The sequence below is a fragment of the Micromonospora taraxaci genome, from assembly GCF_007830095.1.
GTDB lineage: Bacteria > Actinomycetota > Actinomycetes > Mycobacteriales > Micromonosporaceae > Micromonospora > Micromonospora taraxaci.
In genome coordinates this window covers 55,550-282,092 of record NZ_VIWZ01000001.1, presented here as the reverse complement: position 1 = coordinate 282,092, position 226,543 = coordinate 55,550, and the positions used below count along the sequence as shown (strand labels likewise).

General features: G+C 70.9%; 210 protein-coding genes, 7 tRNA genes, 1 pseudogene and 1 riboswitch (2 of these 219 cut by a window edge). Of the genes and pseudogenes, 127 read left to right on the top strand and 91 right to left on the bottom strand.

The window, feature by feature from the left end:
• Together recF and FHU34_RS01395 are read left to right on the top strand one after the other, a co-directional pair.
• Positions 1 to 736: the 3' portion of a DNA replication/repair protein RecF gene (gene recF / locus FHU34_RS01400; protein WP_145778325.1), read on the top strand. The gene continues 398 nt to the left of window position 1, outside the view; only the last 736 of its 1,134 coding nucleotides appear in the window; its start codon lies beyond the left edge, outside the window; its stop codon occupies positions 734 to 736.
• A complete protein-coding gene (locus FHU34_RS01395) occupies positions 726 to 1,343 on the top strand; it encodes a DciA family protein (protein ID WP_145778324.1) in 618 nt (205 codons plus the stop codon). Before recF ends, FHU34_RS01395 begins: the two co-directional genes overlap by 11 nt.
• Before the next feature lie 7 nt (positions 1,344 to 1,350).
• Here FHU34_RS01395 and FHU34_RS01390 read toward each other — a convergent pair whose 3' ends face one another.
• On the bottom strand, positions 1,351 to 1,578 hold the full coding sequence (locus FHU34_RS01390) for a hypothetical protein (protein ID WP_145778323.1): 228 nt from the start codon (positions 1,576 to 1,578) through the stop codon (positions 1,351 to 1,353).
• 100 nt (positions 1,579 to 1,678) lie between these two features.
• On the opposite strand from FHU34_RS01390, the gene FHU34_RS01385 reads away from it, so the two are divergent.
• Positions 1,679 to 2,176, top strand: coding sequence for a MarR family winged helix-turn-helix transcriptional regulator (locus FHU34_RS01385; RefSeq protein ID WP_145778322.1), 498 nt, complete (start codon positions 1,679 to 1,681; stop codon positions 2,174 to 2,176).
• Here FHU34_RS01385 and FHU34_RS01380 read toward each other — a convergent pair.
• Complete coding sequence (locus FHU34_RS01380; RefSeq protein ID WP_145778321.1) at positions 2,161 to 2,715, bottom strand: hypothetical protein; 555 nt, start codon at positions 2,713 to 2,715, stop codon at positions 2,161 to 2,163. The genes FHU34_RS01385 and FHU34_RS01380 overlap by 16 nt on opposite strands.
• 516 nt (positions 2,716 to 3,231) lie before the next feature.
• On the opposite strand from FHU34_RS01380, the gene gyrB reads away from it, so the two are divergent.
• From gyrB to FHU34_RS01355, 6 genes are all read left to right on the top strand, one after another.
• A complete protein-coding gene (gyrB, locus tag FHU34_RS01375; protein ID WP_145778320.1) occupies positions 3,232 to 5,178 on the top strand; it encodes a DNA topoisomerase (ATP-hydrolyzing) subunit B in 1,947 nt (648 codons plus the stop codon).
• 130 nt (positions 5,179 to 5,308) lie between these two features.
• Positions 5,309 to 7,831: a DNA gyrase subunit A gene (gene gyrA / locus FHU34_RS01370; RefSeq protein ID WP_145778319.1), complete on the top strand. Its 2,523-nt coding sequence runs from the start codon at positions 5,309 to 5,311 to the stop codon at positions 7,829 to 7,831.
• A 4-nt stretch (positions 7,832 to 7,835) separates the two neighbouring features.
• Positions 7,836 to 8,750, top strand: coding sequence for a DUF3566 domain-containing protein (locus FHU34_RS01365; protein WP_145778318.1), 915 nt, complete (start codon positions 7,836 to 7,838; stop codon positions 8,748 to 8,750).
• Positions 8,751 to 8,901: 151 nt separating this feature from the next.
• A tRNA-Ile gene (locus tag FHU34_RS01360) sits at positions 8,902 to 8,975 on the top strand.
• A 44-nt stretch (positions 8,976 to 9,019) separates the two neighbouring features.
• Positions 9,020 to 9,148: a DLW-39 family protein gene (locus tag FHU34_RS33495; protein ID WP_231924476.1), complete on the top strand. Its 129-nt coding sequence runs from the start codon at positions 9,020 to 9,022 to the stop codon at positions 9,146 to 9,148.
• Between the two features lie 36 nt (positions 9,149 to 9,184).
• A tRNA-Ala gene (locus FHU34_RS01355) sits at positions 9,185 to 9,260 on the top strand.
• An 860-nt stretch (positions 9,261 to 10,120) separates the two neighbouring features.
• On the opposite strand, the gene FHU34_RS01345 is transcribed toward FHU34_RS01355, so the two are convergent.
• The gene (locus FHU34_RS01345; RefSeq protein ID WP_088986731.1) at positions 10,121 to 10,498 is read right to left on the bottom strand and encodes a carboxymuconolactone decarboxylase family protein; all 378 of its coding nucleotides are present in this window, start codon (positions 10,496 to 10,498) and stop codon (positions 10,121 to 10,123) included.
• Between the two features lie 136 nt (positions 10,499 to 10,634).
• Between FHU34_RS01345 and FHU34_RS01340 the strand changes: the two genes are divergently transcribed.
• On the top strand, positions 10,635 to 11,123 hold the full coding sequence (locus FHU34_RS01340) for a hypothetical protein (protein WP_145778317.1): 489 nt from the start codon (positions 10,635 to 10,637) through the stop codon (positions 11,121 to 11,123).
• A 73-nt stretch (positions 11,124 to 11,196) separates the two neighbouring features.
• Here the strand turns inward: FHU34_RS01340 and FHU34_RS01335 are convergent, their stop codons facing one another.
• The 3 genes from FHU34_RS01335 to FHU34_RS01320 form a co-directional block, all read right to left on the bottom strand.
• Entirely contained in the window at positions 11,197 to 11,604 is a 408-nt protein-coding gene (locus FHU34_RS01335) for a DUF6896 domain-containing protein (protein WP_145778316.1), read from the bottom strand.
• Between the two features lie 84 nt (positions 11,605 to 11,688).
• Entirely contained in the window at positions 11,689 to 12,405 is a 717-nt protein-coding gene (locus tag FHU34_RS01330) for an LPXTG cell wall anchor domain-containing protein (protein WP_145778315.1), read from the bottom strand.
• Positions 12,406 to 12,670: 265 nt separating this feature from the next.
• Complete coding sequence (locus FHU34_RS01320; protein ID WP_145778314.1) at positions 12,671 to 13,399, bottom strand: VOC family protein; 729 nt, start codon at positions 13,397 to 13,399, stop codon at positions 12,671 to 12,673.
• Positions 13,400 to 13,508: 109 nt separating this feature from the next.
• Between FHU34_RS01320 and FHU34_RS01315 the strand changes: the two genes are divergently transcribed.
• Positions 13,509 to 13,823, top strand: coding sequence for a zinc finger domain-containing protein (locus FHU34_RS01315; protein WP_145778313.1), 315 nt, complete (start codon positions 13,509 to 13,511; stop codon positions 13,821 to 13,823).
• Between the two features lie 41 nt (positions 13,824 to 13,864).
• Positions 13,865 to 14,173 carry a hypothetical protein gene (locus FHU34_RS01310; RefSeq protein ID WP_167524740.1) on the top strand — a complete coding sequence of 103 codons (309 nt, stop codon included), beginning with the start codon at positions 13,865 to 13,867 and terminating at the stop codon, positions 14,171 to 14,173.
• 40 nt (positions 14,174 to 14,213) lie between these two features.
• Here the strand turns inward: FHU34_RS01310 and FHU34_RS01305 are convergent, their stop codons facing one another.
• A complete protein-coding gene (locus FHU34_RS01305) occupies positions 14,214 to 18,638 on the bottom strand; it encodes a cation-translocating P-type ATPase (protein ID WP_145778312.1) in 4,425 nt (1,474 codons plus the stop codon).
• A gap of 152 nt (positions 18,639 to 18,790) precedes the next feature.
• Between FHU34_RS01305 and FHU34_RS01300 the strand changes: the two genes are divergently transcribed.
• The 6 genes from FHU34_RS01300 to FHU34_RS01275 all read left to right on the top strand — a co-directional run bounded on the left by FHU34_RS01300 (position 18,791) and on the right by FHU34_RS01275 (position 22,979).
• Entirely contained in the window at positions 18,791 to 19,051 is a 261-nt protein-coding gene (locus tag FHU34_RS01300) for a hypothetical protein (RefSeq protein ID WP_145778311.1), read from the top strand.
• 58 nt (positions 19,052 to 19,109) lie between these two features.
• Entirely contained in the window at positions 19,110 to 20,501 is a 1,392-nt protein-coding gene (locus FHU34_RS01295) for an MFS transporter (protein ID WP_145778310.1), read from the top strand.
• A 51-nt stretch (positions 20,502 to 20,552) separates the two neighbouring features.
• The gene (locus FHU34_RS01290) at positions 20,553 to 21,206 is read left to right on the top strand and encodes a GAP family protein (protein ID WP_145778309.1); all 654 of its coding nucleotides are present in this window, start codon (positions 20,553 to 20,555) and stop codon (positions 21,204 to 21,206) included.
• Positions 21,207 to 21,320: 114 nt separating this feature from the next.
• Positions 21,321 to 22,103, top strand: a complete 783-nt coding sequence (locus FHU34_RS01285) for an SDR family oxidoreductase (protein WP_145778308.1) — start codon at positions 21,321 to 21,323, stop codon at positions 22,101 to 22,103.
• A 37-nt stretch (positions 22,104 to 22,140) separates the two neighbouring features.
• Positions 22,141 to 22,335, top strand: coding sequence for a hypothetical protein (locus tag FHU34_RS01280; RefSeq protein WP_088987020.1), 195 nt, complete (start codon positions 22,141 to 22,143; stop codon positions 22,333 to 22,335).
• A 95-nt stretch (positions 22,336 to 22,430) separates the two neighbouring features.
• Complete coding sequence (locus tag FHU34_RS01275; RefSeq protein WP_145778307.1) at positions 22,431 to 22,979, top strand: YbaK/EbsC family protein; 549 nt, start codon at positions 22,431 to 22,433, stop codon at positions 22,977 to 22,979.
• 68 nt (positions 22,980 to 23,047) lie between these two features.
• Here FHU34_RS01275 and FHU34_RS01270 read toward each other — a convergent pair whose 3' ends face one another.
• From FHU34_RS01270 to FHU34_RS01255, 4 genes are all read right to left on the bottom strand, one after another.
• Entirely contained in the window at positions 23,048 to 23,683 is a 636-nt protein-coding gene (locus FHU34_RS01270) for a DsbA family oxidoreductase (RefSeq protein WP_145778306.1), read from the bottom strand.
• A gap of 20 nt (positions 23,684 to 23,703) precedes the next feature.
• The gene (locus FHU34_RS01265) at positions 23,704 to 24,132 is read right to left on the bottom strand and encodes a SufE family protein (protein WP_145778305.1); all 429 of its coding nucleotides are present in this window, start codon (positions 24,130 to 24,132) and stop codon (positions 23,704 to 23,706) included.
• A 66-nt stretch (positions 24,133 to 24,198) separates the two neighbouring features.
• Positions 24,199 to 24,624: a CBS domain-containing protein gene (locus FHU34_RS01260; RefSeq protein WP_167524739.1), complete on the bottom strand. Its 426-nt coding sequence runs from the start codon at positions 24,622 to 24,624 to the stop codon at positions 24,199 to 24,201.
• A 56-nt stretch (positions 24,625 to 24,680) separates the two neighbouring features.
• Positions 24,681 to 26,450, bottom strand: coding sequence for a proline--tRNA ligase (locus FHU34_RS01255; protein ID WP_145778304.1), 1,770 nt, complete (start codon positions 26,448 to 26,450; stop codon positions 24,681 to 24,683).
• Positions 26,451 to 26,631: 181 nt separating this feature from the next.
• Here FHU34_RS01255 and FHU34_RS01250 point away from each other — a divergent pair, with 181 nt between their 5' ends.
• From FHU34_RS01250 to FHU34_RS01225, 6 genes are all read left to right on the top strand, one after another.
• On the top strand, positions 26,632 to 27,162 hold the full coding sequence (locus FHU34_RS01250) for a SigE family RNA polymerase sigma factor (protein WP_145778303.1): 531 nt from the start codon (positions 26,632 to 26,634) through the stop codon (positions 27,160 to 27,162).
• The gene (locus FHU34_RS01245) at positions 27,159 to 28,331 is read left to right on the top strand and encodes a TolB family protein (protein ID WP_145778302.1); all 1,173 of its coding nucleotides are present in this window, start codon (positions 27,159 to 27,161) and stop codon (positions 28,329 to 28,331) included. Before FHU34_RS01250 ends, FHU34_RS01245 begins: the two co-directional genes overlap by 4 nt.
• 229 nt (positions 28,332 to 28,560) lie before the next feature.
• Positions 28,561 to 29,670, top strand: coding sequence for a TolB family protein (locus FHU34_RS01240; RefSeq protein WP_145778301.1), 1,110 nt, complete (start codon positions 28,561 to 28,563; stop codon positions 29,668 to 29,670).
• A 206-nt stretch (positions 29,671 to 29,876) separates the two neighbouring features.
• A complete protein-coding gene (locus FHU34_RS01235; protein WP_145785388.1) occupies positions 29,877 to 30,644 on the top strand; it encodes an SGNH/GDSL hydrolase family protein in 768 nt (255 codons plus the stop codon).
• Between the two features lie 2 nt (positions 30,645 to 30,646).
• Positions 30,647 to 31,093, top strand: a complete 447-nt coding sequence (locus FHU34_RS01230; RefSeq protein ID WP_145778300.1) for an imidazolonepropionase-like domain-containing protein — start codon at positions 30,647 to 30,649, stop codon at positions 31,091 to 31,093.
• 91 nt (positions 31,094 to 31,184) lie between these two features.
• Positions 31,185 to 32,087: a sulfurtransferase gene (locus tag FHU34_RS01225; protein WP_145778299.1), complete on the top strand. Its 903-nt coding sequence runs from the start codon at positions 31,185 to 31,187 to the stop codon at positions 32,085 to 32,087.
• A gap of 75 nt (positions 32,088 to 32,162) precedes the next feature.
• On the opposite strand, the gene FHU34_RS01220 is transcribed toward FHU34_RS01225, so the two are convergent.
• The 3 genes from FHU34_RS01220 to FHU34_RS01210 all read right to left on the bottom strand — a co-directional run bounded on the left by FHU34_RS01220 (position 32,163) and on the right by FHU34_RS01210 (position 34,539).
• Positions 32,163 to 33,344, bottom strand: a complete 1,182-nt coding sequence (locus tag FHU34_RS01220) for a hypothetical protein (RefSeq protein ID WP_145778298.1) — start codon at positions 33,342 to 33,344, stop codon at positions 32,163 to 32,165.
• Positions 33,341 to 33,889 carry a SigE family RNA polymerase sigma factor gene (locus tag FHU34_RS01215; RefSeq protein WP_145778297.1) on the bottom strand — a complete coding sequence of 183 codons (549 nt, stop codon included), beginning with the start codon at positions 33,887 to 33,889 and terminating at the stop codon, positions 33,341 to 33,343. Before FHU34_RS01215 ends, FHU34_RS01220 begins: the two co-directional genes overlap by 4 nt.
• A gap of 68 nt (positions 33,890 to 33,957) precedes the next feature.
• Positions 33,958 to 34,539, bottom strand: coding sequence for a TetR/AcrR family transcriptional regulator (locus FHU34_RS01210; RefSeq protein ID WP_145778296.1), 582 nt, complete (start codon positions 34,537 to 34,539; stop codon positions 33,958 to 33,960).
• 106 nt (positions 34,540 to 34,645) lie between these two features.
• On the opposite strand from FHU34_RS01210, the gene FHU34_RS01205 reads away from it, so the two are divergent.
• The gene (locus FHU34_RS01205) at positions 34,646 to 35,803 is read left to right on the top strand and encodes an FAD-dependent oxidoreductase (RefSeq protein ID WP_145778295.1); all 1,158 of its coding nucleotides are present in this window, start codon (positions 34,646 to 34,648) and stop codon (positions 35,801 to 35,803) included.
• Positions 35,804 to 35,843: 40 nt separating this feature from the next.
• Here the strand turns inward: FHU34_RS01205 and FHU34_RS01200 are convergent, their stop codons facing one another.
• The gene (locus FHU34_RS01200) at positions 35,844 to 37,055 is read right to left on the bottom strand and encodes an MFS transporter (protein ID WP_145778294.1); all 1,212 of its coding nucleotides are present in this window, start codon (positions 37,053 to 37,055) and stop codon (positions 35,844 to 35,846) included.
• 121 nt (positions 37,056 to 37,176) lie between these two features.
• Here FHU34_RS01200 and FHU34_RS01195 point away from each other — a divergent pair, with 121 nt between their 5' ends.
• The 5 genes from FHU34_RS01195 (at position 37,177) to FHU34_RS01175 (ending at position 45,108) form a co-directional block, all read left to right on the top strand.
• A complete protein-coding gene (locus FHU34_RS01195) occupies positions 37,177 to 38,970 on the top strand; it encodes an HSP90 family protein (RefSeq protein WP_145778293.1) in 1,794 nt (597 codons plus the stop codon).
• On the top strand, positions 38,967 to 41,858 hold the full coding sequence (locus FHU34_RS01190; protein WP_145778292.1) for a hypothetical protein: 2,892 nt from the start codon (positions 38,967 to 38,969) through the stop codon (positions 41,856 to 41,858). Before FHU34_RS01195 ends, FHU34_RS01190 begins: the two co-directional genes overlap by 4 nt.
• An 83-nt stretch (positions 41,859 to 41,941) precedes the next feature.
• Complete coding sequence (locus FHU34_RS01185) at positions 41,942 to 42,541, top strand: TetR/AcrR family transcriptional regulator (RefSeq protein WP_145778291.1); 600 nt, start codon at positions 41,942 to 41,944, stop codon at positions 42,539 to 42,541.
• 73 nt (positions 42,542 to 42,614) lie between these two features.
• Complete coding sequence (locus tag FHU34_RS01180; protein WP_145778290.1) at positions 42,615 to 43,952, top strand: acetyl-CoA carboxylase biotin carboxylase subunit; 1,338 nt, start codon at positions 42,615 to 42,617, stop codon at positions 43,950 to 43,952.
• Positions 43,953 to 44,187: 235 nt separating this feature from the next.
• Positions 44,188 to 45,108 (top strand): hydroxymethylglutaryl-CoA lyase, encoded by a 921-nt coding sequence (locus FHU34_RS01175; protein WP_145778289.1) that lies wholly within the window; start codon positions 44,188 to 44,190, stop codon positions 45,106 to 45,108.
• 55 nt (positions 45,109 to 45,163) lie between these two features.
• Here the strand turns inward: FHU34_RS01175 and FHU34_RS01170 are convergent, their stop codons facing one another.
• Entirely contained in the window at positions 45,164 to 45,739 is a 576-nt protein-coding gene (locus FHU34_RS01170) for a snapalysin family zinc-dependent metalloprotease (protein ID WP_145778288.1), read from the bottom strand.
• A gap of 168 nt (positions 45,740 to 45,907) precedes the next feature.
• Between FHU34_RS01170 and FHU34_RS01165 the strand changes: the two genes are divergently transcribed.
• From FHU34_RS01165 to FHU34_RS01155, 3 genes are all read left to right on the top strand, one after another.
• The gene (locus FHU34_RS01165; protein WP_145778287.1) at positions 45,908 to 47,440 is read left to right on the top strand and encodes an acyl-CoA carboxylase subunit beta; all 1,533 of its coding nucleotides are present in this window, start codon (positions 45,908 to 45,910) and stop codon (positions 47,438 to 47,440) included.
• Positions 47,441 to 47,512: 72 nt separating this feature from the next.
• Positions 47,513 to 48,661, top strand: coding sequence for an acyl-CoA dehydrogenase family protein (locus FHU34_RS01160; protein WP_145778286.1), 1,149 nt, complete (start codon positions 47,513 to 47,515; stop codon positions 48,659 to 48,661).
• A 124-nt stretch (positions 48,662 to 48,785) separates the two neighbouring features.
• The gene (locus FHU34_RS01155; protein ID WP_145778285.1) at positions 48,786 to 51,434 is read left to right on the top strand and encodes an ATP-binding protein; all 2,649 of its coding nucleotides are present in this window, start codon (positions 48,786 to 48,788) and stop codon (positions 51,432 to 51,434) included.
• Between the two features lie 250 nt (positions 51,435 to 51,684).
• On the opposite strand, the gene FHU34_RS01150 is transcribed toward FHU34_RS01155, so the two are convergent.
• On the bottom strand, positions 51,685 to 52,191 hold the full coding sequence (locus FHU34_RS01150; RefSeq protein ID WP_145778284.1) for a MarR family winged helix-turn-helix transcriptional regulator: 507 nt from the start codon (positions 52,189 to 52,191) through the stop codon (positions 51,685 to 51,687).
• A gap of 100 nt (positions 52,192 to 52,291) precedes the next feature.
• Here FHU34_RS01150 and FHU34_RS01145 point away from each other — a divergent pair, with 100 nt between their 5' ends.
• Both FHU34_RS01145 and FHU34_RS01140 read left to right on the top strand, forming a co-directional pair.
• On the top strand, positions 52,292 to 52,873 hold the full coding sequence (locus FHU34_RS01145) for a YceI family protein (RefSeq protein ID WP_145778283.1): 582 nt from the start codon (positions 52,292 to 52,294) through the stop codon (positions 52,871 to 52,873).
• Positions 52,874 to 53,146: 273 nt separating this feature from the next.
• Positions 53,147 to 54,625, top strand: a complete 1,479-nt coding sequence (locus FHU34_RS01140) for a glutamate-cysteine ligase family protein (RefSeq protein ID WP_145778282.1) — start codon at positions 53,147 to 53,149, stop codon at positions 54,623 to 54,625.
• Between the two features lie 88 nt (positions 54,626 to 54,713).
• On the opposite strand, the gene FHU34_RS01135 is transcribed toward FHU34_RS01140, so the two are convergent.
• Positions 54,714 to 56,060 (bottom strand): hypothetical protein, encoded by a 1,347-nt coding sequence (locus tag FHU34_RS01135; protein ID WP_145778281.1) that lies wholly within the window; start codon positions 56,058 to 56,060, stop codon positions 54,714 to 54,716.
• 122 nt (positions 56,061 to 56,182) lie between these two features.
• Between FHU34_RS01135 and FHU34_RS01130 the strand changes: the two genes are divergently transcribed.
• On the top strand, positions 56,183 to 56,881 hold the full coding sequence (locus FHU34_RS01130; protein ID WP_145778280.1) for a PASTA domain-containing protein: 699 nt from the start codon (positions 56,183 to 56,185) through the stop codon (positions 56,879 to 56,881).
• A 133-nt stretch (positions 56,882 to 57,014) separates the two neighbouring features.
• Positions 57,015 to 57,863, top strand: a complete 849-nt coding sequence (locus FHU34_RS01125; RefSeq protein WP_145778279.1) for a PASTA domain-containing protein — start codon at positions 57,015 to 57,017, stop codon at positions 57,861 to 57,863.
• Between the two features lie 7 nt (positions 57,864 to 57,870).
• Here FHU34_RS01125 and FHU34_RS01120 read toward each other — a convergent pair whose 3' ends face one another.
• Both FHU34_RS01120 and FHU34_RS01115 read right to left on the bottom strand, forming a co-directional pair.
• Complete coding sequence (locus FHU34_RS01120) at positions 57,871 to 58,332, bottom strand: hypothetical protein (protein ID WP_145778278.1); 462 nt, start codon at positions 58,330 to 58,332, stop codon at positions 57,871 to 57,873.
• 98 nt (positions 58,333 to 58,430) lie between these two features.
• Positions 58,431 to 58,715 carry a hypothetical protein gene (locus tag FHU34_RS01115; RefSeq protein WP_145778277.1) on the bottom strand — a complete coding sequence of 95 codons (285 nt, stop codon included), beginning with the start codon at positions 58,713 to 58,715 and terminating at the stop codon, positions 58,431 to 58,433.
• 625 nt (positions 58,716 to 59,340) lie between these two features.
• On the opposite strand from FHU34_RS01115, the gene FHU34_RS01110 reads away from it, so the two are divergent.
• From FHU34_RS01110 to FHU34_RS01100, 3 genes are all read left to right on the top strand, one after another.
• Positions 59,341 to 60,222: a helix-turn-helix domain-containing protein gene (locus tag FHU34_RS01110; RefSeq protein ID WP_088986987.1), complete on the top strand. Its 882-nt coding sequence runs from the start codon at positions 59,341 to 59,343 to the stop codon at positions 60,220 to 60,222.
• Complete coding sequence (locus tag FHU34_RS01105; protein ID WP_088986986.1) at positions 60,192 to 60,413, top strand: DUF397 domain-containing protein; 222 nt, start codon at positions 60,192 to 60,194, stop codon at positions 60,411 to 60,413. Before FHU34_RS01110 ends, FHU34_RS01105 begins: the two co-directional genes overlap by 31 nt.
• Positions 60,414 to 60,610: 197 nt before the next feature.
• Positions 60,611 to 61,009, top strand: a complete 399-nt coding sequence (locus FHU34_RS01100) for a hypothetical protein (RefSeq protein ID WP_145778276.1) — start codon at positions 60,611 to 60,613, stop codon at positions 61,007 to 61,009.
• Here the strand turns inward: FHU34_RS01100 and FHU34_RS01095 are convergent.
• Positions 60,977 to 61,576 (bottom strand): hypothetical protein, encoded by a 600-nt coding sequence (locus tag FHU34_RS01095; protein ID WP_145778275.1) that lies wholly within the window; start codon positions 61,574 to 61,576, stop codon positions 60,977 to 60,979. The genes FHU34_RS01100 and FHU34_RS01095 overlap by 33 nt on opposite strands.
• Positions 61,577 to 61,791: 215 nt before the next feature.
• Here FHU34_RS01095 and FHU34_RS01090 point away from each other — a divergent pair, with 215 nt between their 5' ends.
• Positions 61,792 to 63,348 carry a S8 family peptidase gene (locus tag FHU34_RS01090; RefSeq protein WP_145778274.1) on the top strand — a complete coding sequence of 519 codons (1,557 nt, stop codon included), beginning with the start codon at positions 61,792 to 61,794 and terminating at the stop codon, positions 63,346 to 63,348.
• Between the two features lie 61 nt (positions 63,349 to 63,409).
• Here the strand turns inward: FHU34_RS01090 and FHU34_RS01085 are convergent, their stop codons facing one another.
• The 3 genes from FHU34_RS01085 to FHU34_RS01075 form a co-directional block, all read right to left on the bottom strand.
• Complete coding sequence (locus FHU34_RS01085; RefSeq protein WP_145778273.1) at positions 63,410 to 64,219, bottom strand: WecB/TagA/CpsF family glycosyltransferase; 810 nt, start codon at positions 64,217 to 64,219, stop codon at positions 63,410 to 63,412.
• Positions 64,216 to 65,331 carry an NAD-dependent epimerase/dehydratase family protein gene (locus FHU34_RS01080; RefSeq protein WP_208744899.1) on the bottom strand — a complete coding sequence of 372 codons (1,116 nt, stop codon included), beginning with the start codon at positions 65,329 to 65,331 and terminating at the stop codon, positions 64,216 to 64,218. Before FHU34_RS01080 ends, FHU34_RS01085 begins: the two co-directional genes overlap by 4 nt.
• Positions 65,332 to 65,395: 64 nt before the next feature.
• A tRNA-Leu gene (locus FHU34_RS01075) sits at positions 65,396 to 65,481 on the bottom strand.
• Between the two features lie 207 nt (positions 65,482 to 65,688).
• Here FHU34_RS01075 and FHU34_RS01070 point away from each other — a divergent pair.
• From FHU34_RS01070 to FHU34_RS01035, 8 genes are read left to right on the top strand one after another with little or no spacing between them, the layout of a single operon-like run.
• A complete protein-coding gene (locus FHU34_RS01070; protein WP_007454122.1) occupies positions 65,689 to 66,477 on the top strand; it encodes an FhaA domain-containing protein in 789 nt (262 codons plus the stop codon).
• A 6-nt stretch (positions 66,478 to 66,483) separates the two neighbouring features.
• The gene (locus FHU34_RS01065; protein ID WP_088986981.1) at positions 66,484 to 66,969 is read left to right on the top strand and encodes an FHA domain-containing protein FhaB/FipA; all 486 of its coding nucleotides are present in this window, start codon (positions 66,484 to 66,486) and stop codon (positions 66,967 to 66,969) included.
• On the top strand, positions 66,966 to 68,435 hold the full coding sequence (locus FHU34_RS01060; RefSeq protein WP_145778271.1) for a PP2C family protein-serine/threonine phosphatase: 1,470 nt from the start codon (positions 66,966 to 66,968) through the stop codon (positions 68,433 to 68,435). Before FHU34_RS01065 ends, FHU34_RS01060 begins: the two co-directional genes overlap by 4 nt.
• Before the next feature lie 30 nt (positions 68,436 to 68,465).
• Positions 68,466 to 69,956 carry an FtsW/RodA/SpoVE family cell cycle protein gene (locus FHU34_RS01055; protein ID WP_145778270.1) on the top strand — a complete coding sequence of 497 codons (1,491 nt, stop codon included), beginning with the start codon at positions 68,466 to 68,468 and terminating at the stop codon, positions 69,954 to 69,956.
• Positions 69,953 to 71,458 (top strand): peptidoglycan D,D-transpeptidase FtsI family protein, encoded by a 1,506-nt coding sequence (locus FHU34_RS01050; protein ID WP_145778269.1) that lies wholly within the window; start codon positions 69,953 to 69,955, stop codon positions 71,456 to 71,458. Before FHU34_RS01055 ends, FHU34_RS01050 begins: the two co-directional genes overlap by 4 nt.
• Positions 71,458 to 72,867, top strand: a complete 1,410-nt coding sequence (locus tag FHU34_RS01045) for a serine/threonine-protein kinase (RefSeq protein ID WP_145778268.1) — start codon at positions 71,458 to 71,460, stop codon at positions 72,865 to 72,867. Before FHU34_RS01050 ends, FHU34_RS01045 begins: the two co-directional genes overlap by 1 nt.
• Positions 72,864 to 74,678 (top strand): Stk1 family PASTA domain-containing Ser/Thr kinase, encoded by a 1,815-nt coding sequence (pknB, locus tag FHU34_RS01040; protein WP_145778267.1) that lies wholly within the window; start codon positions 72,864 to 72,866, stop codon positions 74,676 to 74,678. The genes FHU34_RS01045 and pknB overlap by 4 nt, the downstream gene beginning before the upstream one ends.
• 22 nt (positions 74,679 to 74,700) lie before the next feature.
• Entirely contained in the window at positions 74,701 to 75,393 is a 693-nt protein-coding gene (locus FHU34_RS01035) for a SanA/YdcF family protein (RefSeq protein ID WP_145778266.1), read from the top strand.
• 310 nt (positions 75,394 to 75,703) lie between these two features.
• Here FHU34_RS01035 and FHU34_RS01030 read toward each other — a convergent pair whose 3' ends face one another.
• From FHU34_RS01030 to FHU34_RS01005, 4 genes are all read right to left on the bottom strand, one after another.
• Positions 75,704 to 76,354, bottom strand: a complete 651-nt coding sequence (locus FHU34_RS01030; RefSeq protein ID WP_145778265.1) for an aminodeoxychorismate/anthranilate synthase component II — start codon at positions 76,352 to 76,354, stop codon at positions 75,704 to 75,706.
• Between the two features lie 2 nt (positions 76,355 to 76,356).
• The gene (locus tag FHU34_RS01025; RefSeq protein ID WP_145778264.1) at positions 76,357 to 76,638 is read right to left on the bottom strand and encodes a hypothetical protein; all 282 of its coding nucleotides are present in this window, start codon (positions 76,636 to 76,638) and stop codon (positions 76,357 to 76,359) included.
• Positions 76,639 to 76,641: 3 nt separating this feature from the next.
• Positions 76,642 to 78,183 carry a class E sortase gene (locus FHU34_RS34185; RefSeq protein WP_425280558.1) on the bottom strand — a complete coding sequence of 514 codons (1,542 nt, stop codon included), beginning with the start codon at positions 78,181 to 78,183 and terminating at the stop codon, positions 76,642 to 76,644.
• Positions 78,184 to 78,593: 410 nt separating this feature from the next.
• Entirely contained in the window at positions 78,594 to 79,394 is an 801-nt protein-coding gene (locus tag FHU34_RS01005; RefSeq protein WP_145778260.1) for a DUF881 domain-containing protein, read from the bottom strand.
• A 223-nt stretch (positions 79,395 to 79,617) separates the two neighbouring features.
• Here FHU34_RS01005 and FHU34_RS01000 point away from each other — a divergent pair, with 223 nt between their 5' ends.
• From FHU34_RS01000 to FHU34_RS00980, 5 genes are all read left to right on the top strand, one after another.
• Positions 79,618 to 79,881, top strand: coding sequence for a cell division protein CrgA (locus FHU34_RS01000; RefSeq protein ID WP_145778259.1), 264 nt, complete (start codon positions 79,618 to 79,620; stop codon positions 79,879 to 79,881).
• A gap of 213 nt (positions 79,882 to 80,094) precedes the next feature.
• The gene (locus FHU34_RS00995) at positions 80,095 to 82,293 is read left to right on the top strand and encodes a (Fe-S)-binding protein (protein WP_145785387.1); all 2,199 of its coding nucleotides are present in this window, start codon (positions 80,095 to 80,097) and stop codon (positions 82,291 to 82,293) included.
• 111 nt (positions 82,294 to 82,404) lie between these two features.
• Entirely contained in the window at positions 82,405 to 83,724 is a 1,320-nt protein-coding gene (locus FHU34_RS00990) for a hemolysin family protein (protein ID WP_208744898.1), read from the top strand.
• A complete protein-coding gene (locus FHU34_RS00985) occupies positions 83,717 to 84,718 on the top strand; it encodes a hemolysin family protein (protein WP_145778258.1) in 1,002 nt (333 codons plus the stop codon). Before FHU34_RS00990 ends, FHU34_RS00985 begins: the two co-directional genes overlap by 8 nt.
• Before the next feature lie 167 nt (positions 84,719 to 84,885).
• Positions 84,886 to 85,899 (top strand): C40 family peptidase, encoded by a 1,014-nt coding sequence (locus FHU34_RS00980; RefSeq protein WP_208744897.1) that lies wholly within the window; start codon positions 84,886 to 84,888, stop codon positions 85,897 to 85,899.
• A gap of 53 nt (positions 85,900 to 85,952) precedes the next feature.
• Here the strand turns inward: FHU34_RS00980 and FHU34_RS00975 are convergent, their stop codons facing one another.
• On the bottom strand, positions 85,953 to 87,932 hold the full coding sequence (locus FHU34_RS00975) for an N-acetylmuramoyl-L-alanine amidase (protein WP_145778256.1): 1,980 nt from the start codon (positions 87,930 to 87,932) through the stop codon (positions 85,953 to 85,955).
• A gap of 236 nt (positions 87,933 to 88,168) precedes the next feature.
• Positions 88,169 to 88,304: riboswitch (cyclic di-AMP (ydaO/yuaA leader) on the top strand.
• Positions 88,305 to 88,317: 13 nt separating this feature from the next.
• Between FHU34_RS00975 and FHU34_RS00970 the strand changes: the two genes are divergently transcribed.
• On the top strand, positions 88,318 to 89,358 hold the full coding sequence (locus FHU34_RS00970) for a C40 family peptidase (RefSeq protein WP_145778255.1): 1,041 nt from the start codon (positions 88,318 to 88,320) through the stop codon (positions 89,356 to 89,358).
• A gap of 59 nt (positions 89,359 to 89,417) precedes the next feature.
• Here the strand turns inward: FHU34_RS00970 and dcd are convergent, their stop codons facing one another.
• Positions 89,418 to 89,996: a dCTP deaminase gene (gene dcd / locus FHU34_RS00965; protein ID WP_030332009.1), complete on the bottom strand. Its 579-nt coding sequence runs from the start codon at positions 89,994 to 89,996 to the stop codon at positions 89,418 to 89,420.
• A gap of 99 nt (positions 89,997 to 90,095) precedes the next feature.
• On the opposite strand from dcd, the gene FHU34_RS00960 reads away from it, so the two are divergent.
• Positions 90,096 to 90,653, top strand: coding sequence for a pyridoxamine 5'-phosphate oxidase family protein (locus tag FHU34_RS00960; RefSeq protein ID WP_145778254.1), 558 nt, complete (start codon positions 90,096 to 90,098; stop codon positions 90,651 to 90,653).
• A 67-nt stretch (positions 90,654 to 90,720) separates the two neighbouring features.
• Here the strand turns inward: FHU34_RS00960 and FHU34_RS00955 are convergent, their stop codons facing one another.
• Positions 90,721 to 91,701, bottom strand: a complete 981-nt coding sequence (locus tag FHU34_RS00955; RefSeq protein ID WP_145778253.1) for a zinc metalloprotease — start codon at positions 91,699 to 91,701, stop codon at positions 90,721 to 90,723.
• Positions 91,702 to 91,905: 204 nt separating this feature from the next.
• Here FHU34_RS00955 and FHU34_RS00950 point away from each other — a divergent pair.
• Positions 91,906 to 91,979 (top strand) — tRNA-Gly (locus FHU34_RS00950).
• Positions 91,980 to 92,380: 401 nt separating this feature from the next.
• On the opposite strand, the gene FHU34_RS00945 is transcribed toward FHU34_RS00950, so the two are convergent.
• Positions 92,381 to 93,667, bottom strand: a complete 1,287-nt coding sequence (locus tag FHU34_RS00945; RefSeq protein WP_145778252.1) for a DUF11 domain-containing protein — start codon at positions 93,665 to 93,667, stop codon at positions 92,381 to 92,383.
• A gap of 346 nt (positions 93,668 to 94,013) precedes the next feature.
• Between FHU34_RS00945 and FHU34_RS00940 the strand changes: the two genes are divergently transcribed.
• Positions 94,014 to 97,151, top strand: a complete 3,138-nt coding sequence (locus tag FHU34_RS00940) for an ATP-binding protein (protein WP_145778251.1) — start codon at positions 94,014 to 94,016, stop codon at positions 97,149 to 97,151.
• Here the strand turns inward: FHU34_RS00940 and FHU34_RS00935 are convergent.
• Positions 97,135 to 97,884 carry an ABC transporter permease gene (locus FHU34_RS00935; RefSeq protein ID WP_145778250.1) on the bottom strand — a complete coding sequence of 250 codons (750 nt, stop codon included), beginning with the start codon at positions 97,882 to 97,884 and terminating at the stop codon, positions 97,135 to 97,137. The genes FHU34_RS00940 and FHU34_RS00935 overlap by 17 nt on opposite strands.
• The gene (locus FHU34_RS00930) at positions 97,881 to 98,825 is read right to left on the bottom strand and encodes an ATP-binding cassette domain-containing protein (RefSeq protein WP_145778249.1); all 945 of its coding nucleotides are present in this window, start codon (positions 98,823 to 98,825) and stop codon (positions 97,881 to 97,883) included. The genes FHU34_RS00935 and FHU34_RS00930 overlap by 4 nt, the downstream gene beginning before the upstream one ends.
• A 156-nt stretch (positions 98,826 to 98,981) precedes the next feature.
• On the opposite strand from FHU34_RS00930, the gene FHU34_RS00925 reads away from it, so the two are divergent.
• Positions 98,982 to 99,350 (top strand): VOC family protein, encoded by a 369-nt coding sequence (locus tag FHU34_RS00925; protein WP_145778248.1) that lies wholly within the window; start codon positions 98,982 to 98,984, stop codon positions 99,348 to 99,350.
• Positions 99,351 to 99,420: 70 nt separating this feature from the next.
• On the opposite strand, the gene FHU34_RS00920 is transcribed toward FHU34_RS00925, so the two are convergent.
• The 3 genes from FHU34_RS00920 to FHU34_RS00910 form a co-directional block, all read right to left on the bottom strand.
• On the bottom strand, positions 99,421 to 100,065 hold the full coding sequence (locus FHU34_RS00920; RefSeq protein ID WP_145778247.1) for a dihydrofolate reductase family protein: 645 nt from the start codon (positions 100,063 to 100,065) through the stop codon (positions 99,421 to 99,423).
• Positions 100,062 to 100,763 carry a dihydrofolate reductase family protein gene (locus tag FHU34_RS00915; RefSeq protein WP_145778246.1) on the bottom strand — a complete coding sequence of 234 codons (702 nt, stop codon included), beginning with the start codon at positions 100,761 to 100,763 and terminating at the stop codon, positions 100,062 to 100,064. The genes FHU34_RS00920 and FHU34_RS00915 overlap by 4 nt, the downstream gene beginning before the upstream one ends.
• 76 nt (positions 100,764 to 100,839) lie before the next feature.
• The gene (locus FHU34_RS00910; protein ID WP_145778245.1) at positions 100,840 to 101,259 is read right to left on the bottom strand and encodes a hypothetical protein; all 420 of its coding nucleotides are present in this window, start codon (positions 101,257 to 101,259) and stop codon (positions 100,840 to 100,842) included.
• Positions 101,260 to 101,427: 168 nt separating this feature from the next.
• Here FHU34_RS00910 and FHU34_RS00905 point away from each other — a divergent pair, with 168 nt between their 5' ends.
• Entirely contained in the window at positions 101,428 to 102,309 is an 882-nt protein-coding gene (locus FHU34_RS00905) for an LLM class flavin-dependent oxidoreductase (RefSeq protein WP_145778244.1), read from the top strand.
• 8 nt (positions 102,310 to 102,317) lie between these two features.
• Here FHU34_RS00905 and FHU34_RS00900 read toward each other — a convergent pair whose 3' ends face one another.
• From FHU34_RS00900 to FHU34_RS00890, 3 genes are all read right to left on the bottom strand, one after another.
• Complete coding sequence (locus FHU34_RS00900) at positions 102,318 to 102,749, bottom strand: ASCH domain-containing protein (RefSeq protein ID WP_145778243.1); 432 nt, start codon at positions 102,747 to 102,749, stop codon at positions 102,318 to 102,320.
• 67 nt (positions 102,750 to 102,816) lie between these two features.
• Positions 102,817 to 103,869: a questin oxidase family protein gene (locus FHU34_RS00895; RefSeq protein ID WP_145778242.1), complete on the bottom strand. Its 1,053-nt coding sequence runs from the start codon at positions 103,867 to 103,869 to the stop codon at positions 102,817 to 102,819.
• A 33-nt stretch (positions 103,870 to 103,902) separates the two neighbouring features.
• The gene (locus tag FHU34_RS00890) at positions 103,903 to 104,454 is read right to left on the bottom strand and encodes a phosphoribosyltransferase family protein (RefSeq protein WP_145778241.1); all 552 of its coding nucleotides are present in this window, start codon (positions 104,452 to 104,454) and stop codon (positions 103,903 to 103,905) included.
• 187 nt (positions 104,455 to 104,641) lie between these two features.
• Between FHU34_RS00890 and FHU34_RS00885 the strand changes: the two genes are divergently transcribed.
• From FHU34_RS00885 to FHU34_RS00870, 4 genes are all read left to right on the top strand, one after another.
• Positions 104,642 to 105,274, top strand: a complete 633-nt coding sequence (locus FHU34_RS00885; RefSeq protein WP_208744896.1) for a septal ring lytic transglycosylase RlpA family protein — start codon at positions 104,642 to 104,644, stop codon at positions 105,272 to 105,274.
• A gap of 104 nt (positions 105,275 to 105,378) precedes the next feature.
• Entirely contained in the window at positions 105,379 to 106,503 is a 1,125-nt protein-coding gene (locus tag FHU34_RS00880) for a PP2C family protein-serine/threonine phosphatase (RefSeq protein ID WP_145785385.1), read from the top strand.
• Between the two features lie 129 nt (positions 106,504 to 106,632).
• A complete protein-coding gene (locus FHU34_RS00875; protein ID WP_145778239.1) occupies positions 106,633 to 108,489 on the top strand; it encodes an acyl-CoA dehydrogenase in 1,857 nt (618 codons plus the stop codon).
• Positions 108,490 to 108,766: 277 nt separating this feature from the next.
• Positions 108,767 to 109,036: a DUF6458 family protein gene (locus FHU34_RS00870; protein WP_030332052.1), complete on the top strand. Its 270-nt coding sequence runs from the start codon at positions 108,767 to 108,769 to the stop codon at positions 109,034 to 109,036.
• Between the two features lie 52 nt (positions 109,037 to 109,088).
• Here the strand turns inward: FHU34_RS00870 and FHU34_RS00865 are convergent, their stop codons facing one another.
• Positions 109,089 to 109,628 (bottom strand): SixA phosphatase family protein, encoded by a 540-nt coding sequence (locus FHU34_RS00865; protein ID WP_145778238.1) that lies wholly within the window; start codon positions 109,626 to 109,628, stop codon positions 109,089 to 109,091.
• Between the two features lie 112 nt (positions 109,629 to 109,740).
• On the opposite strand from FHU34_RS00865, the gene FHU34_RS00860 reads away from it, so the two are divergent.
• Positions 109,741 to 110,028, top strand: a complete 288-nt coding sequence (locus tag FHU34_RS00860) for a DUF6458 family protein (protein WP_088986955.1) — start codon at positions 109,741 to 109,743, stop codon at positions 110,026 to 110,028.
• 302 nt (positions 110,029 to 110,330) lie between these two features.
• Here FHU34_RS00860 and trhA read toward each other — a convergent pair whose 3' ends face one another.
• Positions 110,331 to 111,008, bottom strand: a complete 678-nt coding sequence (trhA, locus tag FHU34_RS00855) for a PAQR family membrane homeostasis protein TrhA (RefSeq protein WP_145778237.1) — start codon at positions 111,006 to 111,008, stop codon at positions 110,331 to 110,333.
• 107 nt (positions 111,009 to 111,115) lie between these two features.
• Between trhA and FHU34_RS00850 the strand changes: the two genes are divergently transcribed.
• From FHU34_RS00850 to FHU34_RS00840, 3 genes are read left to right on the top strand one after another with little or no spacing between them, the layout of a single operon-like run.
• Positions 111,116 to 111,802 carry a 5-oxoprolinase subunit B family protein gene (locus FHU34_RS00850; protein WP_145778236.1) on the top strand — a complete coding sequence of 229 codons (687 nt, stop codon included), beginning with the start codon at positions 111,116 to 111,118 and terminating at the stop codon, positions 111,800 to 111,802.
• A complete protein-coding gene (locus tag FHU34_RS00845; RefSeq protein ID WP_425280557.1) occupies positions 111,700 to 112,662 on the top strand; it encodes a 5-oxoprolinase subunit C family protein in 963 nt (320 codons plus the stop codon). The genes FHU34_RS00850 and FHU34_RS00845 overlap by 103 nt, the downstream gene beginning before the upstream one ends.
• Positions 112,646 to 113,395, top strand: coding sequence for a LamB/YcsF family protein (locus FHU34_RS00840; RefSeq protein ID WP_145778234.1), 750 nt, complete (start codon positions 112,646 to 112,648; stop codon positions 113,393 to 113,395). Before FHU34_RS00845 ends, FHU34_RS00840 begins: the two co-directional genes overlap by 17 nt.
• Before the next feature lie 33 nt (positions 113,396 to 113,428).
• Here the strand turns inward: FHU34_RS00840 and FHU34_RS00835 are convergent, their stop codons facing one another.
• From FHU34_RS00835 to pdhA, 6 genes are all read right to left on the bottom strand, one after another.
• The gene (locus tag FHU34_RS00835; RefSeq protein WP_145778233.1) at positions 113,429 to 115,267 is read right to left on the bottom strand and encodes an NHL domain-containing thioredoxin family protein; all 1,839 of its coding nucleotides are present in this window, start codon (positions 115,265 to 115,267) and stop codon (positions 113,429 to 113,431) included.
• A 161-nt stretch (positions 115,268 to 115,428) separates the two neighbouring features.
• Positions 115,429 to 118,128: an LppU/SCO3897 family protein gene (locus FHU34_RS00830; RefSeq protein ID WP_145778232.1), complete on the bottom strand. Its 2,700-nt coding sequence runs from the start codon at positions 118,126 to 118,128 to the stop codon at positions 115,429 to 115,431.
• Between the two features lie 343 nt (positions 118,129 to 118,471).
• A complete protein-coding gene (locus FHU34_RS32780) occupies positions 118,472 to 118,609 on the bottom strand; it encodes a hypothetical protein (RefSeq protein ID WP_167393602.1) in 138 nt (45 codons plus the stop codon).
• A gap of 218 nt (positions 118,610 to 118,827) precedes the next feature.
• Positions 118,828 to 120,291 carry a dihydrolipoamide acetyltransferase family protein gene (locus tag FHU34_RS00825; RefSeq protein ID WP_208744895.1) on the bottom strand — a complete coding sequence of 488 codons (1,464 nt, stop codon included), beginning with the start codon at positions 120,289 to 120,291 and terminating at the stop codon, positions 118,828 to 118,830.
• Positions 120,288 to 121,277, bottom strand: coding sequence for an alpha-ketoacid dehydrogenase subunit beta (locus FHU34_RS00820; RefSeq protein WP_145778231.1), 990 nt, complete (start codon positions 121,275 to 121,277; stop codon positions 120,288 to 120,290). Before FHU34_RS00820 ends, FHU34_RS00825 begins: the two co-directional genes overlap by 4 nt.
• A complete protein-coding gene (gene pdhA / locus FHU34_RS00815; protein WP_145778230.1) occupies positions 121,277 to 122,452 on the bottom strand; it encodes a pyruvate dehydrogenase (acetyl-transferring) E1 component subunit alpha in 1,176 nt (391 codons plus the stop codon). Before pdhA ends, FHU34_RS00820 begins: the two co-directional genes overlap by 1 nt.
• Before the next feature lie 517 nt (positions 122,453 to 122,969).
• Here pdhA and FHU34_RS32775 point away from each other — a divergent pair.
• The gene (locus tag FHU34_RS32775) at positions 122,970 to 123,881 is read left to right on the top strand and encodes a hypothetical protein (RefSeq protein WP_167524738.1); all 912 of its coding nucleotides are present in this window, start codon (positions 122,970 to 122,972) and stop codon (positions 123,879 to 123,881) included.
• Between the two features lie 149 nt (positions 123,882 to 124,030).
• Positions 124,031 to 124,654 (top strand): phosphatase PAP2 family protein, encoded by a 624-nt coding sequence (locus FHU34_RS00805; protein ID WP_145778229.1) that lies wholly within the window; start codon positions 124,031 to 124,033, stop codon positions 124,652 to 124,654.
• Between the two features lie 103 nt (positions 124,655 to 124,757).
• Here FHU34_RS00805 and FHU34_RS00800 read toward each other — a convergent pair whose 3' ends face one another.
• The 3 genes from FHU34_RS00800 to FHU34_RS00790 are packed head-to-tail and all read right to left on the bottom strand — an operon-like array spanning position 124,758 to position 129,562.
• Positions 124,758 to 125,981, bottom strand: a complete 1,224-nt coding sequence (locus FHU34_RS00800; protein ID WP_145778228.1) for a hypothetical protein — start codon at positions 125,979 to 125,981, stop codon at positions 124,758 to 124,760.
• Between the two features lie 57 nt (positions 125,982 to 126,038).
• The gene (locus tag FHU34_RS00795) at positions 126,039 to 127,724 is read right to left on the bottom strand and encodes a GTPase (RefSeq protein WP_145778227.1); all 1,686 of its coding nucleotides are present in this window, start codon (positions 127,722 to 127,724) and stop codon (positions 126,039 to 126,041) included.
• Positions 127,721 to 129,562, bottom strand: coding sequence for an ABC transporter (locus FHU34_RS00790; RefSeq protein ID WP_145778226.1), 1,842 nt, complete (start codon positions 129,560 to 129,562; stop codon positions 127,721 to 127,723). The genes FHU34_RS00795 and FHU34_RS00790 overlap by 4 nt, the downstream gene beginning before the upstream one ends.
• A 221-nt stretch (positions 129,563 to 129,783) precedes the next feature.
• Between FHU34_RS00790 and dnaK the strand changes: the two genes are divergently transcribed.
• The 5 genes from dnaK (at position 129,784) to FHU34_RS00765 (ending at position 134,514) form a co-directional block, all read left to right on the top strand.
• A complete protein-coding gene (gene dnaK, locus FHU34_RS00785; protein ID WP_145778225.1) occupies positions 129,784 to 131,652 on the top strand; it encodes a molecular chaperone DnaK in 1,869 nt (622 codons plus the stop codon).
• Between the two features lie 48 nt (positions 131,653 to 131,700).
• On the top strand, positions 131,701 to 132,459 hold the full coding sequence (gene grpE, locus FHU34_RS00780; RefSeq protein WP_145778224.1) for a nucleotide exchange factor GrpE: 759 nt from the start codon (positions 131,701 to 131,703) through the stop codon (positions 132,457 to 132,459).
• 85 nt (positions 132,460 to 132,544) lie between these two features.
• On the top strand, positions 132,545 to 133,723 hold the full coding sequence (gene dnaJ, locus FHU34_RS00775) for a molecular chaperone DnaJ (RefSeq protein ID WP_145778223.1): 1,179 nt from the start codon (positions 132,545 to 132,547) through the stop codon (positions 133,721 to 133,723).
• 30 nt (positions 133,724 to 133,753) lie between these two features.
• Positions 133,754 to 134,194, top strand: coding sequence for a heat shock protein transcriptional repressor HspR (locus tag FHU34_RS00770; protein WP_088991285.1), 441 nt, complete (start codon positions 133,754 to 133,756; stop codon positions 134,192 to 134,194).
• 137 nt (positions 134,195 to 134,331) lie between these two features.
• A complete protein-coding gene (locus tag FHU34_RS00765) occupies positions 134,332 to 134,514 on the top strand; it encodes a hypothetical protein (RefSeq protein ID WP_145778222.1) in 183 nt (60 codons plus the stop codon).
• 347 nt (positions 134,515 to 134,861) lie between these two features.
• On the opposite strand, the gene FHU34_RS00760 is transcribed toward FHU34_RS00765, so the two are convergent.
• Positions 134,862 to 135,293, bottom strand: coding sequence for a hypothetical protein (locus FHU34_RS00760; RefSeq protein ID WP_145778221.1), 432 nt, complete (start codon positions 135,291 to 135,293; stop codon positions 134,862 to 134,864).
• Between the two features lie 265 nt (positions 135,294 to 135,558).
• Between FHU34_RS00760 and FHU34_RS00755 the strand changes: the two genes are divergently transcribed.
• Positions 135,559 to 135,930, top strand: a complete 372-nt coding sequence (locus FHU34_RS00755) for a GNAT family N-acetyltransferase (RefSeq protein WP_208744894.1) — start codon at positions 135,559 to 135,561, stop codon at positions 135,928 to 135,930.
• 9 nt (positions 135,931 to 135,939) lie between these two features.
• On the opposite strand, the gene FHU34_RS00750 is transcribed toward FHU34_RS00755, so the two are convergent.
• The 3 genes from FHU34_RS00750 to FHU34_RS00740 form a co-directional block, all read right to left on the bottom strand.
• Positions 135,940 to 137,145 carry a cation:proton antiporter gene (locus tag FHU34_RS00750; RefSeq protein ID WP_145778219.1) on the bottom strand — a complete coding sequence of 402 codons (1,206 nt, stop codon included), beginning with the start codon at positions 137,143 to 137,145 and terminating at the stop codon, positions 135,940 to 135,942.
• A 5-nt stretch (positions 137,146 to 137,150) separates the two neighbouring features.
• Positions 137,151 to 137,651: a cation:proton antiporter regulatory subunit gene (locus FHU34_RS00745; protein WP_145778218.1), complete on the bottom strand. Its 501-nt coding sequence runs from the start codon at positions 137,649 to 137,651 to the stop codon at positions 137,151 to 137,153.
• A gap of 151 nt (positions 137,652 to 137,802) precedes the next feature.
• Entirely contained in the window at positions 137,803 to 138,027 is a 225-nt protein-coding gene (locus FHU34_RS00740) for a winged helix-turn-helix domain-containing protein (RefSeq protein ID WP_145778217.1), read from the bottom strand.
• A 277-nt stretch (positions 138,028 to 138,304) separates the two neighbouring features.
• Here FHU34_RS00740 and FHU34_RS33490 point away from each other — a divergent pair.
• Positions 138,305 to 138,544 (top strand): annotated as a pseudogene (locus FHU34_RS33490) (hypothetical protein); the annotation flags it as partial.
• A gap of 152 nt (positions 138,545 to 138,696) precedes the next feature.
• Here FHU34_RS33490 and FHU34_RS00730 read toward each other — a convergent pair.
• Positions 138,697 to 139,833: an epoxide hydrolase family protein gene (locus tag FHU34_RS00730; RefSeq protein ID WP_145778216.1), complete on the bottom strand. Its 1,137-nt coding sequence runs from the start codon at positions 139,831 to 139,833 to the stop codon at positions 138,697 to 138,699.
• A gap of 85 nt (positions 139,834 to 139,918) precedes the next feature.
• On the opposite strand from FHU34_RS00730, the gene FHU34_RS00725 reads away from it, so the two are divergent.
• The 9 genes from FHU34_RS00725 (at position 139,919) to FHU34_RS00685 (ending at position 147,994) form a co-directional block, all read left to right on the top strand.
• The gene (locus tag FHU34_RS00725; protein ID WP_145778215.1) at positions 139,919 to 140,560 is read left to right on the top strand and encodes a TetR/AcrR family transcriptional regulator; all 642 of its coding nucleotides are present in this window, start codon (positions 139,919 to 139,921) and stop codon (positions 140,558 to 140,560) included.
• 86 nt (positions 140,561 to 140,646) lie between these two features.
• Positions 140,647 to 143,238: an ATP-dependent chaperone ClpB gene (gene clpB, locus FHU34_RS00720; protein WP_145778214.1), complete on the top strand. Its 2,592-nt coding sequence runs from the start codon at positions 140,647 to 140,649 to the stop codon at positions 143,236 to 143,238.
• Positions 143,239 to 143,349: 111 nt separating this feature from the next.
• Positions 143,350 to 143,730, top strand: coding sequence for a hypothetical protein (locus tag FHU34_RS00715; RefSeq protein WP_145778213.1), 381 nt, complete (start codon positions 143,350 to 143,352; stop codon positions 143,728 to 143,730).
• 122 nt (positions 143,731 to 143,852) lie between these two features.
• Positions 143,853 to 144,437, top strand: coding sequence for a DUF4178 domain-containing protein (locus tag FHU34_RS00710; protein WP_145778212.1), 585 nt, complete (start codon positions 143,853 to 143,855; stop codon positions 144,435 to 144,437).
• Between the two features lie 90 nt (positions 144,438 to 144,527).
• Positions 144,528 to 145,295 carry a hypothetical protein gene (locus tag FHU34_RS00705; RefSeq protein WP_145778211.1) on the top strand — a complete coding sequence of 256 codons (768 nt, stop codon included), beginning with the start codon at positions 144,528 to 144,530 and terminating at the stop codon, positions 145,293 to 145,295.
• Positions 145,296 to 145,367: 72 nt separating this feature from the next.
• Positions 145,368 to 146,033 carry a hypothetical protein gene (locus FHU34_RS00700; protein ID WP_145778210.1) on the top strand — a complete coding sequence of 222 codons (666 nt, stop codon included), beginning with the start codon at positions 145,368 to 145,370 and terminating at the stop codon, positions 146,031 to 146,033.
• Positions 146,034 to 146,043: 10 nt separating this feature from the next.
• A complete protein-coding gene (locus FHU34_RS00695; protein WP_145778209.1) occupies positions 146,044 to 146,853 on the top strand; it encodes an SDR family NAD(P)-dependent oxidoreductase in 810 nt (269 codons plus the stop codon).
• Between the two features lie 169 nt (positions 146,854 to 147,022).
• Positions 147,023 to 147,559: an orotate phosphoribosyltransferase gene (gene pyrE, locus FHU34_RS00690; protein ID WP_145778208.1), complete on the top strand. Its 537-nt coding sequence runs from the start codon at positions 147,023 to 147,025 to the stop codon at positions 147,557 to 147,559.
• Between the two features lie 57 nt (positions 147,560 to 147,616).
• Positions 147,617 to 147,994, top strand: coding sequence for an ArsR/SmtB family transcription factor (locus FHU34_RS00685; RefSeq protein ID WP_030332125.1), 378 nt, complete (start codon positions 147,617 to 147,619; stop codon positions 147,992 to 147,994).
• A 170-nt stretch (positions 147,995 to 148,164) separates the two neighbouring features.
• On the opposite strand, the gene FHU34_RS00680 is transcribed toward FHU34_RS00685, so the two are convergent.
• Positions 148,165 to 148,989: a DedA family protein gene (locus tag FHU34_RS00680; RefSeq protein WP_145778207.1), complete on the bottom strand. Its 825-nt coding sequence runs from the start codon at positions 148,987 to 148,989 to the stop codon at positions 148,165 to 148,167.
• A 143-nt stretch (positions 148,990 to 149,132) separates the two neighbouring features.
• Between FHU34_RS00680 and FHU34_RS00675 the strand changes: the two genes are divergently transcribed.
• Positions 149,133 to 149,612 (top strand): SigE family RNA polymerase sigma factor, encoded by a 480-nt coding sequence (locus FHU34_RS00675; protein WP_145778206.1) that lies wholly within the window; start codon positions 149,133 to 149,135, stop codon positions 149,610 to 149,612.
• Between the two features lie 2 nt (positions 149,613 to 149,614).
• Positions 149,615 to 150,679, top strand: a complete 1,065-nt coding sequence (locus tag FHU34_RS00670; protein WP_145778205.1) for an LCP family protein — start codon at positions 149,615 to 149,617, stop codon at positions 150,677 to 150,679.
• A gap of 4 nt (positions 150,680 to 150,683) precedes the next feature.
• Here the strand turns inward: FHU34_RS00670 and FHU34_RS00665 are convergent, their stop codons facing one another.
• Positions 150,684 to 150,896, bottom strand: a complete 213-nt coding sequence (locus tag FHU34_RS00665; protein ID WP_145778204.1) for a hypothetical protein — start codon at positions 150,894 to 150,896, stop codon at positions 150,684 to 150,686.
• Positions 150,897 to 151,018: 122 nt separating this feature from the next.
• On the opposite strand from FHU34_RS00665, the gene FHU34_RS00660 reads away from it, so the two are divergent.
• Together FHU34_RS00660 and fbaA are read left to right on the top strand one after the other, a co-directional pair.
• Entirely contained in the window at positions 151,019 to 151,402 is a 384-nt protein-coding gene (locus FHU34_RS00660) for a phage holin family protein (RefSeq protein WP_145778203.1), read from the top strand.
• Positions 151,403 to 151,538: 136 nt separating this feature from the next.
• Complete coding sequence (gene fbaA, locus FHU34_RS00655; protein ID WP_145778202.1) at positions 151,539 to 152,564, top strand: class II fructose-bisphosphate aldolase; 1,026 nt, start codon at positions 151,539 to 151,541, stop codon at positions 152,562 to 152,564.
• Positions 152,565 to 152,614: 50 nt separating this feature from the next.
• Here the strand turns inward: fbaA and FHU34_RS00650 are convergent, their stop codons facing one another.
• The gene (locus tag FHU34_RS00650; protein WP_145778201.1) at positions 152,615 to 153,808 is read right to left on the bottom strand and encodes an LOG family protein; all 1,194 of its coding nucleotides are present in this window, start codon (positions 153,806 to 153,808) and stop codon (positions 152,615 to 152,617) included.
• A 247-nt stretch (positions 153,809 to 154,055) separates the two neighbouring features.
• On the opposite strand from FHU34_RS00650, the gene FHU34_RS00645 reads away from it, so the two are divergent.
• Positions 154,056 to 154,484 (top strand): DUF3151 domain-containing protein, encoded by a 429-nt coding sequence (locus FHU34_RS00645; RefSeq protein ID WP_145778200.1) that lies wholly within the window; start codon positions 154,056 to 154,058, stop codon positions 154,482 to 154,484.
• Between the two features lie 45 nt (positions 154,485 to 154,529).
• On the opposite strand, the gene FHU34_RS00640 is transcribed toward FHU34_RS00645, so the two are convergent.
• On the bottom strand, positions 154,530 to 156,731 hold the full coding sequence (locus FHU34_RS00640) for a MinD/ParA family ATP-binding protein (protein ID WP_145778199.1): 2,202 nt from the start codon (positions 156,729 to 156,731) through the stop codon (positions 154,530 to 154,532).
• A gap of 70 nt (positions 156,732 to 156,801) precedes the next feature.
• Complete coding sequence (locus FHU34_RS00635) at positions 156,802 to 157,821, bottom strand: diacylglycerol kinase family protein (RefSeq protein WP_145778198.1); 1,020 nt, start codon at positions 157,819 to 157,821, stop codon at positions 156,802 to 156,804.
• A gap of 124 nt (positions 157,822 to 157,945) precedes the next feature.
• Here FHU34_RS00635 and FHU34_RS00630 point away from each other — a divergent pair, with 124 nt between their 5' ends.
• The 3 genes from FHU34_RS00630 to purD all read left to right on the top strand — a co-directional run bounded on the left by FHU34_RS00630 (position 157,946) and on the right by purD (position 161,724).
• On the top strand, positions 157,946 to 159,235 hold the full coding sequence (locus tag FHU34_RS00630) for an adenylosuccinate synthase (RefSeq protein ID WP_145778197.1): 1,290 nt from the start codon (positions 157,946 to 157,948) through the stop codon (positions 159,233 to 159,235).
• Between the two features lie 176 nt (positions 159,236 to 159,411).
• Complete coding sequence (locus FHU34_RS00625; RefSeq protein ID WP_145778196.1) at positions 159,412 to 160,341, top strand: type IV toxin-antitoxin system AbiEi family antitoxin domain-containing protein; 930 nt, start codon at positions 159,412 to 159,414, stop codon at positions 160,339 to 160,341.
• A 117-nt stretch (positions 160,342 to 160,458) separates the two neighbouring features.
• Complete coding sequence (gene purD / locus FHU34_RS00620) at positions 160,459 to 161,724, top strand: phosphoribosylamine--glycine ligase (RefSeq protein ID WP_145778195.1); 1,266 nt, start codon at positions 160,459 to 160,461, stop codon at positions 161,722 to 161,724.
• Here purD and FHU34_RS00615 read toward each other — a convergent pair.
• The 3 genes from FHU34_RS00615 to FHU34_RS00605 all read right to left on the bottom strand — a co-directional run bounded on the left by FHU34_RS00615 (position 161,715) and on the right by FHU34_RS00605 (position 165,116).
• Positions 161,715 to 163,277 carry an AMP-binding protein gene (locus FHU34_RS00615; protein ID WP_145778194.1) on the bottom strand — a complete coding sequence of 521 codons (1,563 nt, stop codon included), beginning with the start codon at positions 163,275 to 163,277 and terminating at the stop codon, positions 161,715 to 161,717. The two genes, purD and FHU34_RS00615, sit on opposite strands and share 10 nt — an antisense overlap.
• 170 nt (positions 163,278 to 163,447) lie before the next feature.
• On the bottom strand, positions 163,448 to 164,662 hold the full coding sequence (locus FHU34_RS00610; RefSeq protein ID WP_145778193.1) for an acyl-CoA dehydrogenase family protein: 1,215 nt from the start codon (positions 164,660 to 164,662) through the stop codon (positions 163,448 to 163,450).
• Between the two features lies 1 nt (position 164,663).
• The gene (locus tag FHU34_RS00605; protein ID WP_145778192.1) at positions 164,664 to 165,116 is read right to left on the bottom strand and encodes an SCP2 sterol-binding domain-containing protein; all 453 of its coding nucleotides are present in this window, start codon (positions 165,114 to 165,116) and stop codon (positions 164,664 to 164,666) included.
• A gap of 68 nt (positions 165,117 to 165,184) precedes the next feature.
• Between FHU34_RS00605 and FHU34_RS00600 the strand changes: the two genes are divergently transcribed.
• Positions 165,185 to 165,823: a TetR/AcrR family transcriptional regulator gene (locus FHU34_RS00600; protein ID WP_145778191.1), complete on the top strand. Its 639-nt coding sequence runs from the start codon at positions 165,185 to 165,187 to the stop codon at positions 165,821 to 165,823.
• Positions 165,824 to 165,825: 2 nt separating this feature from the next.
• On the opposite strand, the gene FHU34_RS00595 is transcribed toward FHU34_RS00600, so the two are convergent.
• Complete coding sequence (locus FHU34_RS00595; RefSeq protein ID WP_145785382.1) at positions 165,826 to 166,473, bottom strand: DedA family protein; 648 nt, start codon at positions 166,471 to 166,473, stop codon at positions 165,826 to 165,828.
• 167 nt (positions 166,474 to 166,640) lie between these two features.
• On the opposite strand from FHU34_RS00595, the gene FHU34_RS00590 reads away from it, so the two are divergent.
• The gene (locus tag FHU34_RS00590) at positions 166,641 to 167,792 is read left to right on the top strand and encodes a sensor histidine kinase (RefSeq protein WP_208744892.1); all 1,152 of its coding nucleotides are present in this window, start codon (positions 166,641 to 166,643) and stop codon (positions 167,790 to 167,792) included.
• Positions 167,789 to 168,430, top strand: coding sequence for a response regulator (locus FHU34_RS00585; protein ID WP_145778190.1), 642 nt, complete (start codon positions 167,789 to 167,791; stop codon positions 168,428 to 168,430). The genes FHU34_RS00590 and FHU34_RS00585 overlap by 4 nt, the downstream gene beginning before the upstream one ends.
• Positions 168,431 to 168,459: 29 nt before the next feature.
• Here FHU34_RS00585 and FHU34_RS00580 read toward each other — a convergent pair whose 3' ends face one another.
• From FHU34_RS00580 to FHU34_RS00550, 7 genes are all read right to left on the bottom strand, one after another.
• Positions 168,460 to 169,080 (bottom strand): DedA family protein, encoded by a 621-nt coding sequence (locus FHU34_RS00580; protein ID WP_145778189.1) that lies wholly within the window; start codon positions 169,078 to 169,080, stop codon positions 168,460 to 168,462.
• A 55-nt stretch (positions 169,081 to 169,135) separates the two neighbouring features.
• Positions 169,136 to 170,398, bottom strand: a complete 1,263-nt coding sequence (locus tag FHU34_RS00575) for an adenylosuccinate synthetase (protein ID WP_145778188.1) — start codon at positions 170,396 to 170,398, stop codon at positions 169,136 to 169,138.
• Entirely contained in the window at positions 170,395 to 171,354 is a 960-nt protein-coding gene (locus FHU34_RS00570; RefSeq protein WP_145778187.1) for a hypothetical protein, read from the bottom strand. Before FHU34_RS00570 ends, FHU34_RS00575 begins: the two co-directional genes overlap by 4 nt.
• A 9-nt stretch (positions 171,355 to 171,363) precedes the next feature.
• Complete coding sequence (locus FHU34_RS00565; RefSeq protein WP_145778186.1) at positions 171,364 to 172,332, bottom strand: BUD32 family EKC/KEOPS complex subunit; 969 nt, start codon at positions 172,330 to 172,332, stop codon at positions 171,364 to 171,366.
• The gene (locus FHU34_RS00560) at positions 172,329 to 173,081 is read right to left on the bottom strand and encodes an NUDIX hydrolase (RefSeq protein ID WP_145778185.1); all 753 of its coding nucleotides are present in this window, start codon (positions 173,079 to 173,081) and stop codon (positions 172,329 to 172,331) included. Before FHU34_RS00560 ends, FHU34_RS00565 begins: the two co-directional genes overlap by 4 nt.
• A 79-nt stretch (positions 173,082 to 173,160) precedes the next feature.
• Positions 173,161 to 173,976 (bottom strand): MaoC/PaaZ C-terminal domain-containing protein, encoded by an 816-nt coding sequence (locus FHU34_RS00555; protein WP_244311877.1) that lies wholly within the window; start codon positions 173,974 to 173,976, stop codon positions 173,161 to 173,163.
• Positions 173,977 to 174,116: 140 nt separating this feature from the next.
• The gene (locus FHU34_RS00550) at positions 174,117 to 175,469 is read right to left on the bottom strand and encodes a 3-oxoacyl-ACP reductase (protein ID WP_145778183.1); all 1,353 of its coding nucleotides are present in this window, start codon (positions 175,467 to 175,469) and stop codon (positions 174,117 to 174,119) included.
• Positions 175,470 to 175,524: 55 nt separating this feature from the next.
• On the opposite strand from FHU34_RS00550, the gene FHU34_RS00545 reads away from it, so the two are divergent.
• The 4 genes from FHU34_RS00545 to purB all read left to right on the top strand — a co-directional run bounded on the left by FHU34_RS00545 (position 175,525) and on the right by purB (position 181,854).
• Complete coding sequence (locus FHU34_RS00545) at positions 175,525 to 176,817, top strand: acetyl-CoA C-acetyltransferase (protein WP_145778182.1); 1,293 nt, start codon at positions 175,525 to 175,527, stop codon at positions 176,815 to 176,817.
• 155 nt (positions 176,818 to 176,972) lie between these two features.
• Positions 176,973 to 177,980: a glycosyltransferase family 2 protein gene (locus tag FHU34_RS00540; RefSeq protein WP_145778181.1), complete on the top strand. Its 1,008-nt coding sequence runs from the start codon at positions 176,973 to 176,975 to the stop codon at positions 177,978 to 177,980.
• 64 nt (positions 177,981 to 178,044) lie between these two features.
• Positions 178,045 to 180,369, top strand: a complete 2,325-nt coding sequence (locus FHU34_RS00535) for a hypothetical protein (protein WP_145778180.1) — start codon at positions 178,045 to 178,047, stop codon at positions 180,367 to 180,369.
• Positions 180,370 to 180,429: 60 nt separating this feature from the next.
• Positions 180,430 to 181,854, top strand: a complete 1,425-nt coding sequence (gene purB / locus FHU34_RS00530; protein ID WP_145778179.1) for an adenylosuccinate lyase — start codon at positions 180,430 to 180,432, stop codon at positions 181,852 to 181,854.
• A gap of 105 nt (positions 181,855 to 181,959) precedes the next feature.
• Here purB and FHU34_RS00525 read toward each other — a convergent pair whose 3' ends face one another.
• Positions 181,960 to 182,523 (bottom strand): YbjQ family protein, encoded by a 564-nt coding sequence (locus tag FHU34_RS00525; RefSeq protein WP_145778178.1) that lies wholly within the window; start codon positions 182,521 to 182,523, stop codon positions 181,960 to 181,962.
• Between the two features lie 24 nt (positions 182,524 to 182,547).
• Positions 182,548 to 183,231: a S1 family peptidase gene (locus FHU34_RS00520; RefSeq protein WP_145778177.1), complete on the bottom strand. Its 684-nt coding sequence runs from the start codon at positions 183,229 to 183,231 to the stop codon at positions 182,548 to 182,550.
• Positions 183,232 to 183,587: 356 nt separating this feature from the next.
• Between FHU34_RS00520 and purS the strand changes: the two genes are divergently transcribed.
• The 4 genes from purS to FHU34_RS00500 all read left to right on the top strand — a co-directional run bounded on the left by purS (position 183,588) and on the right by FHU34_RS00500 (position 188,058).
• The gene (gene purS / locus FHU34_RS00515; RefSeq protein WP_030491392.1) at positions 183,588 to 183,851 is read left to right on the top strand and encodes a phosphoribosylformylglycinamidine synthase subunit PurS; all 264 of its coding nucleotides are present in this window, start codon (positions 183,588 to 183,590) and stop codon (positions 183,849 to 183,851) included.
• Entirely contained in the window at positions 183,848 to 184,531 is a 684-nt protein-coding gene (purQ, locus tag FHU34_RS00510; RefSeq protein WP_145778176.1) for a phosphoribosylformylglycinamidine synthase subunit PurQ, read from the top strand. The genes purS and purQ overlap by 4 nt, the downstream gene beginning before the upstream one ends.
• A gap of 88 nt (positions 184,532 to 184,619) precedes the next feature.
• Positions 184,620 to 187,298: a phosphoribosylformylglycinamidine synthase subunit PurL gene (purL, locus tag FHU34_RS00505; RefSeq protein WP_145778175.1), complete on the top strand. Its 2,679-nt coding sequence runs from the start codon at positions 184,620 to 184,622 to the stop codon at positions 187,296 to 187,298.
• 4 nt (positions 187,299 to 187,302) lie between these two features.
• Entirely contained in the window at positions 187,303 to 188,058 is a 756-nt protein-coding gene (locus tag FHU34_RS00500) for a 2-phosphosulfolactate phosphatase (protein ID WP_145785380.1), read from the top strand.
• A gap of 213 nt (positions 188,059 to 188,271) precedes the next feature.
• Here the strand turns inward: FHU34_RS00500 and FHU34_RS00495 are convergent, their stop codons facing one another.
• Positions 188,272 to 190,308: a carboxypeptidase-like regulatory domain-containing protein gene (locus FHU34_RS00495; protein ID WP_244311514.1), complete on the bottom strand. Its 2,037-nt coding sequence runs from the start codon at positions 190,306 to 190,308 to the stop codon at positions 188,272 to 188,274.
• Between the two features lie 161 nt (positions 190,309 to 190,469).
• Here FHU34_RS00495 and FHU34_RS00490 point away from each other — a divergent pair, with 161 nt between their 5' ends.
• From FHU34_RS00490 to amcA, 5 genes are all read left to right on the top strand, one after another.
• A complete protein-coding gene (locus FHU34_RS00490; protein WP_244311513.1) occupies positions 190,470 to 190,832 on the top strand; it encodes a sterol carrier family protein in 363 nt (120 codons plus the stop codon).
• A 158-nt stretch (positions 190,833 to 190,990) separates the two neighbouring features.
• Positions 190,991 to 192,529 (top strand): amidophosphoribosyltransferase, encoded by a 1,539-nt coding sequence (gene purF / locus FHU34_RS00485; protein WP_145778173.1) that lies wholly within the window; start codon positions 190,991 to 190,993, stop codon positions 192,527 to 192,529.
• A gap of 57 nt (positions 192,530 to 192,586) precedes the next feature.
• A complete protein-coding gene (purM, locus tag FHU34_RS00480) occupies positions 192,587 to 193,741 on the top strand; it encodes a phosphoribosylformylglycinamidine cyclo-ligase (protein WP_088986889.1) in 1,155 nt (384 codons plus the stop codon).
• A gap of 131 nt (positions 193,742 to 193,872) precedes the next feature.
• Positions 193,873 to 194,961 carry a cyclophane-forming radical SAM peptide maturase AmcB gene (gene amcB, locus FHU34_RS00475; protein ID WP_341874456.1) on the top strand — a complete coding sequence of 363 codons (1,089 nt, stop codon included), beginning with the start codon at positions 193,873 to 193,875 and terminating at the stop codon, positions 194,959 to 194,961.
• A complete protein-coding gene (gene amcA, locus FHU34_RS00470; RefSeq protein ID WP_145778171.1) occupies positions 194,945 to 195,172 on the top strand; it encodes a multiple cyclophane-containing RiPP AmcA in 228 nt (75 codons plus the stop codon). Before amcB ends, amcA begins: the two co-directional genes overlap by 17 nt.
• A gap of 136 nt (positions 195,173 to 195,308) precedes the next feature.
• Here the strand turns inward: amcA and FHU34_RS00465 are convergent, their stop codons facing one another.
• Together FHU34_RS00465 and FHU34_RS00460 are read right to left on the bottom strand one after the other, a co-directional pair.
• Positions 195,309 to 195,524: a DUF3073 domain-containing protein gene (locus FHU34_RS00465; protein WP_030332207.1), complete on the bottom strand. Its 216-nt coding sequence runs from the start codon at positions 195,522 to 195,524 to the stop codon at positions 195,309 to 195,311.
• Positions 195,525 to 195,825: 301 nt separating this feature from the next.
• Entirely contained in the window at positions 195,826 to 196,908 is a 1,083-nt protein-coding gene (locus FHU34_RS00460; RefSeq protein WP_145778170.1) for a Glu/Leu/Phe/Val family dehydrogenase, read from the bottom strand.
• Between the two features lie 193 nt (positions 196,909 to 197,101).
• Between FHU34_RS00460 and FHU34_RS00455 the strand changes: the two genes are divergently transcribed.
• On the top strand, positions 197,102 to 197,941 hold the full coding sequence (locus FHU34_RS00455) for a DUF8083 family protein (protein ID WP_145785378.1): 840 nt from the start codon (positions 197,102 to 197,104) through the stop codon (positions 197,939 to 197,941).
• A 251-nt stretch (positions 197,942 to 198,192) separates the two neighbouring features.
• Positions 198,193 to 198,402, top strand: a complete 210-nt coding sequence (locus tag FHU34_RS00450; RefSeq protein ID WP_007073996.1) for a BldC family transcriptional regulator — start codon at positions 198,193 to 198,195, stop codon at positions 198,400 to 198,402.
• A 72-nt stretch (positions 198,403 to 198,474) separates the two neighbouring features.
• On the opposite strand, the gene FHU34_RS00445 is transcribed toward FHU34_RS00450, so the two are convergent.
• Positions 198,475 to 198,864, bottom strand: coding sequence for a PPOX class F420-dependent oxidoreductase (locus FHU34_RS00445; RefSeq protein WP_088986885.1), 390 nt, complete (start codon positions 198,862 to 198,864; stop codon positions 198,475 to 198,477).
• 56 nt (positions 198,865 to 198,920) lie between these two features.
• Here FHU34_RS00445 and FHU34_RS00440 point away from each other — a divergent pair, with 56 nt between their 5' ends.
• Positions 198,921 to 199,697 carry a class I SAM-dependent methyltransferase gene (locus FHU34_RS00440; protein WP_425280508.1) on the top strand — a complete coding sequence of 259 codons (777 nt, stop codon included), beginning with the start codon at positions 198,921 to 198,923 and terminating at the stop codon, positions 199,695 to 199,697.
• 44 nt (positions 199,698 to 199,741) lie between these two features.
• Here the strand turns inward: FHU34_RS00440 and FHU34_RS00435 are convergent, their stop codons facing one another.
• Positions 199,742 to 200,029, bottom strand: a complete 288-nt coding sequence (locus FHU34_RS00435) for a hypothetical protein (protein WP_091396025.1) — start codon at positions 200,027 to 200,029, stop codon at positions 199,742 to 199,744.
• Positions 200,030 to 200,206: 177 nt separating this feature from the next.
• Between FHU34_RS00435 and FHU34_RS00430 the strand changes: the two genes are divergently transcribed.
• Complete coding sequence (locus FHU34_RS00430; protein ID WP_145778168.1) at positions 200,207 to 201,064, top strand: 3-hydroxyacyl-CoA dehydrogenase family protein; 858 nt, start codon at positions 200,207 to 200,209, stop codon at positions 201,062 to 201,064.
• Positions 201,061 to 201,804, top strand: a complete 744-nt coding sequence (locus FHU34_RS00425; protein WP_145778167.1) for an enoyl-CoA hydratase/isomerase family protein — start codon at positions 201,061 to 201,063, stop codon at positions 201,802 to 201,804. The genes FHU34_RS00430 and FHU34_RS00425 overlap by 4 nt, the downstream gene beginning before the upstream one ends.
• Positions 201,805 to 201,869: 65 nt before the next feature.
• Here the strand turns inward: FHU34_RS00425 and FHU34_RS00420 are convergent, their stop codons facing one another.
• Complete coding sequence (locus FHU34_RS00420) at positions 201,870 to 203,213, bottom strand: ABC transporter substrate-binding protein (RefSeq protein WP_145778166.1); 1,344 nt, start codon at positions 203,211 to 203,213, stop codon at positions 201,870 to 201,872.
• Positions 203,214 to 203,369: 156 nt separating this feature from the next.
• Between FHU34_RS00420 and FHU34_RS00415 the strand changes: the two genes are divergently transcribed.
• Positions 203,370 to 203,759 (top strand): hypothetical protein, encoded by a 390-nt coding sequence (locus FHU34_RS00415; protein ID WP_145778165.1) that lies wholly within the window; start codon positions 203,370 to 203,372, stop codon positions 203,757 to 203,759.
• Between the two features lie 53 nt (positions 203,760 to 203,812).
• Here the strand turns inward: FHU34_RS00415 and FHU34_RS00410 are convergent, their stop codons facing one another.
• Positions 203,813 to 204,253, bottom strand: coding sequence for a hypothetical protein (locus FHU34_RS00410; protein ID WP_145778164.1), 441 nt, complete (start codon positions 204,251 to 204,253; stop codon positions 203,813 to 203,815).
• 131 nt (positions 204,254 to 204,384) lie between these two features.
• On the opposite strand from FHU34_RS00410, the gene FHU34_RS00405 reads away from it, so the two are divergent.
• Positions 204,385 to 205,092, top strand: a complete 708-nt coding sequence (locus FHU34_RS00405) for a DUF2786 domain-containing protein (protein WP_145778163.1) — start codon at positions 204,385 to 204,387, stop codon at positions 205,090 to 205,092.
• 40 nt (positions 205,093 to 205,132) lie between these two features.
• On the opposite strand, the gene FHU34_RS00400 is transcribed toward FHU34_RS00405, so the two are convergent.
• Positions 205,133 to 205,657, bottom strand: coding sequence for an SRPBCC family protein (locus tag FHU34_RS00400; protein WP_145778162.1), 525 nt, complete (start codon positions 205,655 to 205,657; stop codon positions 205,133 to 205,135).
• A 156-nt stretch (positions 205,658 to 205,813) separates the two neighbouring features.
• Here FHU34_RS00400 and FHU34_RS32770 point away from each other — a divergent pair, with 156 nt between their 5' ends.
• The gene (locus FHU34_RS32770; protein ID WP_167524736.1) at positions 205,814 to 206,788 is read left to right on the top strand and encodes a hypothetical protein; all 975 of its coding nucleotides are present in this window, start codon (positions 205,814 to 205,816) and stop codon (positions 206,786 to 206,788) included.
• A 235-nt stretch (positions 206,789 to 207,023) separates the two neighbouring features.
• Here FHU34_RS32770 and FHU34_RS00390 read toward each other — a convergent pair.
• From FHU34_RS00390 to FHU34_RS00355, 8 genes are all read right to left on the bottom strand, one after another.
• A tRNA-Phe gene (locus tag FHU34_RS00390) sits at positions 207,024 to 207,097 on the bottom strand.
• A 99-nt stretch (positions 207,098 to 207,196) separates the two neighbouring features.
• Positions 207,197 to 207,270 (bottom strand) — tRNA-Asp (locus FHU34_RS00385).
• Positions 207,271 to 207,301: 31 nt separating this feature from the next.
• A tRNA-Glu gene (locus FHU34_RS00380) sits at positions 207,302 to 207,374 on the bottom strand.
• Between the two features lie 154 nt (positions 207,375 to 207,528).
• The gene (locus tag FHU34_RS00375; RefSeq protein ID WP_145778161.1) at positions 207,529 to 208,305 is read right to left on the bottom strand and encodes a polysaccharide deacetylase family protein; all 777 of its coding nucleotides are present in this window, start codon (positions 208,303 to 208,305) and stop codon (positions 207,529 to 207,531) included.
• A gap of 75 nt (positions 208,306 to 208,380) precedes the next feature.
• Positions 208,381 to 209,325 carry a MerR family transcriptional regulator gene (locus FHU34_RS00370; RefSeq protein ID WP_145778160.1) on the bottom strand — a complete coding sequence of 315 codons (945 nt, stop codon included), beginning with the start codon at positions 209,323 to 209,325 and terminating at the stop codon, positions 208,381 to 208,383.
• On the bottom strand, positions 209,315 to 209,932 hold the full coding sequence (idi, locus tag FHU34_RS00365) for an isopentenyl-diphosphate Delta-isomerase (protein ID WP_145778159.1): 618 nt from the start codon (positions 209,930 to 209,932) through the stop codon (positions 209,315 to 209,317). Before idi ends, FHU34_RS00370 begins: the two co-directional genes overlap by 11 nt.
• Positions 209,929 to 211,410 carry a phytoene desaturase family protein gene (gene crtI / locus FHU34_RS00360; protein ID WP_145778158.1) on the bottom strand — a complete coding sequence of 494 codons (1,482 nt, stop codon included), beginning with the start codon at positions 211,408 to 211,410 and terminating at the stop codon, positions 209,929 to 209,931. The genes idi and crtI overlap by 4 nt, the downstream gene beginning before the upstream one ends.
• 28 nt (positions 211,411 to 211,438) lie before the next feature.
• The gene (locus FHU34_RS00355; RefSeq protein WP_145778157.1) at positions 211,439 to 212,581 is read right to left on the bottom strand and encodes a polyprenyl synthetase family protein; all 1,143 of its coding nucleotides are present in this window, start codon (positions 212,579 to 212,581) and stop codon (positions 211,439 to 211,441) included.
• A 64-nt stretch (positions 212,582 to 212,645) separates the two neighbouring features.
• Here FHU34_RS00355 and FHU34_RS00350 point away from each other — a divergent pair, with 64 nt between their 5' ends.
• Positions 212,646 to 213,569: a phytoene/squalene synthase family protein gene (locus FHU34_RS00350; RefSeq protein ID WP_145778156.1), complete on the top strand. Its 924-nt coding sequence runs from the start codon at positions 212,646 to 212,648 to the stop codon at positions 213,567 to 213,569.
• Positions 213,566 to 214,891 carry a cryptochrome/photolyase family protein gene (locus FHU34_RS00345; RefSeq protein WP_145778155.1) on the top strand — a complete coding sequence of 442 codons (1,326 nt, stop codon included), beginning with the start codon at positions 213,566 to 213,568 and terminating at the stop codon, positions 214,889 to 214,891. The genes FHU34_RS00350 and FHU34_RS00345 overlap by 4 nt, the downstream gene beginning before the upstream one ends.
• A gap of 6 nt (positions 214,892 to 214,897) precedes the next feature.
• Here the strand turns inward: FHU34_RS00345 and FHU34_RS00340 are convergent, their stop codons facing one another.
• On the bottom strand, positions 214,898 to 215,962 hold the full coding sequence (locus FHU34_RS00340) for a serine hydrolase domain-containing protein (RefSeq protein WP_145778154.1): 1,065 nt from the start codon (positions 215,960 to 215,962) through the stop codon (positions 214,898 to 214,900).
• 91 nt (positions 215,963 to 216,053) lie between these two features.
• Between FHU34_RS00340 and FHU34_RS00335 the strand changes: the two genes are divergently transcribed.
• The 7 genes from FHU34_RS00335 to FHU34_RS00305 all read left to right on the top strand — a co-directional run.
• Positions 216,054 to 217,529, top strand: coding sequence for a dihydrolipoyl dehydrogenase family protein (locus FHU34_RS00335; RefSeq protein ID WP_145778153.1), 1,476 nt, complete (start codon positions 216,054 to 216,056; stop codon positions 217,527 to 217,529).
• 386 nt (positions 217,530 to 217,915) lie between these two features.
• Positions 217,916 to 218,920: a LacI family DNA-binding transcriptional regulator gene (locus FHU34_RS00330; protein ID WP_145778152.1), complete on the top strand. Its 1,005-nt coding sequence runs from the start codon at positions 217,916 to 217,918 to the stop codon at positions 218,918 to 218,920.
• Positions 218,921 to 219,252: 332 nt separating this feature from the next.
• Entirely contained in the window at positions 219,253 to 220,632 is a 1,380-nt protein-coding gene (locus FHU34_RS00325; RefSeq protein WP_145778151.1) for an ABC transporter substrate-binding protein, read from the top strand.
• 90 nt (positions 220,633 to 220,722) lie between these two features.
• Positions 220,723 to 221,679: a carbohydrate ABC transporter permease gene (locus tag FHU34_RS00320; protein ID WP_145778150.1), complete on the top strand. Its 957-nt coding sequence runs from the start codon at positions 220,723 to 220,725 to the stop codon at positions 221,677 to 221,679.
• Between the two features lie 12 nt (positions 221,680 to 221,691).
• Complete coding sequence (locus tag FHU34_RS00315; RefSeq protein ID WP_145778149.1) at positions 221,692 to 222,579, top strand: carbohydrate ABC transporter permease; 888 nt, start codon at positions 221,692 to 221,694, stop codon at positions 222,577 to 222,579.
• 101 nt (positions 222,580 to 222,680) lie between these two features.
• On the top strand, positions 222,681 to 224,318 hold the full coding sequence (locus tag FHU34_RS00310; protein WP_145778148.1) for a glycoside hydrolase family 13 protein: 1,638 nt from the start codon (positions 222,681 to 222,683) through the stop codon (positions 224,316 to 224,318).
• 135 nt (positions 224,319 to 224,453) lie between these two features.
• On the top strand, positions 224,454 to 226,543 hold the 5' portion of the coding sequence (locus tag FHU34_RS00305; protein ID WP_145778147.1) for a galactose-binding domain-containing protein. Its footprint extends 784 nt past the window's final position; 2,090 of the gene's 2,874 nt are visible here — the first part of the coding sequence; the start codon lies at positions 224,454 to 224,456; its stop codon lies off the right edge, out of view.

Here is a 226,543-nt window from a genome sequence, read left to right as displayed (position 1 = left end):
CCGCTACCTGGACGACCTGCTGGTCAGCCGCCAACCCCGGTACGCCGGTGTCCGGGCCGACTACGAGCGGGTGGTCAAGCAGCGCAACGCCCTGCTGCGTACCGCGTACCTGGCTCGCAAGACCGGCGGCTCGCGAGGCGGCGACCTGGGCACCCTCGCCGTCTGGGACACCCACCTGGCCCAGCACGGCGCGGAGTTGCTCGCCGGCCGCCTGGAGCTCGTGGCCGCGCTCACCCCGCACGTCGCGAAGGCGTACGACGCGGTGGCCGCCGGCCGGGGCGCCGCCAGCATCACCTACCGCCCCTCGATCGACCTGGCCGAGCCGACCACCGACCGGGCGGTGTTGGCGGAGGCCCTCGCCGCGGCCCTGGTCGCGTCCCGCTCCGCCGAGATCGAACGGGGCACCACCCTGGTCGGCCCGCACCGCGACGAGCTGGCGCTGGCCCTCGGGCCACTGCCCGCCAAGGGGTACGCCAGCCACGGCGAGTCGTGGTCGTTCGCGCTCGCGCTGCGGCTGGCCGGTTACGACCTCCTGCGGGCCGACGGCATCGAGCCGGTGCTGGTGCTCGACGACGTCTTCGCCGAGTTGGACACCGGCCGCCGGGAGCGGCTGGCGGAGCTGGTCGGCGGGGCGAGTCAGCTGTTGGTCACCTGCGCGGTGGACGACGACGTGCCGGCAGCCCTGCGTGGCAGCCGCTACCGGGTCGGCGAAGGGACGGTACGTCGTGTCGAATGAGTCAGGCGCCAGCCGTCCCCAGAAGGGCGGAGGCGACACAGCGGGTGCGCGTACCCCCGGGGCGGAATCGACCGGCGGTGAGCCGGCGGCTGCCGCCAGTGGGCCGGAGTTGGCTCGGGCGGTGCTCGACGCGGCGTTGTCCAAGCGGCAGGCGGCGGCTCGCGCGCGGCGTACCCCTGGGGGTGCGGGCGGCGATGCTGCCGGCGGCTCGGGGCGGCGGTTGCGGGGCTACTCCGGCCCGGGCCCCGACCCCCGCGATCCGCAGCCGCTCGGTGCGGTGCTGAACCGGTTGGTGAAGGCGCGTGGCTGGCAGCAGCCGGCGGCCGAGGCCACCGTGTTCGGTGCCTGGGAGCGGGTCGTCGGCGCGGAGGTCGCCCAGAACAGCCGTCCGGTCAAGCTGGAGAACGGTGAGTTGACCGTGGAGGCGCGGTCGACGGCCTGGGCCACCCAACTGCGGCTGCTGGCCGGTTCGCTGCTCAAGCAGATCGCCAGCGAGGTCGGCCACAACGTGGTGCGAAAGCTGCACATCCACGGGCCGGCGGCGCCGTCGTGGTCGAAGGGGCCGCGCCGGGTACGCGGGCGGGGCCCACGCGACACGTACGGCTGACCGAGCCTCAGCCCCGTCGGTTGGCCTCGCGGGCGGCCCGCTTGAGCTCGCGTTGCTCCCGGGTGTAGCGCTTGCGCTCGGCCAGGTCCTGTTTCCACGCCTCGCGGGCCTCGGCGGAGCCGCCCTGCACCGCGCCCTTCACACCGTCGGCCGGGCCGGCGAGGTGCCGGAAGGCCCAGCGTAGGAGTCGGCCGCCCTCGCCCGGAGCCCTGGTGACCGCGCCGTCGTCGCTCATCTGCCGCCCTCTCCCACGTTGTCCCGCTGATCATTGGGACACCAACAGTTGGTGTACCAATGATTGGTACGATAGCCATCGTGGACGGGGAGGGCAACCGATGAGCGAGAGACCGCAGGGCGTCGACCCGTTGGCGCTGGAACAGCAGGTCTGCTTCGCCCTGTCGGTCGCTGCGCGCAGTGTGGTGGCGGTCTACCGGCCACTGCTGGAACCGATGGGGCTTACCCATCCGCAGTACCTGGTCATGTTGGCGCTCTGGCAGCACGCACCGTTGTCCGGTCGCGACCTCAGCCGCCTGTTGCAGCTCGATCCGGGCACCCTGTCACCCCTGCTCAAGCGGCTCGAAGCGGCCGGCTACCTGCGCCGGGAACGCGACCCCAGCGACGAGCGCAGCCTCGCCGTCACCCTGACCGCCAGCGGTGCCGCGCTCCGCAGCCAGGCCGAGCTGATCCCGGCCGCGATCGTGCAGCGCCTCGGGCTGCCCGTCGAGGACCTGCAACACCTGCACGGGGTGCTCACCCAGCTGATCGCGGCCGCCAATCGACCGACGGGCGGCGCAGCGGCTGAAGGGACCCGCGCGGGTCAGGCGTCGGCGTAGACGGCGAAGCCGCGTTCGGCGCAGCGCCGGTAGAACGCCGCGAGCACGCCCAGCTCGGCACAGGTGAAGTTCCACTGCGGCGGGTCGCCGCGCTCGTCGCGCAGCGCGTCGAGCCGGCTCTCCAGCCATCGCAACTGTTGTTCGGCCAGCCTGCCGTCGCCGAGCAGGGAACGCAGCACGGTGCTCACCGACTCGAAGGTGACCGACTCGCCGTACGCGCGGTGCCCCGCGACGAACCTCTCGATTCCGCCAGCGATCCAGGAGCAGCCGTCCGGGTCGATCACCGGGTCCTCGTCCTCGGCGGCGGCGTCTGTGGCGTACAACACACCTTCGAGGCCGAGGAGCAGATCCACCAACTCGGTGTACGCGGTCGCCCGGATGGTGCCGGTCTTCGCGATCAGCTCGGCCAGGGCGGCCGTCGGCGCGGAGATTCGCGGCAGGTCGACGATCTCGCCGAAGTCGACGAACTCGGCCGGCGCCACCGGATCGTAGAAGCGGCCGGTCCGCGGCCAGTGCACCGCGACGTTGTCCAGCCCCATCTGTCACCTCTTCAAGAGCACGTGTCGGGTCGATCGAGTCGATCGTCCCGGTTCCAGGCCGTAAAGATCAAGGCTGGTTCCGGGGCGCCGCAAACGTACGGCACGGACGCCCCGGCCGCGACCCCCGACCCGCCCGGGCGCGGGTCAACCCGTTCGGCGGCGGCGCGTGCGATCCGAGCCTGGCGTGTGGGGGGAGTCGTGGGCGACGGGGTTCTGCCGGCTATGGACTTCTCAGCCGCCTCTCTGAGGGTGCCGAGTGGTGGTTCTGTCCCCTGGGCACAGTAGGATTGACAGCGAGACGAAGACTCGGTGCGGGGGGCGGGGCCGGTGGCCCAGGTTCATTCTCCACGTCGGGTCGAGCCGATCGCGATCCGCGGGCAACCGCGGCGACCGGCGCGTTCGACCCGCTGTCCGGAGGTCTCCGGCACCGGTCCGCGCGCCGACGTCGCGTCCTGTCCGCCGAACCCGCGCCCGCTGCGCCCTACCGGCGCAGCTGACGCGAGAAAGTGGCCGAGGGTGGCAGCGCAGGAAAAGCAGGAGTACGGCGCAGAGTCGATCACCGTTCTCGAAGGGCTGGAGGCGGTCCGCAAGCGGCCCGGTATGTACATCGGGTCCACCGGCGAGCGCGGTCTGCACCACCTCGTCTGGGAGGTTGTGGACAACGCTGTCGACGAGGCGCTCGCCGGATACTGCGACACCATCGACGTGGTGCTGTTGGCCGACGGTGGCGTCCGGGTCACCGACAACGGCCGTGGTTTCCCGGTCGACCTCCACCCGAAGCTCAAGAAGCCGGGTGTCGAGGTCGCGCTGACCGTGCTGCACGCGGGTGGCAAGTTCGACGGCAAGGCGTACGCGGTCTCCGGTGGTCTGCACGGCGTCGGCGTCTCCGTGGTGAACGCGCTCTCCACCCGGATGGCCGTGGAGATCCACAAGTCCGGGTTCGTCTGGCGGCAGCAGTACACCAACTCCAAGCCGGGCACGCTGGAGAAGGGCGAGACCACCGACCGCAGCGGCTCGGCGGTGTCCTTCTGGCCCGACCCCGACGTGTTCGAGACCGTCGACTTCGACTTCCAGACCATCTACCGGCGACTCCAGGAGATGGCCTTCCTCAACCGCGCCCTGCGCATCCACCTGCTCGACGAGCGGGTCGCCGAGGAGGAGGACGGCCGGCAGCGCGAGGTCACCTTCTACTACGAGGGCGGCATCTCCGACTTCGTCCGGCACCTCAACGCCTCGAAGAACCCGATCCACAAGACAGTGGTCGAGTTCGGCGCCGAGGAAGAGGGCATGTCCGTCGAGATCGCCATGCAGTGGAACGAGTCGTACGGCGAGTCGGTCTACACGTTCGCCAACACGATCAACACGCACGAGGGCGGCACCCACGAGGAGGGCTTCCGGTCCGCGCTGACCAGCGTGGTCAACCGGTACGGCACCGACAAGAAGCTGCTCAAGGGCGACGAGAAGCTCTCCGGCGAGGACATCCGTGAAGGGCTCGCGGCGATCATCTCGGTCAAGTTGGCCAACCCGCAGTTCGAGGGCCAGACGAAGACCAAGCTCGGCAACACCCCGGTGAAGAGCTTCGTGCAGCGGGTCTGCAACGAGTGGTTGGTCGACTGGTTCGACCGCAACCCGGCCGAGGCCAAGATGATCATCACGAAGGCCTCCCAGGCGGCCCGGGCCCGGATCGCCGCGCAGCAGGCGCGCAAGCTGGCCCGGCGTAAGTCGCTGCTGGAGTCCGGCTCCATGCCGGGCAAGCTGGCCGACTGCCAGTCCACCGACCCGCGCGAGTCCGAGGTTTTCATCGTCGAGGGCGACTCGGCCGGTGGCTCGGCGAAGCAGGGTCGGGACCCGCGCACGCAGGCGATCCTGCCGATCCGCGGCAAGATCCTCAACGTGGAGAAGGCCCGGATCGACCGGGTTCTGAAGAACAACGAGGTCCAGGCGCTGATCACCGCGCTGGGCACCGGCATCCACGACGACTTCGACATGGAGAAGCTGCGGTACCACAAGGTGGTGCTGATGGCCGACGCGGACGTCGACGGCCAGCACATCCAGACGCTGCTGCTCACCCTGCTGTTCCGCTTCATGCGTCCACTTGTCGAGCTGGGGCACGTCTACCTGGCTGCTCCGCCGCTCTACAAGATCAAGTGGAACAAGAAGGGTGACGACGCGCAGTACGCGTACTCCGACCGTGAGCGGGACGGGCTGATCGCGCTGCGCCAGCAGAAGAAGGCCAACGCCAAGCCGGACGACATCCAGCGCTTCAAGGGCCTCGGCGAGATGAACTATCCCGAGCTGTGGGAAACCACGATGAACCCGGCGACGCGTACATTGCGTCAGGTCACTCTCGACGACGCGGCCACGGCCGACGAGTTGTTCAGTGTGCTGATGGGTGAGGACGTCGAGGCGCGCCGGTCGTTCATCCAGCGCAACGCCAAGGACGTGCGATTCCTGGACATCTGACGGACTGCTGTGGATCGGCCGGGTGCTGCCCGGTCGATCCACCGGTCCACAGAGTTATCCACAGCATGGCCGGTATCCACAGCGGTTATCCACAGCACGAAAACGACACTGAGTCTGATAAGGGTATACAGTGACCGATTCTCCCGAGTCCACACCGAACGAGCCCGAGGTCCCCGCCGAGGCCATCGCCGCGGTGGTTGCGCACGACCGGATCGAACCGGTCGGGCTCGAGGTGGAGATGCAGCGCTCCTACCTCGACTACGCGATGAGCGTCATCGTCGGGCGTGCGCTGCCGGACGTCCGGGACGGCCTCAAGCCGGTCCACCGCAAGATCCTCTACGCCATGTTCGACTCCGGCTACCGTCCGGACCGCGGCTACGTTAAGTGCTCCCGCGTCGTCGGCGACGTGATGGGCCAGTTCCACCCACACGGCGACTCGGCGATCTACGACGCGCTGGTCCGGATGGCGCAGACCTGGTCGCTGCGCTACCCGCTGGTCGACGGCAACGGCAACTTCGGCTCGCCGGGTAACGACCCGGCCGCCGCCATGCGATACACCGAGTGCAAGCTCGACCCGCTCGCCATGGAGATGCTGCGGGACATCGACGAGGACACCGTCGACCTGCAGGACAACTACGACGGCCGGGCCAAGGAGCCCACGATCCTGCCGTCGCGGATCCCCAACCTGCTGGTGAACGGCTCCGAGGGCATCGCGGTCGGCATGGCCACCAAGATCCCGCCGCACAACCTCCGTGAGATCGGCGCGGCCGTGCAGTGGTGCCTGGAGCACCCGGAGGAGGACGAGGAGACCACCCTCGAGGCGCTGCTCGGCATCGTCAAGGGCCCGGACTTCCCCACCCACGGTCTGATCGTCGGCACGACCGCCATCCAGGACGCCTACCGCACCGGTCGTGGCTCGATCCGGATGCGCGCCGTGGTGGAGGTCGAGGAGGACAAGCGGGGTCGGCCCTGCCTGGTCGTCAGCGAGCTGCCCTACCAGGTCAACCCGGACAACCTCGCCGAGCGGATCGCCGAGCTGATCAAGGAGGGCAAGCTCGCCGGCATCGCCGACATCCGCGACGAGTCCTCCGGTCGTACCGGTATGCGGATCGTGCTGGTGCTCAAGCGCGACGCGGTCGCGAAGGTCGTGCTGAACAACCTCTACAAGCACACCCAGCTCCAGGAGACGTTCGGCGCCAACATGCTGGCGCTGGTCGACGGGGTGCCGCGCACGCTCAACCTGGCCCAGTTCATCCGCTACTACGTCGAGCACCAGATCGACGTGATCCGCCGGCGGACGGCGTTCCGGCTCCGCAAGGCCGAGGAGCGGGCACACATCCTGCGGGGTCTGTCCAAGGCGCTGGACGCCCTGGACGAGGTGATCGCGCTCATCCGGCGTTCGCCGACGGTGGAGGACGCGCGGCAGGGCCTGATCCGACTGCTGGACATCGACGAGATCCAGGCGACCGCGATCCTGGACATGCAGCTGCGTCGTCTCGCCGCGTTGGAGCGGCAGCGGATCCTCGACGACCTGGCCAAGCTCGAGATCGAGATCGCCGACCTGAAGGACATCCTCGCCAAGCCGGAGCGGCAGCGGAAGATCGTCTCGGAGGAGCTGGGCGAGATCGTCGCCAAGTGGGGCGACGATCGGCGTACGCAGATCATCCCGTTCGACGGCGAGGTCTCGATGGAGGACCTCATCGCCCGCGAGGACGTGGTCGTGACGATCACCCGGACGGGGTACGCCAAGCGGACCAAGGTCGATCTCTACCGCTCCCAGCGGCGCGGCGGCAAGGGCGTCAGTGGCGCCACGCTGCGGCAGGACGACATCGTCAGCCACTTCTTCGTATGCTCGACCCACGACTGGATCCTGTTCTTCACGAACAAGGGGCGTGTGTACCGGGCCAAGGCGTACGAGTTGCCGGAGGCCAGTAGGGTAGCCAAGGGCCAACACGTGGCCAACCTGCTCGCCTTCCAACCGGACGAGCAGATAGCGCAGATCATTGAGATCCCGAACTACCAGGTAGCCCCCTATCTGGTACTGGCCACGAAGAACGGCCTGGTGAAGAAGACGCGGCTCGAGGAGTTCGACTCCAACCGTTCCGGCGGCATCATCGCGATCAACCTGCGCGATGAGGACGAGCTGGTCGGTGCTGCGTTGGTTGCGCCGGAGAACGACCTGCTGCTGGTCTCCAAGAAGGCGCAGGCGATCCGGTTCAACGCCTCGGACGAGGCGTTGCGGCCGATGGGCCGGGCCACCTCGGGCGTGATCGGCATGCGCTTCACGGACGACGACGTCCTGCTCGCCATGGAGGTCGTCCGGGAGGGTCTGGACGTTCTGGTGGCCACGAACGGGGGATACGCGAAGCGCACCCCGATCGAGGAATACCCGGTGCAGGGCCGGGGAGGTAAGGGCGTGTTGACCGCGAAGATCACCGAACGGCGCGGTGGTCTGGTCGGCGCGGTGGTGATCGATCCGGACGACGAGCTGTTCGCGATCACCAGCAATGGTGGTGTCATTCGGACTCCGGTGAAGCCTGTACGCCGTACGCGTGACCGGAACACAATGGGGGTCAAGCTGATGGACCTCCCGGACGGCGTGACTATCGTGGCGATTGCTCGCAATGCCGACGAGCCTGACGAACAGGACTAGTTGAATGACGGAGACACAGGCGAAGTCGGGGAACACGGGGACCTCGGCCAACCCGGTCGACGAGGAGGCCGCCAAGGGCGGCACACCAGCGACCGGCCGCGCGGCCGTGGGCCGGGCGACGGTCCCTGCCGACGCGCCTGCCCCGAAATTCACCAGGGCTCCGGGCATGACACCCCCGCCGGAGCCGCCCGCTGAGGACGCCGGGTCGGCCGACAAGACCGAGGCCTCCGGCACCGACGCGCCGAAGTCGTCCACCGCCGCCACCCCCTCGGGTTCGGCGACGGCGTCTTCGGCCCGTCCGGCGACCACCCAGCCGATCAACGTGCGGCCCGGTCCGGCGGCGTCGACCGGGTCCACCGGCACCCAGCCGCGGATCACACCGGGCATGACGCAGCCGCAGCCCGAGACCGCTCGTACCGCCGCTGCCGGCCGCCCGGCCAGCGGCGGTGGTCTGCCGCCGGGCATCGGCAACGCGTCCGCCGTCGGGGCAGCCCGTGTCGGTGACGCGGTACGCGCTGCGCGTACCTCGGTCAGCTCGGCCGCCTCCCGCGGACCGCGCCGGGCCCGACTGAACCTGAAGCGGATCGACCCCTGGTCCGTGATGAAGTTCGCGTTCGCCGTCTCGGTGGTGCTCTTCATCGTCGTGGTGGTCGCCACGTCGGTGCTCTACCTGGCGTTGGACGCGATGGGCGTGTTCCAGAGCGTCAACGAGAGCCTGAGTGACCTGGTGAACGCCGGCGGTGGGCAGAGCACCAGCGGCTTCCAGATCACCGCCAAGGGCGTGATCCTCAGCTCGGCGCTGATCGGCCTGGTCAACGTGGTGTTGTTCACCGCGCTGGCCACGCTGGGAGCGTTCGTCTACAACGTCTGCGCCGACCTGGTCGGCGGGATCGAGCTGACCCTCGCCGAGCGGGACTGAGCGACCGGGACGCCGGGGCACCGCGTAATGCGGTCGCTCCGGCGTCCCGTACTCAGGTAGGTTTTGGCAGGCGACGACGGCCCGGCTCGCAGGTTCGGACCCCGATTTGGGGCCGGCAGAGCGGATGGGTTAATCTTGCTCGTCGCAACACGGGGCTATAGCTCAGTCGGTTAGAGCGCAGAGCTGATAACTCTGAGGTCGATGGTTCGATTCCATCTAGCCCCACCGCATTGTCGTCCGACGGTAGTCGAGCACGAGGGGTCGCCCCAATGTTCAAGAAGCTGCTGATTGTGGCTGGCGTCGTCGGCGTGGCCGCCGTCGTGTTCAACAAGATCAAGGCCTCGAACGACGAGCGTGCCCTGTGGCACGAGGCGACCACCGCGCCCGACCTGCGCTGACGTCTGGCCAGGCGACGAGCATTCGACGCCACGCACGGGGCCCTAGCTCAACTGGCAGAGCACTGCCTTTGCAAGGCAGGGGTTAGGGGTTCGAGTCCCCTGGGCTCCACCACACACAGCCTGTGAGCTGCACCGGAGCTAGGTTCGAGATCATCGAGCACGGATCCGGCATAGATTAGCGTCGTGGCGAAGAAGTGCCGCAGCGCGTGAGACCCCCCCGTGCTTCTTGGGCCATCCCGCCTTGTCCCGCCACTTGACCCGCTCGTTCGACCAGGCTTACATCCGACCTAGATCGGTTGGGCATCCTTCCACGATCGCGCGCTGTCACGGCGGTCGCGTCGCGATAGCGGCGACCGCCTCCAGGTCTTCTCTGCCTCTAGAGCTGCGACGTGGCCGTCGGGGAGATCGGCGCAGCCAGCAAGGTGCGGGTGTCGTTGCACCGCCTATGCACGACGGAACGTGTGCCACAGACCGACCGTATACGCGAAGTCCATCCCCCCCGGTCACCCACAACACCGACCAGCCGTGCTCGCGCACCTTCTCGGCTGTACCGCCATCCTGGCCTGGAGCACTTCCGCTGCAGATCAGGCACGAGCAGCCCTCAATCGCCACCGGGCGACCCTACCGGGACCGCTACGGGATCCGCTTCCCGCAGCTCGACGGTCCTGGGACCCACGCGACTACCGCCGACCGGATGATCATGTAGAGCACCTGATGAGACGCCACTGTCAAGCATGTCCCGTGACAGGACAGCCGGACTGGCACCGGACTGCCGGCAGTGCTTTGCAAAGTTTCTGTACGTCTTAAGGCGGCCCTTGACGGACCGCACGCGCCGCCGCCAGGGGGCGCGCTGGCCGCTGCCGCTGTCGCTCTGCGGCCGTCACGCCTGATGCCCGGCGGCTGGCGCGGAGAGCGGGAAGCCCGGAGGGCCGCCGCAGAACGACAGGTCGTTGACGGGTGCTGGCAGCGTCGTCAGCGGTGCTCGCCGAAGACCGCTGCGGCCACCTGGTAGCTGTCGAACGCCCGGGCCGCCCCGGCGTACGCCTCCAGGTGGATGAAGAGCTCGACGATCTCCTCCTTGGTCACGCCGGACGTCAGCGCGATGCGCAACTGCCCCCGCAGCGGCTCGTGGGTGCCCAGCGCCGCCGCGACGGCCACCGAGATCAGGCAGCGGCTCCGCAGGTCCAGGCCCGGTCGCGGCCACGAGTCGCCGAAGGTGTGCTCGGTCGCCAGCCGCCGGAAGTCCTGACCGACCGCGGGTTCCCCGTCGGCCAGCGGCAGGGTCAACGGTTGGCCGAGGAGGCGCTCCGCGGTGTCGAGGGCCTGCTGGTATCGGGGATCGTCGGGCATGCGTTGCCACCTCCGCACGTGTTCAGCCGATGGACTGCCGTTCGGTTCCAGCATCGCGCCCACCCCGGCGTTCGGTCGGCCGTTCCGGGAAACCGCTGGTCGCGATAGGCGTTGGGCTTGCCCCTACTGTCCCAGCATGGGATACGACATCAGCTTCTTCATGCCAGGCCACGACGACGACGGCTTGAGCGACGAGCTGTTGCTCCACCTCACGAACGATCAGGAGGCTGCCTGGCGGCGGATTGTCGCGCGGGCAGAGCATGAGATTGGCCCGGCCGATGAAGGTCGTTACCCGACGCACCTTGAGTTGTGGCTCCACGAGCCTGCCATGCAGCTCTGCTACGCGGGCAATTCCGCGTCCATCGAGATTCCCTACCGATACACAGCGACTGTGGCCAGCGCGCATGCGGCCGTCGCTACCGCGTACGCCCTCGCCCGCATCGTGGAGGTCGAGACAGGGATGCTCGGCCTCGATGACGAGGTGAGCCAAGCGATCCAGGAGTACGACCTGCCGAAGGCGGTAGCCCGGTATCGGGGCGTCGGGCAACACGTTCGCGATCTGGTAGCAGGGCAGGGTCCAGACAGCAGGTCAGCGGGTCGTCATGGGCCGGCCACGGGCCGATAGTTGGGGTGCGCAGCTGGTCCGAGGCTCACGACCATCTGATCGCGCTCTCCCAAGGTGAAGATCCGTTTCGCCATCAGGGCGCGTACCAACGGTGCGGCTGCAGCTCGCGCAGCTCCGCCCAACTGGCGAGGCGGGAGCAGGCAGTGTGCAGTTCTTCAACCGAGAGACTCTCCCCCTCGCGTCCTTCGAGGAAGACATGGACCCGCCAGCCGTCGAAGGCTTCCACACCATCGACCAGGTCGACGTCGACTACGGTGCCCTGCTCGTCTGTCATTCGACAACCGGCACCGTGGACCGAGTAGTCGATGCCGGTGCTCGACCGGCCCTCCCGAGGTAGTACTCGAGTTGACCTCACCGCAGTCAGTAGATCGGGCAAGCCGGTCAGCTCCGGAAAGGCCGCGAAGAGGCGTTCGTGGATCCGCTTGAAGGCTGCGACGAACGATCTCACGGCGTCCACCGCCAGCTGTTCACGCTCGTCCACGTGATCACACTATGCGCCGTCGGATGGGACACGCAGAGACGCGCCCGGCTCGATGAAGCATCGAGCCGGGCGCGTCGAGTGGAACTATGCGACGAAGCGTGAACGGCGTCGGCGTCCGATCAGGAAGCCGGTGCCGCCGAGGAGCAGAAGCGCACCGCCAACGCTGACCACGGTCGCGGTGTTGGCACCGGTCAGGGGCAGTCCACCGCCCTCGCCGCCGGCGGCGGCCAGGCTCGTGGAGGGAGCAGCCGTCGGTGCATCGGTCGTCGTGGCGCTCGGCGTAACGCTGGGCGTGACGCTCGGCGTCGGGGTGGGCTGAGACGCGCAGTCGAGCTCACGCGCGGTGTACACGCCGTCGTTGAGGTAAGCCAGGAGGGCATCGAGGGAACCGTTGTCGAGCGTCACCTGTGCGGCATTTTTCACGTTGACGCCAGCGCCCGTCATGGACTGGCCCACCTTGATCCGCAGATCCACCATCCAGACGTTCGGCACGTCCTTCTTGAGGAATGCCCGGAGCTCCTCCGGGGTGCCCTTCAGTTGCTTATCGATGACACCCTGCAGAACGGTCAACTTGTCGACGTTGGCCGTATGCAGGAGCTGGGCGGTCAACACCCGGATCTCCTGATCGGTCGGGGTATCCAGGTCAACGGCGACGAGCTTACGGACGTCCTGGTACACCTTGCGCTCGACCGTTTGGCAGGCCGCGTCCAGCCCGGGCGATTCGAACTGGGCGGCCGCCGGTGCCGCCGGAACCAGAAAGGCCAGCGCTATCAGGGCGCCAGCCGGGATCTTCCATCGCATGTAGATATTCCTCCCCGTTAAAGATCAAAGCATGGGGATGTTACCCGGAGGCGGGATCAAGAGTGGGCCCCGTCGTCCCAGCGCCCACGTGGCCAGCGCCGTGTTGAGCCGACTGCGAACCATCTGGGAAGGGGCGACCAGCCGCGCTCGGTTGAGAAGGGCCTGCGTCTGAAGAGCGACGTCGACCATGACGATCGCGACGACGACGAGTACGACGGATCGGCTGGCGAACGCCGTGAGAAAGGGGTGCGGACGAGCGCTCAGGTCAGGCCGGGGTGAGGAGGCAGAATTCGTTGCCCTCCGGGTCGGCGAGGACCGTCCACGGAACGTCCAGGTCGATGACGGTAGCGCCGAGAGCGGTCAGCCTGGCCGCCTCGGCCCCCAGGTCGTCCCCGGGGTACGGCCGAACGTCGAGGTGGACGCGGTTCCACCCGGTCTTCACATCGGGTGTCCGGATGAACTCCAGGTACGGCCCGACGCCCTTGGCGGAGCGCAGCACCGCCTGGCGGTCGGTCACCTCGTGCAGGACCCAGTCCGTGGCCTGTCCCCAGAATTCGGCCATGGCACGCGGATCCGTGCAGTCGACCACGACAGCGGCGATCGGCCCGGTGTCTCGGTAGATCGGTCGGGGTTCCAACACGCAGAACTCGTTGCCCTCCGGGTCGGCCAGGACCGTCCACGGGACGTCGCCCTGGCCCACGTCGGCAGGTGTGGCTCCGAGATCCGTCAGGCGCGCCACCACCTGCGCCTGGTGGGCTGCCGAGGTGGTGGCGAGGTCGACGTGCACCCGGTTCTTCACCGTCTTGGGTTCCGTGGAGACGACGAGGTCGATGCAGACGGCGACGGGGTCGGGATAGACGAAGCCCTCAGGTTCGAGGTTGGTCACGCCGGGTTCCTCGCTGGAGACTCCCCAACCGAGTGCCTTCGCCCAGAAGTCGCCCAGCGCGGAGTCGTCCCGCGCCTTCATGTTGATCTGCACCAGCCTCGTTGCCATGCCGACGATGCTAGAGCCTGTTTCGCATCGACAGTACCGACTGATGCGCCAGTCAGGTGCTGACGTTTACGTGGATCGGAGGCGGGGATCCGCGACCGTGCGGATTGACGTGAGCGAGCCGAATTCGGTCGAACAATTCTGGGACGGGATGCGGGAGGCGGCTGCCGCAGCTACACGGCACCAGGACGACGAGCTGTACGACGCGATCGTCAAGATTGGCAGATCCGCTCTGGCCCAGGGTGTCGAGCTGGTGCCGTCGAGCGGGTTCTTTCTCCTGTGTCCAGTGTGTAGTGCGCTGTCGGGTCAACGCTGCATCAACGTGCCTGGCCATCCGCTGGAAGACAGCAGGCTTCATGCTGAGCGCATCGACTTGGCCGAGAAGGCGATGAGAGGGGAAGTGCCTCTCCCCAGGCCGCTACGGTAAAGAGCTGTCGGATCGTGCGTCGCGCTTGTCATGCTCTGCGGATGGATGAGCAGCGAACCCCGGTCACCGTGCACGTCTACTGCCGGGTCGAGGTGCTCGTCACCGACCCCGCGGCGGTCACCGGTCACGCGATCGCCGACCTGCGGGCGGCCGACATCGACTGGTCCCAGGAGGAGGACGATCTCGAGACGGCCGTCGCGGACCTACGGTCGGACGTCGTCACCGCGTTGGCGGGTGTCGTGGACATCAGCCGACTCAGCGATGGTGTTCCGGGGGTGGAGTTTCGTGGTGGTCTGTGCTGGGCCGAGCAGGGACCGGCCCGGGACCCGTTCCGTGCCGAACAGCGGTGACGGTGCGGGAAGTGAAGCCGGTCAGGCGAAGCACCGTTGGTCAATCCGCGTGCTCCACCTCGGGCGAGGGTCGAGCGGCGTCGGGTCGTGCCTCCGGCAGGTGTTCCACCAGCCTGGTGAGCACGCCGTTGGCGAAGGTGGCGCCGAGCGCCGACCCGGCCCCGATGGTCCAGCCGACCGGCCCGAGCGGGGTACAGCCGAAGAACTGGCTCACTCCCGGCGTCTGCACCACCACGGCCAGCACCCCCAACGATGCCGCCGTTGACGCCAGCACGGTCGGGCTGGTGCCCCCGGCCAGGACGGTCTGGCCGAGTTGGGTGCCGACCAGGGACACCAGGGCGACGGTTCCGGCCCGCTGACGACGTCCGGTGTACCGGGCCAACGTCCAACCCGTTGTGGCGCCCAGGGTGGTGGCTGCCGCCCGCAGCCCGATCTCCCTGGTGAGGCTCTCCCCGAGCGCCATGTCCGGGCCCTCCCGGAGCAGCCTGTCGGTGCGGTCCGACGCGGGTGGCCGGACCGCGATGGCCAACGCAGGTGCCAGGTCGGTGAGCAGGTTGACCAGCAGCAGTTGTCGGCCGGTGAGCGCGGAACGACCGGTCGCCGCGGCGGTGAGCACGCTGAACGCGATCTCGCCCAGGTTGCCGCCGACCAGGATGCTGAGCGCGTGGCGCACCGACGACCACATCGCCCGACCCTCCACCAGGGTCGCGATGATGGTCTCCAACCGGTCGTCGGTGACCACCAGGTCGGCGGCGGCACGCGCCGCCGGGGTGCCCCGTTGACCGAGGGCGATGCCGACGTCGGCCAGCCGGATCGCCGGAGCGTCGTTGGCCCCGTCGCCGGTCATCGCGACGGTTCGCCCGCACTTCTGCAACGCCTGGATGATCCGCACCTTGTGCGCCGGGGTGCAGCGGGCCACCACGTCGGTGTTGGCCAGTCGGTCGGCGAGCGCGTCGTCGTCCAGTTGGTCGAGTTCACCGGCGGTGACCACGCGCTGCTCGTCGTGTTCGCTGATGGTGGCGGCGATCGCCTCGGCGGTGGCCGGATGGTCACCAGTGATCATGATGGTGTGCACGCCGGCCTGCCGGATCCGGCGCACCGCCGGGGCAGCGCTCTCCCGGACCCCGTCCGCGAGGGCCAGGAAACCCACGAAGGTCAGCCCTCGCACGTCGGAGTCGGTCACCTTCGGGTCGTCCACGGGGCATTCCGCGACGGCCAGGATCCGGTTGCCCGCCCCGGCCCGGTCGGCGAGCATCCGCTCCAACTCCGCGCGCCCGGCGTCGTCCAACGGCTGCTGAGTGCCGTCCATGCGGCGGGCCGAACACCGCGGCAGCACCGTCTCCGGAGCACCCTTGACGCTCAGCAGCAGGCGACCGTCGGTCTCGCCGACGCTCGCGTGGTAGCCGCGGGACGGCTCGAACGGCAGCCCTCCGTTCGCCCGCCAACCGGGGGCGCCGGTCTGCTCCACCACCCCGGCTTCCCCGGCACCCCGCCGGACCGCCCGGTCCGTCTGCAACGCCAACTCCTCCGGGTTTGCCGCGGCGGGGGTGGCCCGCAACGCCGCAGCCAGCGTCAACTGGAGTCGGTCGTCCAACCGGTCCACCGGGGCGTACCGGTCGCCGGCGCTGTCGCCGACCCCGGCCAGCAGCAACTGCCCCTCGGTGAGCGTGCCGGTCTTGTCGAAGCAGAGCACGTCCACCCGGCCCAACGCCTCGATGGTGCGCGGGTTGCGCACCAACGCGCCGTGCTCGGCGAGACGTCGGGCGGCCGCCAGCTGCGCCGCACTCACCAGGAACGGCAGCCCCTCCGGCACCGACGCAACGGCGAGGTTCGCGGCGGTCGCCGCCGTTTCGGCCAGGGGTACGCCCCGAAGTAGACCCGCGCCCGCCACCGCCACCGCCGAGCCGGCGGCCAACGGGATGGCGGCGCTGGTCAACGAGCCGAGGCGGGCTTCGACACCGCTCGTCGGTGGGGCCTGCCGGACCAGCGCGAGACTGCGACCGGATTCGGTGTCCGACCCGGTCGCCACGACCACGGCGGTGCCATGTCCGGCGGCGACTGTGGTCCCCTCGTACAGCATCGAGTGGCGGTCGGCAATCGCGGCGGCCACCACCGGTCGGTTGGACTTGGCGACGGGCAACGATTCACCGGTCAGCGAAGATTCGTCCGCCTCCAGGCCCACTGATTCGAGCACCCGGCAGTCGGCGGGCACCGAGTCGCCCGGTTCGAGGGTGATGACGTCCCCGAGTACCAGGTCTCCGGCGGCGACCACCTGCTCGGCGCCGTCCCGACGGACCCGTGCCGTCACCGCCGAACGGGACAGCAACTCCGCCAGCGACCGTTCCGTGTTCCGTTCGTGTACCGCGCCGATCAGGGCGGAACCACCGACGACGCTGCCCACCAGCGCGGCGTCGACAAGCGATCCGAACGACGCGGAGAGCACCGCACCGGCGGCCAGCACCGGAGTCAACGGGTTGGACAACTCCTCCACGAAGGCGCGCAGCAGACCACCGGTTCCGGGAGCGGCGTCGCCGTTCCCCGCCGACCCATGGTGGCGGCGCTGGGCCTCCACGCCGGTCAGACCGTCAGGGGTGCTGCCCAGGTGATCGAGCACGGTACTGACGGGCATCAGATGCCAGGCGGTCGTGACCGGCGCCGGGGTGTCCGACTGGTCGTGCAGCCGGCGGGCCTGCCAGACGCCGTTCGCGAAGGCCAACCCGGCAGCACCGTTGACGGCGACCAGCGCCTTGTGCGGCAACTGCGTCGGTGGGGCGGTGAACGCGCCGAGCGCCCCGAGACCGCTGCCGGCCATGGACAGCCGGATGTTCTGCTTCGCCGTGCGTCGGGCCACCCCGGTCGCCTCGATCACCAGGGCCACCACCCGCAGGTCGCCGCCGACCAGCAGGTGCGCACCCCACGGCGGCAAATCCTCCGGGTCGGTGGTGAATCCGAGACCACAGTCGGACGCGCCGAGCGCCTTCCGGTCCGCGGAAACCACCATCACCACCCCGCCGTCGCGCTGAAGCGCGCGTACCGACTCGGTCAACCGTTCGCCGCCGGGCAGCAGCGCGTCGGCGAAGGCGTAGCGCTGCTCGTCCCCACCCGCGACGACCAGCCGCAGACCGGCCCTGCGGGCGGCGGCCGGTAGACCGTCGACGCCGGGCGCGGGCTCCGGTTCCACCCGCAACAGCGCGGCCAGCCGGTCCCCGTGCGCCAGACCGAGGAGTTGACCCCCGGCGGATCGCAGACGGTCCCCGTCCGGGATGTCGCCATCGTCGGTCGCGGGCATCTGGTCCAGCGGCCCGAGCCGCCAGTCGTCGGCCGTGCGGGAAGCAGCCGGGTGGTCCGGGTCGAACAGCGCGAAGGCCCGCTCCGCCACCTGGTCGACGTCCGCTCCGGTCGCCGGCGCCAGATCAGCCAGTACGCCCCGGTCCGAGCCGAGCACTGCCGCGTCCAACACGAGCGTGTCGATCCGGTCCAGTTCCCGCAGCACGCTGCGGTCCATCGCGATCACGCCACGCCGGGCCAGCATCCAGCCGAGCTGGGCGGCGTACCCCTCGCGTCCACTGCCGGGGGCCTTGGGCAGGGCGGCGAGGCCCAACGCGGTTGCCCGCTTGGGCCCGGCGAACGGCATCGCCGCCGCTCCGGCCGCCGCGCCCGCGGCCAGCATCTTGTTGATGTACCGCTCGACGGGGCCGTCCGGCTTCGGCCGGGGACGGTCGATCACCGGCCATCGGGCCGTCGCACGGTCCGGGTCGCCGGTCAGCCGTGGCTCGGCGCGCTCCCAGGCAGAGAGTTGGGCCCGCGCCTCGCCCCACTGCACCACCCGCTGGGCGCCGTCCAGGACGATCCCGGTCCAGCGACCGGTCAAACCCTGCACCACCGCCTCGGCCAGGGGGAACAGGATGTCGGCGCGTGGGTCGGAGCGCAGCCGTTTGCCCACGAACTCGTGCAGCTTCGGCTGTAGATCTACGGCGGCCAGCAGGCCGGAGACCTCGCCGGGTAGCGGCGCGAACGGCAGGATCCGGGTGGCCGCCGAGATGGTGAGGCCCAGCGCGTCCGAGGCGAGCCCGCCGAGGGTGCGCGGAGTTCGGGGCCCCTCCTCCGGTGGGTGCGGCGGCGGGATCTCCGGGTCGGGCTCGTGGTCGCAGGTCTGCTCGATCCTGCTGATCGTCTCGATCAGGTCGCGCATCGTCGGCTCGGGGGTCTGGACGGCGACCACCACCCGGCCCGACGGAGCGTTGACCCGGGCCCAGGCGACTCCCGGCATCCGCTCCAGCGCGCCCTCCACCTGGCGTGCCAGCCGGTTGCCGCCGTCCTGGCACACGCCGTGGACCTCGATGTGGTGCCGACCGGGCCGCGACCACACCCGACGACGCGTCAGGCCGGTGTTCCGGGCCAGCCGGGTCGCGGCCGAGCTGACGGTCCGGGCCGCCTCGCCGAACAGGTGCGGCACGCCGGCCATCTCGTCCTCCCACCGCCTCGCGTCCGGCGGCCTGGCTTCCCGACCTGCCGTCCGTTATGCCCCTTGAGCAGCGGAACTTTCCGTCGAGGTCGGCGCATGGACGGGGTGTGGTGTGGAATCCGACGACCATCACCGGACACGGGGAGGCCGGAATGAGCACGCTGACACGACACCTCAACGGCTCGCGCGAGAACGTCCAGATGTATCAGCGACGAGTTGACCTGCCGATGCTGGGTGAGGTGGCGGTGCCGCCACCGGACAAGGTCGTCTACTACGCCGGGCTCGGGGTGCTTGCCGCGCTCCAGGTCATCGAGTGGCCGATCGCCCTGGTGATCACCGCCGGTCACCTGCTGGCCGACCAGCATTTTTCCGGTCTGGTGCGCGGGGTCGGGGAGGCGTTGCAGGACGCCTGACGAGAGCCGGGTCACCAGGGTTTGACATGAATCAGGGTTGAGGTCGCATCCTCGGTGGATGTCGAGCACAACAACCGCCACGCCCGTACCCGCAGCGCCGGGGCTGTTCGCGCCCCGGCTGCGGGCGATGACAGTGGGCAGCGTCGCGTTGATCTCGTTGCTCGCGTTCGAGGCGTTGGCGGTCGGCACGGCGATGCCCACCGTCGCCCGCAGCCTGGACGGGCTGGCGCTGTACGGGATCGCGTTCGGAGGATCGTTCGCCACGGGTGTGCTGGCCATGGTCGTGTCCGGCATCTGGTGCGACGCCCGTGGCCCTCGCGGGCCGATGTGGCACGGTGTCGCCTGGTTCGTGGTCGGGTTGCTGATCGCCGGGACCGCCCCTGTGATGAGCGCGCTCGTCGTCGGGCGGGCGGTGCAGGGTTTCGGCTCCGGTCTGCTCTCGGTGGCGCTCTACGTGATCGTCGGGCAGGCGTACCCGCAGGAACTGCACCGGAAGATCTTCGCGGCGTTCGCGGCGGCGTGGGTCGTACCGTCGCTGGTGGGGCCTGCGGTCGCCGGCCTGATCGTGCAGTACCTGGGCTGGCGGTGGGTCTTCCTGGCGGTCCCGGCGGTGGCCGTGCCGGCGGTCCTGTTGATCCACCCGGGCCTTCGGTCGCTGGGCCGGAGCACGACGACCGGTCCGCCGGCCGGCGCGGCGGCGCGGATCGGGTGGGCGTGCGGTGCCGCGCTGAGTGCCGCACTGCTGCACATCGGGGGTCAGCAGCGCGGCGCCTCTGCCGTGGTGTTGATCGTGGCCGCAGTGGTCGGCCTGCTGGTCTGCGCCCCGCGCCTGCTGCCGGCCGGGTTCCTCCGAGCGGCTCGTGGTCTGCCGACGGTCGTCGGTCTGCGCGGTCTGGCGTCGGCGGCGTTCGTGGGCGCCGAGGTCGTCATCCCGTTGATGCTCTCCCGGGAGCGGGGCCTGTCGCCGACCTCGGCCGGGCTGGTCCTCACCGTTGGCGCGCTGGCCTGGTCGGTGGGCTCGTGGTTGCAGGGTCGGATTCCGGTGCCGGCCTCCCGGGCCAGCCTGCCGCGCGCCGGACTGACCTGCATCACCGTCGGCACCGCCACTGTGGCGCTGGCCGTTCGGCCGGAGCTGCCGGTGAGCGTGGCAGTGCTGGGCTGGGCGGTCGCCGGTCTCGGGATGGGCCTGCTCTACCCGTCGTTGTCGGTGCTCACCCTGGAGCTGTCCGCCCCGGGTGAGCAGGGGCGCAACAGTTCGTCGCTGCAACTGGGCGACTCACTCTTCGCGGCGACCGTGCTGGCGCTGACCGGGGCCGTGCTGGCGGCGGGTAGCGCGCCCGGCCCGGCGAGTTACATGCTGACTCTGGTGGTGGCGGCGGGTCTCGCGCTGCTCGGGGCGCTGCTGGCCGGCCGGGTCGTGGTGGGCGGGAGCACCCGACCGCTCGGGTGATCCGGGGAAACGGCCGCCTCCGACCCGGTCGGGCCGGGAGGATGACGGGCGATGAACCTCCTGACCATCCTGCCGCTCGCCGTGGTGATGGTCGCCGGATCCCAACTGGTCGTGGCGGTCTTCCTCGCCTCGTCGAACCGGCCCCGGGCGGCGTCGCTGGGCTTCCTCGGCGGCGCCGGGCTGGTGGTCACGGCCGGAGTGACGGTGAGCTGGCTGGTGACCCGTTGGGTGGGCGGCCTGGCCGCCGATGCCAGTGCCGTCGCCGGCAAGGTCGACCGCGGACCCGCCATCGACCTGGTGGTTCTCGCGCTGCTGGTCTGTCTGGCCGTGGTGGTGTGGGTACGGCGTAACCGGTCCGGGCCGCCGAAATGGCTGGGCAGCATCGAGCGCGCCGAACCCCGTCAGGCGATGCGGCTGGGCGCGTTGCTCTTCGTGGTGACACCTACCGACGACCTGACCATGGCCGCCGTCGGCGCGAGCGCGGCCCGGCACAACCTGCCGTGGTGGCACCTGGTGCCGTTCGTGCTGCTCACAGTGCTCCTGCTCGCCCTGCCCCTGCTGGCGTTGCTGCTGCTCGGGGACAGGGCGGCGCGGACGCTGACCCGGATGCGGGAGTGGGCCGAGGGGCACGCCTGGATCGTCAACGAGATCGTGATCGCGTTCTTCGCGTTGCTGACCGTGCTGGACCTGATCCGGTCCGGGTGAGCCGCCGCACTCCCGGTCACGGGAGCGCCGCCTGTGCCGTCGACACCGAGTGGGCCGACGGCTCATCGATCGAATCGGGTGTGCCGCGGTTCGCGGCCGGAGGAGGAGGACGAGATGAGGGTTCTGGTCACCGGGGCGGGCGGCCGCCTGGGGAGCGCGGTGCTCGCCCGGCTGTACGACGACGGTGTGACGGTCCGGGCCACGAGCCGGCAGTGGCGTAGCGACTCCGAGGTCGAGTGGGTGGTGGCGGACCTCGTGACGGGCGACGGGCTGGACGAGGCGGTGTCCGGGGTGGACGCCGTGCTGCACCTGGCGTCCGCCCCGAAGGGCGGGCAGACCTACCAGGTGGACGTGCTGGGTACGCGCCGTCTCGTGGTGGCCGCCGGCGCCGCCGGAGTGGGACACCTCGTCTACATCTCGATCGTCGGGGTGGACCGGGTGTCGATCCCGTACTACCGGCACAAGCTCTCCGCCGAACAGGTGGTCGCGGCCGGACCGGTGCCGTGGTCGGTGCTGCGGGCCACCCAGTTCCCGCAGTTCCTCGACGACCTGCTCACCTCCAGCTCGCGGTTGGGACCGGTGATCGGTGACAGGGCGGTGCTGGCCCAACCGGTCGATCCGGGCGAGGTGGCGGCGCGCTTGGCGGCTCGGCTGGTCGCCGGGCCGCTGGGCGGAATCGAGGAGTACGGCGGGCCGCAGGTGCTCCGCTTCGACGAGGCGGTTCGGGCGTGGCGGGAGGCCCGAGGCTCACGCCGACCGCTGCTGCCGGTGCGGATCCCCGGCCGGCTCGGTCGGGAGTTGCGCGGCGGTGGTCTCGTCACCGAGGCGCTGCCCCGGGGCGTCCGTACCTGGGCCGATCACCTTGCTGACACGTACGGGGGAACCGGCCGGAGATGAGAGCAACAACGGTTCACGTTCGTCTTACGGTGACGCCATGTTCGTTGTCGTCACCACGGTGATCCTTTACGTCTTCGGCTTCGTCTTCCTCTATGGCGTGATCCGGCTGGGTGTCCGCCACGGGTTGGAGGACCTGGAGTTGCAACGGGCCAGGGCCCGGCGCGAGGAGGAGTTGGCGGCCGCCCGCGACCGCTCCTTCATGCGCGACAACGCGTTCCTCGCCGGCAGTTGAGCACCGGTGCGGTTCGGCCGGGCCCGGTGGTGTCGCGGGACGGCCCGGGAGCCGCCGGGCGGTTCGGCAGTGCGGATGCGAGGATCGCACCCGTGATGGGAACGCTGAAGACCGAACCGGCCCGCGCTCGCCTCGACCTGCTCGCCCCGCCGGTGGCGGAGGCCATCGCACAGTGGCCCGCCGACGCGCCGGTGGACGTCAACGACGTGCTGGTGGCGCCGATCGACGCCGACCTCGCCGACACGGCCGCGTTCTGCGAGGCGTACGAGGTGGGGTTGGACGTGTCGGCCAACTGCGTCGTGGTGGCGGGCAAGCGCGACGGAGTGGTGCGGTACGCGGCGTGCATCGTCCTGGCCACCACCCGGGCCGACGTGAACGGGGTGGCCCGCCGCACGCTTGACGTGCGTAAGGCGAGCTTCGCGCCGATGGCCGACGCTGTCGAGTTGACCGGCATGGAGTACGGCGGCATCACCCCGATCGGACTGCCGGCGCAGTGGCCGATCCTTGTCGACTCGCGGGTCATCGCCACCCCGCACGTGATCATCGGCTCGGGTGTACGGCACAGCAAGATCGCGCTGCCGGGGCCGGCGCTGGGCGCGCTGCCCGGTGCTCAGGTGGTGGAAGGCCTGGCCAGGCCGGCCTGACAAGCGATCGGCGTCGATGTTGTTGCACGTGAAACATTGTGATCATCGATGCCGGGTGCCGTGCGGGGTCAGTTGGCTGCGGCCTCACGCTGCTCGACCTCGGCGATTGCGGCGAGCAGCGTCTGCACCTCCTGCGCACCGGAGACCGCGTACTTCCCGGCCAGGACGAACATCGGCACACCGGTGATGCCGAGGTCCCGGGCGGTGGCCAACTGGGCCTCGACGTCGGCGACGCGTTCGTCGGAGTCGAGGAATCGTCGTGCGTCGGCCGCGTCCAGCCCGATGTCACCGGCCAGCGCGGCCAGTGCCTCCCGGGAGCCGACGTCGACACCGTTGTTGAAGTGCGCCTGGTAGAGCGCCTCCACCATCTCGGCCGCCCGACCGTGGTCGGTGGCGTAGGAGACCAGCCGGTGCGCGTCGAAGGTGTTCGCGATCACCGCGCGGTCGTAGTCCAGTCGGAGGCCGTCGCCCGCCGCCACCTGGGTCACGTGGTCGACCATCTGCCGGGCGCGCTCCGGGCCACCGAACTTGCCAGCCAGCGCCTGCACCAGCGGAAGAGGCTCGGGCACCGGCGACGGGTCGAGCTGGAACGGCCGGTAACGGACCGTCACCTCACCCTCGTAGCTGGCGAGGGCTTGGTCCAGGCGGCGCTTGCCGATGTAGCACCACGGGCAGATCACGTCCGCGTAGATCTCGATCTCCATGATCGGTGGCAACCTCGCGGTCAGCCGAGTTGTTCCCGGATCTGCCGCTTGAGGCGACCCAGGATTGCCGTGCCACCACGAACCCGCAGAGGGCTGATCGCCTGCGCCAGGCCCATCCGCTGATAGAGGTCGTCCGGCACGGCCAGCACCTGCTCGGCGCTCGCCCCAGCCAGCCCTTCGGCGAGGATCCCGGCGAACGCCCGCGTGGTGGGCGCCTCCGGTGGGCAGTCGAAGAGCGTCTTCACGGTGCCGTCCGCGGTCACCTTCGCACGCAGGAAGAACGCCGTCTGACACTCGGGCACCTGTTCCATGCCCTCACGCTCGGCAGTGCCCTCCGGCAACACCGGGATGACGTCCGCGTACTCCAGGAGCATCTCCAGAACCAGGTCGCGCGGCGCCGCGGCGAACTCGTCGACGATCTCGGCCAGTCGGGCCGGCATGTCAGCCATACGTCGAGGCTACCGCCGTCGTGCGGAGCCCTCGCGAACAAGCCGACCGGACCGGCCCGCACGTCGTCAGACGGTGGGCGACTGCTCGCTGATCTCGCTCAGCGCGCTGGTGGGGTCGAGCTGCATGGCCAGGTCGCCGAGCGACACGATCCCGACCAGCTTGCGATCGCTGTCACAGACCAGCACCCGCCGGATGCCCCGGTCCCGCATGAGCGCCGCCGCCTCACCCGCAGTGCAATGCTGCTCGATCATGACCACCTCGCGGGTGACGATCGAGCCGATGGTGGTGGCCGCAGGGGAGCTGTTCTCCGCCACGGCCCGCACCACGATGTCCCGGTCGGTGAGCATGCCCGCCAGGCTGGCGCCGTCGGTGACCACCACGTCACCGATGTCGGCCTCCTTCATCACCCTGGCCGCCTCGTCCAGGGTGGTTTCGGCCGACAGGTACACGACCTGCTTGGTCATCACGTCACTGACCCGGTATTCGGTCACGAGAGCCTCCGAAGACGTTTCCACCGATCAGACAGCACTACCCCGTGACGCGGCAGCTACACCAGGTTTCCACGTTCCTGGCGTACCTCGTGGACGAGTCGGTCCACCAACCCTTCCAGCGGTAGCTCGGAGCGGCCGTCGCCGGCCCGCTCGCGCAGCTCGACGTACCCGTCGGCGAGTCGGCGGCCGACCACGACGGCCCGGGGGATGCCGATCAGCTCGGCGTCGGTGAACTTGACCCCGGCCGAGACGTGCGTGCGGTCGTCGACAAGCACCCGCAGGCCGGCCGCGGCGAGACGCCCGCCGAGCTCCAGCGCCGCGTCGAGCTGCGGGCCCTTGCCCGCGACCACCAGGTGTACGTCGCACGGCGCGATCGCCGCCGGCCAGACCAGCCCACGGTCGTCGTGGTGCTGCTCGGCGATCGCCGCCACCGCCCGCGAGACCCCGATGCCGTAGCAACCCATCGTCGGCCGGACCGGCTTGCCGGCCGGTCCGAGCACGTCGACAGCGAAGGCGTCGGTGAATCGGCGGCCGAGCTGGAAGATGTGCCCGATCTCGATGCCCCGCCGGATGGTCAGCTCACCGTCGTCGCAGGTCGGGCAGGGGTCACCGGCACGCACCTCGGCCGCCTCGATCGTGCCGTCGGGCGTGAAGTCCCGCCCGCAGACCACGTCGGTCGCGTGTCGGCCCGGTTCGTTGGCCCCGGTCAACCAGGCCGAGCCAGCCACCACCCGAGGATCGACCAGGTAACGGACGCCCAGCTTGTCGAGCAGTTGCGGCCCGATGTAGCCGCGGACCAACTCGGGATGCTCGGCCCACTCCTCGAAGACGGCCACCTGGGCCGGGTGCAGGGCGGCTTCGACCCGCTTGAGGTCGACCTCCCGGTCGCCGGGCAGCCCGATCACCAGGGGCTCGGTCCGGTCCGCGCCCGGCTGACGGACGGCCAGGACGACGTTCTTCAGGGTGTCGGCGGCGGTCCAACCGTCCCGGTCGCCCAACCGGCGGGCGTTCGCCAGCTCCACCAGGCTGGCGATGGTCGGCGTCTCCGGTGTGTCGTGCACCTCGACGGGAGGCTGCGCGGTGGGATCGCCGGTGGCGGGTGCCCGGGTGACCACCGCCTCGGTGTTGGCCGCGTAGTCGCAGGCGGTGCAACCGACGTACGTGTCCTCACCCACCGGTGTCGTCGCCAGGAACTCCTCCGACGCGGAGCCGCCCATCGCGCCGGACATCGCGTGCACCACCGTGTAGTCCAGACCCAGCCGGTCGAAGATCCGCCGGTACGCCGCGCGATGCCGGGCGTACGCGTCGCGCAGCCCCGCCTCGTCCAGGTCGAACGAGTACGCGTCCTTCATCAGGAACTCCCGGCCGCGCAGCACACCGGCCCGGGGCCGGGCCTCGTCCCGGAACTTCGTCTGCACCTGGAACAGCGTCACCGGGAAGTCCCGGTACGACGTGAACAGGTCCTTGACCAGCAGCGCTGCCATCTCCTCGTGGGTGGGCGCCAGCAGGTGCTCGGCGCCGCGCCGGTCGGCGAGGGTGAAGAGAAGGTCGCCGTACTCCGTCCACCGGCCGCTGGTCCGGTAGGGCTCGGCGGGCAGCAGCGCCGGGAAGTGCACCTCCTGGTCGCCGATGGCGACCAGCTCGTCGCGGACCACCTCGGTGATCCGGTCCAGCACCAACTTGCCCAGCGGCAGCCAGGTGTAGCCGCCCGGTGCGGCACGACGGACGTAGCCGGCGCGCAGCAGCAGCCGATGGCTCGGCACCTCCGCGTCGGCCGGATCCTCGCGCAGGGTCCGCAGCAACAGGGTCGACATGCGTAGCAGCATGGGCGCAGCCTAGGGCCGTGTCGGCCGACCGGGCGACCCAATTCGGACCTGCCGGGGCGATTCCGGTGGTGTGGCCGGCCGACTCTCGCGGGCATCGCGGGCGGCAACCATTGGCGTGTCGACTCGCGTCTGGGAAGGCAGCACCCCACCCCCAGCCTCACTACCCGAAGGATCGGCCCGTGTGGACCCTCTAGTGAGTGAGTTCGACTCGTTCGTCCGTACTCGCACGCCGGCGTTACTGCGCTCGGCGTACCTGCTCACCGGTGACCAGCACCTCGCGGAGGACCTCGTCCAGTCTGCTCTGGCCCGCACACACCGGTCCTGGAACCGGCTGCACCACAGCGGCAACGCCGAGGCGTACACCCGAAAGACCATGTACCACCTACAGGTTTCCTGGTGGCGGCGTCGCCGGGTATCCGAGTCGATGCCGGGCGACCTGCCCGAGCCACGCGGAGGCGACTCGGCCCCGGACCACGCCCAACAGACCAGCCTGCGGCTCACTCTCCGGGCCGCGCTGGCGAAGCTCTCCCCGAAACAGCGGGCCGTGCTGGTGCTGCGGTTCTTCGAGGACCGCAGCGAGGTGGAGACCGCCGACCTGCTCGGCGTCACCGTCGGCACCGTGAAGAGCCAGACAGCGAAGTCACTGGCCAAGCTGCGCGTCGTCGCGCCCGAACTCGCCGAGCTGTACGTCCTGGAAGGAAGCGCCCAATGAACGACCAGCGCCTCCGGCTCGATCTGACCGAGCTGGCCGAGGAGGTCGCCGTGGTCGACCTGCGGGACCGGACGCTGCGTACGTCGCGACGGCTCGGTGTCCAGCGGGCGGTGGCCATGTCGGCCGCCGCTCTGGTGTTGATCGCGGCGGCGGCCGGCACCGCCTTCGCCGTTCGACCCGATCAGTCCTCGCCCCCACTGCCCGCCGACACCCCGTCGGTCACGGCGAGCCCGACGCCGACCCAGTCGCCCAGCTCGACACCGTCCACCAGCACCAGCGGAGCACCCGGCTCCCCCGACGGCGGATCCAGCCCGAACACGCCGACGGCGAAGATCGGCAAACTCTTCTACGGCCCCGTCGAGGTGACCAGCGAGCAGACGTGGAACCTTGGGTCCTGGCGCCCCGGCGAAAGCCCGGTTTGGCTGCTGGCGATGCCCGACATCGCGATGAGGGGAAACTCGGGCGTCTCGTCGGACGGTTACCGGGTGGCCTGGGTGAGCCCCGAGAATGAACTCTTCGTCTCCGACGTCGACGGCTCCGACAGGCAGAGGGTGCGCGCGAACGTCGACCCTTACTGCGTCGGCGCGGCCTGGTCGCCGGGTGGTCGGCAGCTGCTGTTCCGGGAGTTGAAGACATCGGGTGGCCCCGGGCGGTACGGCGTGGTGGACATGCGCTCGGCGGGAAAAACCGTGAGCTGGTGGGCCACTGAACCCGAGGGCTGCGACGCCTTCTGGGCGGCGGACGGTCGGACCATCGCCATGACCACCGACTACGGGGTCACCCTCTACGGGGCCGACGGCAGGAAGAAACGAGTCGTCCCCGGCTTCTCCCCGGGCGGATGGCACACCAGAGATATCGTCAGCCTCTCCCCGAACGGCTCCCGGATCGCCCTGCTGCGGGACCGGTCTTCTGGGGATTCTGGCGACGGTGCTCGCGACCTACGGGTCAATGTCGTCTTGGACACCCGTACCGGCAAGGAGTTCGCGTTGCCGTTGGGTGGACGCGAGCTGCGGCAGGTGTACTTCCAGTCCGACGGGTCGATGGTCGTGCGGGTCAACGCCGGCAGCGGGTACGCCGTGCTGCTGGTCGGCGAGGACGGCAGGAAGATCTCCGAGACCGCCGAACCGGCGGCCCTGAAGGACATGCAGATCCTGGCCGTCGTGTCCTGACGACCAGCGCTTCGAAGGGCGGGTCACCTCCGGGTGGCCCGCCCTTCCGCGGTCTCCGCACCGGCCCTACAAAGTCGTTGATCACGGTCCGTCACCTGCGGAAATGGTTGCCGGGGCGGGCGGATCCGACTGTCGGATAGCGGCGTCCGGCGGCGGCAACTCACCACGACCGAGGGCTCGTCCTGGGTGTTGTCCCGCTCGGTAGCGAACTCCATGAAGGAGTAACACCATGAACCTCGGCCCGTTCACCCAGCCCGCCCGTCGTTCCCGCGTCCTCGTCGGTACGGCCGCCCTGCTGTTCCTGACGCTTGGTACCACGGCCTGCGGTTCCGCCGGGCCGGACCGCGCGTCCGCTCCCGCCGGAAACGGCGGTGCTGTTCCCGCGACCAGTGACACCTCGGTCGGCGGGGCGGGTGGTTCCGGATCCGACGCGGCCCCCGTCACTGCGGCCCCGGCCGCACCGGCCGTCGGCTCGTCCCAGTGGCCGCAGCTGACCTGGTACACCGCCCAGGAGTACGGCCAGAAGCAGAACGATCCGGCTCGGATCTGGCGGCGTACCTCGGATGGAAGCTGGCAGGTGGTGCGTGAGGGCAGTCCGGGCAACGGTACGGCCGCCGGGCAGATCGCCGTCGCGCCGGACGGCCGGCGGGCCGCGTGGGTCGAGGCGTCCGCCCAGCGCCTGGTGATCAGCGACTTCGACGGCACGAACCAGCGCGCCATCCCGACACAGGGACAGCAGACCTGCGCCCCGAGCTGGCTCGACTCCGACCGGGTGCTGTTCGGCCTGGGCCGGGACAAGGTCTGGACCATCGTCGCCGTCAATGCCGACGGCACCGGCCGGACGGTGGTCGCCACCCGGCAGGCGAGCTGCCCGACGGTGTCCGCTGGGTGGATCGCCCAGTTCACCGACCGAGTGGTGCGGGTCCGCGACGAGCGCGGCGCCGAACGCTCGATCACGCCGAGCGTGCCGAGGGGCCTCGTCATCGACGGGGTTGCCGGGATCTCCCGCGACGGTAGGTCCCTCGTCATCAGCACCCACGTGCCCAACGCCGGTGAATGTGGATGCGGCTGGCGGTTCCGCGCCTACCGGGTGGACGCCGCCAGTGGGAAGGTCACCGAACTGACGCCGCTCGAGCGGGCCTGGAGCGAGCCGACCGGCCACGGCCAGGCGGTCGAAGCGGTCGCCCTGGCTGACGGCGGTCTGGTGGTCCAGGTCAACACCGCGACCCCGGCGGACGACGCCCCGGCGTACCGGTTGGTCCGGTACGGCGCTGACGGCCGGGTGCAGACAAGCGCGGCGGTTCCGGTCGGCCAGCCGTGGGGCGGACTGCTGGGTTGACCCAACCGGTGGACTTCCACCGGTTACGACGAGGGATCGGCCGCTCACGGGGGCGGCCGGTCCCTCCTGTCGATCCGACCGCCGGACCGGGGGTGTCGCGCGGCTGGCCCATGACCTCCGCCACGTCGGCCGTTCGGGGCGGTGCCGGCGGTGCCTCCGGTGACAGACTTCTTGCCGCAGGCAACGAATGGCGTAAGGGGGCGCGGGTGCGCTGGCGCAGTTTTGTCGCGGTCGGGGACAGCTTCACCGAGGGTATGGACGACGCGTACCCGGACGGCACCTTCCGGGGTTGGGCGGACCTGGTGGCGACCCGGCTCGCCGCCGAGGCGGGCCCCGACTTCCGGTACGCGAACCTGGCCATCCGGGGCCGGCTCTTCCCCGGCGTGGTCGCCGAGCAGGTGCCGGCGGCGGTGGCGATGAAGCCCGACCTGATCAGCTTCGCGGCCGGCGGCAACGACGTTCTGCGCCGCACCTTCGACCCGGACACGCTGGTGGCCCGCTTCGACGAGGTGGTCCGGCAACTGCGTTCGGGTGGTGCGGACGTGCTGTTGTTCCGGTTCGCCGACGTGATGGCCCGGCTGCCCGGCCAGCGGCTCGTCGCTCCCCGGGTGCAGTTGCTCAACCAGGCGGTCGGCGAGACCGCCGAGCGGCACGGCGCGATCATGGTCGATCTGTACGCCGACGACACCTTCCTCAACCCGATGCTCTGGAGCACCGACCGGCTGCACCTCTCCGCGGCCGGGCACCGGCGGGTCGCGGGGCAGGTGTTGAACGCGCTCGGGGTGGGTTGCGACGAGGAGTGGCTGATGGTCCCGCCGCACCCGGCCCCGTCGCCGTGGCTTGCCGCCCGCGCCGCCGACCTGCGGTGGGCCGGTCAGCACCTCGCGCCGTGGGTGCGGCGGCGGCTCACCGGCCGGTCGTCCGGCGACACGGTGACGGCCAAGCGCCCGCTGCTCGGGCCCATCGTCGACTGAGCGTGCTCACCCTGCACACCGCGCCGCTGCTGCGGCGCGACCGGGTCGGCGAGGCGGTGCCGGAGCACGCCGTACTCGTGGGCGGCGACCGGATCGAGGCCGTCGGGCCGCTGGCCGAGTTGACTGCGGCGCACCCGGGCGTTCGGGTCCGCCGTTGGCCCGGCACCCTGGGTCCGGGTCTGTTGCACGACGGCCCGTTGCCGCCGGCGCCCACCCCACGCGAGCGGGTGCACGCGCTGCTGCGCAACGGGGTGACGGCGGTGGTGGCCGAGCACCTGACCGACCCGCTGCTGCGGGCCGCCGTCGACAGGAGCGACCTGCTGGTGCTGCCAGTCGCGGTGTCGGCGGCGCTGCTTCCGGGCGGGCGCGCCGACCTCGCGGTCCACCGTGTCGACGGTGTCTGTCTGGTGACCGTGGTCGCCGGTCGGATCGTCCACCGCCGCGCCTGAACGGCACCGCGAACGTTCCCCGCGCCACATGTGTCGTCCCCGATGCTCGATGGCGGGCCGTGCGGCCGTGTCGCGGCGTAGTTTGGGGATCATGTCTGTGCCGAGCGATCCCGATCCCCGCCTCCAGTCGTACGCGGACCCGCAGCGGCTGGTCACCACCGAGTGGCTGGCCGAGCACCTGGGCGACGAGGGCCTCGTCGTCGTCGAGTCCGACGAGGACGTGCTGCTCTACGAATCCGGTCACATTCCCGGTGCCGTGAAGGTCGACTGGCACCTGGAGCTGAACGACCAGGTGACCCGGGACTACCTGGACGCCGAGAGCTTCGCCGAGCTGTGTGCCGCGAAGGGCATCGGCCGGGGCGACACCGTCGTGTTCTACGGCGACAACTTCAACTGGTGGGCCGCGTACGCCCTCTGGGTGTTCTCGCTCTTCGGCCACGCCGACGTGCGACTGCTCGACGGCGGTCGGCAGAAGTGGATCGCCGAGGGCCGCGAGGTGACCCGCGACAAGACGAATCGACCGCGCGCCGACTACCCGGTGCCGCTGCGCGACGACGCGCCGCTGCGGGCGTACCGCGAGCAGGTCATGGCGCACATCGCCGCCGGCCGGCCGCTGGTCGACGTCCGTTCGCCGGGTGAGTACACGGGCGAGACGCTGCACATGCCGGACTACCCGCAGGAGGGCGCGCTGCGTGGCGGGCACATTCCCGGTGCGGTGAGCAAGCCGTGGAAGTCCGCCGCCAACGACGACGGCACCTTCAAGTCCGCCGACGAGCTGCGCGCGATCTACGCCGACCAGCTCGGGCTCAGCCCGGCCGACGACGTGATCGCGTACTGCCGGATCGGTGAGCGGTCCAGCCACACCTGGTTCGTGCTGCGGCACCTGCTGGGTTACCCGCAGGTGCGCAACTACGACGGGTCGTGGACCGAGTGGGGCAACCTGGTCCGGGCACCTGTGGTCAAGGGCGACCAGCCCGGCGGCCTCGCCTCCTGAGCGGGTTCGGCGGCTTCGCCGCATGAGCCGTACGGCCGTCCCCACGCGATTGCCCCGGTCGCGTGGGGACGGCCGTCAGCTGGCGAGTGCTATCGCCCCGCGCAGGTCGCGGACGATGCCGGTGATCTCGCCGGTCTCCGGGTTCCAACGGGCCAGGGCAGCCGGCTCCAGCCGGAGGAGCACTGAGCCCTTGTTGTCCCAGCCCAGCACCTCGCAGCAGCCCTTGGCCCGATCCCGGCCCAGGTCGAGCAGATGGGACACGGCGCCGGTCCGTGCGTCCAGCACGGCCGCCCCCTCGGCGCCGTCGATCTCACTGCTGGTGATCCACGCCGCGCTGGCCAGCCGCTCGCCGTGCAGCCAGCCCCGGCCGTAGAACTCGTTGATCGCGTACGGCGAGGGCAGCGCACCGCGGGTGACGGGTTGCTCGGAACGGATTTCCGCCTCGCGGGCTGTCCTGCTGCGCAGCTTCAGGGCGTCCCGTTCGCCGATCATCTCGATCAGCGGGGCGTCGCGGCCGGCCTCCGGGTCGGGTGCGGCCACGACCCAGGTCGACACGTCGATCGTGGTGGCGACCCCGGTGACCCGGTCCACCGCATACGTCCGGTCCTCGCCTCCGACCAGCACCCGATCGTGCGCCCACACGACCAACTCCAGGTATCCCTCGAGCGGTATTCGGCGGACGGCCGCCGTGGTGAGGTCGACCATGATCAGCTCGTCGTTCTGGGCGAACGCGGCCGACCGGCCGTCCGGCGACAGCACTCCCGGCTTCACGGCGACCGCCTCGTTGCCGCTCGCGTCCCGGGTGGGCGCCAGCGTCACCACGTCCAGACTGCGCACCACGCCGTCGTCGCCGAGAACCCGGACCGGACCGTCCGCGCGGTTCTCCTCGTCGACCGGTTGGAACAGCGCCCGCGCCCGCTGGACCGGTCGCTCGGAGAGCGGCACGGTCGCCGGGGCGCCGAGCCGGTTCAACGGGTCCGGCAGATAGGTCAGATTGTCGGGAGGTCGCTGGACCGGGCCGGAGTGGGTGGGTTCGACGGTCGGGGCCACCGGAATGTCCGGCGGAGGATCGGCGGACGAGCGCAGTGCGGCCACCGTTCCACCGCCGACGAGTGCCACGGCCAACGCCGCCGCCGCGACGGCCCTTCGGGTACGCCGGGTGCGGCGGGCCCGCTCCCATCCGGCGGTGGCCGGTTGGCTGGGCAGCACGTCCTCGACGCTGACGGTCATCAGTCGGCGTAGGTCCTGCTCGTTCACGGGTTCACCTCCAGACCGCTGGCCAGGCCGGCCGAGCCCTGGCTCGGTCGGGTGTCCCGGGCGAGGTCCGGTGCGACCTCGCGGAGTCGACGTAGCGCCGCGTGACACTGGCTCTTGACGGTGCCGACGGTCACCCCGAGCGCCTCGGCAGTGGCGACCTCGGTCAGATCCTCGTAGTAGCGCAGCACCAGCACGGCCCGTTGCCGTGGTGGCAGCAGGCCCAGCGCGTCGTGCAGCGTCAGCCGTAAGGCGCCGTCCCGGTCGTGGGCAACCTGATCCGGCGGCGCGGCGCTGAGCCACTCCCGCCGTCGGCGACGCCACCACGACACCGAGTCGCGGTAGAGGATGGCCCGCACGTACGCGGAGGGGTCGGCGTTGCGGACCGAGCCCCATCGCAGCGCGAGCTTCAGGAGCGCGTCCTGGAGCAGGTCCTCGGCCTGGTGTTGGTTGCCGCAGATCAGGTACGCCGCGCGGAGCAGTCGGTGTTGGTGGCTCTCCACGAAGGCGAGGTAGCCGTCGCGCCCGTCGTCACCCTTCGGTGCCATCCGCCCTCCTCCCGGCCGTCCCGATGCGCGTCACCTGCCAGACGCACGGGAGGAGGTAAAAGGTTGGGTCAGCTTCCCGGTGTTCCGGTCAGGTAGCGCTGGAGGGTCGGCGCGATCCAGGAGACCAGGTCCTCCGGTGTCGTGTCCACCATGGGCGGCAGGCGGACGACGTACCTGGTGAAGGCGAGGCCGAGGACCTGACTGGCCACCAGACCCGCACGGCGGGCTGTTGTCGTCGGGTCGGTGCCGAAGGCGGCCACCGCCGTGGTGAGTTGGTTGGCGAAGATGTCGCGCATCCGTTCGGCGGCGCCGGGGTTGGTGCTGGCGGCCCGCAGCAGCGCCACGAGGGTCTCGTCGCCGTCCCACCGGCTGAGGAAGTGCCGGACGAGCGTCTCGCCGAGTTGCTCGGGCGGGACGGGGGTCAGGTCGGGCAGGCGTAGGTCGAACTCGGCCGCCGCCGCGAAGAGACCCTCCTTGCTGCCGTAGTAGCGCATGACCATCGACGGGTCGATCTGGGCGTCGGCGGCGATGGCCCTGATCGTGGCGCGCTCGTACCCGTCTGCGGCGAATCGTTCGCGGGCTGCTCGCAGGATCGCCGCCCGGGTGGCGTCCGAGCGGCGGGGTTGGGTCTGCGGAGCGGGCACTGTCATGTCAACGACCGTATGCCAACAACTGTTGACACGCAATCAGCAGGGTTCTAATGTCGCCAACAAGTGTTTGCCAACATGTGTTGGCAATGATCATCTGGAGGTGGCCATGAGCACCGACGTTCTGGTGGTGGGCGCGGGCCCTACCGGTCTCGCCACCGCCCTGACGCTGGCTCGACGCGGAGTCGGCGTGACACTGCTGGACAAGCTGGCCGAGCCGCCCACGACGTCCCGCGCGGCGGTCGTGCACGCGTACACCCTGGAGGTGCTGGACCGGATCGGCGCGGCGGCGCCGTTGATCGCCCAGGCGGTGCGGACGCCGCGTTTCACAGTGCGCGACCGGGACCGGGTGCTGCTGACGGTGCCGTTCCACGAGCTGCCGTCCCGCTACCCCTACGCGCTGCTGGTCTCCCAGGCGGTGACCGAGGCGGTGCTCGCCGGGCAGCTCGCCGACCTCGGCGTCCAGGTGCGACGACAGTGCCGACTGACCGGGCTCACCGACACCGGCGACGGGGTGCTCGCGCAGGTCGACGGGGAGCCGTTGCGCGCCCGGTTCGTCGTCGGCGCGGACGGCCTGCACAGCACCGTGCGGCAGTTGGCCGGCATCGGCTTCACCGGCCCGAACGACGAGGAGTCCTTCGTACTCGCCGACGTACGGGTGCGAAGCGTTCTGCCGCGCGACGAGGCGGCACTCTTCCTCGCCCGACCCGGCCCGTTGATCTGGGCGCCGCTGCCGGACGGGGTGGTCCGACTGGTCGCCGCCGTGGCGGACGCCCCGCCCGCACCGGACCGGGCGTACCTCCAGGCGCTGCTCGACGAACGCGGCCCGGCACGGAGACCCGACCGGGTGACCGAGGTGCTCTGGGGCTCCCGGTTCCGGGTCCACCACCGGATCGCCGACACCTTCCGAGCCGGGTCGGTGCTGCTGGCCGGAGACGCCGGGCACGTGCACAGCCCGGCCGGTGGGCAGGGCATGAACCTCGGGATCTGCGACGCGGTCGCCCTCGGCACCGCGCTGGCGGACGTGTTCGACGGTGGCCCGGACACGCTGCTCGACGACTACAACACCCGGCAGCGGCCGATGGCCGAGGACGTGATGAGCTTCGCCGCCGGGCTGACCCGGCTGGCCACCGTCTCCCCGGCCCGCCGGCCGGCCCGGGACGTGCTGCTCCGGTTGATCGGTGCGGTGCCGCCGGTCCGTCGACGGATCGCGCTGCGTCTGTCCGGGCTGTCCCACCGGGAGACAGAGGCCGAGCTGAGCCGGTGAGACCGGCCGTCGAGCTAAGCCGGCGACATCGGCCGTCGAGCTAAGCCGGCGACACCGGCCGCAGTGCCCGCCACGCTGCGACGGTGACCAGCGCGAACACGCCCGCGGCCGCGCCCATCACCGGCACCGTCCCGAATGCGGCGGCGGCCAGCCCGGCAAGCGCCGCGCCGACCGGGGCGGTGAGCAGACCGACCATCCGCTGGGCCGCCCCGACCCGGCCGAGCAGCCCGGCCGGCACGTTCCGCTGCCCGTACGACGCCCACAGGCTGTTCCACACCACGGTGCCGGCGGCGAACACGGCCAACGCGAAGCCGCCCGGCACCGGATGCCGGGCCAGCGCGAACCCACTCAACGCCACGGTCTCCGCGGCGAGCACCACGCCCAGCGCCGGGACCGTGCCGAGTCGGGCGGCCAGCCGACCAGACCCGAGCGCCCCGACCACGCCACCGACGATGGCGGCGGCGGCGAACAGCCCGTACCCGGCCGGCGGCACCCGCAACACGTCCAGCGCGTAGAGCACCAGCACCGCCATGATCCCGCTGATCGCCAGATTGCTCGCGGAGGTGAGCACCGTGACCCGCCACAGTGTCCGGTGCGCGTACAGCCAGCGCAGCCCTTCGACGATCTCACCCCACACCGATCCGCGCCGTACCCCGGACCGTGGCTGCGTGCCCTCGACGGGCGCTGGGGTCAGGGCCAGCACGAACAGCGCGGCCACGGCGAAGGTGACGGCGTCGAGGGCGAACGGAAGGGCCGGTGCGACGGCGAAGAGGACACCGGCGGCCGGCGCCCCGAGGAAACCCCCGGCAACCGCGGAACCCGCCTGAAGTCGACCGTTCGCCCGGGGCAACGCATCCGGTGGCACCAGCGCGGGAAGCAGGGCGAACGAGGCGGAGTCGAACAGAGTGCCCAGCGCGGCGAGGAGGAACGCCGCCACCAGCAGCACCAAGACGCTGGCCCGATGGAGGGCGACCGCCACCGCTAGTGCCGCCACCACGGCGGCGCGTACCCCGTCGACCACTGCCATCGTCCGACGACGGTCCCAGCGGTCCGCGTACACGCCACCGAGCAGGCCGAAGAGCAACGGTGGCAACTGACCCGCCACGGTGACCGCCGCGATGATCCGCGGATCGCGGGTCACGGTCGCGGCCAGCAGGGCCAGTGCGGGGGTACGCAGCGCGTCCCCGAACCGCGACGAGACGGCGGCGGACCAGAGCAACCGGAAGTCCCGGCCCAGAGCTGTGGAGGTCATCCGGCGACCGTGCTGGTTCGACCTGGTCGAGGGTCAAGCCGCCGGGCGAAAGGGGGACGCGCGTGTCGGTGATCATCGGTACGGTGGGCGCCGGCATTTCGGGACCGGGGGAGAAACGCACGTGGACCACACCTTCCAGGTCGACCTCCGTGGCGTGGTCGATCTGCTCAGCCACCATCTCTACGGCAGTCCGCGGGTCTACGTGCGCGAGCTGCTGCAGAACGCGGTGGACGCGATCACCGCGCGGCGCTCGACCGAGCCGGACGCGCCGGCGCTGGTCCGCATCGAGACACCGGAGATGACCGGCGACGGCACGCTGCGGGTGCACGACACCGGCATCGGACTGACGGAGGCGCAGGTGCACGAGTTGCTGGCCACCATCGGCCGCAGCTCCAAGAGGGACGAACTCGGCTTCTCCCGGCACGAGTTCCTCGGCCAGTTCGGCATCGGCCTGCTCTCCTGCTTTCTTGTCGCCGACGAGATCCAGGTGTTCACCCGCAACGGCGACCACCCCACGGTGCGCTGGACCGGGTACGCCGACGGCCGGTACGCGGTGAGCCTGGCGCCACCGGAAGCCTCCCGCGCCGAACCGGGTACCACCGTCACGCTGGTGCCCCGCCGCGATGCCGACCAGTGGTTCGCCACCCCTACCGTCACCGACCTGGCCCGGCTCTTCGGGTCACTGCTGCCGGTCACCGTCCGGGTCGGCGACGTGGTCACCACCACCGGCGTACCGCCCTGGCCGACCGTCCCCGGCGCGCCGGTCGACCGGGCGGCGCTTGTCGCGTACGCCCGGGAGACGCTCGGCATCGACCCGTTCGACGTGCTGCCCCTGAGCGTGCCGGAGGCCGGGCTCACCGGTGTCGCCTTCATCCTGCCCACCCCGGTGAACCCGGCGGCCCGTGCTGGGCACCGGGTCTACCTCAAGCGGATGCTGCTCACCGAGCACGCCGACGGGTTGCTGCCGGACTGGGCCTTCTTCGCGCACTGCGTGGTGGACGCCACCGAGCTGCGCCCCACCGCCAGCCGGGAGGCCCTCTACGAGGACACCCTGCTGACCACGACCCGGGAGGCGCTCGGCGATCAGGTACGCGGCTGGCTGGTCCGGCTGGCCCGGCACGACCCGCACCGGCTGGCCGAGTTCCTCCAGGTGCACCACCTGGGCGTGAAGGCACTGGCGCTGCACGACGACGAGATGCTCCAGCTGGTCGACAGGTGGTGGCCGATGGACACCAACGTCGGCACGCTCACCCTCGCCGAGTTCCGGGAGCGCTACGGCGTGCTCCGCTACGCGGCGAGCCTGGACGAGTTCCGGCAGCTCGCCGCGGTGGCCGCCGCGCAGGACCTGGCGGTGGTCAACGGCGGCTACACGTACGACACCGAGCTGATCGAGCGGCTGCCGGCGGTGGACCGCTCGGTGCTGATCGAACGGCTGGAACCGAGCGACCTGACCACCCGGTTCAACGCGCTCGACCCGCAGGCGGAGCTGGCGCTGCGGCCGTTCCTCGCCTCCGCGCAGCGGGCCGTCGAACGGTCCGGCTGCGAGGTGGTGATCCGGGCGTACGAGCCGGTGTCGCTGCCCGCGCTGTACCTGGTCAGCAGGTCGGCGGCGTTCAACGACCAGCTGGCGGCTAGCCGCGACCGGGCCGACGAACTGTGGGGCGGGGTCCTCGACGCCCTCGCCGCCACCGCGCCGCCGGACCGCCCGCAGTTGGTGCTCAACCACCGCAACCCGTTGGTCCGCCGGGTCACCGCGCTGGCCGACCCGGAGTTGGTGGGGCTCGCCGTCGAGGCGCTGTACGGCCAAGCGCTGCTACTCGGCCACCATCCGATCCGCGCTGCCGACGCGGCGCTGCTGAACGATTCCTTCCTCGGCCTGCTCGGCCGGGCCGTACCGGGACAGGAGCGAGCATGAGCGACGAGGATCTGTGGCGGGTGCTGCGCGGCATCTCCGACATGCCGTACGGGGCTGGGCAGATCGCCGCGCTCGAGCAGTTGCTGCGCCGGGTGGACGCCGCCGACGACCGGCACCTGGCCTTCGTCACCCGGATGCAGGCCACCACCGGTTACATCTACGGCGGCGAACCGGCGAAGTCCTTCGTGACGTTCTCCTGGTGTCTGTCCGAGTTCGACAGTGACCCGCAGCCCTATCACCAGCGTCACGCGCACAACCTGCTGTGGCACTTCAAGTACATGGTCACCGGGTTGCTGAACTTCCCGGAGGTGCCCCTCGACCGCACGTACGCGGTGCTGGACGACATGGAACGCCGCTACCGGACCGGCGGGCACAGCTTGCAGACCGTCCACAAGCACCGGTTCCGGGTCGCCAACCACGTGGGCGACGCCGAGGCTGCCGCGCACTGGTACCGGCTCTGGCAGACCACTCCGCGCGACGACCTCTCCGACTGCGCCGGCTGTGACCCGACGAGCCAGGTGAACTACCTCGCCGACACCGGGCGGGACGCGGAGGCGGTGGCGCTGTCCGAGCCGGTGCTCGCTGGCCGGCTCACCTGCAACGAGCAACCGCAGGCGATCCTCACCGCGCTGCTCCTGCCGTACCTGCGGACCGGGCGGGCCGAGTCGGCGCGGGACGCGCACCGGGAGGCGTACCGCCGGTTGCGCGGCAACCTCGCCGACCTGTGGGACATCGGCGACCACGTCGAGTTCTGCACGTTGACCGGGAACGAGGCGCGGGCGGTCGAGTTGGTCGAACGGCACGTGGACTGGCTGGACCGGGCACCGTCGCCGGCCGCCGCGATGCATTTCGCTGCGACGGCCGCCGCAGCGCTGCGCCAGGCCGGTGAGCGTGGTGAGGCGACCCTGTACCGCCGCGCTGCCGAGGGCCGACCGGCCGGCGAGGTGTCCGCGTCGGTGCTCGCCGACGAGCTGACGCGAACCGCTACCGAGTTGGCGGAGCGTTTCGACGCCCGCAACGGCAGCACCCATCAGTCGGAGTGGATCGCCCGCCGGCTCGCTGTGCGACCGAGCGGTGAGCACCTGCCGCTGTCCGCGAGCGTCCGCCGTCGCCGGCCACTCACGGGCGGGGACGAGCCGACCACGTCCCTCCGCGAGGGGCGCCCGGTGGCGGCCGGCGACGCGACGCGCGCCGGCAAGCCCGAAGCACCCGCACCGACAGTGCCCGCCGACGCCGGGCCGGACGAGCTCCTGGACCTCGCCGAGCAGAGCTGGGGTCGGCACGACCCGGTCACGTTCCGGGCGGCGTTGGCCGCCTACGACGAGCGGTTCGGCGCAGCCGACCTGCCGCCGCGTACTGTCGCGCAGCGGATGGCGTTGCGGGCGGCCGAGCGCGGCGACGAGGACGACCTGCCGGGCGCCATCGAGTCGAACCGAGCGGCTCTGGACCTCTACCTGACGGAGGGCGACGAGCTGTCCGCCCAGGTGGTCGCGGGGCGGCTCGGCGTGCTGTTGTCCCGGTCCGACGACGCCGACGAGGGGTTGGCCTTGGTCCGGAAGGCAGCGGAGGTGCTCGACCGGGACGGCGACGCCCGGCAGCGGGCCTCCGCCCACCACCGGGTGGCGTTGGCGCTGCTCCAGCAGGAACGCTGGGCCGAGGCGCTCGCGGCGCTGGACCGGGTGCCCGCCGATGCGGGTGGTGACCCGTACCTGGCGGCCCGGGTCGCGCTGCACCGCGCGCACGTGTTGGAGCAGTCGGATCGTCTCGACGACGCGCGAACCGCCGCTGCCGAGGCCCGCCGCATCGGCCGGGACGTGGGAGTCGACGAGCTGGTCACGGCGGCCTCCCTGGCGTACGCCCGGACGGTGGACGACCCGGCCGAAGCGGTGGCCGCCTGCGACGAGGCGCTGGCGTCGGCGCCGACGGAAGCGGAGTTGCCCGCTCGCGTTGCCCGTGCCCGCGCGTTGCTCGCGGCCGGCCGGGCCGCCGACGCGGTGGACGACTTCGTCGAGGCGGTGACGCTCTGCGTGGAGCGGGGCGCCGAGGGGGACGCGTTCCTGCGGTGGGAGTTGGCGAACGCGTACCGGATGGTGGGTCGGCTCGGCGAGGCGGCCGAGGTCGCCGAGGAGGCGGTCCTCGGTCTCGACCGGCTCGGCGCCCAGGCCGAGGCGGACCGGTGCCGGCACCTGCTGGCCGGCGTGTACGCCGGGCTCGGCGAGATCAAACCGGCGCTGACCCTGCTGGAGCAGTTGGCCGACAACCTGGATGGTCCGGACAACCTCCCGTACCGGGCGCAGGTGCTGGAGGAGGCCGGGGACATCCTCTACGACGCGGACCGGGACGCGGCCGGCGCGGAGCGGTTCGCCGCAGCCGCCGACGCGTACCGGCTCGGCGACCTGCCGCTGGACGAGTTGCGGGCGCGCCGGCGAGAGGCGTACGCCTGGTTCTGGGCGGACGACCGGCCGGCGGCGACTCGCGCCGTCGAGCAGGCGGACGCGCTGGCGGTGACGCTGGCCGGGCAGTCGGAGCCACCGGTGACGTACGAACTGGCGATGGTCGCCGAGGTCGGGGCACGGGTGCTGACGACCGGGAACCGGCCGGACGAGGCGTTGGCGCGGCTGGACGGGGTGCCCGACCGGCTACGGTCGATCGAGGCTTTCGGTGAGGCCGCCCAAGTGGAGATCCTCGTCGGTGAGCTGCTGCTTCGACTGGACCGTCCGGCGGAGGCGGAGCCGCTCCTGCGACGGGTTCTCGGTGGGCTGCCGGCCGACTCGCGACCGGTCCGCCAGACGGCCTGGCTGCTGGCCCGTGCCCTGGATCTGCTGGACCGGCCCGCCGAGGCCGCCGCGCTGCGAACGGAGCACGACCTCGACCCGGACGACGACTGAGCGCGGCGGTCCGCGCCGAGGTGTGCTCAACCGCTCGCCAACCAGCGGCCCACCGGGGCCAGATCGCGGTCTAGGCTTGCCCGGTGACGGTGGAGCAGCAGGCACGGGGTGCGGCGGGCGCGGGCCGGCGCAGGTCCCGCAAGGACGAGATCCTGGAGATCGCGGTCGGTCTGTTCGCCGCGCGGGGCTATCACGGTGTGTCGATGGACGACATCGGCGCGGCGGCGGGGGTCACCGGTCCGGCGCTCTACCACCACTTCGCCGGCAAGGAGGCCATGCTGGCCGCCGCGCTGATCCCGGTCAGTGAAGGGTTGCTGGCCGGCGGGCGGGAACGCGCCGCCGGGCATCCGGACGACCCGCGCGGCGTCCTGGAGTCGCTGATCGACTTCCACGTCGAGTTCGCGCTGGCCAACCCGGCCGTGATCGCGTTGCACCTGCACGAGTTGGACCGCCTGCCGGAGGAGCCGAGACGACGGATCCGTCGCCTGCAACGGCTCTACGTCGAGGAGTGGGTGACAGTGCTCACCGCCCTGCACCCGGGCATGCCCGACGGTGAGGCGCGGGTGCTTGCGCACGCCGCGTTCGGGTTGATGAACTCGACTCCGTTCCTGGGCGGTGAGGTGGACCGGCGTCGCCGGGCCGAGCTGCTGCGCGGCGCGACACTTGCCGCGTTGCTCGCCTGAGCCCGACTCGTCAGAGGTTCGTCGGTCATGATTCCCTAACCACCGTCCCACCATCCGGACGCCGGGAGGAAACATGATCGAGTCACTGCTGGTAGCCAATCGGGGTGAGATCGCCCGCCGGATCATCCGGACCGCCAAGCGGCTCGGCATCCGCGCCATCGCGGTTCACTCGGAGGCCGACGCCGACCTGCCGTTCGTGGCGGAGGCGGACGAGGCGGTCCTCATCGGCCCGGCGAACCCGGCGCTGAGCTACCGCAACACCGAGGCGATCCTCGCCGCCGCGAAGGCGACAGGTGCGCAGGCCATCCACCCCGGCTACGGATTCCTGTCGGAGAACGCCGAGTTCGCCCGTACCGTCGAGGCCGGCGGCCTGATCTGGGTCGGCCCCGACGCGGATGCGATCACCGCGATGGGCGACAAGATCAATGCCCGGAACCTGATGGCGGCGGCCGGTGTTCCGGTCGCGCCGGGCACCACCGACCCGGCAGCCGACCTGGACGCGGCGGTGACGGCCGCCGCCGAGATCGGCTACCCGGTGATGGTCAAGGCCGCGGCCGGTGGCGGCGGCATGGGCATGGGCGTCGCCGTCGACGAGGCCGCGCTGCGCACCGAGTACGACAAGGTGCGCGTGTTCGCCGAGCGGATGTTCGGCGACGGGTCGGTGTTGATCGAGCGGTACTTCCCCCGGGTGCGCCACGTCGAGGTGCAGATCCTCGGCCTGGCCGACGGTCGGGTGGTGGCGCTCGGCGAGCGGGAGTGCTCGGTGCAGCGGCGCAACCAGAAGCTGGTCGAGGAGTCGCCCTCCCCGGCGGTCTCGCCGGAGCTGCGGTCGCGCCTCCTGGCGGCGGCGGTGCGCGCGGGTGAGGCGGTCAGTTACCGCAACGCCGGCACGGTGGAGTGTCTGCTCGACCCGGCCTCCGGGGAGTTTTTCTTCCTGGAGATGAACACCCGGCTCCAGGTGGAACACCCGGTGACTGAGTACGTCTACGGGATCGACCTGGTCGAGGAGCAGTTGCGGGTGGCCTCCGGGCTGGCGCCGACGTTCGACCCGGACGCCCTGACGCCGGCCGGGCACGCGATCGAGATGCGGATCAACGCGGAGGACCCGAAGCGCTTCTTTCCCGGCCCCGGCGTGATCAGGACCTGGGTGGAGCCGGCGGGGGACGGTGTCCGGGTGGACTCCGGCTACACCGAGGGCAACACCGTCACCCAGTTCTACGACAGCCTGCTGGCCAAGTTGATCATCACCGGGGCGACCCGCGACGAGGTGCTCGAACGCGCGAAGGAAGCGGTCGCCGGGTTCCAGGTCGTCGGCCCGAAGAACAACCTGCCCTTCTTCGCCGAGCTGCTGGACAACGAGGAGTTCCGCTCCGGCGCCTACGACACGGGCATCGTCTCCCGGATGCGCTAAACCGTCAGGCCGCCGGGCGGCCCGTCGCCCGTCGCCCGTCGCCCGGCGGTGCGGCCCGGCGGTGCGGCTGGCGGTGCGGTCCGGCGGCCGGGCGAGACTGGTTGGTGGGCCCTTTGCTCTGCTTACCTATATGCGACAGCGGCTTTCCGATGACGGAAAGTAGCCGTCGCACATAGGGCAGCAGAGCAAAGCGGCCGACATGCCGTCCCGATCCGACGTCACAGCGAGGTGACCGATGAGCCAGTTGCCAGATTTTGTCTCGATCCGCGAGGTCGGGCCACGGGACGGGTTGCAGAACGAGGACCCGATCCCGACCGACGCCAAGGTCCGTCTGCTCGACGCCCTCTCCGGCACCGGTGTGCGCCGGATCGAGGCGGTGTCGTTCGTGCATCCGAAGGCGATCCCGCAGATGGCCGACGCCGACGAGGTGTGGCAGCGGGCGGCCAAGGCCGACGGGGTGCGGTACTCGGCGCTGGTGCCGAACACCCGGGGCGCCCAGCGGGCCCTCGCCGCCGGGTTCACCGAGATCGAGGTGGTGGTCTCCGCCAGCGACACGCACAACCGCCGCAACGTCAACCGGTCGACCGACGAGTCGCTGGACGACATCGCCGAACTGATCGACCTGCTGCACGGCGCGTCCGCGCGGGTGGAGGTGATCGTGGCGACCAGCTTCGGCTGCCCGTACGAGGGAGACGTCGACCCGGCGCGGGTGGCCGGCATCGTCGACCGGGTGGTCCGGGACGGCGCGGACCGGGTCGCGTTCGGCGACACCACCGGCATGGGCACGCCACGCCGGGTCCGTGAGCTGCTGACCGCGGTACGCGACCGGAACGCGAACGTGCCGGTGCTGCTGCACTTCCACAACACCCGGGGGACGGCGCTGGCCAACCTGTTGACCGCGTTGGAGCTGGGGGTGACCGAGTTCGACGCCAGCGTCGGTGGCCTGGGCGGCTGCCCGTACGCGCCGGGGGCGAGCGGCAACCTGGCGACCGAGGAGGCCGTGCACATGCTGCACGACATGGGCATCGACACCGGCATCGACCTGGCGGCCCTCATCGAGGCGGCGGAGCTGGCCGAGGAGCTGCTCGGCAAGAAGTTGCCGTCGGGTGTGCTGCGGGCTGGTCCGCGGACCCGACTGACCCCGATGCCGAGCTGAGTGAGACGCGGGGAGGGGCCGGCATGAGGCCGGCCCCTCCGACGTACCAGGTCGATCAGCCCACCGGGGTGAGCATGCTCGGCCAGCTGTCGCGGAAGATGTCCGCCTCGGCGCGGTCGGCGCTGCGCTCGGTGGCGATGCGGGTACCGGCGAAGAGGTTGCTCACCCGGTTCGCCTCGGCGCTGCTCGGGTACGGGTTGGTGCAGCTGGTGCCGGCGCTGCCACCGGACATCAGCAGCGAGCAGTTGCCGTTGTAGTTGTCCGGCAGGCCGAGGATGTGCCCGATCTCGTGGGTCATGATGCGAAGCGGGCTGTACTGCGCGGCCTGCTGGGTGTCGATGTAGACCCGGCCGTTGCCGAGGCTGGTCCGGACGGCGTACGAGCCGCCGCCGGTGATCTGGTAGATCCGCAGGTTGGAGCCGCAGTTGGCGGAGAGCGTCAGGTTGACTGTGGCGTTGTTCCAGATCGAGGCGGCCTGGTTGGCGGTGCCGGCGTAGCTGCCTGCCTGGCTGGTGTTGTAGCAGATGGTCATGGCGGCGGACGCGGGCGACGGGTTGGCGACCGTGACGCCGAGGGTGGCGAGTGTCGTCGCGAGCGCCGCGACGGCGAGCCGATTGAGTCGTGAGGTCATCGCTGACTCCAATCTGGGAGGAGGGGTGCCAGGAGCCTAGCGATATGTATTTACGTTTTTCAATGTCTTGCTCTCGGCCCAACTGTCTGGTTCGCTCGTAGGTCGCCGACAACCACGCCGATGCGCTAGCCTAACGATCGTTCAGGTCAGTATGGCGAGGGAGTCGGCGTGACGCTCGACGGTGAGGCACTGGAGCAGCTGCGCAAGCGGGCCCGGTCCGGCGGCGCGGACAAGTACCACGCGGCCAACGCGGCCAAGGGCAAGCTCTTCGCCCGTGAGCGGGTCGCGCTCCTGGTCGACGAGGGTTCGTTCGTCGAGGACGGCCTCTACGCGAACTCGATGGCCGAAGGGTTACCCGCCGACGGGGTGGTCACCGGCACCGCCACGATCGACGGCCGACAGGTCTGCCTGATGGCCAACGACTCCACCGTCAAGGCCGGCAGCTGGGGCGCCCGCACCGTCGAAAAGATCATCCGGATCATCGAGCGGGCGTACGGCGCCGGCGTGCCGATGGTCTACCTGGTCGACTCGGCCGGCGCGCGGATCACCGACCAGGTCGACCTCTTCCCCGGCCGCCGCGGCGCCGGCAAGATCTTCTGGAACCAGGTGCGCGCCTCGGGTTCGATCCCGCAGGTGTGCGCGCTGTTCGGCCCGAGCGCCGCCGGTGGGGCGTACATTCCGGCGTTCTGCGACGTCGTGGCCCTGGTCGACGGCAACGCGAGCATGTATCTCGGCTCCGACCGGATGGTCGAGATGGTCACCGGCGAGAAGACCACACTGGAGGCGATGGGCGGGGCGAAGGTGCACACCGCCGAATCCGGCGTGGGGCACTTCCTCTGCAAGACCGAGGCCGACGCGCTCGACGTGGTGAAGACCTATCTGTCGTACCTCCCGGCGAACTGGACCCAGACGCCGCCGGCCGCGCCGGCCGTCGCCGCGCCCGCGAAGGTCGACCTGGCCGCGCTGGTGCCGGCCAGCGAGCGGCAGGCGTTCGACATGCGGCGGTACGCCAAGGGCCTGCTCGACGAGGGTTCGTTCTTCGAGATCCAGGCCCTCTGGGCCAAGGAGCTGACCGTCGGCTTCGGCCGCCTCGACGGGCAGGTCGTCGGCGTGGTCGGCAACAACTCGATGTTCAAGGGCGGCGTGCTCTTCGTCGACTCGGCCGACAAGGCGACCCGGTTCGTGCAGCTCTGCGACGCGTTCAACGTGCCGCTGCTGTTCCTCAGCGACGTACCCGGCTTCATGGTCGGCAGCGCCGTGGAGAAGCAGGGCATCATCCGGCACGGCGCAAAGATGATCACCGCGATCTCCGAGGCGACGGTCCCGAAGATCTGCGTGGTGGTCCGCAAGGCGTACGGCGCGGGCCTCTACGCGATGGCCGGCCCCGGGTTCGAGCCGGATGCCACGATCGCCCTGCCGACCGCGAAGATCGCGGTGATGGGGGCCGAGGCCGCCGTGAACGCCGTCTACGCCAACAAGATCGCCGCCATCGAGGACGAGGCCGAACGGACTGCCTTCGTGGCCGCCAAGCGAGCCGAGTACGAGCAGGACATCGACGTGGTCCGGCTCGCCAGCGAGCTGGTGGTGGACGCCATCGTCGAGCCGCACGACCTGCGTACCGAGCTGGTCCGTCGCTTCGCGGCGGCGCGTACGAAGGACCGGCACTTCTCCCGACGCCGGCACGGCGTGACCCCGGTCTGATCCTCGACCGCCCGCACAGCGACCCGTCCCGGCGTCACGAGCGCCGGCGGACCGTCCCCACAGGAGGATGAGATGGACTTCCGGCTCACCGACGAACAAACGGCGCTGCGGGAGAGTGTGCGGGACTTCGCACGCGAGGTGGTCGCCCCGGTCATCGCCGAGCACTACGAGCAGCACACCTTTCCGTACGAGGTGATCCGGCAGATGGGCAAGATGGGCCTGTTCGGCCTGCCCTTCGCCGAGGAGCACGGTGGGATGGGCGGCGACTACTTCGCGCTCTGCCTGGCGTTGGAGGAGTTGGCGCGGGTCGACTCCAGCGTGGCCATCACGCTGGAGGCGGCGGTCTCGTTGGGCGCGATGCCGATCTACCGCTTCGGCACCGAGGAGCAGAAGGCGACCTGGCTGCCCAAGCTGCTCAGCGGCGAGGCGTTGGCCGGCTTCGGGCTCACCGAGCCGGGCACCGGCTCGGACGCCGCCGGCACCCAGACCCGCGCGGTGTTGGACGGCGACGAGTGGGTGATCAACGGGTCGAAGGCGTTCATCACCAACTCGGGCACCGACATCACGGCCATGGTGACCGTCACGGCGGTGACCGGCACGAACCCGGACGGCTCCAAGGAGTTGTCGACGATCATCGTGCCGACCGGCACGCCCGGGTTCACCGTCGCGCCGGGCTACTCCAAGGTGGGATGGACCGCCTCGGACACCCACGAGCTGACCTTCGACGACTGCCGCGTACCGGCGGCGAACCTGCTCGGCGCGCGGGGTCGGGGTTTCGCGCAGTTCCTGCGGATCCTCGACGAGGGTCGGATCGCCATCGCCGCGTTGGCCGTCGGCCTCGCCCAGGGCTGTGTCGACGAGTCGATCAAGTACGCGAAGGAACGGCACGCCTTCGGTCAGCCGATCGGCGCCAACCAGGCGATCCAGTTCAAGATCGCGGACATGGAGCTGAAGGCGCACACCGCCCGGCTGGCCTACTACGATGCCGCCGCCCGGATGCTGGCCGGCGAGCCGTTCAAGCGGCAGGCGGCCATCGCCAAGCTGCACGCCAGCACGATCGCTGTCGACAACGCCCGGGAAGCGACCCAGATCCACGGCGGGTACGGCTTCATGAACGAGTACCCGGTGGCCCGCTTCTGGCGGGACTCCAAGATCCTGGAGATCGGCGAGGGCACCAGCGAGGTGCAGCGGATGATCATCGCTCGGGACCTGGGCCTCTGAACGGTTCCACCCGCCGTCCGTACCGGACGGGCTGGCCGTACGGCTGTCGGATTTCGGCGGGTGGGCGTCAATAGCCCGACGTTCGACTGCCAACCGTCGGAGTCGATCCGTACTCTTCGTGCCCATGACTCCGGATCACGATGGGTCACGGAGCCCGGCTGGCCGTACCCCACTGCCGGAGCTGCTCCGCGAGCATCGACGCGCCGCCGGCCTGACCCAGGCCGAGCTGGCGTCCCGGGCCGGGGTGGGCGTGCGGACGGTGCGTGATCTGGAACGTGGTCGGGCGGTCCGGCCGCAGCGCACCACTGTGGACCTGCTCGCCGCGGCGTTGGCGTTGGCCGGCGCCGATCGGGCGGCGTTCCTGGCTGCGGCCCGCGGCTCCGGCACCGAACCAACCCGGCCGGACACCACCTCGACGGCGATCGCTGTCCCGTCCTCCGACCGGCCGGTCAGCCTCCCGCCTCCGGTCGCGCTGATCGGGCGGGACCGCGACATCACCGAGCTGACCGCCATGCTGACCGTGGAGCGTGGGCCCCGGCTGGTGAGCCTGGTCGGGCTGGCCGGCGTCGGCAAGACCGCCCTGGCGACGTCGGTGGCGCACGTGGTGGCCCCAGCCCACCCGGCCGGAGTGGCCGGGGTGCTGATCGGCGAAGGCTCGGACGGTCCGGACGTACTCGCCGCCTCGATGGCCGTGCTCGGCGCGGCGCGGCCGACGGAACTCGTGGCACAGCTCGCCGGCCGACCGGTCCTGCTGGTGATGGACGCGGTGGAACGCGCCCCGGGTCCGGTCGCCGCGACGGTGCACCGGCTGACCGCGGCTCTGCCGTCGCTGCGGGTGCTGGTCACCGGTCGGCACCCGGTTGGCCTACCCGGCGAGCGGGTCTGGCCGGTCGCGCCGCTCGACGTGCCCCCCTCGGACGTCGCACACACCGGACTGGCCACGCTCGAAACGTGGCCGGCGGTGGCATTGTTCACCGCCCGGCTCGCCCAGGTCCGCCGGGAGACACCCACCCCCGACGAGTTGCCCGCGCTTGCCGCGCTGGTTCGCCGCCTGGGTGGGCTGCCGCTCGCCATCGAGCTGATGGCTGCCCGGGGGCGGCTCCTCGATCTCACCGAACTGCTGGACCGGTACGGCGATCGGGTGCTCGACCTGGCCGCCCCCGCCGACGCCACGGTCCACCCCGGTTGGGACGCGCCGGACGTGCTCACCCGACGGTCGACCACCCCTGCTGCGGCGACAACGGTCACCCTGCGCGAGGCGGTGGCGACCAGCTACCGGCTGCTGGCACCGGACGAGCGGGCGGCGCTGCGGCAGCTCGCCGTGTTCGGCAACCGCTGGTCGGTGGAGTTGGCCGAGGAGATGCTCGCCGACGAGGCCGACCAGGACGGGACGGTGGCGATCGATCCCGTCCCCCGGCTGGACCGGTTCGTCGAGCTGGGGCTGCTGAGCGTACGCGGCACCGGTTCGTTCCGGTTCCGGCTTCTCGACGCGGTCCGCGAGTACGCCGTCGAGCAGGCGGCCGGCGAGGGCGAGTTGACCTGCATCCGGCGGCGACACGCGGAGGTGATCGCACGGTTGGTGGCGCGGACCGCTGTCGACCTCGTTGGTCCGCGTTCGTCCGACGCGGTGCACCGGCTGGACGAGATGACCAGTGACATCAGCTCGTCGCTGGCCCACGCGGCCACCGACGACCCGTTGACGGCGCTGCGGCTGGCGGCCTGCCTGACCCGTTGGTGGCGGTTCCGTGGGCGCGATGTCATCGGGCGGCAGTGGTTGCACCGCCTGCTGGCGGACCCGCGTACCGCCGATGCCGACCCGATCCTGCGGGCCTGGGCCGCCCTCGGGGTCGCCCGCCTCGCGGCCGAACACGGTGCGGGTGCCGAGGAGCTGCCGACGGCGCGTGCGGCGTTGGAGACCTTCCGGCAGGCCGGCGATGTCACAGGTGAGCTGGAGGCGCGGAACGTGCTCGGCACACTGTTGATCGCCGTCGGCCGACAGGACGACGCGCGCGAGCAGGCCGAGGTGGTGCTGCGGCTGGCGGCCCGTGACGGGCGGGCCCGGGACCTGGCGGTGGCCCAGAACAGCCTCGCCTGGCACGAGATCCGGACCGGTGACCTGGCTGCGGCCCGACGCCGGCTCGCCGCGGCGGACCGACTCGCCGCCGAGAGCGGGGAGCAGCGGCTGCGGGTGCTGGTCTGGGCCAGCCGAGCCGAGATCGCCCGCCTGGAGGGTTGGTACGCCGACGCCGTCGACCGTGGTCGGCGGGCGATGGCGGCGTTGTCCGAGCTGGGTGACCAGGGGCGCCGACGCCGAACGCTCGGGACTGTCGGGCTGGCACTGGCCCAGGACGGGCGTGCCGTGGAGGCGACCAGAGTGCTCGCCGAGTTACGCGCGGGGATGGCCGAGGCTGCGGCGGCGGGATCGGTGCGAGCACCAGCTGGGTGGGCCGTGCCACGCCAGCGCTCCGATGACATGGCGCTGTCCGGGGACGGGCCGGATGTGGGTCTCTGCGCGCTGATCGAGGGCAATCTGGCGTTGCACAGGGGTGACCGGGAGTTGGCTGCCGAGTGGTTCGCCGCCGCTGCCGAGGCGGGCCAGGATCGGCGGGACGTGGTGGAGGCGCTGGTGGGGCTGGCCGCGAGCACCGCTGACCCGGCAGTCCTCGATCGGCTCGACCAGGCGTGTCGGGAGAGCGGTATCGCGCTGCTGCCCCACGAGTCGGGACTGCTCTACGCGTTGACCGCCGACCGGGACGGACCGGCGGCCCCGTAGCGGCCCTGGGCGGATGCTCCTAGCGCAGTCGACGACCACCGGGCGACGGGAGAGTGGCGCGGGCGAAGAGCCCCCTTGGTGCTACCCCTCGCTGATCGCCCGCGCCGTCACCCCCCGGTTGATCCCCGGTGCTGGAAGCCTGCCACCGCCACAACGGCAGAAAGTCGACTTGGCCCGAATCATCCAGCTTGGTGGGGTCAGTTCTGCCGGTCTTTCTGCCGGTGCGGGCACCCCGCCGCCCGGGGTGCTCTCAGGGTTGATTGGTAGCGGTCTCCTGCGCGAAGGTGGTGTCGTCGCTGCCGGCGGTGGCGCACGGATGCGCGGCGTCGCGGACCCGCCGCAGCCCGTCGAGGAGGGCGGTCAACGCCTCGGGGTCGAGCTGGCCGGTGAACCACTGCTCGATCATCTGCAGGTGACCGGGCAGCGTCTCGTTCAGGCGCTGCATCCCTGCGGCGGTGACGACCGCGTACGAGCTGCGCCGGTCGTTCGGGCAGGCCCGACGGGTGAGGAGGCCGTCACGTTCCATCCGGTCCACCACGCGGGTCACCCCGCTGGTCGACAGTGAGGTCTGCGCGGCGAGGTCGGTCATGCGTAGCTGGTTGCCCGGCGAGCGGGCCAGTCGGGTGATGACCTCGAACTCGACCGCGGAGAGGCCGTGCTCCTCGAGTTGGGCGTTGAACCGGGCGGACAGCCCGGCGTGTGCCTCGAAGAGCAGGCCGACGGCGGTGATCCGGGGATCGTCGAAGACGTTGGTCACGCGTTCATCCTAGCAGTACTTGACACAGGGAATGTTGTTACGGTTATAGTTGCTCAAGCAGTCGTTGGGCTACTAAACAATTCTCCTGGAGGACAGCAGCATGACCAGCAGCATCGATGCGGTTACCCGCGACTGGGACGGCCTCACCATCCCGACGGCCGGCACCTACGCGCTGGACGTGGCGCACAAGCGGGTCGGCTTCGTTGCCCGGCACATGATGGTGAGCAAGGTCCGCGGTGAGTTCAACGAGGCGACCGCCACCATCACCGTCGCGGAGGACCCGCTGCAGTCGTCGGTCGTCGCGACCATCCAGGCCGCCAGCATCGACACCACGCAGGCCGACCGGGACGCCCACCTGCGCAGCCCCGAGTTCCTGGACTCCGACAAGTTCCCGACCCTCGAGTTCCGCAGCACCGGGGTCAAGTCCCGTAACGGCAACGAGTTCGTGCTCGCCGGCGAGCTGACCATCAAGGACGTCACCCGCCCGGTCGAGCTGGAGGTGGAGTTCGAGGGTGTCGGCCGCAGCCCGTTCGGCCAGGACATCTTCGGCTTCTCCGCGAGCACCGAGATCGACCGCGAGGAGTTCGGCCTGACCTGGAACGTCGCCCTGGAGACCGGGGGCGTGCTGGTCAGCCGCAAGATCAAGATCGAGATCGAGGGTGAGGCCGTCCGTCAGGCCTGATCCCTCCCGGATCACCGGTACGCAGGGCCCGCGCCGCACGTCGGCGCGGGCCCTGCGTCGTGGTAATTGTCACGAGTTGTTCGCACCGCCATCGGGTCGTGTCGGCCGACCACGGGGTACAGATGGCGCCACGAGAGCCGTCCGCTCGGGTCGAGGTTGGATCACCGCCGTCGGCCTCTGGCCCCGGTCAGGTGGGCGCTCTTACCGTTGATGGTTCACAATGCGCTTTCCGGGACGGCAGGATCCCGACCGCGCCGGCTGTCGGGAGGACACATGGGCAGGGACGTCTCACAGGGCGCCTTCACCCGGGATGATCGCGTCCGATACCGGCAGAAGGTGCGGCGGTGCCTCGACGTCTTCGCCCTCATGCTCGACGACTTCGGGTTCGACGCCGACCGGCCGATGACCGGCCTGGAGATCGAACTCAACCTGGTCGACTCGACGGCCGAACCGGCGATGCGCAACGAGGAGATCCTCGCCGACATCGCCGATCCGCTCTTCCAGACAGAGCTGGGGCAGTTCAACCTCGAACTCAACGCCGAGCCCCGGCTCATCGAGGGCGCCGGCTTCGCCGACTACGAACGTGACCTGCGCGGCAGCCTGTCCCGGGCCGACGAACGCGCGGCCCGGTCCGACGCGAAGATCGTCCTGGTCGGCATCCTGCCCACCCTCACCGAGGGGCACCTGGTCGAGGACAATCTCTCCACCAACGAGCGCTACCGGGTGCTCAACGACCAGATCGTCGGCGCCCGCGGCGAGGACATCGAACTGGACATCCGTGGCGTCGAGCAACTGCGGACGCACACCGACTCGATCGCCCCCGAGGCCGCCTGCACCAGCCTCCAGTTCCACCTCCAGGTGGCACCCGACAGCTTCGCCGACTACTGGAACGCCTCCCAGGCCATTGCCGGTGTGCAGGTGGCGGTCGGAGCGAACAGCCCCTTCCTGTACGGCCGCCAACTCTGGGCGGAAACCCGGATCGCCCTGTTCCAGCAGGCCACCGACACTCGTCCCGACGAGCTCAAGGCCCAGGGGGTACGCCCGCGGGTGTGGTTCGGCGAGCGATGGATCACCTCGATCTTCGATTTGTTCGAGGAGAACGTGCGGTACTTTCCGCCGTTGCTGCCGATCTGCGAGGACGAGGACCCGGTGGAGGTGCTGCACGCCGGCGGCGTACCGAAACTCGGGGAGTTGCGGCTGCACAACGGCACTGTCTACCGGTGGAACCGCCCGGTCTACGACATCATGAACGACCGCCCGCACCTGCGGGTCGAGAACCGGGTGCTGCCGGCCGGCCCGACGGTGGTGGACATGCTCGCCAACGCGGCCTTCTACTTCGGTTTGGCGCGCGGTCTGGCCGAGGCGGACCGTCCGATCTGGAGCCAACTCACCTTCAGCTCCGCCGAGGAGAACTTCCACGCCGCCGCCCGACGTGGCCTCGACGCCGTTCTGCACTGGCCCGGGCTCGGTGACGTGCCGGTCACCAAGCTGGTGCTGGAGCAGTTGCTGCCCACCGCGGCGGCCGGCCTGGACGGGTTCGGTGTCGCGGCGGCCCAACGGGACCGGTTGCTCGGCATCATCGAGCAGCGCTGCCGGACCGGCCGCAACGGCGCCGTCTGGCAGACCGAGGCGGTCTGGGCGGCGGAGCGGCAGCACGGCATGGACCGGAAGGCCGCGCTGCACCACATGGTCCAGCGCTACGCGGAACTCCAGCGCTCCAACGAACCCGTCCACACCTGGCCGGTCAACTAACCCCCCACCCTCGTTGATCATGAAGTTATTGCCCCGACACGCCGGACGGGATGGCAATAACTTCATGATCAACGAGGGTGGGCTGGATTCAGTCCGTGGTGGGGTGGGTGGGGCGGCGGGTTGCGCGGGTGGGGCGGCGGATGGTTGGTGTCGGGTCCTCGTCGGCTGGCCCGGTGGGGTCCGGGTCCGTCCGGGGTGCGGGCACTCTGGGCAGAGCGTCCTCATCGGGTGCGGGACCCGCCCCGGCCGCCCCGGCCCTGCGACGGCGGCCCGGGGTGCCGTTCGACTTACCGGAGACCGGCGGCTCCGGGTCCGTTTCCGCCGTCGCAGGGGTTGGGTTCGGCCCGCCGATGGTGGCAGGGGTCGTCGGCTTGGACGCAACGGTCGCTGTCGAGTCGGCGGCCGTCGCCGGCGCAGTCGACCCGAGCTGGGTGGTCCGGTTCCGGTCGGCTCGCTCCGCGAGAAGGGCGGCCAGCACCGAGCCGGCGACACCGGCGATCACCGCGTACGGGGCGACCAGTTGGGTGGACAGCTGCGCGGGGCCCAGCGTCGACCAGTGCGGCAGTGTGGTCAGGTAGGCGAGCGCGACGAGCACCGGCCCGGCAGCGCCGGAGGCCGCAGCGTCGACCCGGTGTCCGGTCGAACGCGCTGCCCGCCGGGCGGCCAACACGCCGATCAGCAGCGCGGGTACGAGTGCCAGCAGCGCGCCGGGCCAGTAGAGCTGGCCGCCGATCCAGTAGTGCGAGTGGTCCGGGTCGAGTTGCCAGGTGCCCAGTTGCGCACCGGTCAGCCCGCGTCCGACGCGTACCCCGTCGATCACCGATACCACCGCGAGCAGCCAGAGCCAGGCGGCCGTCGCGGTCACGTTGACAGCGGCCGCCCGGGAGCGCAGCGCCCAGATCGCGACGACCACGCCCAGCAGGATGCCCAGCGTCGCCTGGACGGCGGCGGTCCGTTGCGGTGTGCCGGTGTCCGCGCCGGTGGCCACCCGTGCGGGTACGGCGATCAGCAGCACCGTCACCAGGCCGCCGATTCCGGCGCCGAGCGCGAGTGCCACCCGGTGCAGCAGACCGCCACGCTCGACTGGTAGGGGCACCTGCGCGGTCTCCGGGCCGGTGCTGTCGGGCGCGGATGGGGGCATGTCTGCCTCGGTGGTCGCCGTCGGCGCCGAGTCGGAAGAGTCCGGCTCTGCCGGCTTCGGTGCGCTGCGGTGGTGCAGTCGCTGCGCGCAGACCGCGCCGAGGACCGTCGAGCTGGCAGCGAGCCAGGTGGCCCAGGCGAGGCCGTCGGCCCAGGCTGTGTCGGTGGCCCCGGCCTCGGTGGGTGTCCAGGCGATGACGCCGAGCCCGTAGCCGAAGCCCAGTTGTGCGGCGCCCGCGCCGGCAGCGATCCCGATCGCCGTGACGATCGATACTCCCCAGCCCTGTCTGGCCATGCCGGGCAGCGTAACGTCCCGTCGTCGGCGCGGCGAGTCGCAACGACCCGCCGGTGCGGACGGCTGGCGCAACAGGTTGGGCGACGGACGGTACGGTCGCCGGTGATGAGGCGGTGGGCGGTATGACGGACACGAACACGGGCCGGCAGGATGCCGTCGGTGGTCAGGGTGGTGCCGGCGCGGGCCGGGCCAGCGTGTTGCTGGGTGGCGGGTTGGCCGCTGTGCTGCTCGCTGCGGTCGGCGCGACAGGTGGTTGGCTGCTGGCCGGCGACGGCGGCACGTCCTCGGAGGATCCCCTCGCCGTCGCGAGCCTGAGTGGTTCGCCGACCGGTCGGGCCACCGCGCCCCGGCCGAGCACCGGGCGGGCCACACCGTCGGCCGTCCGGACCTCCGCCAGCGCGACCAAGGGGACCGGCCTGACCGTGCCGCCGGTGATCGGTACCGACTTCGTCGAGGCCCGGGACCTGTTGCGAAAGCAGCGGCTGGGCTGGCGGTTGGTCTTCGGCGGCGGCACCGGCCGTACGGTCGAGAACACGTCGCCGGCGGTGGGCACCGAGGTCACCCGGGGTACGACAGTGCAACTTCAGGTTGCGGGGCCAGCGCCGGCAGCCGAGGTTCCGGACGTGGTCGGGGACAACTGCGACAAGGCCGTCAACGAGTTGATCGAAAAGGGCCTCTACCCGCGTTATGCCAGTGGGCGCAGCGGAAAGGTCATTCGGCAGGAGCCGGCCGAGGACGGCGCTGCCCGATGGAACGACGAGGTCAGCATCTGGTGTGGGACGGACGGCGTCGAACAGCCGACCACCAAACCCACCCCCTGAGCTGTTTCCCGCACCGATCGGCGCGCCGGCTCCGGCGCGGCTCGGCACGCTGATCCCCGCCGATGGCGCCGTGGGCGACTAGGTTGACGGTCGAGGGCCATGACGCCCGTCCGGTTCGGGGAAGGGACGTGCGATGAGCAACGACCGCCAGGAGCCTCCCGCCGACGAGAACGACGACGACCGGACCCGAGCCCTGCCACCGACCGCCGACCGGCCGGAGTCATCGCCACCGACCCGACCCACAGCAGGTGCGGACGAGACGGCACCCATCGACCGCCGTCCTGATCCGTCGCCCGACGAGACGGCACCTCTCGACCGAACCGTCCCGGCGCGTCCCGATCCGTCACCCGACGAGACCATGCCTATCGATCGGTCCACCGGCACGCCCGCCGACCGCACGGCGCAGATACCGCCGTCGTGGTCCGGGCGGGCCGAGGTCCGCCCGTCCCGACCGACCGACGCCGCTGACTGGTACGTCGAGGAACAGGGCGGCCGACGCTGGTGGCTGCCGATTCTCTGGGGTGTGCTCGGGCTGCTGCTCGCCGGTCTCCTCGGCGGAGCGCTCTGGTTGGTGCTCGCCAACCAGGACGACGACCGTGACGACCCGGGGCCTACCCCCTCGCTCCCGCCGGCCAGTGCGACAAGTGCCGCGCCGACCACCGAGTCCCCGACCTCGGCGGCACCGACCAGCGAGTCGCCGAGCAGCTCGCCGACCACGACGGCACCGGACGAGGTGCCGGTGCCACCGCTCGCCGGCCTGCCGCAGGCCACCGCCGAGGGGTTGTTGAACCGGCTCGGCCTCGCCTACCGCGTGGTGTACCGCCCGTCGGAACTGCCGCCGGGCACCGTGGTGGGCACCGAACCGGAGGCGGGCACGCCGGTGCCGACCGACGACGAGGTGCTGCTGGTGGTGTCCCAGGCCCGGCCCTCCACCGGGGCGAGCCCGACCACGCCGACCCCCACGGTGACGAGCACGCCGTGACCGGTGGTCACCACATTCGGCGGCGGGTACCGACCATGCCGAGGCCAGCCAGCGAGATCGTGAGACCGAAGATCCCGGACCAGAACAGGGACCGACGGACGTCGGTGGCGGTGTGCCCGGCCGGAGCCGCCTCGGTCAGCTCCTGACGGCCGTCGGACTGGCCGCCGGCGCCGTGGCCGGCCACCGGCCCGGTCGGATCGGCGGCCTTGGCGTGGTCGGCGGGAGCGTCGGCGCCGATCCAGCCGGGTTCGTCGTACACCGATGGATCTTCGTCCGACGAAGGGTCGGCGTCGACCACGGTGATCTCCGGTGCGGGCACCGGCGCGGTCAGCCGGGTGGACGACATCGCCGGGTCTCGGAGGAGGACCAGCGCTGTGGCCATCGCCCCGAGGAGGGCCAGTAGTCCGAATGCGTAGGCGATACGGGAGCGGTGGGGCCGCCGGAGGGCGGGCTGATTGACCATGACCATCCCAGGGTCAGGGTCCTGGACGTGCGGGTGGAACTGTGCCGGGGTGGGCGTACCGATTCTATGGCGGCGGCACGCCCACCGGCGGCGGATCGGGCCGGTCAGCCCACCCGGACTGGGGTACGGGCAACCGGTCGCCGGGCCCGCACGGTGTGCGGACGGGGCTCGGGGGCGGCCTGCAGTTGTTGCAGCCCTGCCCGCTGGACGAAGATCGAACGTCGGTTGACCGCGTCGCCCGCGGCGTTCAACTCGTAGCCGTCGAGCCAGAGCCAGCCGTCATAGGTGGGCCAGTCGAGCACCCGGATCACCCGGAACTTGATCGGCCTGAGGAACTGGACACTCGCCGCGCGAGTCACGTGCAGTACGTCACCGGTGCGGGGAAGCACATGGGCTCCTGGGGAGGGTTGGCCGGCGGGCTGCCGGCGGTGCCTGAACGGGGGACGTCTCGGCCGGCGACGGGGTCGTGCCTCGTGAACCGGTGGTGCGGATGGCGGTGGTCGGGCCGTACTCCGTTGGTGACGTGCCGCCACCCGACCACCACCCGACTGCTTCCGGGAACCGCGCCCGCCGCCGCAGCTTGCCGGCTTGCAGCGGCGGGGTCTTTACCCCGGAGCAGGTCTCGGTGTCGTCGGCCGGGCCCGCGTCGTGCCCAGCTTCCCCGGATTGGTGGGGTCACCACTCCGAGGGAGCGAACGGAGACGCTGAGTGATCCGTGCCATACGGACAGAGTGCATCAGGGACGTGCTTCATGCAAGTTGCACGTCGACTTTTGCCGATACATGAGCGTGTCGCGCGAAAGGCCTATTGAAGCCATCCGCGTCCGGACGGCACACTGGGGGCCGGTTTCGCCCGTCGCGGCCGGCCGAGGACCGGCACCACTCCCCTCGTCGCGAACGCTCGCCGGTCGACGGTCGCGCCCCCGGCGGGTGTCACCCAGTGGCGCGTTACCGGAGGTAGCCCGAGTGGGGTCGAGCAGCCAGCGGCGGGGACCACTGACTCCTGGGTTGCGCCATGAGTGAGCGGCGCAGTCCGACCATCAGACGGCGGCGGCTCGGTGCCGAGCTGCGCCGCCAGCGGGAATCCGCCGGAATCACCATCGAGGTGGTCGCCGAGCAGTTGGAGTGCTCGGCGTCCAAGGTTTCCCGGATCGAGACCGGCCACACCACGGCCACCCCTCGCGACGTGCGGGACATGCTGCGGATCTACGGCGTGGTCGGCGCCGAGAGCGACGAGCTCGTGCAGATCGCACGGGAGGCCCGCCAGAAGGGCTGGTGGCATCCGTACAGCACGGTGCTCGTCGGCGCGTACGTCGGGCTGGAGGCGGCGGCGAGCTCGATAAGGGCGTACGAACAGCAGGTAGTGCCGGGCCTCCTGGAGACCGAGGAGTACGCCGGGGCCATGATCCGCGCCGCTCGGCCGGACTTCACCGCCGATCAGGTGCACCAGAGGGTGCGTGTCCGTCTGGGCCGTCAGTCGTTATTGACCCAGGACGATCCGGTCGATCTGTGGGTGGTGCTCGATGAGGCGGTGGTAAGTCGGCCGGTGGGCGGGGACGAGGTGATGCGCGGCCAACTCAGACGGTTGGTCGAGGTGGCCGAGTTGCCGAACGTGACGCTGCAGATCCTGCCCTTCGAGGTGGGTGCGCACGCCGGCATGGACGGCACGTTCACGATCCTCAGCTTCCCTGAGCCCGGTGATCCGGATGTTGTGTACGCGGAGAACGCCACGGGTGGGCTTTTCCTCGAGAAGAGCGACGAACTACAGAAGTACAGCTTCATCTTCGATCACATCCGCGCTGCGGCCATACGTCCGGAGGAGTCCGTCGCACACATCGCAAAACTGGCAGAGGAGCCGTTGTGGAAATGGCGACCAAGGGGTTCCCCGTGGACCTGACGCAGGCAGCATGGTTCAAGAGCTCGAAGAGCGGGCCGAACTGTGACAACTGCGTGGAGGTGGCGTACGTGACGGGGGCGGTCGGAGTGCGGGACTCGAAGGACAAGGCGGGCCCAGCCCTGGTCTTCGCACCCGGTGACTGGCACGCCTTCGTCGCCGGCACCCGAGGTGGTGTGTTCGGCGCGGTCTGATTGATTGGTCAACCGAAGTCCCCGTCCGGTCCAACCGGGCGGGGCCTTCGCCGTCTCCGGACAGTCGGCTGGAGGTGTCGGTGAGGTTCCGTGGGCGATCCCGTCGCCACAACGCGCCCGTCTCGTTGAACCGGGCGGTACGGCACTGGTCGACGACCCGCCGCACCGACCCGCAACCGAGCGAGTAGGCGAGACGGATGACGACGATCGGTTCAGACAACCTCACCAACGGTCCGGCCAAGCCGGAACGGTTCGGTGGCAAGTACCGCGGCGCCCGTCGGGACACCGTACTGACCGAGGTGGTCTCGACCGACCAGGAGTTGAGCGGGCGGGATGGATCCTCCGAGTCGACGGATCCTCCGCTCTCGTTGCCCTCGTTGGACCCGAATCCGCTGATCGAGCCGTCGTTCCCGCCTACCGGGTGGCCGATGGAATCCACCGAGTCCTTCGCCGACCACCCGCTGCTGCGGGGCCTGCTGATGGAGTTGCCGCCGAAGGGCAGCCTGCCCTCGCAGGACTGGCTGGACCGCTGGTTCGAGGCGACCAGGGCGATCCTGGAGTTGCTATACGTGCAGGGGGCCAGCCGCCCGCGTTGACCGCGCGGCGTCCGGTTGGGCCCGCTCGGCCAGGCGGCTGTGGCGCAGCGCGTGCCGGACCGCGATGGCGGCGACCGCGAGCGCGCCCACCGTGATCGCGGGCCCGGTGACGCTGGGGTCGGCCCCGAGGTCGGTGCCGATCGCCGCGATCACCGCCGGCACCGTGGCCAGGGCGGCCACCTGAAGGGGCAACCCGACGAGCGGGTGGGCCGCGGCGGCACGCAGCCCGTGCGGCGCGGGTGTGGCGGGAGCGTTGGCGAAGGCGCCCGATCCGGCCCACAGCCGGCGGATCCGTCGTACCGAGCAGACCGACGCCACGAGCGCCGGGCCGATGGCCAGGGTGAGCCCGGCGGCGGCCCGGTCGACCGGCGCGGAGCCGGCGCTGAGCAGACCGCCGCCGAGCACGGCCGCGGTGAGTGTCAGCCCGGTGAGGGTCAGAACCAGCAACCATCCGGTACGCCGACGAAGTGCGCGGGTGTTGCGGAGACGAGGAAGGCCGTCGGCAACGACACCGGCAGCTAACCAGGCGGCGGCGACTGGGAACAGGATGGTGAGCTGACTCTCCATGTTCGAGAGTCTTTCCCGGATCGACGCCTGGCGAATCCGGGCCAGCCCCCTGTTCGCCCCGGACGTCGGGCCCGTAGGGGGTCATCACCCGAAGGTATGGCCGTTTCGACATGTTCAAGTGCCCGACGGCTGATCTACCCTCAGCTGGATCGGCATGCGTCGATTGATTTTGGGACCGGCGTCACGTTCCGCCGCCGGTCAGAGGGAGGTAGGAGATGGGTCTTCCACGAAGGTCCGTACTGATCGGGGTGGTCACGGCGACCGTGCTGGCCGTCGGCACCCCGGCCCTGGCCGCCGAACCCGTCGGTGTGGTGCGGGCCGCGGGCGGCGCCACCGCCGTGCCGGACAGCTACATCGTCGTACTCAAGGACAGCGCGGTGGCCCGGGACCGGGTCGGCGACGCCGCGAAGCGACTCTCCGGCCGCCACGGCGGCACGGTCGCCCGTACCTACGGCGCGGCGCTGCGCGGCTTCGAGGCCAAGGTGAGCGCGAGCGCGGCGGCGCGGATCGCGGCCGACCCGGCCGTGGCGTACGTCGAGCAGAACCACACCGTCTCGATCTCCGGAACGCAGACCAACCCGCCCTCCTGGGGCCTGGACCGGATCGACCAGCGCAACCGGCCGTTGGACAGCTCCTACACCTACCCGAACACGGCGAGCAACGTGCACGCCTACATCATCGACACCGGCATCCGGTTCTCCCACAACGACTTCGGCGGCCGGGCCACCTCCGGCTACGACGCCGTGGACGGCGGGTCGGCCGACGACTGCAACGGGCACGGCACGCACGTCGCCGGCACCGTCGGAGGATCGTCGTACGGCGTGGCCAAGGGCGTCCAGCTCGTCGGCGTACGGGTGCTGAACTGCTCCGGCAGTGGCACCAACGCCGGTGTGATCGGCGGCGTCGACTGGGTCACCGCGAACGCGATCAAGCCGGCCGTGGCGAACATGAGCCTCGGCGGCGGCGCGAACAGCTCGCTGGACAACGCCGTCCGCAACTCGATCGCGTCCGGTGTGACGTACGGCCTGGCGGCCGGCAACGACAACGGCGCGAACGCCTGCAACGTCTCACCGGCGCGTACCACCGAGGCGATCACGGTCGGCTCGACGACCAGCGCGGACGCCCGCTCGTCGTTCTCCAACATCGGCACCTGCGTGGACATCTTCGCGCCCGGCTCGTCGATCACCTCGGCCTGGTACAACAGCAACACCGCCACCAACACGATCAGCGGCACCTCGATGGCCACGCCGCACGTGGTCGGGGCGGCGGCCCTGCTGGCCAGCGCCAACCCGAGCTGGACCCCGGCCCAGGTACGCAACGAACTGGTCGCCAACGCCACCCCCAACGTGATCAGCAACGTCGGCTCGGGCTCGCCGAACCTGCTGCTCTACGTGGGCAGTGGCGGCACGACCCCGCCGCCCACCGGCTGCACCGGCACCAACGGCACCGACGTGTCGATCCCGGACGCCGGCGCGGCGGTGACCAGCTCGATCACCATCTCCGGCTGTGGTCGCAACGCCTCCTCGGCGTCCACGGTGGCGGTGAACATCGTGCACACCTACCGAGGTGACCTGGTCATCGACCTGCTCGCCCCGGACGGCAGCTCGTACCGGCTGAAGAACAGCAGCACCTCGGACAGCGCCGACAACGTGAACGCCACGTACTCGGTCAACGTGTCCGGTGAGGCGGCCGACGGCACCTGGCGGCTCCAGGTCCGCGACACCTACTCGGCCGACACCGGTTACATCAACACCTGGACCCTGACCGTCTGAGCGGTCTCCCACGACCGAGGCCCCACCCGGAAGATCGGGTGGGGCCTCGCGCCGTACAGGATCAGACCGAGAAGGTGACCGGCCGTTCGTGGGCCGGCGCCGGCGGGCGGGCCTTCCAGAGGCCGACCTTCTGCGCCGCCAGCCGGCTCAGGTAGGCCGGGTTGAGGATGACGTACCGGCGCCAGAGCCGCTTCGGTTCCAGCCCGAGACGCCAGAACCACTCCAGACCGGCACGCTGCATCCACGGCGGCGGCTTGCGGAGCAGCCCGGCGTGGTAGTCGAAGGCCGCGCCGACCGCCATCAGCGGCATGTCGAGCAGCGGACGCATGGCGTACGCGAAGACCTCCTGGCGGGGGCAGCCGAGCCCGACCAGGACGAGCCGGGCACCGCTGGAACGGATCCGGTCGGCGATCTCGGCGTCCTCACCGGGCTCGACGGCGCGGAACTTGGACGGCTCCACCCCGGCGATCTTCAGGGCGGGGAACATCCGCTCCAGGGCCGGGATCAACCGGGCGAGGGTCTCCTCGGTCGAGCCGTACAGGTAGACCGGCAGGCCCTCGTCGGCGAAACGCGACAGCACGTGCAGGGTCAGCGTCGGCCCGTAGACCCGGTCGGTGAGGCCGGCGTTGTGCAGCAGGTTGAGTGCCCAACGCACCGGCTGCCCGTCCGGCGTGACCACGTCGAAGGAGTTCAGCCGCGCGTTGTGCGCCGGGTCCAGCACCCCGGTCATCACACCGTGCACGGCCAACGCGGTCAGCGCAAGCGGACGACGCTCGTGCGCCGCTGTCACGACCGCGTCGGTTGCCGTGGCGTAGTCGGTGGCGTCCACCAGGACACCGAGCACGTTGCGTTTGGTCCGCGACGTGGTCATGGCTGGGGGACCCACTTGTCCACGTTGGCCTCGTAGATCTCCCGCAGGATCATCGGCACGTCGTATGTGATCTTCCAGTCCGGGTACTGGGCCTCGAACCGGGCCATGCTGCTGACGTACCACTGGTGGTCGCCGGTGCGGTTCTGCTCGACGTAGTTGATCCGCGCCTCGCGGCCGGCGATCTCCTCGGCGATCCGGAAGGCCTCGATGTGCGAGGTGTTCGAGTGCCGCCCGCCGCCGAGGTTGTAGACCTCCGCGGATCGCGGAGCCCGGAAGAACGCCTCGAACGCGCTCAGCACGTCGCGGGAGTGGATCGCGTCGCGGACCATCTTTCCCTTGTAGCCGAACAGGTTGTACGTCCGGCCCTCCATGACGCAGCGCATCAGGTAGGCCAGGAACCCGTGCAGCTCGGCCGCCGAGTGGGCCGGGCCGGTCAACGTGCCGCCGCGGAAGCAGGCTGTCTTCATGTCGAAGTAGCGCCCGTACTCCTGGACCATCACGTCGGCGGCGACCTTGGAGGCGCCGAAGACCGAGTGCAGCGAGTGGTCGATCGACATCTCTTCGGTGATGCCCTGGTACCAGCGGTGGTCCTCGGGCAGCTCGTACCGTGTCTCCAGCTCGACCAGCGGCAGGCTGTTCGGCCGGTCGCCGTAGACCTTGTTGGTCGAGCAGTGGATGAACGGTGCGTCGATCGCGTGCAGGCGGGTGTTCTCCAGCATGTTGAGCGTGCCGCCGGCGTTCACGTCGAAGTCCGTGTACGGCTCCTTGGCCGCCCAGTCGTGACTCGGCTGCGCAGCGCTGTGGATCACCACGGCGATGTCCGAGCCGTACTTCTTGAACACCTGCTCCAGACCGTCCCGGTCCCGGATGTCCACCGCGAAGTGTGTGTACGCGTTACCCAGGTCACGGCCGAGCCGTTCCAGGCTCCACGAGGTGGAGCCGTCCTCGCCGAAGAAGTACCGGCGCATGTCGTTGTCGATGCCGACCACGTCCAGGCCGAGGCCGGCGAAGTGCCGGACCGCCTCGGAGCCGATCAGGCCACCCGACCCTGTCACCAACGCGACACTCACACGCCACTCCCGGTCCATCGGAGGCAGAATCCATCGCAGCATAGCGTGACGTCCGGCACGTCCCGATATGACGGAAGGGCCCCGCATCAAGCGGAGCCCTCGTCATTGGTGGGGATGGGGGGAGTTGAACCCCCACGCCCTTTCGGGCACACGGACCTGAACCGTGCGCGTCTGCCATTCCGCCACATCCCCGTGGCACGACCCGGAACACTGTAGCCGCCCCGGCCCCGCTGTCTCCAACGGGCCTCGGGAATACTACGCTGTCCCTGGCGCTCGCCACGAGCGGTTACCGTTCGTGGCGGACGAAAGATTAGCACGACAGTCCCGGCCCTTCCGAACGGGCCGGGAGCAGCCGGCCGAGCGGCGTGTGAGCTGCGCGCGCGCCGGCCGGATACCATCATGTCCTCGGGACCCGAGGAGGAGCCGGTGAGCGTGCTGCAACGCTTCGAGAAGCGTCTGGAAGGCCTGGTAGAAGGGGCCTTCGCCAAGGTCTTCAAAGGGGTGGTCCACCCCGTGGAGATCCTCAACGCCATGCAGCGGGAGGCCGAGGCGCACAAGGCGATCCTGGCCGGTGGGCGCACGTTGGTGCCCAACCGCTACGTGATCGATCTCTCGCCGTTCGACCACAGTCGGCTGGCGCCGTACGCCGCCGCGCTGGCCCAGGAACTGGCCCAGTCGCAGGCGGAGTTCATCGGCGAGCAGGCGTGGACGGTCTACGGCGACGTGATCGTCGAGATCGAGCGAGGCGAGGGCCTGGACACGGGCATGTTCCGTGTCACGGCCGAGGTCTACACCGGCGGCGAGGTCGCCCCGGTGTCGGCACCCGGCTACGACGCCGGCCCGCCCGCCTACCCCGCGTACGACCAGGGCGGTGGCTACGGCCCGCCGCCGGGGCACGGTGGCGGTCGCAACGTGCGGCTGGTCTCCGGAGACGGCCGCACCTACCCCCTCCAGATGGGGTCCACGGTGATCGGTCGCGGCGACCAGGCCAACCTGCGCCTGCCTGACGTCGGCATCTCCCGGCGACACGCCCGGCTGGATTTCGACGGGGGCCAGGTTGTGCTGACCGACCTGGGGTCGACCAACGGCACCATGGTCAACGGGCAGCGGGTCTCCGCCGTCGCGCTGAACCCCGGTGACATGGTCCAGCTCGGTACGACGACGCTGACCTTCCGCGTGGACGGCTGACCCGCCTTGCCGGAACTGGTCATCACCGTTGCCCGGTTCGGTTTCCTGATCCTGCTGTGGATCTTCGTGTTCACGGTGGTCGGTGTGATCCGCCGGGATCTCTTCGCCGGCGCCCGGTCCGGTCGCCTGGTGGCCGCGCCACGCGCGGTGGGGGCCTCGACCGGGCAGGCGGCGAAGCCGGCGAAGGTGAAACGGGGCAGGGCGGCACACCAGCTGGTGGTGACCGCCGGTCAACTGGCCGGCACCAGGATCACTCTTGGTGAAGCGCAGATCACCATCGGTCGAGCTGAGGACTCCACCCTGGTCATCACCGACGACTACGCCTCCGCGCGACACGCCCGGCTCGTGCCGCGCGACGGGCAGTGGTACGTCGAGGACCTCGGCTCGACTAACGGCACGTACCTCGATCGCGCTAAGGTCACCGGACCAACCCCCGTCCCCCTCGGCGTGCCGATCCGGATCGGCCGCACTTCCCTCGAATTACGGCCATGACTCTGACCCTGCGCTATGCGGCCCACAGCGACCGCGGTCTGATCCGTGACGGCAATCAAGACTCCGTCTACGCCGGGCCGCGGCTACTTGCCGTTGCCGACGGTATGGGCGGTATGGCCGCCGGTGACGTCGCCAGCAACATTGTCATCGGTGCCATGGCGCCGCTCGACGAGGACGTCCCAGGGGACGCTCTCGTCGACGCGTTGCGTTCGGCCGTGGGCACCGCCAACCAACAACTCCGCGACACAGTGGACGCCAACCCGCAGCTGGAGGGGATGGGCACCACGCTCACGGCGACCCTCTTCACCGGCAGCAAGCTGGGCATGGTCCACATCGGTGACTCGCGGGCCTACCTGCTGCGCAACGGCGAGTTCGCGCAGATCACCAAGGACGACACGTACGTCCAGATGCTCGTCGACGAAGGCCGGATCAGCGCCGAGGAGGCGAGCAGTCACCCACAGCGGTCGCTGCTCACCCGCGCTCTGGACGGCCGGGACATCGACCCGGAGTACTCGGTGCGCCAGGTCCTTCCCGGCGACCGGTACCTGATCTGCAGCGACGGCCTCTCGGGTGTGGTCAGCGCCGAGACCATCGGCGAGACCCTGCGGGAGTACGTCGACCCGCAGCAGTGCGTCGAGCGGCTGGTGCAGCTCGCGCTGCGCGGCGGCGGACCGGACAACATCACGGTGATCATCGCCGACGCGACGGATCAGGACATCGTCGAGGCGACCCCGATTGTCGGTGGCGCCGCCGCCCGCGACCGGGGCATGGCGACCTCCGCCGACGACTCGACGCCGGCCGCCCGGGCCTCGGCGCTCTCCGCGCCGCGCCCACCCGCCCCCGAGGAGCCGGCCGCCTCCGACGACGAATCGGACCGGCCGAAGCGCCGCCCGGTGCGGACCGCCGCCATGGCGTTGGCCCTGCTGGTCATCGTCGGCGGGGCAGGCTTCGGCGGTTGGACGTACACCCAGCGGCAGTACTACGTGGGTGCCACCGAGGAGGGGCAGGTCGCCGTCTTCCGTGGCGTCCAGGGTCAGATCGCCGGGATGGACCTCTCCACCGTGCACCGGCGCAGCGGCACCCGACTGGACGACCTCACGGTCGCCGCTCAGGACACTGTCAAGGTCGGCATCCGGGCCAAGAACGAGCCGGACGCCGAGCGGCAGCTCGCCGAGCTGACCAGTGACACCCCGAGCAACCCCAACCTGAAGCCGCTCTGTCCGCTCGACCCGACCAGCACTGTCGGCGGCACTCCGTCGCCCCCGCAGGCCGGTACGACGCCGACCCCGAACGGCAGCCCGAGTGCCGACGCGTCGGCGACCCCCAACGGGGTCCTCAGCGCAAGCCCGACCGTCGGTGCCACCGACGCCGTCGGTGCGACCGGCACGACCACCACACCCGACGTCACGCCCTCCGACTCGGCCACGCCGGCGCTCGACCCGGCCGGTTGCCGGTCTCCTGAGTGAGCGTCGGCTGAGATACCGAGGACTCCACCCGTGACCGTAGCGGCCACACCGGCACCCTCGCCCGCGACCGCGGGCGAGCAGTCCGGCGTACGCCTGGCGCGGTCGCGCCGCAACGCCGAGCTGTCCCTTCTGCTGCTCGCGATGGTGCTGGTGGCCGCGTACGGGGCGACCGTCGAGGCGAACCTGCTGGACACTGTCACCCCGGACTTCTGGATGCCCGCCGCCGCTCTCGGCGCGGTCTTCCTCGGGCTGCACCTGGTCATCCGGTTCCTCGCCCCGTTCGCCGATCCGGCCCTGCTGCCGGCGGTGGCCCTGCTCAACGGGCTCGGCGTGGGCTTCCTGCGCCGGATCGACCTGGGCGAGGCGCCGGTCGCCGACCGGGAGGAGTTGGCGGTCTTCGCCGGCATCGGTGGGCGGCAGTTGGCGTGGACGCTCGGTGCGGTGATCCTCGCCGCGAGCCTGCTCGCCATCATGCGTGACCACCGGTCGATCTCGCGATACGCGTACACCCTGGGGTTGGCCGGCATCGTGCTGGTGATGCTCCCGGCGGTACTGCCCGCGAGCATCTCCGAGAGGAACGGCGCGAAGCTGTGGATCGATCTCGGCGCCTTCTCCATCCAGCCGGGTGAGTTCGCCAAGCTGGCGCTGCTGGTCTTCTTCGCCTACTACCTGGTCCGCAAGCGCGAGGTGCTGTCGCTGGCCAGTCGACGCTTCCTCGGCATCGACTTCCCGCGCGGACGGGACCTCGGCCCCGTGGTCGGCGTCTGGCTGGTCAGCCTCCTGGTGCTCGTCTTCGAGAAGGACCTGGGCACCTCGCTGCTCTACTTCGGCATGTTCGTGGTGACCCTCTACATCGCCACCGAACGGGTCAGTTGGCTGTTGATCGGTCTGGTCCTCTTCTTCGGCGGCGCGTACCTCGCCTACGTGCTCGGCTCGACTGTTGGCGGGCCGTTCGCCAACTTCTACCTCCGGGCGGAAATCTGGCTGGACCCGTTCGCCGACCCGACCGACAAGGGCTACCAACTCGTCCAGGGGCTGCTTGCCCTGGGCACCGGCGGGCTCTTCGGCGCGGGGCCGGGCGGCGGCCAACCGGACATCCTGCCCGAGGTGCAGAACGACTTCATCTTCGCCGGCATCGGTGAGGAGCTCGGCCTCTTCGGCCTCTCCGCGCTGCTGGTCGTCTACCTGCTGATCGTGGAGCGAGGGCTGCGGGCCGCGCTCGCGGTACGGGACTCGTTCGGCAAGCTCCTCGCGGGTGGTCTCGCGTTCACCCTCGGCCTCCAGGTCTTCGTGATCGTCGGCGGCATCAGCAAGCTCATCCCGCTGACCGGTCAGACCACCCCGTTCCTGTCCGCCGGTGGCTCGTCGCTGATGGCGAACTGGCTGCTCATCGGCGTGCTGCTGCGGGTCTCCGACGGTGCCCGTCGGCCGCTGACAGGGGGCGCCGCCAAGGCTGCCCGGCCGGCTGGTGGCCCGCCGGAGCAGATTCACGGTGCTCCCACGGAGGTGATCAAGCCGTGAACGCACCACTGCGCCGGGTCGGCGTCGTCGTTATGGTCCTGTTCGGCCTGCTCTTCGCCAACCTCAACTGGGTCCAGTTCCAGAAGGCCGACGAATACCGCACCAGCGACTACAACGGCCGTGTCCAGGTGGCCGACTACAAGCGCAAGCGGGGCAACATCGAGGCTGGCGGCACCGCGCTGGCCACCAGCAAGGAGACCACCGGCAACCTCAAGTTCCTGCGCACCTACCCGGGCGGCGCCAAGTACGCGCACGTGCTCGGTTACAAACCGGTCAACCTGGCCGACCAGGGCATCGAGCGGGCAGAGGACGACTTCCTGGCCGGCACCAGCGACCAGTTGCTCGGCGACCGGTTGAAGGACATGTTCACCGGAGACGACAGCGGTGGCGGCAACGTGCTGCTCACGCTCTCCAAGCGGGCCCAGGACGCGGCGTACGACCAGCTGCGCAACAACCAGGTGGGGGCTAAGAAGGGCGCGGCCATCGCCATCGACCCGCGTACCGGGGCAGTGCAGGCGTTGGTGTCCATGCCCAGCTTCGATCCGAACCCGCTGGCCAGCCACGACAGCAAGGTAGCGGCCGCCGCGTACTCCAAGCTGGAGCAGGATCCTGACCGCCCTCTGAGCAACCGTGCGCTCTCCGAGACGCTGCCGCCGGGCTCCACCTTCAAGGTCGTGGTGGCCGCCGCGGCGCTGGAGAACGGCGTCACCAAGACGACCCAGATCCCGGCCGGTTCCAGCTACACACCACCCACCTCCGGCACCCCGATCCGTAACGCCGCCCCGTCGATCTGCCCCGAGGCGAAGGTCACCCTGATGGAGGCGGTCACCGAGTCGTGCAACACCGGCTTCGCCCAGCTCGGTGTGCAGCTCGGCGCGGACGCCCTGAAGGAGAAGGCCCGCCAGTTCGGTTTCGAGCAGGACGACCTCACCGTCGGCCAGCTCGGCGAGGACGGTCTGCCCACGGCGGCCAGCCGGACCGGGGACATGCAGAACCCGGACGGCACCACCGACCCGGCCGCACTGGCCCAGTCCTCGATCGGGCAGAACAACGTCCGGATGACCCCGCTCGAGGGCGCCATGATTGCCGGCGCGATCGCGAACAGTGGCAAGCAGATGCGGCCGTACCTGGTCCGGCAGCTGCTCGCCCCGGACCGGACCACCAGCTACCACACCGCCAGCGCCCGGGAGCTGCGCCAGCCGGTCAGCTCGCAGGTCTCCACCGACCTGCGGGACATGATGGTCAGCGTGGTCCAGAAGGGCACCGGCCGGAAGGCCGCGATCAGCGGTTACACGGTCGGTGGCAAGACCGGCACCGCCCAGTCCGCCCCGGACCGGCCCGACCACGGCTGGTTCATCGGCTTCGCCATGGACAAGAACGGCAACCCCGTTTCCGCGGTCTGCGTGATGCTCGAACAGGCCGGCCCCGGCGGCAGCGCCGAGGCGGCACGGATCGCCGGTCAGATCATGCGCGCCGCCATCACCGACCCCGGGGGTCGCTGATGCTCAGCCCCGGCGTCCAGCTCGGCAACCGCTACCGTCTCGACGAGCGGATCGCCAGCGGCGGCATGGGCGACGTCTGGCGCGGCACCGACCAGGTGCTCGGCCGTACGGTCGCGGTGAAGAGCCTGCTCCCCGCGCTGCTCGACGACCCGGACTTCGGCGAGCGGTTCCGCGGCGAGGCCCGCACCATGGCCACCATCAACCACCCCGGTGTGGTGGACGTCTACGACTTCGGCAACGACCAGCAGATCGCGTTCCTGGTCATGGAGTACGTCGAAGGCGACGCCCTGTCGTCCACGCTGAGCCGGGTCGGGCGGCTCACACCGGCCCGGACGATGGCGCTCGTCGCCCAGGCAGCGGACGCGCTGCACGCCGCGCACGAGAAGGGCATCGTGCACCGCGACGTGAAGCCGGGCAACCTGCTCGTCCGGCCGAACGGCACGCTGGTGCTCACCGACTTCGGCATCGCCCGCTCCGACATGGTCGGCCAGCTCACCGCCGCCGGTTCGGTGCTCGGCACCGCCTCGTACATCTCGCCCGAGCAGGCGACCGGCGGCGTCGCCACCCCGGCGTCCGACGTGTACGCGCTCGGCGTGGTGGCCTACCAGTGCCTCGCCGGTCGGCGGCCGTTCGAGGGCGATAATCCGCTCGACATCGCGATGAAGCACGTACGGGAGAAGCCCCGGCCGTTGCCGGCGGACATCCCGCCGCAGGTGCGCGCCGTGGTGGAACGGGCCCTGGCGAAGGACCCGGCCGCCCGCTGGCCCAGCGCGGCCGCTCTCGCCGGCGTCGCTCGTCAGCTCAAGGCCACGCTCTCCCAGCAGGCCAGGGCAGGTGCCAACTCCGCGCCGATCTCCGCCGCACCAGCCTCACCCGCCGCACCCGGCCGGGCCCAGGTGCCGCAGGCGCACCACATGCGTCCGCCGGGTGCCCGCCCGCCGGTCGCCGGGCCGAGGCCGACCGCCGTCGCGCCGGCCCAGCAGCCGCGACCCACCGCCATCGCGCCGGCCGTCCAGCCCGGCCGCCCACCCGTCGCACCGAACGGCTACCCGCGCGGCGCCGCCGCGGTGCCGTCGGCACCGCCCCGCCAGGAACACCCGCCGGCGTACGTCCGACAGGCCGGACCGTCGGTGCCATCATCTGAACCCCGCCGGTCCCGTCCCGGAATGGTGCTTCTGGCCATCCTGCTGGCGGTACTGGTCCTTGTTTGTTCCGGCGTGATTTCCTACAACCTGCGGAAGCAGTCGCAGGCCGGTGAACCCGCCGGGCTGACTCCGCGCGCCGTGACGTCCGGCGCGCTACGACTCGACGGACGCGACGATCCGACCCTGACGTCGTACCGTCGGGAGGTACGACTCCAGCCGGACGGCGGCGGGACGACGACGAGCGAAGGACGACAGACGCGATGACAGCGCAGGCCCGCCTGCTCGGTGGCAGGTACCAGGTCGGCGAGCTGCTCGGCTATGGCGGCATGGCCGAGGTGCACCGCGGTCGCGACCTCCGGCTCGGTCGGGACGTCGCGATCAAGTTGCTCCGTACCGACCTGGCCCGGGACGCGACGTTCCAGATGCGGTTCCGCCGGGAGGCGCAGAACGCCGCGTCGCTCAACCACCCGGCGATCGTGGCGGTCTACGACACCGGCGAGGAGACCGCGCCGACCGGCGAGACGCTGCCGTTCATCGTCATGGAGTTCGTCAACGGGCGGACCCTGAAGGAGGTCCTCGGCGCCGAGGGCCGGTTGCAGCCGCGCCGGGCGTTGGAGATCTGCGCCGACATGTGCGCCGCGCTGGAGTTCAGCCACCGGCACGGCATCATCCACCGCGACATCAAGCCGGGCAACGTGATGCTCACCCAGACCGGCCAGGTCAAGGTGATGGACTTCGGCATCGCCCGCGCGCTCGCCAGCGGTGCGACCACCATGACGCAGACCAGCGCGGTGATCGGCACGGCCCAGTACCTGTCCCCCGAGCAGGCGCGCGGCGAGGCCGTCGACGCTCGCTCCGATGTGTACGCCGCCGGCTGCGTGCTCTTCGAGCTGGTGTGCGGCCACCCACCGTTCGTCGGGGACAGCCCGGTCAGCGTCGCATACCAGCACGTACGGGAGACGCCGCCGACGCCGAGCGACATCAACCCGGACGTCACCCCGGCCATCGACGCGATCGTCCTCAAGGCGCTGTCGAAGAACCCGCTGAACCGCTACCAGAGCGCCGGCGAGATGCGGGCCGACCTGCTCCGCGCCGCCGCCGGTCGGCCCGTGCTGGCCACCCCGGTGCTGCGTGAGGCGGAGACGGTGGCGATGGCCCCGGCCGGCGGCGGGGGCGGCTACCCGGCTCCTAGCCGTGGGCCGCAGACCGGGCAGATGGCTCGGGTCGGTGACCCGCGCCAGCGCAAGGCGTCCTCCTGGCTGATCGCGACGTTCAGCGCGGTGGGTGTGCTTGCGGTGATCGCCCTGGTCGCCGCCCTGCTCTGGAGCCAGCAGCAGGACAAGGCCAACAAGTCGGTGCCGAACCTGGTCGGCAAGAGTCAGGCCGCCGCCGTCGCCGAGATCCGTGGCGCCGATCTCCAACCGCAGGTGGGCGAATCCGTCCTGGACAACGACTGCACCAAGGGCACCGTCGCGAAGCAGAATCCCGCGCCGGCCACCCGGCTGAAGCAGGCCAGCACGGTGACCATCCAGCTCTGCGGCGGCAAGCCGGATGTGAAGATCCCACCTGGCCTGATCAACTCTCAGCTTGAGAACGTCAAACCTCAACTCGAGGACCTCGGGTTGGTGGTCGAGGAGAAGAAGGTCGACAACCCCGCGCAGGAGGGCATCGTCCTCAAGCTGACCCCGCCCTCGGGCACCACCGTCGCGCAGGACAGCAAGGTGGTCGTCGAGGTCTCCAGAGGCAACGTCAACAAGGTGCCCAACGTGATCAACTCGACGCGGGACGACGCCGCCCAGGAGCTTCGCGAGGCGGGTTACAAGGTTGAGTTCCGCGATGGCGACGAGGTGCCGGCCAACCAGGCCGGCCGGGTGCAGAAGCAGAGTCCGAATCCGGGCACCTCGCTGGCCAAGGACAAGACCGTGACCATCGAGATCGGCATCCCGGAGAAGGTCGTCGACCCGCCGCCCACCACGACGCCGACCGGCACGCCGACGGCCACGCCCACCACCCCCGGGGGCGGGGGCGGCGGTCTGCTGTTCCCGCCACCGCCGAGCCGGCTTCCCGAGGACTAGACCCCAGGGTTCGGGCGTCGCGATGACCGACGAGGAGGCCTCCGGCGCGCCGGGGCGCGGACGAGTGCGCCGGCTCCGACGCCTGGCCGTCCTGGGTGTCGCCGTGCTGGTTCTCGCCAGCCTCCCGTGGCTGTGGACGACGTTCACCGCCCGTGGGCACGTGCACACCGAAGCCGATGCGCCCTCCGCCGACGTGGTGATCGTCCTCGGCACCGCCGTGGCGGCGGACCGGCAGCGGCCAGGGGAGCGCCTCGCCGGCCGCCTCGAGACCGCCGCCGCGCTGGTGACCAGCGGACGAGCCACTGTGGTCCTCGTGTCGGGCGACGGTGGCGGCACATCAGGTGACGAGCCGGCCGTGATGACCTCGTACCTCACCGAGCGTGGCGTCGACCCGCGTCGCGTCGTGGCCGACCCGTTCGGCCTGGACACCTACGACAGTTGCGCCCGAGCCCGTCAGGTGTACGGCGTCGAGCGGGCCCTGATCGTGACCCAGTCCTACCATCTGTCCCGGGCGGTGACGCTGTGCCGCCACCTCGGTCTCGACGCCGACGGGGTGGTCGCCAGGTGCGACGGTTGTGGTGCTGCCCTGCTCGCCGAGAAGTCGGTCCGGGACTACTTCGCCAGTGGCAAGGCGGCGTGGGACGCGGCCCGCGGCCGTGCGCCAGCGGTCCACTCACCCGCTGATCCGGCGGTCCAGAACGCGCTACGCGGCTGAACTGGCCGCCTTGGCCTTCGTGATCGACCCTGAACAATCACGGCGGTCCGTGCTGGCCGCGGCGCTCCGTGTACCGTGCGCGGCGGTCGCCACAGACCCAACCACAGCCTTTGCTCTGCACCCACCGGTGCGACACTCACGCTCCGTCACTGGTGCATGGATGGGTGCAGAGCAAAGGGACAGTGCACGGTCATCGGCTTGGGGCCGCCGTCCTGTTCGGGGCCGCGCTGTCGGGGCTGCAACCGCGCACGCGGTCATCGCCGACCGCCCCGGCGTCAGCGTGGGCTACACAGCTGACGGGCTGCCGACCTCAGTTGCTGGCGAAGGCGGCGAGTCGACGGGCGTCGACCTCGGCGGCGAGCGCGGGTGCACGCTCCAACGCCTCCTGGTGACCGCAACTGGCAAGCCAGTTCGCCAACATCAGGTGGCCACCCTCGGTGAGCACCGACTCCGGGTGGAACTGGACGCCCTCGATGGGCAGCGTCCGGTGCCGCATCGCCATCACCACGCCGGAGCCGGTCCAGCCGGTCACCTCCAGCTCGTCGGGCAGCGTCTCGGGGAGTACGGCGAGCGAGTGGTACCGGGTGGCGGTGAACGGGTCCGGCAGACCGGCGAGTACGCCTACCGAATGGTGACGCACCTCCGAGGTCTTGCCGTGCAGCAGCTCGGGGGCCCGCGTCACGGTCGCGCCGAACGCCTCACCGATCGCCTGGTGACCCAGGCAGACACCGAAGATCGGCAGCTCGCCCGCGTACTCCCGGATGACGTCCAGGCAGATGCCGGCACGGTCGGGGCTGCCCGGCCCGGGCGAGAGCAGGATGCCGTCCGCGCCCACCCTGCCCACCTCGGCGACGTCGATCTCGTCGTTGCGGCGGACCTCGCAGTCCACGCCGAGCTGGCCCAGGTACTGCACGATGTTGAAGACGAACGAGTCGTAGTTGTCGATCACCAGGACGCGCACGGTCACCTGCTCGGCGAGGACGACGGGACCGGGTTGTTGCGGTCGGTGTCGTACGGCAGGTCGTGCTCGTCGCCGGCCGGGGTTTCCCCGGTCACCGGGGCGTCGTTGCCCGACTCCGCGGGGACCCCGGACTCGACCTGCACGTCGTCGAACGGCAGCAGGGGTTCGGCCCACGGGAAGGCGACATACCAGAGCAGGGCCACAGTGGCGGCTAGCAGGATCACCGAGCCGGCCAGCTTTCCGGCCAGGCCGAACGGCAGCTTGCGCCAGATGAACGCGTACATCGGTCAGCCTCCCAGCTCGGTCGGCCGGCCCGCCGACTTGGGCTGGGTGCGGTCCAGTTCGGCGTGGATGATCAGGCGCTGGTAGTTGTCGAACTTCGGATTGCACGTGGTCAGGGTGAGCATGCGCTTGGTGGCCTTCTTGTTCGGCTCGCCGGGCACCGGCGCGACCACTTCGACCTGCGTCGGTCGGACGATCCGCGACTGCGACACCCGGTAGACGTACCAGTCGGTCTTGCTCTCGACCACGATCGGGTCACCATCGTGGAGCTCGTCCAACCGCCAGAAGGTCGCCCGGTTGCGGTGGCCGGCAACGGAGAAGTTGCCGACCTGGCCGGGCAACGCGCTGGCCGGATAGTGACCCGGGGCGTAGCGGATGTCCTCCTGGGTGACGCCCTCGACCACTACCCAGTTCTTGTCGAGCTTCGGGATGTAGAGGCCCGCGATCGGCTTGCCGCGTACCGGCGGCGACGGTTTGACACTCGGGCCGGCCGACGGAACCACCGTCGGATCGTCCGTCGGGCCCCACTCCTGCGCGAGCTGGTTGTTGAGGTCGTTCTGGTGGGCGTCGACGATGGCCGACTTGCCCCAGACCTCGTAGCCGGCGAAGAGCAGCACCACGAGGCCGAAGGTGATCAGAACCTCGCCGGTGACGCGGATGCCGGTGCGAATCCGGGAGCCGAGCGACGGCCGGGTGAGCTCGGAGTAGACGCTCTTGTAGCCCTCGCCGGTCTGGTGCGGCCGGAGTTGGACGACCCGTTCGCCCCGCCGGGGTCGGGGAGGCTCGCCGGGGTTGTCGTCATCGGCCGGTTCCCCAGGGACGGACGCGCGCGGGACGGCGCCCATCAGCGCCGTCGAGTCCATCGCCGGCGGCCGGGCGGCGGGCGTGGTGGGCAGGGTCGGGATCAGCGCGGTGGCGGCCGGGTCGAAGCCGCGATCAGAGCCAGCCGAAGGGACCTGGCCCGAAGCTGCGGACGGGGCACGGCCGGGAACGCCCGGCGGGACACGGCCGGACCCACTCGCGGAGGAACCGTCCTGGCCAGTTGCCGGGACGCGGTCGGGCGCGGCCGGTGAGACCGGCGCCGCCGGAGAACCGGTGGGACGCCCAGGCCTGGCGGCGACCTGCGGAATCAACGCGGTCGGCGAGTCGGCCACCGACGGCGTCGAGGCGGACGGGACGGCCCGACTCGGCGTGCCGGAGGGCGGGTTGGTGGGTACTCCGCCGGACGCAGCGGAGCCGGTCGAGGTCGGACCTGGCATCCCGCTGGTTGCTGCGGGCGACACCGGTCCGCTCGCGGCGGCCCCCGGTGACGCCGGCCGGGCGGGGGCTGCTCCGGGTGACGCCGGCCCGCTGGCGGCTGGCGAGACGGGTGGGCTTGCGGCGGGCGACACCGGTCGACTCGCGGCGGCCCCGGGTGTAGCGGGTCGGCTGGCAGCGGCCCTGGGCGTAGCCGGCCCGGTCGGGGCGGGACCGGACCAGGAGGAGGGTCGGGTCGGAGTGTTGCCGGGAACGGCAGGACGGTCCGGGCCCTGGTTGGTCGGGCTCACCTGCCGGCCGGGGGTGGCCGCGGAGGGGCGACCGGACCCTGCCTGCGGGCCGGACCCCTGAGGGGTGTTACCCGGCCAGGGCGGCGGGGCTTCGGCACCTGGACGACCCGAGGCACGGGGCGGCTCCGGGGCGCGGGGCGGCTCCGGGGCGTGCGGCGGCTCGGACGCGCGGGGCGGCTCGGACGCGCGGGGCGGCTCGGACGCGCGGGGCGGCTCGGACGCGCGGGGCGGCTCCGGGGTGACCGGCGGGCGTGACGCACCGGGCCGTGCGGGAAGCACCGGCTCCGGCCAGTTGCCGGCCGGGTTCGTCCGGCCAGGCGCCGGCTCCGGCCGGTCGACCTTCGGCAGGATGTCGGTCGGCTCGTCGGTCTGGTTGCGGTGTCGCCCGTCGCGGCGATCCTCCGGCCCGGTCACTTGGGCACCGTCGCCGAGCGCAGGGAGGTCGAGTCCTCGAATGCCGGCACTCGCACCGTGGAAACCGTCTCCTTGTAACCGAGTTGGTAGTCGTCGACCGCGTCCTTGAACAACCGGACTCCCTCAGAGCTGGCGAGGGCCTGCTGGAGGGCAGCGGGATCGCCGATTGCTACGATCTTGAACGGTGGGGAGTACACCCGGCCATGAAGCAGCAGGGTGTTACCGACGCAGCGTACCGCGCTGGTCGTGAGCACGCGGACGTTCATGATTGACATGGCCTCCGCTCCGCCGGCCCAGAGTGCGTTGACCACCGCCTGGACGTCCCCCTGGTGCACCACCAGGTCGTCGTTGCTGGCGTCCGACTGGGTCTGGTCGAGTTGCGGTGCGTCGTTCAGCTCCACTGTGACGCCGGTGCCGCCGAGGGCGGTGAATCCGGCGGCCTGGAGGCTGCCCTGGGCGCGGTTCTGCTGGTTCTTGATCGGCGCATCGGAGCCGGCCAGGGTGTTGGTTCGTTGCTCGACCTCACCGCGCAGCGTGGCGGCACGCCGTTCGCTCGCCGCGACCTGCTCGCGCCGGTCCTCGATGAGTTGGTTGAGCTGGGGGCGCCGGTCCTCGCGCAGGGCGGTGCCGTCGGCGGTGGTCGCGCTGGTGGTGAAGAGCAGCCCCGCCGCGGCGGCGATCAGAGGCACCCCGATCGACCAGCCTGGTCGGCGTTGGCGCGGTCGCCGGGGCAGCAGCCCGGCAGCGGCCCGTCGGAGGACCTTCTGCCAGGAGGTTGCGCCGGATGTGTACTCCACCGAGCGTTTCCTTCCGCGTGTCGGGGATCGGGTCCGCTCCCGGCTGCGCCGGTGATGCGAACAGTCCGCCTCTTTCGGTCACTCCGTGCACCGGCCTGACCCCATTCATGGTCCGGACGGGCAATCGGGACTACGCTAGCTGTCGAACATTATTGGCCATGGACCGTCGCCCCCGCGCCCGGTTGTCAGGCCGGACGAGGTCGTCACCCCTCTGGAGAGCGCCGTGCCCAAGTCTCAGGTCCGTAAGAAGAAGGTGTACACCCCGCCGACGGACGTTCGTCCGACTACGGCGGCGTCGTCGCGCAAGCCTAGCCCGGTGTGGTTGCCGGTCACCGCGGTCGCCTTGATCGTCGTCGGCATCGGCTGGCTGGTGCTCTACTACCTGTCCGAGCAGGAGTACCCGGTGATGGCGTGGGGTTACTGGAACCTCGCCGTCGGCTTCGGTGCGATGGTCGCCTCGCTGGCGCTGCTCTCCCGCTGGCGCTGAGCCGGTGCGGCGCCGCCGCACCGGCGGTCCCGCCACATTTCACCTCACCGAGCCCCTGCCCGGCAGGATCGGGCGAGGCCACCTATGGTGTGCGCAGGCAGCGCGGCCTACTGCGAGATGACTCACGTTACCGCTGGGTAACCTTCGCGTAGGCTGCATTGCATGACCGAGCACAGCGAGGTCATCAGGCAGCAGACCGGGGAGGCCAACTCGATGGGCAGCGTCCAGATCGTCACCACGATCCTCGCGGCCGCCATCACCGCCGTGGCGGTGTGGCTTGCGGTGCGTGCGGTCCTCAAGATGGTGGCAGTCATCCGGCTCGGGCAGCCCGCGCCGGAGCGGTTCACCGACAAGGCCGCTCGGGCCAGGACCATGCTGGTGGAGACCGCCGGGCACACCCGGATGCTCAAGTGGGGCGTCGTGGGCGCCGCGCACTGGTTCGTGATGGTCGGCTTCGTCGTGCTGTCCCTGCTGGTGCTCGAGGCGTACTTCGAGGTGGTCACCCCGACCAGCGGGCTGCCGATCATCGGGCACTGGACGATCTTCGGGCTGGCCACCGAGATCATCACCGTGCTGGGCCTGATCGGCATCCTGGTGCTGATGGTGATCCGACTGCGCAACCGGCCGAACCGGCCGGGCGGGCGGTCCCGGTTCACCGGCTCGACCATGTGGCAGGGCTACTTCGTCGAGTGGATCGTGCTGCTGGTCCTGATCTTCGGCTTGGTGATCCGTGGCTTCAAGGTCGCCACCGACCACTTCGAGTACCCGCTCTGGGCCACCCCGGTCAGCCACGCGGTCGGTGCGGTGCTGCCCGACTGGTCGGACGGTGCCAGCGTCGCCGCGCTCATCAAGATCGCAATCTCGATGACCTGGCTGATCGTCATCTCCCTGAACGTCACCATGGGCGTCGCCTGGCACCGCTTCCTGGCGTTCCCCAACATCTTCTTCAAGCGCGAGCCGGCCAAGCCGGCCGGCTCCGGCCTCGGCGCGCTGCGCCCGATGACGAGCCAGGGCAAGCCCCTCGACTTCGAGGAGGCCGACCCGGAGAAGGACCAGTTCGGCGTCGCCCACGTCGAGCAGTTCAGCTGGAAGGGCCTCCTGGACTTCAGCACCTGCACCGAGTGCGGTCGCTGCCAGTCGCAGTGCCCCGCCTGGAACACCGGCAAGCCGCTGTCGCCCAAGCTGCTCGTGCTGAGCCTGCGCGACCACGCGTACGCGAAGGCGCCCTACCTGCTGGCCGGTGGCGGCAAGGACCTGACCGGCGAGGAGAAGGCCACCCAGGCCCAGCTCGCCCACTTGGACGTGCTGTCGCTCGCCGAGGGCGACAAGCCGTTGATCGGCGACGCCGAGTCCGGTGGCGTCATCGATCCGGACGTGCTCTGGTCCTGCACCACCTGCGGCGCCTGCGTCGAGCAGTGCCCGGTGGACATCGAGCACGTGGACCACATCGTCGACATGCGCCGCTACCAGGTGCTGATCGAGTCGAGCTTCCCGTCCGAGGCCGGCGTGATGCTCCGCAACCTGGAAAACAAGGGCAACCCGTGGGGTGCCCCGCAGAACACCCGCGAGGACTGGACCAAGGGCCTGGACTTCGAGGTGCCCCGGGTCGGCGAGGTGGACGACTTCGAGTACCTGTTCTGGGTCGGCTGCGCCGGCGCGTTCGAGGACCGGGCCAAGAAGACCACCCGCGCGGTGGCCACGCTGCTCAACGAGGCCGGGGTGAAGTTCGCGATCCTGGGCGAGGGTGAGACCTGCTCCGGCGACCCGGCGCGGCGGATCGGCAACGAGTTCGTCTTCCAGATGCTCGCCCAGCAGAACGTGGAGACGCTCAACGAGGCGTTCGAGGGCCGGGAGAAGGCCAAGCGCAAGATCGTGGCGACCTGCCCGCACTGCTTCAACACCCTCGGCAACGAGTACGGCCAGCTCGGTGGCGAGTTCGAGGTGGTCCACCACACCCAGCTGCTGGCCCACCTGGTCGCCACCGGCAAGCTCACCCCGGTGCAGCCGGTCGACGGCGGCGTGACCTACCACGACCCCTGCTACCTGGGCCGGCACAACCGGATCTTCGCGGCCCCTCGCGAGGTCCTCGGGGACGCCATCGAGGGCGACCTCACCGAGATGCCGCGTAACAGCGAGCGTTCCTTCTGCTGTGGCGCGGGCGGTGCCCGGATGTGGATGGAAGAGAAGATCGGCAAGCGGATCAACGTGGACCGGGTCGAGGAGGCCATGGCCACCGGGGCGAAGACGGTCGCCGTCGGCTGCCCGTTCTGCTCGACGATGCTCAACGACGGGGTCAACGGCAAGGGCGCCGGCGAGCAGGTCGAGGTCATCGACGTGGCGAGCGTGCTGCTCCGTTCGGTCAAGCCGGAGCAGCCGCAGGGCGGCAGGGAGACCGCGCCCGTCGGCGGCTGAGACGCGTACACCTGGGATGTGAACATCGACGACGGCGGCCCCCTGCGGGCCGCCGTCGTCGTGCAAGAATCCTCGCCGAGGTGAGGCGACATCGACGGCCTACTCTGGACGATGCTGTTGCCGCTGGTCGGCTTCGTCGCGCTGACCGCGGGCAACGCGTTCTTCGTCGCGGCCGAGTTCGCCCTGGTCACGGTCGACCGCGCGGAGATCGACAGGCGGGCCGCCGCGGGCGACCAGGCCGCTCTGACGGTACGCACGGCGCTGCGTGAACTCTCCTTCCAGCTCTCCGGCGCGCAGCTCGGCATCACCATCACCGCGCTGCTCACCGGTTACCTGGCCGAACCTGCCCTGGCCCGGATCTTCACCCCGCTGCTGCGCCCGATGGTCGGGGAGAACACCGAGCGGTTCACTCCGTTCCTCGCGTTGGCCCTGGCCACGCTGATCTCCATGCTCTTCGGCGAGTTGGTGCCGAAGAACGCGGCGCTGGCCCGGCCCATGCCGGCGGCGCTGGCCACCGCCGGCCCGATGCATGCCTTCTCCCGGGCGTTCGGCTGGCTGATCCGGGGGTTGAACGGATCGGCGAACCGGCTGGTCCGGGCGTTCGGGGTGGAGCCGCAGGAGGAGTTGGCCAGCGCCCGTTCGCCGGAGGAGTTGGGGTTGCTGGCGGCCATCTCGGCCCGGGCCGGCGCACTGCCGACGGACACCGCGATGCTGCTGCGCCGCACCATCCGGTTCGGCGACAAGCGGGCCGCCGAGGCGATGACGCCCCGGGTGGACGTCGTCGCGCTGCGCGTCACGGCCACCGTGGCCGAGCTGCTGGAGGCGTCCCGGCGCACCGGGCGGACCCGCTTCCCGGTGTACGAGGAGACCCTCGATCTGGTCACCGGGGTGGCCGGTGTGCCCGACGCTCTGGGCGTGCCGCTGGCCGCCCGGGCGTCGACGATGGTCGGCGCGGTGGCCCGCGAGCCGGTGTACGTGCCGGAGAGCCTCAATCTGGACGGCGTGCTCGCCGCGTTGAAGGCTGCCGGCGCCGACCTGGCCATCGTGGTGGACGAGTACGGCGGCACGGACGGCGTGGTCACGATCGAGGACCTGGTCGAGGAGTTGGTAGGAGAGATCGCCGACGAGTTCGACCCGGCGAGCGTGGACGACCCCGGTGCGGTCGAGCTGACGGTGCCGGGCGGCGAACGCACCGTGCTGGTCGACGGGGTGCTCCGCTCCGACGAGGTGGCCGAGCAGACCGGTTTCCGGCTGCCAGACGGGCCGTACGAGACATTGGCGGGGTTCCTGATGGCCCAGCTCGGCCACATCCCGCTGGCCGGTGAGACGGTCGAGGCGGGTGGCTGGGAGTTCACGGTGGTGGAGGTGGAGCGGCACCGGATCGAGCAGGTCCGGGTGTTGCGCCCGGCGGAGCCGGACGACGATGACTGAGCTGTTGGTGACCGCGCTGCTGCTGCTCGGCAACGGGTTCTTCGTGGGCAGCGAGTTCGCGCTCATCGCCTCGCGGAGGACGGTGATCGAGCCGCTGGCCGCACTGTCGAAGCGGGCCCGCTGGGCACTGTCGGCGATGAACCAGATTCCGCTGATGATCGCCGGCGCGCAGCTCGGCATCACGGTCTGCTCGCTGGGGCTGGGCGCGATCGCCGAGCCGGCCCTGGCGCACCTGCTGGAGCCGCCGTTCCGCGCTGCCGGGCTGCCCGAGCGTGCGGTGCACCCGGTGGCGTTCGTGCTGGCCCTGGGCGTGGTGGTCTTCCTGCACACGGTCGTCGGCGAGATGGTGCCGAAGAACATCACGCTGGCCGGTCCGGAGGTTTCCGCACTCTGGCTCGGCCCGGCGATGCTGGCGTTCTGTGTGGCGACCAAGCCGCTGCTGCTGGCGATGAAGTGGGCGGCCCGCCGGGTGCTCGCGTTCTGGCGCATCGAGGCGTCCGAGGCAGTGAAGACGGTGTTCACCGCCGAGGAGTTGGCCGGGCTCGTCTCCCAGGCGCGTACGGAGGGTCTGCTCGACGAGGAGCAGCACGTGAGGATCACCGGCGCGCTGGCCCTGCACAGCCGAACGGCGGCGGACGCCCTGCAACCGTGGTCGACGGTGGTCACGGTGGCCGAGGACGTGTCGCCGGCGTCACTGGAGGTGCTGGCGACGCGGACCGGTCGGTCCCGGTTCCCGGTGGTGCAGCGGTCGACCCGCCGGGTGCTCGGATTCGTGCACGTCAAGGACGTCCTGGGGTACGCCGGGCGAGGCCGTCGGTCACCCGTGCCGGCCCAGGTCTACCGGCCGCTGGCGGTGGTGCCGCCGGAGCGTACGCTGGCCGACCTGCTGCTGGCCATGCGCCGCGAGCGGCGGCACATGGTGCTGGTCAGCGACGGCCGGCGCCCTCTCGGTGTGGTCACTCTCGACGATGTATTGACCGCAATCGTTGGTTGAAAAACCAATACCCTTGGTGTGCAAGCAGTTGCACGACAGTGATGGTTCCTACGCTCGCCTTGATTACCGCTCCGAGCTTCCCTAATGTGAGGCACCGACCGCTGTGGGTCGTCTGCCTCGGCCCTTCCCTCACGCGAGGCGCCCGGCGGTCGGTTGCAAAGGAGTCGGTGCCGGTGGCAACCATGCCCCCTCATCGTCACGACCTGAAAACGTCTGCTCGGCCAGGTGGCTTGCGCCGCGGCGTCCACCGCCTGCTCGTCCTGGTCGCCGCCGCCGCAGTCGGCGCCGGTCTGCTCGCCGCACCGGCGCACGCCGATCCCACGGTCGACGAGATCGAGGCGCAGATCGACAAGAAGTGGGAGCAGTTGGAGCCCACTATCGAGCAGTACAACAAGGTTCGGGCGCAGCTGAAGGTCAACCGGCAGAAGTCGGCGAGCCTGCAGAAGAAGATCGAGCCGCTCGCGTTGCAGAGCGAGTTGGCGCTCAACCGGGTGGGCGACCTCGCCTCCCGCTACTACATCTCCGGCCCGTCGCACGACATCGGTTCGCTGCTGGTCAGCGTCAAGCCGGACACGCTCACCGAGCAGCTCACCGTGCTCGACCGGCTTGCCGCGCAGGAGCGCAAGGAGGTCGAGGGTGTGCTGGCCGTGCGGGCCAAGTACGACGGTGAGAAGCAGAAGCTGGACGCGCTGATCACCACCCAGACCACGCAGCAGAACGAGCTGGCGGCCAAGAAGAAGCAGATCGACGCCGAAATCAAGCAGCTTGAGGCGTCAATGCCCAAGACCACGGTCAAGACCGCGGGCTGCCCGACGATCAACGGTGTGACCAGCTCGGCCGCCCAGAAGGCGATCAAGACTGCCTGCCAACAGGTCGGTGATCCGTACGTCTGGGGCGCCACCGGCCCGAACTCGTTCGACTGCTCGGGGCTGACCCAGTACGCCTACAAGTCGGCCGGGATCTCCCTCACTCACCACACCGGTGACCAGTGGAACGAGGGCAAGGCTGTCGCGCGAGCTGACGCCCGCCCCGGTGACCTGGTCTTCTTCTTCTCCGGCCTAACGCATGTCGGCCTGTATCTGGGTAACAACCAGATGGTGCACGCACCACGTGCCGGCAAACCGGTGCAGGTGTCCAGCATCAACACGATGCCGGTCGCCGGGTTCCGCAGACCTGGCTGATCCAGATCACGTACTGACGGCCCCCGGTCACCGACCGGGGGCCGTCGTGGTTCTCAGCGGGGCGCGCCCACCGGGGAGGGCAGCAGCTGCACGTCAGCGAGATCGACGTACATGATCCGGTGGCCGAACTGGATCTGCGCGTAGCGGTTCTTGCCGCGGATCACCGTCCAGTCGCCCGGCGACGAGCCGTCGAACGTGCTGGCCCGGTAGTACTCGCCGGCCAGCACCGCGCCGACGGCGTACCGCTGTCCGGCGGCCAGGGTGTACTGCAGCGGTGAGATCGTCTGGTAGGGCACCCCGTCCGGGTACGCCGCCTGCTCCGGGTACGCCCGTCCGTACACGGGGACAATCGTCCGTCCGGGTTTCGGCGTGGCCACGACGCCGACGGTCCAGCTGGCGGTCGGCGCGGACGCCGGGTTGTGGAACCAGGCCCGCTGCCCGAGGTACCAGATCGCGGTCCAGTCACCCTGCCGTCCGGCGAGCGCGTACGTCTGCCCGGCGGATGCCCGCGCCCCGTGGTCCGACACGGCCATCGTGTTCGGGGTGCCGTCCGGCCGGAGCGCGATGTCGTTGACCAGCGGCGCGTCCGCGGACGGTGCGCTCCGCAGCACCACCGACGATGAGCCGCGCGGCGCGCACGGCACACCTGCGGTGACGCATCCGGTGAACGCCGGTTGGTTGGTGGCGTAGTCCGGGTCGATCCGGACCAGCCCGGTGGCCGGGGTGCCGGTGTCCAGTCGCGGCGCGTGCAGCAGGTCGAAGTAGTGCGTCCAGTCCCAGTACGGGCCTGGATCCCAGTGCATCCCACGCACGGTCGAGGCGACGGTGCCGGGCACGTTGTCGTGGCCGATGATGTGCTGGCGGTCCAGCGGGATGCCCAGCCGCAGCGCCAGGTGCCGGACCAGCTTCGCCGAGGTCCGGTACATCGCCTCCGTGTACCAGGTGCCCTGCGCGGCGAAGCCCTCGTGTTCGAGACCGATCGACTTGGCGTTGACGTACCAGTTGCCCGCGTGCCAGCCGACGTCCTTGGTCTTCACGTGCTGGGCGATGTGCCCGTCGACCGAGCGCAGCGAGTAGTGCCAGCTCACGTACGTCGGGTCCTGGACGAGTTTCAGGGTCGTCGCCCAGCTCGCCTCGGTGTCGTGGATGACGATGTACTCGATCTTCTGCCGGGCGGGCCGGTCCGAAAGATCGTGGTTGCCGTAGTCCCCGTCGCCGAACGCCTCGTAGGGTGCGGGGATCCACTCGCAGGAGATGGTGCGCGGGCACTCCACCCCGTCCGGGCGGGCCAGCCGGCGTAGGCCCAGCCGGTCCAACCAGGAGCGCTGGGGCTGTACCGCGATCGCCGGCAGGGTGATTCGCTGACCGTCGTCGGTCACCCGGGACTCGCCTGCGGCGATGGTGGTGAAGACCTCGTCGGCGAAGGCCGCTGCGGCGTCGGCGCTGTCCGCACCGGCGTAGCGGGCCACCGCGCCGTACCAGGCCGCCGGATCGGTGTCCGCGCCGACCGGTGCACCCAACTCCCGCTGGTACGCGCTGAGCAGCGCAGCCCCGCCCCGGATGTTGACCTCCGCATCGGTGCGCAGCGCCTCGGGGGTGGCGCCGGTCAGCGCGGCTGCGGCGTCCACGGTCTGCAACGCGGCGGCGGCCGGCGCGGGGGCCTCGGCGGGTCGGGGCGCGGGCACCCGGGCGGGCCGGGAGTCGTCGCCGCGTGGGTCCTCGGCACCGGCATCGTGGTGGCCGCGCCCGGGTAGAGCGGCGACGTGGCGGGCGTCGGTCAGGTGCATCGGGCCGTAGCCACCACTCGTGCTCGGTGTGCCGGCGTTGCTGTCCCAGCGGGACTCCAGGTAGGAGACGCCGAGCAGCACACCGGCCGGTACGCCGTACTCCGTCGCCGCAGCGGCGTACTGCTGCTGGCGATCGGTGGTGGGTGCGGCGGCGGCCGCCGCCGAGAGTGGCACCGCGCTCGCGGCGGCGATGACGGTGGTGGCGAGCAGTGCGCGCCAGCCGGTCGACAGGGTTGGATGGTGCATCGAACCCCCTAGATTCTCGCGGGTAGAGGTCAGGTCACCATCGCGCCGCTGGAGAGTCCGCGTCAATACCTTTCCATCTATCGACTCGCTCAGAAAGAAATCTTCACACCGGGTCAGTGACCCCCACTCGATCGGTACGGAGTGTCACGGCCGCACGGGTTGCGGATTGGTAACAGGCGTCTCTACTCTGGTCATTCGTCGGCCCGATAGCAGCTCCGCCCAGCCCGGGCGGTAACGGACCGACACCGCCGAGTCGTTTCCGAGCGAACCGGGGACCCAGGTCCCTCGGGGTGAATCCGCAGCCACTGCGGTAGGGCGCCGACTTCCCGCCCGAACCCGTCAGCTAACCCGGTAGGCGGTCAGGAAGAAGGAGTACGGAACCCCGGTGGCACTCCATGCCCCGCGGCCGTCGTCCGAGCGGTCGGCAGCAGCCGGCCCGACGCCGATCGTGCCGCGCCCACGCTGGTCCCGCTTCACCACCGCTCTCGCCGCGCTGGTCGGCGTCGCCGTCGTCCTGACGGGCAGCGCCACGGCGGCCCACGCCGACCCGTCCGTCGCGGAGATCGAGCGTCAGATCGACGAGGACTGGAACAAACTCGAACCGATCATCGAACGGCACAACGCCACCCGGACCGACCTCGCCGTCAAGCGCAAGCAGGCGGACGCTCTGGCCACCCGCATCGCCCCGCTCGAACAGCAGGTCGACGCCGCGATGGACAAGGTCAGCGCCCTCGCCGTGCGGGCGTACAAGGGTGAGACCGTGTCGACCGTCAACGCGATGCTGGGCAGCCGGTCACCGAGCGAGGTGGTCAGTCAGCTCGAAATGCTCGACCGGTTCGCGCACAACCAGCAACAGGACGTACGCGAGGTGGCCGACCTGCGGGACGAGTTGGCCGCGCAGAAGGCGCCGCTGGACGAGATGGTGGCCCAGCTGACCCGTACCGAGGCTCAGCTGGCCGCGAAGAAGAAGCAGATCAACGAAGAGATCGACCGGCTGCAGAAGCTTCGCCTCAAGGTGTACGGCAACGGTGGCGGTGGTTCGTTGCGCCCCGCGCCCTGCCCCGGCAGCTATCCCGGCGGCGCCGCGGGCGTCGCGGTGAAGTTCGCCTGCGCACAGATCGGCAAGCCCTACGTGTGGGGCGCCGAGGGACCCAACTCGTACGACTGCTCCGGGCTGATGCTGGCCGCCTGGGCGAAGGCCGGTGTGTCGTTGCCGCACAACGCCGCCCAGCAGAGCCGCGTCACCAAGGACGTCAGCAAGGGCGACCTGCGCCCCGGCGACCTGGTCTTCTACTACAGCGACATCCACCACGTCGGCATGTACGTCGGCGGCGGCTGGGTGGTGCACGCCTCGCAGGCCGGCCAACCGGTCAAGATGAAGAAGGTCGACGACGGCCCGATCCACAGCTACGGCCGTCCAGGCTGATCGGGAGTGACCGAAGGGCCCGTCGCGATCCGTCGCGGCGGGCCCTCGTCGTCACGGGTTCAGCGGGTCGGCCAGGTGCGCCAGTGCTGCCAGGCGCGGCTCGGCGTCGGGCCCCGCTGGCCCTGGTAGCGGGATCCGTAGACCACCGAGCCGTACGGGTGCTCCGCCGGCGAGGAGAGCCGGAAGATGCAGAGCTGCCCGATCTTCATGCCCGGCCAGAGGGTGATCGGCAGGTTCGCCACGTTGGAGAGCTCCAGCGTCACGTGTCCGGAGAAGCCGGGGTCGATGAAGCCGGCGGTGGAGTGCGTGAGCAACCCGAGCCGGCCCAGTGAGCTCTTGCCTTCGAGTCGGCCGGCGAGCTGGTCACCCAGGGAGATGACCTCCAGCGTCGAGGCGAGCACGAACTCCCCCGGGTGCAGCACGAACGGCTCGCCGTCGGGCACCTCGACCGCCGAGGTCAGGTCGTCCTGCTGCATCGCCGGATCGATGTGGGTGTAGAGGTGGTTGTTGAAGACCCGGAACAGCCGGTCGAGTCGGACGTCGATGCTGGAGGGTTGGACCAGGGTGGGCTCGAACGGCTCCAGGCCCAGCGTGCCGGCCTTGATCTCGGAGACCAGGTCGCGGTCGGAGAGCAGCATCGGACCACCATAGCCGCGTTGCCGAAACCGGCCGGATTCGGTGCCGGTGACCAGCGCGTCGAGGTCGCCCGTCGTACATTTGTTCGATAGAATGCTCGCATGGCTTCCTGGTCCGATTTCGCCGCCGACGAGCCCCGACTCGCCGACGGGATCCGCGTTCTCCTTCAGCAGTACGGGCCGGGCTTCGGCTACCTGGCCACGGTCCGCGCCGACGGCGGGCCCCGCGTTCATCCGGTCTCCCCGGTCATCACGGACGAAGGTCTCTTCTGCTTCATCATCGACTCCCCGAAGCGCCGCGACCTCGAACGCGACGGCCGTTACGCGCTGCACTCGTTCCCCCCGGAGGAGAGCGACGACGAGGCCTACCTGGCGGGGCACGCTCGTCCGGTGACCGATCCGGTCCGGGTCGCGCGGCTGGCGCAGAGTGCCCGGGCCGAGCAGCAGGTCGACTGGCGGTTGTTCGAGTTCACCGTCGACGTGGCAATGCTGACCCGCCGCGAGCAGCACGTCGCCGGCGTCCCGGGTGTCACGCCGAGCCGGCCGGCTGTCCGGGTCTGGCTGGACCCGCACGCCCCGTCGGCGACGGCCGCGCCGGTCGCCGTGCCACAGGCTCGGCCGACCCGCCTCAGCCGTGACGTGCAGTGCACGGCCGCCTGACCGGGGCTCTGACACGACGGTGTCGGCTCCGTCGTGACGGAGCCGACACCGGTTGTACGCGGAGCAGTTAGGCCGCGCGGTAGGCGTTCCAGGCGGTGATCATGCGGCTGGCCTGACCAGGGGTGAACTGGTACATGCACGAGTCGTAGGTGTAGTCCATGAAGTTGGTGATCGGGTCCAGCCCGGTCGCCGAGCAGGTGTCGCGCCCGGTCGGGCACTGGTACGCCGGCGAGGCCTCGGCCGGGGTGTCGCTGACGCTGTCACCCGAGCCGCCGCAGCCGCCCTGGAAGGTGTGGTAGAGGTTCAGCCAGTGGCCGACCTCGTGGGTGCCGGTGTCGCCCTGGTTGTAGTTGGTGGCGGTGCCGCCCGGCAGCGACTCGCTGAGCGCGACCACGCCGTCGGCGCTGCTGAGCTTCCGCTGCGGGAAGGTCGCCCAACCCAGCAGGTCGTCGCTCAGTTCGCCGAGGTAGATGTTGAGCGTGTTCTTGCCGCCGACCCGCAGTGAGGACTTCATCGACCGCTCCGCCGACGAGCCGTAGACGATCGGGTACCACGACGGGTTCGTCACCCGGTTGATCGAGTCGAGTCGGAAGGCGAACGCGGTGGCCGCACCGCCGGTCGCGCCGGCGTAGGCCTGGTTGAGCACGCTGATCTGCGAGGTGATCATCGAGTCGGGGATGTTGCCGCCGGCCCGGGTGCTGTTCTCCTGGATTACGTGCACCACCACCGGGACGGTGACGGTGGCCAGGGCCGTCGCGCCGGCGCCGGTGCGGAAGTTGGCGCGCTCGCGCTGCGCCGCCGTCAGGTCGGCTTCCCGCTCACGGACCTGCTGCGCGGTCAACTCGTTCGGGTCGTGCTTGGCCGCCGCGCCGGGCTTGATTCGGGCGTTGGCGTGGCCGTCGGCCGGCTCCGCGCAGGCGTCGGGCACGGCGGAGAATGCCGAAGCGGCAGGAACGACACCCACCGCGGCGGTGCTGAGTAGCAGCGCGAGGGTCGTCGATGCGACACCGGCGGCACGCCGGGTCAGCAGGTTGGGACGGGGTCCCATGGGCCCACCTCTTTCTGGCGGCGCGGCAGGGGGTGTGTCACGCCGTGGCTGGCAACGTGTGGCAGACGTTACATTCCATCGACGTATTTGAGAACGAGCATATGTTGCCGTCCGGAAACTTTTTCCTGGGTGTGTGGGGGTGGCGAGCTCGCCGGGGGTACCTGGGTGCACCGGCTCGACCACTCGGGTACAGTGGTGCCGCTTGCGGGTGTAGTTCAATGGCAGAACATCAGCTTCCCAAGCTGACAGTGCGGGTTCGATTCCCGTCACCCGCTCCACCGCGAAGGCCCTGGCCAGGACGTGAGTCCCGGTCAGGGCCTTCGATGTTCCGCCGGCAATGAACACCTGACGGGCCATCCACGGGCCACCAGCCACGCTTCCTCCCCATGCCCCTGGGGCTTGCCGATGCGCCAGCCGCCCGCTTACCGGCCTTCTTCCGCTCGACCTTCACCGCGGTATGAGGGCGGCTCGGGATGGAGCGTGGATGACCGAGCGGCGACGGCCACTGTGGGGACATGCGATCTGGCGAGCCGAGCGCCAGGCTGAGTCCGATGGGCCATTCACGGGCCGGTAGCCAGAGGGTCGAGCGGACCCCGTGCCGATGGCCCACGACGAGATCCGGGCGGCCCGGCCGCGGAGGCCGGACCGCCCGGGTGCGCCGGAACGGCGCCGAGGAGTATCAACAGGACTGGATCCAGCGTGACCTGACGCCCGCGTCCAGCGTCACCTCATCACCCGTAGCTACGGTGACCCAGTCGGTGTGGCCGTAGTTGGCGCCACCGGTCTCGTTCCAGTAGTAGATCAGGTCCGAGTCGATCGAGTCGATGAAGTCGTGCGGGTCGTGCACGTGAAACTGCACCCGGTAGGTGCCCGGGCGGACGTACGCCGTGAAGGTGCCGTCGGGGTTGATGGTGGTCAGCCCGCCGGAGCCGGACCCGCCGGGTTGCGTCGCCACGTCGATGCGGGAGATCCCTTCGTAGCCGACCGGGGCGCCCACCTCGCACGTGTCCCATACGCGGTTGTTGTTGCCGTCCACCCAGACGGTGCCGCGGACGATCGCCCCCTGCTCGACCGTGACGGTGTGCCGAGCCGTGTTGTTCTCCAGGGTCGTCTCCGGCGACGTCGTCGCCGCGGTCGCCTCCATCGTCACGACATCGCCGACGGTGGTGGAGGTGAGGATCCCGCCGTAGTACAGCTGCTCGCTCGTCTCGCCCGGCCGCAGCGGGCTGTGGATGCAGCGCCAGCCAGTCCGGCCGTCGGCGACGCTGTCGCCGAACGCGCAGTCCCACCCCTCGCTCCACGTCTCCGAGCCCTGCATCCCGGCGGGCACCGGGATGGTGACGGTCACCTCGCCCGAGGGGGAGTTCCCGGAGTTCCGGAGAGACGTGGAAACATTCACATACTCATTCGGGAGGAGCTGCTGGCTGGTTGCGGCGGGCACAAACTCGAGGTCCATCGTGCTGGGGATGTAGCGCACGCTCGCCTGGCCGATGTTGTTGGCGGTCGACGACTCCGTACCGGTCTTCGCCGTGGCGGTGACGGTCACTGCGTCTCCGGCGGTGCCGGGCGGGAGCCCGAACGGCAGGTTCAGCGTGTCGGCGATCTCCCCGGCGGCCAGGGGGGCGTGTGCGCAGGTCGCGGTGCCCTGCAGATCACAGCTCCAGCTCGGCGGGATCACGAACCCGTCGGAGGAGAACCAGGCGCCCGCCGGCAGCGTGAACGCCACGGTCACGTCCTGGCTGGCCTTCGTACCGGAGTTGCGTACGTCGAGGGTCAGGGTCGACCAGCCACCGCTGGCCGGCACCTCGACGGTGTCGACGGAGGCGGCGACCACGAGGTCCGCCCGGGAGGGGGCGGCGCGGGCCGGGCCAGCGGGCAGCAGGCCGGTGGCGAGCCCGGCCAGTGCGCCGACCAGGAGACTGCTACGGAGCAGGTGCTGGCGGGTGGAGCGGAATTGAACGGACATCAGGTCCTAACGTCGGAGGGCATCGACCGGGCCAACGGCCCCGTCCTCGGGATCGTCGGCGTCTGTCCGATAGAGCGCCAAGATCGTGACCATCGTTACGGCGGCGCCAGCAGGCTCCGCGAATAGCGATGTGCTCACCTGGCAGTCCGCCACAACGGCGGAGAGCGCTGTCTCGGTGGCGGAGGGAGGTTCGTCGTGGTCCATCCAGGTCGTCCGGACCGCGATCGTCGTGCCTCGGAAGAGCAATCAATGAATCCGTACGCCTTCGGGGGTGGTCCGCCGGATGGGTCGACCGGCGGACCTCGGCAACGCGGGCGGCTCTCACGTACGTGGCAAGATCTGCCAAGTGCAGGTCGGGTTACTTGGTCCATTCGAGGTTCGCACGGACGACGGCATCGTCACCGACGTGCCAGGTGCGCGGCTACGCGGGCTGTTGGCCGCTCTCGCGCTCAGCCCGGGTCACGTGGTCCCGAAGGCGACCCTCGTGGACTGGATCTGGGCTGAGAACCCACCCACCGATGCGGCGAACGCCCTGCACCGCCTGGTGTCCCGGCTGAGGAAACTGCTGCCGGACGGTGCGATCGAGGGGCAGACCGACGGCTACCAGTTGACTGTGGCACCCGATTCCGTCGACGCCGTACGGTTCGAGCGCCTCGTCGGTCAGGCGCGCGACGACGAGGGTCCGCAGCGGGTCCGGCGGCTCCGCGAGGCCCTCTCCCTGTGGCGGGGCGCGGCCATGCAGGACGTCGGTGTGACCGACAGCGCGGCGTTCGAGGCGGTGGTCACCCGGCTGGAGAGGCTGCGCCTGACCGCCGTGGAGGATCGCTTCGACGTGGAAATCAGCCTCGGTCACGGTCCGGAGCTGGTCGAGGAGTTGACCGACCTGGTGGCCGCGCACCCGGTACGGGAACGCCTCGTCATGTTGTTGATGCGTGCGCTCGCCGCGAGCGGTCGGGACAACGAGGCGCTCCTGGTTCACCAGCGCACGAGCGAGGCACTGGCCGACACGTTGGGCGTCGATCCCTCGCCGGAGCTTTCGGCGTTGCACGTCGCGTTGCTGCGGGGCGAGTTGGGGCGCCGGGAGGAGAACCGCAAGACCAACCTCCGGGCCGAGTTGAGCAGTTTCGTCGGCAAGGACGACGCCGTCGCCCAGGTGGGTGCGCTCGTCGCCGAACACCGGCTCACGACACTGATCGGACCGGGCGGCTCGGGGAAGACCCGGCTGGCCACGGAGACCGCGCGACTGATGCTCGGCGAGCTGCCGGACGGGGTCTGGCTGGTCGAGCTCGCCACGATCGGCGCGGACGGTGACGTGGTGCAGGCGACGCTCGCCGGGCTCGGACTCCGGGATGCTCTGCTCGGCGAGGCGCCGAGCATGGAGCTGATCGACCGGCTCGTCGCCGCGATCCGTGAGCGGGAGGCGCTGCTGATCCTGGACAACTGCGAGCACGTGATCGAGTCGGCGGCGGTGGTCGCCCATCGGCTTCTCGGAGAGTGTCGGCGGCTGCGGATCCTGGCGACGAGCAGGGAGCCGCTGGGCATCACCGGTGAGGCGTTGTGGCCGGTCGCGCCGCTGGCCCTGCCGGCCCTCGACGCCGACCCCGCTGAGATCGAATCCTCACCCGCGGTCCGGCTGCTGAGGGACCGGGCGGGCGCGGTGCGTAGGGATCTGGCGGTCGACGCCCACACGTCGTCGACGATGGCGCGGGTGTGTCGGGCGCTGGACGGCATGCCCCTGGCGATCGAACTGGCTGCGGCCCGGTTGCGCACCATGTCCATCGACCAGCTCGCCAGGCGACTGGACGACCGCTTTCGCCTGTTGACCGGCGGCAGTCGTACCGCGTTGCCCCGGCATCGAACCCTGCGTGCCGTCGTCGACTGGAGTTGGGAGCTGCTGACCGACGCCGAACGGACGGTCCTGCGTCGGCTCTCGGTGTTCTCCGGCGGTATCGGTCTGGAAGCTGCCGAACGGGTTTGCGCCGACGACGTGGTCGAGCGGGAGGAGATGCTCGAACTGCTCACCGCGCTCGCCGAGAAGTCACTGCTGATCGCCGAGGGCGACGACGCCCCGCGCTACCGGATGCTCGGCACGATCAAGGAGTACGCCGCGCAGCGGCTCGCCGAGGCGGGCGAATCGGATCTCGCGCGTCACGCGCACCTGGCCTACTTCACCGATCTCACCGAGACGGCGGAGCCGCACCTTCGCCGCGCCGACCAGGTGAGGTGGCTCGCCACCCTCGAACTCGAACATGACAACATCGTTTCCGCGATGCGCGGTGCGCTCGCCGCCGGCGAGGCGGACGCCGCGATGCGGTTGGCTGCGGGCGCTGGCTGGTACTGGTGGCTCGGCGGTCACCGGACCGAGGGCATGGAGCTGGTCACGGCGGCCACCGAGGCGCCCGGCGAGGTGAACGACGAGATCCGGGCCACCGTGTACGCACTCGTCGTGCTCTTCCTCAACTCCGGGCCGGGCGACGAGCGCCAGGCGGCGGAGTGGATCCACAAGGCGTACGAGGTCAGCCGTAGCAGTCGCGGCAGCCACCCGGGTGTGGCGCTCGTCGTACCGCTGGAACGCATGCTGCGGGATCCGGCCGCGATCCTGGCCGCGTGGGAGCCGCTACTCGACGACCAGGATCCCTGGGTACGCGCGCTGGCGCGGCTGCAACTCGGCAAGATGCGGATCCTTCTCGGCCAGCACGGGCCGGAGGTGGACGCGTACCTCGAGACGGCCCTCGCCGAGTTCCGGGCCCTCGGCGAGCGGTTCGGGATCTCGTTCGCCCTGACCGAGTTGTCGGAGTCGATCGCCGTGCGCGGCGAGTTCGCCCGTGCCTGCGGGTACTACGACGAGGCGATCGCGGCGATGACCGAGGTCGGCACCGTCGAGGACATCATCCGGATGCGCTCGCGACAGGCTCAGCTGTACTGGTTGTTGGGCGACGAGGAGTCCAGCGCGTCGACGCTGGCCGAGGCGCGGCGGTACGCGCGCCGGGTCACGTGGCCGGGGGCGCTGGCCGTGTTGGCGCTGTCGCAGGCGGAACTCGCCCGCTGGCGTGGCGACGCCGAGGAGGTGGCCCGGCAGATCGGTGTCGCGGCCGACCTGTTGCGCGACGAGGCCGACGAGGCGCACATCCGCGCGGTGACGCACGACCTGCTCGGGTACCTCACCGATGATCTCGACGAGGTCCGTCGGCACCGCTCCTCGGCCTGCGCGGCGGCGGCCGAGACGGGGCACGCGCCGACGATCGCGCAGGTGCTCGTCGGAGTCGCGGACCTCGCCCTCCGGCGTGACCAGTTCGACCAGGCCGCGCGGCTGCTCGCGGCGAGCACCGCCGTCCGCGGACGGCCGGATCGTTCGCACCCGGACGTGGACCGGATCGAGCAGACAGTGCGGCGCCGCCTCGGCGATGGGAAATTCGCAGAGGCGGCGCTGGAGGGCACTGGGACGAACTGGAGCGAGTTGGTCGCGGTCACGCTCGCTTCGTGAACGTGGACCGCGCCCACAGGTAGCCGACGAGCGCGATGGCGACGCACCAGACGAGCGCGGGGATCACGTCGCCGGCGGACGGCGTGCCGTTCAGGAACCCGCGCAGGGTCTCAATGATCGGTGTGAAGGGCTGGTATTCCGCGAACTCCCGGAGCCCCGGCCCCATCTTGTCCGCCGGCACGATCGCGCTGCTGAAGAACGGCAGCATGACCAGCGGTACGGAGGCCAGCCCGGCAGTTTCCGGCGACTTCGCCGACAGGCCCAGCGCGACGGTGAGCCAGCCTGCGGCGAAGCCGAGCAGCACGATGATGCCGATCGCGCCGAGCCAGCCGAGGAGGGTCGCCGACGGGCTGAATCCGAGCAGGAACGCCACTCCGACGAGGGCTGCGATGGCAACCAGGTTGGTCAGCACGCTGGCGACGACGTGACCGGTCAACACCGCGCCACGGGAGACGTGCATGACCTTGAACCGGTTGATGATGCCCTTCGTCATGTCGGAGTTCACCGCGGTCGCGGTGGCGCCCAACCCGTAGCAGACCGCCAGCAGCATCAGGCCGGGAGTCGCGTAGTCGATGTAGTCGACGCCGACGTTGAAGGCGTCGCCGAACATGTACACGAACATCAACATGATCACGATCGGCATCAGCACTGCGTTGAACACCGAGGTCGGGTTGCGGGCGATGTGCTTGAAGTTGCGGCGCAACATGACGATCGAGTGGGACTTGGCGCTCATTTCGCGGATACCTCCTGGGTGCGGGTGCCCGTCAGGGCGAGGAAGACGTCATCGAGGTCCGGCGTCTGTACGGAGAAACCTTCGGCACTGATCGCGTACTCGTCGAGCCGGTCCAGCAGGGCCCGCAGCGAGGCCGTCCCGCCGTCGCTCGGCACCCGTAGGGCGAGTGCCTCGTCGTCCCGTGTGGAGTCGGTGAGCACGCGGGCGGCCGCGTCGAGTTCCGCGACGGTCGCGAACCGGAGCCGGACGTGTGTGCCGGGGATCAGGCGCTTGAGCTCTTCGGGCGTGCCCTGGGCGACCAGGCGACCCTGGTCGAGTACGGCGATCCGGTCGGCGAGCTGATCGGCCTCTTCGAGGTACTGCGTGGTGAGGAAGATCGTCACCCCGTCGGCCACCAGGTCGCGGATGATCGACCACATCGTGCGTCGGCTGCGCGGGTCCAGGCCCGTCGTCGGCTCGTCGAGGAAGATGATCCGCGGGTCGCCGACGAGGGTCATCGCCAGATCCAGCTTGCGGCGCATCCCCCCGGAGTAGGTCGACACCGGCTTCTGCGCCGACTCCGCCAGGTCGAACCGTTCCAGCAGCTCCGTGACGATCCGCTTGCCGTCCCTGGCCGGTACCGGGCTGAGATCCACCATCAGCTGGAGGTTCTCCCGCCCGGTCAGCAACTCGTCCACCGCCGCGAACTGGCCGGTGACTCCGATCGCCGCGCGGACGGCCTTGGCCTGGGTGGCGGCGTCATGTCCGGCGACGCGTACCGATCCACCGTCGGCTTTCACCAACGTGGTCAGCACGTTCACCGTGGTCGTCTTGCCGGCCCCGTTCGGGCCGAGTAGGGAGAAGATCGTGCCCGCCCGGACGTCCAGGTCGATGCCGTCGAGCACGACCTTGTCCTTGTAGGCCTTCCGCAGTCCGGAGACCGCAATCGCTGAACTCGTCATGCGGTCCACCATCGGCGGCCGGCCTGTCACCCCCCTGACGCGGCTCTGACACGACCACTGACACCGAGTTCCTGGCAGGCGACGACACCGCCCGGATCGACGGTGGTAGTTCCACCCGGGCCCCGACGCGGCTACTGTCCGGCTTGGAGGTGGTCCGTGTTCACCGAGGCCTTTCCGATCGTGACGACACCTGACCTGCCACGACTGATCGGGTTCTACCGCGACGTGGTCGGCTTCGAGCTGACCTACCGGTTCCCGGAGGACGGCGAACCGCAGTTCGTCGCGCTGCGTCTGGGCAACAGTGAGCTGGGCCTGGCCGCCGATCCGGAGGCCGGCGAACCGACGCACTCGCATCGGTGGGAGATGTGCGTCTACGCCGACGACTGCGACGACGCCGTGAACGTTCTGCGCTCAGGTGGTGCGACGGTCACCGAGGAGCCTGTCGACCAGCCGTGGGGTGAGCGGTCCGCCCGGGTCATGGACCCCGACGGCAACCGCATGCTGGTGCTGTCCCGCCTGCCCTAGGCAGGCAGAGATCTTGGACAGTTTCCGTTCAGCCTGAACGGAAACTGTCCAAGATCTGTGAACCTCCCGGTCATCGTCGCCAGAACAGCAGATGGGTGATCCCGCTGGTGCTGGGCACCGACTCCAGGTGGAAGCGGTCGAGAAGATCGTCGGGGCTGTCCCACAACCGCTCGCCCCGCTCCAGGTCGACGGGCGCGACGGCGATGTGCATCGTGTCGACCAGATCAGCCTCGAGGAACTCGCGGATGGTGGCGACTCCACCGCCGAGGCGTACGTCCCGGCCGTCGGCCGCCTGCTTCGCCTGGGCCAGTGCCTCGGCCGGGCTGGCATCGAGGAAGTGGAACGTGGTGTCGGCCAGGGTGAACGACGGACGTACGTGGTGGGTGAGCACGAAGACCGGCGTGTGGAACGGTGGATTGTCCCCCCACCAGCCCTGCCAGTCATGGTTCTCCCACGGGCCACGCTGTGGGCCGAACTTGTTGCGGCCCATGATCTCGGCGCCGATGTTGCACTCGGCGTCCCGGGTCAGGTAGTCGTCCAGACCCCGGCTGCCGCCGGGCTCGGTGCGGTAGACGAAGCTGGCGGTGGCTGCCCGCCAGGAGAACAGCGGGGTGGGGTCGGCGTGGCCGAAGGGCCGTTCCAGGCTCTGCCCCTCGCCGGTGCCGAACCCGTCGCGCGAGACGTTGAAGCACTGCACCCGCAACGACTGCGTCACCTGGTCACCGTCGGGCCGCCGGTGCTGCCCCGATCGTCGAGCACCAGTGGCGCTCGACCGTTCACGGCGTACCGGATGTGGGTGACCTCCGGTGTGTGGATGACGCGGGTCGGCGTCAGCTCGATCGCCTCCTTGTCGGCGAGGTCGAGGTCCGCGTCGAACACCCGCAGGCCGGTGCCGAGCACGACCGGTACGACGTGCAGCTCCAACTCGTCGAGCAGACCCGCCTTGAGGACCTGCCGCACCAGGCTGCCGCCCCCGGCCACCGCGACGTTCTTGCCGCCAGCCACGGCACGTGCCTGCTCGACGGCGCTGGCCACCCCGTCCGTGACGAAGGTGAAGCTCGTGCCCCCCTGCCGCAGCAAACGCTCGCGGGGGCGGTGGGTGACGACGAAGACCGGTGCGCGAAACGGTGGCTCGTCACCCCAGGGCACCTCACCGCCGTCGGCCATCCGGCGTCCCATCACGTACGCGCCGGCCGCCTCGAAGGTCTCGGCGATCACCTGGGAGTTGGTGTCGTGCACTCCTCCGGTGAAGCCCTGTCGTTCACGCCACGCCGACACCTCGGTCGCCCAGCGGGTGACCCGGAAGAACCCGGCGCTCTCCGCCGAGTCCATCCAGTTGCCGTCGCCCTCGAACAGTGGGCCAGCGTAGAACCCGTCCACCGACACCGACAGCTGTGCGGTCACCTTCGTCATCGCGTGTGGTCCTCTCCTCTGGCGGACACCTGTCCCGGTGCCGCTCGCCGAGGGGTCGGAGCCGAGCGGAACGACCCTACCGGAGTGGACTGTGATCCACGTCACTCGACGGCTCGGCTAGGTACCACGTTCCGGCGTGTTCCGGGTCGCGGGACCAGCGCACCCGGGGCAACTCCTCCGGGCGGGGCCTCCAGTCGCGGTAGGGCGCGAGCGCCAGCCGCCAGGCGATCACCGAGAAGACGTAGATACCCGGGCCGACCAACCACAGCAGGGCGTCGCGTCGCCGGTACGAGGCGTACGGCGCGAGCCAGGCGGTGGCCGCCATCGGTACGGCGATCGCGCTGAGGTCGGCCACCGGTCCGCGACCGGACCGGGACTCGATCAGCTCGCGGAGGACGATCGACGGGATGAGCACCGCGAGCACCATCGCCGCGGTGAAGGCGGCGCGCCGTCGTCGACCCAGACGGGTGCGGGCGGCGGCGGGCTCAGGGGACACGAGCGCAGGTTAACGGCCGGGTGCAACGGAACTACATCGGGCGATCGGTGATCGCCGCATCGATCCGCAGGCCGAGGTCGGTCAGGACGAGGAACGCGGGCCGTAGGTCCAGGACCGAACGCTAGCGGCGACCTGGCCCCGGTGGTGCCCCGGTCTAGGCTGGCGATCATGCGGATTGGCATCGTGATCCTGCCGGACCAGCGGTGGGCGGAGGCGCAGCGTCGGTGGCGGCAGGTCGAGGAGTGGGGGTTCGACCACGCCTGGACGTACGACCACCTGGGTTGGCGGGACCTGGTCGACGGCCCGTGGTTCGACTCGATGGCCACATTGACCGCTGCTGCGACGGTCACCTCCCGGATCCGGCTGGGCACCCTCGTGGCGTCGCCGAACTTCCGGCACCCGGCCGCGTTCGCCCGGCAGATCACCACCGTGGACGACGTCTCCGACGGTCGGTTGCTGCTCGGCCTCGGCGCGGGTGGCATCGGTTTCGACTCGGCCGTGCTGGGCGGTGAGACTCTGCCGCCGCGTCAGCGCGTCGACCGGTTCGCCGAATTCGCCGAGCTGCTGGATCTGATACTGCGCGAGGACGGCACGACCTGGCGGGGTGAGTGGTTCGCCGCGGTGGACGCCCGCAACAATCCCGGCTGCGTGCAGCAGCCGCGGGTGCCCTTCGTGGTGGCCGCCAACGGGCCGCGGTCGATGCGGCTGGTGACCCGGTTCGGCCAGGGTTGGGTGACCACCGGCACCGGTGACGACAACGACCTGGAGACCTGGTGGGGCAGCGTTTCGGCGTTGTCGACGCGGATGGATCGGGCGCTGGACGAGGCCGGCCGTGATCCGGCGACCCTGGACCGGTATCTGTCGCTGGACTCCGCGCCGGTGTTCTCGCTCAGCAGTGCGCAGTTCTTCGCCGACCAGGTCGGCCGCGCCGCCGACCTGGGCTTCACCGACGTGGTGACGCACTGGCCGCGGGCCAGCAGTTGGTACGCCGGCGACGAGAACGTGCTGGCGGACGTGGCGACCCGACTGCTGCCGGAGTTGCGCGGCTGAGGCGGTGGTCAGGTGCCGAGGTCGCCGCTGGCCGCGCCGCCCTCGCCGCCGGAGACCAGCCGCAGCCGTAGGCAGACGATCTGGCTGTCGTCGTCGACAGGTGTGCCGAGCCGCGCCCAGTAGGCCGCGTGCCCGGCCCGCCACTCCTCGATCGACCGGTCCCCCTCACCCTCGGCCCGGGCGAACTCCCAGGGCACGTCGGCGAAACGGACGATCTCGACGCCGGTGATCTCCACGACGCCGGCCAGCGCGTCGTCGTCGTCGACCAGGGCCAACCGTTCGCCGACGTGCTCCAACTCCTCGCCCTCCTCCGCGTACTCGGCGAGCCGGCCGGCCGTCGCGGTCTTCACGCCGGCCAGCACGAGGGTGTTGAGGGTCGTCCGCAGCTCGCCGGGGGTGCCGAGGGCGAGGGTGCGCAGTTCACCGATCCGAGGCCACATCCTGCCGAGGCTAGGCCAGTGCGCCTCGTACCGCCGCCGCATTGTGCCCGGCCCGGCTCGGGATCGGTCAGATCATCTGCCCGGCGTAGCCGGGGGCGGCGAGGAGGCGGTCGTCGCCACTGACCGCGTGCGCGTCGAGCACCGCGTCGGCCAGCTTGACCACGTGTTCGTCGCCGTGCCGAGCCGCCCGGGCGAAGACCTCCGCCGGGGTCACGGCGGTCACGGTCGGCGGTGCGATGCCGTCGGCGGGGGCGTACACCGAGGTCATGGCCGCCGTCGCGGCCCAGGCCGCGGCGAGGCTCGGCGCCCACAGCGCCCGGTCCAGGGCCGGCAGGGTACGCAGCACGGCGGTCGGCGCGGTGACCGCGTGCACCAGCATGACCGGCTCGGTGTGCCCGAAGCGCAGGTAGTCCAGGACGGCGCGGTGCACCAACGCGGTGAGGCCCTTCGCCGCCTCGGCGGGGCTCCGCGCGGGGCGCAGCGCCGCGAGCGCCGGCTCCCATCCGGGTACGCCAGGCAGCCGCTTCAACCGGTCGCGGACGCCCCCGCTCTGGTCGTCGATCCGGGGTAGCCCGGCCAGCGCCGCGTCCACGTCCACCTGCTCCGGGCCTGTGGACGGGTCGGTGGGGAGGTTGGTCGGCATCCGGTCGGCGCCCGGGACCGGCTGCCAACGCGCCGCCCAGTAGCCGAGGGCCTGGCCCAGTTCGGTGAGCCGCTGCGGGGTCTTGTCGTCCGTTTCGAGCGCGCGTACCGCGTGCCCGACCCGGATCACACCGTGGGTGGCGCCGGCGGCGATGCCCGGCAGCAGTCGGGGCCACCAGGTGCCGAGCACGTCGCGCCACGGGTGTTCGCGCAGTTGTCGGTCGAAGTACGCCAGCCAGTCCCCGGCCCGCTTCGCGTCGCCCAGCGCGCTCCGCCAGTCGGTGATCGGGTGCAGCCCTCGGGGCAGTTCGTCAAGTCGGCCGAGGTAGCCGTCGAGCCAGCGGTGCACCTGCTGCTGGTGCCCGTGTCGGGTCAGCGCCTCGACGGCCATCGGCCCGTGGTTGGAGAGCCACCCCTCGAATTCGGGGCCGGTGCGGTGCAGTCGTTCGTACGCCTCGTCGAGAATTCCGTCACTCATGCATCGATCGTCGAAGCTGAACCGCGCTTCAGGTCAAGCCGGCAGATCAGCGGCGTCGATCAGACCGGCGATCCGTAGGTCGGCCGCGACCTCGGGCGGACAGTCGACGGCCACCACGGCCGCGCCCAGCACCTCGGCACCCCGTGCGGCGCAGATGTCGTAGAGGGCGTGGATCTGCGCGCCCGTGCGTACCCAGTCGTCCACCACCAGCACCCGGTCGCCAGGGCCGAGGTGCCGGTCCCGTACGGCCAGGTCGACCTGTCGACCCCGGTAGTCCGGTGGGCTCTGCGCCCAGGTGAGTGGCCCGGCCGGCAGTCGCCCGTCGCCGGGTTTGTGTGCGGCCACGAAGCCGACGCCGAGTGCGGTGGCGGCCAGTGGCCCGAGCAGCAGCCCGGTGACCGCCGGAGCGAGCACCACAGTCGGCTGGGCGGCCCGGTACGGCGCCACCAGGGCCGGCCCCAGTTCGGCCAGGACCGCCGGGTCCCGCCACCAACCGGAGATGTCGCTGACCAGGTGACTCGTGCCCGGCCCGGGGTCGATCCACCGGAACAGGGTGGCCAGGCGGTCGGTCAGCTCAGGGGGCATCCGCTCATCCTCCGGCACGGCCTGTCGACGTGTCGGCACCCGGGCCGGCCGGCCCACCCAGGGTCGGATGATCGGCCACACGTACCGGTGCAAATCCGGGCATACCACTATGATCACGTTGACTTCGGAAGTGCTTCTCTCGTTACGGTCCGACCCGGTTTGTTCAGTCGACGAAAGGACCGGGCCGGTGGCAGGCAGGCACTCCCGTACCCGCATCTTCTCCTCTCCGGCGGGCATCGTGGCCACCGCGGCGGTCGGCGTCGCCCTCGCCGTCGGGGGCACGTTCGGTGCCGTGCAGCTGACCTCCGGTTCCGCCCAGTCGGGGCAGACGACCCTGGACCTCACCCCGACCACCGCCGCCAGCAGCCTCACCCCCAGCTCGCCGGCCGCCTCTCCGAGTGTCAGCGCCTCCCCGAGCGCATCCGCCAGCCCGTCGGCCACCCGCTCGCAGCAGGCCGCCTCCCGAAGCAAGGCCCGCACCGCGTCGCCGAAGCCGAGCCCGACCGCCAAGAAGACCACGGCGGCGGCGAAGGTCCTGGACAGCGGCTCGTGTGGTGCCTCGTTCTACTCCGACGGGCAGCTCACTGCCAACGGCGAGTCGTTCAACCCGAACGCACTGACCGCCGCGCACAAGACACTGCCGTTCAACACGAAGGTCCGGGTGACCAACCCGGCCAACGGCAAGTCGGTCGTGGTGCGGATCAACGACCGGGGCCCCTTCATCGACGGCCGCTGCCTGGACCTCTCCCGGGCCGCGTTCGCCACCATCGCCTCCGTCGACGTCGGCGCGCTCACCGTCCGCTACGAGGTCCTCGGCTGAGCGGCGCGGGTGACGCCGATTTGGTCGCCCGATTGGCCCGGCCGGTCAGAACCTCCTCGGACGACGGGTCAGGTTCATTCACCGATTCACGAGGATCAGGCAAACTGTCCCTCGTATCCACGCGATTCCTCCAGCCGGGCCGACGCCCGCTGAGCCCCGGATCCCGCGCCGGCCTCGGCGCGGCCCTCGTTCTGCTCGCGATCGTGTCGGCGGTGGAGGCGGCGGACGGCCGTTGGGCGCACTACGTCGCGCTGCTGGCGGCCGTACCCTTCCTGGCCGCCGCGCTGGCCTCCTGGCCGGTGGTGCTGGGAGTGGGTGTCGGAGCGACAGTGGTCGGGGCCGCCTTTGCCCTGGTCGAGCCGAAGATGTCGCTGGAGACCTCGGTCAGCGTGTTCGGGGTCGCGCTCGCCACCGGGTTGGCAGTGGCGGTGACGTCGGTGCGCCAGCGGCAGGCGGAGCAGATCGTCGAGTTGACCAGGCTCGCCTCGGTCGCCCAGCAGGCGGTGCTACGCCCGCTCGGGCCGCAGGTTGGCACGCTCTCGGTCGCCGGTCGCTACATCTCCTCCACCGCGACCGCCGAGATCGGCGGTGACCTGTACGAGGCGATCGACACGCCCTACGGCGTCCGCATGATCATCGGGGATGTGCGCGGCAAGGGCCTGGACGCCGTCCGACTGGCGAGCATCGTCCTCGGGTCGTACCGGCACGTGGCGTACGAGCGGGCCGACCTGCGGGCCGTCGTCGCCGACCTGGACCGCGCGGTGGCCCGCAACGTCGGTGACGAGGATTTCGTGACCGCGGCGTTGGTCGAGGAGCGCGGCGGCACACTCACGATCGTCAACTGTGGACACCCGCCGCCCCTGCTGTTGCGTCGCGGCGCGGTGATCCCGTTGGAACCGCCGGCACCTGCGCCTCCGCTCGGGTTCATGCCGGTGGTCCGCCCTCGGGTCGAACGCCTGGAGCCCGGGGACCGGCTGCTGCTCTTCACCGACGGACTCGGCGAGGCGCGGCGGGACGGCGAGTTCTTCCCCACCGCCGACCGGGCGTGGCGGCTGCTCGGCCACGGCACGGTCGCCAACGGGTTGGCCTCGCTGGAGACGGCTCTGATCGAGTGGGTCCACGGACGTCTGGACGACGACATCGCGCTGGTCCTGATGGAGTACGTGGGCGCCCGCACCGGTGCGGCCGCGGCGGTTCCGAGCTGGGAGGTCGGCGCCGCCGAGAGCTGATCTCGCCCGCGTGGCCCGAAGCTGTGTAATCGCCGTCACTTGTGTGATCCGCTTGTCGCTGGCTACCCGCGAGTAATACAGTTGGGGTTACTGATCGGTAACACCTGTCCGGAAGCGGGGCCAGCGAGCATGACCCACTACAAGAGCAACCTGCGGGACCTTGAGTTCAACCTGTTCGAGGTCTTCGGTGCGGACCGGGCGTTCGGCCAGGAGCCGTACTCGGATCTCGACGCCGACACCGCCCGCAGCTTCCTCGCCGAGCTCGACCGTCTCGCTCGCGAGGACCTCGCCGCCAGCTACACGGACAGCGACCGCAACCCGCCGGTGTTCGACCCGGCCACGCACACCGCGCCCCTGCCGGCATCGTTCAAGAAGTCCTACCAGGCATTCATGGACTCCGAGTTCTGGCGCCTGGACCTGCCGCCCGAGCTGGGCGGCACCAACGCGCCCCGGGCCCTCTGGTGGGCGCTCGCCGAGCTGGTGCTCGGATCTAACGCCCCCATCTGGATGTACGCCTCCGGCCCGTCCTTCGCGCACGTGCTGCACGTCGAGGGCACCGACCGGCAGAAGCAGTGGGCCAAGCTCTTCATCGACAAGCAGTGGGGCTCCACCATGGTGCTCACCGAGCCGGACGCCGGCTCGGACGTCGGCGCCGGCCGCGCCCGCGCGACGCAGCAGCCCGACGGTTCCTGGCACATCGAGGGCGTGAAGCGCTTCATCACCTCGGGCGAGCACGACCTGAGCGACAACATCGTGCATTACGTGCTGGCCCGCCCGGTCGGCGTGGAAGGCGTCGGCGGCCCCGGCACCAAGGGCTTGTCGCTCTTCGTGGTGCCGAAGTTCCACTTCGACGAGACCACCGGCGAGCTGGGTGAGCGCAACGGCGTCTACACCACGAACGTCGAGCACAAGATGGGCCTGAAGGTCTCCAACACCTGTGAGCTGACCTTCGGCGAGCACGGCGTACCGGCCAAGGGCTGGCTGCTCGGTGACAAGCACGACGGCATCCGGCAGATGTTCATGATCATCGAGTACGCGCGGATGCTGGTCGGCACCAAGGCGATCGCCACCCTCTCCACCGGCTACCTCAACGCCCTCGAGTACGCGAAGAGCCGGGTGCAGGGCGCCGACCTGATCCAGCAGGCGGACAAGGCCGCGCCTCGGGTCACCATCACCCACCACCCGGACGTGCGTCGCTCGCTGCTGCTGCAGAAGTCGTACGCCGAGGGTCTTCGTGCTCTGGTCCTCTACACCGCCTCCTGGCAGGACAAGGTCGCGATCGCCGAGGCTGCCGGCGACGAGAAGGCCACCAAGCTGGCCAAGCGGGTCAACGACCTGCTGCTGCCGCTGGTCAAGGGCGTCGGGTCGGAGCGGGCCTACGAGATGCTCGGGCACGAGTCGCTGCAGACCTTCGGTGGTTCCGGGTTCCTCCAGGACTACCCGCTGGAGCAGTACGTCCGCGACGCCAAGATCGACACTCTGTACGAGGGCACCACCGCCATCCAGAGCCTGGACCTGATCTTCCGCAAGATCGTCCGGGACAACGGCAAGGCGCTGATGGCGGTAGCCGGCGAGATCCAGGAGTTCATCTCCTCCGAGGCGGGCAACGGCCAGCTCAAGGAGGAGCGGCAGGCGCTCGGTAAGGCCCTGGCCGAGGTCCAGAACATTCTCGGCGTGATGACCGGCTGGCTGGGCGAGGCGCAGGGTGGTGACACCCGGGCGCTCTACAAGGTCGGGCTCAGCAGCCGGCGCTTCCTGCTGGCGATCGGTGACCTGGTCGTCGGCTGGCTGCTCCAGCGGCAGGCCGACGTGGCGCTGAAGGCCCTCGCCGGCGAGGTCTCCACCAGCGACAAGGCGTTCTACACCGGCAAGGTGGCCGCTGCCCGTTTCTTCGCCCGCGAGGTACTGCCCCGCATCGGCGCCGACCGGCGGATCATCGAGGGTGCCGACCTCGACATCATGGACCTCCCGGAGGAGGCCTTCTGACCGTGCCACGGCACGGCTGACGGTCCGGGTCGCACCACCCGGGCCGGCACCGACGGCCGGCGAGGGCTCGCTGCCCCCGCCGGCCGCCGGCGTTTCCGGGCGGACGCCCCTGGCGCCGGCGGCGTTGATCGCGGTGTCGCACCGGTGGCTGGCACTGCGGGCAGCGTGAGCACGCATTGGGCCAGCTCGGCCGGGTATGCCGGCGTCGTGACGGGTAACCGTCGCGTGACCTCGAAAGGGAACGCCCAGAGCCACCGCACGGGGGAGTGCAGCGCATATGGGTGTAGGAAGCGGCATCTTTCTCATCGCGATCGGCGCGATCCTGACCTTCGCGCTGAGAGCCAACGTCTGGTGGATCGACGTACGGGCGGTCGGCTGGGTCTTCATCCTGGCCGGGCTGGCCGTACTGCTGACCACGCTCTGGTTCTGGCAGGACCGGCGTAAGCGGGCCCGGACCCTCATCGTGGAGGAGAACCGGCTCTCTCATCCGACCGCGATGATGCCGCCGCCGCCAGACCCGCCGCCACCAACCGCTCCGCCGTCCTGAGCACGGCCTGGGCGCGTACCCCTGAGCCACCCGCCGGTCACCGGCGGGTGGCTCAGTCGCGTGCGGTGTGCCCCGCAGTGATCGGGGCTCCCGCCCGGCTCAGCTCCGCCCAGTCGAATCGGCCACGATGCACCGCCAGTTCGGCGGTACGCAGACCCTCCTCGGCTGCCCCGTCCGGATCAAGGAGCGCAGAAAGTAGGGAAATGCCCGGGTTGTGGGCAATCAGCAGTGCGGTCCGGGCCGCCGGGTCGACAGTGCGGACCAGCGCCAACAACTCCTCGGGGTGGGCGTCGTACGCGCCGGGCTCGTAACGGACCGTCGGTCGAGGACCGGTCGGACCACCCTCCGGTGGTGAACCGGTCATCCCCATCGCCACCCCGTGCCAGGTCTGCCGGGTGCGTCTGGCAGTCGAGCAGATCACCACGTCGGGCAGCAGGCCGTTCCGCGCCAGCCAGGCACCTGCCGCCGCCGCGTCGGACTCCCCACGTGCGCTGAGCGGTCGTTCGGCGTCGTCCGCCGCGTCGCTACCCTGCTCGGCCTTGGCGTGCCGCAGCAGGACCAGTGTCCGTGTGTCGGGGTCGGCGTCCGTCATGCCCTCAGCTTGCCCGATTGGCGATCTCCGTGCCTGGGTAAGTCAATGCCTGCCGCACCCCTACCGACGGCCGCGGCGCGTCGTACGCCAGGTTAGAGCCGAGGAGCGAGACATGGGCATTGGTGGCAGCATCTTCTTGATCGCGCTCGGCGCGATCTTCGCATTCGCCGTGGAGGCCGACCTGGGCTGGCTGAACCTGTCAGTGGTCGGCTGGGTGCTGATGCTGGCCGGCGTCGCCGGCCTGCTCGCCACCCTCTACTTCTGGAACAGCCGCCGCCGGACGGTGGTCGCCGCCCCGGTACGCGAGGAGCGCGTCGTGGCCGACCGGGTCGTGCCGGTCCAGGACGACCAGGTCATGCGGGAGTACCGCGAGGTTCGTCGCCCGGGCCACCCGGTCTGATCCTCGCTCGCGCACTCCGGGGTCCCGCAGCGTCGCGGGGCCCCGGCTCGCGTTCCACCCCAGTTCGTGTGCGCGCCGCGAGCCCCGCGCCTGCCAAGATCTGCACACTTTCCGTGAAGTTGCTGTCCGAGGGCGCGTTGAGGCAGCAGTGTCACCGAAGCTGCGCGGATCTTGAGGTGTGCCCGATGCCTCGTCGCGGCGATCGCCTGGAGATCATGCTCGATCCAGGAAGTAGGGCCCTCGGGGTGCGATCGAGGCCACTACATCCTTGATCAAGCACGATCATGGCGGCGCCGTCTGGGTCAGGCGAACAGCGCGAAGTAGATCGCGATGTGGTGGCAGAGTGCCGCCAGCAGCGTGCAGGCGTGGAAGAACTCGTGGTGGCCGAAGACTGTCGGCCACGGATTGGGCCGCCGCAACGCGTAGAAGACCGCGCCGACGCTGTAGATCGCGCCGCCGACGATCAGCAGCACCAGCGCCGCGACTCCGCCGCCGTGCAGGATCTCCGGCAGCATGGCCACCGCCACCCAGCCCAGCGCCAGGTAGAGCGGTGCGGACACCCAGCGCGGCGCGTGAGGCCAGACCACCTTGAGGGCCACGCCGGCCAGTGCCCCACCCCAGACCAGGGCCAGCATCACGGTGGCCGGCCGGGGCGCGAGCAGCATCACGCAGAGCGGTGTGTACGTGCCGGCGATGAACACGAAGATCATCGAGTGATCCATCCGGCGCATCACCTGGTAGCCGCGCTCCGACCACACTCGACGGTGGTACAGAGCGCTCGTGCCGAAGAGCCCACAGACCGTCAGGCTGTAGATGAGGCAGCTCACCAGGGGTGCCCACCCCGGTCGGGTGGCGGCGATCGAGCAGAGCACGATGCCGCAGACCAGGGCGACGAAGAAGGCGTACGTGTGCAGCCAGCCGCGCATCCGGGGCTTACCGATGTCGACCGGCTTCAGGCGAAGCGGGGCGGAGGTGGTCACGACATCAGGTTACGGCACCGTAGGTTACTTTCAAGTAGTCGCGTCGGTGACGCCCGGCACCGTCATCGTGAACACCGCGACTCCGGGCCATCGGCGAAGATGAGCCGATGCGGATCCGGCCCGTCGGGGCGCACGCCCTGCTGCTCGACTGCACCACCACCACCACCACCACCGACGACGACGTGCCCGAGGTCGAGCTGGTCGAAGCGTGGCGGGCCGAGCTGTGGCGGCGTCGGGAGCAGGGCGACCTGGTCACCGTCGAGATCGTGCCGGCGGCCAGCACCGTCCTGCTCGACGGTCTGCCGGACCCGACCGCCACGGCCGAGCAGCTGACCCGGTGGGCGGGCGACGTCGTCGCCGCGACACACCGCCCCGCCGCAGCCGACGCCGTTGCCAGAACAACCGACCGTGCCTCCACGGAGGTCGTCGTCCCGGTCTGCTTCGACGGACCGGACCTGCCCACAGTGGCCGAGCACTGGAACGTGGACGTGCCCGCCGTGCTGCGCCGGCTGACCGACACCCGGTTCCGGGTCGCGTTCTGCGGATTCGCCCCCGGTTTCCCCTACCTGACCGGGCTACCCGCCGAGTTGGCGCTGCCCCGGTTGGCCACACCCCGCCCTCGGGTGCCGGCCGGCTCGGTCGCCCTCGCCGGCCCGTACGCCGGCATCTATCCGAGTGCGTCACCCGGTGGCTGGCAGTTGGTCGGCAGCACCGAACTGGTCCTCTTCGACGTCCACGCCGACCCACCGGCCCGACTCGGTCCCGGCACGTCGGTCCGGATGGTGGCGACGTGACCCACCCGGCCGCCATCGAGGTGCTCCGCGCCGGGGCGCTCACCACCGTGCAGGACCTGGGCCGGCCCGGCTGGGCGCACCTGGGCGTACCCCGTTCTGGTGCCCTCGACCCGACGGCGCTGCGGCTGGCCAACCGGCTGGTCGGCAACGCCGAGCACGCCGCCGGGCTGGAGATCACCCTGACCGGCTGCACGCTGCGGCTGACCCGGGCCACCACTGTCGCGCTCACCGGTGCCGACGTCACGGTCCAGGCGGGTGCTCGGCCCGCCGACACCGGACGCCCGCTCACAGTGCCGGCCGGAACGGTGCTGCGGATCGGCCCCGCCCGACAGGGCGTACGGAGCTGGCTGGCGGTGGCGGGTGGCATCGACGTGTCGCCGGTGCTCGGCAGTCGAGCCACCGACACTCTCTCCGGGCTCGGCCCGCCGCCGCTGCGCGACGGCGACCGGTTGCCGCTCGGCCAGCCGCTGGGCGCACCAGCCCCGGTGGACCTGACCGTGTGCCCGACGCCCCCGCCCGAGCTGCGGTTGACACTGCGCCTCGGCCCTCGCGACGACTGGTTCACGCCGACCGCGCTCGACCGGCTGTTCGGCACCGCGTACACCCTCAGCCCGGTGAGCAACCGGGTCGGCGCGCGACTCGCCGGCGCACCCCTGCCCCGCGCGGTCGCCGGCGAACTGCCCAGCGAGGGCATCGTGCTGGGCGCGGTGCAGGTGCCGGCGGACGGACAACCGCTGATCTTCCTGGCGGACCACCCCACCACCGGCGGATACCCAGTCGTCGGGGTGGTCACCGACGTGACCCCGCTCGCGCAGGCCCGGCCAGGGACTACCGTCAGATTCCATGGACCTCAACGCTGACCTCGGCGAGGGATTCGGCATCTGGCGACTCGGCGACGACGAGGCGCTGCTCAGCCTCGTCACCTCCGCCAACGTTGCCTGCGGCTTCCACGGCGGCGACCCGTCCACGATGCGGCGGGTCTGCGAGGGCGCCGCGCGGCGCGGGGTCGCGGTGGGCGCGCAGGTCGGCTACCGGGACCTGGCCGGCTTCGGTCGGCGACACATCGCGTACGACTTCGCCGAGCTCCGCGACGAGGTCATCTACCAGCTCGGTGCGCTGAACGCGTTCTGCCGGTTGTTCGGCACCCGGGTCCGCTACCTCAAGCCGCACGGCGCGCTCTACCACGCGACCAGCACCGACGAATCCCAGGCGGCGGCGGTGGTCGCCGCGGTCACCGGCTACGACCCCGAGTTGCCCGTCCTCTGCCTACCCGGCTCGACGCTGGCCCAGCTCGCCGTCGGCGCGGGCCTGCCGGTCGTCGCCGAGGCCTTCGCCGACCGCGCGTACCTGCCCAACGGGGCGTTGGTGCCCCGAGGCACCCCCGGCGCCGTGATCAGCGACCCGGAGCAGGTGGCCGAACGGGCGGTGCGGATGGCCGTCGAACGGGTCGTGGTGGCGGTGGACGGCACGGTCATCCCCTGCTCGGTCGACTCGATCTGCGTGCACGGCGACACCCCGGGCGCCGTTTCCGCCGCCGAACTGGTCCGCGCCACCCTGATCGACGCCGGCGTGTCCCTGGCGCCGTTCGCGTGAGCGGAGGGGCCCGTCGGGGCCCCTCCACACGCGTCAGGCGTCCAGGCCGCGGAGCACCAGCGGAATCCGGGTCACCGCGCCGTCGACCACCCGGACCGGTACGCCCCAGTCCTGCCGGGTCAGGTGGCACGCCGCGTGTTCGACGTCCGCGTCACAGGTGGCCGCCTGGGCGGTCACCTGCAACACCCCAGCGGTGACCTCGCCGTTCAGCACCAGTCGACGGGACAGCTCGGTGCCCGTGCCGGCACCCTCCACCAGCAGTTCCGGCGGAGACGCGGACACCACCAACCGGGTCGACGGCCCGTACGTCTCGTCCAGCTTCTGCCCCGGCGCCGGGGTGAAGACGATGTCCAGGGTGACCTCACCGGCCGAGACGTCGGTCGGCTTGCGCTCGGTGCGGTGCCGGGGCCCGTCCACCGTGCTGGCACCCGCCGCCGACAGGGCGCCGGGAGCGAGCCGCGTCAGCCGGTGCGCGGCGGACTCCACCACCAGCACCTCACCGGCCGGGGTGAGCACCAGGTCGCTGGGCTCCGCCAACCCGTCGGCGACAGTGGAGACCTGGTTGCTGTCCGGGTCGAAGCGCCGCACCGCACCGTTGTACGTGTCGGCGATCAGCACCGAGCCGTCCGGCAGCGCGCACACCCCCAGCGGATGTTGGAGCAGCGCCGACTCCGCCGGCCCGTCCACGTGCCCAAAGTCGAACAGCCCCTGCCCGACGGCCGTGCCCAGCACACCGTTCTCGATGTAGCGGACGGCGCTGGTCTCACTGTCGGCGATCCAGAGCCGGGTGCCGTCGGCGGAGACGGAGAGCCCGGACGGCTGCGCCATCCACGCCTCGGCCAGAGGGCCGTCGCGCAGCGCCTCGACGGTGGTGCCCGCGTACATGCCGGCGGTCCGCTTGATCGGGTCGAACCACCAGAGCTGGTGGATACCGGCCATCGCGATGATCAGCTTGTCGTCGTACCAGGCCAGGTCCCACGGAGACGAGAGATCCACGGCGAGCGCGTCGTGGGCGTGGTCGTCGACCTCGGCACGCCACTGCCGCCCGCTGCCGGCCACTGTCACGACCTCGCCGGACTCCAGCCGTACGCCGCGCAGCAGGTGGTTGACGGTGTCGGCCACCACCAGGTCGTACCCGGCGACCTCGGCGACATGAGTCGGCAGCAGGCACACCCCCTGCGGCTCGGAGAACGTCGCCGCGGCAGCCGGCCCGTCGGCGCGGCCCCGCTCGCCCGAGCCGATCCGACGCACCGGCGTCTCGCCGTCCGGTGCCACCTCGACCAGGGAGTGCCGGGCCGAGTCCGACACCAGCAAATTGCCGTTCGGCAGCTGCGCCGCCTTGCCCGGGAAACGCAGCGCGGTCTCCGGTGCCGGCGGCGGAACGTACGGCCCGTCGCCCCGGTGCAGGGTGCCCTTGGCCTCGTGGGTGGCGATCAGCTCGTCGATCAACCGGGCGAGCCCTTCGGCGTGCCCCTCGCCCGCCATGGTGGCGACGACGTACCCCTCGGGGTCGATCACCGACAGCGTCGGCCAGGCCCGCGCCGCGTACTGCTGCCACATGTCCATCTCGGGATCGTCGAGTACGGGGTGGTGCACCCCGTACCGTTCGACGGCGGCGGCGAGGGCATCCGGGTCCTTCTCGTGCTCGAACTTCGGCGAGTGCACGCCGATCACGACGAGCACGTCGCCGTACTTTTCCTCCAGCGGGCGCAACTCGTCGAGGACGTGCAGGCAGTTGATGCAGCAGAACGTCCAGAAGTCCGCGATCACGATCTTGCCGCGAAGGTCCTGCAAGGTCAGATTCCGGCCGCCGGTGTTGAGCCACTGCCGGCCCCGCAGTTCGGGCGCCCGTACACGCGCTGTCGTTCCCATGCCCTCAGCCTGCCACGCCCCGCAGGCCCGATCGCCGTGACCCGGACGACAGGAGGCGTCGAGAAGTCCTGACAGTGGCGATCGGTGGCAGCAAGGGCTGATCTCCACCGGGTACGACGACGGCGGGGTCACGGTCGCCCGTGACCCCGCCGTCGGTGGAGTTACTTCGCGGCCGGCTTGAGACAGAGCACCCGGTTGGTGCCGTCGCCCGGCAGCACCACGTGCGGCTGCGTCGTGTCGGTGCACTTCTCCTTCGCGTCCACCTTCGACACGATCGTGAAAGCGTCCGCCTCGCCGCAGTCCGCCGCCGAAGCGCCACCCTCACCGGACTGCTTCACGCAGGTGCCGACCGCCGGGTCGAAGGCCGGCGTGTCGTTGCCCCCGAACTTGCCGAGCAGCATCAGCAGGCCGAGCGGCACCGCCAGGATCAGGACCGCGGCGATCAGGACAGCGGCCAGCACCCGGCCGTTGCGTACCTTCGGCGCCGGGGGTTCCACCTTCGGCGCGTCGGCGTCCGGCTTGAACGCGTCGAACCGACCCTGGTCCGCCTGGCCGGCGTCCTGGCCCCAGGGCGCCGGAGGCTGCTGCGCGGGCGGAAAGGACGGCGGGAAGTTACCGCCGGGCACCGGCTCGGTCGCCGGCCCGGCACCGAAGCCCGGCCCACCGAAGCCACCGGAGCCTGACCCACCGAAGTCCGGCCCGCCGAAGGCAGCGGTGCCGTTGACCGCGGCGGTGCCGGCGGCCGGCGACCCGGGGCCGCCGAACTGGTCGGCCGGCCGTTCCGCACCGGCGTGCGGCCGGTTGCCGTTCACCGGCCTGTTGTTGCCGGGCGCGTCGACGAAGGACGGCACGCCCGGCGGGAACGCCGGCGGTGCCTCACCGAACGCGTTGGGTGCGGGCTGCCGGTCGTCGAAACGCGGATCGGCTGCGGGCTCGCCACCCCAGCCGGGGCCGCCCTGCCGCTGCGAGTCGTCCTGCCATTCGGGCACGACCGGCCGTTGCGGGTCGTTCTGCCACTCCGGCATGACCGGCCGCTGCGGGTCGTTCTGCTGCCACTCGGGCACGACCGGCCGTTGCGAGTCGTGCTGCCAATCGGGTGCGGCCTGGCGCTCGGCTGCCGGGTCGGCCTGGAACGACTCCGGCTCCGGCTCGTTCTCCGGCTCGGGCCGAGCCGGGCGGCCGTACACCCGAGGTTGTGGCGAGGCCGTGCTGGTCGGCCGGACGGCCTGGTCGGTGGGGGGCATCACCCGGCTGGCCAGCGGCACCGAGGCGCTCGCCGTGGCCCGGGCGACGCCGGCCGCCGACTCGGCCTCCGACGCCGGTACGACAGCACGACCCGCGCCGGACTCCGGAGAGGTACGCGGGGCGGGCACCACCGCGCCGCTCGCGGAAGCGTCCTCAGCGCGACCCCAGCCGGCCGGCTCCGCTTCGTACTGTGCGGCGGCGTCCGGCGCCTCCCGCTCGGCGTACGCGGGCTGCTCGGGGATCGGAGCGAAGTGGGCCTGCGGCGGCGCGTAGTCGGCCGGCGGGATTGCGGCCAGGCTGGCACCCGGCACGCGCTGCTCCTGTGGGGGCAGCGGCACGGCGTTCGCCGGCGAGATGCCCGGTGCGGGCCCGGGCTGGTAGGCGGGCGCCTCGTCGGCGCGGTCGGCTTCCCAGCCACCACGGGACTGGGCGGAAGCTTCCGCCTCGGCGCGACCCCACACCTCACCGGGTGCCCACGGTTCGGCCTGTGGCACGGCGGGAGCGTTCGGTGCCGCGTTGTTCGGGTTGGCAGGCCAGCCGGGCGCGCCGTCGTTACCGGGCACGCTGGCGCTGGCGCGAGCGGGCAGGCCGCTCTGCTCCGGCGGGGTCCACCCCGACGGCTCCGGACGCTCGGTCGGCTGGTCCTGGGGTGCCAGCACCCAGTCGGGCTGCTGTGGACGGCTCTCGGCGCCCTGCCAGGCGGCGGGTTGCGCGGGCTGGTCCTGGCGTGCGTCGCCGCCGTCGTTCCAGGCTGCGGGTTGCGCCTGCTGCTGTGCGGCCCACCCGCCGGACTGCGCCGGATCGTCCTGGCCGGGCCGGCTCGGTGCCGGCACCTGAGCCGCCCCACGGACGGCGTTCGGCGGGGCTGCCTGCCCCCATGCGGGGGCGGACTGCTCCTGCGGCTCCGCGGGCTGACCCCAGGTCGGCGGTGACTGCTCGGCCGGCGTCCACGCCGGCTGGTCGTCACGCGCAGCGGTGCTGGCGGGCCAGCCGCCGTTGCCGGACGCGTCGTCCTGCTGGGCGCCGCCGGACCAACCGCCGGCCTGCTGCGGCTCGGGCTGCTGCGACTCGGCGCCGCGCCAGTCACCAGCGGGCGGGTTGGCCTGCGCGGCGCCACCCCAGCCGCCGGACTGGGCCGGATCTTCCTGGGCAGGCCAGGCAGCGGTGGCCGGAGGCACCTGCGCGGCACCCCTCGCGGCCGGCTGGGCCTGCACCCACTCGGGCTGCTCAACGGCACCCGAGGCCCAGGTGGGCGCCGGTGACGTCTGCTCGGCCGGCGTCCAACCCTGCTGTTGCGCGGCCCCCCACGTGCCGGGCTGCTGCTGCGGCGGCTCGCTCGTGCCACCGCCTGCGGCCCAGGCGGGCTGCGCCGGGTCGTTGGGCTGCGGGGCAGCACCCCAGGCGGGGGCGGGCGGCTGCTCAGCCTGGGTCGCCCATGCCGGCGTCGACGGGTTGGGCCGCGTCGGCGGCGGGGGCGCCCAGCCCAGGTCGGGGCCGGCGGCGTTCTGGCCGTTGTCCGGCTGCGCCGGGCGGTCGCCGTACGGCGCCGGTCCGCCGGCGCCCGGTGACACCTCGTCCGGCTCTTGGCCGGGACGGTGCGGGCCCTCGGACGTCATGGGTGCGCCTCCTCCATCACATGTCGGCTCGCCGGTGCCGATCGGTCTCCTCGGCATGGCTGCCGGCGTCACCGGCGTGCCGCTGTGCCGGCTCCCCGCACGGTATCGGGTAGCGGCACGGCGCGTCCAAGGAGCACCGGTCGTCACTGCGCGTGGCCGGTCGGTGGCGAGCAGCTTCTGTCAGCTCGGCCTCTGCCGGGTCGGCGGGCGGCGACCGAAGCCCACCGTACCGGGCGCTGCGGCAGGGCGGAATCCCGGTGGTGGGTGGTGGGAAACGCCGATGGCCCACCCGGTGGGCCGGGTGGGCCATCGATCTGGAGGAGGTGCGGAATGTCGTGGAGCGTCAGCTCATGTGACGCTGGGCGATGACGAGGATCTCCTCGCGGACCGCCGGCGAGTTCGCCGAGCGCAGCGCGTGCTCGATGGCACGGGCGCGGCGGTTGGCGTCGCGGTGGTTGCGGATTCGCTCGATCATGCTCATTGGTGGGTCCCCCTAGCTATTCGGTTGTCAGCCCCTGATGCGTCTATTCAACACCAGAAGCAGGTGAAGTTCCATCGATTATTAGGTGAGCTGAGACACTTGCCTAACAATCAAAGGTCAACAGGCGTCTCGGCCGACGGTTCCGTCGCCCAAACGACACGGCCGGTGTGCCGGGCGTTAACCCGTGGCACACCGGCCGTGGCTGGCGTTACGAACGATCAGGTCCAGGCGAGCAGCGCCGCCTCCGGATCGGCGAGGAAGTCGCCGATGTCGCGCAGGAACTTCGAGCCCAGCTCACCGTCAATGATCCGGTGGTCGAAGCTCAGCCCCAGCGTGGTCACCTGACGCACCTTGACCTTGCCCTTGTGCACCCAGGGCATCTCCCGCACCGCGCCGAAGGCCAGGATCGCGGACTCGCCCGGCGGCAGGATCGGCGTGCCGGTGTCCACCCCGAACACCCCGACGTTCGTGATGGTCAACGTGCCACCAGACATGTCCGCCGGCGAGGTGCGGCCGGACTTGGCCGTCTGCACCAGGTCGGTCAGCGAGTCCGCCAACTCGCGCAGCGAGAGTCGGCCGGCGTCCTTGACGTTCGGCACGATCAGGCCACGCTCGGTGGCCGCCGCGATACCGAGGTTGACGTACTCCTTGACCACGATCTCGTCGCCCGCCCAGGTCGAGTTGACCATCGGGTGACGCTTCACCGCCAGCAGCACCGCCTTGGCCACCAGCAGCAACGGCGAGACCCGTACGTCGCGCCACTCCCGTCGGCTGCGCAGCCGCTCCAGAGCCTTCATCGCCCGGGTCACGTCGACGGTCAGGAACTCCGTCACGTGCGGAGCGGTGAACGCCGAGCGCGACATGTTCTCGGCGGTGAGCTTGCGTACCCCCTTGACCGGGATGCGCTGCTCGCGGTCCGCGCCGAAGCTCGCGGCGCTCGTCGCCGTCGCCGCGATCGGCTCGGCCACCACCGCGGCGCCGTTCGCCGCCTGCTGCACGTCCTCCCGGGTGATCGAGCCCAGCGGACCCGAACCGGTCAGGGCGGTCAGGTCGACACCCAGATCCTTGGCGAGCTTGCGCACCGGCGGCTTGGCGAGCACCAGACCGCCCGTCGCCGCGACGCCCTGCCCGTTATGCCCAGGTGCGACCGGAGCCGGGGCGGGTGCCGGCGCGACCGGAGCCGGCGTCGCGGCGGCCTGTGCCGGGACGCCGCCCTTGCGCGGGCGGCGCTTGGCAGAGGTCGTACGCGGGCCGTAGCCGACCAGCACCGCGGTCCGCCCACCCGGGGCCGCACCGCCGATCAGACCGGGCTCCACCATGCCTTCGGCCGGTGCCACCTCCACCGCCGCCAGCGAAGCCGCCGACGGGATGGGCAGGTCGCCGCTGGGGGTGGCCGTGGTCGACGGGGCGTCCAGCGGACCGGCACCCGGGTCGGTGTCGATCGCGATGATCGGCGCACCCACCTCCACAGTGGTGCCCTCGGGGTGGTGGATCGCCTGCACCTGCCCGGCCCACTTCGCCGGGATCTCCACGGCCGCCTTGGCCGTCTCCACCTCGACGATCGGCTGGTTCAACTCGATGATGTCGCCGACCTTGACGAGCCAGGTCAGGATCTCGCCCTCGGTCAGCCCTTCGCCCAGGTCGGGCAGGTTGAACGTCTTGATCCGGGACATGTCGCTCACCAGCCGAAGGTGCGGTCGACGGCGTCGAGCACCCGGTCGAGGTCGGGCAGGTACTCCTCCTCCACCCGGGCGGCCGGGTAGGGGGTGTCGAAGCCGGTCACCCGCAGCACCGGCGACTCCAGGGAGTAGAAGCACTCCTCGGTGATCCGGGCGGCCAACTCGGCGCCGAGACCGATGTTCGACGGTGCCTCGTGCACGACGACCGCGCGGCCGGTGCGCTTCACCGACTCGTACACGGCGCTCAGGTCCAGCGGGGAGAGCGAGCGCAGGTCGATGACCTCCATCTCCCGGCCGTCCTCGGCCGCCGCGGTTGCCGCCTCCAGGCAGGTCCGCACCATCGGCCCGTAGGCCAGCACCGTGACGTCGGTGCCGGGCCGCACGACCCGGGCCGAGTGCAGGGGGTACGCCTCGGACAGCGGCGCGTCCAGGTCGACCTGACCCTTCTCCCAGTAGCGCCGCTTGGGCTCCAGGAAGACGATCGGGTCGTCCGAGGCGATGGCCTGCTGGATCATCACGTACGCGTCCTGCGGGTTGGAGCAGGTCACGACCTTCAGGCCGGCGGTGTGCGCGAAGTACGCCTCCGGCGACTCGGAGTGGTGCTCGACGGCGCCGATGCCACCGCCGAACGGAATCCGGATCACCATGGGGATGCTGAGCTTGCCGCCCGAGCGGTAGTGCATCTTCGCCACCTGCGACACGATCTGGTCGTACGCGGGGTAGACGAAACCGTCGAACTGGATCTCGCAGACCGGCCGATAGCCACGGATGGCCAGACCGACCGCCGTGCCGATGATGCCGGACTCGGCCAACGGGGTGTCGATCACCCGCTGGTCGCCGAAGTCCTTCTGCAGCCCGTCGGTGATCCGGAAGACGCCGCCGAGCTTGCCGACGTCCTCGCCCATGATGATGACCTTGGGGTCGGTCTCCAGGGCGCGGCGCAGGCCGGTGTTGAGGGCCTTGCCGATGGTGAGCGTCTCCGTGGCCATCAGTGGGCGCTCCCCTCGAACGACTCCATGTAGCGGTTGAACTTCGCGCGCTGCTCGTCGAGCAGCGGAGAGCCGTTGGGGTAGACGTGGTCGAACATCGTCACCGGCTCCGGGTTGGGCATGTCGAGCACCCGCTCGCGCAGGTGCACCGACTCGCGGCGGGCCTGCTCGTCGACTTCGGCGAAGAAGGCCGCGTCGGCGATCTGCTGCTTCTCCAGGAAGGCCTTGACCCGGGTGATCGGGTCCTTGGCCTGCCACGACTCGACCTCGCTGGCGATCCGGTAGCGGGTCGGGTCGTCGGAGGTGGTGTGGGCGCCCATCCGGTAGGTGTAGGCCTCGATCAGGCTCGGGCCCTGCCCGTGCCGGGCGTTGTCCAGCGCCGTGCGGGTCACCGCGTAGGAGGCCAGCACGTCGTTGCCGTCCACCCGTACGCCGGGGAAACCGAAGCCGGCGGCCCGCTGGTAGAGCGGGACCCGGGTCTGCCGTTCCAACGGCTCGGAGATCGCGTACTGGTTGTTCTGGCAGAAGAAGACCAGCGGCGCGTTGAAGACGCTGGCCCAGACGAACGCCTCGTTCACGTCGCCCTGGCTGGTAGCCCCGTCGCCGAAGTAGGCGATCGCGGCCTCGCCGTCGTCGTTGCCGATCTTGCCGTCCATGGTGATGCCCATGGCGTAACCGGTGGCGTGCAGGGTCTGCGCACCGATGACGATCGTGTACATGTTGAACTTGAACTCGTTCGGGTCCCAGCCGCCCTGGTCGACACCGCGGAACAGGCCCAGCGGCATGATCGGGTCGATGCCCCGGCAGTAGAGGACGCCGTGCTCCCGGTAGGTCGGGAAAGCCATGTCCTGCGATCGCAGCGCCCGCCCGGAGCCGACCTGGGCGGCCTCCTGGCCGAGCAGGCTGGCCCAGAGGCCCAGCTCGCCCTGGCGCTGGAGGGCGGTCGCCTCGGCGTCCAGCTTGCGGACCATCACCAGATCGCGGTAGAGCCCGCGGTATTCCTCGTCGGTGAAGTCCACGCGGTACTCGGTGCCGTCCGGCCCGGTGGCGCTGTCGATGCGCTCACCGTCCGGGGTGAGCAGCTGCACCAGCTTCGGATTACCGGCTGCGCCCTTCTTGGAGCGGGGTGCAGGCCGCCTGCTGCGGGTGGTGCCCCCGGGGTCGCCCTTTGCCATCGGTCTCTCCCTGTCGTGTCTGCGTCGGCACCGGGGGATCACCCGGCCGCGCAACTCGTGCGCCTGCCCGGCTGCTGCCGGACCGGTTCCTGGCGGCCGCGCCTAGCCCCGGTGGGGGTTGCCGCACGGCGTGAACCGGGTTCTGGCCGAACCCGGATCGGGAGTGCCGGCGCTCAACCGCGCCTGCCGCGAGGGTGCGCGGAGGTCACGGCTGCGTTGCCGTCGTGCTCCATATTCGCAGAGCAGGTGAGCGCGCCCACAGTACGCCTGCCTCGCATCTCGACCGGCCACGCTTTGCCATCGTTTGTCGTCATCATGCCGGGCTGCGTCTCCAGGGCGATCCGGCGACGATTCGTCACCGTTCGGTCAGCACCGCGTGTCGACACGCGGTGGAGGTTGGCTAACGCAGGGTGACTGCGGAAGGCTGATTCCCGCAGGATCGCGCCTATCGGGTTATTTGCCAGCTTTGGCGGGGCGTCTCTCCATCTCGGCCGACGGCTACGACAAGGGGTGTGCGGTGCACGAGCCAGGTGACGGTCCCGGCACACCGGCGCTCGGCCGGCACCGGTCCGCAGGCGGTTACCGCCGGGTGGTCGGTGTGCACCGTGCCCCCGGCAGCGGCGGCCCCACCCGGGGTTACCTGCTCACCGTCGCCCTGTTGGCCGGGACCGCGTCGATGCCGATCCTCGCCGCGATCAGCGCCGGCTCGGCCACTCCGGGCAGCACCGCACTGCCGGACAACAGCACCCCCTTCATCCCGACCCCGTCGGTCGGCCCGGTTCTGATCCCGCTGCCGATGACCAGCCAGCCAGGGCTCCCACCGCCCGGCACACCCAGCGTCGTTCCACCCAGCGGCTGGCTGCCCGCCGCTCCCCGCCGTTCCCCTGAGGAGCCGGCCACTGCCGACCGGGGTCCCGCCCTGCGGGGGACGACGACCCGCCCGCCGGCACCGAAACCCACCCGGGGCACCTCGCCGGCCGTACCGCCGCCCGTCGCTCCGCCGCCGCCGACCGCTTCGCCGACCGACCCGGGCCCGACCGGTTCACCAGACCCGGACCCGACCGACCCGGACCCCACCGGTTCGTCAGATCCGGACCCGACGGATCCACCGGACCCGGATCCGACCGGCTCCACCGGGCCTGATCCGACCCCGACCCTGACGGTGGACCCGACGCCCACGTTCGAGCCGACACCGACGGTCGACCCGAGCCCCACGGTGGGTCCGACCTCCACGCCGACCGACCCCTCGACCGCCACCGCAGCGCCGACCAGCACCCGGTCCGTGCCACCCACGACGCCCGCGCCGCCGTCCACCACGCCCGCGCCGCCACCCACGACGCCCGCGCCGTCCGCGACCGCGCTGCCGTCCGCGACGCCCGCGACCACCGCCGCACCGGCCAGCCGGCCCGGCCCGGCAGTTCCGTCATAGCCGACCGCTTCCGCGGCTCCCACGATCTGCCCGGTGCCGCTGGCCCGACCGGCACACCCCGTGGTGCCACCGGCGGTACGGTGACGAACAGCCGCGGCCCATCCGGTGCCGGGGGCGTTCGACGGTAGGCGCGTACCGGAGGGGGTGGCGTGGGCGGCGGTGCGGAACTCCGCCCGGTCACCACCCGACCCGGCCCGGGCCAACGAGTCGCCCGGCTGGTCACCGAGGTGACCGCACCGGCAGTGCTCGTGTCGTTGCTCATCCTTACGGTGAGCTGGCACAGCGCGAGCCGCCCCGGTCAGGGTCTCGTCTGGGGGCTGCTCGCCACGTTCTTCGTCACCGGCATCCCGTTCGCCTACATCGTCGGCGGGGTACGCCGCGGCCGGCTCACGGACCATCACATCGGCCGGCGGGAGCAGCGCCGGGCACCGTTGCTGGTGGGCCTCGGCTCGGTCGCGGGAGGGCTCGCCCTGCTCGCCGTGCTCGACGCACCCCGCCCGGTGCTGGCGCTGGCCCTGGCCGGGCTGGTCGGCCTGGTGGTCGCCGTGTCGGTCAGCCACTGGTGGAAGATGTCGATCCACTCGGCGGTGACCGCCGGCACCCTGGTCATCCTGACGCTGACCTTCGGGACGCGCGTGGTCGTCGCCGCACCGCTCCTGGCGTTGGTCGGCTGGTCCCGGGTGCGGTTGGGCGACCACACGGTGCCGCAGGTGCTCGCCGGCGGCGTGCTCGGCGCACTGATCGCCGCGGCGATCTTCGGCCCGTTGCGCTGAACGGGCCTGGCCGCCGGACTGGCCTGGAACGAACGCTAGGCCGGGCGCGGAACGCCGGGCCTGGTCGAGGCGGGCGGCATCGCACCGCCCGCCTCGGATGTCGTCAGGCGCCGTCGTCGGCGAGGCGGTGTCGGTTCGCCTCGATCCACGCGTCCAGCGCGGCCGGGTCGTCCGGGTCCACTCCGTCGGCCATCAGCTGGGCCACGGCGGCGGTGGCGGCGCTGCGCCGCTCACCCGTCGAGTAGAGGCGCGCGAACTCCGGCACCATCTCCTCGATCGCCTCGTCGGTGCGGGTCGTCGCCGCCTCGGGCAGGCCGCGCTGGCGGGACGCGTACCGCGCCCACGCCCGCAGCACCCGGGGCAGCATCGCCGCGTCGTCCATGTCGAGCACGGCCCGACGGTGCACCCAGTCCAGCAGGAAGAGCCCGGACACCGCCGGGCTCCAGCGCATCGGGTCGGCGTCCGGGAAGGTTGCCGAGTGGTCCAGCAGCAGGCTCAGGCAGAAGTGCAGCGAAGCCAACTCCGGGCCGTCGACGGAGTCCAGGCCGAAACGGGTGGCCTCCGGCGCGGCGAGGAACCGCCGGACCAGGTCGGTGCGTTCGGCGGCGGAGAGCGGCTCGACCTCCGCCGGACCGGTCGGCTCGGTCGCGGTGGGCAGCATCGCCAGTCGGGCGCCGACGAGCGCCCGGTCGGTGGCCAGCGAACCCTCGCCGGGCAACTCGCTCAGCTCGTCGGTCACCGCGAGGTGGCGGGCCACCTCGCCTCGGAGCCGGGCTGGGTTCTCGGTACGGAACCAGGTCAGCTCGTCGTCCGCGCACATCTGCCGGACCTGGTCCAGGATCCGTTCGGCCGGCCCGCCCACGAAGATGTCCTTGGTGATCCCGATGTTGTGGTCCACGAGGGCCACCAGCGCGTGCTCGGAGCCGCCGGACGCGTCGTCGTACGCGAAGGTGGCGAGGTAGGAGGTCTGGTCGCCGTAGACGTCGCCGTACGCCCAGGAGCCGGTGAGGTGCACCCGGCCGAGCTGACCGGTCCAGCTGGGCGCCTGGCTGCCCGGGCGTACCCGCTCGGTGCCCTCGGCGTCCGGAACGAGCCTGGCGAAGATCTGGCGGATGGTGGTCGCCGACGCGATCCGGCGTCGGGCGGTGGCGGCGAGAAACCCGGTGACGAACTCCCGTACGGCGGTGTCGCGGTCGGTCTCCGCGATGGCGTAGACACTGCCCAGCAGCGCGCTGCCGAGCATCTCGGCGTCGAGGGCGGACTCCAGCTTGGTCACGTCGCGTGCGGCGTGCAGCACCGCGTCGTAGGGGGTCTGAGGCGTGGCCATGCTTCGACCCTACGCCGCCCAGGGCGTACGCAGAGCGGTAGCGAGCCGCGTCGGACGTCAGCGGCGGGCGGCGTCCCGCAGCGCGTCGCGTGCCTGCGCGTACGAGCCGAGCACGATTCGCACCGGCGCGAGCACGTACTCCTCGCCCACCTCGGCGACCCGGACCGTCAGCCGTTGCCGGGCACGGGCCCGCGCGCGCCGGGCGGCCCAGCGAATCACCGGTCGGGTCAGCGCCGCCACCAGCAGCCCGGCGAGCAGCCCGCCGAGCAGCAGCAGCGTCGGCAGTGGCACCTGCCCGACCATCGGGTTGTCCAACGCGGGCAGGCCGAGTATCCGTAGCGCGTAGCCGAGCACCAGCCAGCCCAGGCCGACCGCGGCGGCCAGGGTGACCAACCACTGCACACCGCCCACGACCCGCCACCACACCGGCTGACGGTCCAGGCCGAGGTCGGTGCCGGCGATCGCCCGGTCCAACGCGTCCGGCATGTCGTCGAGGCGGGACCGGGCGGCGGAGGTCACCGCCGTCGGCCAGGCGGCGGGCAGGTCGCCGGCGGCGCGGTCGGCCACCGCGCGGATCGCGAGGCCCAGGGCAGAGCGCTGCGCGACCGTCGGGTCGGGCACCGAGGTCGCCGCCACCAGGCTCTCCGCCGGGTCGGCGTCCGCGCCGACCGGGCCGGGTAGGTGCAGCCGACGCAGCGGGTCGGGCCGCAACCGTCGCCAGCCCCGGACCACCGGCCAGCCGGTGGTCGCGCCGGCCCGATGCCGGTACGCCCGCTCCACCGCCTCGCTCACCGCCGGCACGCCAGCGGCATCGGCCAACGCCCGGTTCAACCCGGCGACAGCCCCGTCGTCCGGACCACCGGCGGGTCGGGCCGAGCCGACCAGTTCGTCCAGCCCGACGACGACGGTGTCGACGTCACCGGCGAGCCGCCGCAGCGCGGCCTGCCGCTCGGCGACGGTCCGCTCCAACGCGTCGCGCAGTCCGACCATCCCGGCCGGGTCGATGGCGGTGGTGGCCAGCAGGGGCACCCCGGTCAGCCCGTCCGAGTCGAGCAGCCGGCGCAGGTCGTCCATGACCCGGGGCAACTCGGCCGGGGGCAGCCGATCGGCCTGGTTGAGCACGACCAGCGTGACGTCGCGGTGCCGGTGGAACTCGCGCAGGTAGTTGTCGTGGATGACCCGGTCGGCGTACTTCTGCGGGTCGACCACCCAGACCACCTGGTCGACCAGGCCGAGCAGCCGGTCCACCTCCAGCCGGTGGGACCGCTGCACCGAGTCGAAGTCGGGCAGGTCGAGCAGGATCAGCCCGTGCAGCGCCGACTCGTCGTCCGCGTCCAGGGCGCTCTCCCGGACGAAGCGGTGTCGGGGCAGCACGCCGGTCCAGTCGAGCAGACGGTTGGCGCCCTCCAACGGCCCCCACACGCAGGCGTGGGTCACGCCGGTGGTCGGCCGGCGGACCCCGACCGGCGACAGTTCCAACCGGGCCAACGCGTTGAACAGACTGGACTTGCCGCTGCCGGTCGCGCCGGCCAGAGCGACCACTGTGTGGTCGCGGGACAGCGCGAGCCGGGTGCCAGCCCGCTCGACCACTGTGTGCGCGGGCACGAGTTCGGCGTCCGGCAGCAGGCCGTCCACCGCGGCCAGGAACCGGCGTACCGCGTCCAGCCGGGCGATCAGCGCGTCGGCGTCGACCCGTTGGTCTCCGCGGAACGCCTCGCGGAGCCGGCCGGTGATGTTCGTCACCGGGAACCCTCCTCGTCGACGGCCGGCCGGCTGTCGCCAGCGGCGGACAGGCCGCTGCGGTGTCGGGCCAGTTCGACCCGCCCTGCGGCCCGGCGTAGGCCGTCACCGACGTCCGCGGCGGGGCGGGCGTCCGCGGTGCGACTCAGGAAGCGCTCGGCCTCCGCGTCGAGCAGCGTCCGCACCCGGCTCAGCAGGTCGGTGCGGGCCTTGGCGGCGAGGGTACGCACCGCCTGGTCGCCGAAGATCGCCTGGAGTACGGCCTGCGCGGCGACGGTGGTGCCGGCCCCGGTGGCCACCTCCAGCCCGGTGGGGATGAACGCGGTGGACGCGAAGACGGCGATCATCACGGCCAGCCCGGTGGCGTTGACCGCGTACGCGGCGGTGCGGGCCACGAACCGTTTGTCACCGCCCTCGACCCGGACCAGCTCCAACACCCCGCGCTGCCAGTCCCGGACCATCCGTTCGGCGCGTGCCGGCAGGTCGTCGCTCGGGTGGGCCAGCGCGGGGTCGAGCAGCTCGGCACCCGCCGGGTGCGCTTTCCACCCGGTGTACGCGGATTCGGCGGCCTCCGAGGCCACCCCGCGCAGCAGTGTCACCAGCTGCGACTCGATGGCGTTGCGAAGCTCGGTGGCAGGTGCCGGCCGCCCGGTGACAGCGGCGACGACCCGGTCCCGTAGGCGGCCGATCCGTGCCTCCAGGGTGCGGAACAGCTCGCCGGTGCCGACGAACTCCTGCCAGCGGGCGAGCACCTCCCCCCGGAGCAGCCGACCGTCCTGGAGCCCCTGCTCGGCGGTGCGCTCGGCACCCCGGTACGCGGCCCGGACCCGTTCGTCCAGTGCGTCGGCGGCGGCGACCTGCTCGTCGGCGGCGTCGGCCAACTCCTCGACGGCGGGGTGCAGCGCGGCCAGCGCCCCGTCCAACGTCTGGCGGACCACCGCTGCCCGGGCGTCCGCGTCGGCGGCCAGCCGGGCGAACCAGTCGGCGAGTGACGCGGTCACCCCTTCGGGCAGCAGGCCCTGCCCGTCGACCCAGGTCTCCGGCAGCACGAACAGCGGCGCCTGGCCGAGGCCCTGTTCGGCGAGCATCTCGGCCAGGTGCGCGGAGATCTCGTCGGTGGCCTCCGCGGGCACCCGGTCCAGCACCATGGCGATCACCGCGCCTCGCGCCCGGGCGCTGCGCAGCAGCTCCCAGGGCACCGCGTCGGCGTACCGGGCGGCGGTGGTGACAAAAAGCCAGAGATCGGCGGCGGCCAGCAGTTGGGTGGCGAGGGCCCGGTTGGCGTCGACCACCGAGTCGATGTCGGGCGCGTCGATGAAGGCCAGCCCGGGGGGCAGGGCCGGCGCGGTGACCAGGTGCAGGGCGCGCGGGTCTTCGCTCGGTTCGGTGGTGCGGGTCAGCCCGGGCAGCAGGTCACCCTGCCGGAACCAGGCCGCGTCGGACGGGTTGCAGACCAGCACCGGGGACCGGGTGGTCGGCCGGAGCACGCCGGCGGCGCTGACCCGGGCCTTGACCAGGCTGTTGACCAGTGTCGACTTGCCCGCTCCGGTGGAGCCGCCGACCACCACGAGCAGGGGGGCGTCCAGTCGGGCGAGCCGGGGTAGCAGGTAGTCGTCGAGTTGGTCGGTCAGGGCCGTGGCGGTGTGCCGGGAGGCGCTGGCGGAGGGCAGCGCGAGAGGGTACCGGGTAGCGCCGATCGCCTCCCGGAGGCCCGACAGCGCGCTGGGGAGGCTGTCGTCCCCGGTGGTGGCGGACGGCTCCTCCGTGGCGTCCGGCGGGCCGGTGCGGGTGGCGACGGCAGGCGCGCCGGAACGGGTGGCGGGATCGCCGTGCGTCGTCACCGCTAAAGCGTGCCCGACCGATGCAAGGGAAGACAACCGGACGGTAATTGCGAGTGGGGTTGCGTCGGGTTGACTCAACCCGACTTGACGATTGGCCAACGCGTGGCAGTATTGAGTCAAGTTCACTCAACTTGTGGTGGGGCCCGCTGCGGGCGGTGCTCGCCAGGCAGCTGCGGGCAGCGCCCGTCACCTGCACAACCTTACGAAGCGAGGAAGCGAAGATGGCACGTGCGGTCGGTATCGACCTCGGCACGACGAACTCCTGCGTCAGCGTTCTCGAGGGCGGTGAGCCCACCGTCATCGCCAACGCTGAGGGCTCGCGGACGACCCCGTCGATCGTCGCGTTCGCCCGCAACGGCGAGGTGCTCGTCGGTGAGGTCGCCAAGCGCCAGGCAGTGACCAACCCGGACCGGACGATCCGGTCGGTCAAGCGCGAGGTCGGCACGAACTGGTCCGTCGACATCGACGGCAAGAAGTACACCCCGCAGGAGATCTCGGCCCGGACCCTGATGAAGCTCAAGCGGGACGCCGAGGCGTACCTGGGTGAGCAGATCACCGACGCGGTGATCACCGTCCCGGCCTACTTCAACGACAGCCAGCGGCAGGCCACCAAGGAGGCCGGTGAGATCGCCGGCTTCAACGTGCTGCGGATCGTCAACGAACCGACCGCTGCCGCCCTGGCGTACGGGCTGGACAAGGGCTCCAAGGAGCAGACCGTCCTGGTTTTCGACCTCGGTGGCGGCACCTTCGACGTGTCGCTGCTGGAGCTGGCCGAGGGCGTCGTCGAGGTCAAGTCGACGAGCGGTGACAACCAGCTCCGTGGCGACGACTGGGACCAGCGGATCATCGACCACCTGGTCAAGACGTTCCGTGGTGAGCACGGCATCGACCTGTCTCAGGACAAGATGGCCCTCCAGCGCCTCCGCGAGGCGGCCGAGAAGGCCAAGATCGAGCTGTCCGCAGCCACCACCACCAACATCAACCTGCCGTACATCACCGCCGGCGCGGCCGGCCCGCTGCACCTCGACGTGACGCTGAGCCGCGCCGAGTTCCAGCGGATGACGCAGGACTTGCTGGACCGTTGCAAGGGCCCGTTCGAGCAGGCCGTGAAGGACGCCGGGATCAAGATCTCCGACGTCGAGCACGTCATCCTGGTCGGTGGTTCGACCCGGATGCCCGCCGTGACCGACCTGGTCAAGCAGCTCACCGGCCGCGACCCCAACAAGGGTGTCAACCCGGACGAGGTCGTCGCCGTCGGTGCCGCCCTCCAGGCCGGTGTGCTCAAGGGCGAGGTCAAGGACGTCCTGCTGCTCGACGTGACCCCGCTGAGCCTGGGCATCGAGACCAAGGGCGGCATCTTCACCAAGCTGATCGAGCGCAACACCACCATCCCGACCAAGCGTTCCGAGGTCTTCACCACTGCCGACGACAACCAGCCGTCGGTGCTGATCCAGGTGTTCCAGGGTGAGCGGGAGATCGCGGCGTACAACAAGAAGCTCGGCACCTTCGAGCTGACCGGCCTCCCGCCGGCGCCGCGCGGCGTGCCGCAGATCGAGGTCGCCTTCGACATCGACGCCAACGGCATCGTCAACGTGCACGCCAAGGACCTGGGCACCGGCAAGGAACAGAAGATGACGATCACCGGCGGCTCCTCGCTGCCGAAGGACGACATCGAGCGGATGCGCCGGGACGCCGAGGAGCACGCGGAGGAGGACAAGCGCCGCCGCGACGACGCCGAGACCCGCAACGTGGCCGAGGCACTCCAGTGGCAGACCGAGAAGTTCCTCGCGGAGAGCGGCGACAAGCTGCCCACCGAGAACCGGGAGCAGCTCAACGAGGCGCTCGGCGAGCTTCGGGGCGCCCTCGGCGGTCAGGACATCGAGAAGATCAAGTCCGCGCACGAGAAGCTGGCGCAGGTCTCCCAGCAGGCTGGCTCGCTGCTCTACTCGCAGCAGGCCGAGCAGGGTCAGCAGCCGGGCGGCGAGCCCGGCCCGGGTGCCACCGGTGCGACCGGTGCGACCGGCGCGCAGGCTGGCGGCGCCGACGACGTGGTCGACGCGGAGATCGTGGACGAGGACGGCAAGAAGTGACCGTCGGCCTCCGACACGTTTCCACCGCGAAGGGGATGAGGTAGCCGCATGACGCAGAAGCCACGAGCCGCCGACCCGGACGACACCGGGTCGACGCCGGGTGGCTCCGCGACCACGGAGCCGACCACCGGCGACGGGGAGGGGGTCGTCATCCGCAACAACCGCAAGCTCATCGACACCTCGGAGCCCGAGGGCACCGCGGCCGACGCGGAGACCGGCGTGCCGGCCGAGGGCCTCGTCGAGGACGCCGAGGTTGTGGTCGACGAGATCGAGGTCGAGGTCAACTCCACCGACGGGCCGGAGCCGTCCGGTCCGGCGGTGGTGGACGCCCCGGCGCAGCCGGTGGACGGTGGAGGCCTGGGCACCTCGCTCGGCGCCGAGCTGGAGGCGCTCCGGGCCGACCTGGACGAGCGCACCAGGGACCTGCAGCGGGTGTCGGCGGAGTACGCCAACTACCGCAAGCGGGTCGACCGGGACCGCAGCCTGGTGCAGGAGCAGGCCACGGGTTCGGTGTTGGCCGCGCTGTTGCCGATCCTCGACGACCTGGACCGCGCTCGGGAACACGGCGACCTGGTCGGGCCGTTCGGCACGGTGGCGGAACAGCTTACCACCGCGCTGGGCAAGTTCGGCCTGAACGCGTTCGGCGAGCAGGGCGACCCGTTCGACCCGACCCGGCACGAGGCGGTCGCGCACCAGACCTCGGCCGACGTCAGCGAGCCGACCTGCGTGCAGGTCATGCGGCGCGGATACCAGCTCGGTGAGCGACTGCTGCGCCCCGCGCTGGTCGCGGTCGCGGACCCGGAATAGTGCGAAACAGTGACCAGGCCGTCCCGCCCACCACCCAACGGTGGGCGGGACGGTCGGGCCACGAGGGGCGAGAGGAGGTGGACCGGTGAGTTCCAAGGACTGGATCGAGAAGGACTTCTACGCCGTGCTCGGCGTGGACAAGGCCGCCTCCGCCGATGACATCAAGAAGGCGTACCGCAAGCTGGCCCGCGAGTCGCACCCGGACCACAACCCGGGCGACCCCAAGGCCGAGGAGCGGTTCAAGGCCGCGTCCGAGGCGTACAACGTGTTGTCCGACACGGGTCGCCGACGTGAGTACGACGAGATGCGCTCGCTGTTCGGCTCGGGAGCCTTCCGCCGCAACGCACGGGGCGGAGGTCAGCCGGGCGGCATGCCGTTCGACGTCTCCGACATGTTCGGCGGTGCCGGCGGCGACCGTCGGTTCGGCGGCGCCGGCTTCCAGGACCTGTTCAGCTCGATCTTCAGCGGTGGTCAGGCCGGTGGTCAGGCCGCACCGCGCGGTCCGGCCCGTGGCCGGGACGTGGAGACCGAGGTGGCGCTCGACTTCGGTGACGCGGTGCGCGGGGTGACGCTGCCCCTGACGCTGCGCGCGCCGGGAGTCTGCGAAACCTGCCACGGCAACGGGGCGAAGCCGGGCACCCAGCCGCGTACCTGCCCGGTCTGCCACGGTGCCGGGGTCACCACCCGGGACCAGGGGGCGTTCAGCTTCTCCGAGCCGTGCCGCAACTGTCAGGGCGTCGGCACTGTGGTCGAGGAGAAGTGCCCGGAGTGCCACGGCACCGGGGGCGTCACCAAGACCCGCACCATGAACGTGCGGTTCCCGGCCGGGGTGGCCGACGGTCAGCGCATCCGGTTGGCCGGGCGCGGCGAGCCGGGCGAGCGCGGCGGCCCGGCCGGCGACCTCTTCGTGCACGTCAAGGTTCGACCGGACGAGCTGTTCGGGCGTACCGGCGACGACCTGACGTTGTCCGTGCCGGTCACCTTCGCGGAGGCCGTGCTCGGCACGGACCTGCGGGTGCCGACGCTCGACGGTGCGGTGACCCTGCGGGTGCCGCCGGGTACGCCGAGCGGGCGCGTGTTGCGGGCCCGCGGCAAGGGTGTGGTCCGTCGCGACGGCCAGGCCGGTGACCTGCTGGTCACGTTGGACGTGGTCGTTCCGGCCCGGCTGTCGGACGGGGCGCGCGCCGCACTGGAGGCGTTCGCCGAGCAGAGCCCGCCGGCGGCCCGGGAACATCTCGACGCTCGGGTGCGTCGGGTCAGTTAGTCCGTTGGAATGGACGCGGAGGTGAGCGGGATGTCGGGCGAGTTCCTCGGTTCGGGTGACCCTGCCTACGAGGCCAAGGTGCTGATGATCTCGGTTGCGGCTCGCATGGCGGGGATGCACCCACAAACCCTGCGCCAGTACGACCGACTCGGGCTGGTGCAGCCGGGCCGGGCCGCTGGCGGGGGCCGCCGGTACAGCGTCCGTGACGTGGTGCTGCTGCGCGAGGTGCAGCGACTCAGCCAGGACGACGGGATCAACCTGGCCGGCGTGAAGCGCATCATCGGGCTGGAGCGACTGCTGGAGCAGGCTCAGCAGCGGGTGGCGCGGCTGGAAGCGGAGCTCGACGCCGCGTACCGCCGGATTGCCGAACTGGAGTCGCTGGCCCGCTTCCCCGGCAGTGACCTGGTGCCGACCAACCGCACGTCCACCGCGCTGGTGGTGTGGCGGCCCCGCCGCACGCCCGGTCGCTGACCCGCCGCTCACCCGGATCTGCCTCCTCGGCCCGGGCCGTACCGGATTTCCCGGCGCGGCCCGGGCCGCTTCGGTTAACCTGTCGATACGGGTCCAATCGGATTAATCCGGACCTACCGGCATGGCGAGGGGGAGCGATGGCGGAGCCGGCGAAGAACGTGGCCCAGCAGACGGAAGACCGGTTGGAAGACCTGGCCGAGACCGTCCGCGAGAAGTTCGACAGGGTGACCAAGGGGACCTACCGGGACCGGGTCGTCGGCGGCAGGTTCGCCGAACCGGGCGACCGGAGTCGACCTGAGAAGGAACAGAAGCAGGACTGACCGGCAACCGACGTACGGGCCGGGACCCACGGGGGGTCCCGGCCCGTTCACGTGGGTGAGTGCGGGCCGGGACGCTGGCGATCTCAGCGCGGGGGTCCCGGCCCGTTCACGTGGGTGAGTGCGGGCCGGGACGCTGGCGATCTCAGCGCGGGGGTCCCGGCCCGTTCACGTGGGTGAGTGCGGGCCGGGACGCTGGCGATCTCAGTGCGGGGGTCCCGGCCCGTTCACGTGGGTGAGTGCGGGCCGGGACGCTGGCGATCTCAGCCCGGGGGTCCCGGCCCGTTCACGTAGATGAGTGCTCGACAGTGGCGCAGACACCACCATCGCCGCTGACGACCAGCGCGCTGTCAGCCGAGGCGGCGGTTCTCGCGGACCAGGCCGCCTTCGCACCAGTCGCGATAGACGAAGAGGTCCGGCCGGGCCAACAGCACGCGACCGTTGTGCGCCCAGATCCTCATCAGTTCGTCGCCGTCCCGCTCGGCCTGTTCCACGAGTTTGCGGAAGCGCCGCTTGGGGTGGGCGCGGAAGTTCGTCCGGATGCCATCGGCCGCGTAGATGTAGAGACAGTGCAACGCGAAACGACGCGCCGGGCAGGTCGGATCCATTGCTAACTCGAAGAGCGTCAGGACCAATCGGTCACCGGAGACCAGTAGGTCCCAGTCGGGCGGCATCGAGGCCAACGGCACCGAATCGGGCTTGTACGCCCAAGCTCGCAACTCCGCCGGGCTCGGATCGACGGGGTTCGCGAAGCCGTGGAACGTCGACTCCTGCACGCTCACCGGCCAACCTTCCGCTCTGGCCCGCGGGTGGCAACGCTGCCTGCGGACCATGGCTGCTGGGGCGAAACGGTAACCTGCCGCCGGGTGCTGCGGTAGTCCCCGTGGGGAGCAATTCCGCAACCGTTGGCATGGGCGGGTCGCCCGCATCGACAGAGCGGTCGATGATGCTCCTATGACAATCCACGTTCGACGGTTCGAGCGAGGCGCTGAAGCTCAGTTCGTCACGGGGCTGGAATGGCTTTTCGCCCCACCCGGTAGCCGTCCCGTGGATTGGGACAACGACCGCGCCGTCGAACGGACCGCGCAATTGCTCGACCACGAAGGCGTCGCACTCTTCGGGGCGCGATCGGACGAGGACCAGTTGGTCGGCGTGGTCAGCGTCTACGTGGACATCCTCTCGGTGCGCTTCGGCCGTCGGGCTTCGATCGAGGATCTCGCCGTACACCCCGACTGGCGGTCTCGGGGTGTCGGCTCGAACCTCCTGGCCGCTGCCAGGACGTGGGCGCACGAACAGGGCGCCGATTACGTCTTCCTGGAGTCCGGTCTGGCCCGGACCGAGGCACACCGGTTCTACCTCCGCGAAGGTGCGACCCACGCAGCAGCGGCGTTCCGCTGGACCGGAGGACCCACCCGTTGACGTTCGCGGTCAGTCGTGGATCGGCACCGGCATCTGTCGTTGGGCCGCCGCGCGGCTACGCAGCCACCTCTTGAACCACGGGAAGTCCGGCAGCCGGGCCAGGATCGGCCCGGTCACCACGGTGATCAGGACGTACGTCGCGGCCAACGCCGCCAAACGCGGCTCGACGCTCCCGGCGGCCACCGCGAGACCGGCGATGACGATCGAGAACTCACCCCGGGGTACGAGTGCCAGACCGGTCCGCCATCGACCGGGTTCGGCGATGCCGACCCGACGGGCGGCGAGGTAACCGGTGGCCGTCTTCGTCGCCATGGTGATGACGGCCAGCGCGAGCGCCGGCAGCAGCACCGGCGGAATGTCCTGCGGGTCGGTGGTCAGGCCGAAGAAGACGAAGAACACCGCGGCGAACAGATCCCGCAGGGGCGAGAGCAACTCGGTGGCGTGGTGCGCCACCGGGCCGGAGAGCGCGATGCCGACGAGGAACGCGCCGACCGCCGCCGACACCTGGAGCGACGCGGCGATGCCCGCGATCAGCAACGTCAGACCGAGTACGCCGAGCAGCAGCGCCTCCGGGTCCTTCGCCGACAGGGCGGACGAGATCAGGTGGCCGTACCGGATGGCGACCACCAGCACGATCAGCACAGTGCCCACCGCGACGGTGAGCGCGATCCCGCCCCCGAGCAGGCCGGTGCCGGCCAGTACGGCGGTGACGAGCGGCAGGTACAGGGCCATCGCGAGGTCCTCGATGACCAGCACCGAGAGGATCACCGGGGTTTCCCGGTTACCGAGCCTGCCCAGGTCGGCGAGGACCTTTGCGATCACCCCGGAGGAGGAGACCCAGGTGATGCCGCCGAGCACCAGGGCGGCGACCCAGTCCCAGCCGAGCAGCAGGGCGAAGGCCGCGCCGGGCAGCGCGTTGAACACGCCGTCGATTAGCCCGGCCGGGGCTGCCGAGCGGAGGTTGCCAACCAGTTCGTTGGCCGAGTACTCCAGGCCGAGCATCACCAGCAGCAGGATGACGCCGATCTCGGCGCCCACCGCGAAGAACTCCTCGCTGGCGGCGAGCGGAAGTAGCCCGCCGTGTCCGAACGCCAACCCGGCGAGCAGGTAGAGGGGAATGGGCGAGAGGCCGAAGCGCTGGCTCAGCCGGCCGAGGAGGCCAAGCAGCAACAGCAGCGCACCGACTTCGATGAGCAGCGTGGTGAAATCGTGCATCCGCCTCAGCCGTCCGGGTCACTGTCGGCGAGGATGGCGGACACACCGTCGAGACCCCGTCGGGTCCCGACGACGACCACCACGTCGCCGGCTGCGAAGCGGAAGGAGGGGAGTGGCGAGACGATTACTTCGCCTTCGCGCAGCACCGCCACGATGGAGGCGCTGGTGCGGGTACGCGCCTTGGTGTCGGCAAGCTGGCGGTTGACGTACCGCGAACCGGCCGGGATGGCGATCTGCTCGGTGAGCAGCCCGGCCGCCTGCTCGCGGAGGCCGGAGAGCTGGCCGAGCATCAGCGACGCGCCGAGGATGTCGGCCAGAGCCTCGGCCTCGTCGTCGGTCAGCGGAATGTCCGCCTGGCAGGCGTCAGGATCGTCGGGATCGTAGAGGACCAGATCACGGCGGCCGTTGCGGTGGGAGACGACGCCCAAACGGCGTCCGGACTCCGTCACCAGATCGTGACGTACCCCGATCCCGGGTAAGGCGGTCTGCTCGACACGTACTCGCACCAGCCAAGGCTACCGCTTGGTGAACAAAGCGCAGATCTTGGAGTGACAGCGCTCAACCTGACCCGGTCCCGCGGTTGATCGACTCGACTTCGGCGAAGTCGGGGTGTCCCAGCGCCGGGATACCGCAACATCGGCGATGTCGTGTCGATCTCTACGACTTTGGGTCGGCCACGTAGGTGCCCTTGCCCTGATGCCCCTCGATCAACCCTTCGGCCTGGAGGATCAGCAGGGCCGAGCGGACGGGTTCGGCGGACACGCCATAGTGCGCGGTCATCTCGCGGAGTGAGGGCAACTTGTCGCCCGGCGCGTACTCGCCGGAGCTGATCTTGTCGCGGATGTCCTGCGCGATGCGTTGGCGGTCCGAAATTCGGGGCATGGGGCGACTCCTGGTAGGCGCCAAGATCTTCCCACGCGGAAGGGTGTTCGGCCAACACTGTGCGTACTAAGCATGCTCACTGCTTGTCCTGCAATGCTTTGCATTGTATGTTGACCGGGCGGGCACTCGGGACGAAAAGCTCTGGTAGGCAGCCGGCCTCTCGGCCTGGTCGTCCGCGTCGCGCTGGCACGGCCGGGCACTCCCTTCAGTGGACGGTCGTGCCAGCGATCCCTGGCGAGAGAGGACTGCCAGCCATGCCTGACCCGGTGCAGTGGCGATGACTGGGCGCTTCGTGATCCACCTGCCGATCTCCGCTCCAGACCTCGCGCGCGCCAAGATCCTGGGCCGGACCGCCGGCCGGTCGCTCGCTTTCCTTGCGCGTATCGACCTTGGCGGGATCACCGTCTCGACGGAGGACAACCAAGGGGTACGGCACTGGGTCTTCTGTGACCGGCGGCTCGACGATGGTCATCGCTGCGTCCTGCGTGCCGACCACGAGACGCCCTACACTGCCCGCCTTCCAAGACGAATCGGACAATACCGCCTCGGCAGACGGTTGATCGACTCGACTTCGCCGAAGTCGGGGTGTCCCAGCAAGGGGGATACCGCAACTTTCAGGAAGTCGAGTCGATCAAGCGCTCGTGGTTGAGTCGATCAAGCGCGACGCGGTCAGCGGAGGCTGGTGAAGAACTCGCGGATGTCGGTGACCAGCACATCGGTGGCCTGGTGAGCCGCGTAGTGGCCGCCGACGTCGCCCCGGCCCTCGACGTCGCTCTCGTACGCCGTCCACCGGACGATGTTCGCGTGGTCCCGTTCGGCGAAGCGGCGGATGGACTGGAAGTCGCCGGGGAACATGGCCACCGCTGTCGGCGCGGTGGTGGGCTCGGTCGGCTGCTGGTCGGCGTGGGCGTCCTCCCAGTAGAACCGGATCGCCGACGCGGCCGTGCCGGTGAACCAGTAGACCGCCACGTTGCCCAGGACGAAGTCCGCGTCCAGGCTCTCGTCGAAGAGTTGGGCGTTCCAGGCGAGCAGCCCGACCGGCGAGTCCGCCAGGCCGAACGCGAGGGTCTGCGGCTGCTGGCTGTGCACCTGGTTGAAGGAGAACTTGTTCTCGTAGAACCACTGGAGGTGCCCGAGCGCCGCCTGGTCCGCGTCGGTCAGCCCGGCGAACTCGGCCGGGTCGCCGGAGGGGAACGAGAAGAGTTGGGTGACGTGGACGCCGAGGACGTGCTCCCGGTCGAGTCGGCCCAATACCGGGGCGATCATCGAGCCGGCGTCGTTGCCGACAGCGCCGTAGCTGTCGTACCCCAGTCGGTTCATCAGCTCGGCCCAGGCGCGGGCGGTGCGTTCGTGGTTCCACCCGGCGCTGCGGGTCGGGCCGGAGAAGCCGAAGCCGGGCAGCGACGGGATGACCAGGTGGAAGGCCGGCGAGCTCGGGTCGGTGGGCTCGGTGAGCGGCGTGATCACGTCGAGGTATTCCAGCACCGAGCCGGGCCAGCCGTGGGTGAGCACCAGCGCGGTGGCGTCCGGCCGGGACGACCGGACGTGCAGGAAGTGGATCTGCTCGCCGTCGATCTCGGTGACGAACTGCGGGTGGGCGTTCAGGCGGGCCTCGACCGCACGCCAGTCGAAGCCGTTGCGCCACCGCTCGGCGAGGGTGCGGACGCGGTCGGTGCTCATTCCGTAGGTGTCGCCGGCTCCGGGCAGGTCGGCGGGCCAGATCGTGCGGTCCAGGCGGGCGGCCAGGTCGTCGAGTGCGGTCTGCGGGATCTCGACGCGGAACGGGCGGATCGCGGTGCCGGTCATCTCGGAGCTCCTTCGGAACGGAATGTTTCGTTCTGCAATCACAGTAGCAGACCGGAACGATCCGTTCCACTGATACTCTGAGGTCATGCCGACACCCGAGAAGACGCTGGGCGGCCGCCGCGCCCAGGCCGCCCGCAACGACGAGGTCATCCTCGAAGCCGCCCGCGCGGTCTTCCTGGACGACCCGAAGGCGCCGATCGCTGCCGTCGCTGAACGCGCGGGGGTCGGCATCAGCGCCCTCTACCGGCGCTACGCGAGCAAGGAAGACCTGTTGCGGCGGCTCTGCCACGACGGGTTGCGCCGGTACATCGCCGAGGCCGACACGGCCCTCGCCGAGCCGGACGACTGGACGGCGTTCAGCACCTTCCTGGCCGGCGTGGTCGATGCCGACGTGCACTCGCTCACCGTCCACCTGGCCGGCACCTTCACTCCCACCGAGGAGATGGGCCGGGACGCGATGCGCGCCGGCGAGTTGGCCGCCGCCCTGTTCGATCGGGCCCGCGCCAGTGGTCGGCTGCGCCCGGACGTGGTCGTACAGGATCTGGGCCTGCTGTTGGAGGCGTGCGCCGCGGTGCGCGTACCCGATTCGAAGCGGACCGCTGAGCTGCGCCGCCGGCAACTCGCGGTGCTGGTGGCGGGCCTGTCGGCCGTGCCGGCCACGGATCCGTTGCCCGGTCCGGCACCCGCCGCGGGTGAGTTCGACTGGCGGTGGCGTCGCCGGGAGTGACAGGCGTCACAGCGCTAAGGTTGAGCGGAATACGCTCAACTCTGGTTGTGTCCAACCCAGTGGACAACGCCGATCCGGGGGAGCCCATGAACACCGAAAAACTCACCACCAAGAGCCGCGAGACCATCACGGGCGCCGTCGCGCTGGCCAACCAGCGTGGTCACGCCACCGTGGAGCCCTGGCACCTGCTGCTGTCCCTCCTGGACACCGACGGCTCGACCGCCACGGGCCTGCTGCGCGCCGTCGGGGCCGACCCGACCGAGCTGCGCCGGGCCGCCCAGCGTGCTGTCGACGCCCTGCCGGCCGCCCGGGGCTCCAGCATCGCCGAGCCGACACTGGCCCGGGAATTCGTCAACGCCATCGGTGCCGCCGAGCAGATCGCCCGGCCGTTGGGCGACGAGTACACCTCCACCGAACACCTGCTCGCCGGTCTGGCCCGGGTGGGTGGGGCGGTGTCCGGCGTGTTGAAGACGGCCGGCGCCACCGAGGAGGCCCTGGTCGCGGCCTTCCCGACCGTCCGGGGTGGCGACCGCCGGGTCACCACCGCCGACCCGGAGCAGACGTATCAGGCCCTGACCAAGTACGGCGTCGACCTCACCGCCAGCGCCCGGGACGGCAAGATCGACCCGGTCATCGGCCGGGACTCCGAGATCCGCCGTGTCATCCAGGTGCTCTCCCGACGTACCAAGAACAACCCGGTGCTGATCGGCGAGCCCGGCGTGGGCAAGACCGCGATCGTCGAGGGCCTGGCCCAGCGGATCGTCACCGGTGACGTGCCCGAGTCTCTGCGCGACAAGAAGTTGATCTCGCTGGATCTCGGTGCCATGGTCGCCGGCGCGCAGTACCGGGGCCAGTTCGAGGAGCGGCTGAAGTCCGTCCTGGAGGAGATCAAGAACTCCAACGGGCAGGTCATCACCTTCCTCGACGAACTGCACACAGTCGTCGGCGCCGGCAAGGGCGAGGGCTCGATGGACGCCGGCAACATGCTCAAGCCGATGCTGGCCCGTGGTGAGCTGCGGATGGTCGGCGCCACCACGCTTGACGAGTACCGCGAGCACATCGAGAAGGACCCGGCTCTGGAGCGCCGTTTCCAGCCGGTGCTTGTCGGCGAGCCGACGATCGAGGACACCATCGGCATCCTGCGCGGGCTCAAGGAGCGCTACGAGGTGCACCACGGCGTACGGATCACCGACGCCGCGCTGGTCGCCGCCGCCTCGCTCTCCGACCGGTACATCACCGACCGGTTCCTGCCGGACAAGGCGATCGACCTGGTAGACGAGTCCGCGTCCCGGCTCCGGATGGAGATCGACTCCCGGCCGGTCGAGGTGGACGAGATCGAGCGCGCGGTCCGCCGGCTGGAGATCGAGGAGATGGCACTGGCCAAGGAGCCGGACGCCGCCTCCGCCGAGCGGCTGGAACGGCTGCGTAAGGAACTGGCCGACAAGCGGGAGCAGCTCACAGTGCTCTCCGAGCGGTGGCAGACCGAGAAGAGCCACATCACCAAGCTCTCCACCGCGAAGGAGGAGTTGGAGCGCTTGGGTGGCGAGGCCGAGCGGGCCGAGCGCGACGGCGAGCTGGAACGCGCCGCCGAGCTGCGCTACGGCCGGATCCCCGCCCTGAAGGTCGAGCTGACCCAGGCCGAGGAGGAGCTGGCCCAGCTCCAGGCCGACGGCGCGATGCTCAAGGAGGAGGTCGGAGCGGACGACATCGCCGCGGTCGTCGCCTCCTGGACCGGCATCCCCGCCGGCCGCCTGCTCGAAGGCGAGACGGCCAAGCTGCTCCGGATGGAGGAGTCGCTGGGCGGCCGAGTGGTCGGCCAGGCCGAGGCGGTGGGAGCGGTCTCCGACGCGGTACGCCGTGCCCGTGCCGGCATCGCCGACCCGGATCGCCCGACCGGCAGCTTCCTCTTCCTCGGCCCCACCGGCGTCGGCAAGACGGAGCTGGCCAAGGCCCTGGCCGAATTCCTCTTCGACGACGAGCGGGCGATGGTCCGCATCGACATGAGCGAGTACGGCGAGAAGCACTCGGTCGCCCGCCTGGTGGGTGCCCCGCCCGGCTACGTCGGCTACGACGAAGGTGGCCAGCTCACCGAGGCGGTGCGCCGCCGGCCGTACTCGGTGGTGCTGCTGGACGAGGTCGAGAAGGCCCACCCGGACGTCTTCGACGTGCTGCTCCAGGTGCTCGACGACGGTCGGCTCACCGACGGCCAGGGCCGCACCGTGGACTTCCGCAACGCGATCCTGATCCTCACGTCCAACCTCGGGTCGTCGGTGATCGGTGACCTGACGCTTGCCGAGGAGCAGCGCCGGGAGGGTGTCCTCGCCGTGGTCCGGTCGCACTTCAAGCCGGAGTTCCTCAACCGGCTGGACGACATCGTGGTCTTCGCCTCGTTGCGGGGTGACGATCTGCGCTCCATCGTCGACATCCAGTTGAACCGAATGAGGCGGCGGTTGGCCGACCGCAGGTTGGGCCTGGAGATCACCGACGCCGCCCGGGACTGGCTCGCCGAGCACGGCTACGACCCAATCTACGGTGCTCGCCCGCTGCGTCGCCTGGTCCAGACCGCGATCGGAGACCAGTTGGCGAAGTCCCTCCTGGGCGGGCAGATCCGCGACGGCGACACGGTGAAGGTGGACCGCGGCCCCAACACCAACACCCTCGAGGTAACCGCCGCCTGACCGTGCCCAAACACGGTGATCAAGAGGTTTGCGTCAAGAAGTTGCCCTCTCCTGACGCAAACCTCTTGATCAACAGGGTGGGGAGCGGGTGGACGGGGAAAAGGTGGGGGCATGTTTGGTATCGGCAAGAAGTGGGAGCGCGAACTGGAGTCGGCCGCCGACACGTTGGTCACGGCTGACACGCTCGCCTTTGGTGGGGTCGGTATCGCCGGCACGTTGTTGCCGGTGACCGAGGCGTACCACCAGGTTGCGGCCACCCTCGACGACCACCCCGAGGAGGTACGCCGACAGCTCGACCGCGTGCTCGCCGACGGCACACCCGCCGGCCGGGCGTACGCGGCGACGCTGCTGGAGCGGATCGACCCGGCGGCGGCCCGAGCGGCGTGGACGTCGCTGCGGGACGACCCGAGCGAGTTCACCACCTTCGTCGGCTGCGTGATGGACCGCGAAACCATCGGCAACTACGCCACCCAGCGGCTCGCCGCAGCATGATCCATTCGCCGATCGGTGCTGCCCGATCGGTCCTGCGTGGCTGAGCTGTCGGCCACAGCACGGGCCGTCCAGGTGCCGAAGATTGTTACCGTCTGCGCCGACGTACCTGGGGAGGTGGTCGGGTGGACGCGCTGACGACGTGCCTGGTGGCAGGCGGTGTCGTACTCGCGGGGGTCGCGATCCTCGTGCGGGCCCGCCGGCGGGCGACGGGCCGTACCGACGGCCAGGCGACAGCGTCGCCGCGCGGCGGCCCGCTCCGCCTGGCGCTGCACGACCGCGTCCGCATCCGCGACCGGGAGTACGCGGTGAGCGGCACCATCCGCCTCGTCGAGGGCGACTGGAGCTGGGTGCAGCACCTGCTCGACGACGACTCCGGCACTCACCACCGGCTCTCCGTGGAGGACGGCCCCGAGGTGGAGTTGGTGCTCTGGACGGCTGAGCCGGGCGCGACAGTCACCCCGGGCGCCCCGACCATCGCACTCGGCGGGCGGCGTTACACCTGGACCGAGACCGGGCAGGCGCGCTACACCGCCACCGGTGAGACCGGGCTGCCGTCGGCCGGAACGGTGCGCTACCACGACTACCAGGGGGGTGGTGGGGCGCGGCTCTCCTTCGAGGCGTACGGCGAGGAGAGCTGGCGGGTGGCCCGCGGCGACCTGCTCGACCCCGCTGACCTGACGATCCGCCCCACGACCGAGGACCGCTGAGCCGAACGGACAGGACTCGCGGAACACGACGGCATGCCGAAGTGGCCGGTTGTCGATACGGTGTGGGCCCGATCATAGGGAAGGAGAATCGTGGTCGACTCCCAGAACACGCCGGCCCGTCAGCGGCCGTCCATCGTGTCGATTTCCAGTTATCTGCTCTACCTGTTCCTGGCCTGCCAGGTGATCAGCCTGATCATCACGCTCAGCACCATCGGTAAGACGCGCGACGCTCTCCGCGACGCGTACGCGGGCAGCACCGTCGAGAATGCCGACCAGGTGGTCGACGTCTTCGTCGCCTTCGGCGTCGGAGCCGGCGTCGTGCTGTTGCTGCTCGCCATCGTGTTGGGCGTCCTGGCTCTGTTCAACAACCAGGGCCGCAACGGTGCCCGGATCACCACCTGGATCGTCGGCGGCATCATGGTCTGCTGCGTCGGTGGTGGCCTGGTCAGCAACGCGGCCGGCGGTTTCGCCGGTGGACAGGCCAGCGGCGGCGGGCCGAGCTCCGACGAGATCCAGCGCCGCCTGGAAGAGGCGCTGCCCTCCTGGGTCACCCCGGTCAGCCTCCTGCTCAACGCGGTCAGCCTGATCGCGCTGATCGTGGCGCTGATCCTGCTGGCGCTGCCGAAGGCCAACGAGTTCTTCCGCAAGCCCACCGCGGCCTGGGAGCCGCCCACCCCGGGCGCCAGCTACCCTGGGCAGCCGCAGGGCTCTGGGCAGCCCGGCTACCCGCAGTCGACGGGTGAGCCCGGCTACCCGTCGAGCGGTGAGCCGAGCTACCCGCCGCCGCCGGCCACGAACCGGCCGGACGACACGCCGCCCGCGGACCGTCCCGGGTCGACTCCGCCGTCGACGAGTTGACCGAGGGATAAGCACGACTCCGACGATCCCTCCGAGTAGGTTGCAACCCGACGCCTACCGGAGGGATTCGTCGTGTCGTACCCGGAATCGGCACCGGCCCGCCGGCCCGCCGTCGTCCTGCTGGCCGCGTGCGCGCTGCTGGTGATGGCGGTCGCCGCGCTCGCGTACGCCGTGGTCGACCTGGCGGTGCTAGGCGGGACTGTCGACGCGTTCCGCGCCGCGGCCCGGGAAACCTCGGCCAGTCCGGAACAGATCGCCGACGTGGTGACAGTGCTCCGTGCGTCAGTTGTGCTGTCGGCGGTGGTGGCCGCGCTCTCCGCGCCGGTGCTCGCCGGCCTGGCCCTCGGGCTGTTGGCGGGTCGCAACGGCGCACGGGTGGCCACCTGGGTAGTCAGCGGACTCGGCCTGCTCGCCGGCTGTTGCAGTGTGGCGGTGCTGATCGGTGAACGAGCCGCACCCCTGCAACTGGGCTCCGGTGAGCAGGCTGTCGCCGAGTTGCTGGGGCTGGTCGGCGACGCGTACCCGTCGTGGTGGATCCCGTTGAACGCCGGGCTTTCCGTCGCGCAGGGGCTCGGTTACCTTGTAGTAGCTACGCTGCTGGCGCTGCCGGCGGCCAGCGCCTGGTTCGGTCGCCACCGCTCGACCGCGCCGACCATGCCGTCCGCACCACAAGCGTTCACGCCTGCCCCGTACCAGCCGCCGTCGGCGCCACCCGCGCCCCCGTACCCGCCCAGGTGAGGAATCCGCCGTGCCGCTCGATCCCACGACCGTTGAGCGCCGGGCTCTGATCACCGGGGCCACCGCGGGCATCGGAGCGGCGTTCGCCCGGCGGCTGGCCGCCGACGGCTGGCATCTGGTGCTGGTCGCCCGTGACGCGGCCCGGCTGACCGAGATGGCCACCGAGCTGGGCTCGACCCACGACCGTGTCGTGGAGACGATCCCGGCGGATCTGTCCACGGACGACGGCTGCGCCGTGGTGGAACAGCGGATCGCCGACGGCAGCCCGGTGCACCTGCTCGTCAACAACGCGGGCATCAGCCTGAACAAGCCGTTCCTGCGTTCGACGGCGGAGGACGAGGCCCGCCTGTTGCGGCTCAACGTGCACGCGGTCATGCGGCTGACGCTGGCGGCGCTGCGACCGATGACCGAACGGCGGGACGGGGCAGTGATAAATGTCTCTTCGGTCGCCGGTTTCGGCACGGCGATGCCCGGCTCGACGTACTCGGCCAGCAAGGCCTGGGTCACCAACTTCAGCGAGTCGGTGGGCCTTTCCGCGCGACCATTCGGTGTCCGCGTGATGGCTCTCTGCCCCGGCTACACCCGCACCGAATTCCACCAGCGCGCCGGCATCAACATGTCCAAGACGCCGGAATGGCTGTGGCTGCGGGCCGAGAATGTGGTCGACGAAGCCCTGCGTGACCTGCGCAAAGGCAAGATGGTCAGCGTCCCGGCGTGGAAATACAAGGTCGTCGTCGCGGGCATGCGGCACGCACCGCGCCGGTTGCTGCAGGCTGTTGCGAAGGACACTCGCGGTCGCATCGGTCGCGACGAGCGCTGACCCTCGACCCGCCCACCGGGGCCGCTGAGCCGCCGAGGCGCTGCTGGCACGCCGCTGTCAGGCCAGTAGCTGAGCGTAGTCGAACATCGCCAACCATCGGTCCCCCACCGGGTCGGTCGGGGTGGACCCCGCACACGGCGTTCAGACTTGAGCAGTAACCTCTATCGCCATGGGGGACCACGACGACCTGCGTAAATTCATTACCGACCTGGCTGTGGTCCACGGACGGGTCGTGCTCTCCTCGGGGCGTGAGGCCGACTGGTACGTGGATCTGCGGCGCGTCACGCTCCATCACCGGGCCGCTCCTCTGGTCGGCCGGGTGTTGCTGGACCTCACCGCCGACTGGGAGTACGACGCCGTCGGCGGCCTCACTCTGGGCGCGGACCCTGTCGCGCTCTCGATGCTGCACGCCGCTCCGACCGATCGAGCCCTGGACGCCTTCGTGGTGCGCAAGGCGGGCAAGGCGCACGGTCTACAACGGCGGATCGAAGGACCGGAGGTGGCCGGCCGCCGGGTGTTGGCGGTGGAGGATACGTCCACGACAGGCGGAAGTGTGTTGACCGCTGTCGAGGCACTTCGCGAGGCCGGGGCGGAAGTCGTGGGCGTGGCGGTTATTGTTGATCGAGGCGCCGGCGACGCGGTGCGAGCCGCCGGATTGCCGTACCGGGCGGCCTATACGTTGGCTGACCTCGGCCTTGTGGCGTAAAAGTTTGCCGATTCGGATCTGCTGATATGCAGGCGGATCGATGCTGCTGGTGGAAGGATGGAATACGTGGGAACTGCGTTGGCCGAAATGACTATGCCTCAGATCTCGCCGCTTAACGGCGAGCCGATCGAACGTGCCGATGCCGAGCGTCTCGCCGGGGTCCTCAAGGCCCTTGCCGACCCTGCTCGGTTGCGGCTGCTCAGCCTGATCCAGTCGGCCCCCGAGGGCGAGGCGTGCGTCTGTGACCTGACCGCGCCGCTCGGCCTCTCTCAGCCGACGGTCAGTCATCACCTGCGTATCCTCACCGAGGCCGGTTTGCTGCAGCGGGAGAAGCGCGGTGTCTGGGCGTACTACAGCCTGGTCCCGAGTGCGATCGCGACGATCGCCGACCTGCTGACCCCGCCGCGTAAGCGAGCCACCAAGAAGGCCCGCTGACGTAGGCACAACACGCCGTCCCGCGTCGGGGACGGCGTCCGGTGACGAGCCAGGGGTGGCGTCACCGGTAGCTGACACCTGCTCGTCCCCGGTCGCACCACCGGAGGCCGGGTACGACATGCCGACGGCCGACCCCCTCGCCAGGGGGCCGGCCGTCGTCGTACGTCAGGTCAGCGATCCTGACCGTGCTCCGGGTGCCGGCGGTCGCGCTGGTGGTGCCCGTCGTGGTCGAACGCCTCACGCGCCGCCTCCACGGCGCCGGCGGCACTGGCCGCCGCGACCACCGCGACGGCCTCGCCGCGCTTACGAGCCCGCCGGTCGCGGAGGAATTCGAAGAAGATCGGCAGCACCGAGATCACGATGATCAGGGCCACCACCGGCAGGATGTAGTGGTCGATCTTGTCGCCGATGGCCTGGTAGATCTGCTCCGCCAGCAGGTAGCCGATCAGCAGGATGCCGTCCACCCAGAGCACCGCGCCGACGATGTTCCAGAGCAGGAACTTCCGGGCCGGCATGCCGAGCGCGCCCGCGACCGGGTTGAGGAACGTCCGAACGATCGGGATGAAGCGCGCCAGTACCACGGCCTTCGCCGGGCCGAACTTCTGGAAGTAGTACTCGGCCTTCTCCACGTACTCCTTCTTGAAGAGTCGGGAGTTCGGCCGCTCGAACATCGGCCGGCCGTACCGGGCGCCGAGCCAGTGCCCCAGCTGGGCACCGACGATCGCGCAGATCGGACCGCCGATCAGCAGGCCGGCCAGAGAGAGGCGGGTGCCGTCGCCGAAGATCGCGTCCGCCACCGGCGACGAGGCTACTCCGGCGAGGAACAGCAGCGAGTCGCCGGGGAAGAAGAAGCCCACCAGCAGGCCGGTCTCGGCGAAGAGGATCACCCAGACGCCGATCAGCCCGAAGGTCTGCAAGAGCTCCTTGGGATCGAGCGGGTTCAGGGCGACGCTCTCCCCGAGAGCGCGGATGTTCTCAGCTGTGTCCACGGCCACATACGGTACCGAAGCCCCTGGCCCTGGCCGCGCCGGACCGGCCCCACCCGTTCGACAAGACGAACCGAAAGGGTGATCAACGCGCATCGCAATGTTTGGCGCGCCCGCTCCCGTCATCTGAGGCAGGAGCCCCGGGAGGTGCAGTGACGTACGAGGAGTTCGCGGACACGCGGCTGGCCCCGCTACTGCGGTACGCGGTGATGCTCACCGGCGATCCGCACCACGCCCAGGACCTGGTCCAGGAAACCATGGTCCGGGTCCAGCTCAACTGGCGACGAGTTTCCCGAGCGGACTCGCCCGAACGTTATGTACGCCGGATGCTCACCAACCAGTACGTCGACTGGCGGCGCGGCTCCTGGGTTCGCCGGGTGCTGTTGCGCGAGGACCCCGACGCGTCGGTGCCCGCGTCCACCGACCACGCCCAGTCCGCCGTGGATCGGGACCAGATCTGGTCCTGGCTGGCCCGGCTGCCGCGTCGGCAGCGCGCCGCCCTGGTGCTGCGCTACTACGAAGACCTTCCCGACGCCGAGATCGCCGACGTCCTCGGTTGCGCCGTTGGGACCGTCCGTTCGTCCATCTCCCGAGCCCTGGCCACGCTCCGGGCCGAGTACGTGGAGGCGTGAACATGATTGAGGACGATCTGCGTGCCGCGTTCAGCCGGCACGAGCCGCTGACCCCGCCGACCGGTCCACTGCGGGCCGCGATCGACCGGCTGGCGACGGTGCGGCGGAGGCGCCGTCGCCGGTGGCAGGCGGGTGGCACGGCTCTGGCCATGCTCGGTGTCCTGGGAATCGGGGTGCCGCTGCTCACCCCGGAGCGGGCCGGGACGCCGTCGGCCGCTGGGCTGGTCGGCGAGCCCGGTCGGCCCGTTCCGTCCGGCGCGGTGAACATCCTGGTGCTCGGCATCGACCGCCACACGACCCAGCCGCCGCTGGCCGATTCGGTACTGCTGATGCACATCCCGGCCGACCGCAGCCGCCCGTACCTGATCTCGCTGCCCCGTGACCTGAAGGTACCCATCCCCGGGCACGGCGCCGACAAGCTGAACTCGGCGTTCGTGTTCGGTGCCAAGGGCGACAAGCCGGACCTGGCCAAGGGGTACGAGTTGACCCGGCGGACGGTGGCCGACCTGACCGGCGTCGACATCGGGACCGGCGTGGTGCTGACGTACTCCGCTCTGCGTTCGCTCACCGACGAGGTGGGCGGTGTGCCGGTGTGCCTGCCCCGGCAGGTGGGGTCGGCCCACACCCGGCGGGTCTTCCCGGCCGGATGCCAGCGCCTCGACGGTGCCGCCGCGGTCGACCTGCTCCGTCAACGGCGTGGGCTGCCCGGGGGCAGCCAGGACCGCGACCGCAACGGCCGGCTCTTCGCAGCCGGGTTGGTCCGCGCGGCGTCCGACCAGGACGTGCTCACCGATCCGGTACGCCTCGCCAAGCTGCTCGCCGTCGTCGGCCCGGACATCGTGGTGTCACCTGACCGGTCCGCCCTGCCGGACCTGCTGCGGCTCGTCCCCGACCTGCGATCGGTCGACCCGGTCGGGCTCACCCTGCCGGTCACCGAGCCGACCGGGCAGGACCACTACCTGCACCCCGACCCGACAATCGCACCGGAGTTACTGACCGCGCTGCGCGAGGACCGGCTCGGCGTCTGGGCGGCCCGCAACCCCGGGCTGGTCGATCGCGCTCGCTGAGTCGTCAGCGGTAGTCGTCCTCGTCGCCGGTGACCACCCGGGCCTGCTCCATCGCGTCCCAGTCGTCGACCTCGAGGCCACGGTGCGGTTCGCCGTCGACGTCGTCGGGGCCGACGACGGTGGCCTGTTCGACCGCGTCGGCCGGCTCGGCCTCCGGGTCACGCTCGTCAGGGGCGAGGTGGTCGCCGGGCGTGAAGTCCTCGTCGGGCTGACCCATCGTCCCTCCCGGGGTCTCGGGGCACGGTTCCCACCCACCGTACGGGCTGGGACGGCGCCGCGCCCGGAAGCGAGTAGGCGGAATCGGCCCTCGACGGCGCGACCCGATGCCAGGATGGTGCCGTGGGCTTCCTCATCCGACTGGCGATCACTGCTGTCGCGTTGTGGATAACCACTCTGATCGTGCCCGGGGTGGACGTGCACGGACGCTCGGGTGGCAACACCGCCCTCACCCTGATCGTGGTGGCGCTGATCTTCGGTGTGATCAACGCGGTGCTCAAACCGGTGATCAAGGTCGTCGGATGCGTGTTCTACCTGCTGACCCTGGGCCTGTTCGCGCTGGTGGTCAACGCCCTGCTGTTCCTGCTCACCGACCGGATCGCGCGCGGGCTCGACCTGCCGTTCCAGGTGGACGGTTTCTGGCCGGCGTTCTGGGGAGCCATCGTGATGACAGTGGTCACCTGGCTGATCAGCGTCATCGTGCCGGACAACCTGGACCGCCGGTGAGGCGCTGACACCCGGGTCGGTTGTTCCGGCGCACGCCACCTGCGGGATACTGCCGGGCGGAGGACAGCGCGGTCCGGCGCACACGTGAACAACAGCGGCCAGCACGGCCGAGAGTGGTAAGTAAGGAGCGCATCACATGCCCATCGCTTCCCCCGAGGCCTACGCGGAGATGCTGGACCGCGCCAAGGCTGGCCGGTTCGCGTACCCCGCGATCAACGTGACCTCCTCGCAGACGCTGAACGCGGCGCTCAAGGGCTTCGCCGACGCGGAGAGCGACGGCATCATCCAGGTCTCGACCGGTGGCGCCGAGTACCTTTCCGGCCCGTCGATCAAGGACATGGTCACCGGCGCCGTGGCGTTCGCCGCGTACGCGCACGAGGTGGCCAAGAAGTACTCGGTCAACATCGCACTGCACACCGACCACTGCCCGAAGGACAAGCTGGACAAGTTCGTCCGTCCGCTGATGGGCATCTCGCAGGAGCGGGTGAAGCGCGGCGAGGAGCCGCTGTACCAGTCGCACATGTGGGACGGCTCGGCCGTGCCGGTCGCGGAGAACCTCCAGATCGCCGCCCAGCTCCTCGACGAGGCCGCCAAGGCCAAGATCGTCCTTGAGATCGAGGTCGGCGTCGTCGGTGGCGAGGAGGATGGCGTCGAGAACGCCATCAACGACAAGCTCTACACCACCACCGAGGACGGCCTGGCCATGGTCGAGGCGCTCGGCCTCGGCGAGAAGGGCCGCTACATGGCGGCTCTGACCTTCGGCAACGTGCACGGCGTCTACAAGCCGGGCAACGTGAAGCTCCGCCCCGAGATCCTCAACCAGATCCAGGAGGCGGTGGGCGCGAAGTACGGCAAGGACAAGCCGCTCAGCCTGGTCTTCCACGGCGGCTCGGGCTCCCTGCTGAGCGAGATCCGCGAGGCGCTGGACTACGGCGTCGTGAAGATGAACATCGACACCGACACCCAGTACGCCTTCACCCGGCCCGTCGCGGACCACATGCTCCGCAACTACGACGGCGTGCTGAAGATCGACGGCGAGGTCGGCAACAAGAAGCAGTACGACCCGCGCGCCTGGGGCAAGGCCGCCGAGGCCGGCCTGGCCGCCCGGGTCGTCGAGGCGTGCGAGCACCTGCGCTCCACCGGCACCACGATGACCAAGTAACGACGTACCACCGACGGCCGGCTCCCCGCGTGGGGGCCGGCCGTTCGTCGTCAGGCGGTCAACAGGCGGACGGCCTCGTGGACGTCGTCGGTGAGGTGGATCGACGCCGAGAGGTCGCCGAACGGGGACGCGGCCAGCAGCGGACGCAGCAACGACTCCACCGGCAGCTCCTGAGTCCAGTAGGCCCGGTCCAGGAAGATGTACGCGCCACTGACGCCGTCGGTGCCGTAGTAGGTCTTGGTGGCCGCCTGGAACACCTCCTGCACGGTGCCCGCGCGCCCCGGAGCGAAGACGATGCCTCCCCGGGCCAGCCGCAGGATGGTGTCCTCCCGGATCGCGTTCGAGAAGTACTTGGCGATCCGCCCGGCGAACAGGTTCGCCGGTTCGTGCCCGTACAGCCAGGTCGGGATGGCCAGCCCACCCGCTCGCGCCCAACCCAGGTCGTCGCCCCGCTGCCGCGGTACGCCCGCGTACCGCTGCCGGACCGTCAGCGCCGTCCCCGTGTAGCGGTGGTGGTCGGTGAAGTCGGGCGCGGTGGCCAGCAGGTCGATCGCCGCCGTCACGTCGGTCGCCGGCCGGTCCGCCAGGTAGGCGCCGAGGTTCGCCGCCTCCATCACCCCGGGCCCGCCGCCGGTCACCACCAGGCGGTCGGCCCGTGCCAGCTCCCAACCCAGCACCGCCGCCATCCGGTACGCGGGACTGCCGCGTCGTACCGCGTGGCCGCCCATGATGCCCACCACCGACTGCGGACCGTGGCCGGCCAGCCAGGCCCGGGTGGCATCGGCCAGCGCGTTGTCCACACCGTGATCGTGCAGCCGCTGGCCCAGCGCCTCCTTGACGTCCGGCAACGCGCCGCCGTGCGCCCGGTAGTGGTCGTACACCCGGGTGTCGTACATCCCGGCGAACCCGCCCTCGGCGAACCCGGCGGCCAGGTCCTCAGGGGTGTAGAGGTGCGTCGGTTGGGTCGGGTACGGCAGGCCCGAGAACGGTGGCACCACGTTCGCGCCGCGCCGGACCAGGTCGGCGCCGACTTCCCGGGACGCGAAGCGGCAGCCCACGAAGAGGGTGCCCGTGACGTCGACGCCGGTCAGGTCAGGCACCGGCGCGAGGTCGAGACGCAGGCCCTGCACTGTCAACCCGGTCAGTCGACCGGTGGCCAGTTGCTGACGCAGCTCGTCCGGGGTCTGGATCTCGCCGGCGTGCAGGTGCGGCTCGATGACGTCGGCGGGAGGTGGGGTCGGCACCGGGCCATCCTGCCCCTTCGCCGGGGCCGGCCAAACCTCGGGCCCGGCGGGGACGACAGAAGCCCGGTGACCGTGGCCACCGGGCTCCTGCGTTACCGGTTCCTGGGGAGGCTCCGGACCATTAGTTGTAGTGGAAAACACCTGGCGGCGGCATAGGCCGCAGGCGTGACCAACTCCTCAGCCGTTCAGCGGAACGTGTCGGCCGACCCGCTCGCGTGTCGCCCTGTCCAGCGGGTTGAATGGGGCGATGCAGAACCTTTTGCCAGAGCCACCGGCCACCCGGCTGCCCGCGAACGACGAGGCCGACGCCGCCCTGGCGGCAGCCGACGACGCCGGCACCGACGAGGCGTTCGCCAGCGTGGCGGCCGGCTTCCCGACCTTCAGCGCGGCCTGGGCGGAGCTCGCGGCCCGGGCGTTCGCGCAGGACCAGGTGGTGACGGCGTACGCCTACGCGCGCACCGGCTACCACCGTGGCCTCGACCAGCTGCGTCGCAGCGGTTGGAAGGGGCACGGCCCGGTGCCGTGGTCACACGAGCCCAACCGGGGCTTCCTCCGCTGCCTCTACGTGCTGTCCCGGGCGGCGGACGAGATCGGCGAGGCCGACGAGGCGGCCCGCTGCGCCCAGTTCCTGCGCGACTGCGACCCGGAAGCAGCGGACGCGCTGGCGAGCAACTGACCCCGCTCCGACGGCCGGCCCGGTGTCGGGCCGGCCGTCGGTGGCTTACAACCCTTCGGCGACCGCGGCGGCGATCTTCAGCCAGGCGTCCCGCGTGGCCGAGGAGAGCCCGCCGTAACGGATCGGCTCGCCGGTGTCGATGAGCCGTTCGTAGGGGGCCAGCAGCACCGCCCGGGTGCGGGCCGCGAAGTGCTCCTGGATGGCCGGTAGGTCGATCTCCTTGCGGGACGGCGGCATCGACACCACGGTCACCGCCTGGCGGACCAACCGTTGCCGGCCGCTCTGCTCCAGGTGGTCGAGCATCCGGGCGGCGGTCTCCGCCGAGTCGTTACGGGCCGACATGGTGACCACCAACTGGTCGGTGGCGTCCATCGAGGCCTGCCAGTTCTGCGCCCGGACGTTGTTCCCGGTGTCGACGAAGATCAACTTGTAGAACCGGCTGACCACCTCGCGGATCTCGGCGAACGCGGCAGCTGTCAACATTTCGCCACCCGTGGCCGACTCGTCCGAGGCGAGCACGTCGAACATGCCCTCGCCCTGCGAGCGCACGTACTGTGACAGGTCACCGACCCGCCCGTGGGCGCCCTGGAACTGCCCGAGGTCACGCAGCATGTCCCGGACCGTCCGGGAGTGGAAGTCCTGCTGGGCGCGCATCCCCAGGGTGCCCTGGGTCTCGTTGTTGTCCCACGCCAGCACGTAGCCGCCGCGCTTCTGACCGAACGTCATCGCGAGCAGCAGGATGGCCACCGTCTTACCGGCACCGCCCTTCGGGTTGACCACTGTCACCTGCCGCAGCCCGCCGAAGTTGCGGCGCACCATCTCGATGTCGCGCTTGAGTTCCTGCTCGTGCCGGCCCGGAGAGAGCCGGAGCAGACCCATCTTGTTGACCACCGCGCGTACACCCATGGTGGCGACCGGGTCGGCGGGCCGGACCTGTCGGCGTCGGCTGAAGTCCTCGGCGGTCGGCACCGGCGTGGACTCCGGAGTCCAGCTCGCGTCCGGATATCCGGTGGCGTCCGGGTAGCCGGTGGTCGGCACCCGGGCCGCCCCCTCGGCCTCCTGGTACGGCTGACCAGGCGGGACGCCGGGTGGGCCCTGCTGCCACGGCGGCGGGTACCAACCAGGGGACGGCGGGTACGGGCCGGGCGGTGCGGCCGGCTGAGCGGCCTGCTGTGGCGGGCTGCCGAACTGCGTCAGGTCGGGCGGGGGTGGAATCGACGCCGGACTGACCTGACCAGGGATCGCCGGGGCGACCGACTGCCCGGCCGGACCGGGACCGGCCTGCGCCACGCCGGGGTGCGGCACCGGCGGGGCGGGGATCGGGGGCGTCCCGGTGCTCTCGTCGTGGGCCGATGCCCCCGCTGGGCGTTGCGGCGGGTACGCCCATGGCGACTCGTTGGCCGGCCGTGCCGCCGCACCCTCCCCGCTGCTGCCCTCAACCGGCGGCGTCGGCGCGGAGTCTGTCGGCGGCGCGGAATCCGCAGCGGTGCTCCGGCCGGTGGGCGTGCCGGCCGCAGTGGGGGTGCCGGCGGCGGTGGGCGTGCCTGCGGTGGTGGGGGTGCCGGCGGGCGTGCCGGCGGCGGTGGGGCGGTCCAGGGTGAAGGGCAGGTCCAGGTCGACGCCGCCCGGGGTACTCGTGCCCGGCGGGGCGGGGACGGCGGCCGTGCCGCGATCACCGGTCGGCACCTGTTCCCTACCGGCCGCCGTGCCCGTCGACTCGGGTCGGCTGGCGGGTGCGAAGGCCGTGGGCGGTGTGGCCGTGCCCGCAGCAGGACCGGGAACCCCGCTGGCGCCCGGACCGCCGTTGTTCGTGGGAGGGCTGTCCGCCCGCGGCGTGACGGTGGCTGGCGGACCGGGCGGCGTCGACGCGGCGGGCGGATCGGCCGGCGGCGGCCAACTCGCCTGCGCAGGCGCCCACCCCGACCCTGCGCCTGAGCCCCACGCCCCGGGCGGTGGAACGGCACCGCTGAGGGACGGATAGTCCGACGGAGACGGCGGTGGCAGGGGCGCTGCCCCCGGCTGGCCGGGAACCGGCGGCCTGCTGATCGGCGGCGCGGCCACCGGCGGTGTCACCGGCCCGGACACGACCGGCGGCGGCGCGCTCCGCTGCTCGGCGACCGCCGCCCACGGCGGAACGACCGTCCCCGCGCCCCGGTCGGTCGGATCCGGCGGCCAGAGTGGTTCGATGTCCCGCTCCGGCGCCGGCTGCTGGCCGTGCACCTGTGCCCGGTCGGCGTTCTCGTCCATTACGGCCCTCCCCAGTCCTCCTGCGAGGATAGGCGCAACCGCCCACGGAGGCCGGTCGGCGCAGCCGAGGTCAGCTCGACCAGACCGCCCAGGCCCCCGGCTCGACCCACCAGGAACGCTTCCGGGTCAGCTCGCCCTCGACACCATCGTCGAGGTACGGCACCTTCCCCTCCCGTGGCAGCACCGAAACCGCCCGGCCGCGGGCCCGCCGGACTTCGAGGCGTACCCGCTTGCGACCCAACGCCGAGCGGACGACAACCGGCACGGCGACGGCGACCTCGACCTGGCCGTCGGCCGGGTCCGGCGCGGTCAGCAGCGTCACGTCGTCGAGCGTCGCGTACCCGCCGGCGTTGCCGACCGCACAGGCCAGCAGCGGTTCGTCACCGTCGGTGAGGATGGTGTCGTCCACCTCCACCCGGGCACGCCACTGCAACGGTCGGCCGGCGTCGTCGGCGGCGCCGAGCAACGCGCCGTCCAGGGTCACCGAACCGGCGTCGTTGCGCAGCAGGTCCAGTCGGCGAGGCGTGCCGTCCAACACCGCGGCGGCCACCGCCGCCGGGTCACGGGGCAGCCCGAGCTGCGCCGCAAGGTCCCGTTGGGTGCCACCACGGGCCGGGTCGAGCGGGAGTACGGCCACCGGCGGCAGGTCGGGCAGGGTCCGGTCGCCGGGCAGATCCGCCGGACGCCGGCTCGGCGCCGGGGCGTACCGCCGCACCAGCCGGCGCAGCACGGCACGCAACTGCCCGTCGCTGGCCGTCGCGACGACCAGTCGGGTCTTGCCGTCCGGATCCGGCCAGGTCAGCCCGTCGGGTCGGGCCGGACCGTCGAGCCGGGCCAGCACCGCGTCGATCTCCGCGTCGGAGCGGGCGGTGACCGTCTCCACCCGGGCGCCTCGCATGTTCAGCGCATCGGCGCAGGCCAGCACCGGCACCCGTGGGCGCTCGGTGGCGCAGTGCTCGGCGTCACCGCCGGTCTGGCCGGTAGGGGCGGTGTCGGCCTCGGCCGCACCGCCGCAGCAGGCCCCTCCGCTGCCACAACCCCCGGGAGCGTCCCGCTCCGAACCGAGGGTGAGCAGCACCACGTCGTACACGGAAGGAGCCTCCTGCCTCTCGACGCGACCCCTGCCGGCCGCGCCGTCACTACTTGTTAACCTGACACCCCGGGCTCGCCAACCGGTCGCCACCTGGCACCCGAGCCTTCTGGAGGCGGAAAAGATGCCAGCGATCGTGCTCCTTGGCGCTCAGTGGGGCGACGAGGGCAAGGGCAAGGTTACCGACCTGCTGGGTGAGCGGGTCGACTACGTCGTGCGCTACTCCGGCGGCAACAACGCCGGTCACACGGTGATCACCCCGGACGGCCAGAAGTACGCACTGCACCTGATGCCCTCCGGAGCGCTTTCACCGAACGCGATGATCGTCATCGGTAACGGTGTGGTGGTCGACCCGAAGGTGCTGCTCGCCGAGATCGACGGCCTGGCCGAGCGCGGCGTCGACGTGTCCCGGTTGCGGATCTCCGGCGACGCGCACCTGATCATGCCGCACCACCGGGCGTTGGACCGGGTGATCGAGCGCTACCTCGGCTCGTCCCGGATCGGCACCACCGGCCGGGGCATCGGCCCCGCGTACGGCGACAAGGTCGCCCGGATCGGCATCCGACTGCAGGACCTGCTCGACCCGGGCATCCTGCGCAAGAAGCTGGAACTCGCCCTGCGCGAGAAGAACCAGATCCTGTTCAAGGTCTACAACCGCAAGGCGATCGACCTTGAGGCGACCGTCGAGGAGTACCTGGCGTACGCGGAGCGGCTCAAGCCGTACATCGCGGAGACCCGGGCGATGCTCTGGGACGCCCTGGACCAGGGCGAGACGGTGCTGCTGGAGGGCGCGCAGGCCACCATGCTCGATATGGACCACGGCACGTACCCCTTCGTGACCTCGTCCAACCCGACCGCCGGTGGCGCCTGCGTGGGCGCCGGCATCCCGCCCACCGCGATCAGCAAGGTCATCGCGGTGAGCAAGGCGTACACGACCCGGGTCGGTGCGGGACCGTTCCCGACCGAACTGTTCGACGCCAACGGTGACCACCTGCGCAAGATCGGCGCCGAGTACGGCACGACCACCGGACGGGAACGCCGGTGCGGGTGGTTCGACGCGGTCGTCGCCCGGTACGCCTGCCGCCTCAACGGTGTCACCGACCTGGTCATCACCAAGCTGGACGTGCTCACCGGCATGCCCAAGGTGCCGATCTGCGTCGGCTACGAGATCAACGGCGTGCGGGTCGACGACATGCCGATGAGCCAGACGGACTTCCACCACGCCAAGCCGGTCTACGAGGAACTCGACGGCTGGTGGGAGGACATCACCAAGGCGAGGACCGCCGAGGACCTCCCGGAGAACGCCCGCCGTTACATCGCGCGGATCGAAGAACTCTGCAACGCCAGAGTGAGCGTCGTAGGCGTAGGCCCAGGCCGAGACGAAAACGTCCAGTACCACCCCCTCCTCCCCTAAACCCGGGCTTCCGGCCCCGGAACCTTGCGGTTGATCATGAAGTTATTGCCACGACACGCCGAGTGAGATGGCAATAACTTCATGATCACCGAGTGCTAGTCGCGGGGTTATCCACAGGCGTTCGGGGGTTGTCCACAGGGGCGGCTTCGGGGTCCGCTTTCCGTCAGGGTGGCCGGGTGGACGCCTTGGAACTTGTGCGGCGGATTGCGGCCGACCGGGATGGCATCGTGACGCTCGCGCAGGCGCGAGCCGCCGGTTTAAGCGTGCATGAGGTGCGGCGGTTGTGCCGGGCCGGGCGCTGGCGCGCGGTGGCGCGGGGAAGCTACCTCGTCGACGCCGACCTGTACGACGGCGTACCCCGCCGGGCGCGGATCCGAGCAGCGGTGACCTCGTTCGGCCCGGCGGCCGTCGCAGTGCTCTCGACGGCCGCTGAGCTGCACCGAGTAGCCGGGATGCGAGCCACCGAGTCGATCCATCTGTCGGTGCCGGGTCCGGCCGCCAGGCCGGCTCGACTCGCCCACCCGCAGGTGGTGGTTCACCAGTTGGTCGTCCCGCCCGCGCACCTCGTCCGGGTGGACGGAATCACCACCACCAAACCGCTGCGGACACTTGCCGACCTCTGTCTACGAGCCGACCGATACTCGGCGGTGAGTGTGCTGGATTCGGCGGTCAATCGTCGCCTTGTCGCCCCCGACGATCTACTCTCCATCCCGCCTTTCATCCGGGGGCGGCGCGGTGCGATCGCCGCGCGCGGCTACCTCGCCGAGGCGGACGGGCGGGCGCAGTCGCCGCTCGAGACGCGAGCCCGGCTGCGCTGCGTCGACGGCAAGGTTGCGCCCGACACGTTGCAACTCGAGGTACGCGACGATGACGGCTGCCTGCTCGGCATCGGCGACCTGGGCTGGCGTGGCCCGAGGGTCATCGCGGAGGCGGACGGCCGAGACGCCCACGGCACGCCGGAGGCCGCTTTCGCCGACCGCCGCCGACAGAATCGCCTGGTCAACGCCGGCTGGACCATCCTGCGCTTCACCTGGCAGGACACTCTCCGCCCCGACTACATCCCGTGGACCGTTCGCCAAGCGATCGCCGCATCCGGGCGGCGTTGATCATGAAGTTATTGCCATGACACGCCGAGCGGGATGGCAATAACTTCATGATCAACGGCAGTCGGCCGGGGGCGACGGTCGGCGGGCGGGCGCCACGGGGGCAGTAGGATGCCGGGCGTGCGCGTTCTTTTGGTGGGTGGTGGCGGGCGGGAGCATGCGCTTGCGCTCGGGCTGGTGGCGGATTCGGGCGTTTCGGCGCTGATTGCCGCGCCGGGTAATCCGGGGATCGCTTCTCTCGCTGAGCTGCGGACGGTGACTCCGACAGATCCTGCCGCGGTGGCGGCGTTGGCCGTGGAGACCGCGGCTGACCTGGTGGTGATCGGGCCGGAGGCGCCGCTGGTCGCCGGGGCCGCCGACGCGGTACGTGCCAAGGGCATCCCCGTGTTCGGCCCGTCCGGTGCGGCCGCCCAACTGGAGGGCTCGAAGGCGTTCGCCAAGGACGTGATGACCGCCGCCGGCGTACCGACCGCCCGGGCGTACGTCTGCACGGACGACGAGAGCACCGCGCGGGCGCTGGACGAGTTCGGTGCCCCGTACGTGGTGAAGGACGACGGGCTCGCCGCCGGTAAGGGCGTCGTGGTGACCGACGACCGGTCGGCAGCGCTGGCGCATGCCCGCGAGTGTGGACGGGTCGTTGTCGAGGAGTTCCTCGACGGCCCGGAGGTCAGCCTCTTCGTGGTCACCGACGGTGAGGCGGCGTTGCCGCTGCTGCCGGCTCAGGACTTCAAGCGGCTGGGCGACGGCGACACCGGGCCGAACACCGGCGGCATGGGGGCGTACGCGCCGCTGGCCTGGACGCCGTCCGGCCTGGTCGACGACGTGATGCGCGACGTGGTCCACCCGACGCTGGCGGAGATGCGCCGCCGGGGCACGCCGTTCGCCGGCCTGCTCTACGTCGGGCTCGCGATCACCGCGGCCGGCCCTCGGGTGATCGAGTTCAACGCGCGCTTCGGCGACCCGGAGACCCAGGTGGTGCTGGCGCTGCTGGAGACCCCGCTGGCCGGGCTGCTGCACGCCGCTGCCACCGGCACGCTGGCCGAGCACCCGCCGCTGCGGTGGCGCGACGGCAGCGCCGTGACAGTGGTGCTCGCCTCCGAGGGCTACCCGGCCGCGCCGCGTACCGGCGATGTCATCACCGGCGCGGACCGGCCGGGCATCATCCACGCCGGCACCGCCCGCCGGGCCGACGACGGTGCCCTGGTCTCCGCGGGCGGCCGGGTCCTCTGCGGTACGGCCACCGGCGCCGACCTGGCCGCCGCCCGGGACGCCGCGTACGCGCTGGTGGACGGGGTGGACCTGCCCGGTTCGCAGCACCGCACCGACATCGCCGCAGCCGCGATCGAGGGGCGGATCACCATCCCCGGTGGGACGGTTCAGCCGTAGTAGCGGCGTAGTTCGCGGGCGAGCACCTTGCCGGTGGCGTTGCGGGGCAGGTATTTGACGTAGATCACGTCCCGGGGCACCGAGAAGCGTGCCAGGTAGTGCCGGACGTACTCGCGTACCGCCTCGGGGTCGAGCGTCTCGCCGGGATGGAGGGCGAGGAACGCGGACAGGCGCTGGCCGTACTCGGGGTCGGGCACGCCGATCACGGCCACCTCGCGGACCTGCGGCAGTTGGGCGAGCAGATCCTCCACCTCGGAGGGGAAGACGTTCTCCCCACCGGAGACGATCATGTCGTCGGCCCGGCCGTCGACGAAGAGCAGCCCGTCGGCGTTGAGCCGGCCGAGGTCGCCGGTGTCGAGCAGGCCGTCGCGGGTTTCCCGGCTGGCACCGGAGGTGTAGCCCTCGAAGAGCATCTCGTTGCCGACGAAGATCCGTCCGACCCGTCCGTCCGGCACGGGTCGGCCGTCGTCGTCGAGCAGTTCCAGCCGGGTGCCGTGCGGGGGACGCCCGGCGGTGGTTGGTGCCTGGCGCAGGTCCTGCGGGCCGGCGATGGACGCCCAGGAGACCTCGGTGGATCCGTACAGGTTGTAGAGGACGTCGCCGTAGGCGTCCATGAACTTCGGAGCGAGCCCGCCGGGCAGGGCCGAGCCGCTGACCGCGACGACAGTGAGCGAGGGGCGTGGGTCCGGCGGGGGCACCTCCATCAGCCGCTGCACCATCACGGGTACGGCGAACAACGCGTCGCACCGGTTCGCCGTCAGGGCGGCGAGCGTGGCGGCGGGATCGAAGCGGCGGTGCAGCACGATGGTGGCCCGCAGGGCCAGGCACACCTGGAGGGCGGCGAATCCCCAGGTGTGGAAGATCGGTGCGGCGATCATCACCCGGTCCCGGGCGTGCAGGGGGATCCGGTCGATGATGGACACCAGCGGGCCGAAGCCGCTCGGTGTGGGCCGGCGGGCGCCCTTGGGCGTGCCGGTGGTGCCGGAGGTGAGCACGATGATCCGGCCGTCGCGCTCCGGCGGGTGCAGGTCACCGGGCAGTGCCCCGGCGACCAGCTCCTCGCGGGCGCGTTCGTCGAGCCGGTGCAGCTCGGCGGGAAGGCCGAGGACCCGGTCGGCGAACTCGTCGTCGTGCACCAACAGCCGCAGTCGCTGCTCCTCGGCGACGGTGCCCAGTTGGGCGGCGCTGAGCCCGGTGTTGACCAGCACCGCGTCGACGCCGAGCAGGGTGGCGGCAACGATCGTCTCGATCAGTCCGTGGTGGTTGCGGCAGAGCACGCCGATCCGGTCGCCCGTCTGCACGCCGAGGCCGGCCCGCATCGACCGGGCCATCCGTTCGGCCCGGTCGAGCAGGTCGTGGTAGGTCAGCTCGACGCCGTTCTCGTCGATGACCGCAGTTCGGCCGGGGTCCCGGGCAGCCGCCTGACGCAACTCGCCCGCCAGGCTCCATCCCCAGGTACGCAGGGCGTTGAGCTGCGAGGCGACCCGGATCGGGCTGCCCGGGGTGAGCAGTCCGCGACGGGTCAGCGTGGCGACGACGAACGGCAGGTCCATGCCGCAGACCTCCTAGGGGTGGTACGCGGACGGGCGGTGCGGCTCCCCGTCCATCAGGGCTTCTCTCCTTGATCATGCACTGGGCGTGGCTGAGGGCCCAGTCGGCGGCGGCACGGGGTGACGAAGACAGCACGGTTGGTGGGGCGCTCGGCGGGAAGCCCGCGTCGGTTTCAGCGGATCTGCATCCCGGAGATCGCCCGGGAGATGACCAGTCGTTGGATCTCGGAGGTGCCCTCGAAGATGGTGTAGATCTTGGCGTCCCGGTACCAGCGTTCGACCGGGTGGTCGCGCAGGAAGCCGGCCCCGCCGAGCAACTGCACCGCCTTCTCGGTGACCGACACCGCCACCTCGCCGGCCTTGAGCTTGGACATCGAGCCCTCGCCAGCGGTGAACGGGCGGTTGTTGCGCCCCATCCACGAGGCCCGCCAGACCAGCAGCCGCGCCGCGTCGATCTCCATCCGCATGTCGGCCAGGGCGAACGCCACAGCCTGGTGCTCGATGATGGGCCGCCCGAACTGGACGCGGTCCTTCGCGTAGTCCAGGGAGTACTCGTAGGCGGCTCGCGCCACGCCGAGTGCCTGCGCGCCCACAGTGGGTCGGGACAGTTCGAAGGTCCGCATGGCGGCCTGTCCGGTGGCCCGTTGCCCGGAGCGGGCGCGGGCCAACCGCTCGTCGAGGGCGTCCTTGCCGCCGAGCAGGCAGCGGCCGGGCACGCGTACCCCGTCGAGGAAGACGTCGGCGGTGTGCGACGCGCGGAGGCCGAGTTTGCGCAGCTTGCGGGTGGCGGCCAGGCCGGGGGTGCCGGGCGGTACGACGAACGCCGCCTGGCCCCGGGAGCCGAGCGTGGGGTCGACCGAGGCGGTGACCACGTGCACGCCGGCGATTCCGCCGTTGGTGGCGTACGCCTTCTGGCCGGTCAGCACCCACTCGTCGGTGGCCTCGTCGTAGACGGCGCGGGTGCGCATCGCGCCGACGTCGGAGCCGGCTTCCGGCTCCGTGGTGCAGAACGCCGCGACGGCCGGTGAGTCGGCGTCGCCGAAGCACTGCGGCACCCACTCGACCATCTGGTCCGGGGTGCCGGCGCCGTAGATGGCGGCGACGGCGAGTGAGGTGCCGAAGATGGAGAGGCCGATGCCGGCGTCACCCCAGAAGAGTTCCTCGCTGGCGATCGGCAGGGAGAGCCCGGTCGGGTCGGCCCAGCAGGTGGCGAGGAACTCGAAGCCGTAGAGGCCGACCTTGGCGGCTTCCTGGATCACCGGCCACGGGGTGTCCTCGCGTTCGTCCCACTCGGCCGCGGCCGGGCGCACGACCTCGGCGGCGAAGCCGTGCACCCAGTCGCGTAGATCCCGCTGTTCCTCGTTCAGGTCGAGCGAGAACTCAGCCATGTCAGGCCTTGGGGATGTCGAACAGGTTGGCGATGTTGGCGGCGAGGCCGAGGTCGCCCTTCGCCTTCAGCTTGCCGGTCATGAACATCATCACCGGGTTCGCGCCACCGGAGACGATCTTCAGGAATTCGACCGGGCCCATGGTCAGGCTCAGCTTCGGGTCGTGCTGCGGGGTCTCGTTCACCACGCACTTGCCGTCGGCGATAGCCACCTCGTAGGTGTCGCTGCCGCCGTCCGGGCGACCGGTGATGACCCAGTGGATGACCGCGTTGGTGGAGCCGGCCCGGTCCGCGCGGAACAACGACGGCATCCGGTTGAACACCTCACCGAGGATCTTGCCGCGCATGTCACCGGACATCACCTGGGCGATCTTGTCGTCCGGGGTGGACTTGACCAGCTGGGCGAACTCCTTGGGGCCGACATTGGCGAAGGTGGCCGGGTCGAAGTCAGTCATCAGGTGCGCCTTCCGGAAGATTTGGCTACTCGCGCGTAACCCTACGCACGAGTAGGTATGCTCGCAAGGTGTCCACCGTTCCCGCCTTCAAGCGCCTCCCACGCGCCGTCCGCGAGCAGCAGATGCTCGACGCGGCCGTGAAGGTCTTCTCCCGGCGTGGCTTCCACGCCGCCAGCATGGACGAGATCGCGGAGGACGCCGGCATCTCCAAGCCCATGGTGTACGCGTACCTCGGCACCAAGGAAGAACTCTTCGTCGCCTGCCTGCACCGGGAGGGCACCCGGATGATGCAGGCCATCGCCGGCGCCGCGGCCCCCGACCTGCCGGCCGACGAGCGGCTCTGGCGCGGGCTGCGGGCATTCTTCGGCTTCGTCGGCGCACACCGCGACGGCTGGGCGGTGCTCTACCGGCAGGCCCGGGGCGAGCAGCCGTTCGCCGGTGAGCTGGCCACCATGCGCACCCGGTTGGTCGAGGTGGTCGCCGGGATGCTCGACCACGCGCTCCGCGCCGAGGGTCGCGAGATTGCGCCAACCGACCTGGAGGTCGTCGCGTACGCCCTGGTCGGCGCGACCGAGTCGCTGGCCGACTGGCTCGCGGACCACCCGGAAGCCGACCCGGAGAAGACGGCCACCCGGATGATGAACGTGGCCTGGCTCGGTGCGGCCCAACTCCTGCACGGCGTCACCTGGTGTCCGCCCGCCGACTGACATCACCCCACAGGCGTCCGGTCCACCGGATCAGCCGTCGCCGTCGGCTGGGCTGACCGACGGCGGTTGCCGAGCCAGCGGGCCACCTCGACGACCACCGTCACCGTCAGGGCGAGGCCGAGACCGAGCAGCAGACCGCGGAGAGGGTCCTGCTCGAACGCCAGCCCGCCGACGTAGCCGACCAGCGCCGAGTAGAGCCCCCACGAGCCGGCGGCGAGCGCGTCGAAGGCCAGGAACCGACGCCGGGGAAAGTGCACCGCACCCATGGTGAGGGTGACAGCGGTCCGACCGCCCGGCACGTAGCGGGCCACGGTGAGGATCAGGCCACCGCGCGTCGCGATCCCTCGGCGGGCCCAGTCGATGGCCCTCCGGCGTCGGCCGTCGGGCGGCAGCCGATCGAGCAGTCGTGCGCCACCGCTCCGACCGATGGCGTACGAGATGTGGTCGCCGACGAGTGCCCCGGCGGCGGCCACCACGATGACCGCGGGCAGGTACGGCGCGCCCGAGGCGGCGAACACCCCGGCCGTGATCACCGCCGTCTCGCTCGGCACCACCGGAAAGAAGCCGTCGAGCACCGCGATGGCGAAGATCGCCAGGTACACCCAGGGCGAGGACATCGTGTCGTGCAGCAGGTCCAGCAGATCCATGATGCTGATGCTGGTGCGTGCGGCGGTGCCTGCCATCGGCCAGTGGTCAGGTGGGCGGCACTACTTAGGTAGTGACCGGCCCGGATGTCAGATAGGGGTCTTCCCCCACCACACCCCGGTCTGACGGCGCGGGGCGGCCGGGTTCGCTCGTGGAGCCCTACGCTCGCTGCGTGGCCTCCAGCAGCACCGCTCCTCGGCGGGTCGTCCAGCGCTACGGGGTGCTGCTGCTCGCTGTCGTGGTCGCCGCCGCCGTCTGGGCCAGCGCGACCGGTGACATCGGTGTCCGCTCGCCGCTGCCGGGCGCGGTGGTGCTGGTGCTCGCGGTGTTCTCGGGTTGGGCCACCAGCACGATCCGGACCCGCCGCTGGCCCGTGTTCCTGGCTGCGGCGCTGGGCTGGTTGGTGCTCGCCGCCGCGGCGGCCGGGGTGGTCGCCTCGTACCAGGCGGGTCTGCGGCTGCGGAGCCGGCGGCTCGCCACCTACCTCGCCGGGGCCGCTGTGGTGCTCGCCGGTGGGGTAGTGGTCGGGGTGCAGGTGGGCGGCGTACGCCGGATCACCACCGCCACCACTGGCAATGTGCTGCTGCTCGCCGCCTGTCTGGTCGGCCTTCCGTTGGTCCTCGGCCTCTGGGTGCGGGCCCGCCGGGACACGCTCGTCGCCCTGCGGGACCGGGCCGAACGGTTGGAACGCGAGCGGGAAGCCCACGCCGACCGGGTCCGCGCCGAGGAGCGGACCAGGATCGCCCGGGAGATGCACGACGTGGTGGCGCACCGGGTCTCGTTGATGGTGGTGCACGCCGGTGCCCTGGAGGTGACCGCTGCGGACCCGGCAACCGTCGAGGCCGCCGCGCTGATCCGGACGACCGGCCGGCAGGCGCTCACCGACCTGCGCGAGGTGCTGGGTGTGCTGCGACAGGCCGAGGCGGCAGTGGTGCCGGAGCGAGGGCTCGACGCGCTGGACGAGCTGATCGGGGAGTCCCGTACCGCAGGTCTCCGGGTTTCCCGGCAGGACGAGGGCGAGCCGGCCGCACTACCGGCGACGTTGGGGCGCACCGCGTACCGGGTGGTCCGCGAGGCGTTGACGAACGTGCGCAAGCACGCGGCGGACGCCGAGACGGTCGTTCGCCTCCGATACCTGCCCGACGGGCTGGAGGTGCTGGTCCGCAACGGCCCGTCCGAGAGCGGGTCGGCGCTGCCCGGTGCGGGGCAGGGGTTGCTCGGGCTGCGCGAGCGGGTGGAGCTGCTCGGCGGTCGGCTGGAGGCGACGCCAGTGGACGGCGGTTTCCTGGTCCGGGCCCTGATCCCGCTGGAGGGCGCGGCGTGATCCGGGTGCTGGTGGTCGACGACGAGCAACTCGTACGCGCCGGGCTGCGGCTGATCCTTGAGGCGTCCGAGGACGTCACAGTGGTCGGCGAGGCGGCGGACGGTGCCGGCGCGCTGGAGCAGACCCACCGGTTACGCCCCGACGTGGTACTGCTCGACGTGCGGATGCCGGGCGTCGACGGGCTGACCGTCGCGCCGGAAGTGGTCGCCACCGGCGCGAAGGTGATCATGTTGACCACCTTCGACCTCGACGAGTACGTGCACCGGGCGCTGCGGGCCGGCGCTGTCGGGTTCCTGCTCAAGGACACCCCGCCCCGCGAGTTGGCCGCCGCCGTTCGGACGGTGGCGGCCGGGCACGCGATGCTCGCCCCGACCGTGACCCGGCGGCTGATCAGTTCGTTCGCCGATCGTGGCCCGGGCCGGCGGGACGCGGCTCGCCAGCGGCTCGCACCGCTCACCACGCGGGAGTTGGAGATCGTTCGAGAGGTGGCGCGCGGGCACGGCAACGCGGAGATCGCCCGGCGGTTGACGATGAGCGAGGCCACCGTGAAGGCGCACGTCAGCCGGGCGCTGGCGAAACTGCACGCGGGCAACCGGGTGCAGTTGGCGATCCTGGTGCACGACGCCGACCTGCTGTGACGCGCCCGGGTGACGGCAGCGGGAGGCGATCAGCGGCGGGAGGCCGCGTGGCGGTGGGCCCGGCGGCGCAGCCAGCGGATCCCCTCCAGGCCGAACGTGATGACCAGCGAGATCCCCACTCCGACCAGTACGCCCTTCACGGGATCGCGCTCGAAGGCCAGCCCGCCGAAGTAACCGAGCAGCCCGCAGTACAGCGCCCAGGTGACCGCCGCGATGCTGTCGTACAGCAGGAATGCCCGGCGGGGATAGCGCACCGCGCCCATGGTGAGGGTGACCGCCGTTCGACCACCCGGCACGTACCGGCTGGTCGTGAGGATGATGCCGCCGCGCCGGTCCACGGCCCGGCGGGCCCAGTCGGAGCTGGCCCGCCGTCGGCTGCCATCCGGTAGACGGGCCAGCCGGTGCGCGCCGCCGCCCCGACCGATCGCGTAGGAGATGTGGTCGCCGACCAGCGCGCCGACGGCAGCGCTGACGATCACCAGGGTCAGGCTGGGGTGCCCTCCGCTGGCGGACAGCACCCCAGCGGTGATCACCGCCGCCTCACCCGGCACCGCCGGGAAGAACGCGTCGATCGCGGTGAGCCCGAAGATCACCAGGTACACCCACGGCGATGTGACCGTCCCACGGAGGAGGTCGAGCAGGGCGTCCATGCCCCCATGCTCGCGGGGTACGAGCCGCCCGGTGGCCGAGTCGGCAGAAGACGCCTCAGCCGGCGCCGATCAGCGCCGGTGGGGTGAGCAGCGGACCGTGCGCGGTCTTGTCGTCGGCGGTGGGGCCGTGCGAGGTCAGCACCACGGGTGTGCCCAGCTCCGCGCTGACCGCCTCCGTCCAGTCCGTCGGCGGGTCGTCGTAGAGCGGGCGGGAGCGCAGCAGGCGGGCGGTGAGCGCGGCCTGCCGGTCCAGGTCACCGGGCGGGCCCGGGGTGAGCCGGTCGGTGGTGTCGTAGCGGCGGCAGATCCGCAGGTCGGGGCCGGTCAGGTCGAGGTGGGTCAGGGCCAGGCCGTCGACGCCGCCGGCCGCCGCGAGGGCGTACCGGTGGGCGACAGCGTCGAAGTGGCCGAACCGGAACCGGCCCTGCCACGGGTTGGTCGGGTTGTGCGGATCGGCCAGTGGCAGGTTCGGGTCCTCGGTCACCAGCGGGCCCGCCCCGTGCCGGGTGGTGACCACCCGCAGCACCCCGACCCGGGTCACGTCGCCGGGCAGGCCCGCCTCGGCGAGCAGGCTGTCGGCGTTGGCGAACGTGGTGGTGCTCCACGTCGTGTACGGGTGGAAGCCGTGCCACTCGTCCAGCAGCACCCCCTGCGCGCCCTCGAAGACGCAGGTCCCGGAGCGCAGCGCACCGGCGAGCCAGCTCCGGTCGACGATCGTGACCCGCCCGGCGAACCCGGTGTACGCGGGCAGGCAGTCCTCGACCGGCGGCGCGTCCAGTGGGCCGAGTTCGGCGGTCAATCGGTCCCGCAGGACGGTCAGCCGGCGGCGCAGCAGCGCTGGGCTGTGGCAGTCGGCGACCCGGGGCGCGTCGTCCGGGTGGGCGAGACCGTACGCGACGGCCTCGCCCACCCCCAGCCCGCAGGAGCCGTGCCGGTCGGCTCCGCGGGCGATCTCCCGGGCCCGGTTGGCGGCCCGGTGGTACGGGGTGGCGAGCAGCGCCTCCCCGTCGACTGTCAGTCGGTCGAGCGCGTCGGTCACCCCGACAGTGGCGAGATGGTCGGCCTCGGCGGCCAGGGCCAGCGGGTCCACCACCACGTGCCGCGACAGGTGCGTACCGACCCCGCTGTGGAACGTGCCGGCGCCGAACTGCGCGAACGTGTGGTGCCGCCCGTCGCGCAGCACGACGTTGTGTGCCGCCTGCGCGCCCCCGTTGAAGCGGACCACCGTGTGCACGGGGCGGGTGGCGCAGAGCCAGTCCACGACCGTGCCCTTGCCGGCGTCGCCGAAGCCGAGGTCGACCACCGCCACGTGCTTCACAGCCGGGTCACCCCGCCGGAGGTGTCGCGGAAGGCCGGCAGCGTCGACACCTCGGCCCGCCGTCCCCGGCCGAGCCGGGCCAGCGCCTTCGACACGGTGCCGGTTGCGCCGGAGCCGCTGCGGTCCAGGTCGCGCAGGCCCTCGTCCAGGTCGATGGCCTGTTCACCGAGGCCGATGGTGAGCGCGATGGTCTCGCACACCGCGTCCAGGTCGTCGAGCACGACGGCGTTCTGCCCGAGCAGGTCCCGCCAGAAGTCCAGCACCGTGGCGTTGCCGGCGTAGTGGCTGCCGGCGGGGAGCAGGTAGTAGGTGTCCCAGCGGCGGGTCACCTCGTCCACGATCTGCCGCAGCGGCACGTCCTCGCCCAGGTCGTCGCCCATCAGGCGGGCCACCTCCCGGGCCTTCACCTGGGGGTACGCCAGTTCGTCGCCGATGATGAACAGGTAACCGCGCCGGCCGCGCTTGTCCCAGCTGTCGGTGCTGGTGTGCCGGGCCATGAAGTACATGGCCAGCTCGTACGACTCGGACATCTGACCGCCGCCACCGCCTTCGAGGACGATCCGGCCGAGGTCGTCGTCCATCCGGTTGTCCGACTCGAACTGCCCGACCTGCAACGGCACCCGGTCGCAGGTGGCGTCGCCGATCGCGCCGAACATGATCTGCGGGTCGCTGGCGTAGCCCTGCCGTTGCAGCAGCCCGAGCAGCTGCGGCAGCTTGGTCTGCAGGACGCGCGGCACGTTGCGCATCGAGCCGGTCACGTCGAAGAGCACCGCGACGGGCGTCGAGCGGGGGTGCTCGTCGGAGTCGCGGCTCTCGCGGGTCGCGTCGCGGGGGTCGAGCGCGGGGTGCACGGTGCGCGCCCCGCTGTCGCTGTAGGAGAAGGCGCTCTTGCCGGTGGACCGGCGGTAGCGGTCGGCGGCGTCGTACACGTCGGTGGACCAGATTCCACTGCCCATGACAGCTCCTTAGGGGGTGAGGGTGAAGGGTCGGAAGGTGCGGGGCCCGTAGAGCCGGTCCAGCACCTGGTCGAGTTCGCGGAGCAGGCGCCAGGCGTCGTCGGGCCGGGCGTCCAGGGACCGTTGTCGGCAACCCTGGGCGAAGGTGTGCAGCTCACGGGGTGCGCGCGGCCCCATCAGCCAGCTCATGCAGTGGCTGGCCATGGCGATGTCGGTGCCCGGGCCGCAGGGCTGCTTCCTGACGACCTCCTCCGGGTCCCAGCCGTGGCCGGGCACGACCGCCGGGATGGTGCCGCCGACGGGGGCCGAGAAGCACCAGTCGATGAGCACGACTCCGTGGGCGTCCGGCTCGATCAGCACGTGTCGCGGCAGTACCGCGCCGTGCACCACGCCGGCCCGGTGGGCCAGGCCGAGCGCCACCAGCAGCCGCCGCCACATCCAGGCGACGTCCCGGGCGTCCAACCCGTCGGGGTACGCGCGCCGTACCTCGTCGAGGTCGTGCAGGCCCGGTGCGGTGGCCAGCACGTTGATCCGACGTTCCGCGCCGGTCGCGGCGTCGCGGTGCCGGAACTCGTCCACCAGCCGGGGCACGTACGGCAGGTAGCGGGGGTCGCCGCGCTCGGCGATGGTGCGCAGGGCGTGTGCCTCGCGGGTCATCAGGTCGTTGTCGGTGGGCCGCCGGGGCAGTTTGAGCAGTCGGTCGTCGCCCACGTCGTAGAGGTCGGCCAGGTCGCCGGAGTGGGCCAGCGCGCCGAGCCGGTAGTCGCCGAGGACTGTCACCTGCCGGGCCCGCCACCTGGTGGTGACGTGGATGAACGCCTCGGTGGCTTCGGCGCGTACCGCCGGGTCGGCCGGCAGGTGGTCGGGGTGCAGGGCCGCGACCAGCTCGCGGTAACGCCGGGCCGGCTGGTCCGCGCCGAACAGGTCGGCGTCGGTGCGGGCCGCCGCGACCAGGCCGATGGCCTCCGCCGTCCTCATCGCACCGTCTCCTCACGGGCCGGGCGCAGCAGCGCCGGGTGCAGCAGGCGGGCGTCGCCGGCCCGGTAGAGCCGGGCGCGGGGGCCGCCTCGACTGCCGCCGCGCTCGGTGTTGGCACCGGTGCTCTCCACGAAGCCGGGCACGGACAGCACCTTGCGGTGGAAGTTGCCGGCGTGCAGCGGGTGACCCCAGACCGTTTCGTAGACGGCGCGCAGCTCGCTGATGGTGAACTCGGCGGGGAGGAAGCGGGTGGCGAGCGGGGTGTACTCCAGCTTGGACCGGGCCCGCTCCAGCGCGTCGTCGATGATCCGGCCGTGGTCGAAGGCGAGCTGCCGGCTGCTCAGCGCGGTCACCGGGAGCCAGATCGCCTCGTCGGCGTCGGTGCCGGGGGCCGGGTCCGGCAGGTCGGGGGCGAACGCGAGGTGGGCGATCGAGACGATGCGCATCCGCGGGTCGCGGTCGGGAGCGCCGTAGCTGCCCAACTGCTCCAGGTGTACGCGGCGCAGCCCGTCGCCGCCGAGCCCGGTCTCCTCGGCCAGCTCGCGTCGGGCGCCGGCGGTCAGGTCCTCGTCGGGGTGGACGAAGCCGCCGGGCAGCGCCCAGTGGCCCTCGAAGGGTGCCTGACCGCGCCGGATCAGCAGCAGGTGCAGCGCGTCGTCGCGGATGGTGAATGCGACCACGTCGACGGTCACCGCGACCGCCGGATAGGCCCGGGGGTCGTACGCGTCCAGGAACTCCTGCTCGTTCACGGCGTCTCTCTCACTGTGAGAACATCTCTATGTGAGAACAACTTAGCGCATGCGAGCGCGTCTTGCCAAGGGGTGCTCGTCAGCGCACGAGACCCGCCAGGTGCGGTCGGCCGCGCGAGTCGTGCAGGGCGAACCCGCCGTCGGGCAGCAGAGCGAAGCTCACAGTGCTCGGCAGCGGGACCGGCAGCTTGAAGGCGACCTCGACGGCGTAGGAGTCCGGCAGCCGGTTCTCCAACGCGGCCAGGCAGCGCGCCTTGCTCCACATACCGTGCGCTATCGGTCGGTGGAAGCCGAGCAGCCGCGCACCGAGCCGGGAGGTGTGGATCGGGTTGTGGTCTCCGGACACCCGCGCGTACTCCGTGCCCACGCGAGGTTCCACCCGCCAGCGGGCCGTGCCGGTCGGCGCGTCGGGCCGTCCACCCCGGTCGCCTCCGCCGGGCTTGCGTTCCCGGCCCAGGTACGTCGAGACACCCTCCCAGACCTTCTCGCCGTCGACCGAGCCGACCAGCACCACGTCCACCTGCCGTCCCCGGTCGTGCGGGCGCAGGTTCTCGGCGTACGCGATGAAGTCGACAGTCTCGTCGGCGGTGATCGGGCGGTGCACGGCGATCCGGTTGCCGACGTGCACCAGGCCGGTGAGGGGGATCGGGAACGCCGGCAGGGTCATCAGCCGCAGCGCCAGCGGGAAGCCCATGACGTGCGGAAAGGTCCCCGGCAGTCGATCGCTGAGCCGGAACCCACAGACCCGGTCGTAGTCGGCCAGGCGTGCCCGGTCGACTGTCACCCCGCCGACGGCCAGCTCGACCGTCGGCAGGCCGCTCCCGCGCCGCCCGCCGCCGAGTCCCGGTAGCGCGCCGAGCAACGCCCGGCGGTTCAGCGCCCCGACCGCCGGCATCCGGGGCAGGCCGATCCGGGTGCGGCTGCCCGACGCCGGTTCGAGAGCCGCGGCCAGGGTCTCCGCGGTCAGCGTCTCGGTCGGGCCGTCGATCAGCTCGTGCAGGGAGAGGTCGTCGTCCGGCTCTTTCTTGCCCCGCATCACGCCCCCAGCAGGCTCTGGCCGCAGACCCGGACCACGTTTCCGCTGACCGCACCGCTGGCCGGCCAGGCCAACCAGCCGATCGTCTCGGCCACGTCCACCGGCAGGCCGCCCTGGGCCAGGCTGTTCATCCGCCGGCCCGCCTCACGGACCACCAGCGGGATGCGCGCGGTCAGCCGGGTCTCGATGAAGCCGGGGGCCACCGCGTTGACGCTGATGCCCCGCTCCCGCAGGGTCGGCGCGAGCGAGTCGACCAGCCCGATCACTCCGGCCTTGCTGGTGGCGTAGTTGGTCTGACCCCGGTTTCCGGCGATCCCGGCGATCGAGGAGACCGACACGATCCGCCCGCCGGTCGGAATCAGCCCGCGCTCCAGCAGCACGTCGTTGATCCGTTCCTGGCTGGAGAGGTTGACGTCGAGGACCTGGTCCCACCGGTCGGCGTCCATCCGGCCGAGCGTCTTGTCCCGGGTGATGCCGGCGTTGTGCACCACCACGTCGACCCGGCCGTGCCGGCTGGCCAGGTGGTCGGCGAGCCGGGTCGGCGCGTCCGGTGCGGTCAGGTCGAGCTGCACGGCGGTGCCACCGATGTCGTTCGCCACCGCCGCCAGCGCGTCCCCGGCGGCGGGGATGTCCAGGGCGACCACCCGTGCGCCGTCGCGGGCGAGCACCGTGGCCAGCGCCGCGCCGATCCCCCGGGCGGCGCCGGTGACCAGCACCACCTGCCCGTCCAATGGGCGCTCCCAGTCGGCCGGGACGGTCGCCTCGCCGGCACCGACCCGGATCACCTGACCCGAGACGTACGCGGACCGCCCGGAGAGAAGGAAGCGGAGCGTCGACTCGAGGCTGGTGAGGACGCCGTCCCCGGCCCGGGTCACGTAGACGAGTTGGGCGGTGGTGCCCCGACCGAACTCCTTGCCGATGCTGCGGACCAGCCCTTCCAGGGCGCGCTGGGCGGTCGCCTCGCGGGGCGTCGGGCACTCCTGCGGCGGGGTGCCCAGCACGATCACCCGGCCACTGGGCAGCACGGCCCGGGCGTGCGGGTGGAAGAAGTCGTAGAGCTGGCGGAGCTGTGTGGAGTCGGTGATGCCGCTGGCGTCGTACACCAGGGCTCCGAAGCGGTCCTGGGGTCCGGCGCCGGCGGCATCGCGCAGCTCGACCCCGGCGGCCGTCAGGATCGTGCCGACCGGCTCGGCGAGCCGACCGCCGGTGGCCGCGCCGAGCACTGCCGGACCAGGCAGCAGCGGGTCGCCGAGGTGGTGCCGGCGCAGTCGAGGCGGATCGGGAAGCCCGAAGCGCTTGACCACCGTGCGACCGGCGGCCGATTGGACGAAGCTCGCGTACCTGTCGGTCATGGGCGTAGCCTACTGGCGAGTAGGGTTCGAGCAACACTTTGCGAGGAGGCGGATCGTGCAGAGCATCCGGAGGGTCGCGGTCATCGGGGGCAACCGCATCCCCTTCGCCCGTTCCAACTCCCGCTACGCGGACGCGTCCAACGCCGACCTGCTCGGCGCCGCGCTGGACGGGCTGATCGCCCGCTACGGGCTGGCCGGGCAGCGGGTCGGCGAGGTCGTGGCCGGGGCGGTGCTCAAGCACTCCCGCGACTTCAACCTCACCCGCGAGGTGGTCCTCGGCTCCCGGCTCGACCCGCACACCCCCGCGTACGACCTCCAGCAGGCCTGCGGCACCGGCCTGGAAGCGGCGATCCTCGTCGCCAACAAGATCGCTCTCGGTCAACTCGACGTGGGTATCGCCGGGGGTGTCGACACCACCTCCGACGCGCCGCTCGCGGTCAACGAGGAGATGCGACGCACGCTGCTCAAGCTCAACAGCGCCCGCACCCTGGGCGAGCGGTTGAAGGTCGCCGCCCGGCTGCGCCCGCTCCAGCCGTTCAAGCCCGACCTCCCGCGCAACGCCGAACCACGTACCGGCCTGTCCATGGGTGACCACGCCGCCCGCACCGCGCTGCACTGGCAGATCGACAGGCGGTCCCAGGACGAGTTGGCGCTGCGCTCGCACCAGCGGCTCGCCGCCGCGTACGACAGGGGCTTCTTCGACGACCTCATGACGCCGTACCTGGGGCTGACCCGCGACCAGAACCTGCGCCCGGACACCAGCGTGGAGAAGCTCGGCTCGCTCAAGCCGGTCTTCGGCACCCGTGGCCCGGACGCCGAGCAGGCCACCATGACCGCTGGCAACTCGTCACCGCTCACCGACGGCGCATCCGCCGTGCTGCTGGCCAGCGAGGAGTGGGCCGCAGCGCACAACCTGCCCGTGCTGGCCTGGTTCAGCTGGTCGGAGACGGCGGCGGTGGACTTCGTGCACGGCGACGAAGGGCTGCTGATGGCCCCCGCTTACGCGGTGCCCCGGATGCTGGCCCGGGCCGGGCTGACGTTGCAGGATTTCGACTACTACGAGATCCACGAGGCGTTCGCCTCGCAGGTGCTGGCCACACTGGCCGCCTGGGAGTCGCCGGAGTTCTGCAAGGACCGGCTCGGCCTGGACGCACCGCTCGGCGCGATCGACACCGACCGGCTCAACGTGAACGGCTCCTCGCTGGCCGCCGGGCACCCCTTCGCCGCCACCGGCGGGCGGATCGTGGCGACCCTGGCCAAGCTGCTGGCCGAGAAGGGCAGCGGACGCGGGCTGATCTCCATCTGCGCGGCCGGTGGTCAGGGCGTGACAGCGATCCTGGAGCGGTGAGCGGAACGTCGCTTACCGAGTCACCTGGCACCAGACGTTAACGGCCTGTTCAGTAGTCGGTCCGCTGGCGGAGAGTTCACCGCGCAACGGTGATCGCTGCCGCGTCCTCGACGCGGCGCTGATCACTCCTGCGTGCGGAACGGGGCCGTATCACCATGGAGTCTGTCGTTCCACGGACGATCACCCTCTCGGTGGTCATCCCGATGTTCAACGAGACCGCGGTCATCCCGGCCCTCGTCGCCCGGCTGCGACCGGTGCTCGACGCGCTCGGCGTCGACTACGAGGTGGTCGCCGTCGACGACGGTAGCCGGGACGACACCGTGTCGGTGCTCTTCGATCACGGCCGGGACTGGCCCCAGCTCCGGGTGCTCCGACTGCGGCGCAACAGCGGTCACCAGGCGGCGTTGACCGCTGGCCTGCACCGGGCCGTTGGAAACTGGGTGGTCAGCCTGGACGCCGATCTTCAGGATCCGCCGGAGACCATCGCCGAGATGCTTCGGGTGGCCCGCGAGGACGGGGTGGACGTCGTCTACGGCGTGCGCGCCGACCGCAGCACCGACACGGTCTTCAAGCGCAACACCGCCCGGGGTTACTACTGGGTGATGCGTCGGCTCGTCGGTGCCGACCTGCCCGCGCAGGCTGGTGACTTCCGGTTGCTCAGCCGGGACGTGATCGAGGTTCTGCGCGAACTGCCCGAGCGTGCCCCGGTCTACCGGCTGCTGGTGCCGTCGCTCGGCTTCCCCAGCGCCGAGGTGCGCTACGACCGCGAGGTCCGTGCCGCCGGGGAGACGAAGTATCCGCTGCGCCGGATGGTCGCGCTGGCCTGGGAGAGCACGGCGAACTTCTCGGCCGCGCCTCTGCGCCTGGCCACCTGGATGGGGATGTCGAGCTTCCTGCTCTGCCTGGCCCTGATCGTGTTCGGCATGGTCGTCCACGTCTCCGGTGCCACCATCCCCGGCTGGACCTCGATGTTCGTCGCGGTGCTGCTGCTCAGTGGGGTGCAGTTGGTCTGTCTCGGCCTGCTGGGCGAGTACGTCGGCCGGATCTACGCCACAGTGCAGAACCGGCCCGCCTTCCACATCGGGTTCGACTCCCAGGACGGGGTTCCGGAGGCGGGTGCACGTGGTCGTGTCGGTGACGACGTTGTCCGACTCCGTGGCTGACGCCCTGCTGGCCGAGCGGGTCGACACGCAGGCCCCAGCCTCGGCCTCGCGCCGGAATGCTCTCGTGCCGATTCTCAGCACGCTCCCGTGGGTGCTCGTGATCGGCGCACTGCTCGTGGTGTGGTCACGCGGCAGCGTGCCGGTGCCGGACCTCGCCCGGTTCTCCGCGTACTGGGTCCTCGCGCTGGCGCTCCCCGGAACCCTGGTACACCGCGCGCTGCGCGGAAGCCGGGGCAACCTTCCGGAGGATGTCGGCTTCGGCGCGGCCACCGGCCTGCTGTTGGAGATCGTCGCCTGGGCGTTGGCAGCGGCGACCGGTCAACAGACCCTGCTGCGGTGGTGGCCGCTACCCGTACTCGTCGCGTTCGCCGCCGTGCCCGGGCTGCGCCGACACTGGCGGGTCGGCGAGCGCCGTCCGCTGCCGGTCGGCTGGCACTGGAGCATGGGTGCGGCCCTGCTGGTGGTGCTGGCCTGGGGGTACGTCCAGTGGCGGATGGTTCCGCTGCCTCCGGTATCCGGCGGCTACTACCAGGACGTGCTCTACCACCTGGGTCTGGTGCAGGAGTTGACGCGGGCGATGCCATTCGAGTTGCCGCACGTCGCGGGGGAGGCGTTGCGGTACCACTACCTCTCCGACGCCCACATCGCCAGCGGCAGCATGATCACTGGCATCGCGCCGACGACGGTGCTGCTGCGGCTGTGGCTGGTACCGGTGGTCGGCGTGGCGGTGGTGCTCGCGGCCGGGCTGGCCCGCGACTTGAGTGGAGGGGTCTGGGCTGGCCCGGTGGCCGCCCTCACCGCTTTCACCGGTGCGGCGGTCACGCTCGGCTCGCCCGTGGGTGTGTCCGGCGAGATGCCGCTCTCCTACGCCAGCCCCTCCCAGACGTACGTGCTGGTGCCGTTGTTGCTGCTGGCCGGGCTCGTTGTCGACGCGGCCCGGGGGCGTTCCCTCGGCCCGGCCTGGCCGCTGGTCCCGGCGCTCGGGCTGGTCTGTGCGGGGGCGAAGTCCAGCGCGTTGCCACCGCTGATCGCCGGCCTGGGTCTCACCGCCGTGGTGTTCTGGTGGCGCAAGCGGCAGATCCCACGACCCGCCCTGGTGGCGTTGGCCTGCCTGGTGGCGGCGATGGCGCTCGGTTTCCGGCTGTTCGCCGGTGGCGGGGCCTCCACCCTGCGCGTGCAGGCGTTGGCGTTGCTGCACTTCGTCGCCCCGTACGCCGAGACGCTCGGGCCGGGTGACGGGATCTGGCCGAGCGCACCGCTGCCACCGGGCATCAACGACGGTGGTGTCCTCGGATGGCTGCTGGCGTTCGCGGTGGTCGGCTGGTGGGTGCTGGGTCAGTCGCCACGGTGGGTGGGCATGGGCCTGCTCCGCGAGCGTGGGCACCGGGCCGATCCGGCTGTCTGGCTGCTCGCCGGCACGGTCCTTGCCGGGGCCGCCACCACCTGGGTGTTCCAGCACCCGTCGATCAGTCAGATCTACTTCTGGATGGGCGTCATCCCGATCGGCGTCGTGCTGACCACCTGGTCTCTCGCTGCGGCTCGGGCGCCCTGGCCGGTGCTGGTGGTGCCCGCCGTGGCCGGCGCGTTGGCGGGGCTCGCCACCGCCGGCACGGTGGTGGGTTTCGCCGTGCCCAGGATCAGCCGGCCCGGCACCCCCACCACCTCGACGATCGAGGGGTGGTTGCGGGTCCTGGGTCTCTCGGCCGCACGGTACGTGCTGTTCGTGGCGGTTGCCGCCGCGCTCGCCATCGCAGTGGCGGCCCTGTGGCGGCGTCGCGTTTCGGCACCGGCAGCTTCGGGAGCAGGTCGTCGGCGAACGGTGACGATCGCCCTGGCCGGGGTCACCGCGGCGCTGCTCGGTGCCAGCGCCGCCGTCGTGCTGGGCGGGACGGTTCGCTCGGTGCTGACCGAGCCGGGGCCGCCGGCCACCGGACCGCAGCCGTACGCGCTGACCGTCGACGAGATGCGCGCGGCGCTGTGGCTGGACGAACACGCCGGCGACGACGACGTGGTCGCCACCAACGTCCACTGCCGGCCGGTGCGGACCACCCCGCACTGCGACGCCCGGGCTTTCTGGGTGACCGGGCTGGGCGGGCACCGCACAGTGGTCGAGAGTTGGGGCTACACCGACGCGGTGGTGGCCGCCCACGGCGTCGACAACCTGGGGTACGCCCGGCAGAACTTTCCCGATCAGGAGTTGCTCGCGCTCAACGACGGTGTGTTCACCGCGCCGACCGTCGCCGACCTGGACCGCCTCCGTACGCGGCACGGAGTCCGATGGTTGTTCGCCGACGCCAGGGCGGGAGCGGTGTCGCCGGAGCTGGCCCGGCTGGCTCAGGTTCGGCTGGTCGCCGGCGCGGTGACCGTCTACGAGCTCACCCGCTCCTGACCGCCTCGGGGTTCCGGCCCGGTCCAGGCACCGACCAGCGGGTGCGGGACAATGAGGTACGTGACGACGATCCCGAACGTGCTCGCCAACCGGTACGCCTCGCCCGAACTGGTCGCCCTCTGGTCTCCGGAGGAGAAGGTCCGGATGGAGCGGCGGCTCTGGCTCGCCGTGCTCCGCGCCCAGCGTGACCTGGGTGTCGCGGTGCCGGACGGCGTGGTCGAGGCGTACGAGCGGGTGCTCGACCAGGTGGACCTCGCCTCGATCGCGGAGCGGGAGCGGGTCACCCGGCACGACGTGAAGGCCCGGATTGAGGAGTTCAGCGCGCTCGCCGGGCACGAGCACGTGCACAAGGGCATGACCTCCCGGGATCTGACCGAGAATGTCGAGCAGCTCCAGGTGCGTGCCTCGCTGGAGCTGATCCGGGACCGCGTGGTGGCCACCCTGGCCCGCCTCGCCTTCCTGGCGTACGAGCACTCCGAGCTGGTCATGACCGGCCGTTCGCACAACGTGGCGGCGCAGGCCACCACGCTGGGCAAGCGCTTCGCGTCGGCGGCCGAGGAGCTGCTGATCGCGTACGAGCGGCTGGAGGAGTTGATCGCGCGGTACCCGTTGCGGGGGATCAAGGGCCCGGTCGGCACGGCCGCCGACCAGCTGGACCTCTTCGACGGGGACGCCGACAAGGTGGCCGAGCTGGAGCGGCGGGTGGCCGAACACCTGGGCTTCTCCCGGGTGCTGGACAGCGTCGGGCAGGTGTACCCGCGCTCGCTCGACTTCGACGTGCTGGCCGCGCTGGCGCAGACCGCCGCGGCGCCGTCGTCGTTGGCCACCACGATCCGGTTGATGGTCGGCCAGGAGTTGGCGACCGAGGGCTTCAAGCCGGGCCAGGTGGGCTCCAGCGCGATGCCGCACAAGATGAACACGCGCTCGTCGGAGCGGGTGAACGGCTTCGCGGTGATCATCCGGGGCTACCTGTCGATGGTCGGCGAGCTGGCCGGCGACCAGTGGAACGAGGGGGACGTCTCCTGCTCGGTGGTCCGTCGGGTGGCCCTGCCGGACGCGTTCTTCGCCGCCGACGGGCTGTTCCAGACGTTCCTCACCGTGCTCGACGAGTTCGGCGCGTACCCGGCGGTGATCAACCGGGAGTTGGAGCGGTTCCTGCCGTTCCTGGCCACCACCAAGATCCTGGTGGCGGCGGTCCGGCGCGGCGTGGGCCGGGAGGTCGCCCACGAGGTGATCAAGGAGCACGCGGTCGCCGTGGCCCTGGCGATGCGCGAGAAGGGCTCCCCGGAGAACGACCTGTTCGACAGGTTGGCGGCCGACGGGCGGCTCGGCCTGTCCCGCGCCGACATCGACACCCTGGTCGCCGACCGCAGCGCCTTCGTGGGTGCCGCCCAGGCCCAGGTGGCAGCGGTAACCAAGCGGATCACCAAGGTGGTGGAAACCCACCCCGAAGCCGCCACCTACAGCCCGCCCCCCATCCTCTGACCCCCCACCCCCACCCCGCCCACCCCTCCGCGGTGATCAAGAGGTTTGCGTCAAGTTCGATCTCCCTGGTGACCGAAACCTCTTGATCAACAGGGGGTGGAGGACCTATTCGCCGGTCGGGGTTTCTGCTGCTGTTCTCAGGTTGGGGGCGCTGGCCGGTTCGGCGATGCCGCCGAGGGACTCGGCGAAGGCCGGGTCGGTGGCGGTCTCCGCGGCGACGGCCGGCTGGTCGGCCGGCATGACCTCGGGCATGACGGGTACGGCGATCACCGCCGTTCCGTACGCGCAGATCTCCATCCACATCTCACCGCAGTCCCGGCTGTCGAACCGCATGCCGATCACGGCGTTCGCGCCGAGGCGCAGGGCTTCCTCGCCGAGCCGGGACACCGAGTCGGTGCGCCACCGGGTCAGGTTGTCCGGGGCCATCGGGTCGTACGCGCCACCGCGCAGGTTCTTGACCCCCTCGCGGTACGGGTTGCGCGTCCTGGCCATCGATGACACCACCTCACCGAGAATCTGGCGGATCTCGTAGCCGGGCAGTTGCTCCGTCGTCACGACCAGCACGTTTCCGATGCTGTCAGGAGGGGCCCGACCCGATCGGGCGCATTGTTCACCTGATCGGATGCTGCAAAACGGCGCGGCGCGGACGGCCGGCACGGGGCCGACCATCCGCGACGCTCCGGGTGGTAACCGTCAGACACCGGCCACCGAGGTGATCCAGGCCCGGTTGTACGCAACACTGCCGTAGTTCTGGATGCTGTAGCCGTCGGCCGTGGAGGCGACGCCGACCTGCTGGCCGTTGTAGAACTGCGGGCCGCCGGAGTCGCCCCGCCAGGCGTTGCCGCTGATCTCGGTGCTGCGGATCGCCTGCCCGCCGTACGCGTCGGTGACGCTGTTGCTGGTCACCCGTACGGTGGCGGTCTTCAGCTGGGTCGACGCCGAGCAGCCGCTGTAGCAGGTCATGCCCCACCCGTAGATCGAGTTCGTCGAGTTGATCGGCGGGTTGCTGTTGGCCAGGGTCACCGTCGAGGTGGTGACGGCGCTGGAGAGTCGCATGAGCGCCAGGTCGCTGCGGGTGTAGGTGGCGCTGATCGTGCGGGTGACCCCGCCGGAGGTGCGGTTCACGCTGCCGATCCGAACGGACATGGTGCCGTTGATGCAGTGCCGGGCGGTGAGCACCCACTGCGAGGCGATGACGCTGCCGGAGCAGGTGAACGAGCCGTTGCTGAGCACCGCGGCGGCCCAGGGCGCCGACGAGACGGTGGTGCCACCGATGATGGGTTGCGGGCCGGGCGGGGCGGCGGACGCGCCGGAGGTGGCACCGAGGGCGCCGACCAACGCGATGCTGACGGCGGCGAGCAGGGGGCGGATGCGCATCGGGTGGACTCCTTGGACGGGGCGGACCCGGGGTCGCCGGGTGCGGATGGGCGACGGCGGGAGGTCCCCACCGACACCTCAATCGACTTACGTCGATGTACAGTAGGGCCCGGGCCGAGCGTTATCAAGGATTTGATCGAGGTTACTCAATGTAACGATTCAGCCTCCCGCTACGCCGTATCTGCCCTGCTGAGGCCACTTGCCCCGCCTGTCGGGCCGCCGTGAGCGCGGGCAATGTCGATCACTGCTTGAACTGCACCCGGCCGGTGCGTCCGCGGCCGTATCTGCCAGGTACGCTGGCTGCGCTCGCCCCATGTGGGTCGGCACCCAACTGCGTACACAGTCAGGAGTGCCCAGTGCCTCGCGTCGTCGTCGACGTCATGCTCAAGCCCGAGATCCTTGATCCGCAGGGCCAGGCCGTCGCAAACGCGCTGCCCCGGCTCGGCGTCGGTGACGTCGCCTCGGTCCGGATCGGCAGGCGGATCGAGATCGAGTTCACCGGTGAACCGGACCTGGACCGCGCTCGGGAGATTGCCGACAAGTTGCTCGCCAACCCGGTCATCGAGGACTTCACCGTCCGCCTGGTCGAGGCCGACGAGACCGCGGACGCCCGCTCGTGACCGCCCGGGTCGGCGTGGTCACCTTCCCGGGCTCGCTCGACGACGGGGACGCGGCCCGGGCCGTCCGGATCGCCGGCGCCGAGCCGGTCCGGCTCTGGCACGGCGACGCGGACCTGCACGGGGTCGACGCTGTCGTGCTGCCCGGTGGCTTCTCCTACGGTGACTACCTGCGCTGCGGTGCCATCGCCAGGTTCGCCCCGGTGATGGAGACGATCGTGGACGCCGCCCAGGGTGGTCTGCCCGTGCTCGGCATCTGCAACGGCTTCCAGATCCTCTGCGAGGCGCACCTGCTGCCCGGCGCGCTCACGCGCAACCAGCACCTGCACTTCCGCAACCGGGACCAGGTCCTGCGTGTCGAGTCCGCCAGCACGGCGTGGACCAACGCGTTCCAGCCCGGCCAGGAGGTGCTCGTCCCGGTCAAGAACGGTGAGGGTTGCTACGTCGCGGACACCGCGACCCTGGACCAGCTCGAGGCCGAGGGCCGGGTGGTCGCCCGCTACATCGGCGGCAACCCGAACGGTTCTCTGCGGGATATCGCCGCGATCACCAACGCCGCAGGCAACGTGGTCGGCATCATGCCGCACCCCGAGCACGCGGTGGAGGCGCTGACCGGCCCTTCGTTGGACGGCCTCGGCTTCTTCACGTCAGTCCTCAAGCACCTGGTCGGGGCGCCCGCGTGAGTGCTAGGAGCGCCGCGGTGACCAGCGTCACGATCATCGGTCTGCTCAACCGCCGTTCCGGCGGGAACGAGCGCAGCGAGGAGAGGTCATGACCACCCATCCGGACCCGGTACGGGACACCCCGGAGGCGTACTCCGCCCCGGCGCAGCCGGCCGAGCCGAGCCCGGCGCAGCCCGTCGCCCCGGCGGCCGCCCCCGCCCAGCCGGCCGCCGCCGTCTGGACCGAGGGCGTGGACACCGTGCCGCGCGCCGGTGGTACCCCGGGCGAGCTTCAGCCGTACACCGAGCTGGGCCTGCGTGACGACGAGTACGACCGGATCCGGCAGATCCTCGACCGCCGGCCGACGCAGTCCGAGCTCGCCATGTACTCGATCATGTGGAGCGAGCACTGCTCCTACAAGTCGAGCAAGGTGCACCTGCGTCAGTTCGGTGAGAAGGCCCCGCACAGCGACCGGCTTCTCGCCGGCATCGGCGAGAACGCCGGTGTCGTGCAGATCTCCGACGAGCTGGCGGTGACCTTCAAGGTCGAGTCGCACAACCACCCGAGCTTCGTCGAGCCGTACCAGGGTGCGGCGACCGGCGTCGGCGGCATCGTCCGGGACATCCTCGCCATGGGCGCCCGCCCGGTCGCGGTGATGGACCCGCTGCGCTTCGGTGCCGCGGACCACCCGGACACCGCCCGGGTCCTCACCGGCGTGGTCGCCGGCGTCGGCGGCTACGGCAACTGCCTCGGCCTGCCCAACATCGGTGGCGAGTTGGTCTTCGACCCCTCCTACCAGGGCAACCCGCTGCTCAACGCCCTCTGCCTGGGCGTGCTGCCGGTCGACCGGCTGCAGAACAAGGCCGCCGCCGGCCCGGGCAACGTTGTCGTGCTCATGGGCGCCAAGACCGGGCGCGACGGCATCGGCGGCGTGTCGGTGCTGGCGAGCGCCACCTTCGACGAGGGCAGCGAGGCGCGCCGTCCCGCCGTGCAGGTCGGCGACCCGTTCACCGAGAAGCTGCTGATCGAGGCCTGCCTCGAGCTGTACGACGGCCAACTGGTCGTCGGCATCCAGGACCTCGGCGGCGCCGGCCTGACCTGCGCGCTCACCGAGACCGCCGCCGCGGCCGGCACCGGCATGCGGGTCTGGCTGGAGCGGGTGCCGCTGCGCGAGCCTTCGATGGAGCCGCACGAGATCCTGGCCAGCGAGTCGCAGGAGCGGATGCTGCTGGTCGTCGAGCCAGACAAGCTGGAGGCGGTGCTCAAGACCGCCGAGAAGTGGGGCGTGCTCGCCACCGCGATCGGTGAGGTCACCGCACCGGAGCCGGACGGACGTCCGGGTCGGCTGCTGATCACCTGGCAGGACCACCTGGTCGTCGACGTACCGCCGGGTTCGCTCGTCGACGACGGCCCGGTCTACGCCCGGCCGATGCGTGAGCCGGCCGACCTGATCCTGCTCCAGGCCGACCGGGCCGAGACCCTGCCCCGGCCGTCCGACCCGGAGGCGCTGCGGGAGACCGTGCTGCGCATGATCGCGTCGCCGAACCTGGCCGACAAGACCTGGGTCACCGAGCAGTACGACCGCTACGTGCTGGGCAACACCGTGCTCGCCCAGCCGGAGGACGGCGGCGTGATCCGGATCGACGAGCGCACCGGGTTGGGTGTGGCGCTGTCGGTGGACGGCAACGGCCGGTACGCCCGACTGGACCCGTACAACGGCACCAAGCTGGCCCTGGCCGAGGCGTACCGGAACGTGGCGGTGACCGGTGCGAAGCCGATCGCCGTGACCAACTGCCTCAACTTCGGCTCCCCCGAGGACCCGGGCGTGATGTGGCAGTTCGCCGAGGCCGTGCGCGGCCTGGCGGACGGCTGCCTGGAGCTGGGCATCCCGGTGACCGGCGGCAACGTCAGCTTCTACAACCAGACCGGCGCGGCGGCCATCCACCCGACCCCGGTGGTCGGTGTGCTGGGTGTGCTGGACAACGTCGCCGACCGGGTGCCGATGGGCTTCGTGCCGCGCGCCGGTGGCGACCACGACCAGCTCTACCTGCTCGGCGAGACCAACGTGGAGCTGTCCGGCTCGGAGTGGGCCTGGGTGACGCACGAGCACCTCGGTGGCATCCCGCCGCAGGTCGACCTCGCCCGCGAGAAGGCGCTCGCCGACCTGCTGGCCGAGGCGGCGCGGGTCGGGCACCTCAGCTCGGCACACGACCTCTCCGACGGTGGTCTCGCCCAGAGCCTGGTCGAGTCCTGCCTTCGCCGTGGCGTCGGTGCCCGGATCGCGGTGCCGGAGCAGTTCACCGAGGGTTCGATGCCGTTCGTCTACCTGTTCAGCGAGACCGCCACGCGGGCGCTGGTGTCGGTGCCGCGAGGCCACGACAAGGCGTTCGCGGCGCTCTGTGCCGAGCGGGGCGTGCCGTTCGAGCTGATCGGTGTCACCGACCCGTCCGGCGGCGCGCTCGAGGTGCACGGGCAGTTCCGGATCGGCCTGGACGAGCTGCGCGCCGCGCACACCGAGACGTTGCCGCGCCTCTTCGGTGGCTCGGCCGCTGTCGAGGTGCCCGCGCCTGCCGCCGGTGTGGCGGGTGCGGTCGAGGCCGTACCGCTGCCGGTCACCTCGGACGGGGAGGCCGCACCGGTGGATCCGGCCGAGGTGGTCTCGGAGCCCATCGCTTCTTCAGGCCCCTCCCCGGAGACCGGCGCTGTCGAACCGATCGGGTCGGAGTCCTCCGATGGGCCCACCGACTCGGAGACCGGTGCCACCGAGCCGTCGCCTGACGAGCGCTGAGGCGTTGACGGCCGCCGTCTACGGCCAACCCGGTTCGGGCGCCAGGTTCGACTGGGGCCTGACCGGCGCGGCCGAACTCGGGCGGGTCTGCGCGGCGTTGGTGGTGGTGGACGTCCTGTCGTTCACCACCTCCGTGGAGGTCGCGGTCGCCCGTGGCATGCGGGTGCACCCGTTCCCCTGGGGTGAGCAGGCCGCCGAGTACGCACTACGCGTCGGCGCGGTCGCCGCGGTGGGGCGGCGGCAGGTGACCGCAGCGCATCCGTGGTCGCTCTCGCCGGCCGCGCTGGGCGCCGCGCCGGTGGTGGCGGACCTGGTCCTGCCCTCGCCGAACGGCTCCGCCATCAGCGCCGCCGCCAGTGCCACCGGCCTTCCGGTGGTCGCGGCGTGCCTGCGCAACGCGGGCGCCGTCGGGCGTTGGCTGCGCCGCCAGGGGTACGGCACTGTGGACGCCCCGATCGGCGTTGTCGCTTCCGGTGAACGGTGGCCGGACGGGTCGCTGCGCCCGTCGGTGGAGGATCAACTCGGTGCCGCCTCGGTGCTGGACGCCCTCTCCGGAGTGCCGGGCGGGCTGTCCGTGGAGGCGGCTATGGCGCTCGCCGCGCTGGCGAGCACTCCGGACGTGTCCGCCGCCGTACGGGGCAGCGTCTCCGGGCGCGAGCTGACCGAGGGCGGCTTTGCCGAGGACGTGGACGTCGCGGTCCGGATCGGCGTGTCGGACGTCGTGCCGGTGCTCCGCCAGGGCGTCTTCTCCGCAGCCTGACCGACGGCAGCCTGACCGACGCGCGCCCGGGCTCCGCCGTGCCCGCCCCCACCCTCCGTGGGGCCGGTCCCCCCGCGTTGATCAACTCGGCTTTCGTGAAGTCGGGGTGTCCAGGTCCGCTGGATGCCCCGACATCTGGGAACGCGAGTGGATCTTGCCATAGACGAAACGGCCACCCGGATCTCCGGGTGGCCGTTCGCGTGCTGTTCTCGGTCAGTCGTCCAGCCAGTCGAGGCGTCGACCGCCCCGCTCGGTCGGCGGCGGGGTGTCCGGCCGGCCGCGGCCAGCCTGTTGGCCGTAGCCGCCCTGGTCGTAGCCTCGGTCGTCGTAGCCGCCGCGCTGCTGCGGGGGTTCCTGACCGTAGCCACCGCCCTGGTCGTAGCCACCGGCCGGTTGGCCGTAGCCACCCTGCGGCGGCGGCTCCTGGCCGTAGCCGCCCTGGTCGTAGCCTCGGTCGTCGTAGCCTCCGCGCTGCTGCGGGGGCTCCTGACCGTAACCGCCGCCCTGCTGCGGGGGCTCCTGACCGTAGCCGCCCTGGTCGTAGCCACCAGCCGGCTGACCGTAGCCGCCCTGGTCGTAACCACCGGCTGCCTGTCCGCCGTACCCTGCGGTCGGCTCAGCCGCCCGCCCGCCGTACGGGGCCGCGTCCGGCTGACCGTAGCCCTGCCCCTGCTCGGGCTGGTAGACACCCGTCGCGTACGGGTCGGCCGGCGCCGGGTACTGGGTGTTGTCGCCGGTGTAACGGCCGGTCGGCTCGTCGTACCGCTCCCCGTAGGCCCCTCCGCCGGCGGGAGCCGGCGGGTAGCCGGCCGCCCCGGCCTGGGCGGTGTAGTCCCGGCTGCCGTAACCGCCACCCGAGGCGGGGTCGTTGCCGTAGCTGCCACCAGAGGTCGGCGCACCACCGTAGCCAGCCCCGGAACCGGGCGCGGCGCCGTAGCCGTCACCGGCCGCGCCAGCGCCGTAGCCGCCACCGGAGGCCGGATCGTTGCCGTAGCCGCCGGCGCCGTAGCCACCGGGTGCTGGCTCGTCGCCGTAACCGGCGCCGCCCCAGCCCTGCTGGCCCGCGCCGCCGTACGCCTGCGCGGGCGCACCGTACGGGTCCGGCGGGACGTCGTCGACGACCGGACGGTGCATCATCGTCGGCGCCTCGCTCAGCGCCGCGCCACCGACCATGGTCGGGTCCGCGCCGCCGGGTCGGCCACCGACCACCCGGGTCTGGTCGTCGGGGCCGCGGAAACCGCCCCGTGCGGGCGGGACCGGACCGCCGCTGCCAGCCGGCACCGCGTCGTCGTCGTCACCGCCGTTCTCCTTGCGCTTCATCCAGAGCAGCACGATGGTGCCGACACCGGCGGCTACCAGGAGACCGCCGAGCAGGATGATCAGGTACGAACCCGCGCCGCCGCCGCTGTCCTCGGTGTTCGAGGCGTTCGCCGGGGCGCCGGGGCTGGCTTCCTCGCTGGCCTGGTCCTCGGTGCCCTCCTCGGCCGTCTCCTCGGTGGGAGTCGCCTCGGCGCTGGCCGACGGGGTGGGGCTGGGCGTCACCTCGGTCTTGATCGCGAGGCTGATCCGTTGCCCGGTGAGGGCCTGCCCGGCGGCTGCGTTGATGGTCTTCCGCGCCACCACGTTGTCGAAGCTGGCACCCAGGTCGAGACGACCCGGCGCGATCGGGTTGCCCGTGGTGCCGGTGAAGCGGAAGTTGCCGCTGCCGTCGCTGGTGGTGTCGAAGCGCTTGCCGGTGCTGTCCAGCAGCATGACCACCGCGTTGGGCACGGCCTTGCTGTCGGCCTGCGCGACCACCTTGCCGGAGACCGACTGCACGGTCTGCGCCTGCGGCGGCGGAGCAGCCTTGGCTGAGAGGTTGACAGTGGTCGAGCCCTGTCCGTTCCCGAGCCCAGCACTGGCCCTGACGGTGATGCGGGCGGACCCGTTCGAGGCGTCGTCTGCCAATTTGAACTTGGCGGTGTAGGTCTTGGCCTCGGTCACGTTTCCCTGTGAGCAGCCCTCGATGCACTGAAGCTTGGAGTTGTCGGAGCTGACAGTCACATCGGCGGGCACAACGGGGTCGTCAAAGCTGAGCGCGTAGCTCACTGTCGTCTCCCCGCCCGCTTGGACGGTGCCAGGGGAGGCCGAGACGTTGCTGACTTTGGGAGCGGCAAAGGCTGGTGTGGCGGGGGCGGCGAGCAGAGCGCCGGCAACCAGCGCTACGACCACACCGGCCCGCTGCTTCCAGGCACGTCGGTGTGTTGACACGTCCACCGCCTTCCGGGCTGACTTCCCTCTGACCGGCGGGGCGCCGGGCCGGGGATCATCACGGTTCGAATACGCCGTCGGCAACTATGCCTTGTCCGACTGGATCGGCGCGACCCAGGGCCAGCGTCGGGTAGTTGGCCTGCGGGTCGTATCGTCCCGTCGTGTCCTCTCCGCACAGTAAGTCCGCTGCCGTAACTGCCGCATTGTCGGCGCTCGACGAGGGGCGTACGCCCGAACGGACAGTGTTCCGAGAGGCGGTCCGGTCGTTGTTGGCCGTCCTCGCGGAGCGCGCCCCCGGCCGATCGGTGGAGGTGCGCGTCCCACCATACGGGGCGATCCAGTGCGTACCCGGACCTCGACACACCAGGGGAAACCCGCCAAACGTGGTCGAGATGGCTCCGGACACCTGGCTGAGGTTGGCGACCGGGAGGATCGGTTGGGCGGAGGCGGTGACCGAGGGTCGCGTCCAGATGAGCGGTGTCCGGGCGGACCTCTCGGCGTATCTGCCCCTCGAATTGTCATGACGTCCTACTTAGCGTGACCCTCCGCGCAGAATTCGTGACTTTCTGTGCTGACGGCGATTCGCGTACACTGTCAGGCGACGACAGTGGTCCCGGCAGAGAAGTGTGGATCCGCCCGTGATCCCGCCCGGCCGGTCCAGACCAGCATGAGGGAGCGGTAGGTGCCCCGAGGCGACGGCCGGCTGAGCCACGACCTTGACCCCCAACGACCTGGCCCCCAGGATGCCTGTGGCGTCTTCGGCGTCTGGGCCCCCGGTGAAGAGGTTGCCAATCTGACCTACTTCGGCCTCTACGCCCTGCAGCACCGGGGCCAGGAGGCCGCGGGCATCGCGGTGAGCGATGGCTCCGGCGTGGTGGTCTACAAGGACCTCGGCCTGGTGGCCCAGGTCTTCGACGAGCCCACCCTGGCGAGCCTGCGCGGCCACCTGGCGATCGGGCACGCCCGCTACTCCACCACCGGCGCGTCGAACTGGGAGAACGCCCAGCCGACGATTCGCTCCACGACCTCGGGCACGACCATCGCGTTGGCCCACAACGGCAACCTGGTCAACACGGCCGAGCTGGAGAAGGAGGTCGCCGAGCGCGGCCTCGTCGCGGACGGCTCGACAAACGACACCTCCCTGGTGACGATGCTGCTGGCCGGCCGACCGGACCTGTCGGTCGAGGCGGCGGCGTTGGAGGTGCTGCCGCAGCTGCGCGGCGCGTTCAGCTTCGTCTTCATGGACGAGTCGACCCTCTACGCGGCCCGCGATCCGCACGGTGTCCGCCCGCTGGTGCTCGGCCGCCTGGAGCGCGGCTGGGTGGTGGCCAGCGAGACCGCCGCACTGGACATCGTCGGTGCCAGCGTCGTGCGCGAGGTCGAGCCGGGTGAGCTGATCGCGATCGACGAGAACGGCCTGCGCTCCGCCCGGTTCGCCGCGCCGGAGCCGAAGGGCTGCCTCTTCGAGTACGTCTACATCGCCCGCCCGGACGCCACGATCGCCGGGCGCAACGTCCATGCGACGCGGGTGCAGATCGGTCGGCAGTTGGCCAAGGAGCACCCGGTCGAGGCGGACCTTGTCATCGGCGTGCCGGAGTCCGGCATTCCGGCCGCGATCGGCTACGCGGAGGCGTCCGGCATCACCTACGGCGCCGGCCTGATGAAGAACCCGTACGTGGGGCGCACCTTCATCCAGCCGTCGCAGACCCTGCGTCAGCTCGGCATCCGGCTCAAGCTCAACCCGCTGCGGGAGAACGTCCGCGGCAAGCGCCTGGTGGTCGTGGACGACTCGATCGTTCGCGGCAACACTCAGCGCGCCATCGTGCGGATGCTGCGTGAGGCGGGGGCGCTGGAGGTGCACGTCCGGATCTCCTCCCCGCCGGTCAAGTGGCCGTGCTTCTACGGCATCGACTTCGCCACCCGGGCGGAGCTGCTGGCCAACGGGTTGGACAACGACGGCATCCGGCGCTCCATCGGCGCCGACACGCTGGGCTACGTTTCGCTTCCCGGCCTGATCGCCGCGACCGAGCAGCCGAAGACCCGGTTGTGTCGGGCGTGTTTCGATGGGGAGTACCCGATCGAGTTGCCGGCTGGCAACCTGATCGGCAAGCACGTGCTCGAAGGTGTGGGCCGACGCGTCGCCAACTCGGCGCTGGAAGGCTCGCACGCCAACGGCTCGTCCGTCGCCACTCCGGGTGGCGTTACCGCAAACCGCCCGTAGCACCAACCGGCGCGGCCCGGCTACCGCCGGCGGCACCGAGAACCAAAGGGGAGAACCGTGACGCACGTGTCCGAGCGCAGCGGCGCAGGAAGCAGCCCGACCGGCGCCGGCGGCGACCGTCAGCCGTGGACGGGCGGTGCTGGCCGCCAGGCGCGCAAACGCTCGGTCTCGTACGCCGATGCCGGGGTGTCCATCGACGCGGGCGACCGCGCGGTGGAGTTGCTCAAGTCGAAGGTGCGCCAGACCCGCCGGCCGGAGGTGCTGGGTGACCTCGGCGGCTTCGCCGGCCTGTTCCGCCTGGACACGAAGAAGTACAAGAACCCGATCCTGGCGTCCTCCACCGACGGAGTGGGCACCAAGCTGGTGATCGCTCAGCAGATGGACATCCACGACACGGTCGGCATCGACCTGGTGGCGATGGTCGTGGACGACCTGGTGGCGTGCGGTGCCGAGCCGCTGTTCCTGCTCGACTACATCGCCACCGGCGAGGTCGTTCCGGACAAGGTCGCCGAGATCGGGGCGGGCATCGCCGACGGCTGCCGCTACGCGGGCTGCGCGTTGCTGGGCGGGGAGACCGCCGAGCACCCGGGCGTGCTCCGCCCGGACGAGTACGACATCTCCGCGACCGGTGTCGGTGTGGTCGAGGAGGCCGACATCCTCAGCCCGGAGCGGGTCGAGGTGGGCGACGTCGTGATCGCCATGCGTTCCTCCGGCCTGCACTCCAACGGCTACTCGCTGGTCCGGCACGTGCTCCTCGGTGCGGCTCGGATGCGTCTGGACATCGTGATCGACGACTTCGGTCGGCAGCGGACCCTGGGCGAGGAGCTGCTCACCCCCACCAAGATTTACGCTAAGGACTGCCTGAAGCTGATCGCCGAGGCCGAGGTGCGGGCGCTGTCCCACATCACCGGTGGCGGCATCCCCGGCAACCTGGTCCGGGTGCTGCCCGAGCACGTCGACGCGGTGGTCAACCGGTCCACCTGGAAGCCGCAGCCGATCTTCGACCTGATCCAGACGAAGGGTCGCATCGACGACCAGGACATGGAGTCCACCTTCAACATGGGTGTCGGCATGTTCGCGATCGTGTCGGCCGAGGACGCCGACCGGGCGCTGGCCACGCTGACCGGCCGTGGTGTCGAGGCGTGGCAGGCCGGCGAGATCATCGAGGGCACCGGCAACGTGCAGATGGTCGGTCAGCACACCCGGGGATGATCACTTTCTGGTGATCGTACGGGCACCTGATCAGGGCTTCACCCGAGTGGCCAATGCCGCCTAGCCTGAAGGGCACCCTTCAGAGCCGGCGGAGGAGGGCGATGGCTGCTCGGGGACAGTCGTTCAGCGGGATGCGCGGTCTTGCCGCCGTCCCGTCGTACGTCGTCATGCAGCCGACGACCCTGTGCAACCTCGACTGCGCGTACTGCTATCTGCCGTTTCGGGCCACCGACCAGCGCATGCCGGTGGCGGTGGCCGAGGCGGTGGCGGCGGCGGTCAACCCCTGGGCGGTGGCCGGTCGGTTCTCGGTGGTGTGGCACGGCGGCGAACCGTTGGCCGCCGGCCCGGAGCACCTGGCCGACCTGATCGCGCCGTTCGGGCCCGAGGTCGAGCACCACGTGCAGACCAACGCCACCCTGATCAACGACGAGTGGTGCGACTTCTTCGCCCGGCACGAGGTGCGGGTGAGTGTGAGCGTCGACGGACCCCGGGCGCGTAACGGTGACCGGGTCAACCGGGGAGGCCAGCCGGCGTACGACCGGATCGTGCGCGGTGTCGCGGCGCTGCGCCGGCGCGGTCTGCCCTTCTCCGCCCTGGCCGTGGTGTCCCGCCCGGAGCGGGGGCTGGCCACCGAGTTGTACGACTACTTCCTCGACCTGGGCTGCGACGTGTTGGGCATCAACATCGAGGAGACCGAGGGCGTCAACACCCGGGACAACCGCCACGACGCGTCGGCGGTGACCGCGTTCTGGGCGGAGTTGGTGGCGGCCTGGCGGCGTGCGCCCCGGATCCACCTCCGCGAGGTCGAGTGGTCGTTGCGCTATGCCGCGGCGGTGCTCGACGGCTCGGCTGACGGTGTGCTGCCCCGCCACCTGGACCCGATCCCGACGATCGGTCACGACGGCTCGGTGACCGTGCTGTCCCCGGAGTTGGCTGGTTTCACCCACCCCCGCTACGGCGACTTCAGCAGCGGCAACGTCCTGAGAGCCCCACTGGCGGAGATCCTCGGCGTGGCGGCGGCGACGCCGTGGGTGGGGGAGTTCCTCACCGGTGTGGAGGCGTGTCGGGTGTCCTGCCCCTACTTCGGCTTCTGCGGCGGTGGCCATGCCGCCAACCGTTACTTCGAGCTGGGGCGTTTTGACGGTACGGAGACCGAGCACTGCCGCAACAGCAAGATCCGCCTATTGGAGGGAGTGTTGGAGCATGCCCGAGAGCACTAGTGACCGGCGGCCCGAGCGCACAGCGGATGACGGAGTCAACGAGCGTGTGCGGGAGGCTGCTCCTGCCCTCGTCGCGCTGTTGCGGGAGGCCGAGGCCGCGCGACGCCTGCGTTCGGAGGTGTCAGGCAGCGACGGCGCGAGCGCGGTCTGTGCCTGGAACCACTTCGAGAACATCCCGACGTTCTACAACTGGAACAACCGCCCGCGCTGAGGGGGCCGTGAACAGGGGCCTGTCGAGCGGCCGGAGTGGTTCCGGTCGGGTCAGGCCCCTGATCGTCGGCGACTGCACGTGCACGAGACGTGCGTGAGCACGCGGGGATCACCGCGTGCTCAGCTGCGTCGAGAGGTCAGCGGGTCGGACGGACCCAGGGATCCGGATCGTCGTCCGCGTGATCCTCATCATCGTCGTCGACGAACTCTTTAGAGTCGTCGTCGAAGTGGTGCTCAGACTTACCAGCACCCGCCAGTTCGCGCTGCAAGGCGGTGAGGTCGGTGTTCGGGGAGTGGTACTTCAACTCCCGGGCCACCTTCGTCTGCTTGGCCTTAGCACGGCCGCGCCCCATGGCTCGACCCCCTCGCACAGAATGCGGGGCAGCCCGAAGGCGGGCCCCGATGACGTCAGGCATCTCTCGTGGCTCTTACGGTACATGGGGATGCCACCGTTCGGCACCTCGGGTTACCGTCAGCCGGCTCTGCGCGTCGCGTCGATCCGGCCGTCACCCAGTGTACCGGGTAAGGAGCGGAACGGTTAGCGCCCGTGACACCGGACAAACCGCACCAAAATTCGATCCGGCCTCAGCTTACCCAGCCGTGCCCATACGGGTGGCCCGGAGGCGGATCCCGTCGACCCGCCTCCGGGAAGGCTCAGCGCAGGTGGATCCCGCGAAGCCGGCCGATGTCCGCCATTCGCCGCTCGGCCAGCCGGTCCGCGGCCACCGCGGGCGGCACGCCCTCGGCGTCCGCGAGACGGAGGATCTCGCGAGTGGTGTCGTAGATCCGGGTCGCCCGGAGCTTCGCCCGGTCGAAGTTGAAGCCCTCGATCTCGTCGGCAACCTGGATCACGCCACCGGCGTTGACCACGTAGTCCGGCGTGTAGAGGATGCCCCGGTCGGCCAGCAGCTTCTCGATGCCCGGGTGGGCGAGCTGGTTGTTCGCCGCGCCGGCCACCACCTTGGCGCGCAGCGCCGGGACGGTGTCGTCGTTCAGGGCACCACCCAGCGCGCACGGCGCGTACACGTCGATGTCCGCCGCGACCAGCGCGCTGGCGTCGTCCACCAGAGTGACCTGCGGGTGGTTGCTGCGCACCCACTCCAGCGCCTTCGGGTTGACGTCGGTGGCGACCACCTCCGCGCCGTCCTCCAGCAGGTGCCCGGTGAGGTACTTGCCGACCTTGCCCAGGCCGGCCACGCCGACCCGGCGGCCACGCAGGCTCGGGGTGCCCCAGACGTGCTCGGCGGCGGCCCGCATGCCCTGGAAGACACCCCAGGCGGTCAGGATCGACGAGTCGCCCGCGCCGCCGTGCTCGACGCTGCGACCGGTCACGTAGCGGGTCTCCCGGGCCACGACGTCCATGTCCGCCACGTAGGTGCCGACATCGCAGGCGGTGTAGTAGCGGCCGCCCAGCGACTCGACGAAGCGCCCGTACGCGCGCAGCAGCGCCTCGCTCTTGATCTGCTCCGGGTCACCCCAGATGACGGCCTTGCCGCCGCCCAGGTCCAGGCCGGCGAGCGCGTTCTTGTACGCCATCCCACGGGACAGGTCCAGCACGTCGGCGAGGGCGTCCTCCTCGCTGGCGTACGGGTAGAAGCGGGTGCCGCCGAGCGCCGGCCCCAGCGCGGTGGAGTAGATCCCGATGATCGCCTTCAGGCCGCTCTGCTTGTCCTGGCAGAACACGACCTGTTCGTGACCTGTCGATACCGGGTCGTCGGTGCTCGCGAATACGCCCATGATTGGCTCCTGGAGTGGTGTGCGCCCTTGTGGGACGCGGACCTGGTGAACCCCGGCGGGGATGCTGCCGGTGTGATCGAGCCTAGTATCGGTCGCCGTGCGGGTGCTCGACGCGCCGCCGCCGTCCCACCTTGCGGCGCGCGTGGTCCGGCCGCTGACCGCGTACGGCTGCGGTTCATGGGAGGATCGCGCCGTGCCGTCGCTCTTCGCTTCTTACCTGCGCGTGTACGAACCGTTGACCGCCTTCGACCGGGACCGGCAGAGCTACTGGCGCCGATACGTCTCCGAGGGGCGGGCCGTCGCCCCCGTCGAGGGGCCTGGCCGGCAGCGGACGGCGGTGATCGAGGCGCTCGGCGCCGGCTGGACCCGGCTGCCCGATCTACCGGAGGAGGCGTACGTCCTGGAGACGGACGACAGCCTCCTGGTCTGCCCGTGGAACCTGCGGATCCGGGTCGCCGAGGCGGCGCTCAGCGCTCGGGACGGCGTGCCCTCGGTGCTCGCCGACGCCTTCGTGCCGCCGGTCCTCGCCGGGCAGGCCAGGGCGGTCGTCGACGATTGGCGCAGCGGCGCGCGGGTGCTGGAGCACGGCGTACCCCGGGTGCACGAGCAGATCGCCACCTGGGGCGTGCCGCTGCGGTGGTTCGTGCTCTTCGACCCGGCCGAACGGGACCTCGTCACCGAGCCGGGGCGACGGGCGCTGCGCTACCGCACGGAGATCTCGAAGGCCCGCCGTCGGTCCTCCCGGGCGCTGTCGGTGCTGCGCAAGTCGGTGGGCGACGCGCCGATCACCGAGGCGGTGGAGGAGGCGGCTCGCTGGCTGGAGGAGTTTCATCCCCGCTCGGTGGTCGAGTTGGACTACGGCGGTCTGGTGGATCTTCTGTCCGACGAGACGCTCGAAGCCGACGACTCTCCCGAGTTGGTCGCCGGAGGCCTCGCGGGGCTGTCGCGCGGTGAGGCCGACGAGGCGTCGGCCGCGTACGACAAGTTGGTGGCCCGCTGGCGCGCGGTTCAGTTGCTCGAGCGGTGCAACTAGGGGCAAATCGGCCTAGGAGCGCTCCCAAGGTGAGGTGTGCTCGTAGTTGACGCATCACGAACCGTGATCATGAGTCCGAATAAGGTACTTTCTGCCGTGTAAAAGTCGTAAAAATCGGGCATGGTTCATCCGTCCGTCTAGGGACCTTCATCCGTTCGGCCCATGTCGGACATCGGGGACTAGCCGGACCATGGGAGACGCGTCGGCCGGCGGGACCCCGGCCGATGTCTATACATGTGGAGGAGTGACCGATGGCATCGCGAACGCACGAACCAGAGCCGCTACTTACACCGGCCGAGGTGGCGTCGATGTTCCGTGTCGACCCGAAGACGGTGACCCGGTGGGCCAAGGCTGGCAAGCTCAGCGCCATCCGCACCCTGGGTGGCCACCGTCGCTACCGCGAGTCGGAGGTCAGGGCGCTGTTGCAGGGTCAGATCCCGCAGCAGCGACAGGGCGACTGAGTCGGCACCAGTTCTTTTTGGGAAAGGGGCGGTGGATCTCGATCCGCCGCCCCTTTCCACGCCCGCGTCGACTCAGCGCCGCGACTCGGCCAGCGTCACCCGGATGCCGACAGTGCCGCCCTCGCCCCGGCGAAGCCGGCTGCCCAGCAGACTGAGTCGACCGATCAGGCGGTACTTGTGCTTGAGCAGGTCACGGACCCGACCGGTGTCGCCGCTCCCGTAGATCGTCGCGTGGGCCGGCACCTCCGCCCCGTGTGGGCGGCCCCGCACGTCGCACGGAGCCACTGTCACCTCGCCGTTGTGGCGGATCCTCTTGACCTTGCCCGAGTCGGCCCGGGTCCAGACGGCCAACGCGTCACCGTCGCGTACCGACCAGACCGGGGTCGGCACCGCCCGACCGTCCTTGCGGAAGGTCGTGAGCAGGATGTACTTCTCGGCCGACAGCCGGTCCAGCATGGTCACGCCGCCAGGATACGACCGCTGTGGCTACTGAGTGGCCGGATAGCGTGAACGCCGTGATGGTGCAGCCTCAAATCGGTGACGTGGTCGGCGAGCTGCTGCGGGACACTCTCGCGGTGGCCAGCGGGGTGGGCCCCCGACCACTGGTGGGTGGGCGACTGCCCCGGCCGGTCATCGAGATCATCGAACGGGACGACGGGCTGATCAACGGTGCGCCGGCCGCGCACTACCTCGACGGGCCGCAGGACTGGCAACCGTACGACCACCGCGCGGTGGACCGGGTCCGCGGCGAGACACTGGACATCGGCACCGGCGCCGGCCGGATCGCCCTGCTGCTCCAAGAGCGCGGGGTACCTGTCACCGGCCTGGACACCTCTCCCGGCGCGTTGGCGGTGAGCCGGCGTCGCGGTGTCCGGCGGCTGGTGCACGGCACCGTCGACACGCACGTGGCCGATGGTCAGCGGTACGACACGTTCCTGCTGCTCGGCAACAACCTCGGGCTGTTCGAGGGTCGGGAGCGCGCCCCCGAGTTCCTGGCCGCGCTCGCCGCTCTGGCCCGACCGGGCGCACAGATCATCGCGCACGGCACCGACCCGTACGGCACCCGCGACCCGGTGCACACCGGTTACCACGAACGCAACCGCCGCCGGGGTCGGTTCGGCGGTCAGCTCCGGCTCCGGCTTCGGTACCGGGAGCTGGGCACCGAGTGGTTCGACTACCTGGTCTGTTCGGCGGACGAGTTCGCCTCGCTGGTGCACGGCACCGGCTGGCGGCTGACCGATGTGGACGACCGGGACGCGCCCTACTACCTCGCCACCCTGCGCCTGGCCGACTGAGTGACGGCCTCTGCGCCTCACCTGCGCAGAGGCCGTCGTACAGCTCAGACCTGGACGGTCGGGGGAAGCTGCTCGGGCGGCAGGCCGCCATCGCCGTCGACCACCTCGTCCGGCTGGCCGTCCTCGTCGATGTCGACCATGGTGATGTCCACCTTGCCGTCGCCGTCGGTGTCGAACTGGAACAGGTCGGCCTTGCCGTCGCCGTCGGTGTCCACCACCCACACGTCGGTCTTGCCGTCGTTGTTGGTGTCGGCGCGCAGCAGCTCGACCCGCTCGTCGCCCCGGGTCTCCACGATCTCCCCGTCAGTGACGCTCTCCGGTGCCTGGCTCATGTCGATGCGGTCCTTCCCTCGGTTGACGGGCCGTCATTACCCGATCCCGCGCTCCCCCACGCATGGGGAGCGTCGGCGTGCTGCATAGGGTCGCACCATGAGCGAGCGGATCGGGCGGGACACCCGGGTCGGCGTGGCGGAGACCCCGCGCGCCGACGGGTCGGACAGGGAGGCGTGATGAGCGATCGTTTCGTGGTCGTCGGTGCCGGCACGATGGGCCTCGGCATCGCGTACGTGGCGGCCGGAGCCGGGCACGCCGTGGAGTTGGTCGAGGTCGACCCCGAGCGGGGGGCCTCCGCGCTGAACCGGCTCGCGGACCTGTGGGAGCGGGCTGTGCAGCGCGGGAAGCTGAGCGCCGACGAGGCCGCCGCGAACCGGCAACAGATCACGCTGCGGCCGACGCTCACCGACGTCGCTCCCGCCCCCGAGGTGATCGTGGAGGCGGTGCCGGAGCGGCTGGACCTGAAGCGGGCGGTGCTGCGGGACGCCGCCGCGCTGCGTCCGGCTCTGCTGGGCAGCAACACCTCCAGCATCGCCATCGGTGAGCTGGCCGCCGGGCTGGACGCGCCCGAGCGCTTCCTCGGCCTGCACTTCTTCAACCCGGTCTGGGCGATGACGCTCCTGGAGATCGTGGTCGGCCCGGCCACCGCCGAGGAGACCACCGCTGCGGCCGTCGCGCTCGCCGGCCGGTTGGGCAAGGACCCCGTCGTGGTACGCGACATGCCCGGCTTCGCCACGTCGCGACTCGGCATCACCCTCGGGTTGGAGGCGATCCGGATGGTGGCCGACGAGGTGGCCAGCCCGGCCGACATCGACAAGGCCATGGTGTTGGGCTACCGGCACCCAATCGGCCCGCTGGAACTCACCGACCTGGTCGGTCTGGACGTGCGGCTGGACATCGCCCGCACTCTCCAGAGCGCGTACGGGGACCGCTTCGCACCGCCGCCCCTGCTCGTGGAGATGGTCGCCGAGGGGCGGCTGGGCAAGAAGTCCGGGCAGGGCTTCTACCGGTGGGAAGGCGGTGTCAAGCAATGAGCGGTCTCCGGATCGAGGAACGGCCGGACCGGCTGGTGGTCACCCTGGACCGGCCGGAGAAGCGCAACGCCATCGACGCCGACCTGATCGCCGAGCTGCACCAGGTCTGCGCCGAGCTGGAGGCGCACCCTCGGCTCCTGCTGCTGACCGGCGGCGCGGCGGGCATCTTCGCCGGTGGCGCCGACATCGGCCAACTGCGCGAACGAGGCCGCACGGACGCCCTCGCCGCGATCAACTCCGCCGCCTTCGCGCGGATCCGGGCACTACCGATGCCGACCGTGGCCGCCGTCGACGGCCCGGCGCTGGGCGGTGGCGCGGAGCTGGCGTACGCCTGCGATCTGCGGGTGTGCACGGCCCGGGCGGTCTTCGGCCAGCCGGAGGTGCGGTTGGGCATCCTGGCCGGCGCTGGCGCGACCCACCGGCTGCCCGCGCTTGTCGGTGAGGGCCGGGCCAAGGAGCTGCTCTTCACCGGACGACGGGTGGACGCCGCGGAGGCGCTGCGGATCGGTCTGGTGAACCGGGTCGTGGACGAGCCCGCCGAGCTGCTGACTGTGGCACACGCCCTGTTGGACGAGATCGCCCTGGGCTCGCCGCTGGCGCTGCGGCTGACCAAGCTCGCGGTGGACGCGCCCGCCGCCGCGCACCCGCATCTCGACCTGGTCAGTCAGGCGGTGCTCTTCGAGGACGAGGAGAAGCACCGGCGGATGACCGAGTTCCTGGAGCGCCGCCGGCCGCGATGATTCCCGACACGAAACGGCCGCACCGGCGAGAGCGCCGGTGCGGCCGTCGTGGTTCTGTGGTCGTGCTACTGCCGGATCTGCACCCCGGCGTCGGACAGGCCGCGGATCACCTGGGCGGACTCACCGAAACCGATGATCAGTACGGCGTCCGCGCCGAACTCCTTGATCTCCTTCGCCCCGCCACCGAAGTCGACCGGCGGCGCCTTGGCATCGGCCGGCGGGTCGTACGTCATCAGCTTGAGCCGGTCGGCGGCGACGCCGGCCTTCTCCAGCTCGTCACGGACGGTGGCCTGAAGGCCCTCACCGTAGGAGTCCTTGCGGGCGACGATCACGATCTTCTGCGACCCGTCGCGCAGGATGACGTCGGCCAGCGCCCGGCCCTGGAGGCTGTCCGGCGGCGCGGTGCGGAAGTAGAGGCCGTTGTCCTCGACGTCGGTCAGGCCGCTGTCGGTGTTGGACGGGGAGAAGAGGATCTTCCCGGCCCGGACCACGTCCGGCAGCACCTCCCGGGAAATGCCGGAACCACCCGCGCCGATGATCACGCTGACGCCGCTCGTCACGTGCTTGGCCACAGTAGCCTTGGCCACCGCCGGGTTGGTGCCGTCGTCACCCTCGACCCAGGTCACCGGCTTGCCCAGCGCGCCGCCGGCGGCGTTGACCTCCTTGATCGCCAGCGCAGCGCCGGCGGCCATCGGCGGGTACGCGATCGCCAGGTCACCGGTCTTCGGCAGCAGGCCGCCCAACTTCAGTGGCTCCTGGTCGGGGTCGCCACCCGGGCGCTGCTTCTTCGGCTTCGGCGGCGTCTTGGTGCTCGCCGCCGACTCGATGCCCGCGCCGACGAACTCGGTCTTACCGTCGTTGATCTGCTGGCCGTCGAAGGTCAGGGTGGCGTAGCTCGCGGTGGCCGGCTCACCCTTGTCGGTGAAGCCCGCCCGGGTGAGCGACACGCTGCGGTACTCGATGTCCTGCCCGTTACGGGCCAGCGCGAGGCAACTCGCCGGGTCCTCGCAGCGCTGCCCGTCGTTCGTCACAGCGACGATCTGCTTCGCGATGGCCGCCGGATCGGTACTCCCGGCCAGTTGGGCGGCGAGCACGGCGATCACCACCGCGTCGTACGACTCGGCGGAGTACAGGTAGTCCGTCAGCGCCGGATCGACGGCCTTCAGCCGACTCTTGAAGTCCTCCGGCAGCGGGGTGAGTGGCGTGGTGCCCTTCATCCCGTCCACGAGGCTCGCGCGTTCCTTCAACTCCGCAGGATAGGAGTTGAGCATGTTGCCGTCCGTGCCGTAGAGGCGCACCTGTTGGGCGCTGGCCTCCTTGGCCTTGTCATCCCCGCAAGCGCTTGTGGCGAGCAGGATCGTCGCGCAGGCAGCCAGTGTGGCCACCCGCGATCGGCGTGTAACGAGCATGGTCGTCCTTCCTCCGGCGAAGGTCCGCTGCGCACATTAGCGTGCCGAGGCCGACGGTGGGACCGTGGAGGTGGCGTAAAGCGCAGGTAGCTTGCGTTGAACACGGAGAGTAGCGATTGGTGGGAGTGCTTGACCGCCCGTCCTACTGTGCGCTGGGTGACGGATCTACCACAGCAGACGTTCGACGACGCAGCCGCCGTGCTCCGCTCGGCGCTGACCGGGGATGGAGACGCGGTGGTGGGAGCGTTCGACGCGGTCGTCGACCGGGCCGGCCTGAGTGGCGCGTACGGGGTCGCCTGGTGCCTCGCCGCGACGATGCTCGGTGACACCCCGGCGGCCAGCGGGGCGGCGCTGGACTTCCCGGGGATCGACCAGGCGGAGTACGACACCCGGTGGGTGGCCCGCTTCGTCAGCGCGTACGCCAATCGGGACGAGCCGACCGGCGAGGCGCTCTTCGGGGCTGCGGCAGCCGACGGTCTGCTGCCCGACTGCCTGCTTACCCTCGCCGGTTCGACGATCGCCACCCTGCGCAGCCGCGCCGGGTGACAGCGCGGTCGCGGCGCCCGTCGGGGGGCGGACGCCGCGACCGCGCGCGGCACTCAGAACGCGTGGTACGCGATCAGCGGCTCGTACTCGTACCGCAGGTTCTCGAAGCGGACCCGGAAGTTGACCCCGTCCCGGACGTTGGTCGCCACCGTGATCCAGCCCGAGTTTGCCGGCAGGTACGTCCAGTAGTTGCAGGCACTCGTCTTGTCGACGAAGATCACGCACGCCTCGGTGGCGTACACGCTCGCGTTGCGGACGTTGATGTCGCGACAGCGGGTCGTGGTGCGGTACTGGCCGGCCGAGCCGCCGTAGCGGCCGCTCTCGAAGTACGACCGGACCGCCCCGCCGTAACACGTCGCGAGCGGGGCGAAGGCATTGGTGCCGGGGGCGGCCGGCGTGACCGGCGCGGATGGGGCAGCCTGTGCGGGTGCGCCGGCGAAGAGCAGCGCGGTGGCCGTGGCGACGGCGAACAGGCGAGCGGTCGGGGATGGCATGCGGACAAGCCTCCGGGAACAGTTAACTGACCGTCCGGATTGGACTGATCATCGGACGGTGACGATGATACGTATCGATCGATTCTGTCGTGGCCCCGTTGATGTCCGCCCCGTGTGGTAGCTCTGTAGGCATGTCCGAGGCCATGCTCAGCAAGGTGCGCAAGCTGCTGGCCCAGGCCGAGGACCCGGCCTGCACGCCCGCCGAAGCCGCGGCGTTCACCGCCAAGGCGACCGAGTTGATCGCCCGCTACGGCGTGGACCGAGCGCTGCTGGCCGTCCACGACCCGACCACCGATCCGGTCGGCGACCGGGTGCTGGACGTCGTCGCCCCGTACGCCCGCGACAAGGTCGGTCTGCTCGCCGCCGTCGCCGAGCCGCTGCGCTGCCGCTGCGTACGCCGTCGGCAGGGCAACGGCTTCGCGCTGCACCTCTTCGGCTTCGCCAGTGACCTGGAACGGGTCGACCTGCTCTTCACCTCACTGCTCGTGCAGGCGGCGCACGGCCTGGCCGCCACCCCGGTGCCGGAGGACGACCATCCCGCCGCCTTCCGCCGCTCCTGGCTGGCCGGTTTCGCCGAGGTGATCGGGGGTCGACTCTGGGCGGCGGAGACGGCGGCGGCCAGCGAGTCGGGCACACCGTCGGTGGCGCTGGTGCTGGCCGACCGTTCCGACCGGGTGCAGCGACGGCTCAGCGAGGAGTACCCACGGCTGCGCACCGCCCCACCGCGTCGACTGGGCGGCACTGGGTTCGGTTCGGGTGCGGAGGCCGGCCAACGCGCGAACCTGGGTGGCCGAGACCTGGCCGGTCGCTCCGCTGCCGATCGGCGACTCGGCCGGTGAGCCGGCGCGCCGTTCTGCTGCTGATCGGCAGCTCGGCCCGTCAGGCGGAGATGCCGGGGTGGCGCGACAGCGTGCCGACGTAGCGGGTGAGCAACTCGTGCCAGCCAGCGGTGAGCGCCTTGCGGTAACCCTCAGCAGCCTCGCCGTGCCTGTCGAAGTGCCGGTGCTCCAGCTCGATCCTCGTACGCTCCGGCCCTTCCGGTAGGAACAGCACCTCGACCTCACTAGCCCGGGCCGGATCCGGCACCGGTGCTCGGTCGGGGCCGATCTGCCAGGCGAAGACCAGCCGCCGCGGCGGGTCCCAGGTGAGCACCCGCCCCCAGTCGGCGCGAAAACCGTACGGGCCGATCTCGTAGAGCATGCCGCCGGCCCGTGGCTCCATGCCCAGCTCGTCGAGAGCGTCCGGGCCAGACCAGGTGTATTCGGTGACCCACCAGTCAGTCAGCTGGGCCGTGAAGACCGTGAACGCGTGCTCGGCCGAGCTCGGGACGAGGAGACTGCACCGCAGGGAAAACCGGTCGACGTCCTGCCGGATGTCGGCCGGATCAGTCATTTCCTGTCCCATAGGCCCGGACCATACCGGCTGATGCCCGGGTGTGCAGCTTCGCGCGGTGCCCGGTTCCAGACAGAGGGTCGCCGAGCCGTCACGCACGGGATGCCCGGCCGGAAAGCGGGTAACCGCGCCGACGACCGGGACTCTGTGCAGGCGGGGCGGGAGATCATGGGCGAGAACGGGCAGCAACGGGGGGCGGACCGGAACGTCGACAACGTGGACCCGGACGTCCTGCTCGACATTCCGAAGGTGTCCGTCGACTCGATCCGGCTGGCGGTCGACGGCCTGGACGCCGACCTGTCGCTGCGGGCCCGGGTGGCCAACCTCCTTCAGGTCGACGCCGGCGTACGCGTGCACCTGAGCGGCGTCGAGCTGGACGTCAACGGGGTGCACGCCGAGGCGCAGCTACGGGTGCGGTTGGAGCAGTTGACCAGGATCCTGGGGCGGGCGCTCGACACCCTCGACAGCAACCCGCAGATCATCGAATCGCTCGCGCGTACGGCCACCGCCATCGACGACGTGAACCGCAGCGCGCAACAGTTGGCGGCGGGTGCGGCAGAGGTCCGGGCGTCGGCGCGGCGCTCCGACGGCGTACTCGATGAGTTGGGTCAGCAGGTGGGCGCGGTCGGTGCGGTCGCCGACCGTGACCGACCAGGTCCTGATCGGCCGGGTGCTGATCGGCCTGCACCAGGTCCGGTCAGTTCGGAGCCGAAGGCCGGAGGCCCGGGGCCGCGAGCCGGCGGCCCTGGGCAAGCCGGTCAGGCGCGACCGGCGGTCCAGCGCCCGGAGGCCCCGCATCGGGAGGCGCGTGAGCCAGATGGCCCGCACGAGGGGTCGCGTCCTCCCGAGCGGGAGCGGCCCGAAGGCTCAGGCGGTGGGGTACGGCCGGCAGGGGCGGGCCGGGGATCGGACGAGGCGGCTGGGCGACCCGGTGGCGGGCCCGATCGGGGTCCTTCCGGAAACGGGGGCCCGTCCGGAGAGGGTGACGGCGGTCTGTCGGCTGCGACGCAGGCTGCCGCCCAGAACGCGGCGCAGTTCGCCGAGCAGGCCGGGGAGACGCTGCGACAGGCTGGACGCAGCGTGTGGGAGGCGATCCAGGGCGGCATCGCGCAGCACCGCCCCCAGACTCACCGCGACGAATGACGCCCGGTCGGCCGGCGATCTCGCCCCTCGCGATCCGGCCTCCGCTTGGTCCACACGGGTTCGGGGAAGTTGCGGTGTCGGAAGCGCTGGGATACCGCGATTTCGGGGAAGTCGTGTTGATCACGCGGAAACTGGACGCCGTGGGCGGGAGGGGGTGCCAGTACCGGCGGAAACAGCAAGATCCCCACCTGCGTATTCGCTGGTGGGGACCTCTGTAGCCCGGCGAAAGGCTATGTGGCCAGGGGCGGGGTCGAACCGCCGACCTTCCGATTTTCAGTCGGACGCTCGTACCAACTGAGCTACCTGGCCGTGTCGCTCGGCTCATGCTACCCGGCTACCGGATGAACCGGTGGCAGGGCGACCTGCTCCGATACGCAGAACGCCGCGCGGGGCGCGGCGTCAGCGCTGCGGTCCTGACGGGACTTGAACCCGCGACCTCCGCCTTGACAGGGCGGCGAGCACTCCAACTGCTCCACAGGACCTAGCTTGTGTTGCTCCGGCTTGCGCCGGTCGTGCCCCCAACGGGATTCGAACCCGTGCTACCGCCTTGAAAGGGCGGCGTCCTGGGCCGCTAGACGATGAGGGCGGCCCCGCCATCATTGCACACTCGCAACTTCAAGCGGACTTGCTCCCATCCGGCCCCGCCGGAGGCTTCGAAAGCATACGTGATGCCTGGTCGGTCGACAAAATCGGTATCGGCAAGGGCTGGCAATGAGGCATAACAGCAGGTCAAAGGTGGTCTAGCGGAGTTTGGTGATGCCGAAGCGCTTCTTCAGGTCGGCGATCAGGTGAGGGCAGGCGGCGAGCGTCGCGGCCCGGTTGCCGCCCCCGTCGTGCAGCAACACGATGGCGCCGGGGCGGGCGGCGGCGTGGATGCGCTTGCCGATCGTGGCGGCGTTGGGCTTGTCCCAGTCCTGCGGATCCACCGACCAGTGCAGCGGGTGCATGCCGAGACCCTTCGCGACGTCCAGCACCTCCGAGGTCCACCGGCCGCCCGGCTGCCGGTAGAACGGCACCTTGGCGCCGGGAGCCGCCTTCTGGATGGCCTTGTTGGTGCGGGCCAGGTCGGCCTGGATCTCCTCGACCGGCCGCCGGGCCAGATCGAGATCGTGTCGCCAGCTGTGGTTGCAGAGCTGGTGCCCCTCGCGGACGATCCGCCGGACCAGGTCCGGGTGACGCTGCACCTCACGGCCGACCACGCAGAAGGTGGCGGTCACCTTGGCGGCCCGCAGTTGGTCGAGCACCTTGGGTGTCCAGGCCGGGTTGGGCCCGTCGTCGAAGGTGAGGACCACGGGGCGTTCGCCGGTGTTGCGTCGCAGGCCGGCCGGGAGCTTCGCCGGCAGCGGACGCAGCGGAGGCTTGGGCGGCTTGCTGACCGTCGGCTGCGGTGACGGTGACGTGCTCGGCGTCACCGGCTGCGGCCCACTGGCGGGCGCGATGGTGCGTTCCGGCTGCGCACAGCCGGACAGGACCAGCGCCACGGCGAGGACGGACGCCAGGAAGGCGCGGGCTTGCATCTGCTGGCTCCCGGGGGGTCGGGGTAGGCGGACCCGCCCGACGGTAGTTCACGCGCTCAGCGGGCGACAGTGCGATCAGTCACGCGTCGACTGGTCCAGGGAGTCACGGACGGCGGCGGCAAGCGAGACCGCCTCGGCCAGGTCCACCGGCCGGACGACCCCGGCGGGCAGGGTGTCGGCTCGCCAGCCGGGGCCGGCGGCGAGCGCCAGCAACGGGCGGCGTGGTGCGGCGAGCAACGCGCTGAGCTGGGCCGGGTCGGCGGTGGCGCGGGTGTGGGACCAGAGCACCACGGCAGCCGGTCCGGTCCGGTTGACCGCCTCGACCAGAGCAGCCGCCGGCACCCGGGCGCCGAGCATCCGGTAGCTGACCCCGGCTTCCGCGAGAGCCGCGGCCAACGCCTCCAGCGGCAGGGTGTGCTGCTCCTCGTCGGCGCAGGAGAGCAGGATGCGGGCCGGGCCGGTGGGCACCCGGGCTCGACTGGCTGCCGCGAGGGCCTCCGAGACGCAGCGGGACACCAGGTGTTCCACCTCGATCAGGCCAGTGGTTGCGGCGTGGCGTTCGCCGATGCCGGCGAGCACCGGACGCAGCAGGCCCTCCCAGGTGGCGACGACCCCGCTGGTGGCCAGGGCGTGCGCGATCGTCTCGCTGATCGCCGCCGCGTCCAGACGCATGGCGGCGCGGGCCAACCCACGGGCTGCCGGCCCGGCACGCCCCACCGGGATGCCTCCACCGCCGTCGCGGCTGGGCGGCTGGATGCGGCGGGGAGCGGCGGTGCCGTTGGGTGACGAGTCAGGTGCCTGGCGGGCCCAGCGGGCCGCCTCGGCAGGGCTCACCCCCTCGGCGGTGAGCCGTCGCATGATTTCGAGACGGGCCAGATCGGCCGGTGTGTAGCGGCGATGGTGACCGGGGACGTGTTCACTGGGCCCGAGCCCGTAGCGCTGGTGCCAGGTGCGAAGGGTCGTGACCGCGACCCCCAGCCGGCGTGCGACCGCACCCGCGCTCAGCGCCTCATCGACCACCCGACCGCTCCGCCGTGTCGTCCGCCGATCCGGGCGGGATCACGGCCAGGCCGGGTGCGCCGGAGGTGGACCCCGAGGGGCGCAACAGCCGGTTCACCACCCCGCCCAGCCAGGGCGCGTACGACCGGGGGTCGCGTTCCAGCTCGGTCTCCAGTGCGCTCGGGTCGGCCCACCGCAGCTCGGCCACCTCGTCCGGGTCCGGCAGCAGCGGAGCGGAGGGGAGGAAGTTACCCCGCAGCACGTGGTCGTACTCGAATTCGACCCGACCGGTCGCCGGGTCCTCGGCGTAGTAGACGTAGACGCCGACCTCGGTCAGTTCGACCGGGCCCGCGCCCAACTCCTCGCGAAGGCGCCGGTTGGCGGCCTCGGCGAGCGACTCGCCCGGACGGGGATGGCCGCAGCAGGAGTTGGCCCAGCGCAGCGGGAACCGGGTCTTGACGGCGGCCCGGCGCTGGAGCAGCACCTGACCGTCCGGGTCCACCAGCAGCACCGAGAAGGCCCGGTGGAGCTGCCCCGGCGGCTGGTGCGCGGCGGAGACTGTCGTCTCGCCGTGCGCCTCGCCGGTCTCGTCGACCAGTTCGACGAGGTGCCCCTCGCGACTACTCATCGGCCTTCCCCGGTGATCCGGCCGGCGGCGAGCTTGCCGGAGATGAGCACCATCGGCACGCCGACCCCGGGCTGTGTCCCGGAGCCGACGAAGACCACGTTCGACAGCTCGCGGTGCAGGTTCGACGGACGGAACGGGCCGGTCTGGAAGAGGGTGTGGGCGGCGGCGAACGGCGTGCCCGCGGCCATGCCCTGCTCCTCCCACTCGGCCGGGGTGATCGCCCGCAGCACCTCGACGCCGGCGCCGAAGCCGACGTAGCCGCGCTCCTCCAACGTGCCGATCAGCTGGTCGCTGTAGCGCTGGGTCAGGTCGCCGCGCCACTCGAACGGAGCCCGGTGCAGGTTGGGCACGGGGGCGAGCACGTAGTAGGTGTGCCGGTCCGCGGGGGCCACCGACGGGTCGGTCCGGCTCGGATTGGTCACCAGCAGCGACGGGTCGGTCATCAACTCACCCCGCCGGATGACCTCATCGAAGGTGCCCTTCCACGCGCGTCCGAAGTGGATGTTGTGATGGGCGATCTTGTCATATGCCTGTCGGGAGCCGACGTGCAGAACGACGCAGGACGGTGAGTAGGTGAGCCGCCGTGCCGGAGCGGCCGGGAGCAGGTCCCGGTAGGCGACCGGCAGGTCGGGGTTGAGCACCACCACGTCCGCCCTGATCAGTTCGCCGTCCGCGGTGAGCACACCTGTGGCTCGGCCGTTCGCGGTCTCCACCCGGGTCACAGTGGTGTCGTACCGGATCTGCACGCCGTGCTTCTCGGCCGCGCCGGCCATCGCCCTGGAGACCGCGTGGATGCCGCCGCGCGGGAAGTAGACCCCGGCCACCGAGTCGAGGTACGCGATGACCGTGTAGATGGCCAGCGCGTCGTGCGGCGCGAGGCCGGCGTACATCGCCTGGAAGGAGAAGATCCGCTGGGTACGCGGGTCCCGGAAGAATTGGTTGATCTTTGTTTGGAGACGCCGGAACGCCCCACCGGCGAGCAACTTGAGCAGGTTGCCGGTGAGAAGGTCGGTCGGCGCGTCCAGGTTGCGCTCGATGAAGTCGGCCCGCTCCAGACGCCACAGCTCCCGCGCGTAGTCGACGAAGCGCAGGTAACCATCGGCCTCACGCGGCCCGCAGGCCCGGGAGATCTCGGCGGCCATCCGTGTGGTGTCGGTGAGCACGTCGAGGGTCGAGCCGTCCGGGTAGTACGCCCGGTAGGCAGGGTCGAGCGGGGTCAGGTCGAGCCAGTCGCGCAACTCCTCACCTACCGCACCGAGCGCCTCGGCGATCAGGTCGGGCATGGTGAGCACGGTCGGGCCGGTGTCGAACTCGTAGCCGTCCACGGCCAGTCGACCGGCGCGCCCGCCGGGCACCGGCTCGCGTTCCAGCACTGTCACCTGCCGGCCGCTGCCGGCGAGGTGCAGCGCGCAGGCGAGCCCACCCAGCCCGGCCCCGACGACCACCACCCGGTCCGTCCGTCCTGTCACCGTCCGCACGTGACCACCTCCTCGCTCAAGTCGCTCATCAGGCCCGCCGGTTGGTGGCGGCGGTGGCCAGCCCGGTCAGCGCGGTCCGCGCCGTCCGGTCCACGGGTGCGGCGTCGAGCGCCGCCAGCGCGTCACTCACCCGCTCGGCGATCATCCGCTCCACCCGGGTCACGGCACCGGTTTCCACGACCAGCTCGGCGAGGCGGTCGACCGGCCCGTCGGCGGCCCGCTCCAGCGCCCGGAGCTGCGCCGGCGTGGCCAGCTCCCGGGCCAGCATGAGCAGGGTGGTCGGCTTGCCGGTGCGGAGGTCGTCACCCGCCGGCTTGCCGGTGGCGGCCGGGTCGCCGTAGACGCCGAGCAGGTCGTCGCGGAGCTGGAACGCCTCGCCGACGGCCAGGCCGTAACGGGTGTACGCGGAGACCAGCGGATCGTCGTGGGGGATGCCGGCCAGGCAGGCCCCGAAGAGCAGTGGTCGCTGCACGGTGTAGCTGGCGGTCTTGTAGCGGGCTACCCGCAGCGCCCGGTCGACCGACCAGTTGGCCGGGTCGTTCTCGCCGAGCACGTCGAGATACTGCCCGGCGACCGTCTCCACCCGCATCTGGTCATAGCAGCGGCGAACCTCGAACAGTCGGGCCGACGGCACCGTGGCCTGGGCCAGCAGGCGATCGGCCCAGACCATGCAGAGGTCACCGATGAGCACGGCGACCGCCTCACCGAACCGGCTGGGATCACCTCGGTGGCCGGCGGCGACGTGTTGTTCGGCGAGCGCGACGTGCGCGGTGGGGCGGCCTCGGCGGGTGGTGGACGCGTCCATCACGTCGTCGTGGACCAGGGCGAAGGTGTGCAGCAGCTCCAGCGCGGCCAGCGCGGGCAGCACGGGGGGCAGTGCCTCGACGCCGCCGACCGCACCGCGCCACCCCCAGTAGGCGAACGTGGACCGGATCCGTTTGCCGCCGACGAGGACGGCGTCCCGCGCGGCTGCGGCGAAGCGGCCCATCGACGTGTCGATCTCGGCGAGGGTGTCGACCTCGGCGGTGAGGAACGTGCTCAGGGTCTCGTGCACCGCCGCGATCAGGTCCTGGGTGTACGCGGCCAGGACGGCGCGGACCGGATCGTCCCCGTCCCCTGGCCCCGTCGGCGCCACGCGGGTCGCGTTGCCCGCAACTGCGTCGTTGGCCATGCGGCTGAGCGTACCCTAGGCTACGAGTTGCGTCGATTGGTGCGTCGATAATTGAGGAGGGCCGGTGGATACTGATCTCACCGCTGCCTATGACCGGTGCCGTGAGCTGCACAAACGCCACGGCCGCACCTACTATCTCGCCACCCGACTGCTCCCCGCTTGGAAACGACGACATGTGCATGCCCTCTACGGGTTCACCCGGTACGCGGACGAGATCGTGGACCGCACCGAGGACCTTCCCCAGGGCGAGCGGGCTGCCCTCCTGGACGACTGGGCCAGCCGTTTCATGTCCGGCCTGCACGGTGCCCCCGTCGACGACCCGTTGCTGCCGGCCGTCCTGCACACGATCGCCGTCTTCGATCTCGACCGGGACGACTTTGCGTCGTTTCTGAAGAGCATGGCGATGGACCTGACAGTCACCGCGTACCCGACGTACGACCACCTGCTCGACTACATGGAGGGTTCGGCGGCGGTGATCGGCACGATGATGCTGCCGATCCTGGGCAGCTCCGACCCGGTGGCGGCGCGGGAGCCGGCGCGGCAGCTCGGCTTCGCCTTCCAGCTCACCAACTTCATCCGGGACGTCGCCGAGGACCTCGACCGGGGCCGCACCTACCTGCCGGACGAGGACCTGGCGAAGTTCGGTGTGACCCGCGAGGAGCTGGCCGAGGCCAGCTCCCGGGGCCGCGGCACGCAGCGGACCCGGGAGCTGATCGAGTACGAGGTGACCCGCGCCCAGGCGCACTACGCCGCCGCCGCTCCGGGCATCACCATGCTGGCGCCCGCCTCACAGGCCTGCATGCGCACCGCGTACGCCCTGTACGGCGGGATCCTCGACGAGGTGGCCGCGCAGGGCTACGACGTCTTCGCCCGCCGGGCCCTGGTGCCGCAGCGGCGGCGGATGGCGGTCGCCGCCCGTGCCCTGCTCACCTCGACCGGTACGCCGGTCACCATCCCCGGGCCGACGGTCCAACCGGAGACCCGGTGACCGCGAGCACCGCGATCGTGCTCCTCACCCGCGACCTGCGGGTGCACGACCACCCGGCGCTGGCCACCACCTGCGCGGCCTTCGACCAGGTGGTGCCGCTGTACGTCCTCGACCCCACCCTGGCCGACCTGTCGGCCAACCGCACCCGGTTCCTGCACCAGGCGCTCGCCGAGCTGCGCGTCGAACTGCGCGAGCGCGGCGGCGACCTGGTGGTACGGCACGGTGACCCGGTGGCCGAGACGATCCGGCTGGCCGGCGAGGTGGGTGCCACCGCCGTCGCGCTCTCCGCCGACGTCAGCCACTACGCGCGCCGTCGGGAGCGGCGGTTACGCGCCGAGTGCGACCAGCATCGGCTGCACCTGCGACTGTTTCCCGGGCTGACAGTGGTCGAGCCGGGTGCCCTCCAGCCCGGTGGCGGGGGCGACCACTACCGGGTGTTCAGCCCGTACCACAGGTCCTGGGCCGCCCGGCAGTGGCGCGAGGAGTTGGCCGCACCGGACCGGGTGGCGCTGCCCGGCGGTGTGCGGGTGGGCGGTCTACCGAAGCCGCCGCCGGGAGACTCGCCGGACGCCGCGGTCGGCGGCGAACGGGCTGCCCGCCAGCGGCTCACCGACTGGCTGCCCGACCTGCACCGGTACGACGACCAGCACGACGACATGGCTGGCGACGACACGTCCCGGCTCAGCCCGTACCTGCGGTTCGGTTGCGTGTCCCCACTGGCGGTGGCCAACCGCGCCGGCGACCGGTCCGGGCCGTTCGTCCGGCAGCTCTGCTGGCGGGACTTCTACTACCAGGTCACCGCCGCGTTCCCGGACATCTCCACCTCGGCGTACCGGCGGGGCGCCACCGAGCAGTGGCGCTACGACGACGACGCGTTGGCGGCCTGGACCGAGGGGCGGACCGGGATGCCCATCGTCGATGCCGGGATGCGGCAGATGCGTACGCAGGGCTGGATGCACAACCGGGCCCGCCTGATCACCGCCGGCTACCTGACCAAGCACCTCGGGCAGGACTGGCGACCCGGGGTGGCGGTCTTCTTCCGCTGGCTGCTCGACGGGGACGTGGCCAACAACTCCGGCAACTGGCAGTGGGTCGCCGGCACCGGCAACGACACCAAGCCGTACCGGGGGTTCAACCCGGTCCGGCAGGCCGAGCGGTACGACCCGGACGGCGACTACGTACGCCGGTGGGTGCCGGAGCTGGCGGAGGTGCAGGGCAAGGCCATCCACCAACCGTGGCGACTGCCCGAGGCGCTCCGCCGGACGCTCGACTATCCGCCGCCGCTCTCGGTGCCCGGCACCGACCCCGTCTGGCTGCGCTGACCCGCGTCAGAGGCAGGAGTGCAGCACCTCGACCAGCTCGTCCACCCGGTCGTGCTCGGCCAGGTGCGCCGTGGCGTACGCGAAGGCGTAGCCGCGCTCCGGGTCGGCCCACGCGCTGCTGCCGCCGATACCGCCCATGCCCCAACTACCGTCCGGCTCCCACTGCATGCCGAGCGTCCACCGGACCTGGCGGTCCAGCAGCAGGTCCGGCCCGTCGTACTGGACCCGGGTCGCCTCCGCCACCAGCTCCGGGCTGAACAACCGGACCCCGTCCAGGGCGCCACCGGCGAGCAGACCGCCGTAGAGCCGGGCCAGGCCGGACGCGGTGGCGTGCAGGTTGACCGCGGGCATCTCGGCAGCCCGCCAGAGCGGGCTGTTCAACACGGCCAGGTCCAGCCCGCCGGACGGGTTGCCCAACGCGCGCGCCCGCAGTGACCCCGGCTCGCCGAGCTTCCGAGTCGGCCACTGCGGGTCGCCGTAGCGCATCTGCGCGCAACGGCGTTGGTCCGCGTCGGCCAGCCCGAAACCGAGGTCGAGCTGCCACCGGTCGGCGATCTCCTCGGCCAGGAACCGGCCCACCGATCGCCCGTCGACCCGCCGGACCAGCTCGCCCACCAGGTGCCCGTACGTCCAGGCGTGCTCCGCGGCCACCGAGCCCGGTGCCCACTCGGGGTCGGCCGCGGCCAGGTCGTTGGTGAGCAGCGCCCAGTCGGCGACCGCGGTGGCCGGCCGGGGCACCGGGAAGGCCGGGAGCCCGGCGGTGTGCGACAAGACCTGACGCACGGTGGCCGGCGTGCGGAACTCCGGCCAGTGCCTGTCGACCGGCGCGTCGAGGTCGACCTGCCCCCGGTCGACGAGCATCAGCAGGCAGAGTGCGGCCACCGGCTTGCCCACCGAGTAGACGTTGGCGAGCGTGTCCGGTCGCCACCGCTCGGCACCCGTCCGGTGGCCCCCGACCAGGTCGACGACGGGCTGCCCGTCGTACCAGATGACCAGGCCGGCGCCGGTCTCCCGGCCGGAGCTGAGCAGGTCGTGGAAGCAGTCCCGGACCGGGGCGAAGCGTGCGTGCATCCCGACACGGTAGGCGGCCCGGACCGGTGAGCGCGCCGACTTTTCTCCGACCCCGGTGGTTCGGGCGGTGTCGCTGGGGGATGCTGTCCCGGTGGCAGATCCGGAGCTGGTGGATGTGGTCGTGGTGGGGCTCGGGGTTGGCGGCGAGGAGGTGGCCGAACGGCTCGCCGAAGCCGGCCTGAGCGTCGTCGGCGTCGAACGGGACCTGGTCGGCGGGGAGTGCCCGTACTGGGGCTGCATCCCGAGCAAGATGATGATCAGGGCGGCCAACGCTCTCGCCGAGGCTCGCCGTGTCGACGGGCTCGCCGGGACAGCGCAGGTCCAGCCCGACTGGGCGCCGGTGGCGAAGCGGATCCGCGAGGAAGCCACCGACACCTGGGACGACACTGTCGCTGCCGAACGGTTCATCGGCAAGGGCGGCCGGCTCGTTCGGGGCAGTGGCCGTCTCGACGGCCCCCGCCGGGTCCGGGTCGGTGACCAGGTCTTCGAGGCCCGGCACGGGGTGGTGCTGGGCACCGGCACCCGTCCGTCGGTGCCGCCGATCGACGGCCTGGCCGACACGCCGTACTGGACCAACCATCAGGCGATCGAGGTCGAGGAACTGCCGGAGTCGTTGCTGGTGCTCGGCGGCGGCGCGATCGGCCTGGAACTGGCGCAGGTCTTCGCCCGCTTCGGGGTCCGGGTGACGGTGGTGGAGGCGCTCGACCGGGTGCTGGCCGTCGAGGAACCGGAGGCGTCCGAGGTCGCCGCCGCCGCGCTGCGCGCCGACGGCGTGGAGATCCACACCGGGGTACGCGCCGAACGGGTCGAACACGACGGCACAGGGTTCACACTGCGGGGCAGCGGCGGGGCGGCGTACACCGCCGACCGACTGCTGGTGGTGACCGGGCGGAAGGCGCACCTGACCGAGCTGGGGTTGGACACGATCGGCCTGGACGCGAGTCAGCGCTACCTACCGGTCGACGACCGGTTGCACGTCACCGACCACGTCTGGGCGGTCGGTGATCTGACCGGCGAGGGCGCCTTCACGCACATCGCCATGTACCAGGCGGGAATCGTCATCGCCGACATCCTGGCCCGCGCCCGACAGGCACAGGCCGGGGCGGACGCCAGCGGCACGTCGAGCGTGGTCGGCGGCGCGATGGGCGCGTCCAGCTCGCTGGCCGCCAGCGGTTCGAGCGGGTCGGCCGGCACCATCCCCCGCGCCGACTACCGCGCACTGCCCCGGGTGACCTTCACCGACCCCGAGGTCGGCGCTGTCGGGCTCACCGAACGGCAGGCCCGCGATCGCGGCATCAACGTGCAGGTCGGTTTCACCAAGCTGAGCAGCTCGACCCGGGGCTGGATCCACCAGGTCGGCGACGAGGGTTTCATCAAGGTCGTCGCGGATGCCGACCAGGGCGTGCTGATCGGCGCGACCTCGGTCGGCCCGGCCGGCGGCGAGGTGCTGTCCGCGCTGGTGGTGGCGGTGCACGCGGCGGTTCCGCTGAGCCAGCTCCGGCACATGATCTACGCGTACCCGACGTTCCACCGGGCCATCGGGGACGCGCTGCGCGACCTGTCCTGACGACCACCCCGCGCCCCGCGCTCCGCGCCCCGGCCCAAGATCCGCGCAACTTCCCGGATGTTGCTGCCTCCGACGTGCGGGAGACACCAATATCCCTGTTGTTGCGCGGATCTTGGCAGGCAGCGAGCATTCGGCGTCAGCCGGGACACGTCGCGCAAGCACTATGACTCTGAGGCGTATTTATGCCTCAGAGTCATACCGCTCGTGGCGGTGCGCGCGACCGCCGGAGAATGACCCGAGCTGGTGTCGGGCGCCGCGCGGAGTGTCGGGACGGTTCGACCTGGCCGCCCGAATGGTGGCCGATGGGAAGAGTGCGACAGCTGGACAGCAAGCGCAGGGCATTTTGCTGTTCATTTCTTTCATCGTGACGACGTACGATTGCGTCCGTGACCAAGCGGTTGACTGAAGTTGCCAAGAAGGCGGGCGTCAGCGAGGCCACCGTCAGCCGGGTGCTCAACGGCCGTGACGGAGTCTCGGAGGCGACCCGGACCGCGGTGCTGACCGCGCTTGACGTGCTCGGCTACGAGCGACCTACCAAGCTACGTGGCGAACGCGCCCGGCTGGTCGGGCTGGTGCTGCCCGAGTTGCAGAACCCGATCTTCCCGGCGTTGGCCGAGGTCGTCACCGGGACGCTCGCCCAGCGCGGCTACACCCCGGCTCTCTGCGCACGGACCATCGGTGGTGTCTCCGAAATGGACTACGTGGAGATGCTCCTCGACCACCAGGTCTCCGGGGTGATCTTCGCCGGTGGTTCGTACGCGCTCGCGGACGCCCGGCACGACCACTACCGTCGGCTGACCGATCGGGGTCTTCCGGTCGTGCTCGTCAACGCGGGTGTGGACGAGCTGGGTTTCCCCCGGGTCTCGACTGACGACGCGGTGGCGGTGGAGCAGGCCTACGGGCACCTGCGCTCGCTGGGGCACGAGCGCATCGGGATGGTGCTCGGTCCGGAGGGGCACGTGCCGTCACGCCGCAAACTGGACGCGATGACCCGGGCCGCCGGCTGGGGCGAGGGCGACGCCGAGTGCGTCGAACGTTCCAGCTTCTCGATGGAGGGGGCGCGGGTCGCCGCGACGAAACTGGTCGAGCGTGGCGTCACCGGCATCATCTGTGCCAGCGACGTACTGGCGTTGGGCACGATCCGTGCGGCCCGGCGGCTGGGTCGCTCGGTGCCGACCGACATTTCGGTGGTGGGCTTCGACGACTCCGCGTTCATGACCTGCACCGACCCGCCGTTGACCACGGTCCGGCAGCCGATCGAGACGATGGGGCAGGCTGCCGTCGACCTGCTGGTCACCCAGATCGAAGGTGCCGGTGTGCTCCAGGACGAGCTGCTGTTCGAGCCTGAGTTGGTGGTACGCGGCTCGACCGCTCCCGCCCCTGGTCGCTAGGGACCGCACCAAACGAGCCTTCCGGCCGTCGACCGCCCACGCGGTCGGCGGCCGTTTTCGTGTTGCTCACAGTGAACTTCATCGAATCGATTGAATGACCCGTCATAAAGGAGCAAAGGGCGATATTCCCGGCTGCTTTCAGCCTCTTGCCGATATCTGTCGTCATCACGTCGTGTCCTTTCGTCTCAGGGTCGACACCTTGCTGAAATGAGTCGGCCTCGCTACAGTGACTCCACTCACACCTGGCTCCGGCGCAGCTACTGGGCGTCAGGTCGCATCACCGCAGATCAGCGAAGGTCATTGGAGACACCCGTTCCCGAAGGGATGGACAGATGTCCGTACCGCAATACCGAAAGGCTGCGGCGGTCGCGCTCGTGGCCGGCCTGGGGCTCAGCCTCACGGCGTGCTCCACGAAGAGTGACGACAAGGGCGCGACCGCCGGCGGCAAGGTCACCATCACTGTCGACTGCCAGCCGGTCGGTGCCCAGAAAGAGCTGCTGAAGAACTGGAACGACGATGTCGCCGAGTTCCAGAAGCAGAACCCGGACATCGTCATCAAGAGCGTCAGCGTCGGCGAGCAGTGCAACAACCCGCCGGACTTCACCGCCCGGCTGGCCGGCGGCACCGTGACCGACGTGTTCTACGGGTACATGACCGATCTCCAGCAGGTGCTCGACTCCGGTCAGGCGATGGACATCAGCCAGCACGTCAACAAGGACGCGATCCCGACCTGGGACAGCGTCGACCCGGCGCTCAAGGAGGTCTTCACCGACGGCGGCAAGCTCTACGCCGTTCCGGTGAAGAACTACTCGATGGGCCTGGTCTACAACAAGGTCCTGTTCCAGCAGGCCGGGCTGGACGTGAACAACCCGCCCAAGACCTGGGCCGACGTCCGGGCCGCCGCCAAGAAGATCTCCGCGCTCGGCAACGGCATCGCCGGCTACTCCGAGTACAGCGCCGGCAACACCGGCGGCTGGCACTTCACCTCCCTGCTCTACTCGCAGGGCGGCCGGGTGCTCAGCGAGGACGGCAAGAAGGCCGACTTCAACAACCCCATGGGCAAGCAGGTTCTGCAGAACCTCAAGGACATGCGGTACGGCGACAACAGCATGGGCGCCCGTCAGCTGCTCCAGTGGGGCGACCTGCTGACGAACGCCGGCGCTGGCAAGGTCGGCATGTTCATCGGAGCGCCGGACGCCACCCAGGCCATCGTCAGCCAGTTCCAGGGCAAGTTCCAGGACTGGGCGATGGCTCCGCTGCCCGGCCAGGACGGCGCGGCGAAGGGGACGCTCGGCGGTGGCGAGGGCTACTTCTTCAAGAAGGACCTCACTCCCGAGCAGGTCAAGGCCGGTCTGAAGTGGATTGCGTACCAGAAGCTCACCCCGGGCAAGGGCCAGTTCGACTACGTCCGGGCCAAGCCGCAGAACTACCCGGTGGGTCTGCCCCAGCCGCTGCTCTTCGCCAACGGGAGTGACGCGCAGAAGCAGGAGCTGGAGCTGCGTAAGGCGAACGCGAACGTCGACACGGCGAACTTCGCGCTCTTCGAGGCGACCCCGGTCCCGATCAAGGGTGAGCCGCGCAACGCCCAGGCGGTCTACGCGGTGCTCGACGCCGCGATGTCCGGTGTGCTGACCAACCCGAACTCGAACATCGACGCACTGCTCAAGACCGCCGAGGAGAAGGTCAACCAGCTCCTCGCCGCGGAGAGCTGACCGAGCGTGTGGGGGCCGGGACGCCGACCCGGCCCCCACACACCACACCCGCAGCGCATCTCGACGTCACCGACTCACCCAGGAGTTGCCTTGGCGATCACCACCGTCCCGGAGACCCCCAGGAAACCGGGCCGCCCGCCGTCGCCGTACTCGGCGAGGCCGCAGCGCACGAGCCTCGGCCGCAAGGTACGGGACAACCTCACCGGTCACGCGTTCCTGATCGGGGCGGTGCTCTGCTTCGTCGTCTTCTCCTGGTACCCGATGGTCCGCGGCATCGTCATGAGCTTCCAGCGCACCCGGCGCGGCGAGACCACGTGGGTGGGCTGGGACAACTACTCCCGCATCCTCGCCGACCCGAGCTTCTGGCCGGCCTGGCAGAACACGCTCTACTTCACGCTGCTCGCGCTCGTCTTCGGGTACGCGGTGCCGTTCTTCGTGGCGGTCCTGCTCAACGAGTTCCGGCACGCCAAGGGATACCTGCGGATCCTGGTCTACCTGCCGGTGATGCTGCCGCCGGCCTCGGCGCTGTACCTCTTCAAGTTCTACGCCTACGACCCCAGCGAGGCGGGTCTCTTCAACGCGATCCTGAAGGCGCTGCACCTGCCCACCTCGCAGTGGATGCAGTCACCCGAGATGACGATGCCGGCCATGGTGCTCGCGTCGACCTGGATGAACATGGGCGGCGCGGTGCTGATCTACCTGGCGTCGTTGCAGAACATCCCCGGTGAGCTCTACGAGGCCGCCGAGCTCGACGGCGCCGGCATCTGGAAGCGCATCCGCCACGTGACGATCCCGCAGACCCGGTTGATCCTCGCGCTGCTGGCGATGATCCAGATCGTCGCCACCATGCAGCTCTTCATCGAGCCGCTAATCCTCGCCAACGGCGCGGGCGCGGAGGACTCCGCGACGTCGGTGGCGTACCTCATCTACCAGCACGGCTTCTTCCAGAACGATCTCAACGGCGCCGCGGCGCTCGGCGTGCTCATGCTCGTGGTGCTGGCCGGCTTCTCCGCCGCCTACCTGCGGCTGAGCGCGAAACAGGACTAGGACGGGCGAGACATGGCACAGGACTCCGGCACCCGGACCCTCATCTCTCACGCGCAACTCCGCCGTGGGCGCGGCCGGTTCATCTACTGGACCCTGCTCACCGTCGTCGTCGTGGGCTTCACCCTCGTCTTCCTCGGGCCGCTCTACTGGATGGTCACCGGCGCGCTGAAGTCCGGTCAGGAGATCGCGCAGAGCCCGCCCTCGCTGTTCCCGAAGGACCCGCAGCCGCAGAACTACATCGACGCGTGGAACAACCTGGACCTCGCCAAGCTGCTGTTCAACACGTTCTACTACGCGGCCGGCGCGGTGCTGTTCCAACTCGTCCTCGACACCGCCGCCGCGTACTCGCTGTCGAAACTTCGACCGGTCTTCGGCAACGTGATTCTCGCCCTGATGCTGGGAACGCTGATGATCCCGGCGATGGTGCTCATCGTTCCGCAGTACGTGACGGTGATCGACCTGCCGATCCTGCACATCAACCTGCTCGACTCACCGTTCGCCATCTGGCTGCCCCTGGTCGCCAACGCCTTCAACATCTTCCTGTTGAAGCGGTTCTTCGACTCGATTCCGGAGGAGTTGATGGCCGCCGCCCTGATGGACGGGGCGTCGTCGCTGCGCACGCTGTGGTCGATCATCCTGCCGTTGTCGCGCCCCATCCTCGGCGTCGTCTCGATCTTCGCCGTGACGGCGGTGTGGAAGGACTTCCTCTGGCCCAAGCTGGTCATGCCGTCGCCGGAGACCCGGACGGTGAGCGTCGGCATCTACGCCTTCGCCGGCGGCACGCCGATGAACGTGGTGATCGCCGCCTCGGTCATCGCGGCGATCCCGACAGTCATCATCTTCCTGATCTTCCAACGGAACATCATGTCCGGTCTGACCACGGGCAGCATCAAGGGATAGCCACGACCGCAACACCCCGCGCGGCGAACAACGACCGTTCGTCCGACACACATACAGGTCCGGCGAACCCGCCGACGTACTGACCCAGAAAGCAGGTGCTCGTGTCCACAGCAGACAGCAGTCCGTGGTGGCGTGGAGCGGTGATCTACCAGGTGTATCCCCGGAGCTTCGCCGACGGCAACGGCGACGGCATCGGCGACATCGCCGGCATCCGGTCCCGGCTGGATCACCTGTCCGCGCTCGGCGTCGACGCCATCTGGTTCAGCCCGTGGTACCCCTCGCCGATGGCGGACGCCGGCTACGACGTGTCCGACTACCGCGACATCGACCCGGTCTTCGGCTCCCTCGTCGAGGTGGAGGCGTTGATCGCCGAGGCGCACGCGGTGGGCATCCGGACCATCGTCGACGTGGTGCCGAACCACTGCTCCGACGCGCACCCCTGGTTCCAGGCGGCACTCGCCGGCGGGCCCGACGCGCCCGAGCGGGACCTGTTCTGGTTCCGGCCCGGCCGGGGCCCCAACGGTGACCAGCGGCCCACCGACTGGGTGGGCGAGTTCGGCGGCGAGACCTGGACCCGCACCACCAACCCGGACGGCACCCCCGGCGACTGGTACCTGCACCTCTTCGCCCCGCAGCAGCCGGACTTCAACTGGGACCACCCCCGGGTGCGGGCGGAGTTCGAGGACATCCTGCGGTTCTGGTTCGACCGGGGTGTGGACGGCATCCGGATCGACTCGGCCGGGTTGCTGGTCAAGGACGGGACGCTGCCCGAGGTCCACCCGGACCAGCCGCACCCGTTCCACGACCTCGACGGCGTGCACGACATCTACCGGGGCTGGCGTCGGGTCGCCGACGAGTACGACGACCGCGCGCTTATCGGTGAGGTGTGGCTGCCGGACCGGCAGCGGTTCGCCAACTACCTGCGCCCGGACGAGCTGCACGCCGCGTTCAACTTCGACTTCCTGGGCTGCGCCTGGGACGCCTCCGCCCTGCGGGAGAGCATCGACGGGACGCTGAGCGCGCACGCGCCGGTCAACGCGCCGGCCACCTGGGTCCTCTCCAACCACGACGTCACCCGCCACGTCACCCGCTACGGTCGGGCCGACACCAGGTTCAGCTTCGCGGCCAAGCGCGAGGGCATCCCCACCGACCTGGAGCTGGGCACCCGCCGGGCCCGGGCCGCCGCGCTGCTCTCGCTGTCGCTGCCCGGTGCCGCCTACGTCTACCAGGGCGAGGAGCTGGGCCTCTACGAGGTCGAGGACATCCCGTACGCGCTGCGTCAGGACCCGATGTGGGAACGGTCCGGTCGAGTCGACCCGGGCCGGGACGGTTGTCGCGTACCCCTGCCGTGGGCTGGCGACGAGCCGCCGTTCGAGTTCAGCCCGGCCGGTGCCGCGGCGCCCTGGCTGCCCCAGCCGGCCGACTGGAAGGACCGGACGGCCAGCGCGCAGACCGGCGACTCGGCTTCGATGCTGGAGCTGTACCGGGCCGCGATCCAGGCCCGGCGGGCCGACCCGGCGCTCGGCGACGGGGAGCTGACCTGGTTGCCCGCCCCGGACGGGGTGCTGGCGTTCAGCCGTGGTGGCGGCTTCGTCTGCGTCGTCAACCTGTCCACCGCGCCGGTGCCGATGCCAGCTCAGGGGGAGTTGTTGCTGGCCAGCGGGCCGCTCGACGACGGGTTGCTGCCGTCCGACACCGCGGTCTGGCTGCGTACCGCCACGGCGGCTGACCTGACCTGATCCTGCTCCCCGTGGTGCCGGCGACCCGTCCCGGCCGCCGGCACCACGCCACCCGAACGGAAGGAGGAACGAGGGGGACGCGCCGCACCGACACGGGGGGATCTGGCCTGCCTGACGAAAGGGAGAGCGCAGCTCATGGCCAACCACACCACCGGCACGCCGCACCACCTTCGACACCCGACCCGGGCAGGGTTGGCCGCCATTGCCGCCGCCCTGCTCGCCGCCACCTCGTTGACTGCTCTCGCGGTCACCGGCACCGCAACCCCTGCCTCGGCGGCCGGGCTGTCCCCCTTCGACATCCCCAACCGGGGCGCCACAGTGCCGTTCGTCGAGCACGAGGCGGAGAAGGTCGCCCACAACGGCACGAAGATCGGCCCGGACCGGCGCTACGGCACGCTGCCGTCCGAGGCGTCCGGTCGTGAGGCGGTCACCCTCGACGCCGTCGGCGAGTACGTCGAGTTCACCCTCACCGCCCCGGCGAACGCTGTCACCTTCCGGTACAGCCTGCCGGACAACCCGGCCGGCACCGGCCGGGACGCCACCATCGACCTGCGGGCCAACGGCAACCTGCTGAAGTCGGTCCCGGTCACGTCGAAGTACGGCTGGTACTACGGCGGCTACCCGTTCAACAACAACCCGGGCGACACCAACCCGCACCACTTCTACGACGAGACCCGGGCGCTGTTCGGCAGCACCCAGCCGGCCGGCACGAAGATCCGGCTCCAGGTCTCCTCGACCGCCCAGTCGCCCACCTTCACCATCGACCTGGCCGACTTCGAGCTGGTCGCGCCGATCGCCAAGCCCTCCGGTGTCATCGACGTGGTCACCGACTTCGGCGCGGACCCGAGCGGCGCGACCGACTCGACGGCGAAGTTCCAGGCAGCTGTCGACGCCGGTAAGGCCCAGGGCCGGGCGGTGTGGATCCCGACCGGCACGTTCACCCTCTGGGACCACGTGGTGGTCGACGGGGTGACACTGCGTGGCGCCGGTCCCTGGTATTCGGTGCTCGGCGGCCGACACCCCACCGAGCGGAACCGGTCCGTCGGCATCTACGGCAAGTACGTCCCCGGTGGCGGCTACACCGGGCCGGTCCGCGCGCACGAGGCGAACGGGCCCAGCCGCAACGTCACGCTGCGGGACTTCGCCATCATCGGCGACATCCGCGAGCGGGTCGACGACGACCAGGTGAACGCGCTGGGCGGGGCGATGACCAACTCGGTGGTCGACAACCTGTGGCTGGAGAACACCAAGGTCGGGGCGTGGATGGACGGCCCGATGGACAACTTCACCATCCGCAACAGCCGGATCCTGGACCAGACCGCGGACGGGGTGAACTTCCACACCGGCGTGACCAACTCGACGGTCACCAACACGTTCGTCCGCAACACGGGCGACGACGCGTTGGCGATGTGGGCGCAGAGCGTGCCGAACGTCAACAACTCCTTCACCCACAACACCATCGGCGTGACGCTGCTGGCGAACCACCTGGTCAGCTACGGCGGTCGGGACATCAAGATCACCGACAACGTGACGGCCGACTCGCTGACCAACGGCGGCGGCATCCACGTCGCGAACCGCTATCCGGGTGTGCAGGGCGACACCGCGGTCCGGGGCACCTGGACGATCGCCCGCAACACGTTGATCCGCAACGGCAACTCGGACTACAACTGGAACTTCGGTGTCGGGGCGATCTGGTTCTCCGCCCTCAACGAGTCGTTCCAGCAGGCCACCATCAACATCACCGACACCGACATCCTGGACAGCTCGTACGCGGCGCTGCACTGGATCGAGGGCCAGACCAGCGGGATCAACCTCTCCAACGTGCGGATCGACGGCGCCGGCACGTACGCGCTCCAGGTGCAGGCACCCAGCCAGGTGTCCTTCACCAACGTGCGGGCCACCAACATCGCGCAGAGCAACCCGATGCACAACTGCGTGGGCGGTGGCTTCCAGATCACCCAGGGCTCCGGCAACTCCGGCTGGTACACCCCGACCCCGTACTGCGGCCCGTGGCCGAACCCGCAGTGGGGTGGCGGACCCACCTCGCCGCCACCGACCACCACCCCGCCGCCGACCACGCCGCCCCCGACCACGCCGCCCCCGACCGGCGGGAACCTGGCGCTGGGCCGGTCGACGACCGCTACCAGCACCAACCAGAACTACGTGGCGGGCAACGTGGTGGACGGCAACGCGGCCAGCTACTGGGAGAGCGCCAACAACGCATT

Excerpts from the sequence above, each read along its gene's own strand:
- FHU34_RS01390 (WP_145778323.1), bottom strand. The coding sequence starts at position 1,578 with ATGAGCGACGACGGCGCGGTCACCAGGGCTCCGGGCGAGGGCGGCCGA.
- FHU34_RS01385 (WP_145778322.1), top strand. The coding sequence starts at position 1,679 with ATGAGCGAGAGACCGCAGGGCGTCGACCCGTTGGCGCTGGAACAGCAG.
- FHU34_RS01380 (WP_145778321.1), bottom strand. The coding sequence starts at position 2,715 with ATGGGGCTGGACAACGTCGCGGTGCACTGGCCGCGGACCGGCCGCTTC.
- FHU34_RS01365 (WP_145778318.1), top strand. The coding sequence starts at position 7,836 with ATGACGGAGACACAGGCGAAGTCGGGGAACACGGGGACCTCGGCCAAC.
- FHU34_RS33495 (WP_231924476.1), top strand. The coding sequence starts at position 9,020 with ATGTTCAAGAAGCTGCTGATTGTGGCTGGCGTCGTCGGCGTGGCCGCC.
- FHU34_RS01345 (WP_088986731.1), bottom strand. The coding sequence starts at position 10,498 with ATGCCCGACGATCCCCGATACCAGCAGGCCCTCGACACCGCGGAGCGC.
- FHU34_RS01340 (WP_145778317.1), top strand. The coding sequence starts at position 10,635 with ATGGGATACGACATCAGCTTCTTCATGCCAGGCCACGACGACGACGGC.
- FHU34_RS01330 (WP_145778315.1), bottom strand. The coding sequence starts at position 12,405 with ATGCGATGGAAGATCCCGGCTGGCGCCCTGATAGCGCTGGCCTTTCTG.
- FHU34_RS01320 (WP_145778314.1), bottom strand. The coding sequence starts at position 13,399 with ATGGCAACGAGGCTGGTGCAGATCAACATGAAGGCGCGGGACGACTCC.
- FHU34_RS01310 (WP_167524740.1), top strand. The coding sequence starts at position 13,865 with ATGGATGAGCAGCGAACCCCGGTCACCGTGCACGTCTACTGCCGGGTC.
- FHU34_RS01305 (WP_145778312.1), bottom strand. The coding sequence starts at position 18,638 with ATGGCCGGCGTGCCGCACCTGTTCGGCGAGGCGGCCCGGACCGTCAGC.
- FHU34_RS01300 (WP_145778311.1), top strand. The coding sequence starts at position 18,791 with ATGAGCACGCTGACACGACACCTCAACGGCTCGCGCGAGAACGTCCAG.
- FHU34_RS01295 (WP_145778310.1), top strand. The coding sequence starts at position 19,110 with ATGTCGAGCACAACAACCGCCACGCCCGTACCCGCAGCGCCGGGGCTG.
- FHU34_RS01290 (WP_145778309.1), top strand. The coding sequence starts at position 20,553 with ATGAACCTCCTGACCATCCTGCCGCTCGCCGTGGTGATGGTCGCCGGA.
- FHU34_RS01285 (WP_145778308.1), top strand. The coding sequence starts at position 21,321 with ATGAGGGTTCTGGTCACCGGGGCGGGCGGCCGCCTGGGGAGCGCGGTG.
- FHU34_RS01280 (WP_088987020.1), top strand. The coding sequence starts at position 22,141 with ATGTTCGTTGTCGTCACCACGGTGATCCTTTACGTCTTCGGCTTCGTC.
- FHU34_RS01275 (WP_145778307.1), top strand. The coding sequence starts at position 22,431 with ATGGGAACGCTGAAGACCGAACCGGCCCGCGCTCGCCTCGACCTGCTC.
- FHU34_RS01270 (WP_145778306.1), bottom strand. The coding sequence starts at position 23,683 with ATGGAGATCGAGATCTACGCGGACGTGATCTGCCCGTGGTGCTACATC.
- FHU34_RS01265 (WP_145778305.1), bottom strand. The coding sequence starts at position 24,132 with ATGGCTGACATGCCGGCCCGACTGGCCGAGATCGTCGACGAGTTCGCC.
- FHU34_RS01255 (WP_145778304.1), bottom strand. The coding sequence starts at position 26,450 with ATGCTGCTACGCATGTCGACCCTGTTGCTGCGGACCCTGCGCGAGGAT.
- FHU34_RS01245 (WP_145778302.1), top strand. The coding sequence starts at position 27,159 with ATGAACGACCAGCGCCTCCGGCTCGATCTGACCGAGCTGGCCGAGGAG.
- FHU34_RS01240 (WP_145778301.1), top strand. The coding sequence starts at position 28,561 with ATGAACCTCGGCCCGTTCACCCAGCCCGCCCGTCGTTCCCGCGTCCTC.
- FHU34_RS01225 (WP_145778299.1), top strand. The coding sequence starts at position 31,185 with ATGTCTGTGCCGAGCGATCCCGATCCCCGCCTCCAGTCGTACGCGGAC.
- FHU34_RS01215 (WP_145778297.1), bottom strand. The coding sequence starts at position 33,889 with ATGGCACCGAAGGGTGACGACGGGCGCGACGGCTACCTCGCCTTCGTG.
- FHU34_RS01210 (WP_145778296.1), bottom strand. The coding sequence starts at position 34,539 with ATGACAGTGCCCGCTCCGCAGACCCAACCCCGCCGCTCGGACGCCACC.
- FHU34_RS01205 (WP_145778295.1), top strand. The coding sequence starts at position 34,646 with ATGAGCACCGACGTTCTGGTGGTGGGCGCGGGCCCTACCGGTCTCGCC.
- FHU34_RS01200 (WP_145778294.1), bottom strand. The coding sequence starts at position 37,055 with ATGACCTCCACAGCTCTGGGCCGGGACTTCCGGTTGCTCTGGTCCGCC.
- FHU34_RS01190 (WP_145778292.1), top strand. The coding sequence starts at position 38,967 with ATGAGCGACGAGGATCTGTGGCGGGTGCTGCGCGGCATCTCCGACATG.
- FHU34_RS01180 (WP_145778290.1), top strand. The coding sequence starts at position 42,615 with ATGATCGAGTCACTGCTGGTAGCCAATCGGGGTGAGATCGCCCGCCGG.
- FHU34_RS01175 (WP_145778289.1), top strand. The coding sequence starts at position 44,188 with ATGAGCCAGTTGCCAGATTTTGTCTCGATCCGCGAGGTCGGGCCACGG.
- FHU34_RS01170 (WP_145778288.1), bottom strand. The coding sequence starts at position 45,739 with ATGACCTCACGACTCAATCGGCTCGCCGTCGCGGCGCTCGCGACGACA.
- FHU34_RS01160 (WP_145778286.1), top strand. The coding sequence starts at position 47,513 with ATGGACTTCCGGCTCACCGACGAACAAACGGCGCTGCGGGAGAGTGTG.
- FHU34_RS01155 (WP_145778285.1), top strand. The coding sequence starts at position 48,786 with ATGACTCCGGATCACGATGGGTCACGGAGCCCGGCTGGCCGTACCCCA.
- FHU34_RS01145 (WP_145778283.1), top strand. The coding sequence starts at position 52,292 with ATGACCAGCAGCATCGATGCGGTTACCCGCGACTGGGACGGCCTCACC.
- FHU34_RS01140 (WP_145778282.1), top strand. The coding sequence starts at position 53,147 with ATGGGCAGGGACGTCTCACAGGGCGCCTTCACCCGGGATGATCGCGTC.
- FHU34_RS01135 (WP_145778281.1), bottom strand. The coding sequence starts at position 56,060 with ATGGCCAGACAGGGCTGGGGAGTATCGATCGTCACGGCGATCGGGATC.
- FHU34_RS01130 (WP_145778280.1), top strand. The coding sequence starts at position 56,183 with ATGACGGACACGAACACGGGCCGGCAGGATGCCGTCGGTGGTCAGGGT.
- FHU34_RS01125 (WP_145778279.1), top strand. The coding sequence starts at position 57,015 with ATGAGCAACGACCGCCAGGAGCCTCCCGCCGACGAGAACGACGACGAC.
- FHU34_RS01120 (WP_145778278.1), bottom strand. The coding sequence starts at position 58,332 with ATGGTCATGGTCAATCAGCCCGCCCTCCGGCGGCCCCACCGCTCCCGT.
- FHU34_RS01110 (WP_088986987.1), top strand. The coding sequence starts at position 59,341 with ATGAGTGAGCGGCGCAGTCCGACCATCAGACGGCGGCGGCTCGGTGCC.
- FHU34_RS01105 (WP_088986986.1), top strand. The coding sequence starts at position 60,192 with ATGGCGACCAAGGGGTTCCCCGTGGACCTGACGCAGGCAGCATGGTTC.
- FHU34_RS01100 (WP_145778276.1), top strand. The coding sequence starts at position 60,611 with ATGACGACGATCGGTTCAGACAACCTCACCAACGGTCCGGCCAAGCCG.
- FHU34_RS01095 (WP_145778275.1), bottom strand. The coding sequence starts at position 61,576 with ATGGAGAGTCAGCTCACCATCCTGTTCCCAGTCGCCGCCGCCTGGTTA.
- FHU34_RS01090 (WP_145778274.1), top strand. The coding sequence starts at position 61,792 with ATGGGTCTTCCACGAAGGTCCGTACTGATCGGGGTGGTCACGGCGACC.
- FHU34_RS01085 (WP_145778273.1), bottom strand. The coding sequence starts at position 64,219 with ATGACCACGTCGCGGACCAAACGCAACGTGCTCGGTGTCCTGGTGGAC.
- FHU34_RS01080 (WP_208744899.1), bottom strand. The coding sequence starts at position 65,331 with ATGCTGCGATGGATTCTGCCTCCGATGGACCGGGAGTGGCGTGTGAGT.
- FHU34_RS01070 (WP_007454122.1), top strand. The coding sequence starts at position 65,689 with ATGTCCTCGGGACCCGAGGAGGAGCCGGTGAGCGTGCTGCAACGCTTC.
- FHU34_RS01060 (WP_145778271.1), top strand. The coding sequence starts at position 66,966 with ATGACTCTGACCCTGCGCTATGCGGCCCACAGCGACCGCGGTCTGATC.
- FHU34_RS01045 (WP_145778268.1), top strand. The coding sequence starts at position 71,458 with ATGCTCAGCCCCGGCGTCCAGCTCGGCAACCGCTACCGTCTCGACGAG.
- pknB (WP_145778267.1), top strand. The coding sequence starts at position 72,864 with ATGACAGCGCAGGCCCGCCTGCTCGGTGGCAGGTACCAGGTCGGCGAG.
- FHU34_RS01035 (WP_145778266.1), top strand. The coding sequence starts at position 74,701 with ATGACCGACGAGGAGGCCTCCGGCGCGCCGGGGCGCGGACGAGTGCGC.
- FHU34_RS01025 (WP_145778264.1), bottom strand. The coding sequence starts at position 76,638 with ATGTACGCGTTCATCTGGCGCAAGCTGCCGTTCGGCCTGGCCGGAAAG.
- FHU34_RS00995 (WP_145785387.1), top strand. The coding sequence starts at position 80,095 with ATGGGCAGCGTCCAGATCGTCACCACGATCCTCGCGGCCGCCATCACC.
- FHU34_RS00990 (WP_208744898.1), top strand. The coding sequence starts at position 82,405 with ATGCTGTTGCCGCTGGTCGGCTTCGTCGCGCTGACCGCGGGCAACGCG.
- FHU34_RS00985 (WP_145778258.1), top strand. The coding sequence starts at position 83,717 with ATGACTGAGCTGTTGGTGACCGCGCTGCTGCTGCTCGGCAACGGGTTC.
- FHU34_RS00975 (WP_145778256.1), bottom strand. The coding sequence starts at position 87,932 with ATGCACCATCCAACCCTGTCGACCGGCTGGCGCGCACTGCTCGCCACC.
- dcd (WP_030332009.1), bottom strand. The coding sequence starts at position 89,996 with ATGCTGCTCTCCGACCGCGACCTGGTCTCCGAGATCAAGGCCGGCACG.
- FHU34_RS00960 (WP_145778254.1), top strand. The coding sequence starts at position 90,096 with ATGGCTTCCTGGTCCGATTTCGCCGCCGACGAGCCCCGACTCGCCGAC.
- FHU34_RS00955 (WP_145778253.1), bottom strand. The coding sequence starts at position 91,701 with ATGGGACCCCGTCCCAACCTGCTGACCCGGCGTGCCGCCGGTGTCGCA.
- FHU34_RS00945 (WP_145778252.1), bottom strand. The coding sequence starts at position 93,667 with ATGTCCGTTCAATTCCGCTCCACCCGCCAGCACCTGCTCCGTAGCAGT.
- FHU34_RS00935 (WP_145778250.1), bottom strand. The coding sequence starts at position 97,884 with ATGAGCGCCAAGTCCCACTCGATCGTCATGTTGCGCCGCAACTTCAAG.
- FHU34_RS00930 (WP_145778249.1), bottom strand. The coding sequence starts at position 98,825 with ATGACGAGTTCAGCGATTGCGGTCTCCGGACTGCGGAAGGCCTACAAG.
- FHU34_RS00915 (WP_145778246.1), bottom strand. The coding sequence starts at position 100,763 with ATGACGAAGGTGACCGCACAGCTGTCGGTGTCGGTGGACGGGTTCTAC.
- FHU34_RS00905 (WP_145778244.1), top strand. The coding sequence starts at position 101,428 with ATGCGGATTGGCATCGTGATCCTGCCGGACCAGCGGTGGGCGGAGGCG.
- FHU34_RS00900 (WP_145778243.1), bottom strand. The coding sequence starts at position 102,749 with ATGTGGCCTCGGATCGGTGAACTGCGCACCCTCGCCCTCGGCACCCCC.
- FHU34_RS00895 (WP_145778242.1), bottom strand. The coding sequence starts at position 103,869 with ATGAGTGACGGAATTCTCGACGAGGCGTACGAACGACTGCACCGCACC.
- FHU34_RS00890 (WP_145778241.1), bottom strand. The coding sequence starts at position 104,454 with ATGCCCCCTGAGCTGACCGACCGCCTGGCCACCCTGTTCCGGTGGATC.
- FHU34_RS00875 (WP_145778239.1), top strand. The coding sequence starts at position 106,633 with ATGACCCACTACAAGAGCAACCTGCGGGACCTTGAGTTCAACCTGTTC.
- FHU34_RS00870 (WP_030332052.1), top strand. The coding sequence starts at position 108,767 with ATGGGTGTAGGAAGCGGCATCTTTCTCATCGCGATCGGCGCGATCCTG.
- FHU34_RS00865 (WP_145778238.1), bottom strand. The coding sequence starts at position 109,628 with ATGACGGACGCCGACCCCGACACACGGACACTGGTCCTGCTGCGGCAC.
- FHU34_RS00860 (WP_088986955.1), top strand. The coding sequence starts at position 109,741 with ATGGGCATTGGTGGCAGCATCTTCTTGATCGCGCTCGGCGCGATCTTC.
- FHU34_RS00850 (WP_145778236.1), top strand. The coding sequence starts at position 111,116 with ATGCGGATCCGGCCCGTCGGGGCGCACGCCCTGCTGCTCGACTGCACC.
- FHU34_RS00840 (WP_145778234.1), top strand. The coding sequence starts at position 112,646 with ATGGACCTCAACGCTGACCTCGGCGAGGGATTCGGCATCTGGCGACTC.
- FHU34_RS00835 (WP_145778233.1), bottom strand. The coding sequence starts at position 115,267 with ATGGGAACGACAGCGCGTGTACGGGCGCCCGAACTGCGGGGCCGGCAG.
- FHU34_RS00830 (WP_145778232.1), bottom strand. The coding sequence starts at position 118,128 with ATGACGTCCGAGGGCCCGCACCGTCCCGGCCAAGAGCCGGACGAGGTG.
- FHU34_RS32780 (WP_167393602.1), bottom strand. The coding sequence starts at position 118,609 with ATGAGCATGATCGAGCGAATCCGCAACCACCGCGACGCCAACCGCCGC.
- FHU34_RS00820 (WP_145778231.1), bottom strand. The coding sequence starts at position 121,277 with ATGGCCACGGAGACGCTCACCATCGGCAAGGCCCTCAACACCGGCCTG.
- pdhA (WP_145778230.1), bottom strand. The coding sequence starts at position 122,452 with ATGGCAAAGGGCGACCCCGGGGGCACCACCCGCAGCAGGCGGCCTGCA.
- FHU34_RS00800 (WP_145778228.1), bottom strand. The coding sequence starts at position 125,981 with ATGGCCACGCCTCAGACCCCCTACGACGCGGTGCTGCACGCCGCACGC.
- dnaK (WP_145778225.1), top strand. The coding sequence starts at position 129,784 with ATGGCACGTGCGGTCGGTATCGACCTCGGCACGACGAACTCCTGCGTC.
- grpE (WP_145778224.1), top strand. The coding sequence starts at position 131,701 with ATGACGCAGAAGCCACGAGCCGCCGACCCGGACGACACCGGGTCGACG.
- FHU34_RS00770 (WP_088991285.1), top strand. The coding sequence starts at position 133,754 with ATGTCGGGCGAGTTCCTCGGTTCGGGTGACCCTGCCTACGAGGCCAAG.
- FHU34_RS00765 (WP_145778222.1), top strand. The coding sequence starts at position 134,332 with ATGGCGGAGCCGGCGAAGAACGTGGCCCAGCAGACGGAAGACCGGTTG.
- FHU34_RS00750 (WP_145778219.1), bottom strand. The coding sequence starts at position 137,145 with ATGCACGATTTCACCACGCTGCTCATCGAAGTCGGTGCGCTGCTGTTG.
- FHU34_RS00740 (WP_145778217.1), bottom strand. The coding sequence starts at position 138,027 with ATGCCCCGAATTTCGGACCGCCAACGCATCGCGCAGGACATCCGCGAC.
- FHU34_RS00730 (WP_145778216.1), bottom strand. The coding sequence starts at position 139,833 with ATGACCGGCACCGCGATCCGCCCGTTCCGCGTCGAGATCCCGCAGACC.
- FHU34_RS00725 (WP_145778215.1), top strand. The coding sequence starts at position 139,919 with ATGCCGACACCCGAGAAGACGCTGGGCGGCCGCCGCGCCCAGGCCGCC.
- clpB (WP_145778214.1), top strand. The coding sequence starts at position 140,647 with ATGAACACCGAAAAACTCACCACCAAGAGCCGCGAGACCATCACGGGC.
- FHU34_RS00715 (WP_145778213.1), top strand. The coding sequence starts at position 143,350 with ATGTTTGGTATCGGCAAGAAGTGGGAGCGCGAACTGGAGTCGGCCGCC.
- pyrE (WP_145778208.1), top strand. The coding sequence starts at position 147,023 with ATGGGGGACCACGACGACCTGCGTAAATTCATTACCGACCTGGCTGTG.
- FHU34_RS00685 (WP_030332125.1), top strand. The coding sequence starts at position 147,617 with ATGGAATACGTGGGAACTGCGTTGGCCGAAATGACTATGCCTCAGATC.
- FHU34_RS00670 (WP_145778205.1), top strand. The coding sequence starts at position 149,615 with ATGATTGAGGACGATCTGCGTGCCGCGTTCAGCCGGCACGAGCCGCTG.
- FHU34_RS00665 (WP_145778204.1), bottom strand. The coding sequence starts at position 150,896 with ATGGGTCAGCCCGACGAGGACTTCACGCCCGGCGACCACCTCGCCCCT.
- fbaA (WP_145778202.1), top strand. The coding sequence starts at position 151,539 with ATGCCCATCGCTTCCCCCGAGGCCTACGCGGAGATGCTGGACCGCGCC.
- FHU34_RS00645 (WP_145778200.1), top strand. The coding sequence starts at position 154,056 with ATGCAGAACCTTTTGCCAGAGCCACCGGCCACCCGGCTGCCCGCGAAC.
- FHU34_RS00640 (WP_145778199.1), bottom strand. The coding sequence starts at position 156,731 with ATGGACGAGAACGCCGACCGGGCACAGGTGCACGGCCAGCAGCCGGCG.
- FHU34_RS00630 (WP_145778197.1), top strand. The coding sequence starts at position 157,946 with ATGCCAGCGATCGTGCTCCTTGGCGCTCAGTGGGGCGACGAGGGCAAG.
- FHU34_RS00615 (WP_145778194.1), bottom strand. The coding sequence starts at position 163,277 with ATGGACCTGCCGTTCGTCGTCGCCACGCTGACCCGTCGCGGACTGCTC.
- FHU34_RS00610 (WP_145778193.1), bottom strand. The coding sequence starts at position 164,662 with ATGGCTGAGTTCTCGCTCGACCTGAACGAGGAACAGCGGGATCTACGC.
- FHU34_RS00605 (WP_145778192.1), bottom strand. The coding sequence starts at position 165,116 with ATGACTGACTTCGACCCGGCCACCTTCGCCAATGTCGGCCCCAAGGAG.
- FHU34_RS00580 (WP_145778189.1), bottom strand. The coding sequence starts at position 169,080 with ATGGACGCCCTGCTCGACCTCCTCCGTGGGACGGTCACATCGCCGTGG.
- FHU34_RS00570 (WP_145778187.1), bottom strand. The coding sequence starts at position 171,354 with ATGGGCAGTGGAATCTGGTCCACCGACGTGTACGACGCCGCCGACCGC.
- FHU34_RS00565 (WP_145778186.1), bottom strand. The coding sequence starts at position 172,332 with ATGAGGACGGCGGAGGCCATCGGCCTGGTCGCGGCGGCCCGCACCGAC.
- FHU34_RS00555 (WP_244311877.1), bottom strand. The coding sequence starts at position 173,976 with ATGCCGGCGGTCGGGGCGCTGAACCGCCGGGCGTTGCTCGGCGCGCTA.
- FHU34_RS00550 (WP_145778183.1), bottom strand. The coding sequence starts at position 175,469 with ATGACCGACAGGTACGCGAGCTTCGTCCAATCGGCCGCCGGTCGCACG.
- FHU34_RS00540 (WP_145778181.1), top strand. The coding sequence starts at position 176,973 with ATGGAGTCTGTCGTTCCACGGACGATCACCCTCTCGGTGGTCATCCCG.
- FHU34_RS00525 (WP_145778178.1), bottom strand. The coding sequence starts at position 182,523 with ATGGTCGGCCCCGTGCCGGCCGTCCGCGCCGCGCCGTTTTGCAGCATC.
- FHU34_RS00520 (WP_145778177.1), bottom strand. The coding sequence starts at position 183,231 with ATGCGCATCCGCCCCCTGCTCGCCGCCGTCAGCATCGCGTTGGTCGGC.
- purL (WP_145778175.1), top strand. The coding sequence starts at position 184,620 with ATGACCACCCATCCGGACCCGGTACGGGACACCCCGGAGGCGTACTCC.
- amcB (WP_341874456.1), top strand. The coding sequence starts at position 193,873 with ATGCGCGGTCTTGCCGCCGTCCCGTCGTACGTCGTCATGCAGCCGACG.
- amcA (WP_145778171.1), top strand. The coding sequence starts at position 194,945 with ATGCCCGAGAGCACTAGTGACCGGCGGCCCGAGCGCACAGCGGATGAC.
- FHU34_RS00465 (WP_030332207.1), bottom strand. The coding sequence starts at position 195,524 with ATGGGGCGCGGCCGTGCTAAGGCCAAGCAGACGAAGGTGGCCCGGGAG.
- FHU34_RS00460 (WP_145778170.1), bottom strand. The coding sequence starts at position 196,908 with ATGGGCGTATTCGCGAGCACCGACGACCCGGTATCGACAGGTCACGAA.
- FHU34_RS00450 (WP_007073996.1), top strand. The coding sequence starts at position 198,193 with ATGGCATCGCGAACGCACGAACCAGAGCCGCTACTTACACCGGCCGAG.
- FHU34_RS00440 (WP_425280508.1), top strand. The coding sequence starts at position 198,921 with ATGGTGCAGCCTCAAATCGGTGACGTGGTCGGCGAGCTGCTGCGGGAC.
- FHU34_RS00435 (WP_091396025.1), bottom strand. The coding sequence starts at position 200,029 with ATGAGCCAGGCACCGGAGAGCGTCACTGACGGGGAGATCGTGGAGACC.
- FHU34_RS00430 (WP_145778168.1), top strand. The coding sequence starts at position 200,207 with ATGAGCGATCGTTTCGTGGTCGTCGGTGCCGGCACGATGGGCCTCGGC.
- FHU34_RS00425 (WP_145778167.1), top strand. The coding sequence starts at position 201,061 with ATGAGCGGTCTCCGGATCGAGGAACGGCCGGACCGGCTGGTGGTCACC.
- FHU34_RS00420 (WP_145778166.1), bottom strand. The coding sequence starts at position 203,213 with ATGCTCGTTACACGCCGATCGCGGGTGGCCACACTGGCTGCCTGCGCG.
- FHU34_RS00410 (WP_145778164.1), bottom strand. The coding sequence starts at position 204,253 with ATGCCATCCCCGACCGCTCGCCTGTTCGCCGTCGCCACGGCCACCGCG.
- FHU34_RS00405 (WP_145778163.1), top strand. The coding sequence starts at position 204,385 with ATGTCCGAGGCCATGCTCAGCAAGGTGCGCAAGCTGCTGGCCCAGGCC.
- FHU34_RS00400 (WP_145778162.1), bottom strand. The coding sequence starts at position 205,657 with ATGGGACAGGAAATGACTGATCCGGCCGACATCCGGCAGGACGTCGAC.
- FHU34_RS32770 (WP_167524736.1), top strand. The coding sequence starts at position 205,814 with ATGGGCGAGAACGGGCAGCAACGGGGGGCGGACCGGAACGTCGACAAC.
- FHU34_RS00375 (WP_145778161.1), bottom strand. The coding sequence starts at position 208,305 with ATGCAAGCCCGCGCCTTCCTGGCGTCCGTCCTCGCCGTGGCGCTGGTC.
- idi (WP_145778159.1), bottom strand. The coding sequence starts at position 209,932 with ATGAGTAGTCGCGAGGGGCACCTCGTCGAACTGGTCGACGAGACCGGC.
- FHU34_RS00355 (WP_145778157.1), bottom strand. The coding sequence starts at position 212,581 with ATGGCCAACGACGCAGTTGCGGGCAACGCGACCCGCGTGGCGCCGACG.
- FHU34_RS00340 (WP_145778154.1), bottom strand. The coding sequence starts at position 215,962 with ATGCACGCACGCTTCGCCCCGGTCCGGGACTGCTTCCACGACCTGCTC.
- FHU34_RS00325 (WP_145778151.1), top strand. The coding sequence starts at position 219,253 with ATGTCCGTACCGCAATACCGAAAGGCTGCGGCGGTCGCGCTCGTGGCC.
- FHU34_RS00315 (WP_145778149.1), top strand. The coding sequence starts at position 221,692 with ATGGCACAGGACTCCGGCACCCGGACCCTCATCTCTCACGCGCAACTC.